Genomic DNA, 230,686 nt, shown 5'->3' on the forward strand with positions numbered 1-230,686 from the left:
ATACCCGGCAGGGGTTGCGTGTGCGGGGTCGTGGGAGTTTCCTTGATCGGTCTGCCGGCCGGTCGGAGAGTCAGAAACCGTATGGGTAGGCGAAGGACATGCGAAAGGTCCGGCGTAGAGGGTAAGACCCCCGTAGCTGAAATCTGTACGGCTCTTTTGGGAACCACCCAAGTAGCACAGGGCCCGAGAAATCCTGTGTGAATCTGGCGGGACCACCCGTTAAGCCTAAATATTCCCTGGTGACCGATAGCGGATAGTACCGTGAGGGAATGGTGAAAAGTACCGCGGGAGCGGAGTGAAATAGTACCTGAAACCGTGTGCCTACAAGCCGTGGGAGCGTCGCTGGCAGCACTTGTGCTGTCAGTCGTGACTGCGTGCCTTTTGAAGAATGAGCCTGCGAGTTTGCGGTGTGTTGCGAGGTTAACCCGTGTGGGGAAGCCGTAGCGAAAGCGAGTCCGAATAGGGCGGCTGAGTAGCATGCTCAAGACCCGAAGCGGAGTGATCTAGCCATGGGCAGGTTGAAGCGGCTGTAAGAGGTCGTGGAGGACCGAACCCACCAGGGTTGAAAACCTGGGGGATGACCTGTGGTTAGGGGTGAAAGGCCAATCAAACTCCGTGATAGCTGGTTCTCCCCGAAATGCATTTAGGTGCAGCGTCGTGTGTTTCTTGCCGGAGGTAGAGCACTGGATAGGCGATGGGCCCTGCCGGGTTACTGACCTTAGCCAAACTCCGAATGCCGGTAAGTGAGAGCGCGGCAGTGAGACTGTGGGGGATAAGCTCCATGGTCGAGAGGGAAACAGCCCAGAGCATCGACTAAGGCCCCTAAGCGTACGCTAAGTGGGAAAGGATGTGGAGTCGCAGAGACAACCAGGAGGTTGGCTTAGAAGCAGCCATCCTTGAAAGAGTGCGTAATAGCTCACTGGTCAAGTGATTCCGCGCCGACAATGTAGCGGGGCTCAAGCGTACCGCCGAAGTCGTGTCATTGCAGCATATAGGGCCAACGCCCGCTGTGATGGGTAGGGGAGCGTCGTGTGCCGGGTGAAGCCGCGCCGGAAGGCAGTGGTGGACGGTTCACGAGTGAGAATGCAGGCATGAGTAGCGATACAAGAGTGGGAAACTCTTGCGCCGATTGACTAAGGGTTCCTGGGTCAAGCTGATCTGCCCAGGGTAAGTCGGGACCTAAGGCGAGGCCGACAGGCGTAGTCGATGGACAACCGGTTGATATTCCGGTACCCGCTATGAAACGCCCAATGCTGAACCAGGCGATGCTGAGTCCGTGAAGCCGCCTCTGATCTCTTCGGAGTGAGGGGGAGTGGTGGAGCCGACGACCCAGACTTGTAGTAGGTAAGCGATGGGGTGACGCAGGAAGGTAGTCCAGCCCGGGCGGTGGTTGTCCCGGGGTAAGGGTGTAGGACGCGCGGTAGGTAAATCCGTCGCGCACATAGTCTGAGACCTGATGCCGAGCCGATTGTGGTGAAGTGGATGATCCTATGCTGTCGAGAAAAGCCTCTAGCGAGTTTTATGGCGGCCCGTACCCTAAACCGACTCAGGTGGTCAGGTAGAGAATACCGAGGCGTTCGGGTGAACTATGGTTAAGGAACTCGGCAAAATGCCCCCGTAACTTCGGGAGAAGGGGGCCATCACTGGTGAGAGGACTTGCTCCTTGAGCTGGGGGTGGCCGCAGAGACCAGCGAGAAGCGACTGTTTACTAAAAACACAGGTCCGTGCGAAGCCGTAAGGCGATGTATACGGACTGACGCCTGCCCGGTGCTGGAACGTTAAGGGGACCGGTTAGTCACATTTCGGTGTGGCGAAGCTGAGAACTTAAGCGCCAGTAAACGGCGGTGGTAACTATAACCATCCTAAGGTAGCGAAATTCCTTGTCGGGTAAGTTCCGACCTGCACGAATGGCGTAACGACTTCTCGACTGTCTCAACCATAGGCCCGGTGAAATTGCACTACGAGTAAAGATGCTCGTTTCGCGCAGCAGGACGGAAAGACCCCGGGACCTTTACTATAGCTTGATATTGGTGTTCGGTTCGGCTTGTGTAGGATAGGTGGGAGACTGTGAGCCGGTGGCGCCAGCCATCGGGGAGTCGTCGTTGAAATACCACTCTGGTCGTGCTGGATGTCTAACCTCGGTCCGTGATCCGGATCAGGGACAGTGTCTGGTGGGTAGTTTAACTGGGGCGGTTGCCTCCTAAAGAGTAACGGAGGCGCCCAAAGGTTCCCTCAGCCTGGTTGGCAATCAGGTGTTGAGTGTAAGTGCACAAGGGAGCTTGACTGTGAGACTGACGGGTCGAGCAGGTACGAAAGTAGGGACTAGTGATCCGGCGGTGGCTTGTGGAAGCGCCGTCGCTCAACGGATAAAAGGTACCCCGGGGATAACAGGCTGATCTTCCCCAAGAGTCCATATCGACGGGATGGTTTGGCACCTCGATGTCGGCTCGTCGCATCCTGGGGCTGGAGTCGGTCCCAAGGGTTGGGCTGTTCGCCCATTAAAGCGGTACGCGAGCTGGGTTTAGAACGTCGTGAGACAGTTCGGTCCCTATCCGCTGCGCGCGTAGGAGTCTTGAGAAGGGCTGTCCCTAGTACGAGAGGACCGGGACGGACGAACCTCTGGTGTGCCAGTTGTCCTGCCAAGGGCATGGCTGGTTGGCTACGTTCGGGAGGGATAACCGCTGAAAGCATCTAAGCGGGAAGCCTGCTTCGAGATGAGGACTCCCACCCCCTTGAGGGGGTAAGGCTCCCAGTAGACGACTGGGTTGATAGGCCGGATGTGGAAGCCCTGTGAGGGGTGGAGCTGACCGGTACTAATAGGCCGAGGGCTTGTCCATAGTTGTACGCGTCCACTGTGTAGTTCTGAGGCAACCAGCGTGTTGTACCGCTGTTGTTTCATTGTGTTTCGGTGGTCATAGCGTGAGGGAAACGCCCGGTTACATTCCGAACCCGGAAGCTAAGCCTCAAAGCGCCGATGGTACTGCAGGGGGGACCCTGTGGGAGAGTAGGACGCCGCCGAACAAAATTTAGAACGAAGTGTGCCTCAGCCCCCGAGTCTTCGACTCGGGGGCTGAGGCATTTCTGCTGCCTGTCACCCGTCGTTCACATCACGCCGAGACGCTGGTCGCCCGGAGCAGGCGGAGGTGTGGAACGTGCAGCAGATGACGACTGCCGGACGACGGCACAGGATCGCTACGGACACGACGGCCACCGCACTGAGTGACGTGCTGGTCGAGCTGGGGATCGGCGTCGGGGACGAGGTCATCGTGCCGTCGTTCGGGCCCGGGGCGCCGGCTGACTCGGTACGGCTGGCGGGCGCGATCCCGGTGTTCGCCGACATCGACCCGCGGACGTTCTGCCTCGACCCGCAGGCCGTGGCCGCCGGCATCACCACACGGACAGCGGCCATCCTGCCGGTCGACGTGTTCGGTCACCCCGCCCCCATGGCCGACCTGGACGCGCTCGCGGAGCGCAACGCGCTGGCCGTGGTGCGGCCGGGAGCCGAGGGCGGCATACCGGAGGACGCCGGCTCGATCGCCCGCCGCCGGGCGCACGCGCGGTTCCTCAACTCGGCGCTGACCGGCGTGATCGTGCCCTACACCGAGCCGGGCGCACACCACCTCTACCACCGCTACAGCGTCCGGATACCCGGCAACGGCCGCCCGGACCGCGATGTCTTCGCCAAGGCACTGGCAGCGCGCGGTGTGCGGGCGACCGTCAGCGTCCCCGTACCCGTGCACCGGATGCCGGCCCACCGGTCGGGCGTGGTGCTGCCGAACACCGAACTGGTGGCCGCCGACAGCCTGTCGCTGCCGGTGCATTCCGGGCTCACCCAGCGGGAGTTGACCCACGTCGCCGACGCGTGCAACGAGCTCGGCGGCCTGGTCTGAGCTCGGCCTCAGCCCGGCACGAGTGCGGCCCGAAACGGTTTTCCCGGGCGGCCTTCATGGGATACGATCATCCCGTTGTCGCGCCCCAATAGCTCAGTCGGTAGAGCGTCTCCATGGTAAGGAGAAGGTCTACGGTTCGATTCCGTATTGGGGCTCCGATACGGAAAGGCCCCCGCCATCGGCGGGGGCCTTTCGCCTTTATGCCGGATTCGGCAGCGCCGGCACCCGCATCGCGAGGATCGCCATGTCGTCCGACGGCGCGTCGGAGGCGAACCGTTCCACGGCCCGTTGGATGCGGGCGGCCACCGCGCCGGCCGTCAGACCCGTGCAGGTGGCCAGAACGTCGGCCAGGCCGTCGTCGCCCAGCATCCGGGAGCCCTCACGGCGTTCGGTCACCCCGTCGGTGACGCACAGCAGCACATCACCCGGGTCGAGGGTCATGGACTGCTCGACCAGCTCCAGATCGTCCATCACACCCAGCAGCGGCTGCGGGTCGGTGGCCGGCTCCACCGTGCCGTCCGGGCGCAGCCGCAGCGGCAGCGGGTGGCCCGCGCAGACCATGCGCAATACCGCGCTGCCGTCGCTCTGCGGCCACAACTCGCCGTAGAGGAGGGTGAGGAACCGGCTGCGGGCGCCCTCGTCGAGGATCGCCGCGTTCAGCCGCTCCAGTACGGCGGGCCCGCCGAAGCCCTCGCGAGCCAGCAGCCGCAGTGCGTGCCGGGCCAGCCCGGTGACGGCGGCGGCCTCGGGGCCCGTGCCGCACACGTCGCCGATCGCGAAGCCCCAGCAGCCCTCGCGGATCGGGAAGAGGTCGTAGAAGTCGCCGCCGACCTCGTTGCCCTCGCCCGCCGCGCGGTAGACGACCTCGACCTCGACGCCGGGCACCTGCGGCAGCTCGGGCGGCAGCAGGCTGCGCTGTAGCGCCTGGCTGATCGCGGTGCGCTCGCTGTACAGGCGCGCGTTGTCCAGGGCCAGCGCGGCCCGGCGGGACAGGTCCTCGGCCAGTTCCAGGATCTCCTGGCGGAAGCGCTCGTCGGCGGGCTTGCCGAGGGTGAGCATGCCGATCACGCGGTTGCGCGCCACCAGTGGCAGGACGACCGTCTCACCGCCGACAGCGGCGGCCGTGGCCAGCGCGATGCCCTGGGCGCTCGCGGTGCGCGAGCCGCCCGCCGCGGGGGAGGCCGGTGCGACGGCCGCGGCCGGTGCGATCGACGGACCGGCGGCCCCCACTCCCAGGCTGCGCAGCGAGGCGCGCAGCGCGCTGGAGTGCGCGGCGTCGGAGGGCGCCGTCCACACACGCGCCCCTGGTGTGGGGTCCGGCTCGGGCGGCCGGACCTGGGAGAGCAGCGCCTTGATGCCGTCGATGCGGTCCTCGTCCTCGTGCAGGACGAAGGCCAGCTCGGGTTCGGACTGCTCGGCGATCGTGTAGACCGCGCACCAGCTGGCCAGCGTCGGAACGGTCATCTGCGCCATCAGGGCGAGGGTCTGGTCGCGCTCCAGGGTGCCGGCCAGCAGGTCGGACGCCTCGACGAGGAAGGACAGTGATCCGCGCCGCAGCCGTTCCAGCTCGGTCAGCCGGGCGCTCTCGACGGCCAGCGCGATCCGGTCGGCGGCGAACTGCAGCCGCAGCGCCTCCTGGTTGGAGTAGCGCCCGGGCGCCTCGGCGGCGACCCCGAGCGAGCCGGTGAGCCGGCCCTCGACCTTCAGCGGGACGGTGACCACCGAGCGCATGCCGGTGCCGGAAAGCAGCGGCACTGCGCCGGGGACGGCCGTCAGGTCCTCGTGCACGGCGGGCATCCTGGCGCTGCCGTAGCGCCCGGTGCCAGCTTCCACCGGGACCCGGGCGAAGCGCTGCCGGGCCGATGGCAGTCCGGTGGAGGCGCGTACTTCGAGCTCGGTCTCGTCGTCGGTGGCGAGCAGCAGGTAGGCGGCGTCGCCGTCGAGCATGTCGCGGGCGCGCTCCACGGTGCGCTGGAGCAGCCCGTCGAGGTCGTCGGGGGCGGGGGAGCCGATGAAGACCTCGAAGGCGTCCACGGACCTGCCGCGCTGGCTGAGGCCGGACTCGGCGGAGCCGGAGCCGCGGGACGGGCTCTGCAGCACCGCCCGCTCCTCGGTGCGCACCAGCAGGCACACGGTGGACGGCTCGCCGGCGCTGTCGCGGACCCGCAGGTGCGAGCCGTAGACGGGCTGGACGCGGCCGTCGGCGCCGCGCAGCCCGTAGGTGCCCTCCCAGCGGGACAGCTGGAGCGCCTCGGCCAGGCCGATGCCCGTGCCGGGGGTCTGCGGCCAGGCGGCGAGGTCGGCGAGCGGCTTGCCGATGACGTCGGCGGCGACGTGGCCGGACAGATCGGCCGCATCATCGTTCCAACGCGTGATGGCACCGTCACGGTCGACCTGGACGACGGCGACCCGGATCCGCTCGTCGGTCAGCGGCAGCTCCGCGGTGGGCAGCGGCGGGCCGGCCGAGCGGGTGCCCGCGGGGCGCTCGGGCAGGTCGAGCTGGAACCAGACCTTCTTGCCGGAGCCGGTGTACTCCACGCCCCAGCGGGCGGCCAGCGCCGCGCAGAGCAGCAGGCCGCGGCCGCCCTCGCTGTCCGGGTCGCGGTACTGCCGGCCGCGGGTCTGCTGCATCGGGATCTCGCGCTCGGGGTAGTGGTCGGCGACCTCGACCCGGACCGCGGTCTCGTAGCGCAGGCAGGTGACGTCGGCGGCGGTGCCCGCGTGCACGACGGCGTTGGTGACGAGTTCGCTGGTCAGCACGACGGCGTCGTCCACGACGTCGGCGAAGCCCCAGCCGTGCAGAGTGTCCCGGACGAAGGCCCGGGCGACCGCGACCGACCGCCCCACCGGTTCGAAGCTGGCCGCCGCACGCGCCGTGATCACCGGTCTCCTCGTCGTTCGTGACATTGCTCGTGGCATTGCTTGTGGCCTAGCTCCCCAGAGGTCTCACCCGTCGAGGGCGCCCCCGACACCACAGCCAGGTTACTTACCCGGGTGCACACTGCGTGCCCTGGTCGCTGGTGTTTCCACCCCGAAGGGGTCCGAACCTGTCCGAACACGGCTCCGGTCATATGCGATGCTGCCGAACTGTTATGGCCGGGCGTGGCCGGAGTGAAACACTGGGCATGTTCACAAGGCAGCAATCTTGCACATCAGCAGGTCGATCGACCCTCCAGGAGGGACACGGTGGAGTCTGGCGCATCGGCGCGGGGCGCAGTCACGCGTACGAAGAACGGGCGTTCCCGTGCCAACGGGACCGTAGAGGTCGATTCGGCAGCGCTGGTGAAGCTGCTGGGAGCGCTGTCGGCGATGCGGGAGGGCAACTTCCGCAAGCGCCTCACGGTGTCGGGCGACGGCGTGATGGCGGAGATCTCCGCCGTCTTCAACGAGGTCGCCGACCGTAACCAGCATCTCACCGGGGAGCTGGCCCGGGTGCGCCGGGTCGTCGGCCGGGAGGGCAAGCTCACCGAGCGCCTGGAGACGGGTTCCTGCGAGGGCGCCTGGGCGGCGGCGATCGAGGCGTCGAACGCGCTGGTGGACGACCTGGTGCGGCCGGTGTCCGAGGTCGGCCGGGTGCTGTCCGCGGTGGCCGAGGGCGACCTCGAGCAGCGGATGGACCTGCGGGCGCAGAACGCGGATGGGTCGGCGCATCCGCTGCGCGGCGAGTTCCTCAAGGTCGGCCGCACGGTCAACGGCCTGGTGGACCAGCTGTCGGCGTTCACCGACGAGGTGACCCGGGTGGCCAGCGAGGTCGGCACCGAGGGCAAGCTCGGCGGCCAGGCGAAGGTGCGCGGGATGGCGGGGTCCTGGAAGGACCTCACGGATTCGGTCAACACCATGGCGTACCGGCTGACCGCGCAGGTGCGGGACATCGCGCTGGTCACCACGGCGGTGCTGAAGGGCGACCTGTCACGTAAGGTCACCGTCCATGTGGCCGGCGAGATGCTGGAGCTCAAGAACACCGTCAACACGATGGTGGACCAGCTCTCCGCGTTCTCCTCCGAGGTGACCCGGGTGGCCCGCGAGGTGGGCACCGAGGGCGAACTCGGCGGCCAGGCGAAGGTGCCGGGGGTGGCCGGGGTCTGGAAGGACCTCACCGACTCGGTGAACCTGATGGCCGGCAACCTCACCGCCCAGGTGCGGGACATCGCGCAGGTGACCACGGCGGTCGCCAACGGCGACCTGACGCAGAAGATCACCATCGGCGCGCGCGGCGAGGTCGCGCAGCTCGCCGAGACGATCAACGCGATGACCGAGACGCTGCGGACGTTCGCCGACGAGGTGACCAGGGTCGCCGGTGAGATCGGCGCGGAGGGCCAGCTCGGCGGGCAGGCGCAGGTGCCGGGCGCCGCGGGCACGTGGAAGGACCTGACGGACTCGGTCAACACCGCGTTCCGCAACCTCACGGCCCAGGTGCGGGACATCGCGCAGGTGACGACGGCGGTCGCCAACGGCGATCTGTCGCAGAAGGTCACGGTGGATGTCTCCGGCGAGATGCTGGAGCTGAAGAACACCGTCAACACGATGGTCGGCCAGCTGTCCGCGTTCGGCGCGGAGGTGACCCGGGTGGCCCGCGAGGTCGGCGTCGAGGGCATCCTCGGCGGGCAGGCGCAGGTGCTGGGAGCGGCCGGCACGTGGAAGGACCTGACGGACTCGGTCAACACCGCGTTCCGCAACCTGACCGGCCAGGTCCGCAACATCGCGCAGGTGACGACGGCGGTCGCCAACGGCGATCTGTCGCAGAAGGTCACGGTGGACGTCTCCGGCGAGATGCTGGAGCTGAAGAACACCGTCAACCGCATGGTTGACCAGCTCGGCTCGTTCTCCGCGCAGGTGACCCGGATGGCGACCGACGTGGGCACCGAGGGCCGGCTCGGCGGCCAGGCCCGGGTGGACGGGGTCAGCGGCACCTGGAAGGACCTGACCGACTCCGTCAACTTCATGGCCGGCAACCTGACCAGCCAGGTGCGGCAGATCGCCCAGGTGACGACGGCGGTCGCGCGCGGTGACCTCTCGCAGAAGATCGACGTCGACGCGCGCGGCGAGATCCTCGAGCTGAAGAACACCATCAACACGATGGTTGATCAACTCTCGTCGTTCGCCGAGCAGGTGACCCGGGTGGCCCGCGAGGTGGGCACCGACGGGCGGCTCGGCGGCCAGGCGCAGGTGGCCGGCGTCGCCGGTGTCTGGCGCGATCTGACCGACTCGGTGAACTTCATGGCCGGGAACCTCACGGCCCAGGTCCGCAACATCGCCCAGGTCGCCACCGCGGTCGCCCGCGGTGACCTGTCGCAGAAGATCGACGTGGACGCGCGTGGCGAGATCCTTGAGCTGAAGAGCACGCTCAACACGATGGTTGATCAACTGTCGTCGTTCGCCGAGCAGGTGACCCGGGTGGCCCGCGAGGTGGGCACCGAGGGCATCCTCGGCGGCCAGGCCGAGGTCAAGGGCGTCAGCGGCACGTGGAAGGACCTCACCCAGTCCGTCAACTTCATGGCGAACAACCTGACCAGCCAGGTCCGCAACATCGCCGAGGTGACGTCCGCGGTCGCCGCCGGCGACCTGTCCAAGAAGATCACCGTCGACGCCAAGGGCGAGATCCTGGCGCTGGTCACCACCGTCAACCAGATGGTGGACACGCTGTCCGCGTTCGGTGACGAGGTGACCCGGGTGGCCCGCGAGGTCGGCACCGAGGGCCAGCTCGGCGGCCAGGCCCGGGTCCGGGACGCGTCGGGCATCTGGAAGGACCTCACCGACAACGTCAACCTGATGGCCAACAACCTGACCGGCCAGGTCCGTTCGATCTCCTCGGTTGCCACCGCCGTCGCCAACGGCGACCTGACCAAGAAGATCACCGTCGAGGCGCGCGGCGAGGTCGCCCTGCTCGCCGAGACGATCAACACCATGGTGGACACGCTGTCCGCGTTCGGTGACGAGGTGACCCGGGTGGCCCGCGAGGTCGGTACCGAGGGCATCCTCGGCGGCCAGGCCAGGGTGCCCGGCGTGGCCGGCACCTGGAAGGACCTCACCGAGTCGGTGAACGGCATGGCGTCCAACCTCACCGGCCAGGTGCGGCAGATCGCCCAGGTCACCACGGCGGTCGCCCGCGGCGACCTGTCCAAGAAGATCGACGTCGACGCGCGCGGCGAGATCCTGGAGCTGAAGACCACCATCAACACCATGGTCGGCCAGCTGTCGGCCTTCGGTGACGAGGTGACCCGGGTGGCGCGCGAGGTGGGCACCGAAGGCCGCCTCGGCGGCCAGGCGCGGGTGCCGGACGTCTCCGGCATCTGGAAGGACCTCACCGAGTCCGTCAACCTGATGGCGAACAACCTGACCAGCCAGGTGCGCAACATCGCGCAGGTCGCCACCGCCGTGACCCGCGGCGATCTCAACCTGCGGATCGACGTGGACGCGGCCGGCGAGATCCTGGAGCTCCAGGACTACATCAACACGATGATCGTCCGGCTCCGCGAGACCACCCTGGCCAACAAGGAGCAGGACTGGCTGAAGGGCAACCTGGCCAGGATCTCCGGTCTGATGCAGGGCCGCCGCGACCTCGGCGACGTGGCCGCGCTGATCATGAGCGAGCTGACCCCGGTGGTCTCCGCGCAGCACGGCGCGTTCTTCCTCGCGGAGGACACCAGCGAGCCGGGCGAGGAGTACGAGCTGCGGCTGATCGGCAGCTACGGCTTCTCCCGCCGGTCGATGTCCACCGTGTTCCTGGCCGGCGAGGGGCTGATCGGGCAGGCCGCGGTGGAGAAGCGGTCCATCCTCATCGAGCACGTGCCGCCGGGCTACCTCAAGATCACCTCAGGTCTCGGCGACGCGCCGCCGTCGCACGTCATCGTGCTGCCGGTGCTCTTCGAGGGCCGGGTGCTCGGGGTGATCGAGCTGGCCGCGTTCCAGCCGTTCACCCAGATCCAGAAGGACTTCCTCAACCAGATCACCGACATCATCGCGATCAGCGTCAACACCATCAGCGTCAACACCAAGACAGAGGGCCTGCTCAAGCAGTCCCAGGAGCTGACCGAGCAACTCCAGGAGCGTTCGGCGGAGTTGGAGAACCGGCAGCGGGCGCTGGAGCTGTCCAACGCCGAACTGGAGGACAAGGCCGAGCTGCTGGCCACCCAGAACCGGGACATCGAGGTGAAGAACACCGAGATCGAGGACGCCCGGCAGGTGCTGGAGGAGCGCGCCGAGCAGCTCGCGGTCTCGATGCGCTACAAGTCGGAGTTCCTGGCCAACATGTCGCACGAGCTGCGCACCCCGCTCAACTCGCTGCTCATCCTGGCCAAGCTGCTCGCCGACAACGCCGACCGCAACCTGTCGCCCAAGCAGGTGGAGTTCGCCGAGACCATTCACGGCGCCGGCTCCGACCTGCTGCAGCTGATCAACGACATCCTGGACCTGTCCAAGGTCGAGGCCGGCAAGATGGACGTCTCGCCGACCCGGATCGCGCTGGTGCAGCTCGTCGACTACGTCGAGGCCACCTTCCGGCCGCTCACCGCCGAGAAGGGCCTCGACTTCTCCGTGCGGGTGTCGCCGGAGCTGCCGGTCACCCTGCACACCGACGAGCAGCGGCTGCTCCAGGTGCTGCGCAACCTGCTGTCCAACGCGGTGAAGTTCACCGACAGCGGCTCGGTTGAGCTGGTGATCAGGCCGGCCGGCGCCGACGTGCCGCAGTCGATCCGCGAGCAGCTGCTGGAGGCCGGCAACCTGCGCGAGGCCGACCAGCCGCTGATCGCGTTCTCGGTCACCGACACCGGTATCGGCATCGCGGCCAGCAAGATGCGGGTGATCTTCGAGGCGTTCAAGCAGGCCGACGGCACCACCAGCCGCAAGTACGGCGGTACGGGGCTCGGCCTGTCGATCAGCCGGGAGATCGCCCGGCTGCTCGGCGGCGAGATCCACGCCGACAGCCACACCGGCCGGGGCTCGACGTTCACCCTGTACCTGCCGATGAGCATCGGCGAGCAGCCGCAGGCGCTGCCGCAGTTGCCGCCGGGCGGTCACGGCGGCGAGTCCGAGAACGGGCAGCAGGGCCGTACCCGCAGCCCCGGCAGCAGCCTGGCCAGGCTGCGCCGCCGCTCCGCGCAGCCCGCCCCGCAGCAGGAGTCCTCGGGCACCTCGGCGGCCGACAGCGGCGAACAGGCCCCCGAGCAGTGGGTGGACGAGCCGCAGGGCGACGCCGTCCCGCGCTTCTCCGGCGGCTTCAACGGCGAGAAGGTGCTGATCGTCGACGACGACATCCGCAACGTCTTCGCGCTCACCAGCGTCCTGGAGCAGCACGGGCTCACCGTGCTGTACGCCGAGAACGGCCGGGAGGGCATCGAGGTCCTGGAGCAGTACGACGACATCGCCGTCGTGCTGATGGACATCATGATGCCCGAGATGGACGGGTATGCGACGACGACGGCGATCCGGAAGATGCCGCAGTTCGCCGGGCTGCCGATCATCGCGCTCACCGCGAAGGCCATGAAGGGTGACCGGGAGAAGAGCATCGAGTCCGGGGCGTCCGACTACGTCACCAAGCCGGTGGACACCGACCACCTGCTGACGCTGATGGAACAGTGGATGCATGACCGCTGAACGGGCCGGAAGGTGCTGATCTTTTGCTGACTTGTGTGCCTGCTGAGGTGTGAGGGTGCGTCAATCAGGGAACCTTCTGGTCTCCGCCACCGTTTTCGGTACGTATTGAGTGACCTGGCGGTGACAGGGTGTGGCGAACGGCGGGGTGCGGCTACCATGACCGGCACAAGGACGGGCGGCGTAATGGAGTCGTCCCCGGGGGCGGCGACTGGAGTTTCCCCTGACGTTTCGAGCAGGGGCGGCCCCAAGCCGGGGCGAGGAGGGCGTGGCATGGTGCAGAAGGCCAAGATCCTCCTGGTCGATGACCGGCCGGAGAATCTGCTGGCGCTGGAGGCGATCCTCTCGGCGCTCGATCAGACGCTGGTACGGGCATCGTCCGGGGAGGAGGCGCTGAAAGCGCTGCTCACCGATGATTTCGCGGTGATCCTGCTGGACGTCCAGATGCCCGGCATGGACGGCTTCGAGACCGCGGCGCACATCAAGCGGCGGGAGCGCACCCGGGACATCCCGATCATCTTCCTCACCGCGATCAACCACGGCCCGCACCACACCTTCCGCGGCTACGCGGCCGGCGCGGTGGACTACATCTCCAAGCCGTTCGACCCCTGGGTGCTGCGCGCGAAGGTGTCGGTCTTCGTCGATCTGTACATGAAGAACTGCCAGCTGCGCGAGCAGGCGGCGCTGCTGCGGCTGCAGTTGGAGCAGGGTGTGCCGTCGGGCGCGCCGTCCAACGGCTCGTCCGGCTCGTCGCGGCCGGAGTCCGCGGGGCTGCTGGCCGAACTGTCCGCCCGGCTGGCCGCCGTGGAGGAGCAGGCCGAGGCGCTGAGCAAGCAGCTGGGCGACACCGCCGACGGCGCCGCGGTGGCCACCGCGGCCCATCTGGAACGCAAGCTGACCGGTCTGCGGCGGGCGCTCGACGCGCTGGAGCCCGGCACCTCGGCGGGCAATCCGGCGGGCAACGGGCAGGGCTCCCAGCCCGGTTCCGGCCCGGCCTCCGGTTCCCGCTCCGGTTCTGGTTCCGCTTCCGGGGACGGCAGCGGCCGGCAGGACTAGCCCGCGCGTCAGCGACGGGCCTTGCCGCGGGCCGGGTTGACGCCAGGTCAGCACGGCGGGCCCGGCGCACGACACGAACGGGCGTATGCGCCCGCACGCGTGTCCCCCGATCACAAGGGCGGTAACCTCGGCACCATGGCCTCACGTACGTCCGGTACCGCCAAGAAAGCCCCGGCGAAGCCTGCGGCCAAGAAGACCGCGGCGAAGAAGCCCGCGCCCAGGAAGTCCGCGGCCAAACCGCCCGCCAAGAAGGCGGCGGCCAAGCCCGCTCCCCGGCCGGCGCCTTCGCCCACCAGCGGCCTCCTGCGGATGGTGCGCGCCCTGTGGCTGGGCCTCGCGCACACCGTCGGCGCGGTGTTCCGCGGCATAGGGCGCGGCGCGCGCGGCCTGGATCCGGTGCACCGCAAGGACGGCCTGGCGCTGCTGCTGCTCGGCCTCACCCTGGTGGTGGCCGCCGGCACCTGGTCCAACCTGCACGGCCCGGTCGGCGACCTGGTCACCGCCCTGGTCACCGGCGCCTTCGGCCGGCTCGACCTGCTGGTGCCGTTCCTGCTCGGCGCCGTCGCCATACGGCTGATGCGGCACCCCGAGCAGGCCGAGGCCAACGGCCGGATCGTGATCGGCCTGTCCGCCCTGGTGATCGGCGCCCTCGGCCTGATCCACATCGCCTGCGGCTCGCCGACCCGCTCCGAGGGCGCGCAGGCGCTGCGTGACGCCGGCGGGCTGATCGGCTGGGCCGCCGCCACCCCGCTGCTCTACACCGTCGGCTCCGCGCTGGCCGGCGCGCTGCTGCTGCTGGTGACCGCGTTCGGGGTGCTGGTGGTCACCGCCACCCCGGTCAACGCCGTCCCGCAGCGGCTGCGGCAGGCCGGCGCCCGGCTCGGCCTGCTGCCGCCGGTGCCCGACCCGGACGCCGTGCCGCTCGACGACCTGTTCGAGGACGAGGACGACCCGCGCGAGCGCTACACCGACGACGAGGACGAGTCGCCGGTCCGCCGGCTGCCGCTGCACCTGGGCCGCTCCGACACGCCGTACGACGTGGACGGCGACGGCCCGCTGGACCAGGAGGCCGAGGAGCCCAAGCCGCGCCGCAGACCCCGCCGCCGCCCCGAGCGGCTGCCCGGCGCGGCGCAGCCAGACGGGCCTGACGCGGTGGATGTGGCCGCCGCCGCGGCGGCCGGCCTGGAAGGCGCGGTGCTGCACGGCGTGCAGCCCTCCCCGCTGGTCGCCGACCTGACCAGCCGGCTGCGCAAGCCTCCGGTGCCCGCCGCCCGCACCGAGGACACCGAGAACGGCTCCGTCGCGGACGCCCCGCCGGCCGCCGGCGACGGGTCCTCCGTCCCCGACCTGACCAAGCCCGCCACCGTCACCGCGGAGTCGCCGCTGCCGCCGCGCGCCGAGCAGCTCCAGCTCTCCGGCGACATCACCTACGCGCTGCCCTCCCTGGACCTGCTGGAGCGCGGCGGCCCCGGCCGCACCCGCAGCGCCGCCAACGACGCGGTGGTGGCCGCGCTCGGCCAGGTCTTCAAGGAGTTCAAGGTCGACGCGACCGTCACCGGCTTCACCCGCGGCCCGACGGTCACCCGCTACGAGGTCGAGCTGGGCCCGGCGGTCAAGGTCGAGCGGATCACCGCGCTCGCCAAGAACATCGCCTACTCCGTCGCCAGCCCCGACATCCGGATCATCAGCCCGATCCCCGGCAAGTCCGCGGTCGGCATCGAGATCCCCAACAGCGACCGCGAGATGGTCAACCTCGGCGACGTGCTGCGCTCGGCGGAGGCCGCCGGGGAGGACCACCCGATGACCGTCGCGCTCGGCAAGGACGTCGAGGGCGGCTACGTCATGGCCAATCTCGCCAAGATGCCGCACGTCCTGGTGGCCGGCGCCACCGGCTCCGGCAAGTCCTCCAACATCAACTGCCTGATCACCTCGATCATGGCCCGTGCCACCCCCGACGAGGTGCGGATGGTGCTCGTCGACCCCAAGCGCGTCGAGCTGACCGCCTACGAGGGCATCCCGCACCTGATCACCCCGATCATCACCAACCCCAAGCGGGCCGCCGAGGCCCTCCAGTGGGTGGTGCGCGAGATGGACCTGCGCTACGACGACCTGGCCGCGTTCGGCTACCGGCACATCGACGACTTCAACGCCGCGGTGCGCTCGGGCAAGGCCAAGACGCCCGAGGGCAGCGAGCGCGAGCTGTCGCCGTACCCGTATCTGCTGGTCATCGTGGACGAGTTGGCCGACCTGATGATGGTGGCGCCGCGGGACGTGGAGGATTCCATCGTCCGGATCACCCAGCTCGCCCGCGCCGCCGGCATCCACCTGGTGCTGGCCACCCAGCGGCCGAGCGTGGACGTCGTCACCGGCCTGATCAAGGCGAACGTGCCGTCCCGGCTGGCCTTCGCCACCTCCTCGCTGGCCGACAGCCGGGTCATCCTGGACCAGCCGGGCGCCGAGAAGCTCATCGGGAAGGGTGACGGGCTGTTTCTGCCGATGGGCGCGAACAAGCCGATTCGCATGCAGGGCGCCTTCGTGACCGAGGAGGAGGTCGCCAAGGTCGTCGAGCACTGCAAGGCGCAGCTCACCCCCACCTACCGCAGCGACGTCACGGTCGGCAGCGGCCCCAAGAAGGAGATCGACGAGGAGATCGGCGACGACCTGGACCTGCTGTGCCAGGCCGCGGAGCTGGTGGTCTCCACCCAGTTCGGCTCGACGTCGATGCTCCAGCGCAAGCTGCGCGTGGGCTTCGCCAAAGCGGGCAGGCTGATGGACCTGATGGAGTCGCGCGGCATCGTCGGCCCGAGCGAGGGCTCGAAGGCGCGGGACGTCATGGTCAAGGCGGACGAACTGGACGGGGTCCTGATGGTCATCCGCGGCGGGGATCCGTCCTAGTCCGGCCGCCGGAACGGCACCGCGAGGCAACCGTTTTCGCGGTCGGGACGTCAACTTGATACAAGGGGGCTGCACAGCGCGCGGCCCGGCGGTTTCCGGTCGGCCATCCCGATGGCGGACAAAAACCGTCCGTCCGCTTGCCGCGGTGTTTCAGACCCCCCCTAGACTGAGCTTCCAGCAGGTGGTTGCACGCTCGAAAGGCGCCCTCGTGTCCATCGGCAACTCGCCCCCAGATGATCGTCCTTCGGTCGGTCATGCCCTCGCCCAGGCCCGTGTCGCCGCGGGACTGTCCGTCGAGGACGTCAGCACCACCACCCGGGTCCGCGTCCCGATCGTGCAGTCGATCGAGGAGGACGACTTCTCCCGCTGCGGCGGCGAGGTGTACGCCCGCGGGCACATCCGCAACATCGCACGGGCCGTCGGCATCGACCCCGAGCCGCTGATCGAGCAGTACGCGGCCGAGCACGGCGCCCCCGTCACCCCGCCGCCGGTACCGCCGCTCTACGACGCGGAGAAGATCCGCTCCGATCCGAAGCGGCCGAACTGGACGGCGGCCATGATCGCGGCGATCGTCGCCGTGATCGGCTTCGTCGGCTTCACCGTGGCCACCAGCGGCGGCGACGGCAAGTCCACCGCCGACGCCACCCCCACCTCGACCGTCACCACCCCTTCGGCCAGCGCCACCACCCCGCAGGGCAACAACGGCGCCAACCCCAGGCCGAACCCGTCCAGCAGCGCCATCGCCGCGGCCCCGCCCGGCAAGGTGACCGTCAAGGTCAGCGCCGAGGGCGGCACCAGCTGGATCCAGGCCACCGACAGCAACGGCAAACAGCTGTTCCAGAAGTCGCTGAAGGAGGGCGAGTCCAAGACGTTCACCGACGACAAGAAGATCAAGCTCATCGTCGGCAACGCGGGCGCCGTCCAGCTCTTCGTCAACGGCAAGGACATCGGCCGGGCCGGCTCCAACGGCGCGGTGGTGCGGCTGACGTACACCCCGGGCGACCCGACCCAGGGCTGAGGCGGCGATGCGGCCCGGTGCGCTCACCGGGCCGGATCTCTTCCGCTTCCCTTCTGCTTTTCTCCCGGCCGGTTCGCCCGCCGGGCCGGTGGCGACGGGGTGGCCTGGAGGGCAGCGGGTACTCTGGGGCCATGCCCGAACCCCGTACCGTCGCTCTTGTCACGCTCGGATGCGCCCGCAACGAGGTGGACTCCGAGGAACTCGCCGGCCGGCTGGCGGCGGACGGCTGGCGCCTGGTGGAGGACGCCTCCGACGCGGATGTGGCGGTCGTCAACACCTGCGGGTTCGTGGACGCGGCCAAGAAGGACTCCGTCGACGCACTCCTCGAGGCCAACGACCTCAAGGGGCAGGGCCGCACCCAGGCCGTGGTGGCCGTGGGCTGCATGGCCGAGCGGTACGGCAGCGAACTGGCCGAGGCGCTGCCCGAGGCCGACGGGGTGCTCGGCTTCGACGACTACGCGGACATCTCCGACCGGTTGCAGACCATCCTGTCCGGCGGGATCCACGCCTCCCACACCCCGCGCGACCGGCGCAAGCTGCTGCCGGTCAGCCCCGCGCAACGGCAGGGTGCGACCGTGGCGCTGCCGGGCCACGCGCAGGGCGGCGATGATCCCGCGCAGGCGGCCGGGCTCGTGGTGCCCGACCTGGTGGTGCCAGACCTTCCCGAGGGCGTCGCCCCGGCCTCAGGGCCGCGCGCCCCGCTGCGCCGTCGGCTGGACTCGGGCCCCGTCGCCTCGGTGAAGCTGGCCTCCGGCTGCGACCGCCGCTGCACCTTCTGCGCGATCCCGTCCTTCCGCGGCTCCTTCATCTCCCGCCGCCCCTCCGACGTGCTCGGCGAGACCCGCTGGCTGGCCGCCCAGGGCGTCAGTGAGGTGATGCTGGTCAGCGAGAACAACACCTCCTACGGCAAGGACCTCGGCGACATCCGGCTGCTGGAGACCCTGCTGCCCGTGCTGGCCGCGCTCGACGGCATCGAACGGGTCAGGGTCAGCTACCTCCAGCCCGCCGAGATGCGCCCCGGACTGATCGACGCGCTCACCACGACGCCGGGCGTCGTGCCGTACTTCGACCTGTCCTTCCAGCACTCCGCGCCCGGTGTGCTGCGCGCGATGCGCCGCTTCGGCGACACCGACCGCTTCCTGGAACTGCTCGACACCATCAGGGCCAAGGCCCCCGAGGCCGGGGTCCGCTCCAACTTCATCGTCGGCTTCCCCGGCGAGACCGAGGCCGACCTCGCGGAGCTCGAACGCTTCCTGAGCGCCGCCAGGCTCGACGCCATCGGGGTGTTCGGCTACTCCGACGAGGACGGCACGGAGGCGGCCGGCTTCGAGGGCAAGCTGGACGAGGACGTGGTGGCCGCCCGGCTGGCCCGGGTGTCCAGGCTGGCCGAGGAGCTGACCGCGCAACGCGCCGAGGAGCGGCTCGGATCGACCGTCAAGGTGCTGGTGGAGGCGGTCGACGAGGAGACCGGCGAGGTCACCGGCCGGGCCGACCACCAGGCGCCGGAGACCGACGGGCAGGTCGTCCTCGCCCCGGCGGGCGGCTGGTGGCAGCCGGCCCCGGGGATGTTCGTGACCGCGAAGGTGACCGGGACGCAGGGCGTGGACCTGGTCGCGGAACCGCTCGCCGTGCAGGACGAGGCCGCCGCCGTACCGGTGGGCGGGCCGGACGAGGCCGCCGCCGTACCCGTCGCAGAGGTGGCGGGCAGATGAGCGGAGCCCCCGCGCCCGAGGCTCCGTCGCCGCCCACCCCGCCGGCCCCGGACCACCTGGGCGACCCGGTACAGCCCAAGGCCCGGCTGTGGAACGTCGCCAACATGCTCACCATGGCCCGGCTGGCGCTGGTCCCCGGCTTCGTGCTGCTGCTGGTGTACGGCGACGGGCACGACCCGAAGTGGCGGTCGTTCGCCTGGGCGGCCTTCGCCATCGCGATGATCACCGACCTGTTCGACGGGGAGCTGGCCCGGCGCTACGGCCTGGTCACCGACTTCGGCAAGATCGCCGACCCGATCGCCGACAAGGCGATCATGGGCGCGGCGCTGGCCGGCCTCTCGGCGCTCGGCGACCTGCCCTGGTGGGTCACCGCGGTGATCCTGGCCCGCGAGCTGGGCATCACGCTGATGCGGTTCTGGGTGATCAGGCACGGGGTGATCCCGGCCAGCCGGGGCGGCAAGCTCAAGACGCTCACCCAGGGGGTGGCGGTCGGCATGTACATCCTGGTGCTGACCGGGCCGCTGGCAACCATCCGGGCGTGGCTGATGGGCCTCGCGGTGGTCCTCACGGTCGTCACGGGTCTCGACTACGTCAGGCAGGCGGTCGTGCTGCGGCGGGCCGGCCTGGCGGCGGAGCGGGAACGGGAACGGGCGGCGGGGCGGGACCGGGCGGCCGGACGGCCCGCGTGACGGGGCCGGGGCCGGGGCCGGTTTCGGCCGGTTCCACTGGTGGTCCGGAGGGTGCTCCGGCCGGTGTGACGGCCGCCGAGGTGCTGCGGCTGCTGGACGAGCGCGGCAGCACGCTGGCGGTCGCCGAATCGCTGACCGGCGGGCTGGTGGCCGCGGAGCTGACCGGGGTGCCCGGCGCTTCCCGGACCTTCCGGGGCTCGGTCACGGCGTATGCGACCGCCCTCAAGCACGAACTGCTCGGGGTCGACGCCGCCCTGCTGTCCGCCCGCGGCGCGGTGGACCCCCAGGTCGCCAGGGAGATGGCCGAGGGCGTCCGCGGGCGGCTCGGGGCCGACTGGGGCGCGGCCACTACCGGGGTCGCCGGCCCCGACCCGCAGGACGGGCAGCCGGTCGGCACGGTGTTCCTGGCCGTCGCGGGGCCGGGCGGAGCCACGGTCAGCGCGCTGCGGCTGTCCGGCGATCGAACGGAAATCAGACAGACCTCGGTCGCGGCCGTTCTCGATCTGCTCGGGACCTGCCTGCGGACCTGACCCGGGTGGCCGGTCCTGGTGCCTGCGTTCCTGATCACGGTCCTATTCCCGTTCCGGCAGGCGTCAGCGGGCGCCGGACAGGGAAGAAGTGCGGGGGAGAGGATGTTTGCAGCCCTGAGTGAACACGTCTTCGCTCCCCGCACGGCCGGTGCCCGAGGCGGTACGGTGGTGCGAAGGAGATGCGGTACCGCGGTCCGAGGAGGGAGCCACCGATGATCCTGCTCCGTCGCCTGCTTGGTGACGTGCTGCGTCGGCAGCGCCAGCGCCAGGGCCGCACCCTGCGTGAGGTCTCATCGTCAGCCCGGGTTTCACTGGGCTATCTGTCGGAGGTCGAACGGGGGCAGAAGGAAGCGTCTTCCGAACTGCTCTCGGCGATCTGCGACGCCTTGGACGTCCCGATGTCCGAGGTGATGCGCGAGGTAAGTGACGATCTGTCGCTCGCCGAGCTGTCCCAGTCGGCATCGGTTGAGACCCCTGCCGCGCCGAGGCGGCCCATGCTGGGCGCGGTCACATCCGTCACTTCGGTCACATCCGTTCCGTCCGGACCGGATGAACGGATCACCATCAAGGCCCCGAAGAAGTCCACAGAAGCCGTGGATGTGGTGGCCGCCTAGTCAGTGCGGCAAGCAGCGCGGTGGCCGGCCCGGGAACCCCCGGGCCGGCCACCGCGCTTTTGCCATGTGTGCGGTGGCGAGGGAGGGTAGGCGAAGAGGGTCCGTAGAGGTCATCGGGGGATGAACCGGACCTCATGGCGTTGATCCGTTAGTCGATCCGGTAGGAGAAGCGCATGACTGTCGTGAAGAGCCCGCTGGCCGAGTCCGCCCGCAAGACCGTCGGGGACGCCCTGCAGGGCGCGCTGGTGGACCTGGTCGATCTGTCGCTGCTGGCCAAGCAGGTGCACTGGAACGTCGTCGGCCCGCGGTTCCGCTCGATCCACCTCCAGCTCGACGAGGTCGTGGACACCGCGCGGCTGGCCTCCGACACCGTCGCCGAGCGCGCCTCGGCGATCGGGGTGACGCCCGACGGGCGGGCCGGAACGGTCGCCAAGACCAGCGGCATCGACACCGTGACCGACGGCTGGGTCAAGGACACCGAGGTGGTCGAGATCATGGTGGCCGCGCTGGACGCGGTGATCACGCGGATGCGGGAGCGGATCACGGTGACCGACGAGCCCGACCCGGTCAGCCAGGACATCCTGATCGGCATCTCGGCCGACCTGGAGAAGTTCCACTGGATGTTCCAGGCCGAGAACTACTGACCCGACCCGTTCGGGCGATCGGCCCCTTTCGGGGGAAACGCTCCACCTCAGTACGGGAGGCCCGCGGCCTCCCGACGCGACCTCGGGGTCCGAAGGAGGCGGCGATGCGTGCGCTTCAGGTTCTCCAGGCGGTGTCCCGGCCGCGGTCCCGCGGCTCCGTGCGGTGCGTGATCGGCGTGATCGGCGGCGTGATGTGGTGGGGGGCGGTGCTGGGGCTGGTCGTCGCTCCGCATGGCGCGGGGTCGTGGCAGGGCGTGGTGGCGGCGGGCTGGAGCCTGGGCCTGATACCGCTGCACGCCGTGCCGGTGAAGCTGCCGGGACGGCGGAAGGCGGCCAGGCGCGGGGCTCAGCCGCCGCCCGGCACCGGGCCGCGCTGGCAATTCGGACACCAGTAGGCGACCCGGCGCTGCCCCTCCGGGCCGTGCTCAGCCACCTGTACGGGTGCGCCGCAGCGCAGGCAGGGGCGGTGCGCCCGGTCGTAGACCCAGTGCGTCCGGCCGCGCCGGGTGTCCCCGGTCGTGACGTGGCCCGGGCGGGCCTTGTTCGCCTCCAGCAGCCGCTTCGCCAGCAGCACCAGCTTCTCCGGCGCCTTGACCTCGCTGAAGGGCGTCCAGGGCGTCACTCCGCGCAGAAAGCACAGCTCGGCCACGTAGACGTTGCCGATTCCGGCCAGATTGCGCTGGTCGAGCAGCGCCTCGCCGACCGGCCGGCCGGGTTCGGCGGCGAGCGCGCGCAGCGCCCGGGCCGGGTCCCAGTCGGGGCCGAGCAGATCCGGCCCGAGATGGCCGACCACGTCGGGCTCCTCGGCCGTCTCCAGCAGGGCGAGCACCGGCAGCCGGTAGCCGACGGCGGTCCTTTCCGCCGTTGCCAGCACCGCGCGCACCTGGTGCTCGGGGCCGCCGCGCCAGCGCTCACCGGGCCCGTACAGGTGCCAGGCGCCCTCCATCCGCAGATGCGAGTGCAGCGTCAGCCCGCCCTCCAGCCGGGTCATGAGGTGCTTGCCGCGCGGCACCACCTCGGTCACCAGCCGGCCCGCCAGGTCCACCGTCGCCAGCTTGGGCACCCGCAGATCGGCCCGCACCAGCGCTCGTCCGCCGAGCGCCGCGTGCAGCCGGTGTGCGGTCAGCCAGACCGTGTCTCCTTCGGGCACGCACCCATGATGCCGCCTGGCGCCGCGGAACGTGCCTGCTAGCCGCCGTCGCGCAGCCGCAGGCCGCGCGGGGTGGCGTGGAAACCGGCCGTTTCCAGGGCGCGGCCCAGCGGGGAGGTCAGGGCCGACTCCCCGTTGGTCCGCTCCACGGTGAGCCTGCCGAGTGCCCCCTCCCGGACGGACAGTGCCAGCGCGTCGGCGGCGGCCTGCACGCGTATCTCGTCCACCGGCCAGACCAGCAGCGTCTTGCCGCCGCGCTCCACGTAGAGGGCCAGCTCGCCGTCGGTGAGGACCACCAGGGCGCCGGCCTTGCGCCCCGGTTTGTGGGTGACGCCCTCGGGCTGGGCCGGCCAGGGCAGCGCGGCGCCGTAGGGGTTGGCCGGGTCGGCGGCGGCCAGCACCACCGTGCGGGCCCGGCCGGACTGCTCCTCCTCCCGTTCCCGGGCCGTGCTCAGCGCCCGCAGCCGGTCCACGGCGCCGTCCATCGCGAACTGCGCCGCGCCCAGCCCCTCCACCACATAGCCGCGGCGGGCCTGGCCGGTCTCCTCGAAGGCGGCGAGCACCCGGTAGGCCGCGGAGAAGCCGCCCTCGACGCGCTCGGCGGCCACCGCGCCCCGGGTGACCACCCCGTGCCGGTCGAGCAGGGCGTGGGTCAGGGCGTGCGCCCGCAGTGTGGGGTCGGTCTCGGCCGCCGGCACCAGGGACCAGCGGCCCGCGGTGGTCGGCGGCCCGCCGCGGGAGGCGGTGGGGCGCGGCGTGCGGACCGCCGGCGAGCTGTACCGGCCGCGGGGCACCGCCCGTTTCGCCCGGTGCGCGGTGGCCCCGGCGGTGCGGCCGGAGCCGAGCAGGGCCCGCAGCGGCGCCAGCGTGTCGTTGGTCAGCCGGCCCGACCAGGCCAGGTCCCACACCGCGTCGGCGAGCTGCGGGTCGGTGACGTCGAGCCCGGCCGCCCGTACCTGCTCGGCGATCTGCCGGAAGAACAGCCCGTAACCGCCGGTGAGCGCCGCCAGCACCGCCTGGTGCACCGGGGACAGCTCCAGCGGCTGCGGGGCGGCCAGCAGCAGCGGGGCGTTGTCGGCGAGGTGCAGCGACACCCAGCCGTCCTTGCCCGGCAGCGCCCCGGCGCCCGCCCACAGCACCTCGCCCGAGGACGTCAGCTCGTCCAGCATCGCCGGGGTGTAGCCGGCCACCCGGGACGGCAGCACCAGCTTCTCCAGCGCCGAGGCCGGGACGGCCGCGCCCTGCAACTGCTCGACGGCACGCGCCAGTCCGTCCATCCCGCGCAGACTGTGGGTGCCGACGTGCTGCCACTGCGGCAGGAACACCCCGAGCGCGGCGGGCGGCACCGGCTCCAGCTCCTGGCGGAGCGCCGCGAGCGACCGGCGGCGCAGCCGCCGCAGCACCGCCGCGTCACACCACTCCTGGCCCGCGCCGCCGGGCCGGAACTCGCCCTGCACGACCCGGCCGGCCGCCGTCAGCCGCTGCAAGGTGCCGTCGACCACGGCCGGGCCCAGGCCGAACCTGGCCGCCGCGTCCCCCGTGGTGAACGGCCCGTGGGTGCGGGCGTACCGGGCCAGCAGGTCGCCGAGCGGATCCTTCACCGGCTCGGTGAACGCCACCGGCACGCCTACCGGCAGCGCGGTGCCCAGCGCGTCACGCAGCCGGCCGGCGTCCTCCACCGCGGCCCAGTGCTCCGCGCCGGCGATCCGCACCCGGATCGCCCGCCTGGCCGACTCCAGCTCCGCCGCCCACGCCGGCTCCGCCCCCCGCGCGGCCAGCTCGGCGCCGGTCAGCGGGCCGAGCAGCCGCAGCAGGTCCGCCACGCCCTCGGCGTCCTTGGCCCGGCGGTCCTCGGTGAGCCACTGCAGCTCCTGATCGAGCTCGGCCAGCACCTCGGGGTCAAGCAGCTCCCGCAGCTCGGCCTGGCCGAGCAGCTCCGCCAGCAGCCGGGAGTCCAGCGACAGCGCGGCCGCCCGCCGCTCGGCCAGCGGCGAGTCGCCCTCGTAGAGGAACTGCGCCACATACCCGAACAGCAGGGAGCGCGCGAAGGGCGACGGCTCCGGGGTGGTCACCTCGACGAGCCGCACCCTGCGGGCCTCGACATCGCCCATCAGCTCCACCAGACCGGGCACGTCGAACACGTCCTGGAGGCACTCGCGGACCGCTTCGAGCACGATCGGGAAGGAACCGAACTCGGAGGCGACCTGGAGCAGTTGCGAGGAGCGCTGGCGCTGCTGCCACAGCGGCGTCCGCTTGCCCGGGCTGCGGCGCGGCAGCAGCAGCGCGCGGGCGGCGCACTCGCGGAACCGGGAGGCGAACAGCGCGGAGCCGCCCACCTGGTCGGTGACCAGCTGCTCGATCTCGCCCTTGTCGAAGGCCACGTCGGCGGCCCCCACCGGCGACTTCTCCGGGTCGTACTCGACGCCCGACGGCACCGGATCGGCGTCCAGCAGGTCGAGGCCCATCAGGTCGGCGTCGGGCAGCCGCAGCACGATGCCGTCGTCGGCGTGCATGGCCTGCGCGTCCAGGCCGTAGCGCTCCTGGAGGCGGGCGCCGAGCGCCAGCGCCCAGGGCGCGTGCACCTGGGCGCCGAACGGGGAGTGGATGATCACCCGCCAGTCGCCGAGCTCGTCCCTGAACCGCTCGACCACGATCGTCCGGTCGTCGGGCACATGGCCGCACGCCTCGCGCTGCTCGGCCAGATACGCCAGCACGTTGTCGGTCGCCCAGATGTCGAGGCCGGCCGCCGCCAGCCGCTCCCTGGCCGGCTCCGGGGACAGCGCGCCCACCTCGCGCAGGAACGCGCCCAGTGCCCGGCCCAGCTCCAGCGGGCGTCCCAGCTGGTCGCCCTTCCAGAACGGCAGCCGCCCGGGCACCCCGGGCGCCGGTGAGACCAGCACCCGGTCCCTGGTGATGTCCTCGATCCGCCACGAGGTGGTGCCGAGTGTGAAGACGTCGCCGACCCTGGACTCGTAGACCATCTCCTCGTCCAGCTCGCCGACCCGGCCGCCGCCCTTCTTCGGGTCGGCGCCGGCCAGGAAGACGCCGAACAGCCCGCGGTCGGGGATCGTGCCGCCGGAGGTGACGGCCAGCCGCTGGGCGCCGGGCCGCCCGGTCAGCGTGCCCGCCACCCGGTCCCACACCAGCCGGGGGCGCAGCTCGGCGAAGGCATCCGACGGGTAGCGCCCGGCCAGCATGTCGAGCACGGCGGTGTAGGCGGAGTGCGGCAGCGCGGCGAACGGGGCCGCCCGGCGCACCACGGCGAGCAGCTCCTCCACGTCCCAGGTGTCGAGCGCGGTCATCGCCACGATCTGCTGGGCCAGCACGTCCAGCGGGTTCGCGGGCACCCGCAGCGCCTCGATCGCGCCCTGCCGCATCCGCTCGGTGACCACCGCGGACTGCACCAGGTCGCCGCGGTACTTGGGGAAGACCACCCCGGTCGAGACCGCGCCCACCTGGTGGCCCGCGCGGCCGACGCGCTGCAGCCCGGAGGCGACCGACGGCGGCGACTCCACCTGCACCACCAGGTCGACCGCGCCCATGTCGATGCCCAGCTCCAGGCTGGAGGTGGCCACCACGGCGGGCAGCCTGCCGGCCTTGAGATCCTCCTCGACCAGCGCCCGCTGCTCCTTGGACACCGAGCCGTGGTGCGCCCTGGCCAGCACAGGGGCCGCGCCGCGGGCGGTTCCCGACTGGGCCACGATCTGGGCGGGGGAGTGCGCCTCGGGCAGCGCCTCGCCCTCGGCCCGCTCGTAGGCGATCTCGTTGAGCCGGTTGCACAGCCGCTCGGCCAGCCGCCGGGAGTTGGCGAAGACGATGGTGGAGCGGTGCGCCTGCACCAGGTCGGCGATCCGCTCCTCCACATGCGGCCAGATGGACGGCCGCTCGGCCGGCCCGGCCGCCGGACCGCTGTGCTCGGCCGCGTCGGCCACCGGCGAGCCGCCCAGCTCGCCCAGGTCCTCCACGGGCACCACCACCGACAGGTCGAACACCTTCTGGGACGGCGGCTGCACGATGGTCACCTTGCGCTGCGGTGACAGATAGCGGGCGATCTCATCCACCGGGCGGACGGTGGCGGACAGCCCGATCCGGCGGGCGGGCCGGTCGAGCAGCCGGTCGAGGCGCTCCAGCGAGAGCGCCAGATGCGCGCCCCGCTTGGTGCCCGCCACGGCGTGCACCTCGTCGAGGATCACGGTCTCCACCCCGCTCAGCGCCTCCCTGGCGGCGGAGGTGAGCATCAAGAAGAGCGACTCGGGGGTGGTGATCAGGATGTCCGGCGGCCGGGTGACCAGGGCCCGCCGCTCGGCCGGCGGGGTGTCGCCCGAGCGGATCCCGACCCGTACCTCCGGCTCGGGCAGCCCCAGCCGCTGCGACTCCTGCCGCAGCCCGGCGAGCGGACCGCGCAGATTGCGCTGCACGTCCACCGCGAGGGCCTTGAGCGGAGACACGTACAGCACCCGGCAGCGGCGCCGGGCCTCGGCCGGCGGCGGGGTGCTCGCCAGCTGGTCGAGCGAGGCGAGGAACGCCGCCAGCGTCTTGCCGGAACCGGTCGGCGCGACCACCAGCACGTCGGAGCCCTCGGCGATCGCCGTCCACGCGCCGGCCTGGGCGGCGGTGGGCTCGCTGAACGCCCCCGTGAACCACGCGCGGGTGGCCGGGGTGAAGGCGTCGAGGCTGGTGTGTCGGGACATGGCATCCATCCTGCCTCGGGACACCGACATCGCGCTTCGGCCGGCCCCGCGGCCTGTGGATAACCTCGCCCGGCCGCCGCGCGACAATGGCCGGATGGCGGAGCGTGGGCGGGTCGGGGAGCCGGAGCGTGAGCAGGCCAGGCACTGGGAGCATCCCGGCCTGCCGGGCGTGGACCTGCTGCGCGCCCGCTACGTCCGGCACACCTTTTCCCGGCATGTGCACGGCGGCTATGTGATCGCGGGGATAGTCGGCGGCGTCGAGGGCATCGGGGTGCCCGGCGGACCCCTGCGGGCCGGTCCTGGCGAGGTGGTGCTGATCAACCCCGAGACCCCGCACTCCGCGTACGCCGGCGCGGCCGGCGGCTGGAACTACCGGGTGCTCTACCCCGAGGCCGACGTGGTGGCCGCGGTGGCCGCCGAGACCACGGCGCTGCGCGGCACCCCCGTCTTCAACGCCACCGTGCTCCCCGACCCCGACGCCGTCCGCATGATCGCCGACGTGCACCGCGCCGCCGAACGGGACAACGCGCTGGCCGCCGACACCTTCATGCGCATGGTCGTCGCCAGGCTGCTGGCCCGGCACGGCGCCGCCCCGGCCGCGCCCGGCGGTGGTCCGGCCGCCGGCCCCGGCGCGGCGGCCCTGGCCCGCGACCTGCTCGCGGCCCGGCTGGCCGACCCGCCGAGCCTGGCGGAGCTGGCCGAGCAGACCGGCACCGGCACCTTCGCCCTGCTGCGCGCCTTCCGTACCGCCTACGGGCTGCCGCCGCACGCCTGGCTGACCGGCGAGCGGGTCCGCGCCGCCCGCAGGCTGCTCGAAGCCGGTGCCACCCCCGCCGACACCGCGGCCACCGTCGGCTTCGCCGACCAGCCGCATCTGAACCGGCACTTCACCCGGATCGTCGGGGTGCCGCCGGGCGCGTACCAGCGCGAGCGCAAGAACGTACAAGACCGGCCCGGCGGCGCCGCCTAGCCTCGGCCGGGTGAACGCACCACCGATACCCCTGGAAGCCGCCTCCACCCCGCCGCCCGCCGCACGCGCCCGGGTGGTGCGCGACGCGCTCGGCGTCGGTTTCGCGGTGGGCCTGTCCGGATTCGCCTTCGGCGTCACCGCGGCCGGCGCCGGCCTCACCGTGGGCCAGACCTGCGCGCTGTCCCTGCTGGTCTTCACCGGCGCCTCCCAGTTCGCGCTGGTCAGCGCGATGGGGGCGGGCGGCAACCCGTTCGCGGCGGCGGCCGGCGCGTTCTTCCTCGGCACCCGCAACGCCTTCTACGGGCTCCGGCTGTCCCAACTGCTGCGGCTGCCGCGGGCGCTGCGCCCGCTGGCCGCCCAGTGGGTCATCGACGAGACCTCGGCGGTCGCACTCGCCCAGCGCGACCGGTACAGCGCCCGGCTGGGCTTCACCGTCACCGGCGCCACCCTCTACGTGCTGTGGAACCTCACCACCCTGGTCGGCGTGCTCGGCGCCTCCGCGATCGGCGACCCGAACGCCTGGGGCCTGGACGCCGCCGGCCCCGCCGTCTTCCTGGCGCTGCTGGCCCCCATGGTCAAGGGCCGCACCGAGCGCGCGGTGGCCGCGCTCGCCGTCCTGCTCGCCCTCGGTTTCCTGCCACTGCTGCCGGCGGGGGTGCCGGTGCTGATCGCCGCGCTCTCCGCGCCGCTGGTGCTCGCCGCCACCGGCCGGGGCCGGCGACGGAATCCCGCACCCGAGAACCCGCCCAAGCCCGACGAGCCGCCCACGGCTGACGGCCTGACCACGACCGACACCTCACGGGAGCCCTCGCGATGACCTCGGGAACAAGCGTTTGGACGGCCATCGGCCTGACCGTGGCAGGCTGCTACGCGGTGAAGCTGCTCGGCCTCTCGGTGCCGGCGGGGCTGCTGGAACGGCCAGTGGTCAAGCGCCTCGCGGCCCTCGTCCCGATCGCCCTGCTCGCCGCGCTGACCGCCCTTCAGACCTTCGGCACCGACCAGCTGAAGCTGGTACTCGACGCCCGCTCGGCCGGTCTGGCCGCCGCGGCCGTCGCGCTGCTGCTGCGCGCGCCCTTCCTGGTGGTGGTCGGGGCCGCGGTGGCGGTGACCGCGGTACTGCGCGCGATCACGGGTACCTGAGCCCGCCGCGCCGCCCCCGCCCCGGGACGCGGGATACTTGCCGTCATGCGGTTGACGATTTTCTGGGAGCGGATGCGCGCGCAGTTCGGCGACACCTACGCCGACTCCTTCGCGCGTGACCATGTGATGTCCGAACTGGGCGGCCGTACCGTCCACCAGGCACTGGACGAGGGCTGGGAGGCCAAGGACGTCTGGCGCGCCGTGTGCACGGCCATGGACGTACCCGCCCGCCACCGCTGACCCCTGCCCCTGGTGCGGCCGCCGGAACCGCGCCGCACCAGGTGCCCGATCTGCCGTAAACGCTTCAATACCGGGACTTTCCACCACAGAAGGCCAGACTTGGCCCGTGGCAGGAACCGACGACACCCCCGACCCGGCAGGACCGCCGCCTTCGCCGGCCGGGAGTTCCAGGGCGGGGGAGGAGAACCGGCGCCGGGCGCTGCCCCGGATGCCGCGCTGGCTGCCGCGCGCAATGGTGCTCGCGCTGGCCCTGGTCGCCTGCTTCCAGTTCGCGCACTGGGCGTTCGACCGGCTGGTCGGACTGCTGGTCAACGTCCTGATCTCGTTCTTCTGCGCCCTGGCCATCGAGCCCGCGGTGGACTGGATGGCCGACCGGCGGATGCGCCGCGGACTGGCCACCGGCCTGGTCCTGATCGTCCTGCTGGCCGCCTCGGCGGGCTTCGTGCTGGCCCTCGGCTCGCTGCTCGTCGACCAGATCGGCACCATCGTGCGCAACCTGCCGCACTACCTGGACGACGTCGTCGTCTGGATCAACAAGACCTTCCACAGCCACCTGGACACCGACAAGCTGCAGGACAACGTCCTGCACTCCAACTGGGTCCGCACCTACCTGGCGAACGGCGCCAGCAGCGTGTGGGGCATCTCGGCCACCGTGATCGGCACGGTCTTCCAGATCTTCACGGTGCTGCTCTTCACCTTCTACTTCGCCGCCGACGGACCGCGCCTGCGCCGCACCCTGTGCTCGGTGCTGCCGCCCGCCCACCAGGCGGAGGTGCTGCGCGCCTGGGACATCGCGGTCGCCAAGACCGGCGGCTACCTCTACTCGCGCGCCCTGATGGCGCTGATCTCCGCCCTCGCGCACTACGTGCTGCTCCAGGTGCTCGGCGTGCCCTACGCGCCCGCGCTCGCGGTGTGGGTGGGGCTGGTCTCGCAGTTCATCCCGACGGTCGGCACCTATCTGGCGGGCGCGCTGCCGATCCTGATCGCGTTCACCGAGGACCCGTGGGACGCGTTGTGGGTGCTCTGCTTCGTCGTGGTCTACCAGCAGTTCGAGAACTACCTGCTGCAGCCGAGGATCACCGCGCGCACCGTGGACATCCACCCGGCGGTCGCCTTCGGCTCGGTCATCGCGGGCACCGCGCTGCTCGGCGCGGTCGGCGCCCTCATCGCGATTCCGGCGACCGCCACCCTCCAGGGCTTCCTGGCCGCCTACGTACGGCGGTACGAGGTGCAGGACCCGAGGAGGTGAACACCCGCCCGGCGGGTCACGCTTGACACAAAAATCGAACGTCCATTCTTATGGGGGAACCGGGCGGAATTCCGCGGTGGTGGCACGGGATTTCGCCGGAGTTGTCCACAGGCCGGAGTGACGCCGGGGCGCAATGTCAGTGGCAGGCGCTAGCGTCGTGGACGTGAAGCGATCGAACCAGACATCCCGGGTGGAAGCCATGGCAGGAAACGACCGCGACAAGGCGCTCGACGCCGCGCTCGCGCAGATTGAACGGCAGTTCGGCAAGGGCGCGGTGATGCGCCTGGGCGACCGGCCGAACGAGCCCATCGAGGTCATCCCCACCGGATCGACCGCCCTGGACGTGGCACTCGGCGTCGGCGGCCTGCCGCGCGGCCGGGTCGTGGAGGTGTACGGGCCGGAGTCCTCCGGCAAGACCACCCTCACCCTGCACGCGGTGGCCAACGCCCAGCGGGCCGGCGGCACAGTGGCGTTCGTGGACGCCGAGCACGCCCTCGACCCCGACTACGCCAGGGCCCTCGGCGTGGACACCGACAACCTGCTGCTCTCCCAGCCGGACACCGGCGAGCAGGCGCTGGAGATCGTGGACATGCTGGTCCGCTCCGGTGCCATCGACCTCATCGTGATCGACTCCGTGGCAGCCCTCGTGCCACGGGCCGAGATCGAGGGCGAGATGGGCGACTCGCACGTGGGCCTCCAGGCCCGGCTGATGAGCCAGGCGCTCCGCAAGATCACCAGCGCGCTCAACCAGTCCAAGACCACCGCGATCTTCATCAACCAGCTGCGCGAGAAGATCGGTGTGATGTTCGGCTCGCCGGAGACCACCACCGGTGGCCGCGCGCTGAAGTTCTACGCCTCCGTCCGGCTGGACATCCGCCGGATCGAGACGCTCAAGGACGGCACCGACGCGGTCGGCAACCGCACCCGCGTCAAGGTCGTCAAGAACAAGTGCGCCCCGCCCTTCAAGCAGGCCGAGTTCGACATCCTCTACGGCCAGGGCATCAGCCGCGAGGGCGGCCTGATCGACATGGGCGTCGAGGAGGGCTTCGTCCGCAAGGCCGGCGCCTGGTACACCTACGAAGGCGACCAGCTCGGCCAGGGCAAGGAGAACGCGCGCAACTTCCTGAAGGACAACCCCGACCTGGCGGACGAGATCGAGAAGAAGATCAAGGAGAAGCTGGGCATCGGCGTGCGCAAGCAGCCCGACGCCCCGGGCGCCGAGCCGGGTGCCGATGCCGCCGGTCCGGCCGCGGCCGCCAAGGTCGAGGTCCCGGCGCCCAAGAGCGCGAAGGCGACCAAGGCCGCTGCCGCCAAGGTCTGACGCCATGGCGCGCACATCCCAAGAGCGCGGCGGCTCTTCCGAGTCGAGGGCCTCGCGAGAGCCGCCGCTCGATCCCGAGGAGCAGGCGCGGGCCCTGTGTCTGCGCCTGCTCACCGGGACCCCCCGCACCCGCAGGCAGCTCGCCGACGCCATGCGCAAGCGGGAGATTCCGGAAGAGGTCGCGGAACACGTCCTTGAGCGGTTCCAGGATGTGGGCCTGATCGACGACCAGGCGTTCGCCAACGCCTGGGTGGAGTCCAGGCACCGCGGCCGCGGCCTCGCCCGCCGTGCCCTCGCCCGCGAGCTCCGGCACCGCGGGGTGGCCGCGGAGCTGGTGACCGAGGCCGTCGAACTGCTCGACCCGGAGCAGGAGGAGCAGACCGCCCGCGAGCTGGTCCGCCGCCGGCTGCCCGGCACCCGCGGCCTCGACCGGGACAAGAGGCTGCGGCGCCTCGCGGGGATGCTGGCCCGCAAGGGCTACTCGGAGGGGCTGGCGCTGCGGGTGGTCCGCGACGCGCTCACCGAGGAGGGGCAGGCCGAGGAGGAGTACGGGGCGGAGCAGAACAGCTCCTGGCGGTAACCCTCGGCAGGAGGGCCCGGGGTGCCGGCAGCCGGGCCCGCGTTCAGTGGGTATGGCCGCTGAACGGCCTGCCCGCCGCACCGCCGCCCGGCTCACCGCCGGAACCGTCCGCCTCCGCGGCCTCCTCGTCGCTGCCGGGAGGCAGCGGCGGACCGCCGCGCGCCAGGTCGGCGTAGGAGTACAGCTCGGCGGGACGGCAGCCGACCATGGACGTCACCAGATGCCCGTCCGGCCGGATCAGCAGCACGCTGTGCGCGGTCGCGCCCGGATAGGTCTCGGCCACCACCAGTTCGGCGCGGGAGGGCAGCGCGGCCACCGCGGAGGCCAGCCGGGGCATCAGCCCGGCCGTGAGCCAGTGCCGGCTCTCCCACACCCCGGTGCCCGGTGCGACCAGTACCACCACCAGGCCCTGGCCAAGACGGTCCCGCAGCCGGCCCACCGTGCCGTCGAGCGCCGTCACCGCCACATCGCTGACCATCCCGCCCGGCGGCGTGTCGCACCCGGTGACCAGCGGCGACGCCCCGGTCCTGCCGCCGCCGGAGCGCGGCGCGGGCAGCGCCAGCGGCGACCGCCCGTAAACCGGGGCGGCGGCAGCGACGCCGCGCCCCAGATAGCTGTCGGTGAGCAGTTCGGTCTGCCCGCGCACCGAGCCGGACAGCAGCGACTGCCGTACGGTCTGCCACGGGCCGCCGGCCCGCAGCAGCGGCAGCGCCTGGTCGGTGGCCCGCAGCCGGGCGCCGACCGCCCCCCGGCGCTCCGCCTCGTAACTGCCGAGCAGCGTCTTCGAGGCCCCGTCGTGCCAGGCCAGGGACAGCTTCCAGGACAGGTTCTCCGCGTCCCGCAGGCCCTCCTCCACGCTCTGCGCCCCGAGCGCGCCCATCAGGTGAGCCGCGTCCCCGGCGAGGAAGATCCGGCCCGACCGCCACCGCCTGGCCAGCCGCTGGTGCACCGGGTAGTCGGCCGACCCGAGCAGTTCGTGCGGCGGCACCTCGCCGCACCAGGCGGCCAGCGTGCCGCGCAGCCGCTCCGCCAGGGCGTCGGAGGTGAGCGGCTTGCCGGCCGCGGGCAGCAGCCAGTCCAGCCGCCACAGCCCGTCCGGCAGCGGCCTCGCGGTCACCTCCTGGCCGGCCGCCGCGCCCGGTGGATCCCGGTGCAGCAAGGCCGTGCCGGGCTCGGGCAGTTCGGTGCGTACGACCGCCACCGCGAGCCGGTCCACGGCGGTGCGGCCGGGGAAACGTACCCCCAGCAGCTTGCGGACCGTCGAGCGCGGGCCGTCGCAGCCCACCAGGTAGCTGCCGCGCCACCAGGTGTCGTGCGAGCCGCGGGTGTGCACGGTGACCCCGCGCCCGTCCTGCTCCAGCGCGTCCACCCGGCAGCCGGCCACGATCCGCACCGATCCGCAGCGCAGCAGCGCGTCCCGCAGGCCGCGCTCCAGCCGGTGCTGGGCGATGTGCAGCGGGGCGTCGTGCGGGCCGAACTCCACCCGCATCGCCTCCGCCCGGCGGCGCAGCGTGCGCCAGGCCGTCCAGGAGAAGCCGTCCTCGCGGACGCCCGCGTAGCCGAGGCGTTCGATCAGCGCCGTCGTCGGCGGAGCGAGCACAGCTGTGCGGGATCGTCGCAGCCCCTCGGCGTCGGCCAGCACCTCCGCCTCGTCCAGGACGATGACGGGGACATCACGGCGGGCCAGCGCGAGGGCGAGGGCCAGGCCGACCGGCCCCGCCCCCGCGACGATCACCGGGTCCACGTAGCGGCCCCCGGAAGAGTTGCGGTCACAAAGCGTATGCAACCTACTGCGCCTTCCCACGTCAAGCGACGGTCGCACGTCGGCGCGGTGCGCGAGCGGCGCGCGCGGCGCGTACCGGCTCGGTAACGGTCCGGCGCCGCGGACGGCAGGCCCTTGACGTGCCCCCGTCCGATCGGCGTGGATTCGATCCACAGGGGCCGATAATCGAACCCGATACGCACGCCTCGAACCGGCGGCGCAGACCGGGACACGCGGGGACACGCAGGGAGGAGAACACTCATGCGCCTGCTGCTCGTGGAGGACGACGACCGTGTCGCCGCCGCGGTCTCCGCGATCCTCGGCAAGCACGGTTTCGACGTCAGGCACGCCCGCAACGGCGAGGAGGCGATCGAGGCCCTGCTGCCCGACCAGGGGACGTACGACTGCGTGCTGCTCGACCTCGGACTGCCCGACCAGGACGGGTTCGAGGTGTGCAGCAGGATCAGGGTCCGCACCGCCACCCCGGTGATCATGGTGACCGCGCGCGCCGACGTCAGATCCCGGATCCACGGCCTCAACCTGGGCGCCGACGACTACGTGGTGAAGCCGTACGACACCGGTGAGCTGCTGGCCAGGATCCACGCCGTCAGCCGCCGCCCTCCGCTGCGCACCCCCGCCCCCGTCGCCGGGCCGGGCGCCGCCGACCCGCCGGCCCCGCCGTCCGCGGGCACGGTCCCGCCGCAGCCGGCCGCCGAGCCCGGCAGCCTGCTGCTCGGCCCGGTGGCCATCGAGCTGCCGACCCGCCGGGTCACCGTCGGCGGCACGGTCATCGCGCTGACCCGCAAGGAGTTCGACCTGCTCGCGCTGCTCGCCGCCCGCCCCGGTGTGGTCTTCCGCCGCGAGCAGATCATCAGCGAGGTGTGGCGCACCGCTTGGGAGGGCACCGGGCGCACCCTGGAGGTCCATGTGGCGTCGCTGCGCTCCAAGCTGAGCATGCCGGCCATGATCGAGACGGTGCGCGGTGTCGGCTACCGGCTCGTCGTGCCGGTCGCCGGCTGACACCGCGAGGCAGGCACCTTGCGCTCCCGACTGCTCCCGCTGCTGATCGTGCTGATGGCGGGCGTCCTGCTGGCCCTGGGCTTCCCGCTGGCGGCAAGCCAGGCCGCCGCGCAGCAGCAGCGCGTGGTGGTGGACCGGATCGACGACACCACCCGCTTCGCCGCGCTCGCCCAGTTCGTCACCGCCCGCGCGGAAGAGCAGACCAACGTCAACAGCGTGGACAGCGTGGACGGCGAGCGGCGCAAGACCCTGAGCACCGAACTCGCCCGCTACGAGCAGCTCTACGGCATCAGCGCCGGCGTCTTCTACCGCGACCGCACCGCGATGGCCGCCGCCCCGGCGGACTGGAAGATGCCGTCGTCGGGCGAGCTGTACGACGCGTACGAGTCAGCGCTGCTCGGCCGGCGCGCCCACAACCCGCGTCAGGTGTGGCCCTGGCAGACGCGCAAGCTCGCCATCGCCTCGCCGATCGTGCGGGACGGCGACGTCGTCGCGGTGGTCGTCACCGAGTCGCCGACCGGCGCGCTGCGCTCCCGCATCCTGCACGGCTGGCTGCTGCTGGCCGCGGGTGAGTTCGCGGCGATGGCCATCGCGGTGCTGCTGGCCGTCCGGCTGACCGGCTGGGTGCTGCTGCCGGTCGCCACCCTCGACCGGGTCACCCATGACATCGCGACCGGCCGGATGAAGTCCCGGGTCGGAGCGGCCGGCGGTCCGCCGGAACTCAGACGGCTGATCCGCTCGTTCAACGAGATGGCCGACAACGTCGAAGCGGTGCTTGAGCAGCAGCGCGCCTTCGTCGCCGACGCCTCCCACCAGCTGCGCAATCCGCTGTCCGCGCTCCTGCTGCGGATCGAACTGCTCGGCCTCGAACTCCCCGTGGGCCACACCGAGGCCGAGTCGGTCAAGGAGGAGGGCCACCGGCTCGCCCAGGTGCTCGACGACCTGCTGGGCCTCGCGCTCGCCGAGAACTCCGGCAGGCATCTGGCCACCACCGACATCGCCACGCTGGCCCGGGTGCGCGCCGACTCCTGGCGGCCGGTCGGCGACCGGGCGGGCGTCGGCGTGGAGTTCGCGCCGCCGCCCGAGGGCACCGAGGTGGTGGGCTGGGCCGACGCGGTGGCGCTGTCCAGCGCACTGGACGCCGTGCTGGACAACGCGATCAAGTTCACGCCGTCCGGAGCGGCGGTCCTGGTACGGGTCGAGGCGGCCGGCGACGGGGTGTCGATCACCGTCACCGACGCGGGACCCGGTCTGACGGACGAGGAGCTGGAGCGGATCGGCGACCGCTTCTGGCGCAGCGCCCGCCATCAGAACGTGCAGGGGTCGGGCCTCGGGCTGTCCATCGCGGCCGCGCTGCTCGTCCAGTCCGGCGGGGCCATCGCCTACGGCCGGTGCGAGCCGCACGGACTCGAGGTGCGGCTGACGGTGCCGCGTACGGCGCCCGCGGTGACGGGCTGAGCGGCGGCCGGTACCGGTCCTCGCCTCCTGGCCTGCCCAGGGCCTCAGCTAGGGCTTCACCGAGCGGTAGTAGCGCTCCGCGCCCACATGCAGTGGCAGCGGATCGGTGAAGACGGCGGTCCGCAGGTCCACCAGTTGCGCGGCGTGCACCTTGCTGCCGATCGCGTCCCGGCTGTCTATCACCGCGCGGGTCAGCCGCTGCACAAGGCCCGGGTTCGCCCGGTCGGTGGTGACCAGCAGGTTGGCGACGGCGATGGTGGCGACCGCCTGCCCCTTCTGCGCCTTCGGATACGCGTCGGCCGGCATCACCGCCTGCCGGTAGTACGACATCTGCGGCCCCATGGCGTGCAGGTTCGCCACCAGGTCGCCGAGCTGCACCAGCTTGATCCGCGGCTCGGGGCCGCCGGCCATCGCGGTGATGGCGGCGGTCGGCAGGCCGCCCGACCAGAAGAACGCGTCGAGCTTCCCGTCGAGCAGCATCTTGGGGGCGGTGTCGATACCGACCGGCAGCGCCCGCACATCCTTGTTCATGTCCATGCCCGCGGCGGAGAACAGCCGCTTGGTGATCAGGTTGACGCCCGAACCCGCCTGTCCCACGCCGACCCGCAGTCCGCGCAGGTCGCGGACCGAGCGCACCGAGGAGTCGGCCGGCACGACGAGCTGCATGTAGTCGTCGTAGAGCCGGGCGACGGCCCGCAGCCGGCTCTTGCCGGGGCCGTGGTAGGTCGCCACGGCGTCGGCCGCGGCGATGGTGAAGTCGGAACGGCCGGACGCCACCCGCTCGATGTTGTCCACCGAGCCCTCGGTGTTCACCAGGTTCACCTGGACGCCGGGCAGTGCTGTTCGCAGGTCGCCCTTGAGCAGGGTGCCGTAGGTCTCGTAGACGCCGTCGGCCACGCCGGTCGCGAAGGACAGCGGCGTCTTGGGGTACGAGGGACCGTCCGACGGCAGCAGCCACCACAGCAGCAGCGCGAGTGCGGAGGCGGCGGCGAGCAGCGTCTGGAACGCCCGCCGCCGCCCGCCGGCACTGTCGCGCAGGCGCGCGCCGAGGCGGGAGAGGTCCATGCCGGGCGATCCTGCCAGCCTGCGGCGTCACGGGGAAGGGCCGGCGGTCGGCCGCGGGCGGCGAAGCGCGCGGTGAAACGGCTGCCTGTGTGCGCCCGGCTGATGGTCATACGTATCCGGTGTGACCGGTCCTCCAGCGGCGGGCGGTGGTCATACATAGCCAGTACGACCGCGCCGCAGCGCCCACCGCGCGGGCAGCACCGCCGCCGTCACCGCGATCAGCGCGCAACCGCCCGCCATGACGCCGAGCGCCTGCCAGGGCACGATCACCGGCGACGGCACCGAGAGCGCGGCCAGGGCGGCCCGCACCCCCAGCAGGTTCAGTCCGGCCACCGCCGCACCCAGTACCGCGCCCACCGCCACCACCAGCAGCGCCTCCGCCGCGACCGACCGCAGCACCTGCCAGGTCGTGGCCCCGGCCAGCCGCAGCACCGTCAGATCGCGCACCCGGTCGGAGGTGGCCATCACCATGGTGTTGGCCAGCGCGATGGCGCTGTAGAGCAAGGCGATGCCCAGCACCATCAGGAAGCCGGTCCTGGTCTGCCCGTCGGTACGCGGCGCACTGGCCGCCAGCCACTGCGCCCTGCTCAGCACGTGGGCGCCGGAACCGCTCACCGCCGCGCGCAACGCAGCTGCGACGGTTGCCGGATCGGCGCCCGGGCGCAGCTTCACGTCGATCCGGTCGGGCGGCAAGCCTTCCGCGTTGCGCGTGGTGACGTACGCCCCGTTGCCGCCGGTGCCCTGGCGCAGCACCGCGGCGATCCGCAAGGAGACCTTGCGGCCGTCGCCGAGCCAGACCTCGACCGTGCGCCCCACCGTGTGCGTCTGCCACTCGTCGGTGACGACGATGCTGTGATCGTCCAGGTCCGCCAGGCTGCCCGCCGCCACCGGGAGCCGTTCCACCGCCGCCAGTCCTGCGGGGTCCGCTGCCCGGGCCGCTTCCCGTATCAGCGCCACCCCGTCTTCCACGACGTACACGGCGGTCGGGGTGAGCGCGGCGCTGACCGTTCCCGGGATGCGGGCGATCCTGGCGGCGGTCCGCGCGTCGAACCCCGCGCTGCCCGCGTTCGTCGCACGGTCGTTCTTCCTACCGTCGCTCTGCGAACCATCAGCCTCTGTGTCGGATTGCGGGACGACCACGAAATCGGCCGCAGTCTGCGAGCGGTTCTCCGCGGCCCGCGCCGCGCTGATCGTCGCGGTCGTGCCCAGCAGCGAACCTGCCAGCGCCACGGTGATCAGTACCGGCGCCGCGACCGCGGCCGTGCGCCGCACCCCGGCCGCCGCGTTCTCCCGGGCCGGCATCCCCGCCGCGCCGCAAGCACGGGCGGCGGCCCCGAGCAGCCGGACCAGCGGACCCGCCACCATCGGCGCGAGCAGCGCGAACGCGGTGATCAGCAGCATCGGCTGGGTGGTGTACGTCTTGCGGTGCAGCGCCTCCGCCGGATCCGCGGCGAGCCGCCAGACGGCCAGGCCGACCCCGCCGAGCAGCAGTGCCAGGCCGGCCGCCCGCCGGACCGGCGGAAGCGTCCCGCTGTCCACCTGCGCGTCCCGCAGCGCCTGGAGGGGCCCGACCCTCCCCGCACGCCGGGAGGCGCTCCACGCCCCCGCCAAGGCGAATGTGAGACCGGTCCAGAAGGCGAGCTGGTACGGCCAGAGCGCGCTGCCGACCGTGAACCAGTCCGGAGCGACACCGGCGCTCACCAGCCACCCCGCCAGCCGGGGCGCCCCCAGGCCGCCCAGCACGCAGCCGGCCGCCGAGGCCGGCACCGCGACCGCCGCCGCCTCCGCGAGTACCGACCGGCGGATCTGCCGGGGCGTCGCCCCCGCCGTGCGCAGCAGCCCGAACTCGCGCCCGCGCTGGGCGACGGCGAAGGCGAAGGTCGACGCCACGACGAAGACCGACACGAAGCCGGTGACCCCGGCCGCCGTGCCGACCAGGGCGTTGACCGCGGTCAGCGCCTGGTGGTCGCCGTCCGGATCGGGATCGGCGGCCCGCCGGGCGTCGCCGGTCAGCACCTGCGTGCCGGCGAAGCCCGCCACAGCCGCGCGGACGGCGGCGGGCGGCGCGTCCACCACCAGGTTGTCGATCCGCGGCGCGAGCCGGGCGGCCTCGGCGTCGGTGAAGAACACCGCCTGCTCGAAACCCGGCCCGGCGACAGTGCCGACCACGGTCCTCGGCCGCCCGGCGAGCGTCAGCCGGTCGCCCAGCGCGAACCGGCCGCCGGTGACCACGATCTCGCCGGCCGATCTCGGCGCCCGCCCGGACGCCAGCCGGTAGGGCGCGAAGGCGGCCACCGACCACGGATGCCCGGCCCTGCCGTCGCCCAGTTGGACGGTGCGGTCGGCGACGGTGCGGCCGACCGTGGCCAGGTGCGCGGCGAGCGCCGGGGAGACCGGACGGGGAACGGCGAGCGGCTGCTGCCGAACGCCGTTCGCGGTCCGCACCTTGAGGGTGTCCGCGCCGCGTACGACAACCGGCGCCCGTGCGAACCGCTGCGGTTCCTGGTGCGGCGCGTCCAGGGTGGCGGCCAGCGTCAGGCCCATGGCGGCGATCACGCCGACCCCGAGGGCCAGGGCGGTGAACGTACCGGCGTACGTCACCCAGCGCGTGCGCAGGGTGCGCAAGGTCAGGCTCAGCACGCGGCGCTCACCGGCCACCACGTGCCCGCGCCGGTCGGAGCGGCGGCCCGCCGTGGCGCCACTACCGGCGCGCGGGCCGAACCGCCGGAGGGTGCCGCACCCGTCATCCGCGTCATCCTGGCCGCCACCGACTCGGCGGTCGGTGCCAGCAGTTCGCCGCTGACCCGGCCGTCGGCGAGGAAGACCACCCGGTCGGCGAATCCGGCGGCGACCGGGTCGTGGGTGACCATGACGACGGTACGGCCGTCGCCGCGCACCATCTCCCGCAGCAGCCCGAGCACCTCCCGGGCGCCGGCCGAATCCAGCGCCCCTGTGGGCTCGTCGCCGAACAGCACCTCCGGCGCGGTGATCAGCGCCCGCGCCAGCGCCACCCGCTGCTGCTGGCCGCCGGACAGCTCCGAGGGCCGGTGCCGGCCGCGGTCCGCGAGACCCACCCTTGCCAGCGCCTCGCGCATCTGCGCCGGGTCCGGCCGCCGCCCGGCCAGCCGCAGCGGCAGCGCCACGTTCTGTTCGGCGGTCAGGGCGGGCAGCAGATTGTAGGACTGGAAGACGAATCCGATCCGCTGCCGGCGCAGCAGCGTCAGCCCGGTCTGGCTCAGCGCCGTCAGCTCGGTGCCGCCCAGCAGTACCGAACCGGACGTCGGCCGGTCGAGGCCCGCCGCGCACTGGAGAAGCGTCGACTTCCCCGAGCCCGAGGGTCCCATCACGGCGGTGAACGTCCCGGCGGGAAAGGCGACCGAAACGCGCTCAAGGGCGCGGACGGCGCTCGGCCCGGAACCGTACGTCCGGGTGACCGAGCGCAACTCGACGGCGTGGCCGTCCACCGCACGGCCGTCCACCGCACGGCCGTCCACGGCACCGCTCCCGGCCGCAAGGGTGCCGCTCCGCCTGTTCTTCCAGCTCTTCATGCGAACCAGCCAACCGCCGGGCGACCCAGCGGCACACGACAGCTGGGGCGAGTCCTGAGGTAGTGCGGGCACTACCCCGCACACTCCACCCAGGACGTTGGCCGGTTCGCGGCGCCGCCTTCTACGGTGGGGCGATGCACCCCCCAAACGCCTGGCAGGCCATGGCCCGGCCGGGATTCCTGCGGTCGTCGTGGCCGTGGCGTTCGGCGGCCTACCTGCTCAGCGGCGGCCCGCTGGGCGCCGTGCTGCTCGTCGCGCTCACGGTCGGCACGGCGGTCGGCGGCGTGCTGGCCGTCGTGGTGGTCGGGCTGCCGCTGCTGGCCGCGCTGGCACTGGCCGGGCTGCCGGTGGGCGCGCTCGAACGCCGCAGACTGCGCTGGATCGACCCCGTTCCGGCGCCCAGCCCGCACCGGCCGCCCGCCCGTACCGGGCTGTGGGCCTGGGCGGCCACCCGGTACCGCGAGCAGGCGACCTGGCGGGAGCTGGCCTACGCGCTGCTCCTCGCCCTCGTGCTGTGGCCGCTCGACCTGCTGGCGGTGACGATGGCGCTGGCCGTACCGCTCGCACTGGTGGCCACTCCGGCCCTGCTGGCCGCCGCGGGCGACGGCGGCGAGGTCCGGGTGCTCAAGGTGTGGGCGGTCGGCTCCTGGCCCGCATCTGCGGGTCTTTGCGTCCTCGGCGTGCTGCTGCTCGCGGCCGGCGGCTACCCGCTCACCGCCTTCGCCGGCGCCAGGGCGGCGGTCGCCAGGGCGCTGCTGGCGCCCCGGGACACCGAGTCGGCCCGGCGGATCACCGAACTCACCCGGTCCCGGGTCAGGCTGGTGGACGCCTTCGAGACCGAACGGCGGCGGATCGAGCGGGATCTGCACGACGGGGCGCAGCAGCGGCTGGTCTCGCTGACCATGACACTCGGCCTGGCCCGGCTCGACGCCCCGCCAGGGCCGCTCGCCGACGTGCTGGCGGGCGCGCACCACGAGGCGGAACAGGTGTTGGTGGAGCTGCGCGAGCTGATCCACGACATCCACCCGCAGGTGCTGGCCGACTACGGACTCGAAGCAGCCGTGGCGGACGCGGCCGACCGCTCGCAGATACCCGCCGCAGTGGTGCTCGATCTGCCGGACCGCCTCCCGCAGGCCGTCGAGGCGACCGCGTACTTCGTGGTGCGCGAAGCGCTGGCCAACGCTGCCCGGCACAGTGGTGCGTCCCGCGTCACCGTCACCGGTGGGCACCGCGACCGGCGGCTGACCGTCGAGATCCGCGACGACGGGCACGGCGGCGCGTCCGTCGAGCGCGGCACCGGCCTGCTCGGCCTCGCCGACCGGGTCTCGGTGCTCGATGGCAGACTCACGCTGTCCAGCCCGTCCGGCGGCCCGACCCTGCTGCGAGTGGAGATCCCGTGCGAGACGACAGCCGCCCCGCGGGCCGGCAGGACGGCGGCCACGGCGACCGGGACGAGCGCCCAGGCGGCGCCCACCGAACGCTCCGGGTAGTCCTGGCCGAGGACAGCGTGCTGCTGCGCGAGGGCCTGATCGGGCTGCTCGGCCGCTTCGGGCACGAGGTCGTCGCGGCGGTCGGCGACGCCGAGGCGCTGACGGCGGCCGCGGCCGCGTACCGGCCCGACATCGTGGTCACCGACGTCCGGATGCCGCCGGGCTTCGCCGACGAGGGCCTGCGCGCCGCGCTCGCGCTGCGCGAGGAGCAGCCGGGATTGCCGGTGCTCGTCCTGAGCCAGTACGTGCAGCGGCGGTACGCCACCGAACTGCTCGACACCGGTGACGGTTCCGGCGTCGGCTACCTGCTGAAGGACCGGATCGGCCACGTGGCGGACTTCCTCGACGCCGTGCACCGGGTCGCTGACGGCGGCACAGTGGTGGATCCGCAGGTCGTACGGCAGCTGCTCAGCCGGCGCCGCGACCCGCTGCACCGGCTGACCGCACGGGAGCGCGAGGTGCTGGCGCTGATCGCGGAGGGCCGGTCCAACGGCGCGGTGGCCGAGGAGCTGGTGGTCACCCAGGCCGCGGTCGCCAAGCACATCGGCAACATCTTCGCCAAGCTCGACCTCCCGCCGGCCGACGGCACCCACCGCCGGGTGCTGGCCGTACTGGCCTTCCTGCGCGGCTGACGGCCGGCGGCAGCCCTTACCCTGGACGGGTGAGCGGCAGTGAGGTTGGCGTGTTGAGAACGTACGAAGTGCGCACTTACGGGTGTCAGATGAACGTCCATGACTCCGAGCGGCTGTCCGGCCTGCTGGAGGACGCGGGCTACGTCCGCGCGCCCGCGGGCGCCGACGGCGCCGACGTCGTGGTGTTCAACACCTGCGCGGTGCGGGAGAACGCCGACAACCGCCTCTACGGCAACCTCGGCCAGCTGGTGCCTAAGAAGGCCGCGCGGCCCGGCATGCAGATCGCCGTCGGCGGCTGCCTCGCCCAGAAGGACCGCGAGACCATCGTCAAGCGCGCGCCCTGGGTGGACGTGGTCTTCGGCACCCACAACATCGGCCAGCTGCCGGTGCTGCTGGAGCGGGCCAGGATCGCCGACGAGGCGCAGGTGGAGATCGCCGAGTCGCTGGAGACCTTCCCCTCGACGCTGCCCTCGCGCCGGGAGTCCGCGTATGCCGCCTGGGTGGCGGTCTCGGTCGGCTGCAACAACACCTGCACGTTCTGCATCGTGCCCGCGCTGCGCGGCAAGGAGAAGGACCGTCGGCCCGGCGACGTACTCGCCGAGGTGGAGGCGCTCGTCGCCGAGGGCGTCATCGAGGTGACCCTGCTCGGGCAGAACGTCAACGCCTACGGCTCCGACATCGGCGACCGCGAGGCATTCGGCAAGCTGCTGCGCGCCACCGGCGCCGTCGAGGGCCTGGAGCGGGTGCGCTTCACCTCGCCGCACCCCCGTGACTTCACCGACGACGTGATCGCCGCGATGGCCGAGACGCCCAACGTGATGCACCAGCTGCACATGCCGCTGCAGTCGGGCTCCGACACCCTGCTCAAGGCGATGCGCCGCTCGTACCGGCAGGACCGCTACCTCGGCATCATCGAGAAGGTCCGGGCCGCGATGCCGGACGCCGCGATCACCACGGACATCATCGTGGGCTTCCCCGGCGAGACCGAGGAGGACTTCGAGCAGACCCTGCACGTGGTGCGCGAGGCGCGCTTCGCGCAGGCGTTCACGTTCCAGTACTCGAAGCGGCCCGGCACGCCCGCCGCCGAGATGGACGGCCAGATCCCCAAGGCCGTCGTGCAGCGGCGCTACGAGCGGCTGGTCGCGCTCCAGGAGGAGATCTCCTGGGAGGAGAACAAGAAGCAGGTCGGCCGCACCCTGGAGGTGCTGGTCGCCGAGGGCGAGGGCCGCAAGGACGACGCCACCAGGCGGCTGTCCGGGCGCGCGCCCGACAACCGGCTGGTGCACTTCGAGCGGCCCGCGCAGGAGGTGCGGCCCGGCGACATGGTGACCGTCGAGATCACCTACGCGGCCCCGCACCACCTGCTCGCCGAGCGGCCCGCGTCAGCTGTGCGGCGTACCCGGGCGGGCGACGCCTGGGAGCGGCGGAACGCGGCGCCGGCCGCCCCGGCGGGCGTGATGCTCGGGCTGCCGACGATCGGGGTCCCGGCGCAGAGCGAGGGCGCCGCGGCGGGTGCCGGGGCGGGCGGCTGCTCGGTCGGCTGAGCCCCGCCTCGAACTGCGGGCCGCACGGCGTACGGCTGCGGCTCGCTCGACGGGCTCCCCGGCAGCCCTGTGGCGGTCTGCCGCCGGTAGGGTCTGGATCATGCTGGTCGCCGCCGCCGTCTGCCCCTGCCCGCCGCTGCTGGTCCCGGAGGTGGCATCGGGCGCCGCCGCCGAACTCGACGTGCTGCGGGCCGCCTGTGCGGACGCGGTGGGCGTGCTGGCGGCATCGAGGCCGGACCGGCTGGTGGTCGTCGGACCTGCCGAGCAGGCCGACAGGGGTGTCTTCGCCGCCGGCTCGCCGGGCTCCTTCCGGCCGTTCGGCGTGCCGCTCGACGTGACGCTGGGCGCGCCGGTTCCGGGCGCCGGCGAAGGTCAGAGCCGCGAACTGCCGACGTCGCTGACCGTCGCGGCCTGGCTGCTGGCCGGGTGGAACGCCGCACAGTTGGAGGGCCTCGGCGTGGGGGAGCAGCTGGAGCCCGAACGCTGCGCCACTGCGGGGCGCACGATCGCCGAGTCGGCGCCGCGGGTGGCGCTGCTGGCGATGGCGGACGGCAGCGCCTGCCGCACGGTCAAGGCGCCCGGTTATCTGGACGAGCGCGCCGAGCCGTACGACGCGGCCGTGGCCGTCGCCCTTGCGTCGGCCGACACGGAGGCGCTGGCCGCACTGGATCCGGCGCTGGCCCAAGACGTCAAAGCCGCCGGTCGCGCGCCATGGCAGGTACTGGCGGGCGCGGCGGAGGGCGCGGGACTGAACGGGCAGCTGCTCTACGACGCAGCCCCGTACGGCGTGGGGTACTTCGTCGCCGCCTGGACCTGACCGCGCTGCCGGAAACCGGCACAGAGGCGGGGCGTACGCGCACAGGCCGGAAACACGCACATATGCGGCGGACAGACCGCGGACGGTGGAAATCCGCGGCCGTCCAGTCTTCGATCACCAGCGCGGCGCGGCCACGTGGCAACGCGCGCTCACCGGTGCGGGTCAGGCAGGCGTGTCGCCGTCCTTGCCCTTGAGGTTGCCCAGCGCGTCCTTCGCCTTCGACGTGCCGGTGTCGATCTTGTCGGTGTACTTTCCACCGGTCTTGGAGTCCACCGTCTTGGCCGCCTTGTCCATGCCCGACTCGATCTTGTCGCCGTGCTGCTGCGCGAGGCCCGGGGCCTTGCTCTTGGCCATGCCGAGCTTGTCCTTGATCGTGTCCATGAATCCCATCTGGCACCTTCCTTCGAAGTCCCTCGAATCTCGTCGAAGGGGACGCGGCAGGGCGTGGGCCGAGGGCCGGATCCACCACACACGGCCTCCGGTGCCGACGGCTCGCATCCGGATGGTCAAACCACCAGAAAACGCCCCTCTCGCTTTCCGACCCTACTCGCACGGACGAAGATCCGCTCGATCGAGGTCCGCGGCCGATGTTTGGGACACTGGTCCCGTGAAGAAGCGTGTGATCACCGTCGTGGGACCCACCGCGGCCGGGAAGTCCGATCTTGGCATCGCCCTGGCCAAGGCGCTCGGCGGCGAGGTGGTCAACGCCGACTCGATGCAGCTGTACCGGGGCATGGACATCGGCACCGCCAAGCTCCCGCCGGACGAGCGGCAGGGCGTGCCACACCATCTGCTGGACATCTGGGACGTCACCGAGGCCGCCAACGTCGCCGACTACCAGCGGCTGGCCAGGGCCGAGATCGACCGGCTGCACGCCGCGGGCCGGCTCCCGATCCTGGTCGGCGGCTCGGGCCTGTACGTCAGGGCCGCCATCGACGACCTGGAGTTCCCCGGCACCGACCCGGCCGTACGCGCCCGTCTGGAGGCCGAACTCGACATGCGCGGCCCCGGGGCCCTGCACGCCCGGCTGGCCGCCGTGGACCCCGCCGCGGGCCGCGCCATCCTGCCCAGCAACGGGCGCCGGATCGTCCGCGCCCTCGAAGTCGTCGAGATCACCGGCCGGCCCTTCACCGCCAACCTCCCCGACGCGGGCGCCGGGCGGTCCCTGTACGACACGGTGCAGATCGGCATCGCCTTCCCGCGCCCGGAGCTCGACGAGCGCATCACGCAGCGGGTGGACCGCATGTGGGCCGCCGGGCTGGTCGACGAGGTCCGCGCCCTGGAGGCCGCGGGGCTGCGCGAGGGCCGCACGGCGTCCCGCGCGCTCGGCTACCAGCAGGTGCTCGGCGTGCTCGCCGGGGAGCGCACGGAGGACCAGGCCAGGGCCGAGACCGTACGCGCCACCAAGCGCTTCGCGCGCCGCCAGGATTCGTGGTTCAGGCGCGACGGGCGTGTGCGCTGGCTCACTGCCCGGGGAACGGAACTCGCAGACCAGGCGCTGGTGTTGCTCGAGGAAGCGGTCACAGCCTGATCACGTGATGGCATCGGGACGCTCCGGCGTCCAGGACCTGCCGTTGGAGCGTGCCATCATCGAGCATCAGGCTGTGGTGTCGGACTTCTGGGAGGGCGCGTGGCGATGGCAGTCGGCCCACGCGACACCCCACCCGGGCGCGGCGGAGCGGCGGATTCGGACCAGCCGCAGGAGTCGCCGGAGTCCTCCGTGGTGCCAGAACCCAGGACACCTCTGGAATCGCACGAGTCACAGGAACCCCTTGGGTCCGCGGAACCCCTCGTCCCCCTGGGGCACTTGGAGTCCTTGGACGCGCTGAGCGACCTCGGACCGCTGGCCTCCATCGAGGCGATCCCGCCCATGGAGGACGGCCAGTCCTTCGGCGAACTGCGCCCGCCGCGGCGGCTGCGGATCTGGCAACTCGCCCCGATCACCGCGCTGGCCGTCGGCGGCTCCCTGATGTTCGCCTTCCCGCTCGCCTTCGAGTCGGGCGACGCCGGTCCTGTGGTGGCCATGCTCGGCCTGCTGCTGTGCTGCTGCGCCGCCGGCTGGGGGCTGATGGCCGCCCGCAGGGTCGGGCAGACCTGGCCGGGCCTGCCGCCCCGCGGCTCCGGCGCCCGCCCCGACTGGCGGTTCGTCGCCGGCTACACCGCCCTCATCGTGCTGCTGGCCGTGCTCGCCGTCTGGCGCGTCGCGCGGCTGCGCTGACCTCCGCTTCTCCGCCGGGCGGCCCGCCCGCGTACGATCGGAGCTGTGACAGACGCGCGCTCCGGCACCCCTCCGCTCGCCTTCCTCAAGGGACACGGCACCGAGAACGACTTCGTGATCGTCCCCGATCCGGACGGCCTGCTCGAGCTGTCCGCCGCCGATGTCGCCCTGCTGTGCGACCGCCGGGCCGGCATCGGCGGTGACGGCCTGCTGCGCGTCGTACGCTCCGCCGCCCACCCCGAGGCCGCCGCGCTGGCCGACCGCGCCGAGTGGTTCATGGACTACCGCAACAGCGACGGCAGCATCGCCGAGATGTGCGGCAACGGCGTACGCGTCTTCGCCCGCTACCTGCAGCGCACCGGCCGCGCCGGCGCCGGCGACCTGGCGGTGGCCACCCGCGCCGGAGTGCGCGAGGTGCACATCGGCAAGGACACCGAGGACGGCACGCCGGGCGACATCACCGTCGGCATGGGCCGCGCCGCCTTCCCCGAGGGCGCCGTCACCGTCACGGTGGGCGACCGCAGCTGGCCCGCGCTGCACGTGGACATGGGCAATCCGCACGCCGTCGTCTTCGTTGACGACCTCGGCCAGGCAGGAAACCTCTACGAGGCCCCCGTGGTGGCGCCCGCATCGGCCTACCCGGCCGGTACCAACGTCGAGTTCGTCGTCGACCGCGGCCCCCGCCACGTGGCCCTGCGGGTCCACGAGCGCGGCTCGGGCGAGACCCGCTCCTGCGGCACCGGCGCCTGCGCGGTGATGGTCGCCGCCGCCCGCCGGGACGGGCTCGACCCCGCCGCCACCGGCCGGCCCGTCACGTACACCGTGGACGTCCCCGGCGGCCGGCTGGTGATCACCGAGGGCACCGACGGCCGGATCGACATGACCGGGCCCGCCCTCATCCTCGCCGAGGGCGTCGTCGATCCCGTGTTGACGGCCGCAGGCCCGGCGCGCTGACGTCCGCTGTCCGGGTGTAGATCCGGCCTTATCCGCCCGGAACTCCCGCACACCATCCCTCGAACGGGTGATGGGGATCACTCTCGGCGAGAGCGTGACTGCCGCACGTGGTGGGCTCGATAGCATCAATCACCGGCGCGGCCCCACGGGTCGTGGAGGCTCCCGCAGCCGGCCCACGCTGCCGGAGGTGCCGATGAGCGCAGACAACGCGGTAGACGCCGAGATCACCGCCGAGGCCCGCCGCCGCGGGCTGCGCCGGATCGGCCTGCTCCGGCTGGGACGCGCGGCACTGCTCGGGCCCGGCGGCAAGGACCGGGTGCCGGACGCGATCGAGCACCTGACGAAAGTGCACAGGGCCCGACATCCGCGGGCGGGGGCCGAGGCCATCGAGACGCTGCGGCGGGCGTACGTGCTCGCCGAGTCCTCGCACCGCGGCCAGACCCGCAAGAGCGGCGAGCCGTACATCACCCACCCGCTCGCCGTCACCCTGATCCTGGCCGAACTCGGCGCGGAGACCACCACGTTGACCGCGTCCCTGCTGCACGACACCGTCGAGGACACCGAGGTGACCCTCGATCAGGTGCGCGAGCAGTTCGGCGAGGAGGTCTGCTACCTGGTCGACGGGGTCACCAAGCTGGAGAAGGTGGACTACGGCGCCGCCGCCGAGCCCGAGACCTTCCGCAAGATGCTGGTCGCCACCGGCAGCGACGTCCGGGTGATGTCGATCAAACTCGCCGACCGGCTGCACAACATGCGCACCCTGGGCGTGATGCGCCCCGAGAAGCAGGTCAGGATCGCCAAGGTCACCCGGGACGTGCTGATCCCGCTGGCCGAGCGGCTCGGCGTGCAGGCGCTCAAGACCGAGCTCGAAGACCTGGTCTTCGCGATCCTGCACCCCGAGGAGCACGCCCGCACCCAGGAGATGATCGCGGCCAACGCCGAGGGCCCCGACCTGCTCGCCGCCATCGCCGAGGACCTGCGCAAGGTGCTGCGCGAGGCGGACATCGCCGCCGAGGTGGCGATCCGGCCGCGGCACGCCGTCTCCGTGCACCGCGTGCTGCTCAAGCGCGGCGGCGGGGAACTCGGCGGCTGTGACTTCGGCCGGCTGCTGGTGCTGGTCGCCGAGGACGCCGACTGCTACGCCGTACTGGGCGAGCTGCACACCTGCTTCACCCCGGTGATCGCCGAGTTCAAGGACTTCATCGCCGCGCCCAAGTTCAACCTGTACCAGTCGCTGCACACCGCCATCGCCGACGACCAGGGCCGGATCGCCGAAGTCCTGGTCCGCACCCGGCGGATGCACCGGGTGGCGGAGGCCGGCGTGATCTCGCTCGGCGACCCGCACGCCGCCGCCGACACCGCGCCGCCCGCCGAGGGCGACCCGGCGTCATCCGCCGACGGCTGGGGGAGGGTGGACCCCACCCAGCCCGGCTGGCTCGCCCGGCTGCTGGAGTGGCAGCGCGCGGCGCCCGACGCCGACACCTTCTGGTCCGCGCTGCGCGACGACCTCGCCCAGGACCGCGAGATCACCGTCTTCACCGCGGAGGGCACCGACGCCTCCGGCACCATCCGGCTGCCCGCGGGGGCCAGCTGTGTGGACGCCGCCTTCGCCGTGCACGGCGAGCAGGGCCACAGCTGTATCGGCGTCCGGGTGAACGGGCGGCTGGCACCGCTCGGCACCCGGTTGCGCGACGGCGACACGCTCCAGCTGCTGATGGACGACACCGCGGCCTCCGGGCCGGCCGCCGACTGGTTGGAGCACGCCGCCACGCCCGCCGCTCGGATCGCCATCACCCGGTGGCTGGAGCAGCACCCCGCGCCGGCTGAGCCCCACCAGCCCGACGCCCCGCCGGTCCGGCCCACCCCCGCCGGGGCCGGCGCACCGGCCGCGGAACCCGTGGCCGTCACCGACCTGCCCGGCGCGCCCGTCCGGCTCGCCAGGTGCTGCACCCCCGTGCCGCCCGACGACGTGACCGGGTTCGTCATCCGCGGCGGCACCGTGGCCGTGCACCGCGCCGAGTGCTCCACCACCGCCCGGATGACCGCCACAGGCCGGAGCCCGGTGCCCGTCCGCTGGCGCGACGGCACTCCCGCCCACGGCTACCGGGCCACCGTGCTCGCCGAGGCGCTCAGCCGCCCCAGGCTGCTCGCCGACCTGACCGAGGCCATCGCCGCCCAGGGCATCAGCATCGTCTCGGCCGACGTGGAACCGCCGCAGGAGCACCGGGTCCGCCACACGTACACCATGGAGCTGACCGATCCCGGCGCGCTGACGGGACTGATGCGCGCGATGCGCGCGGTGCCCGGTGTCTACGACGTCTACCGCGCGCGGTCGGCCGCCGCCCTCGACGGCGAGCACTGACCGTGCCGGGCGCCGGTGCCCAGCGCTCGCGCCCGGACCGGCGGACACCCGCGGCGAAACCCACGTGACCGTACGTGCCGGGCGTGCGACCATCGTAGTGAGGGCGTGAAACAAGCGTCCGACTTCTGACCGTACGACCAAAGGATCCAATGACCTCCACCTCTTCTTCCTCTTCTGACGCCCGCCAGCGCCTCCCCGAGAGCCTTCGGGCCGACGCCCTGATGGAAGAGGACGTCGCCTGGAGTCATGAGATCGACGGGGAGCGCGACGGCGACCAGCTGGAGCGCTCGGACCGTGCCTCTCTGCGCCGGGTCGTCGGACTCTCCACCGAACTCGAGGACGTCACCGAGGTCGAGTACCGCCAGCTGCGGCTGGAGCGCGTGGTGCTCGTCGGCGTGTGGACCTCGGGCACCGTCGACGACGCGGAGAACTCGCTCGCCGAGCTGGCCGCGCTCGCCGAGACCGCGGGCGCGGTCGTCCTGGACGGCGTGATCCAGCGCCGCGACAAGCCGGACCCGGCCACGTACATCGGCTCGGGCAAGGCGCAGGAGCTGCGCGACATCGTCGTGCAGACCGGCGCCGACACCGTGGTCTGCGACGGTGAGCTGAGCCCCGGCCAGCTCATCCACCTGGAGGACGTCGTCAAGGTCAAGGTGGTGGACCGCACCGCCCTGATCCTTGACATCTTCGCCCAGCACGCCAAGTCCCGTGAGGGCAAGGCGCAGGTGTCACTGGCACAGATGCAGTACATGCTGCCGAGGCTGCGCGGCTGGGGCCAGTCGCTGTCCCGGCAGATGGGTGGCGGTGGCTCCGGCTCCTCGGGCGGCGGCATGGCCACCCGTGGTCCCGGTGAGACCAAGATCGAGACCGACCGGCGGCGGATTCGCGAGAAGATGGCGAAGATGCGCCGGGAGATCGCGGCGATGAAGACCAGCCGCGACCTCAAGCGGCAGGAGCGCAAGCGGCACAAGGTGCCGTCGGTGGCCATCGCCGGCTACACCAACGCGGGCAAGTCCTCGCTGCTCAACCGGCTCACCGGTGCCGGCGTCCTGGTGGAGAACGCGCTGTTCGCCACCCTGGACCCGACCGTGCGCCGGGCCGAGACCCCGGGCGGCCGGCTGTACACGCTGGCCGACACCGTCGGATTCGTCCGGCATCTGCCGCACCACCTGGTCGAGGCGTTCCGCTCCACCATGGAGGAGGTCGCGGACGCCGACCTGATCCTGCACGTGGTGGACGGCTCGCACCCGGTGCCGGAGGAGCAGCTCGCGGCTGTCCGCGAGGTGTTCCGCGATGTCGGCGCGCTCGACGTGCCCGAGATCGTGGTGGTCAACAAGGCGGACGCGGCAGACCCGCTGGTGCTGCAGCGGCTGCTGCGCAACGAGAAGCACGCCATCGCGGTGTCCGCCCGTACCGGTCAGGGCTTCGACGAGCTGCTGCGGATCCTCGACGAGGAACTGCCGCGGCCGGACGTCGAGGTCGAGGCCCTGGTGCCGTACACCCACGGCGGGCTGGTCTCCCGGGTGCACGCCGCCGGTGAGGTCCTCTCCGAGGAGCACACCGGGGACGGCACGCTGCTCACCGTGCGGGTGCACGAGGAACTGGCCGCCGAGCTGGCCCCGTTCACGCTGGCCACCCGGCACTGACCGGATGAGTAAGGGCCCGCCTCCTGGAGGCGGGCCCTTACTCGTGCCTCAGCACTAGTACCTCAGCGCCCATACCTCAGCGGAACTTCGCGCTCACCCCGTCGAAGACCTTCTTGGCGTCGGCGCCCAGATAGGGCCCGGCCAGCCAGGTACTGGTCACCGGGCCGATCGACGTGTTGCTGATCAGCGCGGTCTTGCCGTCCGGCTGCCTGGCGAACCAGCCGCCGCCGGACGAACCCGCCGTCATGGTGCAGCCGAGCCGGTACTCGGTGGGCGCCTGCGCGTTCAGCGACAGCCGCCCGGAGCGCCCGGTGCAGTCGTACATCCGCTGGCCGTCGAACGGCGGCGCCGCCGGGTATCCCCACGCGCCGATGGTGCCGACGGTCTTCGCCGAGGGAGCGCCGAACCAGACCGGCATCGCCGAACCCACGGTCTCCTCCAGCGACTTGCCGCTCGACCCCTTCTTCGGCTCCACGTGCAGCACCGCGAAGTCGTACGGCGAGCCGCTGCCGCCGGACTCCGCGCCGGTGCTGATCCACTGGTCGGAGGTGCTCGCCCAGTCGGCCCAGAACACCCCGTACGGCGCCAGCACGTCACGCTGCGCGCCCTTCAGCGCCGCGGTGCTCGCCGCGCCGTCGTTGTAGGCAGGCACGAAGGCGATGTTCCGGTACCAGCCGCCGGCCGCGCCCGCGTGCACGCAGTGCCCGGCCGTCCACACCAGGTTCGACTTGCCGGGATGCGCCGGGTCCTGCACCACCGTGGCGGAGCAGACCATCGAGCCCTTGGGGCTGTCGAAGAACAGCTTTCCGACACCGGGCGCGTTGTCGTGGTAAGGCGCGGAGACCTTCTGTGCCTGCACCGGCGGCGGCGCCGGGTCCGTCCTGCCCAGGTCGGCCGAGACATCTGCCGGGACCTGCTTGTCGCTCTGGTCGGCGTGCTGCATGCGGTCGTCACTCCACAGGCCCTTGATCACCGGATTGACGAAATCCGCCGCCTTGCGCAGCCAGTTGGACTTGTCCCAGTCCTTCCAGGCACCGTCCTTGTACGCCTGCTCCCACTTCTTCAGGTCGTTCAGGCTGGTGGGGAAGGACGTGGGCAGTCCATGGCTGCTGCTCGCGGTCGTCGAGGCGGCCGGCTTTGCGTCGTTCGACGAGCCCCCAGACGAACCGCATGCGGTGGCGGTGCCCGCCAGCAGTAGGGCCGCCGCTAGGGCCACGGCTGGTCTGCGTATGGATGCCATGAACGACGTCCCCCGAGAAATCTGTGCAGGGTCCTGCGGAAGCCGGCGCCGCCGAGCGGCCGCACCGGCACGGCGTCCTGTGCGCCGTCGGTGTGATGGACGATCGGCGGCCACCACCGGTTCCCGGCCCGAAAGTTCTGCGTACCGCCCGTGATCGGGCCGTCGCGGCGTCGTTAGAACGGATGGGGACGATATGCCCGCACGCCGACCGGGAGGGGAGAGCACGTGGCCGCCATTTCGAGCGCGCCCGGACAACTCGGGGCCTCAGCCGACGACTTCACGATGGCGGAGGGAGTCCTGCGCAGACAGGCGCAGCGCGAGTCCGCGGCACGCACCTATGCGCGGTCGCTGCCCGTGGTGCCGGTCCGCGCCCGGGGGATGACCGTGGAGGGCGCCGACGGCCGCCGCTACCTCGACTGCCTCTCCGGCGCCGGCACGCTCGCGCTCGGCCACAACCACCCGGTCGTCCTCGATGCCATCAGAGGCGTCCTCGACTCCGGCGCCCCGCTGCATGTCCTCGATCTCGCCACCCCGGTCAAGGACGCCTTCACCACAGCCCTGTTCGAGACGCTGCCGCCGCAACTCGCGGAGCACGGCCGGATCCAGTTCTGCGGCCCGGCCGGCACCGACGCCGTCGAGGCCGCGATCAAACTCACCCGCATCGCCACCGGGCGCGGCGGCCTGCTGGCGTTCTCCGGCGCCTACCACGGCATGACGGCGGGCGCACTCGCCGCAACGGGTGACACCGCCGTACGGGCCCCGGTCGCGGAGGCCGACGCGCGTGTCACCCGGCTGCCGTATCCGTACGACTACCGCTGCCCGTTCGGCATCGGCGGTGACCGCGGCGCGGAGATCGGCGCCCGGTGGACCGCGCATCTGCTGGACGACCCCAAGGGCGGTGTGCAGCCGCCCGCCGCCATGCTGCTCGAAGCGGTGCAGGGCGAGGGCGGCGTCATCCCGGCGCCCGACGGCTGGCTGCGCCGGATGCGGGAGATCACCGAGTCCCGCGGCATCCCGCTGATCGTGGACGAGGTGCAGACCGGCGTCGGCAGGACCGGCACCTTCTGGGCGGTCGAGCGCAGCGGCATCGTGCCCGACGTCATGGTGCTGTCCAAGGCCATCGGCGGCAGCCTGCCGCTCGCGGTGATCGTCTACCGCGAGGAGCTGGACGGCTGGCAGCCCGGCGCCCACACGGGCACCTTCCGCGGCAACCAGCTCGCCATGGCCGCGGGCACCGCCACCCTGCGCTTCGTACGGGACAACGCGCTGCACGAGCGGGCGGAGGCGATCGGCTCCCGCATGCTCAGCAGGCTGCGCGGGCTGTCCGCGCACCACGCCTGTATCGGTGACGTACGGGGCCGCGGCCTGATGATCGGCGTCGAACTCGTGGACACCGAGGCCGAACCCGACGACTACGGCGCCCTGCCCGCCGACCCCCGACTCGCCTCCCGGGTCCAGCACGAGGCGCTGCGCCGCGGCCTGATCGTCGAACTGGGCGGCAGGCACGCCGGCGTCATCCGGCTGCTGCCGCCGCTGACCATCACCGACGAGCAGGCCGAGGCCGTGCTCGACCGGCTGGCCGGGGCCATCGAGGCCGCACGGGCCGTACCGACAAGTGGAGTTCTGGCATGACCGCTCGCGTGGACCCCGGTCCTCCCGCCTCCTCGCCGACCGGCCCGTCCGACCCGGCCGGCAGCGGCCTCGTGCCGCCGCAGCGCGCCCGTACGGCCGCCGGCCCCGACCCGCTGGAGAGAGCCGCCGCGTACGACGTCGCCGAGGCCGCGGGCACCGAGAACCTGCTGCGCTGCTGGGTACGCGAGACGGGCCTGACCCAGCCGGCCGACGGCCTGCTGCGGATCCCGCTGGCGGCCAGCGGCACCGAGGCGCAGACGGACGTCCACCACTGGTCGCCCGCCGGGCACCACCGGTTCGGGCCGGCCCGGCTCGCCACCGCCGACGGCACACCGCTGAGCGCCGTCGCGCTCGCCTCGCTGCTGGCCCGCGAGGTGGGCGGCGATCCCGCCGAGGGCGCCGGACTGGTCTCCCGGGTGGCCGACTCGGTCCGCCGGACCGCCCGCTTCATCGAGGAACGGCGCGAGCGGCCCGGCCGCGCCGACCCCACCCTGCCCTTCCTCGACTCCGAGCAGGCGCTGATCTTCGGGCACCCGCTGCATCCGGCGCCCAAGAGCCGCGAAGGGCTCAGCGACGGCGAGAGCGCCGCGTACTCACCCGAGGCGCGCGGCTCATTCCCGCTGCACTGGTTCGCCGTCGACCACGCGCTGCTCGCCTCGGACTCCGCCTGGACCGAACGCGGCCGGCCCGTGTCCGCCACCGATCTGCTGACCACTCTGGCCGGACCCGGCCTGAGCTGCCCCGATGGCACCGCGCCGCTACCGCTGCACCCCTGGCAGGCCGCCGACATCCGGCACCGGCCCGGCGTGCGGACGCTGTTCGACGCCGGGCTCCTGCACGACCTGGGGCCGCTCGGCGAGCCGTGGCACCCCACCTCCTCGGTCCGTACCGTCTACCGGCCCGGATCGCCGGCGATGCTCAAACTGTCGCTGGGCGTCCGGATCACCAACTCCCGCCGGGAGAACCTGCGCAAGGAACTCCGCCGCGGCACCGAGGTGCACCGGCTGCTGCGCGGCGGCCTCGCCGCACAGTGGCAGGCCGTCCACCCGGCGTTCGACATCGTGCGCGACCCCGCCTGGCTGGCGGTGAACTCGGCGGACGGGCTGCCGGTCAGCGGGCTCGACGTGGTGCTCAGGCACAGCCCGTTCGGTGCCGGCGACCAGGCGCACTGCGTGGCCGGACTGACCTCGCCGCGCCCCTGGCCCGGTGTCCCGGCCCCGGAGATGCGCTCGCGGCTCGCGGTGCTCGTCGCGCGGCTCGCCGGCAGCACCGGCCGCGCCGCCACGGCCGTGGCCACCGAGTGGTTCCTGCGCTACCTGGACGCCGTGGTGCGGCCGGTGCTGTGGCTGGACGGCGCGGCGGGCATCGCGCTGGAAGCCCACCAGCAGAACACCCTGGTCCTGCTGGACGCGGCCGGCTGGCCGTCCGGCGGCCGCTACCGCGACAACCAGGGGTACTACTTCCGCGAGTCGCACCGGGCGGAGCTGGACCGGCGGCTGCCGGGCATCGGCGCCGACAGCGACACCTTCGTCAGCGACGCGATCGCCGACGAGCGGTTCGCCTACTACCTGGGCATCAACAACGTCCTCGGCCTGATCGGGGCCTTCGGCTCGCAGCGGCTCGCCGACGAGCGGGTGCTGCTCGCCGCCTTCCGCCGCTTCCTCGGCCGGGCGGCGGCCGAGCCCGCCGGCATCCGCAGCAGCCTGCCGGAACGGCTGCTCAGCAGCCCGGAGCTGCGCGGCAAGGCCAACCTGCTGACCCGGCTGCACGGGATGGACGAACTCGTCGGCCCGGTCGACACCCAGTCCGTCTACGTCACCATGCCCAACCCGCTGGCCGTCTGACCCGCGGCGCCACCCAGGAGAGGAAGGGGCCGCGTTGCCAACAGCCGACTCCAGTACCGAGGACACCCTCGATCTGAAGCTGACCCCCGAGATCCTCGCCCTCTTCGCCGACACCGTGCCGGAGGAGGCCGACGAATCCGCCCCGCCGGGACTGGTCGGGCACGTCGCCGGCTGGCCCGCGGCGGCCACGGCCGCCGGCGCCTTCCGGCTGGTGCCGGTCGTGGTCGAACGCGACCTCGAACTGGTCAGCCGGTGGATGAACGATCCGGCCGTCGCGGAGTTCTGGGAGCTGGCGGGCGGCCCCGGCGTCACCGAGAAGCACCTGCGCCCGCAGACCGAGGGGGACGGGCGGAGCGTGCCGTGCCTGGGGGTGCTCGACGGCACGCCGATGAGCTACTGGGAGATCTACCGCTCCGACCTGGACCCGCTCGCCCGGCACTACCCGGCCCGGCCGCAGGACATCGGGGTGCACCTGCTCATCGGTGGCGTCGCCGACCGGGCCCGCGGCCTGGGCGGCACCCTGCTGCGCACCGTGTGCGACCTGGTGCTCGACAACCGGCCGGGCTGCTCCAGGGTGATCGCGGAGCCGGATCTGCGGAACACGCCCTCCGTGGCGGCCTTCCTGACCGCCGGCTTCCGGCTGTACGGCGAGGTCGAACTTCCCGGCAAGCGGGCCGCGCTGATGATCCGCGACCGCGCGCTGCGCCACCTGCTCTGAGCCCCGACCGTGTTCCGCGCCGGGCCCCGCCCGCGTCCTCCCTTTCTGCCTGCCCTCCGGTCCCCTCGCAGGAGCCCACCGTGACCACCGCACCACCGTCCTCCTCCGCCGCCTGGCAGCGCGCGGCCCGGCGCCTGCTGGCGAAGCTGCTCGCCGAGTTCGCCTATGAGGAGGTGATCGCCCCCGAGCCGGAACCCGAGCGCGGCGGCACGGCCTACCGCCTGCCGCTCGGCGGCGACGTCACCTACCGCTTCCACGCCCGGCGCGGCTCCTACGGCAGCTGGTACGTGGACGCGGACAGCATCACCCCCACCGGCGACCCGCTGCACTTCCTGCGGTACGGCCACGACGGCGTGCTGGGCCTGAGCGGCGACACCACCGGGCACCTGATCAAAGAGCTGCTCGCCACGATCAGCGCCGACGTACGGCTCGACACCACCGCGCTGACCGCCGCCGAGCTCGCCGACCTCGACTACGCCGAACTCGAAGGACACCAGACCGGCCACCCCTGGCTCGTCGCCAACAAAGGGCGGATCGGCTTCTCGGACGCCGACGCGGCCCGCTGGGCGCCCGAAGCCCGCAAGCAGCACCGGCTGCCGTGGATCGCCGTCCACCGCCGGATGGCGCGGTACCGCGGTACCGCCGCCCTGCCCACCCCCGATCTGCTCTACGCGGAAGAACTCCCGCCCGCCACGCTCGACACCTTCCACCACACCCTCGCCGACCGGCACCTCGACCCGGCCGACTACCTGCTGCTGCCCGTCCACCCCTGGCAGTGGGACCAGATGATCGCCCCGCTCTTCGCCGCCGCGATCGCCGACGGATCCATCATCCGACTCACCACTGACAACGACCTGCGGCTGCCCCAGCAGTCGATCCGCACCTTCCTGAACACCAGCCATCCGCGGCGCCGTACGGTCAAGCTGCCGCTGTCCGTCCTCAACACCCTCGTGTGGCGCGGTCTGCCCACGGAACGCACCCTGGCCGCCCCCGCGGTCACCTCATGGGTGCAGGCACTGCGTGACGGCGACGACTTCCTGCGGGACGAGACCCGGGTGATCCTGCTCGGCGAGGTCGCCTCCGTCACCGTCGAACACCCGCAGTACGACCGGCTGCCCACGGTCCCGTACCAATACCGCGAACTGCTCGGCTGCATCTGGCGCGAACCGGTGGCCGGGCAGCTCGACCCGGGGGAGCGGGCCCGTACTCTCGCCGCGCTGCTGCACACCGATCCGGCCGGGCATTCGTTCACGGCGGAACTGGTGGAGCGTTCCGGTATCGCGCCGCGCGCCTGGCTGCGGCATCTGTTCGCGGCCGTTCTCCCGCCGCTGCTGCACTTCCTCTACCGGTACGGCACGGTCTTCTCCCCGCACGGGGAAAACGCCATCGTGGTCTACGACGAGCACGACATTCCGGTGCGGCTCGCGGTGAAGGACTTCGTCGACGACGTCAACATCTGCGCGGAACCGCTGCCGGAACACCTCACCCTCCCGGATGACGTCCGCGCGGTGCTGCTGACGGAACCCGCCGGATTCCTCACCCAGTTCATCCACTCCGGGCTCTTCGTCGGCGTCCTGCGCTATCTCGCGCCGATCTGCGAGGCCCGGATGGACGTTCCCGAAGCCGATTTCTGGCTTCTGGCACGCGAGGAGATCCTGCGCCACCAGGAGCGCTTTCCCGAGCTCAAGGACCGCTTCGCGATGTTCGACCTGCTCACCCCGCGGATCGAGCGGCTGTGCCTGAACCGCAACCGGCTGCATCTGGACGGCTACCGGGACCGGGCCCAGCGCCCGCACGCCGCCGTACACGGCACCGTCCCCAACCCGCTGCACTGCCCCTGAGCGCCCTGATGCCCCTGACCGCCTGGATGCCCGTCACCGCCCGGATCCGGACCCGGCTGTCAGTGGGCGGCCTTAGGCTGGCCTCCCTATGACTGCCACACCACCACCCGCGCTCACCGACCTGCTGCATGCCGCCGTCACCGCCGTCGGCGGCCTGGAGCGGGCCGGTCAGGTCACCATGGCCCAAGCCGTCGAGGCCGCCGTGGACGACCAGTCCCATCTGCTCGTCCAGGCGGGCACCGGCACCGGAAAGTCGCTGGGCTACCTGGTGCCCGCACTCGCCCACGGCGAGAAGGTGGTGGTGGCCACCGCCACCCTCGCCCTCCAGCGCCAGCTGGTCGAGCGCGACCTGCCGCGCACCGTGCAGGCGCTGCGGCCGCTGCTGCGCCGCGAGCCGCAGTACGCGATGCTCAAGGGCCGCTCGAACTACCTGTGCCTGCACCGGCTGCACGAGGGCGTGCCGCAGGACGAGGAGGACGGCCTCTTCGACCCGTTCGAGGCGGCGGCGCCCACCAGCAAGCTCGGCCAGGACCTGCTGCGGATGCGCGACTGGGCCGACGAGACCGAGACCGGCGATCGCGACGGCCTCACCCCCGGCGTCTCCGACCGGGCCTGGAGCCAGGTGTCGGTCACCTCCCGCGAGTGCCTGGGCGCCACCAAGTGCGCCTATGGCGCGGAGTGCTTCGCCGAGGCCGCCCGGGAGCAGGCCAAGCTGGCCGACGTGGTGGTCACCAACCACGCGCTGCTCGCGATCGACGCGATCGAGGGCGCCCCCGTACTGCCCAGCCACGAAGTGCTGATCATCGACGAGGCGCACGAGCTGGTCTCGCGGGTCACCGGAGTCGCCACCGGCGAGCTCAGCCCGGGCAACGTCAACCGGGCGGTGAAGCGCGCCTCCCGGCTGGTCAACGAGAAGGCCGCGGATTCCCTGCTGAGCGCCGGCGAGGGCTTCGAGCGGGTGATGGAACTGGCGCTGCCCGGACGGCTGGAGGAGATCCCGGAGGACCTGGGATACGTGCTCGCCGCGCTGCGTGACGCCTGCCGGCAGGTGATCACCGCCCTGGGCGACACCCGCGACAAGTCGGTGCAGGACGAGGACGCGGTGCGCAAGCAGGCGCTCGCCGCGGTGGAGCACGTCCACGAGGTCAGCGAACGGCTGCTGCTGGGCTCGGAGTACGACGTGGTGTGGTGCGAGCGGCACGACCGCTTCGGGGCCTCGCTGCGGGTCGCTCCGCTGAACGTGTCGGGGCTGCTGCGCGAGAAGCTGTTCCCGGAGCGCTCGGTGGTCCTCACCTCGGCCACCCTCAAGCTGGGCGGCGACTTCAACGGGGTGGCCGCCTCGCTCGGGCTGGCCCCCGAGGGCACCGAGGGCGAGGACGTGCCGCCCTGGAAGGGCATCGACGTCGGCTCGCCCTTCGACTACCGCAAGCAGGGCATCCTGTACGTCGCCCGGCATCTCGCGCAGCCCGGCAGGGACTCCAGCCGGGAGGACATGCTCGACGAGCTCGCCGAGCTGATCGAGGCGGCCGGCGGCCGGACGCTCGGACTGTTCTCGTCGATGCGCGGCGCCCAGGCGGCGGCGGAGGCGATGCGCGGGCGGCTGAAGCACCCGGTGCTTCTCCAGGGCGAGGAGACCCTCGGCGAGCTGATCAAGACCTTCTCGCAGGACGCGGAGACGTGCCTGTTCGGCACGCTGTCGCTGTGGCAGGGGGTGGATGTGCCGGGCGTGAACTGCCAGTTGGTGGTGATGGACCGGATCCCGTTCCCGCGCCCCGACGACCCGCTGATGAGCGCGCGGCAGAAGTCGGTGGAGGAGCGCGGCGGCAACGGCTTCATGGCGGTGGCGGCCACCCATGCCGCGCTGCTGATGGCCCAGGGGGCCGGCCGGCTGATCAGGGCGATGGGCGACCGGGGCGTGGTGGCGGTGCTCGACCCGCGGCTGGCCAACGCCCGTTACGGCAGCTTCCTGCGGTCCTCCATGCCGGGCCTGTGGTACACCACCGACCGCAACCAGGTGCGGCGCTCGCTCGCGGCGATCGACGCGGCGGCGAAGACGCCGGCGGCGCCCAAGACGGAGGCCGTTGCCGAGGCCGAAGCCGCTGTGGAGGCCGCAGTCGAGGCCGCGGCCGGGACTGAAGCCGCGGCCGAGTCCGAGGCGACGGCGGGGTCCGAGGTGACGGCCGCGACGACGGCCTGAGGGCATGGCGGGGCCCCGGGACCGGCGCAGTGGTCCCGGGGCCCGGTCGCAAGGGCGTCAGATCCGACGCAGCACCGCGACCACCTTGCCGAGGATGGTGGCATCGTCACCAGGAATCGGCTGGTAGGCGGCGTTGTGCGGGAGCAGCCACACATGGCCGTTGTCCCGCTTGAACCGCTTCACCGTGGCCTCGCCCTCCAGCATGGCCGCCACGATGTCGCCGTTCTCGGCCACGGGCTGGCGCCGTACCGTCACCCAGTCGCCGTCGCAGATCGCCGCCTCGATCATCGAGTCGCCGACCACCTTGAGGACGAACAGCTCGCCGTCGCCGACCAGTTGCCGGGGCAGCGGGAAGACGTCCTCGACCGACTCCTCGGCGAGGATCGGGCCGCCCGCCGCGATCCGGCCGACGAGCGGCACGTAGGAGGCCGACGGCTTGCCCGAGGTGTCGGTCGGCTGCGGATGGCCGGCCTCGGAGGCGCGGACCTCGTATGCCCGCGGCCGATGCGGATCGCGGCGCAGAAAGCCCTTCCGCTCCAGGGCCATCAACTGATGGGCCACAGAAGACGTGCTGGACAATCCGACGGCCTGGCCGATCTCGCGCATCGACGGCGGATATCCGCGCCGCTGCACCGAGTCCCTGATGACCTCGATGACCCGGCGCTGCCGTTCGGTCAGTCCCGAGCTGTCGGCGCGAATACCCGGGGGCCGTCCGGGAAGCGAGCGTGCCGGCTTCGGGGGGTTCTCTTCGTTCGTCACGTCCAACGGGCCGATTCCATCCGGTGAGCGGTCATGGTCGGTCAATGTGGCTGTGGCGCTCTCTGCGGTGGTGGTCAAGGCGGCCCCTTTCGAGATGTTCTCCCACCGCACGGACTGCGGGAGGCCCGCTTCGCAGCCGCGGGCAGTTAGTACAACGGTAGTGGGTTTCGAAAGGTTGCGCCAAACACACGTTCGAGTGAATTTGCATAAATCCGCTGACGTGATCAAGGTATCGGGTGTATCCATCGAATGGAAGTTCGATTGCATGATGGATGTCGCGGCCGGCCGTCCGCCCCCGGCGACTCTCCGGTACCAGGCCCTCTCCAGTGTGTCACCGGCGCCCCCACGGCGTGCCGCGCGCCCGCTTCCCCTACGCTCGGCTCCGACGCGCCGCACGACACGCTGATTCGCGGTGTTGGCTCCTCCGCACCACATCTAGTGGTTGGATAGGCCCCGGCGCCCACAAGTTGTGGTCTCGCCGCTATGATTGAAATAGCTTCAGGGGGCCGCGACGGCCCGTAGAGGCCTGTTCGTCGTGTGCCCAGCCATGGGCTGGGGGAGGGAGTGGGAACCGTGCACTGCCCCTTCTGCCGGCACCCCGACAGCCGTGTCGTGGACAGCCGCACCACCGACGACGGAGCCTCGATCCGCCGCCGGCGCCAGTGCCCCGACTGCGGTCGACGCTTCACCACCGTGGAGACCGCGTCGCTGATGGTGATCAAGCGCAGTGGCGTGACCGAGCCGTTCAGCCGGAACAAGGTGATCGCCGGCGTGCGCAAGGCGTGCCAGGGCCGCCCCGTCACCGAGGACGCCCTCGCCCAGCTCGGGCAGCGCGTCGAGGAAGCGGTCAGGGCCACCGGCAGCGCCGAGCTGTCCACCCACGACGTGGGACTGGCCATACTCGGCCCGCTCCAGGATCTCGACCTGGTCGCGTACATGCGGTTCGCCTCGGTGTACCGCGCGTTCGACTCGCTCGAGGACTTCGAGAGGGCCATCACCGAGCTGCGCGAGCAGTTGCCACCCACCACCCCCGGCGGGCTCGACGAGGACCTCGGGGTCCCCGCGCCCGCCGCCGCCACCGACTGAGCGGCACGCAGGCCACAGATTTGCCGGAGCGCCGTGTGCGCCGAGGCGGCAGACAACACCGTGCTGCGGGAAGATCCGCGCACTTCAGGGCGTTTTCGCCCGTAAAGGGAGGCGGAATGACAGAGACGACGAGCGGCCCGGCACGCGGTTCCCGTACCAAGGGTTCCAAGGCGAGCAAGGGTCTGCGCATGGAGCGCATCCACACCACTCCGGGCGTGCATCCGTACGACGAAGTGGTCTGGGAGCACCGTGACGTCGTCATGACCAACTGGCGCGACGGCTCGATCAACTTCGAGCAGCGTGGCGTCGAGTTCCCCGACTTCTGGTCGGTGAACGCGGTCAACATCGTCACCAGCAAGTACTTCCGCGGCGCGGTCGGCACCCCGGTACGTGAGCAGAGCCTGAAGCAGCTCATCGACCGGGTGGTGCGCACCTACCGCAAGGCGGGAGAGGACAACGGCTACTTCGCCTCCCCGCAGGACGCCGAGCTCTTCGACCACGAGCTGACGTACGCCCTGCTGCACCAGGTGTTCAGCTTCAACTCGCCGGTGTGGTTCAACGTCGGCACCGCGCAGCCGCAGCAGGTCTCGGCCTGCTTCATCCTGTCCGTCGACGACTCCATGGAGTCGATCCTCGACTGGTACAAGGAAGAGGGCATGATCTTCAAGGGCGGTTCTGGCGCGGGCCTGAACCTGTCCCGGATCCGCTCCTCCAAGGAACTGCTGTCCTCCGGCGGCAACGCCTCGGGGCCGGTCTCCTTCATGCGGGGGGCCGACGCGTCGGCCGGCACCATCAAGTCGGGCGGCGCCACCCGCCGCGCCGCCAAGATGGTCGTCCTGGACGTGGACCACCCCGATGTCGAGGCGTTCATCGAGACCAAGGTCAAGGAAGAGGTCAAGATCCGCGCCCTGCGGGACGCGGGCTTCGACATGGACCTGGGCGGCGACGACATCACGTCCGTCCAGTACCAGAACGCCAACAACTCGGTGCGCGTCAACAACGAGTTCATGAAGGCGTACGAGGCGGGCTCCAACTTCGGCCTGCGGGCCCGGATGACCGGCGAGGTCATCGAGGAGGTCGACGCGAAGGCGCTGTTCCGCAAGCTCGCCGAGGCCGCCTGGGCCTGCGCCGACCCGGGCATCCAGTACGACGACACGATCAACCACTGGCACACCTCGCCCGAGTCGGGCCGGATCACCGCCTCCAACCCGTGCAGCGAGTACATGCACCTGGAGAACTCCAGCTGCAACCTCGCCTCGCTCAACCTGATGAAGTTCCTCCGCCTGGACGGCCAGGGCGGCCAGTCCTTCGACGCGGAGCGCTTCGCCAAGGTCGTCGAGCTGGTCATCACCGCGATGGACATCTCCATCTGCTTCGCCGACTTCCCGACCGAGAAGATCGGCGAGACCACCCGGGCGTTCCGCCAGCTGGGCATCGGCTACGCCAACCTCGGCGCGCTGCTGATGGCCACCGGGCACGCCTACGACTCCGACGGCGGCCGCGGGCTGGCCGGCGCCATCACCTCGCTGATGACCGGTACGTCGTACAAGCGGTCCGCGGAACTGGCCGCCGTCGTCGGCCCGTACGACGGCTACGCCCGCAACGCGGACGCCCACAAGCGCGTCATGAAGCAGCACTCGGACGCCAACACCGCGGCCGGCCGGGTGGACGACCTGGACACCCCGGTCTGGGCCGCGGCCACCGAGGCATGGCAGGACGTGCTCCGGCTCGGCGAGAAGAACGGTTTCCGTAACGCTCAGGCATCGGTGCTCGCGCCGACCGGCACCATCGGCCTGATGATGGACTGCGACACCACCGGCGTGGAGCCCGACCTCGCGCTGGTGAAGTTCAAGAAGCTCGTCGGCGGCGGCTCGATGCAGATCGTCAACAACACGGTGCCCGCCGCGCTGCGGCGCCTGGGCTACCAGGACGAGCAGGTCGAGGCGATCGTCGCGCACATCGCGGAGAACGGGAACGTGATCGACGCGCCCGGCCTCAAGCAGGAGCACTACGAGGTGTTCGACTGCGCCATGGGTGAGCGCGCGATCTCCGCCATGGGCCACGTGCGCATGATGGCCGCCGCGCAGCCGTTCCTCTCCGGCGCGATCTCCAAGACGGTCAACCTGCCGGAGTCGGCCACCGTCGAGGAGGTCGAGGAGGTCTACTTCGAGGGGTGGCGGCTCGGCCTGAAGGCGCTGGCCATCTACCGCGACAACTGCAAGGTCGGCCAGCCGCTCTCGGCCAAGAAGAAGGACGAGAAGCCGGCCGAGGCCGCCGCGGAGGCGCCCGCGGCCGTCGAGAAGGTCGTGGAGTACCGGCCGGTGCGCAAGCGGCTGCCCAAGGGCCGTCCGGGCATCACCACGTCCTTCACGGTGGGCGGCGCCGAGGGCTACATGACGGCCAACTCGTACCCCGACGACGGGCTCGGCGAGGTCTTCCTTAAGATGTCCAAGCAGGGCTCCACCCTCGCGGGCATGATGGACGCCTTCTCCATCGCCGTCTCGGTGGGCATGCAGTACGGCGTCCCGCTGGAGACCTACGTCTCGAAGTTCACCAACATGCGCTTCGAGCCGGCCGGCCTCACCGACGACCCGGACGTGCGGATGGCGCAGTCCATCGTGGACTACATCTTCCGCCGCCTGGCGCTGGACTTCCTGCCGTTCGAGACCCGCTCGGCGCTCGGCATCCACTCGGCCGACGAGCGTCAGCGGCACCTGGACACCGGTTCCTACGGCGCCGGTGACGACGAGATCGACGTGGAGAGCCTGGCGCAGTCCGCACCGCGGCAGAACGAGGTGCGCCCGCCGCTGAGCGTGGCCAAGCCGCCCGCCGCTGCGGCGGTGCCCGCGCCCAAGGAGGCGCACAACTCCACGGAGCTGCTGGAGATCCAGCTCGGCCTGAACGCCGACGCCCCGCTGTGCTTCTCCTGCGGCACGAAGATGCGCCGTGCGGGCAGCTGCTACCTCTGCGAGGGCTGCGGCTCGACCAGCGGTTGCAGCTGATCAGCTGATCGATTGACCGAGGGGACCGGCCGGTGGCCGGTCCCCTCGGCATGTCGGGCGCCGCCGCCGTCCGGCGGGCTTCCCGGGCAGGACGAATCCGGTTGTCAACACCACTACGATGGCGCGGTGTTGGTGAAGTGGATACGCTGCGGCGTCGTCGATCAGGCCGGGTTCGACCGCGGTCAGCGCAGGTGGGCGGCGCTCAGGGAGCAGCCGGGCTTCCGCGGCCAGGGCGGTGGCTGGAGCCGGTCGCAGCCCGGTGTGGCGCATCTGTTCAGCTTCTGGGACGGCCGGTCCTCCTATGACGCCTTCATGGCCGGGCCGCACGACGCGATAGCCGCTCCGCAGGACGGCAGCTACGAGATGCTCGCCGTCCGGCTGTTCACCCACCGGCTAGAGGTCAAGGTCGGTTTCGAGGCGCGCTTCGCGGACGCGGATCTGCTGCGGGTCGCCCTCTGCAAGGTGCGGCCCGAGCGCTTCGAGCACTTCAGCCAGATGCAGCAGCGGGTGTGGAATCCCGCGATGGCCGGATCGCCCGGCATGCTGCGCGGGATCTTCGGCCAGGGGCAGCAGGGGCAGGCCGACGACTTCCTGGTGCTGTCCATGTGGAACTCGGCCACCGAGCGCGGCAAGTACCGCGAGCAGGCGGTGGCACGGCTGTCGGAGCGGGCCGGGCTGGACGCGGACGTGGTGTCGGTGGCCGGTGACGTGGTGGACGTCGTGCAGAGCTGGACGGTCTGACCGAAGCGCGTGGTCTGACGGGATCGGGTGATCTGACGGCGCCGGGTGGTCTGGCGGCGCTCGACGGCTGGAGCAGCCGCAGCCGGGGTCTGCCGGCCTCAGCCGGGGTCCGCCGGGTGCAGCATCGTGGCCAGCGCGGTGGTGATCTGGCCGGCCAGCTCGTCGTCGATCGGGGCGTGCTTGCTCATCAGCCGGTACCACATGGTGCCGAAGGCGAAGTCGACCGCCAGCTCCAGCGGCACGGTCCGGTCGGAGAGTTCACCGCGCGCCACTCCGCGGGCGAGTGTGGCGCGCAGCGCGTCCCGTCGCGGGCCGATCACCGTGCCCTGCAGACGCCGGGAGAGCTCCGGGTCGTGCTGGGCCTCGGCCATCAGGCCGATCAGTGCCTTGCCGGTGAGCAGCTCGGTGAGCCGGAAGGTGGCTTCGAGCAGGGTGCGGACGTCCAGCAGGGTGTCGCCGGAGTCCGGATCGAGGTGCTCGGCCTTGCGCAGGCCGAGGTCGCGCAGCGCGTCGAGCAGGACGTCCTGCTTGGCCGGCCACCAGCGGTAGACCGTCTGCCGGCCGACGCCCGCGGTCTCCGCGATGCCCTTCATCGTCAGCGCCGGGTAGCCGCCGCTCTGGCACAGCTGGAGGGTGGCGTGCAGCACGGCCTGGCGGGCCGTCTCGCTGCGTGGTCTACCCCGTACGGGTGAGCCGTCCATGGATTCCATGAAGCCACTTTACAAGGCATCGTGTCTCGAATATATTTAACGAGTCACGATGTCTCGTAAATGGAGCTCAAGATGTCTGCAAGGAACGAACGTGTCGTCGTGGTCGGGGGCACTTCCGGTATCGGCCTGGCCGCTGCCGAGCGGCAGCTGCGCGAGGGCCGTGCGGTGGTCGTCACCGGGCGCGGCAAGGCGAGGCTGGACGCCGCGGTGGAGAAGCTGGGGGAGGGCGCGTCCGGCGCCTCGGTCGACGCCACCGACGAGGTCGCCACCGCCGCCTTCTTCGCCGAGCTGGGGACGGTCGACCACGTGGTGATCGCCGTCACCGGCAACACGGCCGCCGGGCCCTTCGAGAGCCTGTCGATCAGCGATCTGCGCGCGGCGGCGGAGGGCAAGCTGATAGCGCAGACCGTGGTCGCCCAGGCGGCCCTGAAGGTGCTCCGCCCGGGCGGCTCGATCACCTTCATCACCGCCGGGTCCGCGGGCGCGGCCAGGCCGGGCACGGCCGGGCTGGCCGCGGTCAACGCCGCGGTCGAGGCGATGGTGCCGGTGCTCGCGGTCGAGCTGGCCCCGACCCGGGTGAACGCGGTCTCGCCCGGCATCATCGACACGCCGTGGTGGGACTGGATGGACGCCGAGACCCGGCAGGCGACCTTCGACGGCTACGCCGCCACCGCCCCGGCCGGACGGGTCGGACGCCCGGAGGACATCGGCGACGCGATCGGCTTTCTGATCGACAGCACCTTCACCACCGGCCTGGTGCTGCCCGTGGACGGCGGGTCGCGGCTGCGCCCGGCAGCGCTGTGACCGCGCCGGACCGCAGGACGGTCCTGATCACCGGATCGACCGACGGAATGGGCCGCTGGCTGGCGGTGCGCCTGGCGGAGGGCGGGGCGCATGTGCTGGTGCACGGCCGCAGCGCGGAGCGCGCCGAGGAGGTACGGCGGGCGGTGCGCGAGGCCACCGGGGAGGACCGGGCGGAGGTGCTGCTCGCCGACCTCGCCGACCTGCGCGAGGTCGACCGGCTCGCCGACGACGTGCTGGCCCGTACCGACCGGCTGGAGGTGCTGGTCAACAACGCCGGAATCGGTGCGGCCTCGCCCGGGGGCGGCAGGGAGACGGTGGCCGGCGGTGTGGAGCGCCGTTTCGCGGTGAACTACCTGGCCGGCTACCGGCTGACCCGCCGGCTGCTGCCGCTGCTGACCGCCTCGGCGCCGTCCCGGATCGTCAATGTGGCCTCCGCGGGCCAGCGGGCCATCGACTTCGCCGACCCGATGCTGGCCAAGGACTACGACGGCGGACGGGCCTACACCCAGAGCAAGCTGGCGCAGATCATGTTCACCTTCGATCTGGCCGAGGAGCTGCGGGACACCGGGGTGACGGTGAACGCGCTGCATCCGGCCACCTTCATGGACACGACCATGGTCAGAGAGGGGGGAATCGCCCCGTGGAGCACCGTGGAGGAGGGCGGCGAGGCGACACTGCGGCTGATCGACGGCACCGACCTGGGGACAGGGCGCTACTTCAGCGGAACGCAGGAGGACCGGGCCGACCGGCAGGCGTACGACGCGGCGGCGCGGCAGCAGCTGCGGGAGATCTCGGAGCGGCTGGTGGCTGAGCTGATCTGACGCGGCCGCTTCAGCGCAATAGGCTGACCTGCATGGGACGCCCTCGCCGCATCGTGCTCATCCGGCACGGCGAGTCCCAGGGCAATGAGGACGACACCATCTACGCCCGGGTGCCGGACCACGCCCTGGAACTCACCGCCGCCGGCCTGCGCCAGGCCACCACGGCGGGCGCCGGGCTGCGGAAGCTGTTCGGGGAGGAACGGGTGCAGGCATTCGTCTCCCCCTACCGGCGCACCTGGAACACCTTCCGCGCCCTCGGGCTCGATCCGCGGCTGACCCGGGCCAAGGAGGAGCCGCGGCTGCGCGAGCAGGACTGGGGGAACTGGCAGGACGTCGAGGACATCCAGCGGCAGCGCAAGGCCAGGGACGCCTACGGGCACTTCTTCTACCGTTTCGCGATGGGGGAGAGCGGCGCCGACGTCTACGACCGGGTCGGTGCCTTCCTGGAGACCCTCTACCGGGCGTTCGACAACGAGGACTTCCCGCCGAACGTCCTGCTGGTCACCCACGGACTGACGATGCGGCTGTTCTGCATGCGCTGGTTCCACTGGACGGTGGAGGAGTTCGAATCGCTGTCCAACCCCGACAACGCCGAGACCCGCATGCTGCTGCTCGGCGCGGACGACCACTACACCCTGGACCGGCCGTTCGAACGGTGGCGCACCCCGGAGGAACCCGGCGGCGGGCCCTGGTGACATCGGGCACAGGAGATTGACCGGGATCGTGCGTGATGTCAGAGTTTCGACGCCATGACCGCCGACATCACTCACTCCGAGCGCACCTCCCGCGCGCTGTCCAGCCTCCGAGGACTGGCCACCGGTGACGCCCTGGGCTCCCAGTTCTTCGTCCCCGCCAACTACACCGCACTGCAGAACGGCCAACCGCCGCCCGGCACCTGGGCGTGGACCGACGACACGGAGATGGCCTGCTCCGTGTTCGCCGTGCTCGTCCACCACGGCGGGATCGACCAGGACGCCCTGGCGGCGTCCTTCGCCGAGCACCACGACTTCGACCGCGGCTACGGCCCGGCCGTCAACCGGATGCTGCGGCTGATCCGTCAGGAAGGCGCCGACTGGCGGGAACTGGCGGCCGGGCTGTTCAACGGCCAGGGCTCCTGGGGCAACGGCGCCGCCATGCGGGTCGCGCCGCTGGGTGCCTGGTATGCCGGCGATCCTGTGCCGGCCGTCCAGCAGGCGGAGGCTTCGGCGTTCACCACCCACCAACACCGGGAAGCGGTGGCCGGAGCGATGGCGGTCGCCGCCGCGGCCGCGCTGGCCGCCGACCCGGCAGGCCCGCCCGAGGCGTCCGCACTGCTCGGCCGGGTGATCGACCTGGTGCCGCGCAGCGCCGTGCACGCCGGGATCCGCCGGGCCCTCGACATGCTCGACTACGCCGACGTGGGCACCGTGGCGGCCGTCCTCGGCTGCGGCCGGCGCACCAGCGCGCACGACACGGTGCCGTTCGCACTGTGGTCGGCCGCCCGCCATCTCGGCGACTACCAGCGGGCGTTCTGGACCACTGCCAAGGCGGGCGGCGACATCGACACCACCTGCGCGATCGTCGGCGGCATCGTGGCGTCGGCTCCCGGCGGGGCGCCACCGGCCGACTGGACCGAGCGCACAGAGGCACTTCCGGCGTGGGCCGTTGCTGTCTGACACCCCTGCTGAAGCCACCGGACCTGGGGGTAGGCTGAGTCATGTCATGGCGTACGAACCACCCACCCACCGAGTCGAGCGGTCGCTTCGTGCCACCCTCGGAGTGCGCACCGTCGCCGGTGTGGACGAGGTGGGACGCGGCGCCTGGGCCGGCCCCGTCACCGTCTGCGCCGCCGTCACCGGTCTGCGCCGCGCGCCCGAGGGCCTGACCGACTCCAAGCTCATCACCCCCAAGCGCCGCACCAAGATGGCCGCCGTGCTCGCCGACTGGGTCACCTCCTTCGCGCTCGGCCATGCCTCGCCCGAGGAGATCGACGACCTGGGGATGACGGCCGCGCTGCGGCTGGCGGCCGAGCGCGCGCTCGGAGGGCTGCCCGAGCGGCCGGACGCGGTGATCCTGGACGGCAAGCACAACTACCTCGGCGGCTCGTGGCGGGTCCGTACCGTGATCAAGGGCGACCAGTCGTGCGTGGCGGTCGCCGCCGCGTCCGTGATCGCCAAGGTGCGCCGCGATGCCGCGATGGCGGAACTGGACGCCGAATACCGCCCGTTCGCCTTCGCTGACAACGCCGGATACCCCTCACCCGTCCACCGCGCGGCCCTCGAGGAGCTCGGGCCCACGGTGCTGCACCGGCTGTCGTGGTCGTATCTGGATGCACTGCCGCGCTGGCAGCATCTGAAAAAGGTGCGCCGGCTCGACGAACAGGTGGAACAAGGGGAACAACTCGGTTTCGATTTCTGATCCAGCACCCACCCACCGCTGCGCATCCGCAGCACGTTTGATAGACATCAACTCATGCCTCTCACCCCCGAGGAGCCTCAGATTCACGAGAGCGTCCCGGGTCCCCGCACTGCTCCGACCAGCGGTCGGAGTGCGCTGACCCCGCGTCCTGTTCCCGGCCCCCCGCGGCCTGTGCCGCCGAGGGAGGTCGCCACCGCCGGTGTCGGCGCGGGCCGTCCCGGTCCCGCCCGTCCCGTCGGCAAGTCCACCGCTGCCGCCGCCGATTCAGGCCCGGTGACCCCGGCCGCCTCGGCAGTGCCCGCGGTCCCCGCCCAGCGTGCCGCCGATCCCGCGCCGGCCCAGATCCAACTGATCCCCGCACCCGCCGACGGCGCTGTTGACGCCGCCGAGGAGGCGGTCGACCTGCTGCTCGACAGCGGCCGCGCGCCGGGCGAGATCCTGGTCCTCACCACCGGGGACCAGCACCCGTGGGCCGACCACGAACTCACCTTCGGCGAGGCGTCCTACTGGGCGCAGCACGACGCCGCCGACGACGTGTTCTACGCCGACATCTCCAGCACCCGGGCGACCGGGCGGCCGGTCGTCGTCGTGGCGCTGAACGGCGGCGACGACGGCCGGCTGCCGAAGGCGCTGGCGGGCGCGCTGTCCCGCGCCGGGCTGCTGCTGATCGTCTGCGGCGACCCGGCCAGGATCAACGCCCTGCTGCGCGCGGGCGCCTGACGGTCACTGCGCGGCGGCGCGGCGCAGCGGCTGCGGGCTCCCGCCCGGCAGGGTCGGCGCCGTGTCCGCGGGCCGCCGTGTCCGGGAGTCGGCGTTGGGCGTGCGCCCGGCGCGATTCTCCGCTATCACGTTCCAGCCGTCGGCGGTGAGCGTCACGTAGGAGCCGCACCGCAGCCCGTGCAGAGTGCAGGCGTCGCGCAGCCCCCACATCCAGGCGCCGTCACTGCCCGTCCAGCCGGGCGCGCCGTCCCGGCACACGAGCAGCACCGCGATCCGTATGGGCTTGCGCAGCCGCAGGTCGTGCGGGATGACGCGGCGCAGATGGGACAGCAGCGCGTTGCGCCGCTCCCAGCCGTCGACCACGCCGCTGCGCGCGGTGAACGAGGCACTGGCACGGATCCGGCCGTCGGGATCGTAGACCGCGACCACGGCGGTGGACGGCGCCGGCAGGTGCCTGGAGTGCAGGTCCTTGATCACGTCACGCGGGTTGGCGAGCATCGGCACGCTGATGTCGGTCCATTCGGCCGGCTCCAGGCTGCGTGACACGAGCGGTGAAGTGGCGGAGGACGCCTCCTGAACGAAGCCGATGGTCACGGTCCTCCCTTCACGGATGCACCCTCGGACCGGGCGCGGGCGCACGCCGGTCAGGAGGCTCCAAGAGCCGATCGGGGATCCGCGTCCAATTCTTCCTCTCGTATTGCCATGCGGCAACGGGCAATTGAAGTCATCGACCGGTATGGACCTGTCCGCCGCATAGATCCCTTCCGATCAGTGCCCATCCGCGGGCCCTCTCACCCCTGAACCGCCAGGACCAGCGGGAACACGGCGGTGGCCCCGGCCTTGCGCAGCAACCGGGCGGTCACTGCCAGTGTCCATCCGGTGTCCGCGAAGTCGTCGACCAGCAGCACGGGGCCCGGCGCCGCCTTCAGGGCTTCAACCAATTCCGGCGCCAGGACGAAGGCTTCGTGCAGGGCACGTACGCGCTGGGCGCTGTTGCTGCGCGGCACACCGCCCGGATCGCCGTACTCCGCGTAGTCGATCCGGCCCAGCAGCGGCATCCTGCCGACCTCCGCGATCCGGGCGCTCAGGCTCTCCACGAGCCGGCCGTGACCGCGGGAGGCGAGGCCGACCACGCCCACCGGGCGGGCGGGCGCGTCCGGCTCGCCGCTGGCCCAACCGCCGGGCCCCCTGGCCCAGTCGGCCAGCACCCGCACCACCGCGTCCACCGCGTCCTGCGGTACCGGCTGGTCGGCGGCGCCCTGGGCGAACAGCGGCCGCAGCCGGTTGCCCCAGCCGATGTCGGACAGCCTGCCGAGGGCCCGGCCGGCCGCGGCCTGCTCGGTGGCCGGGATCCGCCCCTTGAGGGACACACCGATCGTCTCAAGGCCGGTCGGCCACATCTTGCGCGGCTCGATCTCCACGCCGGGGCGGCCGAGCGCGGCGCGGGCGGCGTCCAGCGCGGCGGTGGACACCTCGGTGGGGAAGCGCGCGCCGGCGCAGTTGTCGCAGCGGCCGCACGGCTCGGCCTTCTCGTCGTCCAACTGGCAGCGCAGGAACTCCATCCGGCAGGCGGTGGTGTTCGCGTAGTCCCGCATAGCCTGCTGCTCGGTCTCGCGCTGGCGCGCGACCCAGGCGTACCGCTCGGTGTCGTACGTCCACGGCTGCCCGGTCGAGGTCCAGCCGCCGCGCACCCGATGCACCGCGCCGTCCACGTCGAGCACCTTGAGCATGGTCTCCAGCCGGGAGCGCCGCAGGTCGACGCGGGTCTCCAGGGCCGGGACCGACAGCGGCCGGTCGGCCTCGGCGAGGATGTCCAGGGTGCGGCGCACCTGCTCCTGCGGGGGGAAGGCGAGGGAGGCGAAATACCGCCAGATCGACTCGTCCTCCCGGCCCGGCAGCAGCAGCACCTCCGCGTGGTCGACTCCGCGTCCGGCTCGGCCGACCTGCTGGTAGTACGCGATCGGCGACGACGGCGACCCGACGTGCACGACGAAGCCGAGGTCGGGCTTGTCGAACCCCATGCCCAGCGCCGAGGTGGCCACCAGCGCCTTGACCCGGTTGGCGAGCAGATCCGCCTCGGCCGCCTGCCGGTCGGCGTTCTCCGTCTTCCCCGAGTAGGCGGTGACGGCGAAACCGCGCTGCCGCAGGAATCCGGTGATCTCGTCGGCCGCCGCCACGGTCAGGGTGTAGATGATGCCGGAGCCCGGCAGCTTGTCGAGGTGGTCGGCCAGCCAGGCCAGCCGGTGCGCGGCGTCGGGCATCCGCAGCACGCCGAGCGACAGGCTCTCCCGGTCGAGCGGCCCGCGCAGCACGAGCGCGCCGGCCTCGTCGGCCCCCGTCGCCCCGGTGCCGAGCTGCTCGGCGACGTCGGCGGTCACCCGGGCGTTCGCCGTGGCCGTGGTGGCCAGCACCGGGACGCCGGCGGGCAGTTCGGCGAGCATGGTGCGCAGCCGGCGGTAGTCGGGGCGGAAGTCATGGCCCCAGTCGGAGATGCAGTGGGCCTCGTCCACCACGAGCAGGCCGGTGGTCGCGGCGAGCTTGGGCAGCACCTGATCGCGGAAGTCGGGGTTGTTCAGCCGCTCGGGACTCACCAGCAGCACGTCCACCTCTCCCGCGGCCACCTCGGCCTCGATCTCCCCCCACTCCTCGGTGTTGGACGAGTTGATCGTGCGGGCCTTGATCCCGGCCCGGGCCGCGGCCTCCACCTGATTGCGCATCAGCGCGAGCAGCGGCGAGACGATCACCGTCGGGCCGCTGCCGCGCGCCCGCAGCAGCGCGGTGGCCACGAAGTACACCGCCGACTTGCCCCAGCCGGTGCGCTGCACCACCAGCGTTCTGCGGCCGTGCGCGACCAGCGCCTCGACCGCGAGCCACTGGTCCTCTCGCAGCCGGGCGGCGCCGGGCTCGGCGCCGACGAGCCGGCTCAGGACGGTGTCGGCCGCGGTACGCAGTTCGGTGGTCGATTCGCTCATGCGCCCATGCAACCCGACGGCACCGACAAAACGCCAACGCGCTCCGTGATCTGTGGATAACTCGGGCCGCGGGTTATCCACAGCCTTTTGGGGGGTCTGGCGCCGCGCCGGTCGGCTGGGTCATCGTCGAGTCATGACACAGAGCAATGAATTCACATACGCAGAGTCATCACGCCAGGCCCGGCTGAAGGTCACCCTCGGCGGCCCGGCCGAACTCGCCGACGCCCTCCCGTATCTGATGGGCTTCCATCCCCACGACAGCGTTCTGATGCTCGCCCTGCACGGCGAGCACGGCCGCTTCGGCGGCCGGCTGCGACTCGGGCTGCCCGAGGACGCGGGCGAGTGGCCGGAGGTGGCACGCCAGTTGGCGGACTGCCTGGTCACGGGCAGCGCGCGGCGCGGCGGCCGGCCGGACGCCATCGTGCTGTTCCTCTGCCAGGATCCGCGCGAGGGCGAGCGGCCGGCCGCGGTGGTGGAACGGCTGCGGCCACTGGCGCAGCGCCTCCGGCTCGCCTGCGGGGAACTGGACGTGCCGGTGGTCGAGGCGCTGTGCGTGTCGGCGGGCCGCTGGTGGTCCTACCTGCATCCCGGGCATCCGGCCGCCCAGGACGAGGGAGTCCCGCTGCCTCCTCCCGGCCAGTCCGTCCTGGCCGCCACCAGCGCATACGCCGGGCTGCCCGAACCCGGTTCGCTGCGCGACATGGAGGCCAGATACCAGCCGTCGCAGCCGCGCGACCGCGAGCACGAGATCGCGCTGGACGCGGCCGCCGCCGAACTCGTGCCGCGGATGCTCGCCAACGACGACAGCGCCGTGATCATGCGGCGCACCATGGCCCTGGCCCGCGCGGCGCTGGAGAAGTTCCGCTCCGCCACCGGCACGGACGCGCCCGCGACCGCCGACCGCCGGGACGACAAGCTCCTCGCCGACGACGAGGCCGCGGCGATCATCCTCGGCCTCCAGGACCGGATCAGCCGCGACCGGGCCGCCGAGTGGATCGAACCGGTGCACGCCGACGCCGCGATCCGGCTCTGGCGGGCGCTCGCCCGCCGCTGCGCCGGCCCCTACGACGAGCATGCCGCCGCGCCGCTCAGCCTGGCCGGGTGGGTGGCCTGGTCGTCCGGCGACGACGTGGAGGCCAGGGTCGCGCTCGGCCTGGCCCTGGACCTCGACCCCGAGTACCGGTTCGCCCGGCTGCTGCACAACGCGATCAACCAGGGCCTGGATCCCGAGGTGCTCCGGCGGTGCCTGCGGCACCAGCGCCGCGAGCGGGTGATCGCGCAGAGCACGGCCCGCCGCGGGCCGTCTGGACCGGCCGGCCGCGGACCCGGCCGCCACTCACCGGGAGGCCGCCGTGCCCGTACGCGTCGCTGACCGGGGTCCGCGGGGACGAGCACCCCCGCAGGTCAGGGGGCAGGTCCGCGGCGGCGGGCCGCGCGGGCGCGGGCCGGCGGGAACGAAAGGGGCGGCAGCCGCCGATCCGGCTGATTATCGTCAGGCAGACGACTAGGATCTTGGTATGTCGCCCTACGACCCGTCGGCCTACCCGCCCCTCGCCGTCACCGTCGATCTGGTCGTGCTCACGGTGCGACATCACGCACTGTGCGCGCTCTCGGTGCGCCGGGGCGAGGCGCCGTTCCAGGGCCGGTGGGCACTGCCGGGCGGATTCGTCAGGAGTGACGAGAACCTGTCCCAGGCGGCGGCCCGCGAGCTGGCCGAGGAGACCGGGCTGCACGCGCAGAACGGCGCTCACCTGGAGCAGCTCGCCACCTACGGCGACCCGCAGCGCGATCCGCGGATGCGGGTGGTGAGCGTCGCCCATCTGGTGCTCGCGCCCGACCTGCCCGCTCCGCGCCCCGGCGGTGACGCGCGCGGTGCCCGCTGGGCGCCGGTCGGGACGCTGCTGGCCGAGGGCGGCCAGGAGCACCCGGGTGACGCCGCCCCGCTCGCCTTCGACCACGCCAGGATCCTGGCGGACGGGGTCGAGCGGGCCCGGTCCAAGATCGAGTATTCGTCGCTGGCCACCGCCTTCTGCCCGCCGGAGTTCACGGTGGGGGAGCTGCGCCGGGTCTACGAGGCGGTGTGGGGGGTGGCGCTCGACCCGCGCAACTTCCACCGCAAGGTCACCGGCACGGTCGGATTCCTGGTGCCCACCGGAGGCACGACGACCCGTCAGGGCGGGCGTCCCGCTCAGCTCTTCCGGGCGGGCGGCGCCACCTTGCTCAACCCGCCGATGCTCCGGCCGGAGGTCTGACCGGAGGCTGACCCGGTAGCCGGGCCGACAAGTCTGATCGTCTGACGATTTATCCCTTTTGGGCGTTATGGTGCACGGGTGATCCAGGCCATCGGATTGACCAGCACGCCCCGCCGTGACGCCCCGCCCGCCGTCACCGACCTCACCTTCGAGATCCGTCCCGGCGAGGTCACCGGGCTGCTCGGTCCCGCGGGCGCGGGCAAGTCGACCGCCGTGCGGCTGCTGCTCGGCCTGCAGGCCGGCCGCGGCGCCACCCTGTTCGACGGCCGCCCGCTGCACGCGCTGGCCCAGCCGGCCCGGGCGATCGGCGCGGTGGTCGGCGACGTCCCGGGGCACCCCGGCCGCACCGCCCGCGGCCACCTGCGGATGCTGTGCGCCGCCTACGGTCTGCCCGCCTCCCGCGCCGAGGACATGCTCGAGCTGGCCGGCCTCGGCGCGGTGGCCGACCGGAGGCTGGCCGGCTACTCGCTGGCCATGGACCGCAGGCTGGGCTGCGCCGCCGCGCTGCTCGCCGACCCGTGCGCGCTGGTGCTGGACGACCCGGTCCGCGGCCTTCCGCCCCGCGAGGCCGCCTGGCTGCACGCCCTGGTGCGCCGGCACGCGGCTGGCGGCGGCGCGGTGCTGCTCACCGGCCGGGACGCCGGAGCGCTGGCCAGGACCGCGGACCGGGTGATCGCGCTGGACCGGGGGCGGATGGTCGCCGACCAGTCGTCGGCGCGGTTCGCGAGCACCCGGCTGCGCCGGCACGTCGCCGTCCGCTCGCCCTACGCCCAGCGGCTGGCCGAGCTGCTGGCGGGCGACGGCACCGAGGTGGTCGGCGCGGGCGGCAGCCGGATCGCCGTCTACGGGCCGAGCGCGGCGGCCGTCGGCGAGACCGCCTACCGGCACGGCATCCTGCTGCACCACCTGGCGGAGGAGACCGACGGCCGGCCGGATTCCGACCGGCCCGAGACCGTCGAACAGCCGGCCCCGCAGGCGCCGCGCCCGCCGCGCCGGGTGCCGCGCCGGCCCGGCCCGCGCCACCCGCTGCGCTACGAGCTGCGCCGCTGCTTCGGCGTGCGCACCGTGTGGCCGGCGGCCGGCGCCGCGCTGGCGGGTTCCGTGCTCGGCACCCTCCTGCTGGCCCGGACCGGGGCCCCGTCCGCCTCGGCGCTGCGGCTGATCTCCGGCTGGGCCGTACAACTGCCCCTGCCGGTGGCGGCGATCGGGGCCGGGCTGATCGGAGCGCTCTCGTACGGGCAGGAGTTCCGCTTCCCGGCGCTGGCCCCCGGATACGGCCCGGAACCCCGGGCGCCGCGGCTGCTCGCGGCCAAACTCGCCGTCAGCGGAACCCTCGCCCTGCTGCTGGCCGCGCTGGCCGCCGTGCTGGACACCGCGGCGCTGCGGCTGGCCCTCGGCCCCGGCCGGCTGCCGGAACCGTCGGCCGTGCCGGGCGCCGTCGCCGGCTGGGCGCTGCTCGCCGTCGGCTGCGCCTGGGCCGGAGTGCTGGCCGCGGCGGTGCTGCGCACCACGGCGCTCGGCGTCGCGGCCCTGCTCGCCGTACCGCTGCTGCTGTCTCCGGCCTTGTCCAGGCTGCTCGGTGGGCATCGGACCGGGCAACTTCGCGACGCGGGCGGAGCGTTGTGGTCGGTGCTCAGCGGGGTCTCGCAGGGCGACCGCGGAACGACCTCGGCGCTGCTGCGGTTCGCCTCCCAACCCACCGTCCTGGCGCTGGCGTTGTCGCTGACGGTGCTGGTCATCGCCTATCTGGCAGGTGCGTTGCGGGCCCGGCGGCGCGGGCGCGGCCCAACTGCCCTGCCGGGCGGCCGAACTGCGCCGCTGACGGAAGAAAAGGGATGATTCGTCCCTGTAAAACGTCAATTATCAGGTGATGAGCACTCACCCTTTCGTGTGCTTTTCAGCAAAGCCCTCAAGGCCCGCATCGGCCTCGCCGACAAAAGATGCGTGAGTACCCTTGCGCACACCATGATGACCGCGGCTCGATCCGCCGGCTCCGGCATCGCCGGCCCGGGCGAGCTGGACCGCTACACGTACGCCGATGCCACCGGCACCGACCGTCCAGGACCATCGTCCTGGGAGGGCATGGAGCCGGACATGAGCCGGATGGGCCGCCGGGCGGGCGGCAGTCGTGGCCGGGGCTTGCACGGACAACTCGTCCAGCAGCTCGGGCAGATGATCGTCTCGGGCGACCTGGGCGCCGACCGCCCGCTGGTCCCCGAGGAGATCGGCCAGCGCTTCGAGGTCTCCCGCACCGTGGTGCGCGAGTCGCTGCGCGTGCTGGAGGCCAAGGGCCTGGTCAGCGCCAGGCCCAATGTCGGCACCCGGGTCCGCCCGGTCGCCGACTGGAACCTGCTCGATCCCGACATCATCGAATGGCGCGCCTTCGGGCCGCAGCGCGACGACCAGCGCCGCGAACTGCTCGAACTGCGCTGGACGATCGAGCCGCTGGCCGCCCGGCTGGCCGCCGGCCACGGCCGCGAGGACGTGCAGCAGCGCCTCGCCGACATGGCGGAGATCATGGCCCACGCCGCCGCCCAGGGCGACACGCTCACGTTCACCCGAGCCGACGTCGAGTTCCACGCCCTGCTCCTGCAGATCGCCGGCAACCGGATGCTGGAGCACCTGTCCGGCATCGTCTCGGCCGCGCTGCACGTCTCCGGCGGCCCGGTCACCGGCTGCGAGCGCCCCGGCGACACCTCGGTCGGCCTGCACCACCGGATCGTGGACGCGCTCGCCGAGGGCGACGGCGGGACGGCCGAGGCGGCGATGCGCCAGCTGCTCGCCGTCCAGCCCGCCCAGCCGGTGCTGCAGCCCGAGCAGACCGTGCCCGGCAGCGACCACGTCGTCCCGCCGCCGCGCGAGCAGCACTGACCGCGTCCCCACCGCCGCGGATCCCGGAAACTTCGGGGTCTGCGGCGGCGCTATGCGTGGTATATGTCCATCTTTGAGAGGTGATGACACAACATGGGGTGTGACTCGGGCCACGTAAGCTGGGCGTAACGCCAGACGAGGCAGTGCGATGACTTAAGAGGTGGCGGCCGTACGAGGAATATTCGGCGCTGGATTTGACGCTGAGTCGCTGTGCGGTTCCACCGAGTCGTTCCCATCGTTCCGAGAGGTTGTTCGTGTCGGCCAGCACATCCCGTACGCTCCCGTCCGAGATCGCCGAGTCCGAGTCTCTGATGGCGCTCATCGAGCAGGGTAAGGCCCAGGGGCAGATCGCAGGCGACGACGTGCGTCTGGCGTTCGAAGCGGACCAGATTCCGGCAACCCAGTGGAAGAACGTTCTGCGCAGCCTCAACCAGGTCCTCGACGAGGAGGGTGTGACGCTGATGGTGACTGCCGCTGAGGCGCCCAAGCGCACCCGTAAGAGCGTCGCAGCCAAGAGCCCGGCGAAGCGTACTGCCACCAAGACCGTCGCCAGCAAGGCGGCCCCTGTCAAGAAGACCGTAGCGCCCGAGGCCGCCGCCCCCGAGGCGGCCGCCCCGGCCGAGACCACGGTGGAGCCATCGGTGGAGGCTGAGACCCCAGTCAAGAAGGCGCCCGCGAAGAAGGCCGCCGCCAAGAAGACCGCTGCCAAGAAGGCGCCCGCCAAGAAGACGGCGGCGGCCAAGAAGGCGGGAGCCTCAGGCGAGGAGGCCGCCGCCGAGACGGCGGAGGAGCCGCTCGACGAGGCCGCGACCGGCAAGGGCGGCGAGGAGGAGACGGAGAAGACGGAGTCCGAGAGCTTCGTGCTCTCCGACGACGACGAGGACGACGCCCCCGCGCAGCAGGTCGCCGTCGCCGGCGCCACCGCCGACCCGGTCAAGGACTACCTCAAGCAGATCGGCAAGGTGCCGCTGCTCAACGCCGAGCAGGAGGTCGAGCTCGCCAAGCGCATCGAGGCCGGCCTGTTCGCCGAGGACAAGCTCGCCGCGGCCGACAAGCTCGCCCCCAAGCTCAAGCGCGAGCTGGAGATCATCGCCGAGGACGGCCGCTGGGCCAAGAACCACCTGCTGGAGGCCAACCTCCGCCTGGTGGTCTCGCTGGCCAAGCGCTACACCGGCCGCGGCATGCTCTTCCTGGACCTGATCCAGGAGGGGAACCTGGGCCTGATCCGCGCGGTCGAGAAGTTCGACTACACCAAGGGCTTCAAGTTCTCCACCTACGCCACCTGGTGGATCCGGCAGGCGATCACCCGCGCGATGGCCGACCAGGCCCGCACCATCCGCATCCCGGTGCACATGGTCGAGGTCATCAACAAGCTGGCCCGCGTGCAGCGCCAGATGCTCCAGGACCTGGGCCGCGAGCCCACCCCGGAGGAGCTGGCCAAGGAACTCGACATGACCCCCGAGAAGGTCATCGAGGTCCAGAAGTACGGGCGCGAGCCGATCTCCCTGCACACCCCGCTGGGCGAGGACGGCGACAGCGAGTTCGGCGACCTGATCGAGGACTCCGAGGCGGTCGTGCCGGCCGACGCCGTCAGCTTCACGCTTCTGCAGGAGCAGCTGCACTCGGTGCTCGACACGCTCTCCGAGCGGGAGGCGGGCGTGGTCTCCATGCGCTTCGGCCTCACCGACGGCCAGCCGAAGACGCTGGACGAGATCGGCAAGGTCTACGGGGTCACGCGGGAGCGGATCCGGCAGATCGAGTCCAAGACGATGTCGAAGCTGCGCCACCCGTCGCGCTCCCAGGTGCTCCGCGACTACCTCGACTGACCCGGCACGCGGCAGCCCGACCCATGACCGGCCCGCCACTGGCGGGCCGGTTCTGCGGATGCGGCCTCCGGCCCTATCGATGACTCTGGGTGTTCAGAGTTGTTCGCAGGGTCAGGAGGCCGTATGCGTTTCCCCTTCGCCGTCCGGGCCGGCTGTGCCGTCCGCGTTCCGACCAGGGAACGGCGGCGGCCACGCCTGCGGGCCGCGGCCGGCCGCCGGGCCGCCGTCCTCGCCGCCACCGCGCTGCTGCCGGCGCTGATCGTCCCACTGGCCGCACCGGCCGGGCCCGCCGCCGCCAACGGGGTCGTCATCGGCGGCAGCCCCACCACCACGCAGCAGCAGCCGTGGGTGGTCGCGCTGTCCAGCCGGGCACGCTTCGGATCGAGCCGGTCAGGGCAGTTCTGCGGGGGAGTGGTGGTGGCGCCGCGTACGGTGATCACGGCCGCGCACTGCTTCGGGCAGGAGGCGCTCGGCGTCAGCGACTGGAAGCAGCTGCCGGACCTGCGGGTGATCGCCAGCCGTACGGACCTGAGCGGTACCGGCGGCCAGGAGGTGCGGCTGTCCCAGGTGTGGGTCAATCCGGACTTCGACGCCTCGACGAACGCCGGGGACGTCGCCGTGATCACCCTGGCGCAGGCGCTGCCGGCCGATTCGGCCATCGCGATGGCCGAGCCGGGGGACACGGCCTCGTACGCGGCCGGCACCCGGGCGCAGGTCTACGGCTGGGGGGACACCACCGGGAACGGCGACTACACGAGCGTGCTCCGTACGGCCACGGTCTCGCTCATCTCGGACACGGCGTGCGAGCGTGCGTATCCGGGGAGTACGGACGGCACGTATGTGCGGGCGTCCATGGTGTGCGCGGGGGCGAAGGGCGGCGGCAAGGACGCCTGCCAGGGCGACAGCGGCGGGCCGCTGGTCGTCGCCGACCGCGTGGTCGGCCTGGTGTCGTGGGGCAGCGGCTGCGCGCAGGCCGCGTATCCCGGGGTCTACACCCGGGTGTCGGCGGTGGCCGGGCTGGTGGCACAGCACGAGTAGCGGCGCGGGGCTTTCAGCGCCGCACGGGCCCACGGAGGGCGTACGGGCCTGCCCGCGGCCCCGGGCCCGCTGACGGCCATGGCCTCGCTGACGGCTTCGGACCTGCTGACGGCCTCGGGACAAGCCCGCGGGCGGACACCCCCTCAAGGGGTCTGTCCGCCCGCGGGTCCGAGCTAGTCGCTGGTGCGATGTGTCAGCGCTCGTCGCTTCCCGCCGACGCCGGGGTGTCGGTCAGCCGTCCGGTCTCATCCTGTATTTCCGCAGCGATCTTCTTGAGTTCCGGCTCGAACTTGCGTCCATGGTGAGCGCAGAACAGCAGCTCACCGCCACTGATGAGGACGACGCGCAGGTAGGCCTGAGCGCCGCAACGGTCGCAGCGGTCTGCCGCTGTCAGCGGACTCGCGGGGGTCAGAACAGTAGTCACGTCGCCTCTTCTCTAGCTCGACGAGCTGTCGTACCAGGGTCAACATCCAACCAGGCCGAAAACGTTCCCGCTGACGGCTTTTCCTGAGAATCCGGCCTCAGAGTGACTGGTTGTTACTGATTGGCGGCGAATAGGAGTCAGTTGCGTCAGATGTCGCGTATGGAGCTGTTGTCCAGACTCGTCCCGGACTGGATGACCGGTCGTTGGTGAGGACGTGCCCGGAGCCTAAATGGTTCATGCCTCTTTGGGAACGTGACATGTGTATCACTCGTGCGGGTTATCGAACGGGTGATCGAAAAGAGCTAGCATGGGGGGTCCGGATACCGGGTCGCGGCGCTGTCGTCCGCCCCGATCTCGGTACCCTCTCACCGAAACGGCTGAAGACCTTCAGAAGATCCTGATCGAGGAGTTGCCCGCGTGACCGCCGAAACATCCGTGCCGCCCTCCGCACTGCTGACGGGTGCAGATCGCGACGGCTCCAACTACACCGCGCGGCATCTGCTGGTCCTCGAAGGACTCGAGGCGGTACGCAAGCGGCCCGGCATGTACATCGGCTCCACCGACAGCCGCGGCCTCATGCACTGCGTCTGGGAGATCATCGACAACTCCGTTGACGAGGCGCTGGGCGGCCACTGCGACCACATCGAGGTGATCCTCTACCCGGACACCTCGATCGAGGTCAGGGACAACGGCCGGGGCATCCCGGTGGACGTCGAGCCCAAGACCGGGCTGTCCGGCGTCGAGGTCGTGATGACCAAGCTGCACGCGGGCGGCAAGTTCGGCGGCGGCTCGTACTCGGCCTCCGGCGGTCTGCACGGCGTCGGCGCCTCCGTCGTCAACGCGCTGTCGGCCCGGCTCGACGTGGAGGTCGACCGCGGCGGCAGCATCCACGCCATGAGCTTCCGCCGGGGCGTGCCCGGCGCCTTCAAGCAGACCGGCAAGCAGACGGGCCCTGACGCGCCCTTCGAGCCCGGCAGCGGCCTCAGCAAGGCCAAGCGGATCCCGCGCACCCGCACCGGCACCAGGGTCCGCTACTGGGCGGACCGGCAGATCTTCCTCAAGGACGCCAAGCTCTCCCTGGAACATCTGCACCAGCGGGCCCGGCAGACCGCCTTCCTGGTGCCGGGCCTGACCATCGTGGTGCGCGACGAGCGCGGCATCGAGTCCGAGAAGCCGGTCGAGGAGACCTTCCACTTCGACGGCGGCATCAGCGAGTTCTGCGAGTTCCTCGCCCCCGACAAGCCGATCTGCGACGTGCTGCGGCTGACCGGCAGCGGCACGTTCAAGGAGACGGTGCCGGTCCTCGACGACCGCGGCCACATGACGCCGACCGAGGTCACCCGCGAGCTGGGTGTGGACATCGCGCTGCGCTGGGGCACCGGTTACGACACCACGGCGCGGTCGTTCGTCAACATCATCGCCACCCCCAAGGGCGGCACCCATGTGACCGGGTTCGAACGCTCGGTGACCAGGACGGTCAACGAGGTGCTGCGCTCGACGAAGCTGCTGCGGGTGGCCGAGGAGGACGTCGTCAAGGACGACGCCATGGAGGGCCTGACCTCGGTGGTCACCGTGCGGCTGGCCGAGCCGCAGTTCGAGGGCCAGACCAAGGAGGTGCTCGGCACCTCCGCCGCCAACCGGATCGTCGCCAACGTGGTGGCCAAGGAGCTCAAGGAGTTCCTCACCTCGACCCGGCGCGACACCAAGGCACAGTCACGGGCCGTGCTGGAGAAGGCCGTCGCCGCGGCCAGGACGCGGATCGCCGCCCGGCAGCACAAGGACGCGCAGCGCAGGAAGACGGCGCTCGAGACGTCCTCGCTGCCGGCCAAGCTCGCCGACTGCCGCAGTGACGACGTCGAGCGCAGCGAACTGTTCATCGTGGAGGGCGACTCGGCCCTCGGCACCGCCAAGCTGGCCCGCAACTCCGAGTTCCAGGCGCTGCTGCCGATCCGCGGCAAGATCCTGAACGTCCAGAAGTCGTCGGTCACCGACATGCTCAAGAACGCCGAGTGCGGGGCGATCATCCAGGTGATAGGAGCCGGGTCCGGCCGCACCTTCGACATCGACCAGGCGCGCTACGGCAAGGTCATCTTCCTGGCCGACGCCGACGTCGACGGCGCGCACATCCGCTGCCTGCTGCTCACGCTCTTCCAGCGCTACATGCGCCCGATGGTGACCGAGGGCCGGGTCTTCTCCGCCGTCCCCCCGCTGCACCGGATCGAGCTCGTCCAGCCCAAGAAGGGCACCGACAAGTACGTCTACACGTACTCCGACAACGAGCTGCGCCAGACCCTCCTCGACCTCCAGCGCCGCAACGTCCGCTACAAGGACAGCATCCAGCGCTACAAGGGCCTCGGCGAGATGGACGCCAACCAGCTGGCCGAAACCACGATGGACCCCCGCCACCGCACCCTCCGCCGCATCAACATCAGCGACCTCGACGCGGCCGAACAGGCCTTCGACCTCCTGATGGGCAACGAGGTGGCCCCCCGCAAGGAGTTCATCACCAACTCTGCCTCGACGCTGGACATGGCCCGCATCGACGTCTGACCCGCGGCTTTGCAGCCGGGCCGACTCAGGGCGGCCCGGCGGCCCGCACGCAGTCCGCAAGGGAACTGACGCGAGATCAGTTCTGGAGCCGGTCACGCTGCCGCGCGGGCCTCTGCGTCACCGCCGTCGTGTGCCGACGCGGCGATATCCCCAGGCTTCGTACAGCGCCTGGACGCGTGGATGGGCGCGGTAGCGGTCGCCCCACTCGTACGCGCTCTTGGCGCCGGGCGGGGCGGGGCGGTGAGCAGATCACGGTAGAAGTCGCCGATCAAGGAGCGTAGACGGCCGGGGCGGTTCCGGTCGGGGTGGGTGTTTGCCTACCTCAGAAGTAGGTTTCGGCCCATGGTGCTTGCCGGTCCCGAGCAGCAGCATGATTTCCGGGCCACAGCGCGTGGCCCGGATGCTGAGACGGGGGGCGGATATGTGGCCGTTTCCGATGTACGGGGCAGCGCCCTGGCCGGCGGGCGTGCTGGTGACGCTGACCGCGGTCTGCGCTGTGCTGGCCTTCAGGGCTGAGCAGGCGCGGGACCGGCCGGGGCGTATCGGGCGACCGGCTGGGCGGATCGGCTGGCCCGTCGTGGCAGGGCTGGTGGGTGCGTCCGCGTACGGCAGTGTGCCGGCCCTGCTGCTGGCCCTGCACAACTCCACGGGAGGGGGCGGCTATATCGTCACCCTGCCGGAACTGGAACCCGGCGGGCTGTTCCCCGCGGCGCTGCTGATGGCCGGCCTGCTGGCCACCGTACTGATCCCCTCCGTTCGCGCCCCCAAATGGTGGGTGCTGCCCGCGGTCGCGGCAGTGACGGGCGAACTGCTGGAGTGGACGTACTGGCTCACCTATTCCTCTGCCGGCCACGGGCCGACATCGCTGAACGTCATGGTGGGCTGTGTGAGCGTCCCGCTGCTCGCCGCCGTTGCCTGTGCGGCTCTGCGTCGGCCGGCGAGCGGCAGGCCCGTGCGTCTGGCCGCGGCCGACGTGTCGAGTTCCGTGCGCTGGGCCCTGCTGCTGCCCGCCGTCGTGGTGATGACCGGTGATCTGCTCGGCCTCGATCTGTGGCAGTCCGCGCCGCCGGGCACCGGGATCAGGCTGGCAGTGGCCGATTACCTGATGGGTTTGGCGCTGTTGGGGACCGTCGTGGTCGGGCTGGTGCGGTGGCCGAGAGCGGCGGCGGGCCTGGCGGCGCTGGGACTCGTGGGGATCGGGGTGTACGACATCGCCCAGAGCGGATTCGGGCGATCCCTGGGGGTGGTGCAGAAGTTCGGGTCCCCGCGCGGGCCGACGCCGTTGCTCCCCGTGGAGACGGCTCACCATGCGTCGGTCCTCGGTGGGATCCAGGGGGCAGTGCTGCTGACCCTCGGGCTCTGGCTGCTGCCGCTGACCGTGTTGCCGCATGTCAGGCGCATGCTGGGGCGGGATCCGGATCCGGGGCTGACCCGGCGGGTGCGGGAGCTGTCGGAGACGCGGGCCGAGGCGGTCGGCTCCGCGGCTGCGGAACTGCGCAGGATCGAGCGGGACCTGCACGACGGCGCGCAGGGGCGCCTGGTCACCATCGGGATGAACCTCCGGGTCGCCGAGGAGATGATCCACAGTGATCCGCACGAGGCCGCCGCACTGGTCGTGGAGGCCCGCGTCGCCTCGGCGGCGGCACTGCAGGAACTGCGCGGCCTGATCCGGGGGATGCACCCGCCGATGCTGGCCGACCGGGGTCTGGGCGAGGCGGTCCGGGCACTCGCACTGGACCTGCCCCTGCCGTGCGAGACCGAGATCGACCTGCCCGAACGGCTCGCCGACCCTCTGGAATCGGCTTGCTACTTCGGCGTCGCCGAGGTCGTCACCAACGCCGTCAGGCACGCTTCGGCGCACGGACTCCAGATCCGCATGGCCCGGGCCGAGGGGGTGCTGCGCATCGAGGTCGTCGACGACGGAGTGGGCGGCGCGGATCCCGCCCGGGGCACCGGGCTGGCCGGGGTGGAGCGACGGCTGGCGGCCTTCGACGGAGTCCTCGCGGTCAGCAGCCCGCCCGGGGGACCGACGATCGTGGCCATGGAGGTGCCGTGCGAATAGTCGTCGCAGAGGACCTCTTCCTGCTCCGGGAGGGGTTGGTCAGGCTCCTCAAGGCACGCGGGTTCGAGATCGCGGCGGCCACCGACAGCGCCCCTGGCCTGCTCGGCGCGCTGCTGGAGTGCCGGCCGGACCTCGCGATCGTGGACATCAGGCTGCCGCCCACCCACACCGACGACGGGCTCCGGGCGGCACTGACCGCCCGTGAACGGATCCCGGGTCTGCCGATCCTCCTCCTCTCCCAGTACGTCGAGCAGATCTACGCCCAGGAACTGCTCGCCGACCAGTCCGGAGGGGTCGGCTACCTGCTCAAGGACCGGGTGTTCAGCGACGACCAGTTCGTCGACGTGATCCGTACGGTCTCCGCGGGTGGCACCGTCATGGACCCCGAAGTGGTCACCAAGCTGCTCGGCCGCCGTGGCCGCGGCGACCGCGAACCCCTCTCCCGGCTCACCGAACGGGAGCGCCAAGTGATTGAACTCATGGCCGAGGGACGCTCCAACAGTGCCATCGCGAACCGGCTCTTCATCAGTGAGAAGGCCGTGTCCAAGCACAGCACCAGCATCTTCGCCAAGCTGCAGCTCGCCCCCTCAGACGACGACAACCGCCGCGTGCTGGCCGTGCTCGCCTACCTCATGTCAGCGCCGGGCGACGGCCGCACTCCACCGGGCCCCTTGAGCTGATCCCGACCGCAACTTTGCCGGGCGGGCCCGGCACCCCCCATCACCGAGCGGCCGATGCTGCCCAGAACCCAGTGCTGCCCAGACCCCAGGGAGAGCCCGTGACCACCACCCCGTTCATGAACCGAGAAGGAATGACGCGCCGCCGCATGCTCGGAGCCGCGCTGGCAGTCGGGGCCGCCGTGCCGATGGGCGCCGCACACCAGGCGTGGGCGGCTTCGGCCGCCCCGGACCTGGTGCCGCTCACCCTGCCCGTGCCCACCGGACCGTACCCGGTGGGCACGGTGCCCCTGCACCTCGTCGACACTTCCCGCCCGGATCCCGCGGCCGGCCCGGGGCGTTACCGCGAGTTGATGGCCAGCGTCTGGTATCCCGCTCGCAGAGCGGAGAACCTGCCGCGCGCCCCGTGGATGACCGAGGGCGCGCTCCGGGCATTCCTCGCCGACGTCGGCTTCCCCCTCGACCCCGCCCTCAGCCCGCTCACCGCCGGGCACCTGGGCGCGCCCGTGCGCCGCACGGGCCACCGCCTCCCCGTCATCGTGTACGCGCACGGCTCGGGCAGCCACCGCGGCGACCACACCATCATGGTCCAGGAACTCGCCAGCCATGGCTACGGCGTGGTCACCGTCGACCACACCCACGACACCTTCACCGAGTTCCCCGACGGCCGGGTGGCCACCCCGGACGACGTTCCCATGTACCCGAGGGACTTCGCCGCCGACCTCACGTTCCTTCTCGACTGTGTGGAGGGTCTCGCCGCCGGGCACAACCCCGATGTCGACGGCAAGGCACTGCCCCAGGGCTTGCTCGGCGCACTCGACCCGCGGTGCGTCGGAGCGTTCGGCTGGTCGAAGGGTGGCACCGCCACCGCGCTCACCATGCTCGCCGACCGGCGCGTCCGCGCCGGGCTCAGCATCGACGGCCCGATGCAGCCGACCATCACCGTTGACTTGGACCGGCCGTTCATGATGATGACCGCCGTGTTCACCCGGGCCACCATGCCCGACGTCGAGGAGTTCTGGACGCGGCTTCGCAGCTGGCGGCTCGACATCCAGGCCGACGGGGCCATCCACAACTCATACGGCGACGACGCGACACTGATCCCGCAAGCGGGCAAGATCCTCGGGATGACCGACGAGCAGATCCAGGACTGGATCGGCACCCTCGACCCGGCCCGGTCGGTACGGATCCAACAGGCCTACCCGCTCGCCTTCTTCGACCTGCACCTGCGGCACCGCCGAGGGCATCGCCTCGACGGCCCGAGCCCGGCCTTCCCAGAGGTGAAGTTCATCCCGTGAAGCAGCGGCCGCGTCAATCCGATTCGGCTCGCCACCTCTGACATACATGCGGCGTCCAGATACTTGCCCCATGGACGCGATCGGCGCTGCACGCACAAAGTGCTGCGGCAGAGCCCCGGATGAATCCGGATGAACAAGGCCCCCGCAGGCGCCGAACGACGCATTCGCCGGGCCGCCGTCAGTGGGCCCTACTGACGGCGCCTACTGGCGGCGGCCGGGTTTCGTTTCCTCGGAGTCGGGCCGCAGTCGCGTGGCCGTTAGGTGCTTGCCGGTCCAAGGATTTCGGGGGACGGGATCACCGGCTACGCCGCTCGGCGCTGGTCGGCCAGATGACCGCGACGGGAAGGCCAAGGGCGCGAGCCTCCTCGACGACCCGTGGAGGTCGACCGCAAGATCCCGACAAAGCGACGCTGACGGACCACCTGGTCCACACCCGGCCCGATCGTCGGCACTTGGTCACATCGTCGACATGGGGTGGCCGACGAACTGGATTTCGCCGTCGCTGAAGACTTCGGCGTGCGGCTGCAGGTCGCCATAGCCCTGCCAGTCGAACACCAGTTGCGCGAACGTCACGGTCAGGTTCCGGTCCTTGGTATCCGGCCGGCCGGGGGTGGTCAGAACGAGAAGCAGCTGGTCATCGAGTTCGAGTAGCAGCTTGCCTTGGCGGGCATGCGCCCAGGTCAGCAGATGCTGATTGTCGAAGGGTCGGCCGAACCACCCCCTGGGAAGGATCAGCCCTGAGTACTCGGCATGGGCAAACCAGTCTGTGATCGCTTCGAGAGTCTCATCCAGCGCCGTCATGCGCCGATCATCTCCGGCATCCATGCTGGCGTCGAATGGAGTCGCCGTTTCAGGGAGTCAAGAGGATTCGTCATCTGAGGAGTCCGACGTCGGCACGGCCATGGCACTGTCGTTCGGTGCCCTCGCTTGGGTAATCGAGCCTTCTACCGCCTGCTCGCGGCCGTCGGCCTGGGTTGACCACAACTCTGCGGCGGCGAGGGCGTCGATGACCAGCCTGGTGCGCGTGCGATCGCCCAGCCAGCCAGCCAGCCAGCCAGCCAGCCAGCCAGCCAGGCGGCGGGAGGCGAGGCCGATAACGGTCGCGAGGCAAAGGCATCGACGTCCTCACCGACCAGGCTGCGACGGCAGCCGCCGAACTCAAGGAACGATGGCGCGCACTCGAGCACGTCTCCCTCAGCCCCAGTCGAATGGGCGGCTCCGCCGCAAGTCGGAACGGTGGCCGATTGGTTCATCACCGACTCGGCCTCCACCCTGGGCACTGCCCGAGTCGACGTCTGACCCGCGGCGGGCCGGCTCTTATCGCTTGATCAGTGTCTGGCGCAGTTGAGCGAGAGTTCACTCGTCGCGGGCGATCCCGGGGCATTTTGCGCGGGCTGTTTTGGCGGCCTCGGGCGAATCGGAACTGGTTGTGCGCCCCTTGTATGGGAGCGCGGTCGGGTGCATTGCGCTGCGGGATGAGAGCCTGTCGGCTCGCCTACCGGCATACGCGGTGACCTGCGCGACGGGCTCCGTGGGCCGATCGCAGGGGGTGGCGTCCGGGGGTGCCGTGGTCGGAGCGGGGGGTAATTCCATCTGACGCGGTGGGAACCTTCGGGCATACTCGTGTCCGGGGCCAGGGCGGAACGCTGAACAGTCCTTTGCGGAGGGCTGTGTTCCGTATTTCTGGGATGGACGGGCGCTGCCCGGAGGGAAAAGGAAAAGGAATGAATGGTTCAAGGAGGGGGACTGTGAAGGTGCAGACACGAAGGCTTCCGCTCGCACTCGTCGCCGCGGTGGCGCTGATCGGGGCGGGGGCGCCGATGGCCTCGGCGGACGCGTCCGACACCGGACCGAGCGTGCCGACGGGGCTGTTCACCAGCCCCAGTTCGGGGGAGACCTGTGGCGCGAGCGCTCCGTACACGACCATCGGCAACACCGACGTGGCCCTCGGCGGCACCTTCGCCGATCCGGCCGGCGGCGGGCTCGACGCGCACTTCAAGATCTGGCCCACCGGCTTCGGCAACGGGACGGACGTCGCCGAGCAGACGATCCCCGTCTCCTCCGGCACCGTCGGGACCCTCATGGTGCACACGTCGGTCATCACCCAGCTGCTCGCCGACGACGGCATGACCGGGACGGGCACGCTCAGTTGGACCGCCAGGACCGAGCACGGTTCGCTGGCCAGCGCGTGGAGCGCGGAGTGCCACTTCGTCTTCGACGGCGTCCGGCCGAGCGTTGCGCCTGGTGTGGTCTCCCCGCAGTTCCCCGACGGCTCCGGCGGCTGGCCGGCGAACACCGGAGAGGCCAGGACGCCGGGGACGTTCACGCTGTCGAGTGGTGGCGTCGCTGACGTCGTGTCGTATCGGTACTCGACCGACTGGGCCCCGGCCGTCCAGACGGTCGCGACGACCGCGGGCGCCCCGGTCGACGTGACCCTGACGCCGCCGTCCGCGGGTCCGCACACGCTCAGCGTCTACAGCGTCGACGCGGGCGGCAACCGGTCGGACACCTTCAACTACACCTTCTACGCCAACGCCTGACAGGTAGAAGGACCCGGCCGGCCTGAGCGGCGGTGCGCCGGGTGGGGGACGGGGGTTGGCGCCGGTCGGCGGGGGTGGCCGCCGGCCGGCGCCGGGTTTTGTTGACGGGGTCTGTCAGGAGACGGTTACCGAGTCGATGTTGGCGGGACCGTCCGAGGTGTTGCCGGTGACGCGGATCGTGTTCGCGCCGGCGTTCAAGGGCACCGATATGGACACCGTGGACCAGGTGTCCCAGTCGGCGGTGGTCGGGAAGTTCAGCGTGCCGCGTGAGGTGCCGTTGACCGTGATCTTCGCGGGGCGGGCCGCGTCGGTGCCGTCGGAGTACCGGAAGGTCAGGGTCTTGGTGCCGGCGGCGGACGCGGTGACCGGGATGTTGAGGTACGAGCCCGTCGCGTTCGCCGGGTTGGCGAAGGCGGTCCCGGTGTAGCCGAGGTGGTTGGAGTCGAAGGTGCCGCCGGAGGACATCGAGCCGGTCTCCGCCTCGAACAGCGTGCCGCTCGGCGGCGGGGTGGTGCCCGTGCCCGCCATGCTCGAACCGAGGTTGTCCAGGGCCGTCTGGACCAGGGCCTGGGCGTTGTTGTTGAGGTTGGAGTTGGAGCCGTTCACGACCCAGTTGGAGCCGGAGAACATCACGACGGTCACGCCGTTGTCCACGCCACCGGTGGTGCCGCTGCTCGGGATGCCGAGCAGTTGGGCGGCCTTCACGGACGCCTCGCCGAGTTCGCGGGAGTCGTTGTCGGAGGTGGTCTGGTTGTTCGCGGTCTGCGTGTCGCCGAAGATCGAGCCGATGACCTTGCCGTTGTAGAACATCAGCGCGAACTGCCGGCCCGACATGCCGTGTTCCTCGTAGAAGAAGTGCGGGCAGGGGGTCTTGCGGTCCCAGCAGTCGTCGCCGAGCACGTAGAACGGCACGTGGTGCGCGCCCAGGGCCTGGCCGTTGCTGTCCTCCCAGGTCGTCTCGCCCTGGTGGTCGGGATCGGGGTCGGGGTCGCTGCCGTCGGTGTCGATGGCCATGCCGGAGGTGTAGGCATAGACGCCCGAGGCGACCTGGTACACGTTGACGTTCTGGGCGCGGGTCATCGTGTTGATGTGGGGTTTGGTGTTGACCTGGTTGGCGGCGGTGGAGTTCTGCTGGATGCCGGCGAGGACCTGGGCGGCGGTGTAGGTGGTGGCCGGCGCGGCGGCCGGGGCCGCTGTGGCGGCGGTGGGTTTCGTCGCGGCGTCGGCGTTTCCGACGGCGAGGGGGACGGCGAGCGCGAGGGCCGCGGCGGCTGCCAGGGCGAGGCGCGTACGGGTCGATGTCATGGCGGGTGGGGGACCTCCATCAATCGTTAGTAAAGCTTCTTAACGGATAGAAGCATCTGTGAGCCCCGTCACGCAATCGTCTTGTTAATCAACTTTACTAAATCTATACTTTCGGCGGGGCGGCCACCTTGTGATCTTGATGGAGGGCCAGCGGGGCCGGGGCGTGGCATAGCCTTCGGGCATGACAGACGGTCAAGCGGACCTCGAACGCCTCGCGTCGGGCAAATACCTCCTGGTCACCACCTTCCGCAGGGACGGCAGAGAGGTCCCGACACCGGTCTGGGTGGTCCGTGACGGGGACGCCCTCGGCATCTGGACGGTCGCCGACACCGGCAAGGTGAAGCGGATCCGCAACCGCGCCGACGTGCTGGTGTCCGCGTGCGACATCCACGGCAACCCCGAGGGCGAGGCGTCCCCCGGACGCGCGGAGATCCTCGACGCCGAGGAGACCCGGAACTACCGCGGCCTCCTCGCCCGCAAGTACGGCCTGATCGGCAGGCTCACCCTCCTGGGCAGCCGCCTGCGCCGAGGCGCGGACGGCACGGTCGCCATCCGCATCACCCTCACCTGACGAGCCGCCACCCGCTCCCGGGCCGGAGGGGGGCTCACTTCGGGGCCGCTCCGCGCCGCGCGCGGTATGCCGCTGCCTTCACCCTGCTCTGGCAGGGGGCGCTGCAGAAGTGGCGGACGGAGTTGCGGGAGGCGTCCACGTAGACGCGGTCGCAGCGGGGGGCGCGGCACACGCCGAGGCGGCCGGCGAGTTCGCTGCCTACTGCCAATGCCAGGGCTGTGGCGCAGCCGGCGCTCCAGCCGACGCCGTAGCTGTCGTCGGTGCCGTGGAAGTGGACCTGCCAGGGTTCGCCGGGTACCCGGTCCAGTTGAGGCCGGGCGCCGGTGCGGCGCAGCAGGTCGTTGGCGGCCGCGGCCGCGTCGTCGGCCCGGTCCTCGTCCATGCCCTCGAAGACGAGGCGCATCGTGCGCGCGGCCTCGGCGAGGTACTCCGCGCTCTCGGCCGGCAGCCGGTCGGGCACCGGTGACTGCGCCCGGTGCCCTGGCAGCGCGGCGGGCACGGCCGAGAGCAGCTCCTCGCCGGCCGGCGCCGTGTACGGCTTGCCGCGCCGCTCGCCGTCGGTCAGCTCGTTGACGAGGGACACGGCTGCGTCGAGCAGCAGCTCCACGTGACTATCGAACAGCACTTGACTGGTCACTCCGCTCGGGCCTAGGGTCTGCATCCATAGCGCGACCGTCACCAACAATACTCGATTCGTCGGTCACTATGGAGGGGTCATGCCCGTCACGCCGTTCCGCCCGGACGGGGCCGTCCCCCGGTACGTCAGGCTGCTGATCGCGGCGCGCGGGGTCAACCAGCTCGGGGCGTTCTCGCTCGCCTTCCTCACCGTGCTGCTGTGCCGGGACTTCGGCACGAGCACCGCCGCGGCCGGGGCGGTCGCGACGGCCTTCGGTGTGGCGACGATCCCGAGCCGGCTGCTCGGCGGCCGGCTCGCGGACCGGATCGGACGGCGCCGCACCATCCTGATCGGCCTGCTCGGCTGCGCCGCCGCCCAACTCGGCATCGCCGCCGCGCCCAGCCTGCCGGCCGCGGCGGGCTGGGCGGTGCTGCTCGGCCTGGCCTTCGAGCTCTACGAGCCCCCGAGCCAGGCGATGATCGCCGACGGGACGCGGCCGGAGGCACGGGCCCGCACCTACGCGCTGCTGACCACGGCGCTCGCGGTCGGGAACACGGGCGCGGGCCTGATCGCGGCGATCGTCGGCCGGTCGAACCTGCGCTGGCTCTTCGCGATCGACGCGGCCTCGTGCCTGGTCTGCGCGCTGGCGGTGCGCCTCGGCACCCCGGCCGACCGCGCGGCCCTATCCTCCGGCACGGCCGCCGACCGCGCGGCCGGCGCCGTCACCGACGCCCCCGACGTCAAGCAACCGTCCCCCTGGCGCGACCGCGCCCTCCTGGCCGTCACCGCCGCAGGCACCGTCTACGCCCTCGTCTACATGGTGCTGCTGATGGCGCTTCCGCTCTCCCTCGCGGCCTCCGGCCTCAACCCGGCGAGCGCGGGTGTGCTCATGACGGCGGCCACCGTGGTGATCGTCGTCGCACGGCCGCTGATGCGGACCCGGCTGCTCGCGGACCTGCCCGCGCCCGCCGCCTCCGCCGCCGGATATGTACTCATGGCCGCCGGCCTGGCCGGATACGCCTTCGCACCGGCAGGCTCGCTGCCCGCCCTCCTCGCCCCGACGGCCGCCTGGAGCCTGGGCAACCTGCTGCTGTCCGGGCAGGCGTTCGCGGTCGTCGCCGGACTGGCGCCGGCCGGGGCCTCCGCGCGCTACCTCGCGGTCTTCGGCCTGAGTTGGGGGTTCGCCACGGTCGCCGCGCCGCCGCTCGGCACCTGGCTGATCGGGGGCTTCGGGCCGGCCACGCTGTGGACCTCGATGGCCGTGGTCTGCCTCGCGATGGGCGTCGTCCAACCGTGCCTGCTGCGGGCGCTCGCCGACGACTCCGGGCCGGCGGGCCCGCCCGCGCCCGTACTCACGAAGGCCGGGGCCCAACGCTGACCGGACGCGGGCAACGTCAAGGCCCGGAACGGCGGTTGGTCACGAGTGGTCACGAGGACGGCGGGCGCCACGGCTCGCTGTGGCTGTCCACGTACCAGTCGAAGCCCTCCGCCACCAGCGCGGTGACCAGCGGGAGATCGATCTCCTCGCCCGCGGGGCCCGGCTCGCGCAGGTGGTAGGGCGGCGGGTAGATGCTGTCGCCGAGGAGCATCACCCCGGAGTCGGGGACGCCGACGACCGTCGAGTCCGGCGCGTGACGGCCGCCTACGTGCTGGACCTCGATGCCTCCGGGGAGTTCGAGCCGGTCGGCGAAGGTGCGGGTCGGCGGGCGGACGGCGAACTCCGCCCAGTCGTCCACCGCGCGCGCCCGGGCGGTGAAACTCCGTTCGAGCAGCGGGTTGGCGGCCGTCTCCTCGCGGAGATACGCCTCGCTCCACGGGAGCGCCGCCTCAGCCGTCAGCAGCGCGGCGCCCGCCTCGTGGCCGACGATCTCGTCCAACTCCCAGGCGCAGGCGCCCCAGGTGTGGTCCCAGTGGTGGTGGGTGAACACCACCCGGCGGGCGGCCGGCAGCCCCGCCTCCGCGATCGCCGCCTGTACGAGACGGGCGTGCGCGGGGCTCTGGCCTGCGTCGACCACGGTGCTGCCCGCCTCGTCGGCGACCACCGCGACGCACGGCTTGACGGCCGCGGGATCCGGGTCGCCCGGGTAGATCCAGACCCGACCGGACAGCAGGCTCAACGGAGTTGTCATCCCCACACTCTGCCAGCAGGCCCCGTTCGGCGACCGGGCCCGCCCCGCCCCTCTCCCGTTGCACATTCGCACCACTGGCGCCTGGAGTTGTCTTCTCCCGCACGCTATTCGGCGACTGTTCGAAAAGAAAAAGGAGATCGTCCGCTCCGCTGTGACCAAAGACCGTCGCATTCCACTTGAGCTGTGCCACCATGAAGTGTCGCGGCCGGGGCTGCGACTAACGGCTGCTCGTCGGGGGGCGGGCCGGCCGGATGCTCGACCGTATGAGCGTATGTGGCTCATGTGCATCCAGGGGGTAGGGGTCATTGGGTGAGGGGACTGATCACGCATGCCCAGTGTGCGGAATTCCCGACGGGGATACAGATATATGCGCGGGTTGCCAATGGCCGATGCGATCCGATCCGGTACTGGGGGAGCTGACCGAGACCGACAGGCGGCGTGAGCAGGCGGCCGTCGACGCGGCGGGGCACGCCTGGGACACCAGGGCGGCGGCCCTCTCGAACGGGAGCGGCGGCGACGCCGGACGGCTGTCCGACGTCATCCGCGGCGGCCCCGCGCGACCGGGGGAGAGAAACTCCGCGACCGGGTCCGGCATACCGAATGGTATGCTGGGGTACGACTCCGCGCGGTGGCACGAGATCCTCGCCGAGCTGACCTCCGGGCGCATCAAGGAGTTAGTCTTCGTCGAATTCGGCCCCGATTGCGTGAGCGTGATCAGAGCCTCCGCCGACGCGAACGGAATACCGCGGCAGGCCGACGCGGGAAGCACCGAGTGGCGCTCCGTCGCGCCGCTTCTCGACCGGCGGCCGGAAATTCGCCGATTCCAGCTCGCGGGCGGGATCGGCACCCTGCCGCCGGTCGGGCGGACGGATTTCGACGAGGCGGTCGCGCACTGGCTGAAAGCGTTCGTACCGCCCTCCTCCGCCCACACGATGGTGCTGCTGTGCCGCCGGGGCGGCTGGGTGCTGCTCGACCGGGCCGCGAACCTGCTGCGCGCCGCATACCCGCTGCTCGCGGAGGCCGCGCCCGCCACGAGAACCGCCACCGCCACAGCCACCACCCCCGCCCGCAACCGCCCGGCACACGGCCCCGACGAGACACCCGTCGAGGACGCGATAGCCGAACTCCTGCGCACCGCACCCCTTCTGCTCGACCACACCCTCCTCCTGGCCGACGTCGACGACCGCACCGGCGCCGTGCGCACGCACACCGAAGTGCTCTTCCCGGCCGGCTCCCGGCTGCCGGCCGGCACGACGGCCACCGCCGAGGTCACCGTGCACGGCGGCATCGAGCACGGTGCGCCCGCCCTGCTGCCGGTACTGGCCGGCCGCCCGGGCTCCGACGGCAGCGGCGCCACGGTGCTGTCCGCCCCGGGGTCCGATCTCGCCGCCCTCGGCACCGCCCGGCTGACCTTCGAGCTGCACGGACCGGGTGACGTGCGCCTGGCCGGCTCCGCCGCCTTACCCGGAAGCGGGCACGACCTGCCCGACCTGCCGGACCTGGTCCGCCGCCTCCCGCGGCGGATCGTGCGCCCGCCCGGCCTGGAGGTCTGGTTCACCGTCGAGATGAGCGGCGCGGACGCGGCCGAGACCGCCGAGCGGCTGGCCTTCGTCCGGGAGGTCGTCAGCGCCCTCGCGGAACGCGACGGCCCGGGCGGCCGGCTGCGGGTCGGCGTGGTGGGCCACTACGACCACGTCATCCACGAGAACGGCCACACCGCGCGGCCCACCCTGCTGCTGCCGCTCGCGTCCGCCACCGCCGGGCACGTCCTGACGGAACTGGCCCGCTGGCAACCGGCCCCGCGCAGGCAGGACATGACCTCGTCACTGGAGGACGCGCTGCGGGCGGTCGCCCGGAGGGCGGCGGCGCCGGCCCGCGGCGGCCAGGACACCCGGCGCACCCTGCTGGTCGTCGGCCGCCGGCCGCCCGCGGTGTCCGTGCTGCGCGGCCCGGTGCCGTCCTGCCCGCTGGGCGCCGACTGGCGGCTGGAGCTGCAGGCGCTGCGCGGCCACGGCATCCGCGTGCTGGCCAGGGCGGATCCGGTGCCGCCCGGTCCGCCCGGCACCCCCGACCCCGCCGGCGACTACGCCAGGAGCGCGTGGGCCGCGCTGTCCGCCGAAGGCTCCTTCCAGCCGGGCACCGACGCCCCGGCCGCGGTGGCCGAGGCACTGACTCCGGTGTGGCGGTCGGACGGTCCGTCCTGCCCGCTCGCCTTCGCCACCGCCTTGCGGTGATCCCAGACCAGGTACGAGGAGAGACACGATGGGCCAGTTCGACAAGGACGAGACGCAGGCAGCCCCCGCCTCCAGTCCGCTGATCACCTCCCAGCCCGCCCCGCCGGCGTCCGGCCCCGGCCCGTCGGGCGGGCCGGCCCCGGTGGCCTACATCCACCCGCAGGCGCAGCAGGCCGCGCCCCAGCAGATCCCGCAGGCGGCGTACGGGGCGCAGCAGGAGCAGACCTACCCCATGCCGGACGGCAACCTCCAGCCGCTGCGCATCCCGACCGCGCCGGCCGGCGTCGCCTCCGCCGCCGACCCGCTGCGGATCGGGCTGTGGGGCGCGCCGCGCTCGGGCAAGACGACCTTTCTGGCGGCGCTGCCGGTCGCGGCGATGCAGTACCAGCGGCACACCGCGAACAACTGGGTGATCGGCGGCATGACCCCGGAGGCCACCGACTTCCTCAACGACAGCGTCGAACGGCTGACCGTCCGCCGCCAGTTCCCCGACGGCACCCTCGGGGCGGAGGGGCTGAGCTGGTCCTTCCAGGGCGAGGAGGGCGCCGCCAGGAGGTTCGGCAAGGCACGGGAGGTCAGCTTCCTGCTGGACGTCCAGGACGTGATGGGCGAGGCGTACAACCGCAGTAACCCGATGCACGCCTCCGTCATCGACCAGCTGGCCCGCGCCCAGGGGCTCATCTACCTGTTCGACCCGCTGCTTGACGGGGAGGCCGGGACGGAGAGCCTGAACTACTTCTACGCCACCGTCAACGCGCTGAACGCACGGGTCCGGGACGCCGGCGGCCACCACCGCAACCGGCTGCCGCACCATGTCTCCGTCTGCGTGGCGAAGTTCGACCACCCCTCCATCTTCGAGCCGGCGATCCGGGCCGGCTGGGTCACCCAGGACTCGGTCGGGTCCCAGATACCGCGGGTGCCCGCCGAGCAGAGCGCCGGCTTCTTCGCCTGGCTCTGCGACGAGTTCCGCGGCTCCACGGCCCGGGTGGTGCGGGACGGGCTGAACACCTACTTCCACCCCGAGCGCGTCACCTATTACGCCACCTCCGCCATCGGCTTCCGGCTCAACCCGCAGCACGTGTTCGACTACCGCAGCTACCTGAACGTGGAGACGGTCGACGGCAGGGCGCAGATCTGCACCTCGCCCGAGCCGATCAACGTCCTGGAGCCGCTGATCGACCTGGAGCGCCGGATCCGCGCCGACGGACGCAAGGGACGGCTGCGGTGAGCGGTGGCCCCGACGACACGCTGCCCGCCGACTGGGCGGTGCTCGGCAAGCACCAGGGCCGCAGCATGGGGTACGAGGTGCTGGCCGGCAGCTTCTCCGCGGCCAGCGCCGGGCGGTACCTGTTCAGCGCCACGACCGGCACCCCGGACGACCGCGACCCGGCGGGCGCGCTCCCCTGGCTGGTGTTCCTCGGTACGGTGCCGGACGAGCCGGGGCCCGCCTGCGCGGTGGTGGAGACGACGTGGGACGGCACCCGGGACGCGACCGGCGCGGCCGGCTTCTCCTGGGGCCTGGTGCTGCTGGAGTGGGAGCAGGCCGGTGCCGCCGCGCTGACCTGGACCGGGCTCGGCCGGGGAGCCGCCGCGCTGCGGCTGCCTGCGGAGTCGGGCGACCGCCTGCCGCTCCCGGCGGCGCCGGCCGACGCCGATGAACTCGCCGCCACCGTAGAGGAGTTGGGCTTCGGCTGGGCCGCCGGAGTGGCCGCGCTGCTGCTCGACGGCCGGCGGGTGGTGATCACGGCGCCGCCCGGCGGCACGCTCCCCGACCCCGACACCCGGGTCCGGATCCTCGACGCGGTGTGCGCGCTGCTGCCGTACGGCTGCCGCAGCTGGCTCAGCGGCGCCACCTGGACCGGCAAGTCGGACCATCAACTGAGGCTGGTCTTCGCCTCCGCGGCGCGGACCGGGCAGCAGGAGGTGCCGCTCGGCGGGCCGCCGCCGGAACCGCGGGGTGACGCGGCCCGCGGCTACCTCGCGGAGCTGTGGCGGGTACGGCAGAAGGAGCAGCCGACCGCGTCGGTGGTCGCCCATCTGCTGGCGTCCACCGCGATCGTGCCGGTCCAGGACGCGGCATCGGCTCTGCAGGTCCTGCGCGAGATGGACCTGCTCGGCTCCGTGGTCGGCGACATCCGGCACGGCCGCGGCAGCCTCACGGACGTCGCCAGGCTGCTGCGCCTGCACCCCATGGAGTCGCTGAAAGAACAGCATCAGGGCACGCTGCTGTCCTTCCTCTTCCTCTGCGTGCGGGGCCCGGACGGCCACCGGGCGCGGGAACTGCTGGAGGAGCACTGGCCGCGCCGGGCGGCCCGGCTGCTGGCCGACGAGATCCTCGCGCTCGGCGCGACCGGCGAGAGCTTCGGCCTGGCCAGGAGACACCTCGGCCTGCTGCGGGAGTTCGAGAGCGGGCATCCGGGGGCGTTCGACGAGCTGTTCACGGCGCTGGTGACCGGATCGGGCGGGAACCCGGTCTGGATCGGCGAGCTGATCGCCTACGTCGAGCGCACCCACGCGCACACCTCCGCCGCGGCCGACCGGCTCGTCATGGACCAGAACGAGGTCGGGCACGCCTGGCTGTCCTCCCTCATGGACCCGAACCGGGACCGCTCCCCGCTGTCCCGCATCGTCGCGGTGGCGCTGGCCGAGGGCCTCGCCTCCTGGCCCGGCTGGCTCCGCTACGGCGGCGTGCTCACCGGCCAGCTCACCCCTGACCGGGCCGACGAGTCCGACGCCGCCGACTTCATGGGCTCGCAGGGCGACGGCGGCGGCTGGCGGGCGGCGCTGGAGATCGCCCGTGACCACCGCACGCCGGCCGCGATCAGCCCGGCCTGGCCGGCGCTGCGGCAGGCCCTGCGCGGCGCCCACGGCCGGGACGTGCTGCCGCTGCTCGACGCCGTCGCGCCGCCGGAGGCGACGGATCTGAAGCCCCGGGTGGCCGCGGACGCCGATCTGCTGCACCTGCTGGTGCCTGCGAACGGCACCGGCAACGCCGGCGGCAACGGCCCCGGTATCGGCAGCGGCACCGGCGCCCGGGCCGCGGCAGCCCTGCCCAGGCTCAGGCGACTGGCCGGGCAGCCCGCGATCGACGCCTACGCGGACGCCGTCGCGGGCCGGCTCAGAACCGACCCGGTCCTGAAGGACCCGGTGGTCGACGCGCTCCTCGGTGACGCGCCCGACGCCGTCGGCTGGTCGGTACTGCGCCGGCTGACGTGGCGGATCAGCTCCGTCGAGTCGACCCTGCTCGAAGGGCTGGCCACCCGGCTCGCGTCCCCGGCGTATCCGCCGTGGCTCGATCTCGACCTCTCCGCCGAGATGGTGGAGCGCCTGGAGTGCCGGCCGGGCCTGGCATGGCTGCGGCCGGCCCGGGATCTGCGGGCCGCCACCGGGAACTTCCAGTCGCTCAACGACTGGTGCGGGATCTTCGCCGGAGCGTGCCGCGGGCACGCCGTCGGCTCCCACGCGCTGTACGAGTTCGGGCTGGCCGTCGCGAAGCTCGGGCTCGCGTTCTCCTTCGACGTCTCGGTGGCGCTGGAGACGCGGCGGCCAGGTCTCGGGTACGACCTGTACCGGGCGCTGCACGAATCGGGCCGGTACCCCGAGCTGGTGCAGAGGCTCCGCGATCACAGCCTTGAGGAGGTGCGGCGGCACCGCAGGCTGCTCGCCGACCTCGGCCTGCCGCAGTCGCCGGCCGCCCAGCCCGTCGCACCGCCCCCCGACCCGGGTTGGCGGCAGGGGCCGCCGGAGCACTACGGAAGGCCCGCCCTCACCAGCGGCCACCCCGCCCCCTACGACCCGGCGCCCCCCGGCTACCGTCCGGCACCGATCCCCGCACCCGTCCCCATTCCTGCCATGCCGCAGCAGTCTCCCGACATGCCGGAGGACGCGGCCGCGGCCGACTACGACGAGTCCGGGGAGCCCAGACGGTTCAAGCCCGGTCGCCCGCGGCTGAGGAAGCGCCCCCGGTGAGCGCCATAGCCATCGACGTCGGCGCCCGGCATGTGCGGGTGGCCCGCGTCGGCGCGCACGGCGCGGCCGAACTCGTCGACCTGCCGGGGACGGTGGCCGGCGAGGGACTGCCGGTCGCGGCCGAGTCGGGCGGCGCGCACCGGACCATCGCGCTGCGGACCGCGTACGGCGCCTACCGCGACGCGTACGGAGTCCCCGGCAAAGTGGTGCTCTGCGTGCCGCAGCAGGACCGGGCCGAGCACGCCCGCCGGGCCGCGGACACCCTGACGGCGCTGCACGCCACCGGCGGGGCGCCGCAGTTCCGGGCGCTGAGCACGCCGCACGCGGTGCTGGCGCTGCTGCGGCACACCGGCGCGCTGCCGGACGGCTGGTACGCGGTGTGCGACCTGGCCGCGACCGAGGTACGGGTCGCGGTGTGCGCGGTCTCGCCCACGGCGGTGGCCGTGACCGGCGACGCCCGGCGCGCGCCCGCCGACGGGTACGGCGCCGGCTTCGACGCGGCGCTGCTGCGGGCGGCCGGACTGCCCGCGGAGGAGGCCGGGCTGCGCGAACTGGCTGCCGCGCGTGCCGTGGAGGGCGCCGCACTGCGGCTTGACCTCACGCTCGCCAGGGCCGGGGCGCACCCGGACCGGTACGACGACATCGCGGTGCACCAGGTCGACGGGCGGGAGATCTCGGCCGGGGCGGTACGCCGGGCCCTGGCGCGGCTCACGGCAGACCTCGACCAGGCGGCGGCCGAGGCGCTCGACAAGGCGTCGGGCGCCTCGGCCGACGGCCGGCCGGCCGCGCTCTCCGCGGTGGCGGTGGGCGGCTCCGCCCGTCTGCTGCCGCTGGTCCGGCATCTGACGGAACGCCAGGGGCCGCCGGTCGCACTGCCGGCCGGGGTCGACCCCGCGCTGGCCGCCGTCTTCGGCGCCGCCCTGGTCGCCGCCGGGCGGATCGATCCGGCGGACCGCTACCCGTACGCCGTCTGCGTCGGCGCCCACCGGACGGTGGCGGGCCGGCCGCGCGACGAGGAGCTGCTGCTCAGCCCGCCGGGGGCCCTGGAGCCGGGCGGCGCCACGGTCTACGCGGAGGCCGACGGCCGGCGGGTCCGGCTGCGTACCGGCCCTGAGGGCTCCGCGGACGGGCGGCCGGTCCGGGTGCGGGTGCGGGACGCCGAGAACCGCCGCACCGCGCAGGTGCGGAGCCTGCTGATCCCGGGCGCCGCCGAGGGCGACCGCTTCCACGTGGGCGTGCGGGTCGCCGTCGACGGGACGGCGCGCCTGGTGCTGCGTCCGCTGGGCGCGGGGGCGCCCAGCGAAATCCCACTCGGCAGTCTGCCGACCGACCTGAAGGAAGTGCGCTCGTGAAGCACACCGTCCGGCCGCGGGCGCTCCGCGGCGTCCGCGACTTCGCCGCCGTACTGGGCGCGGCCTTACTCGCCGTCCCCGCGCTGGCCGCCGGGCCCGCGCAGGCGGCGCCCGCCGACACCGCCCACCCCACCCGCGCCGAGATCTACCAGGCACTGGAACTGGGCCAGGAGCCCGCCGACTACGCGATCCTGGTGGACACCTCAGGGTCGATGAAGCAGAACGGCCGCTACGACACCGTCCGCGCCACGCTCCGCCCGTTCCTCGACGGCCTCACGCCGCAGGACCACGTCGAGCTCGTCACCTTCGACTCCAGCCCGCACATCCAGTACATCGGCTCGGCCGGCGACACGGACGCGATCATGTCCCACCTGCCCGCCCAGCCGAACCCGCACGGCGCCACCGACATCGGCGCCGCACTGGACAAGGCGCTCACCGAGCTGGAACGCGACGACGCCTCACCGGTGGCCTCCATCGTGCTGCTCACCGACGGCGAGCAGGACCCGGCACCCGGCTCCCGCTACCCCACCTCCTCGGGACCGTCCTGGACGGCACTCCAGCACCGGGCCGACGCCATCGGCGATCACGCCCAACTGGCCGGCTACGCGCTGCCGCTGGGCAGCGGCGCCTCGGGCGCCGACCTGCTCGGGCACGTGGTGTCCGACACCACCGAGCTGCGGCCGAAGAACATCCAGGACCTCGGCGGCTACCTGGCCAGGGCGGGCGACCGCACCCGGGCCCGGCAGGCGGCGCTGCTGCTCGCCGGCGACAAGGGCAAGGGGCTCGACGCCAGCTGGTCGAACGGCGGCAGGACCGACCTCACCGACGGCACCGCCACGGCCCGGCTGACCCTGCGCTCCACCACCAGCCGCGTCCCGCTGACCGTCACCGGTCTGCGCGCCTCCGTCACGGACCCGTCGATCGCCGTCGGCGGGCTGCCCGGCCAGGTGACGCTGCAACCGGGCAAGTCCAAGACGTACACCGTTCGGCTGACCGGCAAGCTGCCGGCCGGACCTATTCCCTACCGGCGAACTGAGAACAAGGACGCGGTGCTGCGGTTGGCCGGCCGGGTCGGCTCGGCGTGGGAGCAGCCGCTCGCCCCGGACGTCAAGCTGTCCGTCCCGCGGCAGATCCAGGTCACCGGGCCGGCGGTGCCGCTGCGGGCCACGGTCGGCTCCGCGGTGCTGCTGCCCGCGGTGCTGGGCGGCCTGGTGCTGGTGCTGCTGGCCGGCTGGCTGCTGTGGCGGCGCAGCCGGCGGCCGCTGCTGACCGGCGCCCTGCTGGTGGCACGGGCGCTCGGCGACCAGGAACCGGAGCGGATAGCGCTGCGGGGGCGGCACCTGCGGCTGCGCCCCGAGACGGTGGGCGGCGCGGGCCGGGTACGCGGCCGGCGGCGGAGTACGGACCGGGTCGCGAGCGTCGACCTGCTGATCCGGTACAGCCCGGACGGCTCAAGTGGCCGGGAGAGCACGGCCACTTGCGTGCCCGGCGGGCACGTGGTGATCAACGGGGTGCGCTTCCAGCACCAGCCCGCGCCGGTGGCCGGCCGGGTCCCGGTCGGCGGCCGGTCCCGGTGAACGGCGCGGTCGCGGACTCCGGCGCGGTCCCGGTGGGCAGCGCGGTCCCGGACAGCGGCATGGCCCCGGCGAGCGGCCCGGTCGTGACCGTGAACGTGGCGGCCACCCGGGTCGGCACCGAGGCGCTGGGCCCCGGGGTCCGGTCGGCGCTGTGGGTGCAGGGCTGCCCGTTCGACTGCGCCGGCTGCATGTCGGCCGACTGGATCCCGTTCCGCGAGGCCCGGCGGGCCACCCCGGGCGAGCTGGCGGCCGAACTGCTCGCGGACCCGCGGGTGACCGGGCTGACGTTCTCCGGCGGCGAGCCGATGGAGCAGGCCGCCGGCCTCGCCGAAGTGGCCAGGCTGGCCCGGGAGATCAGGGACGTGTCGCTGATCTGCTTCACCGGGCACCGGCTGACCGCGCTGCGCGCCCGCCCGCCGTCGCCCGGCGTCCACGACCTGCTGGCGGCCGTCGACGTGCTGATCGACGGCCGGTACGTCGCCGCGCTCGACGACGGCCGCGGCCTGCGCGGCAGTTCCAACCAGCGGATCCACCACCTGACCGGGCGGCTGGCCGGCTCCGGCTACGACTTCGGCGACCGGCCGCGGTCCGCCGAGATCGCGGTCACCGGCCGGGAGGCCCTGCTCATCGGCGTACCGCCGGCCGGGCTGCTGGCAGCTTTCGACACCGCGGTCGACTCCGTCCGCGGCCGCACTTCCCCCGGAAGGGAGTTGGACAACGATGAGCGGTAGGAAGCGCATCTCGGTCGACGAGACGGAGTGGTACCGCGCCCAGCGCAAGGCGCAGCAGCTGAAGGAGGTGCTCAGCACCCTTCCCGGCCTCATCGAGGACATCAGGTCGCGGACCCGTGCCGACCTCGACCGGACCTTCGCCCGGGTCTCGGAGCGCCAGCAGCGCAACGAGACGGCGATGGGCGAACTCAGCGAGCAGACCCGGCGGTTGGAGGCCGACACCACCCGGCGGCTGCGCGAGCAGGCCGGCGAGCTGCACCGGGAGCTGGCCGAGACGGCCGGCCGGCTGCGCGAGGAGACCCGGCAGGCGCTCGCCGAGCAGCAGGAGCAGGCGCGGCGGGCGCTGGCCGCCGAGCGGGCCGAGCGGCGCGCCGAGACCGCCCGGCTGGCCGCGGACATCGACATCATGAAGGTGGACCGGGCGCGGGCCGAGGGGACGGTACGGGCCTGGCTGGCCGACGCGAACGTGATGGCGGACCTGATCGCCGACGCGGGGCTGGCCGAGCGCTACGCGCCGAAGGAGCTGGAACGGCTGCAGGCCCGGCTGACGACGGCCGGGCAGAACCTGGCGCAGGGCCGCTTCGACGCCGCGCTGGCGCTGACCCAGGAGACGTACCACTCGCTGAGCGAGCTGCGGGTGGACACCGAGCAGCGGGAACTGGAGCGGTGCTCGGCGCAGACCGCGGCGGTCGAGTCGCTGGTACGGGTGGACCGGCTCATCGAGGGCAACATGAACCGGCCGGTGCTGGGGCCCGACGGCACGGAGCTGGCCGACGTCAGGCTCGACGTCGAGTTCTGGTCCGAGGACGAGGTCGAGGGGCTGCGGCGGGAGACCGCCGACGGGCTGTCCAGGGCCCGGGACGACGGCACGGACATCGAGACGCTGCTCGGCCTGCACGAGCGGGACGCGCCGCGCCTGGAGCGCGCGCTCGGCGACACGGTGGCGGACGCCGGCATGCGGCAGCTCGCCTCGCAGATCCGGATCAACCTGGCCGACGCGGTGGCCCGGACCCTCGGCGAGATGGCCTTCTACGACTTCGTGGACGGCGAGTACCAGGACGCCGACCCGCGGGGCGCGTACTACGCCAAGCTCCAGCACGGCAACGGCAACGAGATCGTGCTGGACATATCGCAGGCCGCGCGGGACTCCGGCGAGTGCGTGGTGCGGGTGCTGTCCTACGACCACGACGTCACCTCGGAGGCCCAGCAGCGCGGCCGTGCCGAGGCGGTCCAGCAGGCACTCAACGGCGAGGGGCACAACGCGTCGCGGCCGGTGTCGGAGCCCGGAGATCCCGACCCGGCGCTGCTGGACATCGACCGGCACCACGCGGAGGGCAGGCGGCGCGAGCAGGCCGCGCGGCAGGGCCGCACGCCGCAGAAGGGGCAGGCGCAGCCCGGGGCGGCCGGGGCATGACCCAGGCACCGCCCGCCGTGTCCGGGCCGACGGTGGAGCGGTTCGACGGTGCCGCGCTGCGCAGCGGCGAGCCGTTCACCGTGCTGTACGGCCCGGGAGTCAGCGACGACTTCGTCAACAGCGCCTATCTGATCTGCCACATGGAGCACGCGCTGTGGCAGCTGCTGCGGGCCGAGGGGTACGAGCGGATCGTCTTCTCCTCGCTGCGGCACCCGGTGTACTACCGGGACGCCGCCTCGCGTGACCTGTCGGTCAGGGGAGGCGGCGCGGGACGGCGGCGGGCGGCCGGTCCGGGGGTGATGGGCACACCCGGGATGACGGGGCCGATGGGCAGTCTCGTCGTGCCCGGCTTCCGGGCCCCGCACGAGGGGCCGGCGGCTCCCGAGACGGATCCCGGTGCCCGTTCCGGCGCCGGCCAGGGACCCGGCGGGGTCGGCGAGGACGGCACGCCTCCGGCGCCGGCGCCGGGCTGGGCCGACCCGTTCGCGGTGATGACACTCCTCGGGTACCTCGACCAGGCCCGGCCCAGGACCGCGGTGGTGTTCTCCTCCACCGAGGAACTGCTCGAACACACCGAGGCGCCGCGCGAGCTGGCCGGCGCGATGGCCGAGTGGGCGCAGCACGGTGACAACGGGAACCTGTGGCTGCTGGTCTTCCGCAAGCCGTCACTTGAGGACGTGGCGCGGTTCGTGGAGGACCGCCGGCACTTCCCGCAGCTGGAGACCTTCGTCCGCGGCCGGGCCGCGCTGCGCGGGCAGCCGGGCACGATGCGGATCGACCACCCGCAGGGGGCGGAGCTGGAGCGGCTCATCCAGGTGGCCCGGCTGCGCGAGGGGCTGCGGATCGAGGACTGGCGGGAACTGGACGCGATCGCCAAGGCGCTGGCGACCCACCCGCGCAGCATCCGCGCCTGGCAGGCGTCGCTGCGCGAGCTGGCCCGGCCGGAGGGGCGCCCGCTGAGCAGCACGGTGGTGCGGGAGATCCTCGGCGGCGGCGCCGTCGCCGACCCCCGCGGCCCGTGGGAGCGGCTGGACGACCTCCAGGGCATGGAGGCGCTCCGCGACCACTTCGAGCGGCTGCGCGGCGTGGCCGAGGCACTGGACGCGATGGGTCCCGGCGGTCCTGCGGGGTTCGAACCGCCGTCCATGCACCTGGTGTTCACCGGCAACCCGGGGACCGGCAAGACCACGGTGGCCAGGCTGGTCGGCGAGATCTACCGCGATCTGGGCCTGCTGACCCGCGGCCACGTCGAGTCGCCGCAGCTGTCGGACCTGGTGGCCGGCTACGTCGGGCAGACGGCCGCGCTGACCGAGGCGACCATCGACAAAGCACTGGACGGCGTGCTGTTCATCGACGAGGCGTACGGACTGAGCGACCAGAGCGAGGGGTTCGGGGACGAGGCCATCCAGGTGCTGCTGCGGCGGATGGAGGACGACCGGGCCCGGCTGGTCGTGGTGGTGGCCGGCTACCCGGACAAGATGGCCGAGTTCCTCGCCGCCAACCCGGGGCTGGCCAGCCGGTTCCCCAAGGACAACGAGATCGGGTTCCCCGACTACCCGCCGCGGGTGCTCGCGGAGATCGCGCTGCGGCGGCTGGCCGGCAGCCGGGCCCGTCCGACCGCCGAGACCGAGGCCCGGCTGCGGCTGATCGTGGACCGGCTGTACGAGACGCGGGACGAGACCTTCGGCAACGCGCGGACCATGCGCACCCTCGCCGACGCCGTCTTCACCCGCTGGGCGGCCCGGGTCCGCCGGCGGATCACCGAGCCGGTGCTGCCCGAGGACATCCCCGAGCACTACCGCGACTACCTGGACCGGCCCGCCCCCGACCCGGACGCGCTGCTGGCCGGACTCGACGCGTATGTCGGCCTCGGCCCGGTCCGCGAGGTGCTGACCAGCCTCACCAACCGGCTGCGGCTGCGGCAGGCGCGGGGACAGGCCGGGTTCGCGGCGCCGCACCTGCTCTTCACCGGGCCGCCTGGAACCGGCAAGACGACGGTGGCCAGGATGGTCGGGCAGCTCTTCCGCGACCTGGGCCTGCTGCGCAAGGGCCACGTCGTGGAGGCCGGCCGCGCCACCCTGGTCGGCTCGTACCTCGGGCAGACCGCGCCGATGGTCCGGCAGGCCGTACAGGACGCGCTGGACGGCGTGCTGTTCATCGACGAGGCGTACAGCCTGGTGCAGGACAGCCAGTACGGCGGCTACGGGGCCGAGGCCCTCGACACGCTGACCCTGGAGATGGAGAAGTGGCGGGGACGGCTGGTGGTCATCGCGGCCGGCTACCCGCAGGAGATGGAGATGCTGCTGGCCGGCAACCCGGGGCTGCCGTCCCGCTTCGCCGAGCGGGTGCCCTTCCCGCACTACTCGCTGGGGGACCTGGTGGAGATCCTGCGCCGGATGGCCGCCGCCGAGGGCTGCACCCTGGGGCCCGGCGTACCGGAGCGGGCGGCCGACTGGCTGGAGGCCACCCGGCGGGCGAATCCGACGGGCTTCGGCAACGCGCGGACGGTCCGCAAGCTGCTGGAGACCATGGAGGGGCGGATGGCGGACCGGTTCGTGCGCGGCGGGGGAGGGCTCGCGAAGCCGGTCGATCCCGCCGGATTCGGTGATCCCGGTGATCCTGGCCGGTTCGGCGATCCCGGCGGTCCCGGTGCGGCCGGCGAGGCGGGTCCGCTCGGTGAGGACGGGCCGGTGCCCTCGGAATTCCTCCCGGACGACGTCCCGGACCCGCCGGTCCTCACCCGCGGGGGCGCCCGATGAGCGGGCGGCCGGCCGGCGACGGGAGCCCCGGCCGCCGGCCGGCCCGGCGTCAGGCCGTGCGCGACACCGTGAAGCGGCCGTCCCGGTCGTGGCGTTCGCGCTCGGCCAGCACCCGGGTCAGCGCGTCGTCGGCGGCGCCCAGCCGCCGTTCGATGTCGGCCGCGGCCTCCTCCACCTCGGCCAGCGAGATCTGCTGCTCGTCGGTGGCGGTACCGGCCGGCGCGCCCCGCGGCGCCCGCAGCGCGCGGGCCAGATCGCGGTCGGCCGCCGCGTACCGCTGCAACGAGGCCAGCTGCGCGCCGCGTTCGTCGCGGATGCGCTCCGACCGGTCCTGGTACGCGGCGAGTTCCGCGGTGCTCTCCGCGTGCTCGCGCTCCTGCGCGGCCAGCGCGCGCTGCGCGTCGGCGGCCCGCTCCAGCACCTGCCGGGTCTGCGGGGCCAGTACGGCCAACTGGTCGTCGGACAGCCTGACCAGCGCGTCGCTGCTGGTCCACAGCGCCTCGTCGACGCCGCTGTCCCGGCCGCGCAGCTCCGCCAGTCGGCGGGCGATGACCTCCTGCTGCTCCTGGAGCGCGTCCAGCGCGAGCACCAGCCGTTCCAGCCGCCGCAGTTCGTCGACCTGGACGCGCAGCGCCTCGTGGGCGGCCAGCCGGTCGCGCAGCGACTCCTCGGTGGCGGCGAGCTTCTCCAGGACGGCGCGCTCGGTGCCGACCCGCTCGGTGACCTCGGTGAGCTGCCGCATCACCTCCTCGCTGCGGGCGCCGGGCCCCTGGCCGGGGGCCGCGGCGGCCAGCAGCGCGGACAGCGCCTCGGCCAGGCCGTGGCTCTCCTCCAGCGCGTCGTCCAGCGCGAACAGCGCGGCCAGCGCCCGGCTGCCGGCGGCGCCGCCGTCCACGCCGCGCAGCGCTGCCGCCGACCAGCGCAGCGCCTGGCCGAGGACCCGCAGCGCGGCCTCCGGCTCGCCCGCCGCGGTGTCCGCCAGCGCGGCGGAGATCTCCTGTCTGGCGTCGCCCACTTCGGCCATCGTCCCCCCACTCGACCGCTCGGCGCGGCCGTCTTCCCGGCCGGCCCGCACGGCCGACATCGTATCGCCGCAAACCCCCGCCGATCCGGCGTTCCGGCCGTCACGGCCACCGACCGGGGAATCCAACCCCCTTGATATGAAAGCGACATGGACAGATGAGTGAGATCGTGCGCTTCGACGAGCCGGACGGAACGTCATTCCAGGTGGAGGTGTCGGACGACGCCCCGGGCCTGGAGCGGATCTCCCGGGACCCGGACGGCGTGGTGCGGGCCGGGCAGCGCCTTGAGGACGCGCTCGAACACGCCCGGCCCGGCCTGCGGTCGGTGATCGACTCGGTGCGGGACCTCGGCCCGGACTCCTACGAGATCGAGTTCGGCATGAAGTTCAACGCGGAGTCCGGCATGGTGATCGCGAAGACCGCGATCGAGGGCCACTTCACGGTGAAGGTGCACTGGAGCCGGCCCGCCGCCGGCGGCGGGGCCTGAGCCCGGTGGCCCCGGACTGGGAGCGCCCGCCCTGGCTGGTCAGCGTCCGCCGGTCGGCGACCGCCGATCCGGTGGGCGCAGGACTGCTGGTGACCCCGCGGCACCTTCTGACCTGCGCGCACGTGGTGCGGCCCGGCCGGGCGCCGGGCGTTCCGACCGAACCGGTCTACGTCAGGTTCCAGTTCGCCTCCGCGCACGACCCGCTGCCGGCCACCGTGGTGGCCGGCGGCTGGCACCCGGACGCCGGCGACGAGACCGGCGACGTGGCGGTGCTCGAACTCGGCGGGCCGGCCCCGGCGGAGGCCCGTCCCGCCCCGCTGCTGACCACCGGCACCGGCACCTGGGACCACCGCTTCCGGGCGTACGGCTACCCGGCCGAGCACCGCCGCCAGGGCGTGCCGGTGCGCGGCGAGATCATCGGGCACTCCGGTGACGAGTGGCTCCAGGTGGAGGCGGGCCCGCACGCCGGCTGGGGGCTCGAACAGGGCTTCTCCGGCTCGCCGGTGTGGGACGTCAGCCTGGAGGGCGTGGTCGGCATGCTGGTCGCCCGCGACAAGGTGGTCGCGGTGGACCGGCGGACCGCGTACGCCCTCCGGGTCGAGACGGTGGCCAGGTACTGGCCGGGCCTGGCCCCGTACGTCAAGGACACCACGAACGACGACCTGCGCGACCGGCTGGAGAGCCTGCTGTCGCTGCCGCTGACCGCCGAAGGGGCCATCCCCCGGGTGGACGAGGTCGACCCGCACGACATCGGGGTCTCCCGCTCCAAGTACAGCGACCTGCGGGACGGCGCGCCCTACGTCTCCCGCAGCCCGCAGGACGGCCAGCTGGACGCGCACCTGGCCGGCGAGCGGTTCGTGGTGCTGGCCGGCCGCTCCAAGGCGGGCAAGTCCCGCACCCTGTACGAGGCGCTGCTGCGGACGATGCCCGGCGCCCGGCTGCTCGTGCCGCGCCCCGACGGCCCCGACCGGCGGGTGCTCGACGACCTGAGCCGGCTGCCGCTGCCCACCGGCTCCGACCCGGTGGTGGTCTGGCTCGACGACCTGCACCGCTTCCTGCGGCCCGGCGGCCTCGACCTGCTGATCCTCGAACGGCTCACCCGGCAGCCCGGGTTCACGGTGGTGGCGACCATCCCGGCCAAGCACCGTGCCGCGCTGATGCTCATGGAGAACGACGTCGGCCGCACCACCAGGACCGTCCTGGCCAAGGCGCGGACGGTCGAACTGCCGCCGCTGCTCAGCACGGAGGACGCCGAGCTGGCCAGCCGCCTCTACCCCGGCGAGGACTTCGGCCTCCGGGGTATCGGTGAACTCATGGTCGCCGCACCCGGGTTGGAGCAGCGCTACAACGACGGCGCGGACAGCGACCCGGCCGGCTGGGCGCTGGCCAGGGCCGCCACGGACTGGCTGCGGATGGGCCTGTCCGACAGCATGCCCGAGCAGGCGCTGCGCGAGATGTTCGACGCCTACCTGCTCGTCTTCCACCCCGAACTCGACGCCGACGACGCCGGGTACCGGACGGCGCTGGCCTGGGCCCGGGAGCCGGTGGCCGGCAGCATCGCCCTGGTCAGGCAGGTGCCGGGACCGGACGGCGGCCACGGCTACGCGGCGACCCCGTACATGGCGGAGTACCTGGACAACCGGGACGACGACCCGTCGGCCGCGGTGCCGCGGTTCGCCTGGCAGTACGTCACCGACAGCCGGCCGGCCGGCGAGCTGCTGGCGGCCGCGTACACCGCGCTGATCCGCGACGAGGCCGAGATCGCCGAGCACGCGCTGCTGCGGATCGTGGCGACGGCCACCGACGACCGGGACACCTCGGCCTGGGCGGCGCTGATGCTGGGCGAGATGTACCTGTACCTGGCCAGGTTCGAGCCCGCGGTGCGGCAGTTGGACACCGCCGTGGCCTCCGACGTGGAGAGCGTGGTGCCGCTGGCGCAGGTCGTGCTGGCGGGCGCGCTGATGCTGACCGGCGACCGGGCCAGGGCCCGGGCGCTGCTGGAGGCCGCGGTGGGCTCCCGCGACCCCCAGGTCTCCCAGATGGCGCAGGTGGGCCTGGCCGGGGTGCTGGTCAGCCAGGGCGAGAGCGAGCGGGCCGAGCGGCTGCTCGAGGCGGTGCTCGCCGCGGGCGACACCGAGGTCACACCCTTGGCGCAGGCCCAGTTGGTCAAGGCGCTGACGGTGGCCGACGGCGAGCCCGCGGGCGTGCGGCCGGGACTCAAGCCGGGCGTGGTGCGCGGCAAGCCGGGGGCGGGCGTCCCCGCCGGCCGCGGCGGCGCGGCGGAGCCGGCCGAGCAGCCGTGGACCCTGTCCAGGGCGGTCGGCGAGTCGATCACCGGCCAGATCACCGAGATGGCCCGCGCCAACCTCGGCGGCCTGCTGGTCAACCAGGGCAAGCTGGACCGCGCCGAGGAGCTGCTGCGCTCGGTGCTGGACGGCGGCCAGTTCCACGCGGTGCCGCTGGCCCAGGCGGGCCTGGGCGAACTCCTCATCGTGCGGGGGCGGCACGAGGAGGCCGAGGGGCTGCTGCGGGCGCTGGTCCGCTCCGGGCACCCGCTGCTCGGCCCGCTCGGCAAGGTCATCCTCGCGATCGCGCTGCTGCACCAGGAGCGGATCGACGAGGCGATGGCCCTCCTGCTGGAGGTGGCGAGCTCCGACAATCCCGACCAGGCGCCGCGGGCGGCCTGCGCGCTCGGCGAGTGCCACGCCGCGCAGGGCGACGCCCCCGCCGCCGTCGAATGGCTGGAGCGGGCCATCGGCACCGGGCACCCGGACTGGTCGGTGGCCGCGCTCACCGAACTCGCCGAGGTCGTCGCCGGCATGCGCGGCAGCGAGACGGAGGAGGGCGGCCAGGAGGAGGGGGCGTCCGAACAGCAGGGCCAGGGCGGCACCGAGCGGGTGGTGGAGCTGCTGACCGCGGCGGTCGGCGCGGGCCACGCGGACCTGTCGTCGCGTGCGGCGGATCTGCTGGGTGACTTCCTGTCGCAGGAGGGGCGGCACGAGGAGGCGGAGGACGCCTACCGGATCGCGATCGACTCCGGGCACCAGCTCTGGTCGCCGATGGCCCGCATCGACCTGGGCCTGATGCTCAGGGCGAGTGGCGACCCGGAGCGGGTGGTGGAGCTGCTGACGGCGACGGTCGGCGCGGGCCACGCGGACCTGTCGCCGCGTGCGGCGGATCTGCTGGGTGACTTCCTGTCGCAGGAGGGGCGGCACGAGGAGGCGGAGGACGCCTACCGGATCGCGATCGACTCCGGCCACGAGCAGTGGTCGCCCATCGCGCAGATCGACCTCGCCATGATGCTCGCCGACCAGGGCGACCTGGCCCGGGCCGCGAGCCTGCTGACGGTGGTCGCGGACTCCGCCGACACCTCCGCCGCGACCTGGGCGGTCGGCGTGCTCGGCATGGTCCTGATCCGCAACGGGCAGCGCGCGGAGGGCCTGGCCCGGCTGCGGGCGGCGAGCGACGCGAACGTCGCCCCGGCCTCCCAGATGTCCCGCTTCCAGCTGGCCAAGTGCCTGGCCGAGGACGGCGACGCGGCGGCGGCCGAGGAGCTGCTGCGGTCCGTGGTGGACGACGAGCCCACGGACGTCACCGAGGCGGCCAGGGCCTACCTCGCCGTCCAGCTGCTGCGCGGCGGCGACGGGGACGCGGCCGAGGAACTGCTCGCCGGGGTGGAGAACTCCGGTGACCAGGAGGCCATCGCCCTCGCCTACCTCGGCACCGGCGAGTACCTGCTCGACACCGGCGAGGTGCAGGCGGCCGGCGAACTGCTGGCCGCCACCATGGAGATCGGCGACGACGAGACCGCGCCGAGGGCCGCGGCCCTGCTCGGCGTCGTACGGCGCTCGACCAACGACCTGGAGGAGGCCAGGCAGCTGCTGTCCGACGCCCTCGCCACCGGCGAGCCGTCGGTGGAGCCGATGGCCCGCCGCTACCTCGGCAGCACGCTGTTCCGGCTGCAGCGGTACGCCGAGGCCGAGCAGGCGCTGCTGCCGCTGGCCGAGTCCGACGACACCGAGCACCGGCCGCAGGCGCTGCTGCTGCTCGGGCAGGTGCTCACGGCGGCCGGCCGGCCGGAGGACGCCTACCCGTGGTTCGAGCAGGCCATCGAGTACGGCGACCCCGAGACGGAGGCCGTGGCCCGCTACGACTACGCCGAGCTGCTGCTGAGCGCGGGGCAGCGGGAGCGGGCCGAGGAGGTCTACACCCCGCAGGTGGCCGAGGACGAGGAGCCGGCCGCTGCCGAGCTCGAAGCCGCGGGCGAGGGCGGCCGTCCGGGCCCGGGGCCAGTGGCGCCCGAGCCGCCGGCCGGACCGGCGCCGCACCCGCTGCCGGTGGAGGTGCTGGTCCTGCTCGGTGATGTGGCGGTCGCCGAGAACGCGGTGGAGGAGGCGCGGTTCTGGTACCGGCTGGCCGGGCGGCAGGCGCCGTGAGGCGGGACGGGGGCCCGGACGGTCGTACGGGCCAGGGCTCGTACGGTTCGGGCCCCGGTCGGCCGTACGGGTCGGGGCCTCGGTCGGCCGTACGGGGCCGGTGCGGGTCGGGCCCCGGTCCTGGCCGGCTCACCGCGAGCCGGTCAGCGCCTTCTCCACGTGGTACGCGCACACCTTCTTGGCCAGATACCGCACGCAGGCGTGCGACACCGACCCGTTGTCGACCCTGACCGGCACGTCCGTCATCTCGACCCGGCGCGCCGGATCGTGCGGATAGGCGTCCGGGAAGCGCAGGGTGTGGTCGCCGCGCGCGGCGACGGTGTCGTTCATGGCGGCGATGTTGACCCAGCGGCGTACCAGCACGGGTGCCTGCCGCGGCCTCCGGCTCAGCCGCTTGTAGACCGGGCCGAGAGCCAGCGGCGAGCCGAGCGTCAGCAGCAGGTCGATGCGCTCGGACCTGCGCGCCTCCGCCCGTTCGACCAGGGCCTCGTAGGCGATGACGCAGCCGAGCGAGTGGGCGATGACGACCCGGGTCCGGTCGTCGACCAGGCTGTTGAACCGGTCGAAGATGCCGCGCCGCAGCGCGGACTCGTTGAGGTACCGGGAGATCTGCCGGACCGGCGGCTTGACCACCCCCGCCGCGCCCATCGCCGCCCCGCCGAAGTAGGGCAGCCGCAGCAGCGCCTGCGCGACCCGGTCACGGGCCTCCCCGACACCCATCTCGTCCGGTGGACGGGCCAGGATTCCGGGCAGCTCCTCGGCGGCGACGGCGCGATCACGCGGATCTTCCGAGGCCGTCGCATTACTGAGCAGCGATATGGCGGTGGCGCGGTCGACGGTGTCGTTCCGCCGGGCGAGTTCGCGTTGTTGCTCGGGGCTGAGCCCTTCTCCCTCCGGGGTGAGAAAGAGGTCGCCGTAGAAAGCCATCCGGGCGTCCACCGATCCGGCCCCGCCGCGGTTCCACAACGCCTTGCCCAGTTCCTCGTTGCCGATTTTGGCCAGCCCGCCGGCAAGCGCGGGAAGCCACTCGTTCTCCAGCGCGGAAGCAGTGTCGTGTTCGTGGTCGATTCCGTGCACCATCACTATCTCGGCCACCCCGCGCCCCCCTCGCCACACACCCTGACGCCCTGTCATGACAAGCGTCTGACACGGCACATCATCCCATGCCAGACTCGGCGGCATGGGAGAACGGCGATGCCTGCACATCGGTTCGCAGTGCGCTGACCGGGCCGAGCTTCCCGGCCTGCGCCGGGCCGCCACCGAACTCCACGCGCGTTTCACCGATCCCACTCTCGGCGGCTGCGAACCGGCGCTGGCGGAAGGGCGTTCACTGGTCATCGACCCCGAAGTGGCGTTATTGCGGTCCGGTATCCGGGATGCCGTAGCGAGAGCGTCGGAAGCCGGGGCAACCCTGTTCGTCTCCTTCACCGGCCACGGATTCGCCGACGAATCCGACTTCTATCTGATGGCGCTGAATTCGGTGGACGGGCAGCCGGATTCGGCGCTCGCGGTCGGCGAATTCCTGGCGGAACTGCTGCCGCAACACCCGGGTGTGGACGGCCTGGTGCTCATCATCGACGCCTGCGAGTCGGGCCATGTCCTCGAACGGCTCGGGCACACGCTGGCGAGGGTGGCGCAGGCCACCGGGCAGCGGTTCGAGGTGCTGGTCTCGACGGAGTCAGGACCCGCCTACGGCTGCGCGTTCACCACTGCGCTCGCCGAACTGCTCGCCGCCGGCGACCGCCCGCAGGGCCGGTTCGTGACGGCCGCGTCGGCGCTGCCCCGGCTGCGGGAGATGTGCCGGGCGCAGCGGCCCGACCACCGGGTCTTCGACCGCGGCACGGACGTCGGCTACTCCGACCCCTCGCTGTGGCTGTCGCTGAACCCGGCGAGGGACCGGGACGGCGACGAGCAGCTCGCCGACCTGCTCACCTGGTACCAGCCGACCGCCCAGATCGACGCGGTGCTGCGGCGACTTGACGGGGCGCGGGCACTGGCGGTCACCGCGCCCGCCGGGCAGGGCAAGTCCGGCTGCGCCGCCGCGCTCGTCCACGCCGCGGCCGGTCTCGACCGGGCGGCGGAGGCCGCGGACGGCGCGGCGGAGAGCGCGCGAATACGGCCCCGGGCGCGGCGGGTCGACGCCACCGCCGTCATCACCGCGGCCACCACACCCGAGAGCCTGGCCGCCGGAGTCAGCCGGGCCCTGGAGCGGCTGCCGGGATACGCCCTGGCGGTGGCAGCCTTTCAGGACCGCACCTCCGAGGCCGAGTTGGCGACCCTGGACGCGCTGCGCTCGCAGGTGCTCGGCCCGCTGCGCTTCCTCGGCCGGCCGGTGGTCCTGGTCGTGGACGGTCTCGACCAGCTGGCCGAGACCGTCCGGGACCCCGTGCACGACGCGCTCGACGCCCTGGTGACCGGGGAGGGCCTCGATCACGTGACGCTGATCGTCACCGCCAGGACCGGCACCCGGCTGCCCGCCGGCGCGCGGGAGATCGTGCTCGGACCCGCCACCGACGCGGAGATCGCCGCGTACCTGACCCGGCGCCGGCTGCCCGGCCACCTGCACACCGCGATCCAGCAGCGCGCCCAGGGCAACTGGCTGGTCGCCAGGACCTTCGCCGACGTCGCCGAGGGCCTTCCGTCCGCGTCGGCGCTGCCGGCCACACTGGGCGCCGCCTTCGACCGGGCCGTCGACTCCGCGAAGGCCGATCCGGCGCGGGCGGACGACCTGCTGGACGCCGTACTGACCGTGCTCGCGGCGGCGGGCTCCGGCCCGGTGCTGCCGCTGCCCCTGCTGGCGGACGCTGCCGCGGGCCTCGCGGGACCCACCCCGGCCCACCGGGTGCACGACGTCCTGGTGCGGCTGCGCGGACTGCTGGTACGGGCCGGGGCGGGCACCGCGGACGAGCGCGTCGGCCTCTTCCACGCCGCACTCGCCGAGCACCTGTCCGCGGGCGACGACCTCGACGGCGCCGACGACTTCGACGACCTGGACGAGCTCGATCTGCCGGACGGCTTCGACCCGTTCGGCGGCTCGGGCCCCGCGCGCCCCGCCGCGCCGCCCGCCCACCGCCGGATCCACGTCCGCGACGGACACGGCGCCCTGGCCGACGCGTTGACCCGCGCGGTGCCGCACCAGACCCGGGCCCACGGGTCCCAGCCCTTCGACTACACGCTCGCCGCCGAGCCCGAGCACCTGTGGAGCGGCGGGCGGAAGGCCGCGGTGGCGCACAGCCTGATGTGCCGTACCGCGGTCAGGCCGGCCGACAACCTGGCCCGCTGGCGGACGTGGCTGCCGCGGCTGACCGCCGAGTTCGGCGCCCGCAGCGACCAGGCGCTCGCGGCGCGCAACAACGAGATCACCTGGATCGAGGAGACCGGGCAGCGAACCGCCGCGCTGGCGCTGGCGCGTGACCTGGCCGCTGACTGCGAGGCGGTGCTCGGGCCGCTGCACCAGGCGAGCCTCACCGTCCGGCACGACCTCGTCAGGTGGGACGACGCGGGCGACGTCGACCTGCGCCTCGACCGGGCCTACACGCTGGTGCGGGACGTCGAATCCGTCCACGGCGCCGACCACGCGGACACCCTGGGCGCCGAGCAGACGGTCGCCTGGCTGCTCGGCGAGCGCGATCCGAAGCTGGGCCGCGAACACCTGGAGCGGCTGCTGCCCCGGGCGGCCCGGGTGCTCGGCGAGCACGACTCCCGGTACCTGCTCATGCGGCTCAACATCACCTACCGCCTCAACGAGGAGGGGAGGACGGACGAGGCCCGCGAGGCGCTCGACCGGCTCGTCCCGGTCATGGCCGAGCACCTGCCTGGCAACCACCCGGCGCTGCTCACCGCGCGGACCAACCTGGTGGCGATGATCGCCGCCGGCGGCGACTTCCGCCGGGCCATCGCGCTGTGCGCGGAGGACCTGGCCGCGGTACGGGAGATCTACGGCGACGAGCACCATCGCACGCTCACCGTCCGCTCCAACCACGTCGCCTACCTGGTCCAGGACCGCAGGTTCGGCGAAGCGGCCGTGCTGGCACGGCAGTTGTTGGAGGACCAGCGCCGGACGCTCGGCGCGCAGGACCCGGCGACGCTGGCCACGGCCAAGGTGCTCGACGCGCTGGAGCGGCGCGGCTGGGACGGCAGGACGGGCTGAGGAGCCGGGAGTCGGGAGTCGGGGATCTGAGGGTCTGCGGGTCTGAGGATTCGAGAGTTCGAGGGTTCGAGGGTTCGAAGGACAGGATTCGGGAGACGACATGACCGCCACCTCCGCCGGGGGACCCGGCGCGACCCCCGCGAGCAGCGCGGGCGACACCGCGGCGAGCGGCCCGGGCGGCGCCGCGGCAGGGAGCTCGGGCGGCGACCTCGGCGAGCAGTCGGCCCGGCTGACCGCGACGATCCGGGCGGCGATGCGGCCGCACGGCGGGAAGCGGGACTCGCTGCTGCACAACGGCAGCACCATGGCCGCGATGGCCGCCACGACCGCGGCCACCGTGATCCCGGACGGCCACGCGCTGTGGGCGCGCGTGGCCGCCGGGATCGCCACCTTTCTCATCGCCGTGGCCAGGGCGCTCGACTTCGGCGCCCGCTGGCGCTGGCACCTGAACATGCGCTCGCGGTACGCCATCCTGCTCGACCGGGTCGACCAGGCCCAGCTGCTGCCTCCCGGCGTCCGGCAGGAGGCGCTCAGCCGGATCTACGACGAACTGTCCAAGGTCCGGGGCCTGGAGCGCGGCATGCCGGGGGTCGGCGCGGTCAACCAGACCGCGTCCAGCGGCTCCTGAGCGGGGGAGCGGCTACCTGGTGGCGCTCAACCGGTCCCGCTCGCCCGGCGGGCTGACCTGCGGGGCCGGCATCCGCGGGGCGGTCGCCTTGCGGCCCGGGATGAACAGCGCGGACAGCGCTCCCAAAGCCGACAGGCCGGCGGCCAGGCCCATGGCGGGGCCGAAGCCGTCGATGAACGCCTGCGCGGAACCGTATCCGCCGAGCGCGGTGAACACCGGGGCCGCCGCCGCCACGCCCAGTACCCCGCCGAACTGGCGCAGCGTGTTGAAGACGCCGGACGCCTTGCCGATCTGCGGCGGCGCCACCGCGTTGATGACCGATATCTGCGCCGCCGGCATGGCCATGCTCACCCCGACCCCGGCCACGATCATCGGCGCGATCAACTGCCAGTAGGGCACGGTGGTGTCGGCCGCCAGGGCGAACCAGCCGATGCCGGCCGCCTGGAGGGCGAGCCCGGTCGCGGTGAGCACCCGAGAGCCGATCCGGCCGACCCGCGCGCCGGCCAGCGGCGCGACCACGATGACGCCGGCCGTCCAGGGGATCATGTGCAGTCCTGCGCTGAGCGGCTCCTCGCCCCGCCCGGTCTGCAGGAACTGGGCGACGAAGAACAGCGCCCCGTACAGCGCGGCGTACATGAACAGCGCCGCCGCGTTCCCGGCCGCGAACCCGGCCGAGCGGAACAGGCCCATCGGCACCATCGGGGCCTTCGAGCGCAGCTCCCACCCGACGAACGCCGCCATCAGCAGCGCGCCGCCGATCAGCGAGCCCAGCGTGAGCGCCCCGGTCCAGCCCGAGTCGCCGGCCCTGATCAGGCCCCACACCAGGCCGAGCGCCCCCAGCGTCACCAGGGCCAGGCCGCCGGCGTCGAACCGGCCTGCCGCGCCCTTGCTCTCCGGCACCCGGCGCAGCACCAGCGGCACCATGACCAGCCCGATGGGAACGTTCAGCCAGAAGATCCACTCCCAGGCGATGCCCTGGGTGATCGCGCCGCCGACCACCGGTCCGCCGGCCACCGCGAGCCCGGTCAGGCCGCTGAACACGCCCAGGGCCCGGGCCCGCCGCTCCGGCGGGTAGGCCGCGCTGAGCAGCGCCATCGCCAGCGGCATCGCCAGCGCCGCCCCGGCGCCCTGCACCGCCCGCGCGGCGATCAGCCGGCCCGCGTCGGGCGACAGCGCGCAGGCCGCGGACGCGGCGGTGAACAGCGTCACCCCGACCACGAACATCCGCTTGCGGCCGAACCGGTCACCGAGGCCCGCCCCGGTCATCAGCAGCACCGCGAAGGTCAGGCTGTAGGCGTTCATCGTCCATTCGAGCTGCGCCATCGAGGCGCCCAGATCCACCCTGATCCGGCTCAGCGCCGTCGTCACCGCGGTGGCGTCCAGGGCCATCATCAGCGACGCCACCGACGTCAGGGCCAGCACCCATGCGCTCGTTCTGCTCTCCGTGCCCGTCGTCGTACTCATCGTTCCTCCGGCAATTGGTGAGTCCACACCGATACAGACAGGTGGGCGGCGCGGATTCATCGGCTGGGGCCGATGACTTTCCGGCCGCCGGAGTGTCGGTACACCGAGGGGATGTGCCTCGTCCGAAGAGGGCGCCAGGAGCCAGGGAGCGAGGGAGCTGAGGAGATGGCGGAGGAGATGACGGCCACGGAGGAGATCGGGGCCATGGAGGGGGCCGGGGCCGCGGAGGGGGCCGGAGTCACCGGCGGGCCCGGAGCCACCGGCGAGCCCGGGGCGGAGTTCACCCGCAGGACCGAGCCGTTCAGGGACGAGCTGCTGGCCTACTGCTACCGGATGCTCGGGGCGCTGCACGACGCCGAGGACCTGGTCCAGGAGGTCTATCTGCGGGCCTGGCGGTCCTGGGACGGCTTCGAGGGGCGCTCCTCGCCGCGCACCTGGCTGTACCGGATCGCCACCAACGCCTGCCTGAACGCGCTGCGGCACAGCAGCCGGCGCGCGCTGCCCTCGGGCCTCGGCAACCCGGCCGAGGAGCTGCCGCGGGCGAACCAGCGGGCGCCCGAGGCGACCTGGCTGCAGCCGTTCCCCGACCGGCTGCTCACCGCGCCCTCCGACGACCCGGCGGCGGTCGTCGCCACCCGCGCGGGCATCAGGCTGGCCTTCGTCGCCGCGCTGCAGCACCTGCCGCAGCAGCAGCGCGCGGTGCTCATCCTGCGCGAGGCGCTGGGCTGGCACGCCGCCGAGGTCGCCGACCTGCTGGGCACCACGCCCGCCGCGGTCAACAGCTCGCTGCAACGGGCCAGGGCGCAGATCGAGCGGCTGGCACCGGCCAGCGACCAGGTCGCCGAGCCGTCCGACGCCCGCCGCAGGGAACTCCTCGACCGCTATGTGAGCGCCTTCGAGAACGCCGACATCGACGCGCTCGGCGGCCTGCTCACCGACGACACGGTGTGGGAGATGCCGCCGGTCCAGGCGTGGTACCTGGGCCGGGAGAGCGTGCTGCGGCTGGTCGCCGCCCGCTGGTCGCCGCGGCCCGGCGGCAGCAGGCTGCTGCCCACCGCCGCCAACGGGATGCCCGCCTTCGGCTACTACCGCGACGGCGCGGCCTCCTCCATCCAGGTCCTGACGCTCACCGAGGCCGGGATCTCGCACGTGGTGGGCTTCCACGACGCGAGCCTGCTGCCGCGTTTCGGGCTGCCGCCCGAGGTCGGTCTCCACCCCCGGGTGGAGAGCACTTTTCCACCCGGGGCTTGATCCGCTGACCTGCGATGTTCCGTAGATTCGACGACGTTGGGAGTCCACGCGACGCGCTTCGGAGGCGGCTGTCATGTCCGATTTGGTCAATGTCCTGGTGGTCCTGGCGGTCATCGGCCTGGTGATCGCCCGGCAGCTGCGGGCGACCCAGGTGGGCGGCGGCCGGTGGTGGCTGATCCCCGGGGTGATGATCGTGCTGGCGGTGCGCGGCGGCGGGCTGATCGATTCGCACCACCACGACGAGGCGATAGCGCTGTTCGCCGCCGAACTGGCCGTGGGCGCGGTCATGGGCATCGCCTGGGCCGCCAGCACCCGGATGTGGACGAAGGCCGACGGGGCGGTGTGGTCGCAGGGCACCAAGGCGACGATCACCGTCTGGGTGCTGGGCATAGCCCTGCGCGCCGGGCTGTACGGGGTCGCCGCGGCGCGGGGCGTGCACCAGGGATCGGGCTCGATCCTGCTCGCGGTCGCCGTCACCCTGCTGATCCGCAGCGGCGTGCTGCTCGTACGTGCCCAGAGCCTCTCGCCGTCGTACCGTACGGCCTCATGAGCAGCTGGATCTCCTGGCCGTCGCCCGAGGCGCTCTCCCGCGAGGGACGGGCGCGGTCCAGACGGGGCCTGGGCCGCGCCACCCGGCTGGTGCTGGTGGCCGTGGCGGTGTGGGGGATCGTCAACGCGAAGGGGCTGAACGGCTGGCAGATCGCCGGTTCGCTGGCCGGTGTGGCGGCCGCGTATGCCGCGGTCCTGGCGTACTCCCGGGTCACGCTGCGGCACCGGCTGTGGCCGGCGGTCGGGCTGATCCTGCTGCTGATGGCCGGCGGTGAACTGACCGCCCTGCTCGGCGCCCGGGTGCCGGCCACCGTGCTGTGGTGCGGCTGCGCGGTGCTGGCCATCGAGCGGCTGCCGCTGGCCGTGGGGGTGCCGCTCGCGGCCGGGGCGCTGGTCGCCTTCGCGGTGACGCAGAGTCAGGACAGCCTGCTGGTCGTCACGGTCACGTCGGCGGGCCTCGGTCTGGCCGGATACACCGCGCGGCTGGACGCAGAGTCCAGGGGGAACACCCAGCGGCTGCTGGCGCAGGAGCGGGCGGCGCGGAAGGCGGAGGCGCAGTCGGCGGCGCTGGCCGAGCGGGCCAGGATCGCACGGGAGATCCATGACGTGCTGGCGCACAGCCTGTCCGCGCAGACCGTGCATCTGGAGGTGACCCGGCTGCTGATCGAGCGGGGCGCCGAGCAGGAGGTGGTTCTCGAACGGGTGGTCGCGGCCCGCCGGATGGCCAGGGAGGGGCTGGCCGAGACCCGGCAGGCGCTGTCCGCGCTGCGCGGCGAGATGGCGCCGGTGGAGGAGTTCCTGAAGGAGCTGGTGGCCTCCGAGGGCGCCCGGCTGGAGGTGAGGGGGGAGTCGCGCCGGCTGCCGGCCGAGGCGGGCCTCGCGGTGCGGCGGGTGGCGCAGGAGGCGATGACCAATGTGCGCAAGCACGCGCCCGGGGCCCTCGTCGCGCTGCGGCTTGACTATCGGCCGCTCGAGGTGGAGTTGGAGTTCCGGGACTTCGGTGGCAGGTCGCCTGTGGATAACTCTCTGGAGGCATCCGGCTCGGGCTACGGTCTTCGGGGGATGCGGGAGCGCGCCGAGCTGCTGGGCGGCGCGCTGGACGCCGGACCGGCCGAGGAGGGCTTCGTGGTGCGCTTGCGGGTTCCCGCGTGACGCGGGTGGTGGTCGTGGACGACCAGAGGATCGTACGAGAGGGGATCGTGACGCTGCTGGGACTGCTGCCCGGGATCGAGGTGGTCGGGTCGGCGGGCGACGGGGAGGAGGCGGTGCGGGTGGTGGCGGAGCAGCAGCCGCAGGTGGTGCTGATGGACCTGCGGATGCCGCGCTGCGACGGGGTGGAGGCGACCCGGCGGATCCGCACCCGGTATCCGGCCACCCAGGTGGTCGTCCTCACCACCTACGCCGACGACGACTCGCTCTTCCCCGCGCTGCGGGCCGGGGCGCGCGGATATCTGACCAAGGACGCCGACAGTGACGAGATCGCCCGGGCCATCGCCAATGTGACGGCGGGCCAGGCGGGACTGTCCCCGGCGATCCAGAGCAGGGTGCTCGACGCGCTGTCGGCCGCCGGGCCGGGGGCGGACGGCCTGGCGGGAACGAGCGGCCCGCCGGGAACGGGCGGCCCGGCGGGAACGGCGGGGCCGGCCACGCTGCCGGACGGGCTGACGGCCCGTGAGGCGGAAGTGCTCGGGCTGGTCGCGGCCGGGCTGTCCAACGCGGAGATCGCCGGAAGACTGCAGGTCAGCATGGCCACCGTGAAGACGCACATCAACAACCTGTTCGCGAAGACCGGGGTGCGGGACCGCGCTCAGGCGGTCGGATACGCCTACCGGCACGGCATCACCTGATGGGGTGAACGTTTCGGGCTTGTTGGACCTGGATCTTCCCACTCTGTCCATGCTTGGGCGCACGGCCGCCCGGCCGGTGGGACGAGGAGAGTTCGGTGGACAAGCACGACGGGGGCGACCCGGGGGCGCTGCGGGTGAACGACCCGTGGCACGACGCGACGGCGAACGGCCTCTGGGTCCCGGATCAGGCGGCCCCCGACACTGCGCCGGCCGCTGCCGCCCCGCAGCCGGTCGCCGACCCGGCCGCGGTGTACCTGGAGGTGCAGCAGAGCGAGGCGTTCCGGGAAGTACGCGACCGGTACCGGAAGTTCGCGTTTCCGGCGGTGGGGGCATTCGTCGCCTGGTACCTGCTCTATGTGGTGGCCGCGACCACCGCGCCCGGGCTGATGGCCCGGCAGGTGGCCGGCGAGGTGAATGTGGCGATGGTCGCCGGGCTGGCGCAGTTCGCCACCACGTTCCTGCTGACCTGGGCCTACGCGCGGCACGCCAGGCTGCGCAGGGACCGGGCGGCGCTCGACCTGCGGTGGACCCTGGCCACCAGGACCGGTCAGGAGCGGGTGCGTTGAGCGGCGGACAGGCGGCCGGCCGCTACCTGGCGGATTCGGCGGGAGAGCACCAGGGCCTGGCGATCGTGCTGTTCACGCTGTTCGTCTCGGTGACCCTGGCGATCACGGCGTGGGCGGGCCGGCGGCGCAGCTCGTCGGTGGAGTTCTTCGCCGGCGGGCGGCTGTTCTCGCCGCTGGAGAACGGCTTCGCGCTGGCCGGCGACTACATGTCGGCGGCCTCCTTCCTCGGCATCTCCGGGCTGATCGCGCTGTTCGGCTACGACGGCCTGCTGTATTCGGTCGGCTTCTTCGTCGCCTGGCTGGTCGTGCTGATGCTGGTGGCGGAGTTGGTCAGGAACTGCGGGCGCTACACGCTGGCGGACGTGCTGTCCGCGCGGATGCAGCAGCGGCCGGTGCGGATCGCCGCGGGCACCGCCTCGGTGGTGGTGTCGGTGCTGTACCTGGTGGCGCAGATGGTCGGCGCGGGCAGCCTGGTCGGGCTGCTGCTCGGCGGCGAGAGCACCGTGTCCCGCACCTGGACGGTGATCGGGGTCGGGGCGCTGATGGTGTTCTACGTGTCCTTCGGCGGGATGCGGGCCACCACCTGGATCCAGATCGTCAAGACCGTGCTGCTGATGGGCGGCACGATCACCCTCACTGTGATGGTGCTGGTGCGCTTCCACGGGAATCTGGACGGGCTGCTGCGGTCCGCCGCGGCCGGCAGCGGGCACGGCCACTCGTTCCTGGCGCCCGGCCTGAAGTACGGCGGGAGCTGGACCTCCCGGCTGGACTTCATCAGCCTCGGCCTGGCGCTGGTGCTCGGCACCGCCGGGCTGCCGCACATCCTGTCGCGCTTCTACACGGTGCCCACCGCGCGCTCCGCGCGGCGCTCGGTGGTGTGGGCGATCGGGCTGATCGGTGCGTTCTATCTGATGACGATCGTGCTCGGGTTCGGGGCGGCGGCGCTGGTCGGCACGGACACCGTCCGGTCGTCCAACGCCGCCGGCAACACGGCGGTGCCGCTGCTCGCGGAGATCCTGGGCGGCGGGTCGGGAACGACCGGCGGCACCGTGCTGTTCGCGGTGGTCGGCGCGGTGGCGTTCGCGACCATCCTCGCGGTGGTCGCCGGGATCACGCTGTCGTCCTCCGCGTCGGTCGCCCACGACCTGTACGCCACGCTGCGGCGGCCCGCCCGGCAGCCCGGGCGGCACGGCAGGCGCGGGCGGCGGGCCCAGGAGGCCGGCGCCGAAGAGCCCGGCACGGACGGGGCGATGGAGCAGGACGAGGTACGGGTGGCGCGGATCGCGGCGGTCGGCATCGGGGCGGTGGCCATCGCGCTGAGCCTGTTCGCGCAGGACCAGAACATCGCGTTCCTGGTCGGCCTGGCGTTCGCGGTCGCCGCGTCGGCGAACCTGCCCGCGCTGATGTACTCGCTGTTCTGGCGGCGGTTCACCACGCGGGGGGCGATCTGGGCGATCTATGGCGGGCTGGTGCCGGCGCTGCTGCTCGTCGTGCTGTCCCCGGTGGTCTCCGGGCGGCCCGACGCGCTCTTCCCCGGCGTGGACTTCCATCTGTTCCCGCTGGAGAACCCCGGGCTGATCTCGATCCCGCTCGGGTTCCTGGCCGGCTGGCTGGGCACGGTGTTCTCGCCCGAGGAGGCGGACGCCGGCAAGTACGCGCAGACGGAGGTGCGTTCGCTGACCGGGGCCGGGGCGGCTTAGAGGCCGCCTAGGACAGGCCCTGGAACGGGTCGGTCACCGGCTCGATCGCCGTGACGTTCATGACGGACGGGCTGCCGAGCGCCGCCCCGCAGCTCTCCGGGCGCGGCGGCTGGGCCGCGGTCGCCTCGACGGTGGCCTGCCAGGCCCGGCCGTCGGTGTGCGCGACCTGGACGGTCCAGCCTCCGGCCGGTGCGGGCAGCGGTTCGGTGTGCCGCACGGTGAGGGCGGCGGCCAGGTCCTCGCCGGTCAGGGCGCGCACGGCCAGCTCCGCGGCCTGGCCGGGGCGCTCCCAGGCGGACCGGCCGCGGCAGTTGTCGATGACGACGCGGCCGGCACGGGTCGCTTCCAGCACGGCCTTGGCGTGGTGGGCGTTCACCCGGCCGTAGAGGTAGCCGTACGGCAGGACGAGCACGGTCGGCGAGAAGCGGTGGCCGCCGAGGTGGCTGGTCTCCCAGACCTCACTGCCGCCGGACGCGGCGAGTTCGGCGGCGAGCGGGCGGCCGTGCAGGGCGCAGCAGCGGTCCCGCTTGCCGTTCGTGCAGACCAGGGTGAGCGGCGGCCCCTCGTGCGGGCCGCCGAAGCCGCCGTGCGCGCCGGCGCCGAGGGCGGCGAAGTCCAGTTCGGTGAGGTCGGCCGGGGTGGTGAGGTCGGTGGTACGGACCCAGGGGTCGTGCGGGGCGGTGTGCGCGAGGATCACGTGCCGGCGGGTGTGGGCGCCTCCCGCGTGCGGGGGATCGGCGTGCCGCCCCGGGCGGCGGATCAGCCCGACCCGGACGCCGGTGCCTTTGCTGAGCCGGTCCAGCTCGCGGCCCACCGCCTGGTCGAGGTGGCTCGACGTGAGGGCCTTGGCGCCCCAGGGGCCGGCCTGTTCGATCAGCAGCCAGGTCCTCGCGGGGGCGGCGGTGGCGGTGACGGGCTCTTGCAGGTCGGCGGAGGACCGGGTGCACGTGCTCACGGGCTTGATCGTAGCTTCGCCGCCTGCGGCGGGCAGCCGGAGTCCCCAGGTGCGCCAGCGCGGCGCCGACCGGGGGTCCCCCCGGGGAGGATCCCCCGGTCCCCTCCGGGCCCCCGGCCGGTGGTCGGCTGAGCGCGCAGTTCCCCGCGCCCCTGTCGGGGCGCCCCCCCGGCCGCAGCTGATCGCGCCCGCGCGGCGGAGCCGCGTATCAGATACAGTCCCGCGCCCCTAACGGGGCGCCTCCCGGCCGGGGCGCCCCCTGGCCGGGGGCCGTCCGCCAGCCGGGGCCTGCCCGTCGGCCGGGGCTGATCGCGCCCGCGCGGCGGAGCCGCATATCGGATGCAGCCCCGCGCCACTCCACGCCTGCTCCCCGCGCCGCTACGCCGGGCCCGCGATCATGGTGATCGGCTTGACCAAGGGGACTCCGGAGCCGTCGCGGCGGGGGTCCTTGGGGGGGAGGTCGGCGGGGGCGCCGGTGGAGGTGGCGGCGCGGGCGGGGGTGGGGCCGGACCAGGCGAAGATCAGGCCGTCCTCGCCGCGCAGGAAGCGCTGGCAGCGGACGCCGCCGGTCGCGCGGCCCTTGCGGGGGTACTGGTCGAACGGGGTGAGCTTCGCCGTGCCCTCGGCCGCGCCGTCCAGCGTGCCGTCCTCGGACCTGGCCACCGTGAACACCACCGCGTCCACCGCCGGGTCGACCGCGGTGAAGGAGATCACCTTCGCGCCGTCGGCCAGCTTGATGCCCGCCATGCCGCCCGCCGGGCGGCCCTGCGGGCGGACCTGCGAGGCCGCGTAGCGCAGCAGTTGCGCGTCGTCGGTGATGAAGACCAGATCCTCCTCGCCGGTGCGCAGCTCCACCGCGCCGACCAGCCGGTCGCCCTCCTTGAGGCCGATGACCTCCAAGTCGCCCTTGTTCGACGGGTATTCGGGCACCACCCGCTTCACCACACCCTGCTCGGTGCCGAGCGCCAGCCCCGGCGAGGACTCGTCGAGCGTGGTGAGGCACAGCACCTGCTCGCCGTCCTCCAGGGACAGGAACTCCGACAGCGGCGCGCCCCCGGCCAGCGTCGGCGGCCCCGCCGTGGCGGGCAGCACCGGCAGGTCGATCACCGTCACCCGCAGCAGCCGGCCGGCCGAGGTCACCGCGCCCACGTCGGCGCGGGCCGTCGTCGGCACCGCGGAGATGATCACGTCGTGCTTGGCCCGCTTGGCGCCGGCCGCGTCCAGCGCGTCACCGTTGGCGGTGCGCGCGAGCAGCCCGGTGGAGGACAGCAGCACCCGGCACGGGTCGTCGGCGACTTCGAGCGGCACCGCGGTGACCGGCACGCCCGCCGACTCCAGCAGCACCGTGCGCCGCTCGTTGCCGTACTGCTTGGCCACGGCGGCCAGTTCGGCCGACACCAGCTTGCGCAGCTCGGGGTCGGAGTCCAGGATCCGGGTCAGCTCGGCGATCTCCGCGTTGAGCTTGTCCCGCTCGGACTCCAGCTCGATCCGGTCGAACCGGGTGAGCCGCCGCAGCGGGGTGTCCAGGATGTACTGGGTCTGGATCTCGGAGAGGCCGAACCGCTCCTTGAGGCTCTCCTTGGCCTGGGCCGCGTTGTCGCTGGCCCGGATGATCGCGATGACCTCGTCGATGTCGACGAGCGCGACCAGCAGGCCGTCCACCAGGTGCAGCCGGTCGCGCCGCTTGGTCCTGCGGAACTCGCTGCGCCGCCGCACCACCTCGAAGCGGTGGTCCACGTAGACCTGGAGCATCTCGCGCAGGCCGAGGGTGAGCGGCTGGCCGTCCACCAGCGCCACGTTGTTGATGCCGAACGAGTCCTCCATCGGCGTGAGCTTGTAGAGCTGTTCGAGCACCGCCTCGGGGTTGAACCCGTTCTTGATCTCGATGACCAGCCGCAGGCCGTGCGCCCGGTCGGTGAGGTCCTTGACGTCGGCGATGCCCTGGAGCTTCTTCGCGCCGACCATGTCCTTGATCTTGGCGATGACCTTCTCGGGGCCGACGTTGAACGGCAGTTCGGTGACCACCAGGCCCTTGCGCCGCGGCGTGACGTCGTCCACCGCCACGGTGGCGCGGATCTTGAACGTGCCGCGGCCGGTCTCGTACGCGTCCCGGATGCCGTCGAGTCCGATGATCCGGCCGCCGGTGGGCAGGTCGGGGCCCGGCACGTGCCGCATCAGCGCGTCCAGGTCCGCGTTGGGGTAGCGGATCAGGTGCCGGGCGGCGGCGATGATCTCGACGAGGTTGTGCGGCGGCATGTTGGTGGCCATGCCGACGGCGATCCCGGAGGCCCCGTTGACCAGCAGGTTCGGATACGCGGCGGGCAGGACGGCCGGCTCCTGCTCCTGGCCGTCGTAGTTGGGCGCGAAGTCGACGGTGTCCTCGTCGATCGACTCGACCATCAGCTGCGCCGGGCCGGACATCCGGGCCTCGGTGTAGCGCATCGCGGCCGGCATGTCGTCGAGCGAGCCGAAGTTGCCGTGCCCGTCGACCAGCGGCAGCCGCTGCGAGAACGGCTGGGCCATCCGCACCATCGCGTCGTAGATCGACGCGTCGCCGTGCGGATGCAGCTTGCCCATCACCTCGCCGACGACCCGGGCGCACTTGACGTGGCCGCGGTCCGGGCGCAGGCCCATCTCGTTCATCTGGTAGACGATCCGGCGGTGCACCGGCTTCATGCCGTCGCGCGCGTCGGGCAGCGCCCGGGAGTAGATGACCGAGTAGGCGTACTCGAGGTACGAGCCCTGCATCTCGTCCACGACGTCGATGTCGAGGATGCGCTCCTCGAAACCGTCGTCCGGTGGCGGCGGGGTCTTCGTCGTGCGGCGGGCCATCTCGGCGGCGCTCCTTCGTCTGGACCGGTTCGTCTGCACCGGGTGTTCATCGTCGCGACCGGGTGCGGACCGACGCCGACCATTGTGGACCGCACCGCCGACATCCCGTACCACGACCCGGTGTGAGCGCGCCGCCTCCCGGGAACTTCGCGGACAGCGGGCACGCTTCCCTAGAGTGGCAGCACTCTACGCAGTCACACAGCAGCGACCGGAAGGACAGCTTGCCCATGGGTCACACGGCCACGCCGGAGGCACACTCCAGCGGCCTGACAGCCACCGAGCACCGCCTGGCGAACGGACTGCGGGTCGTGCTCTCCGAGGACCACCTCACCCCGGTCGCGGCGGTCTGCCTCTGGTACGACGTCGGCTCCCGCCACGAGGTGAAGGGCCGCACCGGCCTCGCCCACCTCTTCGAGCACCTGATGTTCCAGGGCTCGGCCAGCGTGCACGGCAACGGGCACTTCGAGCTGGTGCAGGGCGCGGGCGGCTCGCTCAACGGCACCACCAGCTTCGAGCGGACCAACTACTTCGAGACCATGCCCGCCCACCAGCTCGAACTGGCCCTGTGGCTGGAGGCCGACCGGATGGGCAGCCTGCTCACCGCGCTCGACCTGGAGAGCCTGGACAACCAGCGGGACGTGGTGAAGAACGAGCGCCGCCAGCGGTATGACAACGTGCCCTACGGCACGTCGTTCGAGCGGATCACCGCGCTCGCCTACCCCGAGGGCCACCCCTACCACCACACCCCGATCGGGTCGATGGCCGACCTCGACGCGGCCTCGCTCGAAGACGCGCAGGCGTTCTTCCGCACCTACTACGCGCCCGGCAACGCGGTGCTCGCGGTGGTCGGCGACATCGACCCGGAGCGCGCCCTGGCCTGGGTCGAGAAGTACTTCGGCAGCATCCCCGCGCACGACGGCAAGCCGCAGCCGCGGGACGGCTCGCTGCCCGACGTCATGGGCGGCCAGCTGCGCGAGGTCATCGAGGAGGACGTGCCCTCGCGCGCCCTGATGGCCGCCTACCGGCTGCCGCACGACGGCTCCCGGGAGAGCGACGCGGCCGACCTGGCGCTCACCGTGCTCGGCGGCGGCGAGTCGTCCCGGCTGCACAACCGGCTGGTGCGCCGCGACCGCAGCGCGGTGACGGCCGGCTTCGGGCTGCTGCGGCTGGCCGGCGCCCCGTCACTCGGCTGGCTGGACGTGAAGGCGTCCAGCGGTGTCGAACTGACGGCGATCGAGGCGGCGGTGGACGAGGAGCTGGCCCGGTTCGCCGAGGAGGGCCCCACCGCGGAGGAGATGGAGCGGGCCCAGGCCCAGCTGGAGCGCGAGTGGCTGGACCGGCTGGCCACGGTGGCCGGCCGGGCCGACGAACTGTGCAGGTTCGCCGTGCTGTTCGGCGACCCGCAGCTCGCGCTGACCGCCGTCGACCGGGTGCTGTCGATCACCGCGCAGGAGGTCCAGGCGGTGGCCGCGGCCCGGCTGCGGCCCGACAACCGCGCCGTCCTGGTGTACGAGCCGACCGGCGGCCCCGAAGAGGCCGGCTCGGACGGCGAGGGTTCCGACGAGGCGGCGGCCGGGCAGGCCGCCGCGGAAGAGACCGAGCAGGAAGAGGGCGAAGCGTGAGCGACACCGCCACCGCCATGACGTTCCACCCGCAGCCGCAGGCCGGCGAGCCCAAGCCGTGGGCCTTCCCGGCCCCCGACCGCGGTTCGCTCGCCAACGGGCTGACCCTGCTGACCAGCCACCGGCCCGGCCAGCAGGTGGTCGCCGTCGAGGTGCTGCTCGACGCGCCGCTGGACACCGAGCCCGAGGGCCTCGACGGGGTCGGCACCATCATGGCCAGGGCCCTGTCGGAGGGCACCGACGCGCACACCGCCGAGGAGTTCGCGGCCGAACTGGAGCGCTGCGGCGCCACCCTCGACGCGCACGCCGACCACCCCGGCGTCAGGGTCTCGCTCGAAGTGCCCGCCTCCCGGCTGGACAAGGCGCTCGGGCTGCTCGCGGAGGCGCTGCGCGCCCCGGCGTTCCCCGACGACGAGGTCAAGCGGCTGGTCGCCAACCGCCTCGACGAGATCCCGCACGAGCTGGCCAACCCGGCCCGCCGGGCGGCGATGGCGCTGTCCAAGGAGCTGTTCCCGGCCACCCTGCGCTGCTCCCGGCCGCGGCAGGGCACCGAGGACACCGTGCGCCGGATCGACGCGGCGGCGGTGCGGGCCTTCTACGCCGCCCACGTCCGCCCGTCCACCAGCACCGCCGTGGTGGTCGGCGACCTGACCGGCATCGACCTGCCGGCGCTGCTGAACGACACGCTGGGCCGCTGGACCGGCAACTCCGCGCAGCCGCACCAGCGGCCGGCGATCACCTCGGACGACACCGCCCGGGTGGTGATCGTGGACCGGCCGGGCGCGGTGCAGACCCAGCTGCTGATCGGCCGCACCGGCGCCGACCGGCACGACCCGGTGTGGGCCGGCCAGGTGCTCGGCACGTACTGCCTGGGTGGCACCCTGACCTCCCGTCTGGACCGGGTGCTGCGCGAGGAGAAGGGCTACACCTACGGGGTGCGGGCCTTCGGCCAGGTGCTGCTGTCCTCGGCCGACGGCACCGGCGCCGCGCTGCTGGCGATCAGCGGCTCGGTGGCCACCGAGGTCACCGGCCCGGCGCTCGCCGACACCTGGCAGGTGATCCGCACCCTCGGCGAGTCGGGGCTGACCGACGACGAGCGCGATGTCGCCGTGCAGAACCTGGTCGGGGTCGCCCCGCTGCGCTACGAGACGGCGTCGGCGGTGGCCGGCACGCTGCTCGACCAGGTCGAGCAGCAGCTGCCCGACGACTTCCAGGCCCAGCTCTACGCGCGGCTGGCGGCAACCGGCACCGTGGAGGCCACGGCCGCGGTCGTCAACGCCTTCCCGCTGGACCGCCTCGTGGTGATCCTGGTCGGCGACGCCGCCACGATCGCCGAGCCCGTACGGGAGTTGGGCATCGGCCCGGTGGAGGTCGTCAACTAGGGACTGTTTGAGGTTCGGATCATGTGGTTGAGGTGAGGAGCTTCAGCCACATGATCGATCCGCGGAGGTGGAGTCCGGCCTCGTAGCTTTCGGGAGACTTGTCGTAGCGTGTGGCCAGGCCGCGCCAGGTCTTGATCTTCTGGAAGCTGCGTTCGACGGTGTTGCGCTGTTTGTAGCGTTCGTTGTCGTAGGTGACAGGCCGTCCGCCGGCTGAGCCCTTGTTCTTGCGGTTGGCCTGCTGGTCGATCTTTTCCGGGATGACCACGGTGATGTGGCGCCGGCGTAAGTAGGCCCGGTTGCCCTTGGAGGAGTAGGCCCTGTCCGCTGCGACGGCCTGTGGTCGGGTGCGGGGGCGGCCGACCGGGCCAGGTATGCGGATCTTGTCCAGGACGGTCTGGAACTGAGGGCTGTCCCCGGCTTGTCCGGGAGTCAGGACGAACGACAGGGGCAGTCCTGTGGCGTCGACCGCGGCATGGATCTTGCTGCTCAGTCCGCCTCGGGACCGGCCGAGCCCGGCGGCGTCCGCCCTGGCCCTGCAACGCCGTCGCGCTGCAGCCCGGTCCGGGTTCGGCGTGTCTGTGCCACTCGTGTCCGCACCGGTCGTCGGCGGATCACCCGCAGCACCGGCGGTTGTCGCGGGAGCGGAGCCCCCTTTTCCTCGGTCAGGGCCTGTTCCAGGGCGTCCAGGGTCTCCCCGGCCACTGCCAGACCTGCCGATTCGTGATGCGCCCGCACGATCGTGGAGTCCACGCTGACCAACTCCAGGCCGACCTGCCGCCGCGCGGCCGCCTCGGCGATCAACGCGTCCATCAGGTCCTGGAACACCCCGGCCTTGGCCCAGTTGCTGAACCGGGAGTAGATGGTGGACCAGGGCCCGTACCGGTCCGGGACATCACGCCAGCCACTGCCGGTCCGGAACCGCCACAGCACCCCGTTGAACTGGTCCCGCACCCGCCGCGGCAACGGCCCGGTGGCCGTCACCGGCAAGTGCAACTCGATCAGAGCCCATTCGGCATCCGTCACGTCAAAACGCGCCACGCACGAGTTCTACCAGCCACCGGCAACAGACCACCGGGCCTCTCAAAGATCCAAACCTCGAACAGCCCCTAGGGCTCCGCCAGCCGGAGTTCGACGTCAGGCCGAACCGGGGCGGGGCATGGGCCCCGCCCCGGTCCGGGTGGCGGATACGGCGGTGCGGCCTGATGTGCGGCCGTGTGGCGTACGCAACATATGAGCCGATCTGTTTGAAGTACGACCGTGTGCCCGGTTAGCGTCAACGACCGTTGCCCGTCCAGCAGTCGCGCCTGGCGGCCCGGGCGCACATCGCCGAGTCCCCGTCAGGGGAGCCGGGGAACCAAGAGTTCCCTGGGGTGAATCGGGACCTTTCGCCCACCACGGGCGGCGGACCCGTAGGAGACCTTCCTGCTCCGAACCCGTCAGCTAACCCGGTAGGCGAGAAGGAAGGAAAGGAGCGACGCCGCTTCATGGCGTTCACCCACCCCCAGCCCCAGCCCAAGTCCGCGTCCCGCGGGAAGCACCGCCGTCCCGGCCGCAGCGTCCTGCGCACCGGCACCACCCTGGCCGGGGTCGCGGTCGTCACCGCCACCGGCGGCCTCGGCGCCAGCGCGATGGCCGCGCCGGGGCAGGCGGAACCGGCCGCCGTACAGCCCGTCTCCCTGGCCCAGGCACTCGACGTGCCCGAGACGCTCGCCGACTCGCTGGCCGCGCAGGCCGACGCGCAACTGCGCGAGGCCGCCGCCAGGACCGAGCGGGCCCAGCACGCCCGCGAGCAGGCGGCCGCAGCGGCGATGGCCAAGGCCGCCGCCAAGGCACAGGCCGCGGCCGTGCACGAGGCGCGGCAGCAGGCCGCCCGCGCCGCCGAGCGCAAGCGGCTGAACTCCTTCGTGCTGCCGGTCGCGCACTCCTACGTCTCCACCGGCTACCTGGCGTCGAGCAATCTGTGGTCGTCCGGCCGGCACACCGGCATCGACTTCCACGCGGCCATGGGCACCGACGTGCACGCGGTCGGCGCCGGCACCGTGGTCGAGGCCGGCTGGGGCGGCTCGTACGGCAACAACATCGTGATCAGGATGGCCGACGGCGAGTACACCCAGTACGGCCACCTGTCGTCGATCCAGGTCACGGTCGGCCAGCGGGTGACCCCCGGGCAACGCATCGCGCTGTCCGGCGCCACCGGCAACGCCACCGGGCCGCACCTGCACTTCGAGGTGCGCACCACCCCCGACTACGGCTCGGACGTGGACCCGGTGGCCTACCTGCGCAAGCACGGCCTGAGCGTCTGACCCGCCCCGGCGGGCCCCGAACGAGGGTCCGCCGGGCCGGCCGGCGTCCGATCACGGCCGCGGCGGCGTCCGAAAAGGGCGGCGCTGTCCCAAAACAATGCCCGAATTCTGGGGCTGCTTTCTGATTCCCGTGCGTGCTGGAATAGAGTCGCGCACAATACGGGGAAAGAACGGAGTCCTGCGATGTGGAATCGGATGTGAACGGCCAGGACGGCTCGGGGCGTCGTATCTCCGCCCAGGTGGTGTGTACGGCCGTCCGCGACGACATCGTCGCCGGCTTCTTCCCGCCGGGCAGCCGGCTCACCGAGGAACTGCTCGCGCAGCGCTACGGCGTGTCCCGGGTGCCGGTGCGCGAGGCGCTGCGCACCCTGGAGTCCGAGGGGTTCGTCCGCACCCGCAGGCACGCCGGCGCCTCGGTGGCGGAGCCCACCGAGCAGGAGGCGGCCGACCTGCTGGAACTGCGCGGACTGCTGGAGCCGCTGGGTGCCGCGCGGGCGGCCAGACGGCGGACCGAGGCGCATCTGAAGGTGCTGCGCGGACTGGTCAGGCTCGGCCAGGAGCGCGCGGTGCAGGGCCAGTTGTCCGACCTGCCGTCGCTGAGCGGCTGGTTCCACGAGACGCTGGCCCAGGCGTCCGGCAGCCCGACGCTCACCGCGCTGCTCACCCAGCTCAGACACAAGATCGCCTGGGTGTACGGGGACGGCAGCGCGGGCCGGGCGGTGGAGGCGTGGGAGGAGCACGCGGCGCTGGTGGACGCGGTGGCGCGCGGTGACGCCGACCGGGCCGGCCGGCTGGCGGCGGTCCATGTCGAGCGCACCTCGGCGGTGAGGACCCTGAAACATCCCGTAAACGCGGTGCGCCGCCGCAATTAACAATCACGCCGTATACAAGACCTGGGAATAGGGCTGCCGTAATTGCGGCTGCTTGTCATCAGGAACGGGCGGGACCCGGCAATCCGGGGGGATTGCCGGGCCCGCTGAATTCCGCTGCGTCAGACCGTCTCGGGCAGTTCTTCGAGCCCTTCTGCGACCAGCTTGGCCAGCCGGTCGAGTGCCGCGTCGGCGCCGTCGGCCTCCGAGGCCAGTACGACCTCGTCGCCGCCCTGCGCGCCCAGGCCGAGCACGGCCAGCATCGAGGCGGCGTTCACCGGGGCGCCGCCGGCCTTGGTGATCGTGACCGGCACGCCGGCGGCCGTCGCCGCGCGGACGAAGATGGACGCGGGGCGGGCGTGCAGGCCGTCCGCCCAGCCGACGGTGACACGGCGCTCAACCATAGTGTTGCCCTTCGGATCGTCTTCAGGTGGTTCCCGGGTCGTACCCGGGGTCGTACCCGGTACGTGAAGTTGTCTAGACCAGTCTCGCACGATCGTCGTACCGCCCCGTCCAGGACCACCCCAGACTGCCCCCTGCCGGTGCCCGTCGCGAACCGGGCGCGCCGCATACGCTGGGGCCATGACGCAAGCGCAGCCGCCGCACCCCTACCCCGTGCACTGGGAGGCGGACGTCGTGCTGCGCGACGGCGGGATCGCCCACATCCGGCCGATCGGACCCGGCGACGCGGGCCGCCTGGTGGGCTTCTACGAGCAGGTGTCCGACGAGTCGAAGTACTACCGGTTCTTCGCCCCCTACCCGCGGCTGTCGGACCGCGACGTGCACCGCTTCACCCACCACGACTACGACGACCGGGTCGGCCTCGCCGCCACCATCGGCGACGAGTTCATCGCCACCGTCCGCTACGACCGCACCGACGCGAGCGGGCGCGCCGTGTCCGGCCGGGCCGGCGACCGGGCCGAGGTCGCCTTCCTGGTGCAGGACGCCCACCAGGGCCGCGGGGTGGCCTCCGCGCTGCTCGAGCACATCGCCGCGGTGGCCAGGGAGCGCGGCATCCGCCGCTTCACCGCCGAGGTGCTGCCCGCCAACCGCAAGATGGTCAAGGTCTTCACCGACGCCGGCTTCACCCAGCAGCACAGCTTCGCCGACGGCGTGGTGCACCTCGAACTCGACCTGGAGCCCACCACCGAGTCGGTGGCGGTGATGCGGGCCCGCGAGCACCGCGCCGAGGCGCGCAGCATGCAGCGGCTGCTGCGGCCCGAGTCGGTCGCGGTGGTCGGCGTCGGCCGCAGGCCCGGCGGGGTCGGCCGTACGCTGCTGCGCAACATCGTGGCCGGCGGCTTCACCGGGCGGGTGCACGCCGTGAACCACTCCTTCCCGGCCGGCGCCGAGGTCGACGGGGTGCCCGGGCACCGCTCGGTCGCGGAGATCGCCGCCACCGGCGAGAGCGTGGACCTGGCCGTGGTGGCGGTGCCTGCCGAGCGGGTGCCCGAGGCGGTGGCCGACTGCGGCGAGGCCGGGGTGCGCGGCCTGCTGGTGATCGCGGCCGGCTACTCCGAGACCGGGCCCGAGGGCAGGCTGCGGCAGCGCGAACTGGTCAGGCAGGCCCGCAGCCACGGCATGCGGGTGATCGGTCCTAACGCCCTCGGCGTGCTGAACACCGCGGCCGACATCGGCCTGAACGCCTCGCTGTCGCCGGAGATGCCGCCGCGCGGCCGGCTCGGCCTGTTCACCCAGTCGGGATCGATCGGCATCGCGCTGCTGTCGGGTCTGCACCGGCGCGGCGCGGGCCCGTCCTCGTTCGTGTCGGCCGGCAACCGGGCGGACGTGTCGGGCAACGACCTGCTCCAGTTCTGGCAGGACGACCCCGACACCGACGTGGTGCTGATGTACCTGGAGTCGTTCGGCAACCCGCGCAAGTTCACCCGGCTCGCCCGGCGGACCGCCGCGGCCAAGCCCGTGGTGGTGGTCAAGGGCGCGCTGCACAGCGGCGCGATGCCGGCCGGGCACGCGGTGCCGGTCACCCGGATGTCGGACTCCGCGGTCTCCGCGCTGTTCCGGCAGGCCGGGGTGATCCGGGTGGACACCGTCACCGAACTCCTGGACACCGGGCTCTTCCTCACCCTCCAGCCGCTGCCGGCCGGCGACCGGCTCGCCATCCTCGGCAACTCCGAGTCGCTCGGGCTGCTCACCTACGACGCGGCGCTGACCGCCGGGCTGCGGCCGGGCCCGCCGCTGGACCTCACCACGGCCGCCGGCCCCGGGGATTTCGCCGCCGCGCTGCGCGCCGCGCTCGCCGACCCCGGCAACGACGCCGTCGCCGTCACCGCGATCCCGCGGGTGGCCGACGAGGAGGCCCCCGACCCCGAGTCCGGCGACGATCCCGCGCTGGCGCGGGCGCTGCGGGAGGCCGCCGCGGGCGCCGGCAAGCCGGTGGTCGTGGTCCACCTGGCCCTGGACACCATGGCCGACCGGCTGGTCGCCGCGGAGGGCGACGGCGCCCGGGTGCCCGCCTACCGGGCGCCCGACCGCGCGGTGCACGCCCTGGCGGAGTCCGCCGGCTACGCCGCCTGGCGGGCCGGCGCCGCCGACCCGGGCCGCGTCCCGCAGTTCGACGACATCCAGGAGGGCGCGGCGGCGGCCGACGTCCGCCGGCTGCTGCCCGCCGCGGGCACCCCCGACCAGAGCGCCGAGCCGGACCAGGCCGCGGCAGCCGGACCGGAGCCACGGGCCGCGCGAACGGGCCCGGCCGCGCCCCGCGTGCCGGCGGCGGGCGACCCGCCCGTGCCGGACTCCGCCGCGCCCGGCGTCACCCTCAGCGACGAGGACGCCGCCGGGCTGCTCGGGCGGTACGGGATCGAGGTCCGGCGGACGCTGCCCGCGCCCGATGCGGAGGCGGCCGTCGTGGCGGCGGCGCGGCTGGGGTACCCGGTGGCGCTCAAGACCACCGCGCCGCACCTGCGGCACCGGGCCGACCTCGGCGGCGTACGGCTCGACCTGGCCGGCGAGGCCGACCTGCGGCGGGCGTACGAGGAGCTGACGGCCCGGCTCGGCAAGCCCGGCGAGCTGCTGCCGGTGGTGCAGGCGATGGCGCCGCGCGGCGTGGACACGGTGGTGCGGGCGAGCGTGGATCCGGCGGTCGGGGCGGTGCTCTCGTTCGGCCTTGCGGGCGCGCCCTCCGAACTGCTCGGGGACATCGGGCACCGGCTGGTTCCGGCCACCGACCGGGACGCCGCCGAGCTGGTCAGGTCGATCAGGGCGGCGCCGCTCCTCTTCGGCTGGCGCGGCTCGGAACCGGTGGACACCGCGGCCCTGGAGGAGCTGCTGCTGCGGGTGTCGCTGCTCACCGACGACCTGCCCGAGGTGGTGGCCGTCGACCTGGAGCCGGTGGTGGTCGCCGCGCGGGGCCTGGCCGTGCTGGGCGCCGCGGTACGGCTGGCCCGGCCGCCGGCCCGCACCGACCTCGGCCCCCGCGCGCTCTCCTCGTTCTGAGATCTGACCGGGCCGGGCCCCCGGGCCCTGGGCCGCCGGCCCTCCGGGCTTCCGGGCGGGGCGGGACGGCGGCACCGCGGGCCGCCGGGTCAGGAGCCATCGCCCCGCGCGCCATTAGGATGGTCGGCATGGCGAAGACCGGGATCACGACACAGGGCCTGCGCACGGCGATCGAGCGCAGTGGCTACTACCCCGCCCTGGTGGCCGAGGCCGTGGAGGCGGCGGTCGGCGGCGAGCCGGTCTCCTCGTTCCTGGTCCACCTGGAGACCACGTTCGACGCGAACGAGGTGCGCCGCCATGTCACCGTGCTGGTGCTCACCGACAGCCGTTTCATCGTCAGCCACACCGACGAGCAGGCCGCCGACGACACCTCGCCGTCCCCGTACGCCACCACCTCCACCGAGTCGGTGAAGATCGGCCGGATCTCCTCGGTGGTGGTCAGCCGGGTGGTGGCCAACCCGGAGTCGTACACCCCGGGCAGCACGCCCCGCGAGGTGGTGCTGACCATCGGCTGGGGCGCGGTGTCCCGGCTGGACCTGGAGCCGGCCGCCTGCGGCGACCCCAACTGCGAGGCCGACCACGGCTACACCGGCTCCTCCACCGCCGACGACCTGTCGCTGCGGGTCAGCGAGGCCGGCGACGGGCCGGACACCGTACGGCAGACCCTGGCCTTCGCGCAGGCGCTCTCCGAGGCGACAGCGGCCACGGACTGATGGTCCACCCGCTGCCCGAAGGCCCCGCCCTCCTCGACCCCCGCACCGCCCCCGTCCCCGCCTACGGCTCGGGCGCGCTCTGCGACGTGCTGCCCGCCGCCGTCGCCGGGATGGCGATCCCCGGCGTGCCGGACACCGGCCTGCGGCTGGCGGCGGCCGACCGGGTGTGCGTGTTCCTGGTCGACGGCCTGGGCTGGGAGCTGATCCTGCGGCACCCGGCCGAGGCGCCGTACCTCACCTCGCTGCTGCCCTCGTCGCTCGGCGGCACCGGCCGGCCGCTGACCGCCGGGTTCCCCGCGACCACCGCGACCTCGCTCGCCTCCGTCGGCACCGGCCTGCCGCCGGGCCGGCACGGCCTGGCCGGCTACACCGCGCTCAACCCCGACACCGGCGACCTGATGAACCAGCTGCGCTGGCAGCCCTGGACCGAGCCGCGCGCCTGGCAGCCGTACCCGACGGTCTTCCAACTCGCCGAGGCCGCCGGGATCGCCACCTGCCAGGTGTCCTCGCCGCACTTCGTGAACACCCCGCTGACCAAGGTCGCGCTGTCCGGCGGCACCTTCCACGGCCGGCTCACCGGCGAGGAGCGGATGGACCTGGCCGCCGACCGGCTCGCCGCCGGCGACCGCTCGCTGGTCTACACGTACTACAGCGAGCTGGACGCGATGGGCCACCGGCACGGGGTGGACTCCGACGCCTGGCGCGGCCAGCTGATGATGGTGGACCGGCTCGCGCAGCGGCTCGCCGAGCAGCTGCCGCCGCGCGCGGCGCTGTACGTCACCGCCGACCACGGCATGATCGACATCCCGTTCGACCCGGAGAGCCGGATCGACTTCGACGAGGACTGGGAGCTGCGGGCCGGCGTCGCGGTGCTCGGCGGCGAGGGCCGGGCCCGGCACGTCTACGCGGTGCCGGGCGCCGCCGGGGACGTGCTCGCGGTGTGGAGCGAGGTGCTCGGCGAGCAGATGTGGGTGGCGTCCCGGGACGAGGCGCTGGACGCCGGCTGGTTCGGCCCGCGGCCCGACGAGCGGGTGCTCGGCCGGATCGGCGACGTGGTCGCCACCGCCCGGGACGACATCGCGATCGTGGCCAACCGCACCGAGTCGGGCGAGTCCCAGATGATCGGGCTGCACGGCTCGATGATGCCGGTCGAGCAGCTGGTGCCGCTGCTCGAGGTCCGCAGCTGAGCGCGGAAGGCACCGGAGGCGCAGACAGGCGAACGGGCCCGGTCGACCGGATGGCGGTCGGCCGGGCCCGCGTCTGGCTCAGCCCGCGGCAGCCGGCCCGAACCGGGCCACCACCGTGCGGTCGCCGGTCACCGGGACGGTGAGCGTCCGCCCGCCGCCGGTCGAGTCCGTGCCGTCGAGCGTCCAGCCGAGCAGCACGAAGCCGCGGGCCGGCGTCGCGGTGACGGTCACCGTGTCGCCCTTCTCGTAGCGGCCCGGCTCGGTCTCGTTGCCGGTGATCGTGACCTTGCCGCCGGTGGGCGGGTCGGCGGTCGCGGCCACGGACTGCTGCACCATGTTGATCGCCATGATGTTGTACAGCTTCACCGGACCGGTGTACGTGGTCCCGTTGTAGCGCAGCAGGTTGACCACGCTGACCTCGGCGGCCGGGCCCGCCTTGACGGTGTAGCCGCCGTCGCCGAGGTTGTCGGTGCCCAGGTTGAAGGCGTGCACGTCGCCGGAGGTGACGACGAGGCCGTTGTGCATGCCATAGCCGAAGACGTCCACCACCGACAGGTCGCGGGCGCCGTCCACATGCACCAGGTCGGTGTTCTTGCGGGTGTACCCGTCGATGGTCTGCGGGAACAGGTTCGCGCCCAGGCCCCAGTCGGGGATGTTGAAGCCGGTCCTGGCGACGCCGTTGCCGTTGCTGAGCACGCCGTCGATCGAACCGCCGTCGGCGGCACCGGCGGTGACGCCCCGGTTCAGGAAGACACCGGTCAGCTTGTGCACCACGAAGCCGTCGTTGCGGGCCGAGCTGAGGTCGACGCCGTTCCAGGCGTTGGTCAGGCCGACGTCCACCACGTAGGTGCCGCGGCCGGCCGCCCTGATGTCGTACGGGTAGGGGACGTAGCCGATGGCCGGGTTGTTCCCCGGGTGGAAGACCCGCAGGCCGCGCACCCCGGCGCCGTTGCCGTCGAGGGTGACGGTGGCGGGGGCGGTGTCGGCCGCGGCGGTGTCGCGTCCGGCGTAGGAGAGCAGCACGGTGCCGCCGCTGTTCCCGCCCTCGTCGCGGTTCGGCGAGGCCGCCGCGCCGCGCAGTTCGACCCCGGCCGGCACCCGCACCCGGCCGTCGATCCGGTACCAGCCGGCCGGCAGGTAGACGATGCCGCCGCCCTGCGAACCCGCCTTGTCCAGCACCTTCTGCAGCGCGTTGGTCGCGTCGCCGGCCTGATAGCCGACGCCGTGCGGCACGGTGCTCGCCACGTACAGCGCCTTGCGCTTCGGCGACGGGATCGGCGCCGGGTCGCGGTACTTCGGCGTGGCGCCGGCCAGCTTGATCACGGTGCCGGAGGTGGGGCCGTCCAGCGTGGTGCCGGTGACCTTCACGTAGCCGCTGGTGGTGTTGCGGACCGATGCCACGCTGCCCTGCAGGATGCCGCCGGCCAGCGTCATGCCCCAGCGGCTGTCGATGTCGTCCAACTGGAGGGCGACATCGGTGCGCAGCACGCTGGTCTGCTGGAACGCGCCGACGAACGAGGCCCGTTGGCCCTTCACGATCTGTATGCCGGTGCGGTAGTCCGCCAGCGAGATCTTGGAGAACTGGTCCCATTCGAGGTCGCCGAGCACCAGGCCGGTGGTGTGGGCCCGGGTCCAGCGGTCCAGGGTCTTCCTGGCCGGCGGGTGGTAGGCCGAAGGGGCCTGCGCCCAGTAGGAGTTGTTGAAGCTGACGTCGTTCCAGGTGCCGACGTCGGAGCCGTTGAACGCGGTGGCCCCGCTGGACAGCACCGTTCCCTTGATGTCGTCCACCGTCGCCGACTCGTGCACCTGGCCCTGCACCGCGGGCCGGCCGCGGTCGTCGGGCATCGTGGAGATGCCCACGCCCTGGTACGAGTTGAGCATGGTGACGTGCTCGACCGTGCCCATCATGAAGTTGGCGTCGCTCTGCCAGGCCGAACCGGGGATCTCGAAGGTGTAGTTGTACGGCACCGGGGCGGTCGCGCTCTGCCGCGGGTAGTACGTGGTCACGCCCTGGACGGAGGCGCTGCCGCCGACCCGGAACAGCACCGGGCCGTCCGCGCCCGAGGGCAGGTCGGCGACGATGACCGTGCCGTAGTCGCCCTTGCCGTGGTCGGGGTCGCGCCGGTCGCCGCGCAGCGAGCAGAAGGCCGGTACCTCAAGGGTGCCGGTGATCCGGTAGCTGCCCGCGCCCAGCCACACCGTGCCGCCGCCCGCGTCCTGGCAGTCGTAGAGCGCGGTGCGTACGGCCGCGGTCGCGTCCTTGTGCCCGGTGGGGTCGGCGCCGTACTGGCGTATGTCGAAGTCGGCGACCACCGGACCGTCGGTCGGGTACCGGGTGTCGACGAGCTTCGGGTGCCCGGTGACGACCCGCTGGTCGCGGACCTCAAGCGAGCCGAGGCCGACCTTGGTGGTGCCGGCGGCGTAGCCGTGGACCACCAGCCGGACGTAGCGGGCGGTGGTCGGCGCGAAGGCGGTGACGACGTCGCCGGCGCCGACTCCGCCGTTGCGGCCGACGTCGGTGAACTTCTTGCCGTCGGCCGAGACCTGGACGGTGTAGTCGGCCGAGAAGGCGCCGGTCCAGGACGCCTTGACCTGGTCGATCCGCTTGGCGGCGCCCAGGTCGAGGGTGAACGTCTCGCCGTTGCCGGCGCTGCCGCTGACCCACGCCGAGCCGCCGTTGCCGTCGATCGCCGCGGCCGGCGGCGAACCGGCCTCGCTGGACGAGGCGGTGGCGGTGCCGAAGTGCGCCAGGTCGGTGTTCACCATGGAGGCGTGGAACGCGTCGAGCGCGGCGGAGAGCGCGTGGAAGGCCGTCCGCGCCTGCTCGTCGGTGACTCCGCTGCCGGTCGCGACCGCGCGCGCGGTGTCGGCGGCCTGCTTCAGCACGTCCTTGGAGCCCACCGGGTACTGCCCGTCCCGGGTGCCCTCGCGGGCCGCCGCGTAGGCGGTGTCCGCCTGGGCGACCAGCTGGCGCAGGCCCGTGGTCGGGTCGAGCGTCTTCTGCAGCGCCGTCACCGAGACCCGGGCGACCTTCAGCTCCACCTTGCTGTCGCCGGTGGTGATCCGGAAGTCGGAGCCGTTGGAGCGGTTGGTGAGGATCGCGTCGTCGAGCAGGAAGGTGTGGGTCTTCCAGCTCCCCGTGTCGCCGTAGCCGAACAGCGGCGACTGCTTGAACATCTGCGGGATGGTGTCGCCGGGGGAGTCGTACTGCAGCTGGATGGCGCCGCTGCCCTGGTCGAAGTAGTCGATGGTGACGGCGACCGGGTCGCGGTTGTCGTAGAGCGTGGTGTCGTCCACGTTCATGTAGAAGAAGCCGGTCTCGGCGCCCGGCACGCTCTGGTCGGTGCCCCAGTAGCCGCGGCCGTCCTGCACGCCGGTGACCAGGTGGGTGTCGTTGTCACCGGCCCGCGGGTCGATGCCGTGCGAGTCCACGGTGGCGCCGAGGTTCACCGACAGGCCGGCCGCCACCCGTACCGAGGAGACGGTGATGTCCGCGGGCGCGTCTCCCTGGACGCCGGACAGCCGCAGCTGCCGGCCCGCGGAGAAGTCGGCCGGGATGGTGAACGCCTCGGTCTTGAAGGTGCCCGAGTCGGCGAGCGCGGCGCTGCCGAGCACGTCGGTGGCGCCGCGGGTCAGCCGCAGCGTGCCGGTGCCGGCGTCCTGGTACGTGACGGCCACGGTCAGCTGATCGGCCGTCACCGCGTCGGTGTACTCCTGGTCGAGGTCGAACGCCAGGTAGCCGGTGCCCGCCGCGACATCGGTGCGCCAGTACGGTGTCCCGTCCTGCGTCCCGGTCCGCAGCCCCGCGGCGTCGTCACCCGCGGACGCGGTCAGCCCGAGGGTGAACGGGGTCGGGCCGAGGTCGGCGCCGACGCCCAGCGGGTACAGGGCCGCCGCCGCGGCGGGCGTCGGCGGTGGCAGCAGCAGCGCCGCGAGCAGCGCCAGCACCAGCGCGGCCGATGGCCGCAGCCATTTCAGGAGCGTGGGTCTCATGTCGGCCTCTCCTCAGGGAGGTCGGATCCAATGGGGGTCGCTCTGTTCCTCGGGGTTCAGGCCCGGCTCAGCCTGAGGGTCTGGATCTGGAAGGGGCGCAGCTCCAGCGGGAGGGCGCCGTCGGCAGCAGCGGGGAGCGGGGCGAGCGGCTCTTCCAGCAGGTCGGTGACCTGCGCCGCGGACACCGCGAAGTCCGTGCGCAGCAGCCCGGACGCGGTGCCGCCGCGGGACTCGTACAGCCGCACCACCACATCGCCGCCGCGGTCGTCCGCGAGCTTCACCGACTCCACCACGATGTCCGGGTTGTCCACCGTGATCAGCGGTGCGCCGCCGGCCGGTGCGCGGCCGGCCGGCCGCAGCGGCAGGTTGAGCGCGTAGCCGGCCGCGACGGCCTCGCCGACGCCGGCGCCCACCACCAGGCCGTAGCTGAACGTGTGCCGGCCGCGGTCGGCCTGCGGGTCGGGGCTGTGCGGGGAGCGCAGCAGGGACAGCCGCAGGGTGGTCGTCGTCCCGCCGTCGGGGCGGGTCAGCCGGGACACGTCGTGGCCGTAGGTGGAGTCGTTGACGACGGCCGCGCCCCAGCCGTGCTCGCCGACGTGCACCCAGCGGTGCGCCCACAGCTCGAAGCGGGCCGCGTCCCAGCTGGTGTTCTCGTGGGTGGGCCGCTGCACGTGCCCGAACTGGATCTCGGCGCGCTCCACCTCGGCGTGCACGTTCAGCGGCCAGGCCGCCTTGAGCAGGGTGTCCCGCTCCTGCCAGTCGATCTCGGTGCGTACCGTCAACTGGGCGCTTCCCGCGGCCAGTTCCAGGTGCTGCACCAGGTGCGAGTCGCCGAAGCGGCGCTCGACCAGCACCTCGGCGAGCAGCGGTCCGGCCGCCGCGATCCGTACGGCGCTCGCCTCGGTGAGGTCGCGGACGGTGTCGCGGTAGTAGTGGTCGATGTTCCAGGCGCTCCACAGGTTCGGGTCGTCCGGGTGCAGTTGCAGCAGGTTGCCCGGCCGGTCAGGGGCCAGCGCCTCGCGGCGGGCCCGCTGGTCGTAGACCGACCGCACCAGGCCGTCGGCGTCGATCCTGATCCGCAGCACCCCGTTGTCCAGGGTGATCACGCCGTCCTCGGCGGTGGCGGTGACCGGCGGCAGGCCGGACGGCACCGCGCTGCCCGAGCCGAGCGCGGGCGCCTCCACCAGCACCGCCTGCCGGCCGCCGGACAGCGGCTGGCCGTTCTCGACGGTGGCTGCCGCAGGCAGCACGACCACCTCGCGGCGGGCGTACGGGCCGGCGTTGAAGAAGGACGTGTCGCTCTCGCCGCCGTCCAGCGCGGCGCCGATCAGCCCCGCCAACTCGCCCTGCAACTCCCGGTGTACGGCCTCGGCCTCCTGGTGCACCCAGGCGATGGACGAGCCCGGCAGGATGTCGTGGAACTGGTGCAGCAGCACCCGCTGCCAGACCGACTCCAACTGCTCGTACGGGTAGGGGGCGCCGGTGCGCACCGCGGCGGCGGCCGCCCACAGCTCGGCCTCGCGCAGCAGCGCCTCGGCCCGCCGGTTGCCGTGCTTGGTGCGGGCCTGGCTGGTGTACGTGCCGCGGTGGTTCTCCAGGTACAGCTCGCCGCGCCACACCGGCAGCCGCTCGTACTCCGCGCGGGCCGCGTCGAAGAACGCCGACGGGTCGCCGACCTCGACCTTGGTGGAGCCCTCCAGGTCGCGCAGGCGGCGGGCCTTCTCCAGCATCTCCCTGGTCGGACCGCCGCCGCCGTCGCCGAAGCCGAACGGGGCCAGCGAGCGGGTCGCCACCCCCTTGTCGGCGAAGTTGCGCTCGGCGTGCGCGAGTTCGGCGCCGGTCAGGCTCGCGTTGTAGGTGTCGACCGGCGGGAAGTGAGTGAAGATCCGGGTGCCGTCGATGCCCTCCCAATCGAAGGTGTGGTGCGGCAGCCGGTTGGTCTCGTTCCAGGACAGCTTCTGGGTCAGGAACCACTTCGCCCCGGCCAGCACGGCCAGTTGCGGATACGCGGCGGTGTAGCCGAACGAGTCGGGCAGCCACACCCCGTCCTGCGGTATGCCGAACTCCGCGGTGAAGAACCGCCGTCCGTAGACCAGTTGGCGGGCCAGCGCCTCGCCGCCGGGCAGGTTGCCGTCCGCCTCCACCCACATGCCGCCGACCGGCGCCCAGTTGCCCTCCGAGACGGCCTTCTTGATCTGCTCGAAGATCTCCGGGCGGTGCTCCTTCATCCATGCGTACTGCTGGGCGGAGGAGCAGGCGAAGACCAGCTCCGGGTACTCCTGCGCCAGCGTCGTCATGTTGGTGAAGGTGCGGGCGCACTTGCGCACCGTCTCGCGGATCGGCCACAGCCACGCGGAGTCGATGTGGGCGTGCCCGACCGCGGTGACGGTGTGCGCGGAGGCGTAGGCCGGCCGGGACAGCACGTCGGCGAGCCGGTCGCGGGCGGCCTGCGCGGTGGCGGCGACCGCGCGCACGTCCACCGCGTCCATCGCGCGGACGAGCGCGCGCAGGATGCCGTGCCGCCGGGAGCCGCCCTCGGGCAGCTCCCGCATCAGCTCGTCGAGCACCTCCACGTCGTGCAGCAGGTGCCATACGGCGTTCTCCCGCACGGCGATCTGCGCGGTGCGCAGCTGGTAGAGGTGCTCGGTGCCCGCGGTCTCCCTGGACCCGAAGCGGGTGCCGACCGAGATCGAGCCCTGGATCGTCGGGTTGGCGGCCAGCTCCACCAGCAGGTCGACCGGCTCGCCGCCGGCCGCCGACTCCGCCAGCAGCACGCTGCGGTGGTGCGGGTGCAGCCCCTGCAACGGCGATCCGGCGGCGTCGTGGACGAAGCCCTCGGCCTGGCCGCCGGGCCCCCGCGACGGGTCGAAGCCGAGGTCGAAGACCGCCTCGACCCGCTGCCCCGCCCACTCCCGCGGGATCCGGCCCGCGGCCTTCAGCCAGGTGGTGGACCACGGGCCGCCCCAGGTGTCGCCGATCGACACCGGCTCGTACGCGGCGGCCAGCGCCTGCGCCACCGGAACGGGTTCGCCGGGCACCTGCCAGGCGGCGAGGTCGAGGGTCAGCGGGTCGTCGCGGTACAGGGCGGGGCGGACCACCTGCTGGAGGAACTTGGCGATCCGCTCTTCGACGATGTGCCGGTCGTCATGCACAGGTGGACTCTTTCTGCCGTAACGGTCAGCGGTCGGCGGTGACTTCGCCGGCCCGCGGCGGCCCGCCGCCGGACCGGCCGGCACCGGACGGGGTGCGCCAGGTGCGCCGCGGCACGAAGCCGAGCAGCGCGGTGCACTCGGCGGTGTCGAAGAGCGTGCCGTGCTCGGCGATCTCGGCGCGCACCTCGGTGCCCGGGTGGTGCGCCGCCATCAGCTCCGCCGACGGCAGTTCCGACGTGGTGTCGGCGGCCGTCACGTTGACGACGTGGCAGCCGCCGATCTCCTTCTCCAGCGCCAGCCGCACCGCGTGCGCCGCGTCCCGGGTGTCCAGCCAGCCCCACAGGTCGTGCCGCTGCGAGGCCGGGTCGGCGGCGCAGGCGGCGAGGAAGTGGTCGAGCCGGTCGCCTGTGCCGGTGAACGGGAAGCGCATGCAGACGGAGTCGGTGCCGTGCAGGCGGTGGGCGGCCCGGGCGATGTCCTCCAGGACCCACTTGGACAGCCCGTACGGGTCGCGGACCATGCTGGGGTGCAGCTCGTCCATCGGCACGTACAGCGGCGAGAGCGGCACCGGCGACCAGGCCAGGCCGACCGCCGAGGCGCTGGACGCGGCCACCACCCGGCGCACCCCGGCCCGGCCGGCCTCCTCGAACACCCGGTGCGCGGTGAGGCAGTTGTGGGCGAACAGCAGGCTGGGGTCGGGCAGGTTCGGATGCGGGATCGCCCCGAGGTGCACCACCGCCTGCACGCCCTCCATCGCCGCCCGCACCAGCTCGGGGTCGCGCAGGTCGCCGGCGTGCGTCCGCTCGGCGCGCGGCTCCTCCACCTGGAGCAGGTCGGTCAGCACCACCTGGTGCCCGGCGGCCAGCAGTTCGGCGGTGACGTACCCGCCGATGTGCCCGGCCGCGCCCGTGACGAGGACCAGCATCAGCCCTTCACCGCCCCGACCAGACCGTTGACGAAGTACCGCTGGAGGCTCAGGAAGAGCACGATCACCGGCACCACGACGATCAGCGCGCCCGCCATCAGGTTGTTGTAGTGCGGCACGTTCGACGAGGCCAGGGTCTGCAGTCCCAGCGGCAGCGTGTAGGTGCTCTCGCTGTTCAGCGACACCCTGGTCAGCAGGTACTCGTTCCAGGTCGGGATCGCGGTGATCAGCGCCACGGTGATCAGCGCGGGCCGGGTCAGCGGCAGGTAGATCCGGGTGAAGATGTGGAACTCGTTGGCCCCGTCCACCCGGGCCGACTCCCGCAACTCCTTGGGCACCGAGCTGAAGGCACCGGTCATCAGCAGCACCGACAGCGGAGCCCCGCCGTTGACGAACGGCAGCACCAGGCCGATGTGCGTGCCCAGGATGCCCATCTTGTTCTCCAGCAGCACGATCGGCAGCATCACCGTGACGCCGGGCACGAACAGCAGCGCCACGAAGAGCTTCTGCAGCGCGCCGCGGCCGGGGAAGTCCAGCACCGCGAAGGCGTATCCGGCGGCCGCGTAGACCACCAGCGTCAGCACCACGGTCAGCGCGCAGACCTCCAGGCTGTTCAGGAAGTACCGGAAGAAGTGCAGCTGGTTCCAGGTGTGGGTGAGCGTGTCGAACGTCGGGTGGTGCGGGATCAGATGGCCGCCGCGGATCACCTCGACCTGGTTCTTGAACGCCGCCGAGATCATCCACAGGAAGGGATAGATGCTGATCACGCCGTACAGCGCGAGCAGTACGCCGACCAGCACCCGGGCGCTGATCCGGCGGGCGCGGACCGCTCCGCTGCCGGTGGCGCCGGCCGCGCGCTTGGGCGGGGAGCCCAGGGGAATCGTTGTCATGTTTTGCTCCGCATGACTCGCAGGTTGATCAACGCGATGACCAGGGCGGCGGCGAACAGGATCCAGCCGAGAGCGCTGGCCAGGCCGAGCGTCGGCGCCAGGTCCTTGAGGAACGCCAGCCGGTACGCCTCGAGGCCGAGGACGTTGGTGTGGTCGCCGGGACCGCCGTTGGTCATCACCAGGAAGGTCTGGAAGCCCTGCAGCGAGTCGCGCAGGTTCAGCAGCACCACGATCGAGGTGATCGGCTTCACCAGCGGCCACACCACCGACACGTTGGTGCGCCACCAGCCGGCGCCGTCCAGCTGCGCGGCTTCGAGCACGCTGCGGTCGATGCCCTGCAGCCCGGTCAGGTACAGCAGCATCGCCACCGGCACCGAGCCCCACACGGTGACCACGATCATCGTGCCCAGCGCGGTGTTCGGGTTGCCGAGCCAGCCCTGCGGCTGGGCCAGCGAGCCCATGCCGAGGCTGCTGAGCACCGTGTTGATCGCGCCGTCCGGCTGCAGGATGTACTGCCAGGCGAAGAAGACCGCGATGCCGCTGGTCACGTACGGGATGAAGTACACCGAACGCAGCAGGCCCTGCATCCGCTTGGCGGAGTTGAGCAGCACCGCGAGCGGGAAGGACACCAGCACGGTCAGCAGCGGGACGGCGATCATCACGTACAGCGTGTGGATCGCCGCGTGGTGCAGCCGGGGCGCGTAGGCCGGGTTCTGCCAGAGCAGGTCCTTGTAGTTCTGCACGCCCACCCAGGTCCAGTGCGGCGCGAAGCCGTTCCAGGTGGCGAAGCTCAGCAGGAAGCCGTAGCCGACGGTGTACAGGCCCATGACCGCGAACAGGACCACGGCCGGGGCGACGAACAGATATCCGGACAGGGCCTCGTAGCCGCGGCGGTTCAGTACGCGCTTGCCGCGTCCTGGTTCCGCCGCGCCCTCCGGCCGGGGAGCAGGTCCCCGGCCGGAGGCGGCCGTCTCCGGAAGAGCGGGACGGGGAGCGGTCGTCACTTCGAGGTCTTCCAGAAGTTGTTGTTGAGCTTGGCCATCGCCTTGCCGGTGGCGTCGGGGCTCTTCTGCTTCAGCGGCGTCAGGTCGGCCAGGATCTCGGCCATCGAGTCCTGGTCGTAGCCGGGCGGGCGGAAGTCGTTGACGTTCGGGTCATAGGTGTTCTCCGGCGTGCCGACGAAGGCCTTGGTCATGTCGGCGAGCGTCGCGCCCATCACCGAGGCGGCGTCCGCGCCCAGTTCGGTGGACGGCACCTCGGTGGCGTCCTTGGCGAACTGCGAGGCGATCTTGGGCTGCGCCAGGAACTTCATCCACTTCTCGGCGTTCTCCGGGTGGCTGCTGGTCGCGGAGACCGACAGGCCGGTCAGCGCCAGCGGGGCGAGGGCGGGCTTGGGCACCGCTCCGTCGCTGGGGCCGGGGAAGCCGAACGCCATCACGTCGTCGGGGTTCATGCCGTTCTGCTGCAGGAAGGCCAGCGTGAACGTGCCGCCGATGTCCCAGGCGGACTTGCCCTGCGCGAAGGACTGGTCGGCGGTGTCGATGTCCAGGGTCTGGGTGCCGGGCATCCAGTACGGCTGCATCTTGGCGAACTCGGTGAGCACCTTCTCGCCGTCGGGCGAGGAGAAGTCGGCGGAGGGGTCCTGGCCCCACAGCGCCTGGTACTTCTCCTTGCCCAGCTCGGCGAACGCCAGCGGCTGGAGTCCCCAGGTCAGACCGGTCGCCTTGACCTTCAGGCCGAGGCTGACCCCGCCGTTCTTCGGGTCCTTGGTGGTGGTCGCCTTGAGGTCGCTGAGGAACTCCTCGTAGCTGGCCGGGGGCTTGGTGATGCCCGCCGCGGCCAGCATCTTCTTGTTGCCCATGATGATGCCGAAGGTGCCCGAGGTCAGCGGCACGCTGAAGCGCTGGCCCTCCTTGACGCCGTGCGACTTGGAGTCGGCCGGGACGGACTCCTTGTAGTGCGCGGGGGTCACCGTGCCGGAGCCCTGGACGCCCTTCTGGTAGAGCCCGCTCCAGTCGCTGCCGACGTCCTTGGATATGTCCTTGGCGATGCCGGTCGCGCCCAGCGCGAAGTCCTCGCCGTCGGAGTGGATCTCCAGCACGTCGGGCAGGTCGTGGGTCTTGGCGGCGGCCTGCACCTTGGTGGTGTACGCGTCGTCAGGGCCGTACGCCTGGATCTTGACGGTGATGCCGGTCTGCTTCTTGAACTCGGCGGCGGCGTTCTTCAGGGCCGCGACGTGCGACTGCTTGAAGGTCCACATGGTCAGCGACTTGGCGTCGCCGGAACTTGACGAACCGCCACCGCAGGCGGCCAGCGGGGTCAGCGACAGGACCGTCGTGACCGCCACGGCGGCAAATCTCGTTTTCGGTGTAAAACGTGCGAATGGTGTACGCATGGGCCCCTACCTAGACTTCGACCGTTCAGAAGACCGAATGACGTTGGAGTGACTGAACTTAGGGTCGTCTTTGATATAGCGTCAAGACGCACGCTGCGATTGGGTGTGTACCCAAGGGCCGCGAGGGGTCGGCGCGGGGAGCGGAGGATCAGTGGAATCGGTGGCGGAAGCGCCGCGCGGGCGTAAGCCGGAAGAGGTCAAGTCCGCGGCCCGGGTGCTTGAGGTGCTCGAACTGCTCGGCGCGGACGGCGCCCGGCTCTCACTGGCCGAGATGGCCGCGTCCATGGCGGTGCCCAAGAGCAGCCTGCACGCGATCCTGCGGACCATGGAGGCCCGCAAGTGGGTCGATCTCGACCCGTCAGGAACCCGGTACAGCCTCGGCCTGAAAGCGCTGCTGACCGGCACCGCCTACCTGGAGGGCGACGACGTCACCAGCCTGGCCGGGCCGGTGCTGGACGCGCTCGCCGAAGAGACCGGCGAGGCCGTGCACTTGGGCAGGCTGGACGGCACCCACGTGGTCTACCTGGCCAAACGCGAGTCGCGGCACGCGCTGCGGATGTACTCCGCGGTCGGCCGCCGGCTGCCGGCGCACGCCACGGCGCTGGGCAAGTCGATACTCGCGCAGTACGACCACGCAGAGGTGCAGCGCCGTCTGGACTGGCCGCTGGAGCGGCTGACGCCCACCACGGTGACCGATCCGGACGCGTTCCTGGCCCAGTTGGCCGAGACCAGGCTGCGCGGCTGGGCGGTGGACGAGGGTGAGAACTCGGTGGACATCAGATGCGTCGCGGTGGCGCTCGGCAACGGCCAGGGCGAGGACGCGATCAGCTGTTCCGCGCCCAAGAGCCGGATGGACGACGGCCGTCTGGAGGAGGTCGCACAGGCCGTCACCGAGGCCGCGCACTCGCTGAGCACCCTGCTCAAACGCCTCGGACAGCACTGAGACGGTGTCGCTCCGGCCCCCGGCAGGGGTGTCGGCCCCGATTTGTCAAAGGGATTGACAAACCAGGACCGACCTCTTTACGTTCGGAAGCCGGTACGTCATTCTGTTATCTGTACGCGGGAGTTCGCATGGCATTGCCTGATGCCGGCCCCGCTCCGCTCGCGCCCGCACCCTGGGCCGAAGAGCGCGGTGCCAAGATCCGCATCACGGCCGTTCGCACGTTTCTGACCGCCCCTCACGGCTGTCCCCACCTCATCGTCCGCGTCGAGACGAACGACCCAGGACTGTACGGGCTCGGCTGCGCGAGTGACCCGCAGCGTACCCTCGCGGTCCGCTCGGTGCTCGACGACTACGTCGCCCCCCTGCTGGTCGGCCGTGACCCCGACGACATCGAGGACATCCACCGGCTGCTGCTGAACAGCGCCTACTGGCGCGGCGGCTCCGTCACCGGCAACGCGCTCGGCGGCATCGACGTCGCCCTGTGGGACCTGAAGGCCAAGCGCCTGGGCGCGCCGCTGTACTCGCTGTTCGGCGGCCGGGTCCGCACCTACGCCGAGGCGTACACCCACGTCGACGGCCGGGACGCCGCCGAGATCGCCGACAAGGTGCAGGCCGCGCGCGAGCGCGGCTACCGGCACGTCCGGATCCAGGCCGCGGTGCCCGGCGCCGACACCTACGGCGCGGCCGGCGGCGGCACCGCCGACCCGGCGGCGGTCCGCGAGCGGCGGGCCCCCTGGGACAGCGCCGGCTACCTGCGGTTCGTGCCCGGGGTGCTCACCAAGGTCCGCGAACTCGTCGGCGACGACGTCGAGCTGCTGCACGACGTGCACGAACGGCTCGACCCCCGGCAGGCCCGGGAGTTCCTGCGCCGGGTGGTCGACGCCCGGCTGTTCTTCGTGGAGGACCTGCTCGCGCCCGAGGACGCCGGGCACTTCAAGCGGCTGCACGACGCCTCGCCGGTGCCGCTCGCGGTCGGCGAGCTCTTCCACGACCCGGCCCAGTTCACCGCGCTGCTGGCCGGACCCGACATCGACTTCGCCCGGCTGCGGATCCCGACCCTCGGCGGCCTGACCCCGGCCCGCAAGATCGCCGCGCTGTGCGAGCTGCGCGGAGTGCGGCTGGCCCCGCACGGCCCGGCCGACGTCAGCCCGGTCGCCCAGGCCGCCACCCTGGCGATGGACATCTCCAGCCACGCCTTCGGCGTGCAGGAGGCCGCGGTGTTCAAGCCGCCGGTGCACGAGGTGTTCCCCGGCACGATCACCGCCGACGGCGGGGGCCTCCGCCCGCACGAGGCCCCCGGCCTCGGCGTGGACTTCGACGAGGCCGCCGCCGCGAAGTACCCGGTACCGGAACCGCTGGCCCACGACCGCTGGGCCCTGCTGCGCAACACCGATGGGAGCGTGCAACGCCCGTGACAGAGCCGATACGCAAGGCCCTTGTGGTCCGCGGCGGCTGGGAGGGCCACTCGCCGGTGGAGATCACCGGCCTCTTCCTGCCGTTCCTGAAGGACCAGGGCTACACGGTCGAGGTGTCCGACTCCCTGGAGGTGTACACCGACGCCGAACTGCTGGCGGGCACCGACCTGGTCGTCCAGTGCTGGACGATGGGCGAGATCACCCGCGAGCAGAGCCAGGGCCTGGCCGCCGCGGTGCGCGGCGGCACCGGGTTCGCCGGCTGGCACGGCGGGATCATCGACTCCTTCCGTGCCGACGTGGACTACACCCGGCTCACCGGCGGCCAGTTCCTGATGCACCCGGCCGGCTTCGTGGACTACACCGTCAACCTGGTGCCGGGCCGCTCGGACCACCCGGTGACGGCCGGGCTGGCGGATTTCGCGGTGCACACCGAGCACTACTGGGTGGCCACCGACGCCGCCAACGACGTGCTCGCCACCTCGGTCTTCCCGGCCGGCGACGACCACGCGCAGGACGTGGTGATGCCGCAGGTGTGGACCAGGACCTTCGGCGCCGGGCGGGTCTTCGTCTCCGCCATCGGCCACAAGGCCGACGACTTCGACGTGCCCGAGGTGCGGGCGATCACCGAGAGGGGACTGCTGTGGGCGAGCCGTTGAGGATCGGCATGGTGGGCGCGGGCAAGATCAGCGGCCAGTACCTGGACACCATCGACCGGCTGGACTCGCTGCGGCTGACCGCGGTCACCGACCTGGACGCCGGTCGCGCCAAGGAGGCCGCCGAGCGCTCCGGCGCCCGGGTGGCGGCCGATGTCGCCGAACTCGTCGCGCGCGACGACGTGGACGCGGTGCTCAACCTGACCGTGCCGGCCGTGCACGCGCAGGTGGCGCTCGCCGCCATCGCCGCGGGCAAGCACGTCTACGGCGAGAAGCCGCTCGCCGCCACCCGCGAGGAGGCCGCCACCATCCAGGCCGCCGCGCGGGCCGCCGGCGTCAGGGTCGGCAGCGCGCCGGACACCGTGCTCGGCACCGGCACCCAGACCGCCCGCAAGGCGGTGGACGACGGGCTGATCGGCACCCCGGTGGCGGCGACCGCGTTCATGACCACCGCCGGACACGAGAAGTGGCACCCGGACCCGGAGTTCTACTACCGGCCCGGCGGCGGCCCGCTGCTCGACATGGGCCCGTACTACCTGTCCGCGCTGGTGCACCTGCTCGGCCCGGTCGTCAAGGTGACCGGCGCCGCCTCCACCCCGCGCGCCGAGCGGGAGATCGCCAGCGGGCCGCGGGCCGGCCAGCGGTTCCCCGTCGAGGTGGACACCACTGTCGCGGGGGTGCTCGAACACGCCGGCGGCGCGCTGTCGACGCTGATCATGAGCTTCGACATCCACGCCGCCCGGCTGCCGCGGATCGAGGTGCACGGCACCGCGGGCTCGCTGTCGGTGCCCGACCCGAACGGCTTCGACGGCCTGGTCGAGCTGTACGCGGCCGGCCCGGACGCCGCGTGGACGCCGCTGGAGGTCTCCGCCGGCTACCGGGGGGCCGGGCGCGGCACCGGGCTCGCCGACCTGGCCGCGGCCGTCGAGGCCGGCCGGCCGCACCTGGCGTCGGCCGAACTCGCCGAGCACGTGCTCGACGTCATGCTCACCCTGCTCGACTCGGCGCACGACGGTTCGGCACTGCCGGTGACGAGCAGCTGCGAGCGGCCGGCCCCGCTGGGCCTCATCGGGTAGCGGGGCAGCGGGAATTCCGCGGAAAGCGGCAGGCGGGGCCGGTTGTCGAAAGCCGGACCCGGCTGTCGCTTTCCGCTGTTCATCGTGTCAGTTTAGTTATCTGACAGGAAGTGCCCACGGCGGCAGGTAATTCGCCTGACATTTACGTTCATGCAGGTCACGACCTGCAAGAAGAGCGAGTTTGCGTCAGGCGTTGACTTGATAACACACATGGTTTTACATGGCGGTTACCAGCTGGACAGGAAGGGCCGCCCATGCATGACCGGATCAATTCCGGCGAAGAACGCATAGCCGCATTCCTCGCCGAACGGCTGCGTCCAGCGCTGTATCCGCAGCGGCTGCCCATGGATGTCGGCGCCTGGCACATCGCGGGCGAGCCGGTGCCCGCCGCGGTGGCGCTGCGCGCCGACTACGCGCCATTCGCGGTGGGCGAGCCGTGGGGCCGCCCCTGGGCGACCACCTGGTTCAGCACCAGCGCCACCGTGCCGCCGCGCTGGGCCGGCCGCCGGGTCGAGGCGCTGATCGACCTCGGCTCGCCGGCCGATTCCGCGGAGGCCGCCGGCCTGCCGGGCTACGGCCACGGTTACGGCTACGGATCCGGTCCCGCCCTCGCCGGCAGCCGCCCGCCCGGCGGCCGGGCCGAGGGGCTGGTGCACGACGAGCACGGCATCCCGCTGCAGGGACTGCACCCGCAGCTGGGCGCCGTCCTGGTCGCCGGCTCGGCGGCCGGCGGCGAGAGCGTCAGGCTGCTGGTGGAGGCCGCCGCCAACCCGTACATCGAGAGCGGCTCGGGCGCCGGCACCCGCTACGGCGACCCGGCCACCGCCGGCGACGCCCCGCTGTACCGGCTGCGCCGCGCCGACATCGCGATCCGCGACGAGGACGTCTGGCAGCTGATCCACGACTTCGAGGCCCTGGACGGGCTGATGCGCGCGCTGCCGGCCGAGCTGCCGCGCCGGCACGAGATCCGGGTGGCGCTCGAACGCGCCGCCGACGCCGTCGACCCGCGGGCCGTCGCCCGTACCGCGGGCCTGGCCCGCAGGCTGCTGGCCCCCGCGCTCGCCCAGCGCGCCCACGACTCCGCGCACACCGTGACCGCCGTCGGCCACGCGCACATCGACTCCGCCTGGCTGTGGCCGGTCCGCGAGACGGTCCGCAAGTGCGCCCGCACCTTCAGCACCATGGCCGCGCTCGCCGAGGAGTACCCGGAGCTGATCGTGGCCGCCTCCTCCGCCCAGCACTACGCCTGGATGAAGGAGCACCAGCCGCACGTCTTCGAGCGGATACGCAAGGCCGTCGCCGACGGCAACTGGGCGCCGGTGGGCGGCATGTGGGTGGAGGCGGACGCCGAACTGCCCGGCGCCGAGGCGCTGGTACGGCAGTTCGTGCACGGCCGCCGGTTCTTCCGCGACGAGTTGGGCGCGGACAGCGACGGGGTGTGGCTGCCCGACGCCGCCGGCGCCTCGGCCGCCTTTCCGCAGATCGCGGCCCTTTCCGGCGCGCGCTGGTTCCTCAGCCGCCGCCCCGACGCGGCCGCCGGTCCGGCGCTGCCCCACCACACGTTCCGCTGGGAGGGCATCGACGGCACCATGCTCTTCACCCACCTGGCGCCCGGCGGCCCCGAGGGCGGCACCCTGACGGCCGGCGAGGTCACCGACGCCGTCACCGGCTTCGCCGACAAGGGCGCCGCCACCGGTTCGCTGCTGCCGTTCGGCCGCGGCGACGGCGGCCCCGACCGCGGCATGCTGGAACGGGCCCGCCGGCTGGCCGACCTCGACGGCTCGCCCCGGGTGCGCCAGCGCTCGCCTTCGGGGTTCTTCCGGGACGCCGAACGGGAGTACCCGCAGGCGCCGGTGTGGCGCGGCGACCTCGACCTGACCCCGCACTGCGGTTCCTACACCAGCCAGGCCCGCACCAAGCGCGGCAACCGGCGCAGCGAGTCGCTGCTGCACGAGGCCGAGCTGTGGTCGGCGACGGCCGCGGTGCGGCACGGGGTCCCGTACCCCTACGACGAGTTGGACCGGCTGTGGAAGACCGTGCTGCTCCAGCAGTGCCACGACATCCTGCCCGGCACGTCGATCGCCTGGGTGCACGAGGAGGCCGAGCAGACCCACCGCACGGTGCGGCGCCGACTTGAGCGGCTGATCCGGCGCGCGGCCGGCGACCCGGACGGCGGCACCGTACTCAACTCCGGGCCCCGCGCCCGCCGCGAGGTCGTCGTCCTCGATCCGGAGACCGGGCCGCCGCCGGGCGGTGCGCAGCCGCTGCCCGACGGCCGGATCGCGGTGCTCGCGCAGGCGCCGGCGCTCGGCACCGGACCGACCGGGCTGCCGCTCGGCGACACCGCGCCGGTCACCCTGCGGGCCACCGGCGACGGCGGGTACGAGCTGGCCAACGGCCTGCTGCGGGTGTCGATCGACGCCGCCGGGCTGGTCCGCGCCGCGGTGCACCTGGCCACCGGCCGGGACGCGGTGGCCCCCGGCGGCGCCGGCAACCTGCTGCAACTGCACCGGGACGAGCCGGCGAGCTGGAGCGCGCTCCAGCTCGACCCCGGCTACCGCAGCACCCGGCGCGACCTGGACACCGCGGAGCGGATCGAGGTCAGGGCCGACGGGCCGCTGCTGGCCACCGTGCGGGTGGTGCGCGGCACCGGCCGCTCCACCGTCGTCCAGGACCTGACGCTCACCGCCGGCGGCCACGCGCTGACCATCGACACCGAGGTCGACTGGCGCGAGCAGGACAGCGTGCTCAAGGCCGCCTGGCCGCTCGACGTGCACGCCGAACACAGCCTGGCCGACGTGCAGTTCGGCCATGTCGCCCGGCCCACCCACGAGAACACCGACTGGGACGCGGCGCACCAGGAGACCATGGCGCACCGCTGGATCCACGTCGGCGAGCACGGCTGGGGAGTGGCGCTGGCGGGGGACGCGGGCTACGGCTACGACGTCACCCGGCACACCCGGGAGGACGGCGGCACCACCACCGTGGTCCGCAGCACCCTGCTGCGCGCCCCGCACAGCCCCGACCCGCACGCCGACCGCGGCCTCCAGCGGTTCCGGCACCGGCTCCGTCCCGGCGCCGGGACCGGCGACGCGATCACCGAGGGCTACGCGCTCGGCCTGCCGCTGCGCCCCGGCCCCGACACCGCGCCGCGGTCCCCGCTGGTCGCGGTCGACCACCCCGACGTGGTGATCGAGACGGTCAAGCTCGCCGACGACCGCAGCGGCGACGTGGTGGTGCGGCTGTACGAGTCGCGCGGCGGCCGGGCCCGCGCCACCCTGACCGCCGACTTCCCGGTGGCCTCCGCCCAGCACACCGACCTGCTGGAAGAGCCGCTCGCCCCGGCCGTCCCGCCCGACTCCGCGGGCGGCACGCCGCTGGCGCTGCGGCCGTTCCAGATCCTCACCGTCCGGCTGATCCGCCCGGACTCCGGCCAGGAGGGGGTCCGGTGACCGCTGCCCGCGAGCCGGCGAGGCGGCCGGCGGCGGGCGGACCAGGGCAGTGCGTACGGGATACGGCCGGGCAGTCGGCGGTCGGACGGGCCGCGGTCGGCGGCAGGGAAGGGCTGGGGAAGCGTGTTGGCTGAGGGCTGGGGCGGCAGGGGGCGCGGGCTCGATCCCGAGGCACGGGCCGTGTTGCAGGCATGGGCCGACGGCGACGGGCCGCTCGCGGTGCGGGCGCAGGTGGTGCTGCTGGCCGCCGACGGCATACGGGACGCGGAGATCGCCCGCCGGCTCGGGGTGTCCCGGCAGACCGCGGGCACCTGGCGGCACCGCTGGCAGAGCGCCGGGCTGCCCGGGCTCGAACAGCGCCCGCGCACCGGAAGACCGGCCACCGTGGACGAGGCCGAGGTCGTCTTCCGGGCGCTGCTCGCCCCCGGCGGCAGCGGCGCCGGCCGGGCCATCGCCCGTGAACTCGGCCTGTCGCACGCCACCGTGGCCGACATCCGCCGCCGCTGGCGGCTCACCTCCGACGACGGCCCGGGACCCGTGGTGCCGACCGTGCCGCCGCTGCCCGGCGCCGACATCTGGGTGATGGGCCTGTACGCCGACGGGCGGCGCGCGGTGCTGCTGGCCGGCACCCGGCCGGTGGCCGCCGCCCCCGCGCCGGCCGCCGCGGTGATCGGCGACGACGTGCTCGCCGACCTCGGCCGGGCGCTGGACGCGGTACGCCCGGCGGACGGGCCGGTCCGGTCCGGCGCCGACTCCCGTACCGGGTACCTGGACTACCTCGCCGCCGCGGCCGGCCGGCACCCGGACATCGCGCTGCACGCGATCACCCTGTGGGACAGCGACCCCGGCGACAGCGGCGGCGCCCCGGTCAGCCGCCACCTGCCGCCCGCCAAGTCGTCCTGGCGCAGCTTCCTGCGCGCGATGATCGCCCTGGACAGCACCAGCCACCCCGAGTCCACCCGCCGGGTCTACCTGGACCTGATCAGCGCGCTCGAAGCGCACACCGCGGGCCCGGTCCGCTGGCTGCGCGAGACCGTCGCGGGCCACCTGCGCAGCCCGCGGCCCGGCGCCGACGCGCCGCCGCCGCACCCGTCCTCCAGCGGGGTCAACCAGATCGACCTGGGCTCGTTCAACGAGTGCGTGGTGATCGAGTCCGTGCGGCTGTCCGGCACGATCACCCGCGGCGAGATCGCCCACCGCACCGGGCTGACCCAGCAGTCGGTGTCCCGGATCGCCCGGTCGCTGCTCGACCGCGGCATCCTGGAGGAGGACGCGCAGCGCCGGGCGACCTCGGGCAAACCGCGTACCCCGGTCAGGCTGTGCGGCACCGCGGCGCACGCGCTCGGGCTGCACATCGACCCCGAGGTGCTGACCGCCGTGGTGATCGACCTGGACGGCGCGATCGTCTGCACCTGCACCCGGCCGATGAGCGCCGACATCGACCCGTCCGAATTCGTCGCCCAGGTCGTCGCGCTCGGCCGGGACGCGCTGGAGAAGGCCCGCGGCGCGGTGCGCGAGGACGGCTTCCTCGGCATCGGGGTGGCGGTGCCCGGTCCGGTGGACATCGCCTCGGGCACGGTGCTCGGGCCGCCGCTGATGTCGGCCTGGAACGACCTGCCGCTGCTGTACCTGCTCAAGGACCACTTCCCCTGCCCGGTCATCATCGAGAAGGACTCGCTGGCCGCGGCGGCGGGGGAGCGGTGGATCGGCCGGGACCGCAGGGCCAGGGACTTCGCCTACCTCTACCTGGGCACCGGGGTCGGCTCCGGGCTCTACCTCAACGGCGACCTCTACCGCGGAGTCAGCGCCAACGCGGGGGAGTTCGGCCAGCTGTGCGCCATCGCGCTCGGCCGGGTGGACTCCGACGGCCGCCCCGAGCAGCTGCCCGAGTGCAACCCGCCGGTCTCCGTACCGGACTTCGCGGCCCGCCGCGGGCTGCCCGCGGCCGGCGGCGGCTACGGCAGCACCGCCGCCTACCGCGCGGTCGGCCGGGCGGCGGCGGCCGGCGACCCGGCCGCGACGGCCGCGCTGCGCGAGGTGGCCGGCGCGATCGGGCGCGGCGCGCTCGGCCTGGTGGACCTGCTGGACATCGACCTGATCGTGCTCGGCGGCCCGTTCTTCACCGACGACGTGGCCGGCTTCTACCTGGACGAGATCGGCCGGGTGGTCAACGACTACCCGACCGCCCGCAGGCTGCGCCGGGTCGAGGTGGAGCGCTCGGTGCTCAGCGCCGAGGCCGCCGCCGTCGGCGCCGCCTCCACCATCTTCCACGCCACGTTCACCCCCCGGCTGCGCGGCCGGGACCGGGCCTGAGCGGCTTCCGCCGCTGGTGGCGAAGTTACGCCGTCATTCAGCAAAACAGCCCGCGCTCAGGTCCGGTCAGAAGCCTTGACGTGATGTAACCCCAGCAACAAACTGCTTCGTTGGTAACGCAGGCCCCGGGGTTTCTTCGGAGTTGAACCGAAGGTGACCCATGACGACGGAGGCAGGATGGACGAGCGGATGCAGCGCAGACGACGGCGCGCGGGACTGGCCGCGGTCTGCGCGATGGTGTGCGCGGTCGGACTGACCGCGGGCTACGGGAGCCAGGCGGTGGCGAGTACGCCGCACGCGGCGGCCGCCACACCGATCTACCTGGACACCAGCCACTCCTTCCAGGAGCGGGCCGCCGACCTGGTGTCCCGGATGACGCTCCAGGAGAAGGTCCAGCAGCTCAGCACCAACAACGCGCCCGCGATCCCGCGGCTCGGCGTCCAGCAGTACACGTACTGGAGCGAGGGCCAGCACGGCATCAACCGGCTCGGTGCCGACACCGCGGCCGGCGGGCAGGGCGAACTCGACGTGAAGGCGACCAGCTTCCCGACCAACTTCGCCTCGTCCATGTCCTGGGACAAGGACCTGATGTACCAGGAGAGCACCGCGATCTCCGACGAGGCCCGCGGCTTCCTCGACAAGTCGCTGTTCGGCACCGGGCAGAACAACCTCGGCCCGTCCGCCGACGACTACGGCGACCTGACGTTCTGGGCGCCCACCGTCAACCTCGACCGCGACCCGCGCTGGGGCCGTACCGACGAGGCGTTCGGCGAGGACCCGTACTTCGTCGGCCAGATGGCCGGCCAGTTCATCGACGGCTACGAGGGCAACAACCAGGACGGCAGCTCGCAGACCGGCTACCTCAAGGTCGCCGCGACCGCCAAGCACTACGCGCTCAACAACGTCGAGGACAACCGCACCGGGATCAGCTCCGACGTGGACGACACCAACCTGCGCGACTACTACACCGCGCAGTTCCGCGACCTGATCGAGGACGCCCATGTCTCCGGGCTGATGACCTCGTACAACGCGATCAACGGCACCCCGTCCACCTCCGACACGTACACCACCAACGAACTCGCCCAGCGCACCTACGGGTTCGACGGCTACATCACCTCCGACTGCGGCGCGGTCGGCACCAACTGGCGGCTGTTCCCCGGCGGCCACGACTGGGCGCCGCCCGGCTGGACCACCGACCACGACCCGGCCGACCCGACCTGGACCGAGACCGCCACCGGCACGAAGGTGTCGGGACAGGCCGGCGGCCAGGCGTACTCGCTGCGGGCCGGCACCGACCTCAACTGCACCGGCGACGAGGCCACCACGGCCAACGTCGAGGAGGCCATCAAGGCCGGCGTGCTCAGCGAGGGCGTGGTCGACACCGCGCTGGTGAAGGTCTTCACCGTGCGGATGCAGACCGGCGAGTTCGACCCGGCGAGCAAGGTGCCCTACACCGGCATCACCAAGGATCAGGTGGAGAGCCCGGCCCACCAGGCGCTGGCCACCAAGGTCGCGGACAACTCGCTGGTGCTGCTGAAGAACGGCAAGCCGGCCTCGGGCGGCGGCACGCTGCTGCCCGCCGACGTGTCCAAGACCAAGAAGGTGGTGATACTCGGCGACCTCGCCGACACCACCTCGCTCGGCCTGTACTCCGGTGACCCCACGCACAAGACCAGCCCGGTGCAGGGGATCAAGAACGCGATCCACGCGCAGAACGCCACCGCCTCGGTCGTCTTCGACGCGGCCGGCACCTCGCCGACCGCGACCTCCGACGCGGTGCTCTCCGACCAGACCAAGGCCGACATCAAGGCCGCCGACCTGGTGGTGCTGTTCGTCGGCACCAGCCAGGCCACCGGAGACGAGGGCAACGACCGGGACAACATCGACATGCCCGGCAACTACGACTCGCTGATCAACCAGACCGCGGCCCTCGGCAACGACAAGCTGGCGCTGGTGATCCAGTCCGACGGCCCGGTCAAGATCGACGACGTGCAGGACAAGGTCGCCTCGATCGTCTTCAGCGGCTACAACGGCCAGGACCAGGGCACCGCGCTGGCCGACGTGCTGTTCGGGAAGCAGAACCCGTCGGGGCACCTCAACTTCACCTGGTACAAGGACGACTCGCAGCTGCCGGACAAGCAGAACTACGGCCTGACCCCCGGTCAGACCGACGGACTCGGCCGCACGTACCAGTACTTCACCGGCACGCCGACCTACCCCTTCGGATACGGCCTGAGCTACAGCAAGTTCGGCTTCAGCGGCGTGACGGCGAACAAGTCGCAGATCAACCCGAACGGCTCGGTCAAGATCGGCGTGGACGTCACCAACAACGGCTCGGTCGCGGGCGCCACCGTCGCCCAGCTCTACGCGGCCACCCCGTTCACCGTCCCCGGCGTCGAACTGCCGGCCAAGCGGCTGGCCGGCTTCGCCAAGACCAAGGTGCTGAAGCCAGGTAAGACGCAGCACCTGAACATCACCGTCAAGGCCGCCGACCTGTCCTTCTGGGACGCGCCGAACTCCCGGCAGACGGTCTACAACGGCACCTACAAGTTCCAGGTCGGCCCCGACTCCGCGCAGGTCTCCGGCACCGCGAACGTCAAGATCAGCGGCAGCCTCACCCCGGCGGTGCAGACCGTCACGGTGCAGCCGGAGAGCGTCGTCTACAACGCGGGCGACACCTTCAGCCTGGCATCCAAGAACAAGTGGATCAAGGACGACACCGACCACTCCAAGGAGCAGCGCAACACCGCCATCACCGCGGACAACGTGGTGGAGGCGGTCAACAACGACCAGTCGTTCGTGAACCTGAGCAGCACCAAGGTGACCTACCGCAGCAACGACCCGGCGGTGGCCACCGTGGACAAGAACGGCCTGGTGCACGCCGTGGCCGACGGAGTGGCCACCATCTCGGCGACCGTGGGCGGTGTCACCGGCTCCACGGCGATCGTGGTGCACAACACCCTGACGCTGACGGCGCCGCCGATCGCCAAGGCGGGCAGCACGCTGACCGCCAGCACCACGTACACCAACGGCGCCACGACCGCGGCGGACAACGTGACGGTGAGCCTGGCCGTACCGGCCGGCTGGACCGCCACCGCGACCACCCCGGCCAGTTTCCCGAGCGTGGCGGCTGGTCAGAAAGCCACCACCAGCTGGCAGGTGACGGTGCCGGCCGGCACCGATCCGGACTTCTTCACGCTCGACGCCGCCGTCACCGCACCCGGCGGTGAGTTCGACGCGAGCGCGCCGGTGACCGTGCCCTACGCCTCGATGACCGCCGCGTTCAACAACACCGGCATCAGCGACGACAAGGACTCCAGCACCGGGAGCCTGGACGCCGAGGGCGCCAGCTTCTCGGCGCAGGCACTCGCCGCCGCGGGCCTCACCTCCGGTCAGAGCGCCGTCCACGACGGCGTGTCCTTCGACTGGCCGCAGCCGGCCGTGCCCGACAACGCGGTGGCCGGCGGCCAGGCCGTCGAGATCACCGGCACCGGAGGCAAGCTGGGCTTCCTCGGCACCAGCACCTTCGGCGCCACCTCGGGCAGCGGCACCATCCTCTACACCGACGGCACCGTCCAGACGTACGCGCTGGCGCTGGCCGACTGGTGGTCCGCGCAGCCCGCCCAGGGCAGTGACATCGCCGCCACCACGCCGTACTTCAACAGCGGCGGCGGCCCGCAGCAGCACGACGTGCACATCTACGGAGCCACCGTGGACCTGCTGCCGGGCAAGACCGTACAGGCGATCACCCTGCCCGACGTCAGCAAGACGCAGGTGGACCACCAGGTGGCCATGCACCTGTTCGCGGTGGCGATCGGCGGCTGACCACGGCGGCCCCGGCGCGCCGCCCCTGACCAGGCGGCGCGACGGGGCCGCGCGCTTCCCCGGCTCCCGCCGCGATGGGCGGAGCCGGGGAAGTAGGGAGGCCGGACGGGACGGGCGTCAGGACGAGGAGCTGAAGGCCGAGTCGAAGGAGGCGGCCGGCGGCTCGATCTCGGCCAGCGCGCGGACGTGCGCCAGCGCGGCGGGCGCGCCCAGCAGCCGGTCCATGCCGGCGTCCTCCCACTCCACCGAGATCGGGCCCTGGTACCCGATGCTGTTGAGCATCCGGAAGACCGGCTCCCACGGCACGTCGCCGTGGCCGGTGGAGACGAAGTCCCAGCCGCGCCGCGGGTCGCCCCACGGCAGGTGCGAGCCCAGCCGGCCGTTTCGCCCGTTCAGCTGCTTGACCGACTCCTTGCAGTCCACGTGGTAGATGCGGTCCTTGAAGTCGTACAGGAAGCCGACCGGGTCCAGGTCCTGCCACACGAAGTGGCTAGGGTCGAAGTTCAGGCCGAAGGCGGGGCGGTGGCCGATCGCCTCAAGCGCGCGGACCGTCGTCCAGTAGTCGTAGGCGATCTCGCTGGGGTGCACCTCGTGCGCGAACCGCACCCCGACCTCGTCGAAGACGTCAAGGATCGGGTTCCAGCGGTCGGCGAAGTCCTGGAAGCCGCGGTCGATCATCGCCGGCGGCACCGGCGGGAACATCGCCACCGTGTGCCAGATCGAGGAGCCGGTGAAGCCGACGACGGTGTCCACGCCGAACGCGGCGGCGGCCCGCGCGGTGTTCTTTATCTCCTCGGCCGCCCGCTGCCGCACCCCCTCCGCCTCGCCGTCGCCCCAGATCCTGGCCGGCAGGATGCCCTGGTGCCGCTCGTCGATCGGATGGTCGCAGACCGCCTGGCCGGTCAGATGGCAGGAGATCGTCCAGCACTTGAGCCCGTGCTTGTCCAGGGTGTCGCGCAGCCGCGGCAGGTACGAGTCGTCCGACAGCGCCGCCTCGACGTCGAAGTGGTCGCCCCAGCAGGCGATCTCCAGACCGTCGTAGCCCCACTGCGAGGCCAGCCGGCACACCTCGGTGAAGGGCAGGTCCGCGAACTGACCGGTGAAGAGGGTGACGGGTCGAGCCATGTGCGTCCTCCTGAGGGGAATCGGGGTGGAAGCGGATCGGGGAGCGGGGCTAGGGCACCGGGTGCACCGGGACGTGCGCGCCGCTCGCGGCCGCGCTCGACTCGACGGCCGCCAGCACCCGCTGCACCTGGAGCCCGTCGGCGAACGACGGCCGCGGGTCCTCGCCGGCCGCGACCGCCGCCACGAAGTCGCGGACCTGGTGGGTGAACGTGTGCTCGTAGCCCAGCAGATGGCCCGGCGGCCACCAGGCGTCCAGGTACGGGTGGGTCGACTCGGTGACCTGGATCCGGCGGAAGCCGGCCGTGTCCTGGTCCTGCGTGCGGTCGTAGAAGGCCAGTTCGTTCAGCGACTCGGCGTCGAAGGCGAGGGTGCCGGCCGAGCCGCTGATCTCGATCCGCATCGCGTTCTTGTGCCCGGTGGCGAACCTGGTGGCCTCGAAGACCCCGATCGCGCCGCCGTCGAACCGGGCGGTGAACAGCGCCGCGTCGTCCACCGTCACCTCGCCGCGCTCGGCGCTCGCGGTGCCGGACAGGCCGCTGGCCTCGGCGGGCAGCGGGCGCTCGGTCACGAACGTCTCCAGCAGCGCGCCCACCGAGGTGATCCGCTGCCCGGTGAGGAACTGCGCCGCGTCCACGCTGTGCGCGCCGAGGTCGCCGAGCGCGCCGGAGCCCGCCCTGTCCTTGCGCAGCCGCCAGGCGAGCGGGAACTCCGGGTCGACCAGCCAGTCCTGCAGGTACTGCGCGCGCACCTGGTGGATGGTGCCGAGCCGGCCCGCCTCGACCAGCTGCCTGGCCAGCGCGAGCGCCGGCACCCGGCGGTAGTTGAACGCGACCATCGACCGTATGCCGGCGGCCTCGGCGAGCTCGGCCGCCCTGGTCATGTCCGCCGCCTCGGAGACCGAGTTGGCCAGCGGCTTCTCGCACAGCACGTGCTTGCCGGCGGCGAGCGCGGCCAGCGCGATCTCGGCGTGGCTGTCGCCCGGCGTGCAGATGTCGATGACGTCGATGTCGGATCTGCCGACCAGCGTCCGCCAGTCCGTCTCGTAGGACTCCCAGCCGTACTTGGCCGCGGCCTGCGCGGTCCGCTCCGGGGAACGTCCGCAGACGGCGGCGAGTTCAACACGGTAGGGCAGGTCGAAGAACCGTCCGGCGGTGCGCCAGGCGTGGGAGTGCGCCGCACCCATGAAGGCATGGCCCACCATGCCGACCCGCAGGGCCGAGGTCGGGGTCGTCGTCACGTAGTGTCCTCCTGGCGAATCGTTATTCATCCGGCATCGACTGAAACTCGCCCTGCCGGATAGAACAGTTCGCGAGTTTCTGCCTGAACTTTGTCATAAGTCACAGCTCTTGAGTCAAGGCTAAGGACGGTGGCAACGCGAAGGGAAGGCGGTCGCCGGCACGCTCACACCCCCGGGGGTAACGATCGACACACCAGTCAATCTGCGAGAGGTAGGCAGGCTGCGGGTCCTGGAGGCCCTGCACACCACCCCGCGCAGCAGCCGTCCCGAGCTGGTCCGGGTCACCGGGCTGTCCCGGGCGACCGTCTCCTCGCTGATCGCCGACCTGATCGCGATCGGCCTGGTCACCGAGGACGAGGGCCCCGAGGACCCCGAGCCGCGCCGCACCGGGCGGCCCGCCCAGTCGCTCTCCCTGGTCAGCACGGCCGCCTACGCGATCGGTGCGGACATCGGCCACCAGCACGTACGGGTGATCCTGTGCGACCTGTTCGGCTCGGTGCTCTGGGAGCACTGGGTGGCCAAGGAGGTGGACCGGGCGCCCGAGGAGACCCTCGACCTGGTCGCCGTGCTGGTCGGCCGGGCGCTCCAGGAGACCGGGATCCAGCGGTCCCGGGTGCTCGGCATCGGCGCCGGCATCGCCTCGCCGGTGGAGAAGGACAGCGGGGCGCTCGGCGCCGAGGGCATCATGCCCGGCTGGGTCGGCCTGCGGCTGACCGACGAGCTGCGCCGCCGCACCTCGCTGCCGGTCCGGGTCACCAACGACGCCAACGCGGGCGCGCTCGCCGAGCTGATGTACGGGGCCGGCCGGCAGGTGGGGGACATGGTCTACGTCCGGCTGTCGGCCGGCATCGGCGCGGGCATCGTCAGCAACGGCCGGCTGCTGCTCGGGGCGCGCGGCCTGGCCGGCGAGATCGGCCACCTGCCGCTGTTCACCGACGGCCTGATCTGCCGCTGCGGCAACCGCGGCTGCCTGGAGACGGTGGCGAGCCCGGTCGCCATCGCCCGGCTGCTCTCCGAGAGCTGGGGCCACCAGGTGGCCGCCCGCGACCTCCCGGCGCTGATCGCCGAACGCAACACGGGCGCACTGCGCGCGATTCGCGACGCCGGCGACGCGGTGGGCCGCGCACTGTCCACCCTGGTCACCCTCCTCAACCCCCGCCTCATCGTGGTCGGCGGCGACCTGGCAGGCGCGGGCGAGGACATCCTCGAAACGATGCGAGCCGGCGTCCGCCGCCATACGCTCCCGTCCGCCGCCCACGGCGTGGAGATCGTCACCGGCGGCCTCGGCGACGGCGCCGAGGTCCGCGGAGCCGCGGGCCTGGTCCTGGCGGACGCCCCGCAGTTGCTGTCAGCGACAACGGTGGGGGAGGAGTCCGAACCGGCCTGATCCGCGCCCTGCGGGCAGCCCGCCCGCCCAGCCACTTGCGGTCGTCGCCGGACCCTCCCCCAACCTTCGGCCGGGGGTGCCCCCAGGCCGGCTGGGGCTGGTAGCGCAGTTCCCCGCGCCCCTGGGAGTAACCGGGGCATGTCGCGCCCGCGCGGCGGGAGGCGCGGGGAGGCTGGGGGGATCGTGCCCCGTAGGGGCGCGGGGAACTGCGCGACAAGCCACGACGGACCCGCGCTATGGAGTGCGCCTCAGGCCGTCCCGGGCGTGATCAGGGCGAACTCAGCGCCCTGGGGATCGGTGACCGTGCAGACCCGCCCGTAGGGCGAATCGTGCGGCGCCACGACGAGCGCGCCTCCCAACTCGACAGCCCGCCGCGCAGCGGCGTCCGGGTCAGAGGTCGCGAAGTACGTCATCCAGTGCGCCCCCAGCCCTCCCGCCGGCGGGCCGGCGACCCCGTGCACGTCGGCCACCGGCCGCCCCCGCACCGTCAGCAGCAGCCGATCGCGCTCGTCGCCGCGTCCGGCCGGCCAGACCTCGTAGCCGAACACCGCCCGGTAGAACGGGCCGACCAGCGCGCTGTCCCGGGTGACCAGCTGGTTCCACGCCACGCTCCCGGGCTCCCCGGTGACGTCTGCCCCGCTGAGCAGCCCCGCCTGCCAGACGCCGAAGACCGCGCCCGAGGGGTCGACGGCCATCGCGAGCCGCCCCTCCGCGCCGACGTTGAGCGGCCCGACCCCCACCGTGCCGCCGCACTCGCGCACCAACTCGGCCGTGTGGTCGGTGTCCTCGGCCGCGAGCATCGTCGTCCAGGACACCGGCCGGTGCGGCGCCGGCGGCCCCTCGCCGATGCCGGCCACCCGCGCCCCGTCGAGCAGCGCGAGCACGTACCTGCCGAGTTCGGGCGGCCCGGGCACGAACTCCCAGCCGAACAGCGCCCCGTAGAACTCCTGGGCCAGGTCGGCCCGGTGCACCAGCAGGCTGGCCCAGCAGGGTGTGCCGGGCGGAAGCAGGGTCGGTACCTTCGTCAGCGGGGTGGGCACCTCGGTCATGCGCAACGTTCTCCTCGTCGGCGGCCTCGTCGGGTGTGCCCGGCTTTCTGCGGAACGGCCCCCATTGATCGTCGCACTCCGTACGGCGGTGCGCGCCCTGGCCGCGCCGGGTTCATCACACCGGTGCCGCGGGGCGCCCGAAATGCCACGGCACATCCTTTTCACGTTCACCGGAACGGGTCCCGCGGCGTCAACCCGCCCTGTACGGCGGCCCGTCGGCCGCCGACCACAATGGACGCATGGAACCCCTCATCTCCGCGGCCGCGCTCGCCGCCGCGCTCGACGGGACGACGGTCCTGGACGTCCGCTACCGCATGGGCGGGCCGCCCGGGCACGGCGAGTACGCCAAGGGCCACATCCCCGGCGCCCGTTACGTGGACCTGGACGCCGAACTCGCCGCCCCGCCCGGATCGCGCGGCCGGCACCCGCTGCCCGACCCGGCGGAGTTCGCCGCCGCGATGCGCCGCGCCGGAGTTGGTCAGCATCGCGACGTGGTGGTCTACGACGACTGGAACGGCTGGGCCCCGGCTCGCGCCTGGTGGCTGCTGCGCTGGGCGGGCCACGACCGGGTCAGGGTGCTCGACGGCGGGCTGGCCGCCTGGCGGGCCGCCGGGGGAGCGCTGAGCACCGGGGAACCGCCGCCGGGCGCGGGCGACTTCACCGCGTCGCCCGGGTCGATGCCGGTGCTGGACGCGGACGGGGCGGCGGCACTGGCCCGCCGCGGTGTGCTGATCGACGCCCGCGCCGCCGAGCGCTACCGCGGCGAGACCGAGCCCATCGACCCGGTGGCCGGCCACATCCCCGGCGCCGTCAACCTGCCGACCACCGCCGTCACCCGGGACGGCGGCAGCTTCGTCGACCCGGCCGAACTGGCCCACCGCTGGGAGGCGTTCGGCGTCGACCCGGCCGCCGCGGAGATCGGCGTCTACTGCGGCTCCGGGGTCTCCGCCGCCCAGGACGTGCTGGCGCTGGCGACCATCGGCGTGACCGCCGCCCTCTACCCGGGCTCGTGGAGCGAGTGGACCGCGGACCCGTCCCGCCCGGTGGCGACCGGCGCCGAACCCGGCTAGGACCGCCGGCCGGCCGCCACCGACTGACCGCCACGGCCGGCCGCCGCCGACCGGAGCCCGTCCCGCGAGCACGCGTAAGGGGCAGCCACCAAAGTGGCTGCCCCTTACGGCCGTCGGCTCCCGGCTCGGGTACTGCACCGGTTACTGCTCCGGCCTCACTCCTGCTTCTTGCGGCGGCTGCCGAACACGATCTCGTCCCAACTCGGCACGGTGGCCCGGCGGCCGGGACGCACCCCGTCCGCCTCCGCCTGCCGGTCGGTGGTGCCGACCAGCCGGTCGCGGTGGCCGGCCACGGCCCGCGGCATCAGCACATCCGCGTAGGCGGAGCCCGCCCCCGCGCTCGCGGCCGGTGCCTCCGGCTCGCTCTCGACGGCTGCGGCCGGCTCCTCCGCCGGCGGAGCGGCCTCCGGCGGCGCCGCGGGCTGCGGCGGAACGACCATGTCACCGCGGAAGTTGGGCACCGCCTCCAGCAGGCTGGTCAGCGAGTCCCGCTCGTCGGGTTCGGCCCGCTCCTCGGCCCGCGCCTCCCGGTCGGGCCGCTCCATCTGCCGGTCGAGGGCGCGGTCGAGCGGCCGGTCCCGGGGCAGCCGGGCGATCCGCGGTACGAACGGGAAGCTCGGCTCGCGCTGCGCCTGCTCCTGCGCGGTGCTCTCGCCGATCAGCGACCTGGCCTCGTCGTCCACCGCCTGCACCAGCCGGCGCGGCGGGTCGTACGTCCAGCTCGCCGAGTGCGGCTCGCCGGCCACCCGGTAGACGAGCAGCACCTCCCAGGTGCCGTCGTCGCGCCGCCAGGAGTCCCACAGCACGGTGTCCTTCTCCGAGCCGCGCAGCAGCAGCCGTTCGGCCACCACCTCGCCCAGCTGCGGACCGGTGCTCTCGCCCTGCCGCCGCACCGGGGTCTTCCTGGCCCGCTCGGCCATGAAGGCGCGCTCGGCCAGCACGGGACCCTCGAAGCGGCGGACCCGCTCCACCGGGATGCCGGCCATCGAGGCGACCTCTTCCGCGGACGCTCCGGCGCGTATCCGCGCCTGGATGTCGCGGGGCCGCAGATGACTCTCGACCTCGATCTCGATCTGGCCGAGCCGGGCCCGGTCGTTGCGGACGGCGGCCCGCAGCCGCTCGTCGATCGGGAGGGTGTACTCCGTGCTGTCGGCAGCTTTGAGCACCAGTCGTGTGCCGTCATTGCTGACGGCCACGACGCGCAGTTCGGGCACGGTTACCTCCCGGGTGGTGCCTGCCGACGTCACGTGCGTCGCTGCTCCCGTTGGACGAGTGTGGCCTGCCCGGGTGCAGCGTGCCACAACCTTGCAGAGTTACCCGGCGTGTCGCGTTTTCCTGGTGACACGCCGTTATGGGACGGTGGTCAATTGGCCACTTAGCGTGACCAATGATGGCGCCCCGGGACGAGCGCCGTTCGGGCTCCCCATCCCGGTCGTCCGGGCGACCGGACGGGCACCGGGAGCACGGATTCGTCACGGTACTCCATTTGGGCCATCGCGGTGCGCTGGCGCGCCGCCGAATGTGGTCCGTGGAGGGGGAGTTGGGTGAGACAGCTCACACGAAAGAGGCGCCCCGACGGTGCAAACCAGGACGTACGGCTACGAACCAAGCACCCGCCGGAGGTAGTCGTTGCCGAACAGCCGACCGGGGTCCAACCGGTCGCGCAGCGCGGTGAACTCGGCGAACCGCGGATAGGCCGAACGGAGGTAGTCCGCCTCCCGGGTGTGCATCTTGCCCCAGTGCGGGCGGCCGCCCCGGGCGGTCATGATCTTCTCCACGGCGGTGAAGTACTCCTGGTACCTGCTGCCCCGGTACATGTGCACCGCCACATACGCGCTGTCCCGACCCGAGGCGGTGGACAGCGCGATGTCGTCGGCCGGCGCCACCCGCACCTCCACCGGGAAGCTGATCCGCAGCGGCGAGCGCTCCACCATGGCCTTCAGCTCGCGGATCGCCTCCACCGCGGCTTCCCGCGGCAGCGCGTACTCCATCTCCACGAAGCGCACCCGGCGCGGGCTGGTGAAGACCTTGTAGGGGATGTCGGTGTAGGTGCGGGCCGACAGTGCCCGGCTGGACAGCTTGGCGATGCCGGGGATGGTGCCGGGAGCGGCCCGGCCGAGCGCGCAGGCGGCCTGGAAGACGCCGTTGGACAGCAGTTCGTCGTCGATCCAGCCGCGCACCGCCGGCACCGGGGCGGCCGGCCCCTGGCTGCGGTTGTTGCGCTTGGTGTTGCAGCTGTCGGTGTGCGGGAACCAGTAGAACTCGAAGTGCTCGTTCTCGGTGGCCAGTTGTTCGAACTCCGCCATCACCCGGTCGAAGGCCATCGGCTCCTCACGGGCGGTCAGCAGGAAGACCGGCTCCACGGCGAAGGTGATGGCGCTGACCACGCCGAGCGCGCCGAGGCCGATCCGGGCGGCGGCGAAGACCTCGGGGTGCTGCTCGGCCGAGCAGGTGAGCACCGAGCCGTCGGCGGTGACCAGTTCCAGGGCGGTGATCTGGGCGGCGATCGAGCCGGAGTCGCGGCCGGTGCCATGGGTGCCGGTGCTGGTGGCGCCGGCCACCGTCTGGTCCATGATGTCGCCCATGTTCGTCAGCGACAGGCCCTCGGCGGCCAGCGCCGCGTTGAGCTGGCTGAGCCGCACGCCCGCCTCGGCGGTCACGGTGCCGGCCGCGCGGTCGATCGAGCGGATCGCCGTCAGGCCCTCGGGGCGGATCAGCACGCCCCCGGTGGCGGCGGTGGAGGTGAAGGAGTGGCCGGAGCCGACCGCCTTGGCGGTGAGGCCGTCCGCGGCGGCGGCCCGCAGCACGGCCGCCAGCTCCTCCACCGACGCGGGCGCCTCGGTGCGCCGCGGGGTGGCCGAGACGTTGCCCGCCCAGTTACGCCACGCCTTGTCGGCCGGCCGTTCCGTCGTACGGCTCGTTGATGTCATGCCCATCGCTCCGCTGCTCCTTCCGCGCCGGTGCCGGCCGCAGCCGGCGGTACCCGAGGAATGCCACCGCCGTGGCGAAGACCGCCGCGGAGGCGGGCACCGCGAACGCCGTCGAGGCGTCACGCGCGTCGATCACCCGACCGGCGAGCGCCGCTCCGACGGCGACGCCGACCGTGAGCCCCGTGGTGGTCCACGTCATGCCCTCGGTCAGCTTCGCCCGCGGTACCGACCGTTCCACCAGACCTGTCACCGTCACCATCGTCGGGGCGATGCACAGGCCGGAGAAGAACAGTGCCAAGGCCAGGAACGGCAGGTTCCCGACCAGTAGTGGCGGGATCATACTCACCGCCATCAGGCAGATGCCCAGCAGGAACCTCTTGGTCGCCGGGCCGCGCGGGGTGAGCAGCCCGAAGACCAGGCCCGCCAGGCACGAGCCGAGGGCATATGTCGCCAGCACCAGGCTGGCAGCCCCCTTGTGCCCGCGCTCGTCCGCGAAGGCCACCGCGGTGACCTCCACCGACCCGAACATCGCGCCGGTGCCGACGAAGACCGCGGCCAGCACCTGGAGGCCGGGCTCGCGCAGCACCGAGCCGGGCGAGAGGTGGTCACGCGGATGCGCCGGCGGCTCGGTGCCGCGCTGCCCGGTGAACAGGTACACGCCCAGCGCGAGGAAGGCGGCCGCGAGCAGCGGGCCCGCCTCGGGGAACCAGGCGGTGCACAGCCCGATGGACAGGATCGGGCCGACGATGAACACCACCTCGTCCAGCACTGCTTCGAACGAGTAGGCGGCGTGCAGGAGTTCCGGCGCCCCGCGGTGGATCGCCGACCACCTCGCCCGCACCATCGCCCCCAGGCTCGGGGTGGCCCCGGCGCACAGCACGCAGACGAACGAGATCCAGTCCGGTGCCCCGGCCCGCACCGCGGCCGCCAGTCCCGCCACCGACAGCACCGTGACGACGGTGACCGGCCGCAGCACCCGCCGCTGCCCGTAGCGGTCCACCATCCGGGAGACATGCGGCCCGAAGGCGGCGGCCGACAGCGCCAGCGTCGCCGACAGCGCGCCCGCCAGACCGTACCTGCCGGTGACCTGGGAGACCATCGTCACGATCCCGATGCCGAGCATGGACAGCGGCATCCGGCCGACCAGCCCCGCCGCCGAGAACGCCTTCGTACCGGGAACGGCGTAGATGGCGCGATACGAACTGGTCATCCCGCCAGCTTACGAACGGGGGCAACCGCTTTTCCCGGCTCGCGTTCTCCCGGCCCGCGTTCTCCCGGTGCCGGCACCGGCCCCGGCTCGAGGCCGGCGGCCGGGCGGATGGCAGGATCGAAACATGCCCGAACAGCCACACCAGAGCGCCGAGCCCGGCGCCGGCCCGTACGACGCCCTGCTGCTGCTCTCCTTCGGCGGCCCCGAGGGACCCGACGACGTGCTGCCGTTCCTGGAGAACGTCACCCGCGGCCGGGGCATCCCCCGCGAACGGCTGAAGGAGGTCGGCAGGCACTACTTCCTGTTCGGCGGGGTCAGCCCGATCAACGCGCAGAACCGCGAGCTGCTGGACGCCCTCCGCAAGGACTTCGCCGAGCACGGGCTCGACCTGCCGGTGTACTGGGGCAACCGCAACTGGGCGCCGTACCTGACCGACACCCTGCGGGAGATGTCCGAGGCCGGCCACCGCAGGATCCTGGTGCTGGCCACCAGCGCCTACGCGTCCTACTCCGGCTGCCGGCAGTACCGCGAGAACCTGGCCGCCTCGCTCGCCGTGCTGGCCGAGGAGGACCGGCCGGTGCCGCGGGTGGACAAGCTGCGGCACTACTTCAACCACCCGGGCTTCGTGCGGCCGATGACCGAGAACACCCTGACCGCGCTCGCCGAGCTGCCCGCCGCCGTACGGGACGGCGCCCGGCTCGCGTTCACCACCCACTCGATCCCGACCGCCGCCGCCGACACCTCGGGACCGGTGCCCGGACACGGCGACGGCGGCGCCTACGTGGCCCAGCACCTGGACACCGCGCGGGTGATCGCCGAGGAGGTGCGGGCGGCCACCGGCGTCGAGCGGCCCTGGCAGCTGGTCTTCCAGTCCCGCAGCGGCTCGCCGCGGATCCCGTGGCTCGAACCCGACATCTGCGACCACCTCGCCGAGGTGCACGCGGCCGGCGCCCCGGCCGTGGTCATGGTGCCGATCGGCTTCGTCTCCGACCACATGGAGGTGAAGTACGACCTGGACACCGAGGCGGCCGACCGGGCCGCGGAGCTGGGGCTGCCGGTCAGCCGGGCGGCCACCGTCGGCGCCGACCCGCGGTTCGCCGCCGCCGTGCGCGAACTGGTGCTGGAGCGCGCCGCGACCGAACGCGGCCTGGCCCCGGCCCGCTGCGCGCTCGGCGCGCTCGGCCCGAGCCACGACATCTGCCCGGCCGGCTGCTGCCCGGCCAGGACCCCGCAGCCCGCCGCCGCCGGAACCGACTGAGGAGCACCGACACGTGAGCACCACCCCCGACCCGCAGACCCCCGACACCGCACAGCTGCTGGAGATCGCGCTGGAGGCGGCCCGCAGGGCCGGCGCCCTGCTGCGCGACGGCCGGCCCGCCGACCTCGGGGTCGCCGCCACCAAGTCCAGCCCGATCGACGTCGTCACCGAGATGGACATCGCCGCCGAGAAGCTGATCACCTCCTACATCGGCCGGCTGCGCCCGGACGACGGCTTCCTCGGCGAGGAGGGCGCGAGCAGCGACGGCACCAGCGGGGTGCGCTGGGTGATCGACCCGCTGGACGGCACGGTGAACTACCTCTACGGCCTGCCCTCCTGGTCGGTCAGCATCGCCGCGGAGTTCCACGGCACAGCGCTCGTCGGCGTGGTGGAGGCGCCGATGCGCGGCGAGACCTACCAGGCGGTGCTGGGCGGCGGCGCCCTGGTCAACGGGGTGCCCGCGCACTGCCGGACCGCGGTGGAGTTCTCGCAGGCCCTGGTCAGCACCGGCTTCGGCTACCTCAGCGAGCGGCGGGCGGCGCAGGCCGAGGTGGTCCGCACGCTGGTGCCGAAGTTCCGCGACATCCGGCGGGCCGGCTCGGCCGCCATCGACCTGGCCGACGTGGGCTGCGGGCGGCTCGACGCGTACTACGAGCGCGGCCTGAACCCGTGGGACCTGGCCGCCGGCGCGCTCTTCGCCCGTGAGGCGGGTGCGCTGACCGGTGGGCGGCCCGGAGCGCCCGCCTCGGGCGAGCTGGTGGTCGCGGCCCCGCCGGGGCTCTTCGAGCCGCTCCAGGAGCTGCTCGACGGCCTCGGCGCCTGGCACGACTGACCGGCGCCGCCCCCGGCCGTGCGCGGTGCCCGGCCGGGGCCCGCGGCCGGCCGCGCACCGCGCGTAGACATGCGAACGCCCCGGCACCTTCTCCAGGTGTCCGGGGCGTGCGGCTTGGGGGTCGACCGAGGTGGGAGCCGGGGTGGATCAGGCGACCTTGGGCCGTACGTCCACTCCGTGCTCGGCGGCGAGCCGCTGGAGATCCTCCAGCTCACCCTGCTCGACCTCGACGAGGAAGTCGTCGCCCGTCTCACGGGCCCGGCGCAGATCGGTTTCGGTGCTGTGTATGCGCTGCATGATTCCGGTGGTGAACGCGTCCATGGGCGGCCCCCTCGTCGTCTCCGGTTGACACGGGGTGTGTCAGCAGACCCACCGCGCGCGGGAAACGCGTGGCAAGGCCTCGTGGTTGGGTGTGCAGTCGGTCTCCCCACCCCGTCAGGAGCGGAAACCTCACCGGCCGGGTGAAATTCCGCGGGTCCGTCACTTACCGCCGATTTACCGCCCCGCGGTGCACCATGGGGTTGCATTCCCACAGCTCATGGAAGGAACAGCGCCTTGCGCGTACTGGTCGTAGAGGACGAGCAACTGCTCGCTGACGCGGTTGCCACCGGCCTGCGCCGCGAGGCGATGGCCGTCGACGTGGTCTACGACGGCGGCGCCGCCCTGGAGCGGATCGGGGTCAACGACTACGACGTCGTGGTGCTCGACCGTGACCTTCCGGTGGTGCACGGTGACGAGGTGTGCCGGCAGATCGTCGGCCTCGGGCTGCCCACCCGGGTGCTGATGCTCACCGCCGCCGGCGATGTCAGCGACCGGGTGGAGGGGCTTGAGCTCGGCGCCGACGACTACCTGCCCAAGCCGTTCGCCTTCACCGAGCTGACCGCCCGGGTCCGCGCCCTGGGGCGGCGTACGACCGCCGCCCTGCCGCCGGTCCTGGAGCGCTCCGGCATCCGGCTCGACCCCAACCGCCGCGAGGTCACCAGGGACGGCGCGGAGGTGCACCTCGCGCCCAAGGAGTTCGCGGTCCTGGAGGTGCTGATGCGCAGCGAGGGCTCGGTGGTCTCCGCCGAGCAACTGCTGGAGAAGGCGTGGGACGAGAACACCGATCCGTTCACCAACGTGGTGCGGGTCACCGTCATGACGCTGCGCCGCAAGCTCGGTGAGCCCGCGGTGATCGTCACCGTGCCCGGCTCCGGATACCGGATCTGATCGGCGTGGCCTCTCCGTCCCCGACCTCGCCGCCGCCCGCGCACCCCGCGCCGCCCGCCCCGCCCCGCCCGCTGTGGGACCCGCCGTCGGCGGAGAACCAGCCGCCGTGGCTGCGGCCGACCATCCGGATACGGCTCACCGTCCTGTACGGCGGGATGTTCCTGATCGCCGGCGTGCTGCTGCTGTGGATCATCTACCTGCTGGCGGCGCAGGCCATCCGGGAGGGCGGCCGCCTGCCGTTCTCGTTCGTCACCGCGCAGATCCAGTCCACCAACTGCTCATCGCTGCCGACCGGCAGCGATGTCACGATCGAGCAGTTCAAACAGGGGCTGAACGTCTGCATGGGGCACCAGCGCGACCTGGCGCTGAACACCCTGCTCAAGCGTTCACTGCTGGCGTTGATAGGGCTCGCGGTGGTCGCGTTCGCCTTCGGCTACGTGATGGCCGGCCGGGTGCTGGCGCCGCTCGGCCGGATCACCAGGACCGCCCGCGGGGTCGTCGGCTCCGACCTCAAGCGGCGGATCGAGCTCGACGGGCCCGATGACGAGCTGAAGGAGCTGGCCGACACCTTCGACGAGATGCTCGACCGGCTGGAGCGGTCCTTCGACGCCCAGCGCCGGTTCGTGGCCAACGCCTCGCACGAGCTGCGCACACCCCTGGCGATCAACAGGACGCTGCTGGAGGTCCAGCTCTCCGATCCGGACTCCTCGGCCGACCTCCAGCAGCTCGGCAAGACCCTGCTGGCCACCAACGAGCGCAGCGAGCAGCTGGTGGAGGGCCTGCTGCTGCTCGCCCGCAGCGACAACGCGCTGGTGGACCGCAAGCCGGTGGACCTGGCCGAGGCGGCCTCCCAGGCGCTCGACCAGACCCGCGCCGAGGCGCTGGCCAAGGGGGTGGAGCTGCGCGGCGGCGAACTGGCCCCCGCGGTGGTCCAGGGCAACGGGGTGCTGCTGGAGCGGATCGCGCTGAACCTGGTGCAGAACGCGGTGCGCTACAACGTCGCCTCGGACGGCTGGGTCGAGGTGCGCACCGTCGTGGAGGGCGGCCACGCGCTGCTCTACGTCTCGAATACCGGACCTGTCGTCCCCGCGTATGAGGTCGACAATCTTTTCGAGCCGTTCCGCCGGCTGCGCACCGAGCGGACGGGTAGTGACAAGGGTGTCGGCCTCGGCCTCTCCATCGCACGCTCGGTCGCCCGGGCGCACGGCGGAGTGATCGCTGCCGAGCCGCGCGAGGGCGGTGGCCTGGACATGAGGGTGGCGATTCCGTTGTGAACCGCGTCACGTGATCGAGCGGTGACGGTCCTGACCAGAACCTTCACGTGTTCGCTTTGCGAGTAATTTCCGAGTCTGCTCGGGCCTCGGACCGGTTGTGACCGACCCCACACGTACTCTTGGCTGCCTTTACACTCAGTGATCAAGGTGTCGGGAAAAAGACCGGAAAATCCATGTTTCCCCAGGTCATGATCACGGGAAGTACACGTACTGGCACCTGTGAGACGTGACTTTCGGACCACCACGTATCAAGATCGACTGCCCGTGCCGTCACCTCTTCGGGGGCGTCATCGGGTGTCGATTGAGTAACGGGCCTTGAAGTGAGGCAAAATCTCCCGCTCGGGTCGGGCACAAGTCCGGCCCCCCGCGCGTTACGTGCGCTGGAGACACCGCAGACACCCACAGGGGGAGAGCGAAAAATGGCTACTGATTACGACACCCCACGCAAGACCGACGATGACGTCAACGAGGACAGCATCGAGGAACTGAAGGCGAGGCGGAACGAGAAGTCCACCTCGGCGGTCGACGTCGACGAGTTCGACCAGGCCGAGTCCCTGGAGCTGCCCGGCGCCGACCTCTCCAACGAGGAGCTGTCGGTCCGCGTGCTGCCCCGGCAGGCGGACGAGTTCACCTGCATGAGCTGCTTCCTGGTCCACCACCGCAGCCAGCTGGCCGCGGAGAAGAACGGGAACCCGATCTGCCGCGACTGCGCGGCGTGACCCGCAGGCGCCCGTGACCGGCCTGCCGGAGGCCCACGAAGGCGACGAGCGAGGCCGGATGGCCTCGCTCGCGGCCAGCACAGCCACGGCCGCCCGCGGTATAAGCCGCGGAATCGGCCACAGCGGCGCCGCGCTGGGGCGCGGCGTCCAAAGAGGTGTGACCAGCGGGGCGCGCGCGGGAGGCGGCAAGGCACGGGCCGGAGTCGGCGCGGTCGCCGAGCGGCTGATCGACGTGGCCCCGCGGATCCCGGTCCGCGACCTGACCACCCTGCGCGCGCAGTTCCCCGGGCTCGGGCCCGAGGACATCGCGGACCGGCTGGTCGCCGCCGCGGTGAAGGGCACGATGACGGTCGGGGCCGGTGTGGGCGCCGCCGCGATGCTGCCCACCCCGCCGGCCATGCCGGCCGAACTGGCCACCGAGACCCTCGGCGTGGCCGTCGTGGAGTTCAAGCTCATCGCCGAGCTGCACGAGGTCTACGGCCTGCGGGTGCCCGGCTCGGTACGCGAGCGGGCCACCGCCTACCTGTGGTCCTGGACCGAGCAGCGCGGCATCGACGTACTGAAGCTGTCCACCGTCAACGTGGCGCTCGGCAGCAGCATGAAACGCGAGATGCGGCAGCGCCTGCTGCGCCGCTCGCTGCGCAACATGCCGACACTGACCCCGTTCATGATCGGCGCCGCGGTCGGCGCCGTGATGAACCGCCGCGACACCCGCAAGCTCGCCGAGCGGATCAGGCGCGACCTGCGGGCCACCCAGCTGCCCTGGCCCGCGCTGCCCGCCGAGCCCGGACCGTACGACCGGCCCGCCATCGAGGACTGACCCCGGGCGCCCCCGGACGGCTCACTCCGCCGGCCGGCCGGCCTGCTCCACCTGGCCGGGCTGCTCCCCGGCCCGCACCGACTCCAGCGCCGCCGCCAGCCGCTTGGGCGCCCTGGTGGACAGATACAGATAAGGCGTCGGGTCCGCCGGATCCGTCACCTCCACCTTCAGCGCCGTCGGCACGTACGAGCGCAGCAGCATGAACGCGCGCGGATCGGACTTGTACGACCGCCACGCCACCGCCTCCGCCTGGTCGAGCACGGTGGACGTGCCCAGCGCCGTCACCGGGATCCGCGCCTTGCCCGCGAGCAGCGAGCCGGCCACCACCCTGATCCGCGCCGAACCGTAGGAGCTGACCGCCATCATGGCCAGCGCCGCCCCGCCGACCAGCCCGGCCAGGATCGGCAGCGGGCCGAACGGGAACAGGATCAGCCCCATCGCGACGCCCACCCCCAGGGCGAGGATCCACCAGGAGCGCGGCACGGTCAGGCGTTCGTCGTAAGGCTGCATGGCACCAGACTGCCATGCGGTCCTGTGCTACCTGCCACGCAGCCGTGCCACCGCACGGGTGACGCGCGGCGGGGCGCCGCGCAGCCCGGTGGCCAGCTGCTTGGCCAGGTCCGACGCGGCCGTCGGGGTGACCGCGTCGAGCACGGCGGTGGACCTGGCGCCGCCGCCCACCAGATAGCGCGGCAGCGGATGCCGGGCGGTCAGCGCCCGGCGCACCGCCATCGCCACCGGCCGCGGCCCGGGCAGCTCGCGGGCCCCGCGCAGGCGCCGGCCGGCCGCCGCATACTGCTCGGTGTAGGCCGACGCCCGCTCGTCGGGCAGCAGTTCGGCGCCGGTCCGCCAGATCCCGGTGCCGTACGAGCCCGGCTCGATCAGCGTCACCTTCACCCCGAACGGCGCGGTCTCCATCCGCAGCGCGTCCGTCACCGACTCCAGGCCGCGCTTGCTCGCGCAGTACCAGCCGAGCATCGGCAGCGACACCCGGCCGGCGATCGAGGACACGTTGACGATCCGGCCCGAGCCGCGGTCCCGCATCGCGGGCAGCACCAGCCGGGCGATCCTGGCCGGGGCCACCAGGTTGGTCTCCAGCTGCCGGCGCACCTGCTCGTCGTCCACGTCCTCCACCGCGCCCGGCTGGGCGAACCCGGCGTTGTTCACCACCGCCCACGGGCCGCCGCCGGTCATCGTGGCGATCCGGGTGAACCCCCGTACGCAGGACGTCGGATCCGCCACGTCGAGCAGCACCGTGCGCACCGCCGCCCCGGTACGGGCCACCGCCGACTCCAGCGCGGCCCCGCTCTCGTCGCTGCGGACCGTGCCGATCACGTCGAAGCCGTGATGCGCCAGCTCCAGGGCGATAGCGCGGCCGATTCCGCGGCCGGCTCCGGTGACGACGACGGTTCTGGGGTTCATCTGCGCTCCGGTGCTGCTCCGGTGGTACGGGGGCGGGCGCCGGTCCGGCACCCCGGGCCCCGGGCACGGTCGCGGGGCGGGCGGCGCCGCGGGGCCCCAGGGACCAACGGACACCGGCGGGGAAAGGATCCCGTAGGAGGGTAGGGTCTCGGGCGTGAGTGCAGCCACGACATCCCAGGGCGGCAGGCGGCCGGGTCTGACACCGCCGCCCGACGCCACCGCGCCCGTACGGCATCCCGAGGCCCCCGCGCCGGGCGAACTGCTCGGCGCGCACTACGACCAGTGCTTCGGCTGCGGCGAGACCCAGCCGCACGGGCTGCACCTGGCGGCCAGGGCCGGCGAAGGTGTCAGCGTCACCGCGGAGTTCACCGTGCAGGCCGCCCACCAGGGCGCGCCCGGCCTCGCGCACGGCGGGGTGCTGGTCGCCGCGCTGGACGAGACGCTCGGCTCGCTGAGCTGGCTGCTGCGGGTCATCGCGGTCACCGGCCGGCTGGAGTCGGACTTCGTGCGCCCGGTGCCGGTCGGCACCACGCTGTTCCTGACCGCCCGCTGCGAGGCGGTGGCGGGACGCAAGATCTTCAGCTCGGCCGAGGGGCGGATCGGCGGCCCCGACGGGCCGCTGGCGGTCCGCGCGGACGCGCTGTTCGTCGAGGTCAAGCTCGACCACTTCACCAGCAACGGGCGGCCGGAGGAGATCCAGGCCGCGATGTCGGACCCCGACCAGGTCAAGGTCGCCCGAGCCTTCGAGGTGAACCCGTGAGCCGCCCCCCGGTGGACGTACTGCTGCGCCGCCTCGACGACTCGGTGCCGGTGCCCTCGTACAGCCATCCGGGCGACGCCGGCGCCGACCTGACCACCACCGAGGCCGCCGAGCTGGCGCCGGGGGAGCGGACGGTGCTGCCGACCGGCATCTCGATCGCGCTGCCCGACGGCTACGCCGCCTTCGTGCATCCCAGGTCCGGGCTCGCCGCCCGCTGCGGTGTGGCAATGGTGAATGCCCCGGGAACGGTGGATGCCGGGTACCGTGGAGAGATCAAGGTGATCGTCGTCAATCTCGATCCGCGCGAGAGTGTGCGATTCGAGAAGGGCGACCGGATCGCCCAACTGGTCGTCCAGCAGGTCGAAAGGGTCCGCTTCCACGAGGTGGCGGAGCTGCCCGGCTCTGCCAGGGCCGCGGGGGGCTTCGGCTCCACGGGGGGTCATGCCGCGGTGGAGACGCCGTCGGCTGACACGTCCAGATACGGATACGCATCGGTCGTAGCAGACCGGGAAGGACAGTGACCGTGTTCCGTCGTCGCAAGGAGCGCGAAGACGCCCTCGACGAGTTCGACGAGGCCGAGGGCCCTGACGAGCTGGCCGAAGGCCCCGACGAGCTGGCCGAGGACACCGGGGAGTCCGACGACTCCGGTGACCGGTACAACCTTCCGCCCGGCCCGCGGCCCGACGGCCCGTGGGACCTGAGCGAGGTCAGCGAACCCGGCGAGGGCCGGGTCGATCTCGGCGGGATGTTCGTACCCGGAGTCGAGGGCATGGAGCTGCGGGTCGAGGTGGCCGGCGAGTCCATCGTCGCCGCGACCGTGGTGCTGCGCGACAGCGCCGTACAGCTCCAGGCGTTCGCCGCCCCCAAGTCCGAGGGGATCTGGGGCGAGGTGCGGGAGGAGATCGCCTCCGGCATCACCCAGCAGGGCGGCATCGTGGACGAGCTGGAGGGCCCGCTCGGCTGGGAGCTGCGGGCCCAGGTGCCGGTACAGCTCCCCGACGGCACCAACGGCGTGCAGATGGTGCGCTTCATCGGCGCCGACGGCCCGCGCTGGTTCCTGCGCGGGGTGATCTCCGGCCAGGGCGCCGTACAGCCCGCCGCGGCCGGCGTGCTGGAGTCGGTCTTCCGCGACACGGTGGTGCTGCGCGGTGACTCCCCGATGGCACCGCGCGACCCGATCGTGCTGAAGCTGCCGAACGACGCGCAGATGGTGCCCGACGGCGCCGCGCCGGCCGAGCAGGCCGAGCCGTCCAAGTTCGGCGACGGCATCGACCCGATGCGGCGCGGCCCGGAGATCACCGAGCTGCACTGAGCGGGTCGCACCGAACCGGTCGCACCGACCGGCGCACCGAGGCTCTGACCGGCTCGGACCTGTGTGAACGGGTCCGGGCCGGATCTGTGTCCGCGGGTCCGCCGGTGCGGGCGCGCGTGCCCGCACCACGTCGGTGATGTTACGCAATACCGCAAATTGCTTGCTCTATGCGGAAATTGACGTACCACTTGACTGAAACTATTGCACATCCCCTGGGCCGCCCAGTACGGTCGGCCGCCGGGGGCCGGAGGGGCCACCGGTTTCCACGGGGGTGGCTCGGCGCATGGCGAAGACGGACGTGACGCCGCGGCCGGGACGGCAGGGCGGCGCTCCGGCCACGCCCGCGGCGGTCCGCAGCGGCACCCACCACGTGGTGGTCCTCGTCGCCGCCGCGCTGGCGATCCTGCTGTCCGCCACCGTCCTGGCCTCGCTCGCGGCGCTCGCCGACCACTCGGTGCAGGCCGCCGTCCAGCAGCGGCTGAAGGGCGACCCGGACACCACGGTCGAGGTGATGGGCCACTACCGGCCGCAGGACCTGGCCGCCGGCGACCGGGCCGCCCGTGGCGCCATCGAGCGGGTCTACGGCGGGGTGCCGCAGACCACCTACGCGGCGCTGCGTTCCCCCGTCTCGCTCTCCTCGGAGTTCTCGGCGATCGACAGCGGCGGCGCGGTGCTCAACGGCGGCTCGTTCGTCGTCGTCGCGCTCCCGGCGCCGCAGCGCGCCGCCCGACTGGTGGCCGGCTCCTGGCCGAAGGACACCGGCGGCGGCCCCGCGCAGACCGCGCTCACCCGGGCCGCCGCCGCCCGGCTGGGACTGTCGGTCGGCGACGAGTTCTTCCTCCAGGTGACCACCGCGGAGCGGGCCCCGATGCGGCTCAGCGGCATCTACCAGCCCGGCACCGCGCACCCCGGCGTGCTGAACGGCCTGACCAGCTCCTTCGGCACCCCCGACGGCATCGCCCTGGTCGCCACCGGCGCCTTCACCGCCGACCCCGGCATCGCCGGCGACGCGCTCGCGGTCTGGATCGGCGAACTCGACCCCGGCGGGCTGAGCCTGGGCGGGATCGGCGGGCTGCGCGACCGGGTCGCGACCTTCTCCAACAGCGACACCGGCCTGTCGGTGTTCCAGGGCCGGCCGCCCACCCTGAAAGACGCCTTCGCCACCTCCTCGATGGCCGACGTCCTGGACTCGCTGGCCGCGCCGATGGCCGTCGCCCGGGCCGGCATGTACATCCCGGCGGCGCTGCTCGCCGCGCTGGCCACCGCCGCCCTGGTGCTGACCGCCCGTCAACTGGCCGAGGCCCGGGCCGGCCAGCTGGCGCTGATGGGCGCCCGCGGCGCCGGCGCCGCGCGGCTGCTGGGCGCCTCCGCGGCGCAGTGGGCGCTGGTCGCGGTGCCCGCCGCGGTGGCCGCGCCCTTCCTCGCCGGGCCGCTGCTGCACGGGCTGCACGGCGCCGGACTGCTGCACGGCGACCTGCCGCGCTCCGGCACCACCGCGGCCGGCTGGACGGCGGCGCTGCTCGCGCTCGTCGTGCACGGCCTCGCGGTGCTGGTCCCCACCGCCCGGCAGGCGGTGGACCGCAGGGGCGGCTCGCGGCTGCGGCTGCGCGGCGCCAGGGCCGCCGCCTTCCAGCGGGCCGGCACCGACGTGGTGCTCGCCGCGATCGCGGTACTCGGCTGGCTCGAACTGCGCCAGTACCGCACTCCGGTGGCCGTCGGCGGGATCAGCGGCACCTCGGTCGACCCGGTACTGGTCCTCACGCCCGTGGTGATGACCGCCGCCGCGACCCTGCTGTCGCTGCGGCTGCTGCCGCTGGCCGCGCCGCTGATCGACCGGGCCGCCCGCAGGTCGGCCGGCTTCGTGCTGCCGCTCGGCGGCTGGCAGGTCGGCCGCCGGGCCGCCCGGCACACCGGCCCCGCGCTGCTGATGACGCTCGCCCTGGCCGTCGGCGCGCTCAGCGTCACCGCGCTGGCGATCCTCGACCACGGCGCCCACGACCAGGCGGCCTTCAGCACGGGCGGCGACCTGCGGATCACCCCGCCGCTGGTGGCCTCGGGGCAGGTGCCGCCCACCGGTCAGCGGGCCGCCGCCTACGCGGCGCTGCCCGGCGTCGCCGCCGTCACCCCGGTCACCGACGTGCAGATGCAGCGCGGTTCCGACTCGCTCGACCTGGCGGGCGTCAACACCACCGCCGCGCTCGCCGCCCGGCGGGGCGGCGGCAGCAGCCTGCCGGCCATCCGCTCCGACCTGGCCGCCGGCCGGCCGGCCGCGCTGCTCGGCCGGCTGCGCGACGGCGTGCCCGACCAGGGCTACCCGATACCGGGCCGGCCCACCGAACTGCCGCTGGACGTAGGGCTGTCCGTCTCCGGCAAGGGCACGGTGGCCACCCCGCTGCTCACCGTCACCGTCGAGGACGCCGACGGGCTGACGAGCGACATCACCGTCCCGACACCCGTCACCGGAGGGCCCGCCCGCACGGTCACGGTGCCGCTGGCCTTCACCGGCCGGCCGCGGGCGACCCGGCACTATCCGCTGCGGATCACCGGGCTGGCGCTGGCCTTCCCGCAGCCGCACATGCGCCGCACCTACCGGCTCACGATCGGTTCCGCGGTCGTGCCGGACGGCGCCGCCTGGCGCGACCTGACCACCGCCGCCTACAGCCCGGACGGCTGCGGTGACCCGGAGGGGCCCGGCAGCGACACGAACACCGCGCCTCACCTGTGTTCGAGCAAGGTCAGGCCCGGCATGCTCTTCTCCGGCGTCGTGCGCGGCCCCGACCCCGACCCCGACGCGCACACCTGGGCGTTCGGCCTCGGCCCCGTACCGGCCCGGGTCGTGCCGCCGCTGCCCGCCCTCGCCGACGACACGCTGCACGCCACCGGGGAGTTCGAGACCGGCTCGGTGGTGACCGTCGTCGGCAACCGCAACACCAGGATCAGGATCAAGGTGATCGGCCGGATCAGCGCGGTGCCCGGCTTCGACCGCTCCAGAGGCCGGCTGCTGGTGGACTCCCGCGCGCTGACCGCCGCCCTGGTGGCCGCCGGCGGCGATCCGCCGCCCCCCGACGACTTCTGGCTGCTGTCCGCCCGGCACGGCGACACCGGACCCGCGGCGGCGGCGCTGCGCCGCGACCCGGCGTTGGGAACCGCCACCACCCTGGCGCAGACCCAGAAGGCGATCGCCGACGACCCGCTGCAACGCGGCACCCGCTCGGCGCTGCTGCTCTGCCTGATCCTGGCGCCCGCCTTCGCGGTGGTCGGCTTCACCCTGCACACCGCGATGTCGGCCAGGTCGCGGCGCGGGGAGTTCGCACTGCTGCGGGCGATCGGCGTACGGCGGCGGCAGCTCGCGGCGCTGCTGTGGACCGAGCAACTGGGGCTCGCGCTGCTGGCGGTGGTCGTCGGCACGGCCCTGGGCACCGCGCTGGCGGTGGTGATCATGCCGCTGGTCAGCGTGGACGACCAGGGGCAGCCGGTCTTCCCGCACCTGGTGGCGCACGTGCCGTGGGCCCGGGTGGCGCTGGTGGCCGTCGGCACGGCGGCGCTGATCGTCGCGGTGGTCACCGCGCTGGCCCGCGCCTTCGCGCGGGTGGACCTGGTACGGGTGCTGAGGGCGGGGGACGAGGGATGACGCGGGACGCATCGGGACGACGTGACCCCGCCGGCGGTCAACTCCGGGGCGCCGGTGGCGGATCGGGCGCCGGGGGCCCGGTCGGCCTGCTGCTGCGGCCGGTGCGGGAGGCCGGGCAGCGGCTGCTCGATCCCGACGTCCGGCGCGAGGCCCGCGGTGAACTGCCGCTGCTCGCCTGCCTGCTGGCCGTCGTGGCACTGCTCACCCTGATCACGGCCGCCGGGCCGCCGCTGCTCGACCGCTGGGCGGGTGACGCGCTCAAGGCCCGGTTCACCGCCGCGGCCCGGCTCGACCCGATCATCCGGCAGAGCGTCGTGCTGCACGCCGTGGACATCGGCGATCCGCAACCGCAGCCCGACCCGGCGCGCAGCACCCTGGGCGACGACCTCGGCACCGTCACCAAGGAACTGCTCAGCGGTGCGAAGCCGCCGCTGTCCGGCCTGCTGCGGCACGAGTCCGCCCGGGTCGAGGTGCCGGTGGCGGCCACGCAGCTGAACGGGGCCAGGGTGAATCTCGGCCTGCTGTGGGCCGACGACGCCCCGGCCAGGGCCAGTTACGTCCAGGGCGCCCCGCCGGGCCGGCCGACGATGACCTCGCCGCTCCCGGTCGCCTTCTCCACCACCGTCCGCGACCAGTTCCACCTGCGGCTCGGGCAGCGCTTCTCGCTCAGCCCCAACGTGGCGAAATACCACTCGGACGCGGTGGTGACCGGCTTCTTCGCCGCCCCGGCCGCCACCGACGCGGCGCCGCTGTGGCACGACGAACCGCTGCTCGTCCACCCCACGCCCGGGGCGAAGGCATGGCAGGCCCAGGCGGTCGTCGACGCCGCGTCGCTGACCGCGGTCCAGGACGCCGTGCGCGGCGAACGCGACCTGGTCATCGTGTGGCGCAGCACGCTGCGGATGTCCGGCCCCGACGCCGCCGGGCTCGCCACCCCCGGCGGCCTGCTGCGGCTGCGCAACGCCGCCGCCGACTTCGACCTGGCCACCGCCGACGCCTACTGCCCGCAGGCGATGGGCGGCTACGACTCCGGCTGCCTGATCGGGCAGACCGAGGTGACCCAGCAGGACGCCAGCCAGGTCACCACCAACGACACCATCCCGCAGGTGCTCACCCCCTTCGCCACCGCCCGCGCCCAGGCCCGCACCCTGGAGTCGTTCGCAATTGCCGGGCTGCTCGCGGTCGGCCTGGCCACCGTCGTCGTCACCGCGCGGCTCGCCGTCCACCGCAGGGCCGCCGCCCAGGCGATGCAGCGCGCCCGCGGCGCCTCGCCGACCGACCTCGCGGTGGTCCGGCTGGCGCAGACCGCGCCCGCCGCGCTGCTCGGCCTGCTGGTCGGCTACGGCGCCGCGCTGCTGGCCGTCCCGGCCGGCAGCGGGCTGGGGTCACCGCTGCCCGCGGTCGCGCCGGCCGCCGTCGCCTGGCTGACGCTGCCCGCGCTCACCCTGGTCGCGGCGCGCGACCGCGGCCGGCGCGGGGAGCGCCCGCCGGCCGCCCGACGGCTGATGATCGAGGGCGCGGTGCTGCTGCTCGCGGTGGCCGGAGTGCTCGCCCTGCGGGCCCGCGGCACCGGGCAGGGCGGCTTGGACGTCCGGCTGGCCGTCGTACCGGCCCTGCTCGGCGTGGCCACCGTCATCCTGCTGATCCGGGTCTACCCGCTGCCCGTACGGCTGCTGTCCAGGGCCGCGGCCGGCCGCCGCGGCACGATCGCGCTGATCGCGCTGTCACGCGCGGCCCGGGAGGCGTCGGGGCAGGCGCTGGCGCTGCTCGTCCTGGTGACGACGCTGTCCACCGCCGTGTTCGGCGGCATGGTCTCGCGGACGCTGGCCGACGGCAGCCGGGACGCGGCGGAGTGGAGCACGGGCGCCGACGCCTCGGTGATCGGCGCCGGCAAGGCGGGCACGCCGGAGGGCGACCTGGCGGCGCTGCCCGGGGTGGACCGGGCGCTGGCGGTGCGCAGCGCGGTGAGCGAGCTCACCAGCACCACCGACGGCGCCCGCTACAGCATCATGCGGATCGCCGGACTCGACGCGAAGGCGCTGCATACCTCCGTGCCGGACTCGCCCGCCGCCCGCTCGCTGATCGCCGCGGGCCTGGCCGGCCGGCCGCGGCCCACCGCGGCCGGCGGCCACTACGTCCTGCCCGTGCTGGCCACCGCCGACTTCGCCACCGGGCACATCGGTGAGACCTTCGGCTCCAACCTGCTCAGCGGCAGGGTCTCGTTCCGGATCGTCGGCCTGCTCGACGACTCCGCGCGCCGCGATCCGGCCCTCGGCCCGCTGCTCAGCACCGGGCAGCACGACGCGGGCCGCGGCGAGGCCGCCGACAGCAGCACCGCGCTCGCCGCGAACAGCCCGCTGGTCCTGGCGGACGCGAGCGCGCTGAGCGTGCTGCCGCAGCACGACATCGACAACAGCGCGGTGCTGCTCTACGGGCGGCACGTCCAGGCGGGCGCGGTACGGGCCGTCGGCGCCGCCGTCGCCGGACCGACCGGCGAGGTGCGGATCAGGTCGGAGGCGCTGGCCGCGGCCGACCAGGACGGGCTGCTGCACGGGGTCCGCAAGACGTTCGCCACCAGCACCGCGCTGGCCGTCCTGCTGGCGCTGCTCGCCCTGGTGCTCGAACTGCTGCTGTCGGCGCGGGACCGCGGCCGCACCGCGTCCCGGCTGCGTACGCTCGGGCTGCCGACCCGGGGCATCGCCGCGCTGAACATGCTGGAGCTGCTGCCGATGGTGCTGGCCGCGGTGGCCGGCGGGCTGGCGCTCGGCCTGGCACTGCCCGGCATCCTCGGACCGACGCTGACGCTGCGGGAGTTCACCGGCGGGCCCGCCGCGCCGGCCGCCCGCACCGACTACCTGCTCACCGCCGGGCTCGGGTTCGGCCTCGCCGCGCTGGTGGCGGCGGCCGTCGCCACCGAGACCTGGGCCGGCCGCCGCCGGGGCCTCGGCACCGTACTGCGGCTGGGGGACACCGTATGACCGGGGGAGACCGGATGAACGACAAGGCCGAGACCGCCGACCTCGCCGCCCTCCAGGCGCGGGCGATGGCCAGGTCGGCGCCCGAGCCGGAGCCGGGGCTGATCGTCTGCGACAACCTGGTGCGGGTCTACCGCACCGAGGGCGTCGAGGTGCAGGCGCTCCAGGGCCTCGACCTGACCGTGGACGAGGGGGAGGTGCTCGCCATCGTCGGGGCGTCCGGCTCCGGCAAGTCCACCCTGCTGGGCATCCTGTCGGGGCTCGACCTGCCCACCGCGGGCCGGGCCAGGGTCGCCAGGCACGACCTGCTGGCGATGAAGCGCCGCGAACGCCTGGACTACCGGCGCGGCACCGTCGGCTTCGTGTGGCAGCAGACCTCCCGCAACCTGCTGCCATACCTCACCGCGCAGGAGAACGTCATGCTGCCGATGGGCTACGCCCGCATCCCGCGCGCCCGGCGGGCCGCCCGGGCAGCGGAACTGCTCGGCATGCTGGGCGTGGCCGACTGCCGGCACCGCCGGCCGGGACAGCTGTCCGGCGGCCAGCAGCAGCGGGTGGCCATCGCGGTGGCCGGGGCCAACGACCCGCGGGTGCTGTTCGCAGACGAGCCGACCGGTGAACTGGACACCGCCAGTGGCGAGGAGGTCTTCGCCGCGCTGCGCCGGGCCAACGAGGAACTGGGCGTCACGGTCCTGATCGTTACCCATGACGCGCTGGTCTCGGACCAGGTGAGGCGTACCGTACGAATACGCGATGGTCGTACCGCGACCGAAGTGCTGCGCCCTTCCGCCGGGACCGCGGGTTCCGGCGAGGAGTACGCGGTACTCGACCGGGTGGGGCGGCTCCAGTTGCCGCGCGAGTACACCGAGCGGTACGGACTGAGCCGCCGGGTGCGGCTGACCACGGAGCAGGATCACATCGGTGTCTGGGCCGACGACAGCGGGGGCCCGGAACAGGACGCGGCAGCGGCCGGCGGCGAGGACGGGGACAGGGCCCCTGGCCCGGCACCGGCGGGCCAGGACGGGGAGGACGACGCATGAGCGAGCAGACCACGGAGTCGGGGGCGACCGCCGTCGCGGACGGGCCGCAGTCCGGCGAGATGGTGGTGGTGCACGATCTGCGCCGCACCTACGGCAGCGGGGAGACGGCCGTCCACGCGCTGCGCGGGGTCTCCTTCTCGGTGCCGCGCGGTGAACTGATCGCTCTCAAGGGCCGCTCCGGCTCCGGCAAGACCACCATCCTCAACCTGGTCGGCGGCCTCGACACCCCCGACGGCGGCCGGATCACGCTGGACGGCACCGACCTGGCGGGCCTCGGCGACGACGAGCTGCTCGCCCTGCGCCGCGACCGGATCGGCTTCGTCTTCCAGTCCTTCGGCCTGATCCCGATCCTCACCGCCGCGGAGAACGTCGGCGTGCCGATGCGGCTGCGCAAGGTCGCGCCGCGCGAGCGCGAGGAGCGGGTCGAGCTGCTGCTCGCGCTCGTCGGCCTGGCCGACCACGCCAACCAGCGCCCGGGGGAGCTGTCCGGCGGCCAGCAGCAGCGGGTGGCCATCGCCCGAGCGCTGGCCAACCGCCCGGCGCTGATCATCGCGGACGAGCCCACCGGGCAGCTCGACGCGGACACCGGCCTCGCCGTGATGGAGCTGCTGCGCGCGGTGGTCCGCAGCGAGGGCGTCACCGCGCTGGTGGCCACCCACGACACGCAGCTGCTGGCGCTGGCCGACCGGGTGCTGGAGCTGCGGGACGGCACGATCGTCGCCGACGACTGACGCGGCGGCGTCAAGACGCCGTCAAGGTGAACCCGGACAGCCTCCCCGGACCGATCTGTCCGCTTCGTTCGTTCTATGGTCGAGCCATGGCACGCGGCACGTTGCGGATCTACCTGGGGGCCGCCCCCGGCGTGGGCAAGACCTACGCCATGCTCGCGGAGGCACACCGGCGCGCCGAGCGCGGCACGGATGTGGTGGTCGGCTACGTCGAGCACCACCGCCGGCCGCGCACCGAGGTGATGATGCACGGCCTGGAGGAGGTCCCCCGCAAGGCCGTGCACCACCGGGGGGCCGAGTTCACCGAGATGGACGTGGACGCGATCCTCGGCCGCGCCCCCGACATGGTCCTGGTGGATGAGCTGGCGCACACCAATGTGCCGGGTTCGCGCAACGCCAAGCGCTGGCAGGACATCGAGGAGCTGCTCCAGGCGGGCATCGACGTCGTCTCCAACGTCAACATCCAGCACCTGGAGTCGCTCGGCGACGTGGTGGAGTCCATCACCGGCGTCAAGCAGCGCGAGACCGTGCCGGACGAGATGGTCCGCCGCGCCGACCAGATAGAGCTGGTCGACATGTCGCCGCAGGCGCTGCGCCGCCGGATGGCGCACGGCAACATCTACGCCCCCGACAAGGTGGACGCGGCGCTCTCGCACTACTTCCGGCCCGGCAACCTCACCGCACTGCGCGAGCTCGCGCTGCTGTGGACCGCCGACCGGGTCGACGAGTACCTCAAGCAGTACCGCGCCGACCACCGGATCTCCGCCGCCTGGCAGGCCCGCGAGCGGATCGTGGTCGGGCTGACCGGCGGCCCCGAGGGCCGCACCCTGATCCGCCGGGCGGCCAGGATGGCCGCCAAGGGCTCGGGCAGCGAGATCCTCGCCGTGCACATCGTGCGCAGCGACGGCCTGGCGGCCGGCTCCACCAAGGAGCTGAACGTGCAGCGCACGCTGGTGGAGGACCTGGGCGGGTCGTTCCACCAGGTGGTCGGCGACGAGGTGCCGGACGCGCTGCTCGACTTCGCCCGCGGGGTGGACGCCAGCCAGATCGTGCTGGGCAGCAGCCGCCGCAAGACCTGGCAGTACGCCTTCGGGCCCGGCGTCGGCAGCACCGTCGCCCGCGAGTCCGGCGACATCGACGTCCACATCGTCACGCACGCCTACGCCGCCAAGGGCCGCGGCCTGCCCGCCGCCCGGGGCGCCAAGCTCGGCAGGTCCCGGGTGCTGGCCGGCTGGCTGACCGGCGTCCTGGGGCCGGTCCTGCTGACCGTGCTGCTCACCCACTGGCACGCGGGCATCGGCCAGAGCACCGTCATGCTGCTCTTCCTCACCCTGACCGTGGCCGCCGCCCTGGCCGGCGGGCTGCTGCCGGCGCTGGTCTGCGCGCTGGCCGGCTCGCTGCTGCTGAACTACTACTTCACCCGGCCGACGCACTCGTTCACCATCGCGCAGCCCGAGAACATCATCGCCATCGTGATCTTCGTGGTGGTCGCGGCGGCGGTCTCCTCCGTGGTGGACCTGGCCGCCAGACGCACCCAGCAGGCCGCCAGGCTGCGCGCCGAGGCGGAGATCCTGTCGTACCTGGCGGGCAGCGTGCTGCGCGGCGAGAGCTCGCTGTCGGCGCTGCTCGAGCGAGTCAGGGAGACCTTCGGCATGGAGGCGGTGGCGCTGCTGGAGCGGGCCGGCGAGCACGAGCCGTGGAAGTGCGCCGAGGCCGTCGGCGGCACCCCCTGCGTGCGCCCCGAGGAGGCCGACGTCGAGGTGCCGGTCAACGACCGGCTGTCGCTGGCGCTGACCGGCCGGGTGCTGCCCGCCGCCGACCGCCGGGTGCTGTCCGCGTTCGGCGCGCAGGCGGCCGTGGTGCTCGACCGCATGCGGCTGGCCGACGAGGCAGGGCAGGCCAGGGACCTGGCCGAGGGCAACCGGATCCGCACCGCGCTGCTCGCGGCCGTCTCGCACGACCTGCGCACCCCGCTGGCCGGCATCAAGGCGTCGGTCTCCTCGCTGCGCTCCGCCGACGTCGCCTGGTCGCCGCAGGACGAGGCCGAGCTGCTGGCCGGCATCGAGGACGGCGCCGACCGGCTGGACCACCTGGTCGGCAACCTGCTCGACATGTCCCGTCTCCAGACCGGCACCGTCACCCCGCTGATCCGCGAGGTGGACCTCGACGAGGTGGTGCCGATGGCGCTCGGCGGGGTGCCCGAGCACAGCGTCACCCTGGACATCCCGGAGAGCCTGCCGATGGTCGCCGTCGATCCCGGCCTGCTGGAGCGCAGCGTCGCCAACGTGGTGGAGAACGCCGTCAAGTACAGCGACCCCGAGGACCAGGTCCTGGTGGCCGCCAGCGCGCTCGGCGACCGCGTCGAGGTGCGGGTGGTCGACCGCGGCCCCGGCGTCCCCGAGAAGGCCAGGGAGCACATCTTCGAGCCCTTCCAGCGGTACGGGGACGCGCCGCGCGGCACCGGGGTCGGGCTCGGCCTGGCCGTGGCGCGCGGCTTCGCCGAGGCGATGGGAGGCACACTGGTCGCCGAGGACACCCCCGGCGGCGGCATGACCATGGTGCTGACCCTGCGCGCGGCCCCCGGCGGCCGGCACGACCGCCCCGACCTGCCGGCGACGGCCCTCACATGAGCGCCGGGGGCACGGGCGGGCGTAACAGTGAACGTCGTCCCGGCGACCAGGCCGGGGACCAGCGGAAGAGGACGCAGATGCACCGGGTGCTCGTGGTGGACGACGAGCCGCAGCTCGTCCGCGCCCTCGCCATCAACCTCAGGGCCCGCGGCTACGAGGTGGAGACCGCGCACGACGGCGCCACCGCGCTGCGCACGGCAGCGGCCCGGCACCCCGACGTGGTGGTGCTCGACCTGGGCCTGCCCGACATGGACGGCGTCGAGGTGATCCGCGGGCTGCGCGGCTGGACCCGGGTGCCGGTCATCGTGCTCTCCGCCCGGCAGACCTCCGACGAGAAGGTGCAGGCGCTCGACGCGGGCGCCGACGACTACGTGACCAAGCCGTTCGGCATGGACGAGCTGCTGGCCAGGCTGCGCGCCGCGGTCCGCAGGGGCGCCGCGGCCGGCCCGGAGGACGGCGCCGCCACCGTCGAGACCCCCGCCTTCACCGTGGACCTGGCCGCCAAGAAGGTGCACCGCGGCGGCACCGACGTCCGGCTGACCCCCACCGAGTGGCACCTGCTGGAGGTGCTGGTGCGCAACCCCGGGCGGCTGGTCGGGCAGAAGCAGCTGCTCCAGGAGGTGTGGGGGCCCGCGTACGGCACCGAGAGCAACTATCTGCGGGTCTACATGGCGCAGTTGCGGCGCAAGCTGGAGGCCGATCCTGCGCACCCGCGGCACTTCATCACCGAGCCCGGCATGGGCTACCGCTTCGAACGGTGAGCGCTCTGGTTCTGGGGGCGGCGCCCGGTACCCTGGAGGCATGAGTGGTGCCATCCGTTCAGAACGGCCCGCCGGCCGCTTCCGCCGCATGCTCGACCGGCTCTCCACCTCCCAGGAGGAACTGCACTCGGAAGAGCTGCAGAAGGAGGCCGCGTCGGTCGGCTGCACGCGGATCTGCGACTGCTCCGACCGCCAGATCGTCACCGTCACCGGTACGCTGCGTACGGTCACGCTCCGTCCTCGGGCCGGCGTGCCCGCACTGGAAGCGGAACTCTTCGACGGATCCGCCGCGCTCGACGTGGTGTGGCTGGGCCGGCGGAGCATCTCCGGGATAGAACCGGGCCGGCGGATCATCGCCTCCGGCCGGATCTGTATGAACCGGGGACAACCGGTTCTGTTCAACCCCAAGTACGAGCTGCGTCCGGTCGGACAGGAGTAACAGGTGGCGTCGAGCGACAAGACGGAAGACACCACGCAGGACACCCAGGACGCGGAGGTGCGCGCGGTCACCGAGGCCGCGCTCTTCGAGGCGTTCGGCGGGATCCGCGGCATGGTGGAGACCACCGTGCCCGGGCTGGTCTTCGTCGGGATCTACACCGTCAACCACGACATCAAGTCCTCCGCGATCGCCGCGCTGGCGCTGTCGGTGGTGCTCGGTGTGACCCGGCTCGCCCAGCGGGACACCCTCAAGCACGCCTTCAGCGGCGTGTTCGGGGTGGCCATCGGCGCGGTCATCTCGATGGTGTCGGGCAACGCCAAGAACTTCTACCTGCCCGGCATGCTCTACACGCTGGGCCTGGCGGTGGCCTACATCGTCTCGGCGGCGGCCGGGTTCCCGCTGCTCGGGCTGATCCTCGGCCCGATCTTCAAGGAGAACCTGTCCTGGCGTAAGCGCAACCCCGGGCGGCTGCGCGCCTACACCAAGGCGAGCTGGGCGTGGGGCCTGATCCTGCTGGCCAAGTCCGCGATCCTGTTCCCGCTGTACTGGTGGGGGAACGCCACCCAGCTCGGCTGGGTCAAGGTCGCGCTCGGCATCCCGCCGTTCCTGCTGTCGATCTACCTGACCTGGATCTTCCTGGTGAAGGCGCCGGCGCCGATCGACGTGATCGCGGAGATGGAGGCGGCGGACGCCGCCAAGAAGGCCGAGAAGGCCGAAGCCAAGGAGAAGGCGGAGGCCGAGAAGGCGGCGGAGGCCTCGTCGGCGCCCTGACGCGGCGCTCATGTGCGTGACGCGGCCCCGGTGATCTGCTGATCAGATCGCCGGGGCCGCGTCCTGTCACGGTCGCCGTGGGGTGACGTTCGCCGCGCGCTGGTGTCAGGCGTCCGGCGGTCAGGCCTCCGGCGGCGCCTCCTGGAGCGAGAGCAGGTCCTCCAGCTGCTCCTCCCGGTGCGGGGCCGCCACGAACAGCAGCTCGTCACCGGCCTCCAGCGCGTCGTCCTTGGACGGGGTGAGCACCCGGTTGCCGCGGATGATGGTGACCAGCGAGGTGTCCTGCGGCCACTCCACGTCACCGACCCGGGTGCCGACCAGCGCGGCCTCCTCCGGCAGCGTCAGCTCCACCAGGTTCGCGTCGCCCTGGCTGAACCGCAGCAGCCGGACCAGGTCGCCGACGCTCACCGCCTCCTCGACCAGGGCGGACATCAGCCGCGGGGTGGACACGGCCACGTCCACCCCCCAGGACTCGTTGAACAGCCACTCGTTCTTGGGGTTGTTCACCCGGGCGACCACCCGCGGCACCCCGTACTCGGTCTTGGCCAGCAGCGAGACCACCAGGTTGACCTTGTCGTCGCCGGTGGCCGCGATCACCACGTTGCAGCGCTGCAGCGCCGCCTCGTCGAGCGAGGTGATCTCGCACGCGTCGGCGAGCAGCCACTCGGCCTGCGGCACCCGCTCCACCGAGATGGAGGTGGGGTTCTTGTCCACGAGCAGCACCTCGTGGCCGTTCTCCAGCAGCTCGCCGGCGATCGACCGGCCGACCGCGCCCGCCCCGGCAATGGCGACCCTCATGACTGCGCCTCTCCTGGACCCTTGGCGAAGGCGGCCTCGACCGCGGCGACCGAGTCGCAGCGGACCATCACATGCACCAGGTCGCCTTCCTGGAGCACGGTCTGCGAGGTCGGCAGCGTCGCCTCGCCGAGCCGCGTGATGAACGCCACCCGCACCCCGGTCTCCTCCTGGAGGCTGCTCACCTTGTGGCCGACCCACGCCTCGGAGGTGTGCACCTCGGCGAGCTGCACCCCGCCGCTGGGATCGCGCCACAGCGGCTCCGCGCCCGACGGCAGCAGCCTGCGCATCATCTGGTCCGAGGTCCAGCGCACGGTGGCCACGGTCGGGATGCCGAGCCGCTGGTAGACCTCGGCGCGCTTGGGATCGTAGATCCTGGCCGCCACGTTCTCGATGCCGAACATCTCCCTGGCCACCCGGGCCGCGATGATGTTGGAGTTGTCGCCGCTGCTGACGGCCGCGAAGGCACCCGCCTCCTCGATTCCGGCCTCGCGCAGCGTGTCCTGGTCGAACCCGACTCCGGTCACCCGGCGGCCACCGAACCCGGAGCCGAGGCGGCGGAACGCCTTCGGGTCCTGGTCGATCACCGCGACCGTATGACCTTGCTGTTCGAGGGAGTGCGCGAGAGTGGAGCCCACTCGCCCGCATCCCATAATCACGACGTGCACGACCGTCCTTCCGGCTGTCAAACGTTAAGCGGCGACCGGGCCCGCTCCGGGCCCCGTCCGGCCGTCCATGCTGCTTCCAGCGTCTCAGACCGCGGCCAAAGCTACACACGCGCGCTGCCGCACAGAAGGTTGCGCCGGGCTGCCGCACAAGTTCCGCACAGTCCGCGGGGGCTGGCCCCCCCGTGCTTCTTGGCGATCCCTTAACATCGCGGGGTGTCCAAACTGACCGACCTGCCGAAACGGATCCTGATCGGCCGGGCGCTGCGCAGCGACAAACTCGGGGAAACGCTGCTCCCCAAACGTCTCGCGCTACCCGTCTTCGCCTCGGACCCACTGTCGTCGGTGGCGTACGCGCCCGGCGAGGTGCTGCTGGTCCTGTCGATCGCGGGAGCCTCGGCCTACCACTACAGCCCGTGGATCGCGGTCGCGGTCGTGGTGCTGATGTTCACCGTGGTCGCGTCGTACCGGCAGAACGTGCACGCCTACCCCTCGGGCGGCGGCGACTACGAGGTCGCCACCACCAACCTGGGGCCCAAGGCGGGGCTCACGGTGGCCAGCGCACTGCTGGTGGACTACGTGCTGACCGTCGCGGTGTCGGTCGCCTCCGGCATCGAGAACCTGGGCTCGGCGGTGCCGTTCTTCGTCACCCACAAGGTGCTCGGCGCGGTCGGCATGATCGTCGTCCTGATGCTGATGAACCTGCGCGGGGTGCGCGAGTCGGGCAACGTCTTCGCCGTGCCGACGTACGCCTTCGTCTTCGGCGTCTTCTGCATGATCGGCTGGGGCATCCTCAAGATCGCCACCGGGCATGACATGCACGCGCCCACGGCGGGTTACACCGTCCATGCCGAGTCCTCCGGCATCGGCGGCTTCGCGCTGATCTTCCTGCTGCTGCGGGCCTTTTCCTCCGGCTGCGCCGCGCTCACCGGGGTCGAGGCGATCAGCAACGGCGTGCCCGCGTTCAAGAAGCCCAAGTCCAAGAACGCGGCCACCACGCTGGCCGCGATGGGCCTGCTGGCGGTCACCATGTTCTGCGGCATCATCGCGCTGGCCATGAACACCGGCGTGCGGATGGCCTCCAACCCGGCCACCGACCTGCTCAACCACGGCCGGCCGGTCGGCAGCGGCTACACCCAGGACCCGGTGATCGCCCAGGTCGCCGAGGCGGTCTTCGGGCACGGCTCGATCCCGTTCGTCTTCCTGGCCGCGGTCACCGCGCTGGTGCTCTTCCTGGCCGCCAACACCGCCTACAACGGCTTCCCCGTGCTCGGCTCGATCCTTGCCCAGGACCGCTACCTGCCGCGCCAGCTGCACACCCGCGGCGACCGGCTGGCGTTCTCCAACGGCATCGTGCTGCTGGCCGGCTTCGCCTGCGTCCTGGTCTACATCTACGGCGCCGACTCCACCCGGCTGATCCAGCTCTACATCGTCGGCGTCTTCGTGTCCTTCACGCTCAGCCAGACCGGCATGGTGCGGCACTGGAACCGGCACCTGCGCACCGAGACCGACCAGGGCAAGCGCCGGCACATGATGCGCTCCCGGGCGATCAACACCTTCGGCGCGTTCCTGACCGGGCTCGTGCTGGTGATCGTGCTGCTGACCAAGTTCACCCACGGCGCCTGGGTCGCGGTGCTCGGCATGTGCGTCTTCTACGGCACGATGACCGCGATCCGCCGGCACTACACCCGGGTCTCCGACGAGATCGCCGCGGACGACGAGCCCGGCGACGACTACGTACGCCCGTCCCGGGTGCACTCCATCGTGCTGGTCTCCAAGCTGCACAAGCCCACCCTGCGGGCGCTGTCCTACGCCAAGCTGATGCGCTCCGACAGCCTGGAGGCGCTCAGCATCAACGTGGACTCCGACGACACCAAGGCGCTGCAGGCCGAGTGGCAGCGGCGCGGCATCGACGTGCCGCTGAAGGTGCTCGACTCGCCCTACCGGGAGATCACCCGGCCGATCATCGACTACGTCAAGACCCGGCGCCGGGACAGTCCGCGGGACGTCGTCAGCGTCTACATCCCGGAGTACGTGGTCGGGCACTGGTACGAGCACCTGCTGCACAACCAGAGCGCGCTGCGGCTCAAGGGGCGGCTGCTGTTCACCCCCGGTGTGATGGTCACCTCGGTGCCGTACCAGCTGGAGTCGTCCGAGCTGGCCCGGGCCAGGGCCCGCAGGCGCGCCGACTGGAGCGCCCCCGGCTCGATCCGCCGCGGCCCGGTCGGCCCGCACCAGCGGAACCGGGAGCACAGCGGGCAGGGCGCCGCCGGTGCGGACCGCGCGCGCAGCGGGCAGGGCACCGAGAAGAAGTGACGGCCCCGGCGGGGGAGCGGCGGCGGCCCGCTCGGCGGCGCGGGGCGGCCCGCGGGTGGACGTAGACTGGTCGGCTGTCCCCGCGTACCGCCCGCCGTTCCCGCGCACCGCCCGCACCTAGCTTCAGGAGCACCGCCGCCATGCAGACCGAATCCACACCGTCGCTGGCCGGCCGGGAGTACGAGGTCGAGGTCGGTCCGGTGGCGCACGGCGGCCACTGCGTCGCGCGCACCGAGACCGGCCAGGTGCTCTTCGTCCGGCACGCGCTGCCGGGCGAGCGGGTGGTCGCCCGGGTCACCGACGGCGAGGAGGGCGCCCGCTTCCTGCGGGCCGACGCGGTGCGGGTGCTGACCGCCTCCAAGGACCGGGTCGAGCCGCCCTGCCCGTTCTCCGGCCCCGGCCGGTGCGGCGGCTGCGACTGGCAGCACGCGGCGCCCGGCGCGCAGCGGCGGCTGAAGGCCGCGGTGGTCACCGAGCAGCTGGCCAGGCTCGCCGGGCTCACCCCCGAGCAGGCCGGCTGGGACGGCACGGTGGTGCCGGCTCCCGGCGACAAGGTCGCCAAGGGCGAGGTGCCGGCCTGGCGCACCCGGGTGCAGTACGCGGTCGACCCCGAGGGCCGGGCCGGGCTGCGCAAGCACCGGTCGCACGAGGTCGAGGTCGTCGACCGCTGCCTGATCGCGGCGCCCGGAGTCAGCGAGCTGGGCGTGGAGGCCCGCGCATGGCCGCAGATCGCCTCCGTCGAGGCGATCGCCGCGACCGGCTCCGGCGACCGGCAGGTGATCCTGACCCCGCGGCCCGGCGGCCGGCTGCCGATCGTGGAGCTCGACCGGCCGGTCTCCGTGCAGCGGATCGGCGAGCGGGACAAGGCCGTGCACCGGGTGCACGGCCGTCCCTTCGTCCGCGAGCGGGCCGACGACCGCACCTGGCGGGTCGGCGACGGCGGCTTCTGGCAGGTGCACCCGAAGGCCCCCGAGCTGCTCGTCGAGGCCGTGATGCGCGGCCTGATGCCGCGCAAGGGCGAGACCGCGCTCGACCTGTACTGCGGGGTCGGGCTGTTCGCCGGCGCGCTGGCCGAGCGGGTCGGCGAGCGCGGCGCGGTGCTCGGCATCGAGTCGGGCAAGCGGGCCGTGGAGGACGCCCGGCACAACCTCCAGGACCTGGAGCGGGTCAGGATCGAGTACGGCAAGGTCGAGCAGGTGATGCCGGCCACCGGCATCACCGAGGCCGACCTCATCGTGCTCGACCCGCCGCGGGCCGGCGCCGGCCGCGACACCGTGGCCCACCTGGCCTCGCTGGGCGCCCGCCGGATCGCCTACGTGGCCTGCGACCCGGCCGCCCTCGCCCGCGACCTCGGCTACTTCGCGGACGGCGGCTACCGCCCGATCCGCCTCCAGGCGTTCGACCTCTTCCCCTTCACCCACCACGTGGAGTGCGTGGCGATCCTGGAGCCGGCCGACAAGACCGCCTGACCGGCCCGGGCCTATGCCGCTGTCCGGGTGGAACCTGTCCGCTTCCGCGGCCGGCTGCCGCCACGGGCGCGGTGAGCGGCCATAGTCGGGGGTACCACCGCTGACCAGGGCAGGAGCGTACCCATGGGTGTTCGAGTCGCCGTCATCTACTACAGCGCCACGGGCAACGTCCACGCCCTGGCGCAGGCCGTCGCCAAGGGCGCCGAGAGCCGGAACGCCGAGGTCAGGCTGCGCCGCGTGCCGGAGCTCGCGCCGGACACCGCCATCGACGCCAACCCGGCCTGGCGCGCCCACGTGGACGCCACCAAGGACACCGTGCCCGAGGCCACCGTCGAGGACCTGGAGTGGGGCACCGCCTACGCCTTCGGCAGCCCGACCCGCTACGGCAACGTCGCCGCCCAGCTCAAGCAGTACATGGACCTCACCGGCACCCAGTGGCAGGCCGGCGTCTTCCACTCCAAGCCGGTGACCAGCTTCACCTCCTCGATGAACATGCACGGCGGCCAGGAGTCCACCCTGCTGTCGATGAACAACGTCTTCTACCACTGGGGCTGCGTCATCGTCCCGCCCGGCTACACCGACCCGCTGCTCTTCGCCGCCGGCGGCAACCCCTACGGCACCAGCTGGGCCAGCGGCAGCGGCGAGCTGCCCGACGAGGCCACCCTGGCCGCGGCCGACTACCAGGGACGCCACCTCGCCGACATCGCTGGCCGGCTGGCCGGCGCCTGACCCGTCCGCACGGGCGGGGCGGGCAGGACCGGCGGGGCGGCCGGGACAGTCAGGCCCGGCGGGGCGGTCGGGACAGGCAGGACCGTCAGGCCGCGGCGAGGTCGGGCAGCCGGGTGACCGTGTTCCAGTTGCGGCTGGTCGCGGTCATCCCGAGCCCTCGGTCGGTGAGGAGCCCGGCCAGCTTCGAGTTGTGGATGCCGTCGGGCAAGTACGCATAGATCTCCTGTTCTCCCGGTTCGAATGTGTCTGGCAGATGGGCCGGCCGATCGATCGCCGCCAGCCGGTCGAGCGGCACCGGCCCCGACAGGAAGACGACCACGAAGCGGGCCGGGTCGATCTCCTCCATCGGGAACGGGTTCGCCTCCACCACTCGCCGGAGGTCCGCGGCCGGCCTGACCAGGCAGGCGACGGTCAGGCCGGGTCCGGCGGCGATGGCCTGTTCCAGATCCGCCGCCAGCTTCAGCGGATCGGCCTCCTCGTGGGTGAAGACGGCGTTCCCGCTCTGCAGGTGGGTCCGCACGCCGGAACCGCCCATCCCGGCGAGCAGCTCCCGCAGGGTCTGCATCGGCAGCCTGTTCTTCGTCCCGACATTGATTCCGCGCAGGAGCGCGACATAAGTGGTGGTCGTCGTCACGACGATCACGCTAGTGCCGCGACCGGTCCGGCGTGGCCGGCCCGGTGCGGTCGGCCCGGCGTGGCCGGCCCGGTGCGGTCGGCCCGGTGCGGTCGGCCCGGTGCGGTCGGCCCGGCGGGAGCCGGCCGCGCGATGTCGGAGGGGCCCGGCTGCCCGCTCTGTCCAGCGTGCGGCCGTGGGCACTCGCCCCGCTGAAGGTCATTTCCCGCCGGAGCCGGATCATGCCTGTTGTCCCTCGTTCGAGGGACGGCGGGCTCGCTGGAACGGTTCGGCAGCGAATCGGGTGGCTACCTTCGCGGCCATGAGCACCAGTGCGGCCATGAGCACGAGTAAGGACCGGCCCGTCGTCACCGAACTGCGGCTGTCCGCCTTCAAATCGCACCGGGCGGAGTCCTTCGGGTTCGGCCCGCTGACCCTGCTCACCGGGGACAGCGGAACGGGCAAGTCCAGCGTGCTCGAAGCGCTGTCCGCGCTGGGCCGGCTCGCCTGCGGCAGCGGGCTCGACGAGGTCTTCTCCACGGCGGTGCGCGGCGGCGCCGCGGCCTGCGTGCCGCAGGACGCCCGGCCCGATCCGCAGGGCCGGCGCGGCTTCAGGCTCGGCTGCACCGTGACGGGCCCGGTCGGCCCGGTCCGGCTCGACCTCGCGGTGCAGGCGGAACCAGCCCTCCGCATCGTCGGCGAACGGCTGACCGGAGGCGGTGAGACTCTCCTTACTACCGCTCTTCGAGACCCGGCCAGGCCGATCGTCCAGGCGGCCTGGCACACCGCGGGAGTCGCCGCGGTCACCCGCGCCCCGCTGCCGGACGACCTGCTGGCCACCGCGCTGCTGCCGCTGCGGGTCTCCGGGCGGACCGAGGGCCAGCGGCTCGTGCTCGCCGCGGCCGAGCAGATGGTGGTCGCGCTGCGCGGGGTCTTCCCGGTGGCACCGCGGCCGGAGTTGATGAGAGGACCGGTGCGGCTCGGCGACGGACGGCTGCGGGCCTCGTGCGAGAACCTGTCGGCGGTGCTTGCCAGGACCGAGGGCGAGTGCGTCACGCGGCACGCGGCGCTGGTCAACGCGATGCGGGCGGCGTGCAGCCCGCCGGTCGAGGGGCTGACGACCCTGCCGGCGATGCCGCCGACGGCCAAGGGCGGCCCGGCCCGGCTCCGCACCGACGACCTGCTGACCGGCGATCCGGCGGTGGACTCGGTGATCGCGGCGGTGGACCGCGGGCCGCTCGGCCTCATCCCCATCGACCGGCTCGGCGACGGCGAACTGCGCTTTCTCGCCCTCGCGCTGGTGCTGCTCACCGGTCCCGGCGTGCTCGACGTGGACACCAGCAGCGAGCTGCTGCCCGCCGGTCAGGTGCTGACCGTCCTGGCGGACGGCCTGGACCAGGGCCTCGACGCCGGCCAGGCCCGCGAGGTGCTCAGGCTCGCCGGGCTGGCCGCGGGCCGCGGCCACATCCGGCTGCTCGGCACCGTCCGGGACTCGTCGGTCGCGGAGGGGGTCGACGGGATCTCGGTCACCCGGCTCGGCGGGCGGGGCGGTGCCGATCAGAAAGATGCGGTAGACCAGTCGGGGTGACCCAGCCTCTGGATGTGGCGGCCCTGCAGCGCCGCCTCGCCGACTTCGCCGCTGCCCGCCGCTGGCAGCCCTTCCACACGCCCAAGAACCTGGCCGCCGCGCTGAGCGTCGAGGCCGCCGAACTCCTGGAGATCTTCCAGTGGTTGACGCCGGAGCAGGCGGCCGAGGTGATGGCCGACCCCGGCACGGCGCACCGCGTGGAGGACGAGGTCGCGGACGTGCTGGCGTATCTCCTCCAGTTCTGCGAGGTGCTCGGTATCGATGTGCTCGCCGCTCTCGCGGCCAAGATCGACCGCAACGAGCTGCGGTTCCCGCGCCCGGATCCCTCGTCCGAGTGAGCGAGTTATCCACAATCGACCGGTTATCCACAGATGTTCGGAAGGCCCTTTCGCTCCCCTTGACTTCCTGTCACTCTGAGTAACGAGAGCAGGCGGTGAAGGGGTCACCGCCGAAGAAGGGGGTGCGGGGCATGGATGCCGAACGACTGGTGGCCGAGGCGGAACGGGCGATGTGCGGCGCGCCGCAGCCCGAGCGGATCATCGCGGAGGCCTGGCAGGCACTGGAACTGACCGAGGCGGTGGCCCGGCTGCTGGCCGCGGACGAGGGCCGGCCCGGCCGGGCCGCGGGGCCGGGTCCGCTGGCCGGCGGCGTCGGATCCGGCGGGGGCACGGGCCCACCGAGAGCGGCGCGGCTGACCGGGGTGCGGGACCCGGACGGCACGTTGCGGGCGCTGCGTGTCCTGCTCGGCGAGATCGGCCTCGTCCTGGTCGGCATCGTCGGTGCGGCGGCGGATGAGGGCACCTATTCGCAGTGCATCGACGCCCTGGACGCGGTGGACGAGGCGAAGGACCGAGTGCGCGCGCTGTCCCGCGCGGCCGGTTCCGGAGGGGAGGTCGACTGAACAAAGCCGGATGATCGTCGGTTGACGCCGGAGCCCGCCATGCGGGCAGGATGGAGGAATGGATCTCCGAATCTTCACCGAGCCCCAGCAGGGGGCTGACTACGAGACGCTGCTCACCGTCGCCAAGGCCACGGAGGATCTCGCCTTCGATGCCTTCTTCCGCTCCGACCACTATCTGGTGATGGGTGGCGGGGACGGGTTGCCGGGACCCACGGACGCGTGGATCACGCTGGCCGGCCTCGCCCGGGAGACCAGTCGGATCAGGCTGGGCACCCTGATGACGGCAGGCACCTTCCGGCTGCCCGGCGTGCTGGCGATCCAGGTCGCCCAGGTCGACCAGATGTCGGGCGGCCGGGTCGAGTTCGGCCTCGGCGCCGGGTGGTACGAGGCGGAGCACACCGCGTATGGCATCCCCTTCCCGAAGGAGAAGTTCGGCCGGCTGGAGGAGCAGTTGGCCGTCATCACCGGACTGTGGGGGACGCCGGCCGGCGGGAGCTTCGACTTCGACGGGGAGTTCTACCAGCTCAAGGACTCCCCGGCGCTGCCGAAGCCCGCTCAGCCCAAGGTCCCGGTGCTGATCGGCGGGATGGGCGCCAAGCGGACACCGGAACTGGCGGCACGCTACGCCGACGAGTTCAACGTGCCGTTCGCGTCGGCCGAGGACAGCGGCCGGCAGTTCGGGCGGGTGCGGGCGGCGGCGCAGGCCGCCGGGCGGGACGCGGACGACCTGGTGTACTCCAACGCCCTGGTCGCCTGCGTCGGCAAGGACGACGCGGAGGTGGCGCGGCGGGCAGCGGCGATCGGCCGGGAGGTGGCCGATCTGAAGGAGAACGGGCTGGCCGGCACCCCGGCCGAAGTGGTCGAGAAGATCGGGCAGTACGCCGAGCAGGGCGCCACCCGGTTCTACTTCCAGATCCTCGACCTCAGCGACCTGGACCACCTTGACCTGATCTCCTCGCAGGTCAAGCCCCAGGTCGGCTGACCCGACCGTGTCCAGCTCCGATTCCCGGCCACCGCACGGCCACCGGCCCGCGCCCGATCCCGCGGGCACGGCGGGCGGGCTGGGCGCGGAGCTGGCCGGGGGCCGGGCGCTGGTACTGGACGGCGGGCTGTCGAACCAACTCGCCGACCAGGGGTGCGATCTGTCCGACCCGCTGTGGTCGGCCAGGCTGCTCGCCGACGACCCCGGGCAGATCGAGGCGTCCCACACCGCATACATCCGGGCCGGGGCCCAGGTGCTGATCACCGCCAGTTATCAGGCCACCTACGAGGGCTTCGCGCGCCGCGGTGTCGGGCGGGCGGAGGCGTCGGCGCTGCTGCGGCGCAGCGTGGAGCTGGGCCGCCGGGCGGCGGCGGGCCGGCCGGGGGTGCGGGTGGCCGCCTCGGTCGGGCCGTACGGCGCGATGCTCGCGGACGGCAGCGAGTACCGCGGGCGGTACGGCAAGAGCGTGCGGGAGTTGGAACGGTTCCACCGGCCGCGGATCGAGACCCTGGCCGGGGCGGCGCCCGACGTCCTCGCGCTGGAGACGGTGCCGGATGTCGACGAGGCGGAGGCGATGCTGCGGGCGGCCGAGGGGACCGGGGTGCCGGTCTGGCTGTCCTACACGATCGACGGGGAACGCACCCGGGCGGGCGACCCGTTGGCCGAGGCGTTCGCCCTGGCGGCGGGCCGGGACGAGGTGATCGCGGTGGGCGTGAACTGCTGCGACCCGGCCGATGTGGACCTGGCGGTCCCGCTGGCGGCGGGGGTCACCGGCAAGCCGGTGGTGGTCTACCCCAACAGCGGCGAACGCTGGGACCCCGACTCCCGCCGCTGGCAGGGCCCCCGGTCGTTCCCGCCGTCGCACGCGAAGTCCTGGCAGTCCGCCGGTGCCCGCCTGATCGGCGGCTGCTGCCGGGTGGGCCCCACCACAATCGCCCAACTCGCCACGTCCCTCTCCGACGCCACGCCCTGAACCACCCCCCGCCAGACCGCTCCCGCCATGACCAGGCGGCCGCACCGGACCGCCCCCGCCGGCCGGCCCGGCAACACCACCCGGTCAGGGCGGCCCCGGCCACACCACCGGGCCAGGGCGGCCCCGGCCACACCACCTGGCCAAGCCCCTCCCGGCCAGGCTGCCCCCGCCAAGCCCGTCCCGGCCGGGCCGCCCGGCCAGGGCTGCCCCGGCCAGGGGCTGCCCCGGGCTGCACCACCGGCCGGAACGCCCCGGCCAGGCGGCTCCCGGCCGGGCCACCCGCCCCCGGCCGCCCCGGCTGGCACCTGAGTGGCGCGCCCCGCGGGAAAAGCCCTCGTGGGCGGGGGAGGTGGCGGGGATACTCGGTCAGGTGTTTCTGACGATCTCCACCACTGGCAGCGCCGCACGTCCGGCGACGGATCTGAGCTTCCTGCTGCACAAGCATCCCGACAGGGCGCAGGTCTTCTCGACGTCCTATGGGGACGCGCACGTCTTCTACCCCGAAGCGTCCGTCGAGCGGACCACCGCCGCGCTGCTGCTTGAGGTGGATCCGCCCGCGCTGGTGCGGCGGGGGCGGAAGAAGGGCCGGGGCGGGGCGCCCGACGCGGCGCTCGCGCAGTACGTGAACGACCGGCCGTACGCCGCGTCCTCGCTGCTCGCGGTGGCGCTGCGGACGGTGTTCGCGAGCGCGCTGCGCGGCGAGTGCAAGGCACTGCCGGAGCGCGCCGCGGACCCGCTGCCGCTGCGCGTCGAGCTGCCCGTGGTGCCCGCCCGCGGCGGCCCGGTGCTGGTCGCCCGGCTCTTCGAGCCGCTCGGCTGGCAGGTGGCGGCGGAGCCGATCCCACTCGACCCGCAGTTCCCGCAGTGGGGCGAATCGCGCTACGTCCGGCTGGTGCTGGAAGGGGAGCTGCGGCTGTCGGACGCGCTGCGGCACATCTACGTGCTGCTGCCGGTGCTCGACGACAGCAAGCACTACTGGGTGTCACCCGACGAGGTGGACAAGCTGCTGCGCTACGGCGAGGGCTGGCTGCCCGGCCACCCCGAGCAGAAGCTGATCACCAGCCGCTACCTGGCCCGCCGCTGGTCGCTCACCCGTGAGGCCGCGCAGCGGCTCGAACTGGCCCGGCTGGCGGACGCCGACGACATCGAGGTCGAGGCGATCGACAACGCGGTCGCCCCGGAGGAGCCGGCCGAGGCCGAGGAGCGCCCGGCGCCGCTCGCGGTGCAGCGCCGGGAGGCCGTGCTCGCCGAGCTGCGCGCCGCCGGCGCCGCCCGGGTGCTGGACCTCGGCTGCGGGCAGGGCCAGTTGGTGGCGGCGCTGCTCAAGGAGCCGGCGTTCACCGAGATCGTCGGGCTCGACGTGTCGGTGCGGGCGCTGGACATCGCGGCCCGCCGGCTGCGCCTCGACCGGATGGGGGAGCGCAGGTCGTCCCGGCTGACGCTGCTCCAGGGCTCGCTGGCGTACACCGACAACCGTCTGAAGGGCTATGACGCGGCCGTGCTCAGCGAGGTGATCGAGCACCTGGACCTGCCCCGGCTGCCCGCGCTCGAATACGCCGTGTTCGGCTCCGCCCGCCCCCGGACGGTGATCGTGACGACGCCGAACGTCGAGTACAACGTGCGCTGGGAGTCACTGCCCGCGGGCCACGCCCGGCACGCCGACCACCGGTTCGAGTGGAACCGGGCGCAGTTCGCCGAGTGGGCGGAGAAGGTCGCGGCCCGGCACGGCTACCAGGTCCGCTACCTGCCCGTCGGCCCCGACGACCCCGAGGTCGGCCCGCCCACCCAGCTCGCCGTGTTCACCCTGGCCGGCGAGAGCCAGAACGAGAACCAGAACGAGAACCAGAAGAAGGAGGAGACGGTCGCATGACAACCGAGACACAGACCCCGGACACGGCCCCGGCCCCCGGCCGCGTCCTGCCGGTCACCGACCTCTCCCTCGTCGTCCTGATCGGCGCCACCGGCTCCGGCAAGTCCACCTTCGCCGCCCGGCACTTCAAGCCCACCGAGGTGATCTCCTCCGACTTCTGCCGCGGCCTGGTCAGCGACGACGAGAACGACCAGAGCGCCACCGGCGACGCCTTCGACGTCCTGCACTACATCGCGGGCAAGCGGCTGGCGGCCGGCCGCCGCACGGTCGTCGACGCCACCAACGTGCAGCCGGAGAGCCGCAAGCAGCTGATCAAGCTGGCCCGCGAGTACGACGTGCTGCCCATCGCCATCGTCCTCGACGTGCCCGAACAGGTCTGCGTGCGGCGCAACGCCGGCCGCCCAGACCGGGCCGCGCTGCCCGGCCACGTCATCCCCCGGCACCAGCGCGAACTGCGCCGCTCGCTGCGCGGCCTGGAACGCGAGGGCTTCCGCAAGGTGCACATCCTGCGCGGCACCGACGAGATCGACCGCGCCCGGATCACCACCGAGCGCCGCTACAACGACCTGGCCCACCTGACCGGGCCGTTCGACATCATCGGCGACGTCCACGGCTGCCGCTCCGAGCTCGACACCCTGCTGGCCAAGCTCGGCTACCAGGACGGCGTGCACCCGCAGGGCCGTACCGCCGTCTTCCTCGGCGACCTGGTGGACCGCGGCCCGGACAGCCCCGGCGTGCTGCGCCGCGTCATGAGCATGGTCGCCGCGGGCAGCGCGCTGTGCATTCCCGGCAACCACGAGAACAAGTTCGGCCGCTACCTCAAGGGCCGGCAGGTCCAGCACACCCACGGACTCGCCGTCACCGTCGAGCAGTTCGAGGCGGAGGACGAGAAGGACCCGGAGTTCCGCGCCCAGGTCAAGGAGTTCATCGAGGGCCTGGTCAGCCACTACGTGCTCGACGGCGGCCGGCTGGTGGTCTGCCACGCCGGCCTGCCGGAGAAGTACCACGGCCGCACCTCCGGCCGGGTCCGCTCGCACGCGCTCTACGGCGACACCACCGGCGAGACCGACGAGTTCGGCCTGCCGGTGCGCTACCCGTGGGCCGAGGACTACCGTGGCAAGGCCGCCGTCGTCTACGGCCACACCCCGGTGCCGACCGCCTCGTGGATCAACAACACCATCTGCCTGGACACCGGCGCGGTGTTCGGCGGGAAGCTGACCGCGCTGCGCTGGCCGGAGCGCGAGCTGGTCGACGTACCCGCCGAGCGCGAGTGGTACGAGCCGGTGAAGCCGCTGGTCAGCGAGGCGCCCGGCGGACGGGAGGGCCGCCCGCTGGACCTGGCCGACGTGGCCGGCCGGCGGATCGTGGAGACCTCCCTGATGGGGCGGCTCGCGGTCCGCGAGGAGAACGCGGCGGCGGCCCTGGAGGTGATGAGCCGCTTCGCGGTCGACCCGCGGCTGCTCGGCTACCTGCCGCCGACCATGTCGCCGTGCGCCACCTCCCGGCTCGACGACTGGCTGGAGCACCCGGTCGAGGCGTTCGCCGCGTTCCGTGAGGACGGGGTGCGGGAAGTGGTGTGCGAGGAGAAGCACATGGGCTCGCGCGCGGTCGCCCTGGTGTGCCGTGACGAGGCCGCCGCGCAGGAGCGGTTCGGCACCGACGGCGCCACCGGCACCACCGGCGCGCTGCACACCCGTACCGGCCGGCCGTTCTTCGAGGACCCCGCGGTCACAGAGGAGGTACTGGCCCGGCTGCGCGCCGCGGTCACCGCGAGCGGCCTGTGGGAGGAGCTGGACACCGACTGGCTGCTGCTCGACGCGGAGTTGCTGCCCTGGTCGCTCAAGGCGTCCGGCCTGCTGCGCAAGCAGTACGCGGCCGTGGGCGCGGCCGGCGGCGCGGTCTTCCCGCCCGCGCTGGCCGCGCTGGAGTCCGCGGCGGCCCGCGGCTCCGACGTCGGCGGGCTGCTGGGCCGGCAGCGCGAACGGGCCGCGGACGCAGCCGCGTTCACCGACGCCTATCGGCGCTACTGCTGGACGACCGACGGCCTGGACGGCGTACGCCTGGCACCGTTCCAGCTGCTCGCGGTGGCCGGCCGCAGCCTCGCCGCGCTTCCGCACGACCGGCAGCTCGCGCTGATCGACCGGATGGTCGCGGCCGACCCGTCGGGGCAGCTCCAGCACACCGGGCGACTGATGGTCGACACCGGGGACGAGGCATCGGTGGCCGCGGGCGTGCGCTGGTGGCTGGACCTGACCGAGGGCGGCGGCGAGGGCATGGTCGTCAAGCCGCTGGCCGCGCTGGCGCGCAACGGGAAGGGCGGCCTGGTGCAGCCCGGCATCAAGTGCCGTGGCCGGGAGTATCTGCGGATCATCTACGGTCCGGAGTACACCCGCCCCGAGCACCTGACCCGGCTCAGGAACCGCTCGCTGGGCCACAAGCGCTCGCTCGCACTGCGCGAGTACGCGCTCGGCCTCGAAGCGCTCGACCGGCTGGCGGCGGCGGAACCGCTGTGGCGGGTGCACGAGGCGGTCTTCGCGGTGCTCGCGCTGGAGTCGGAGCCGGTGGACCCCCGGCTCTGACCCCCAGACGTCCGCCGGGGCCCCGGCCGACCGGGGTCCCGCCCACCCGGGGCCGTCCAACCGTCTCGAACCAGTCGGGAGCGGCGGCGCGCGGTCAATGCCGCCGCCTGCCGCCCCCGGCATGGGAGTCTCTTCTTCCATGGGATTTCACGTGGACTCCGAGACCGGGCGGCTGCGCCGCGTCATACTGCACCGCCCCGATCTGGAACTCAAACGCCTCACCCCGAGCAACAAGGACGCGCTGCTCTTCGACGACATCCTGTGGGTGCGCAGGGCGCGCGCCGAGCACGACGGTTTCGCCGACGTACTGCGCGACCGCGGCGTCCAGGTCCACCTGTTCGGCGACCTGCTGACGGAGTCGCTGCTGATCCCGGCGGCGCGAACGCTGGTGCTCGACCGGGTCTTCGACGAGAAGGAGTACGGCCCGCTGGCCACCGGCCACCTGCGGGCCGCCTTCGACCGGCTGGCCGCGGCCGAGCTGACCGAGGCGCTGGTCGGCGGGATGACCAAGCGCGAGTTCCTGGAACGTTTCGCCGAGCCGGTCTCGGTGCGCTTCCACGCCATGGACCTCGACGACTTCCTGCTCAGCCCGCTGCCCAACCACCTGTTCACCCGGGACACCTCGGCCTGGGTCTACGACGGGGTCAGCATCAACGCGATGCGCTGGCCGGCCAGGCAGCGCGAGACCGTGCACTTCGAGGCGATCTACCGGCACCATCCGCTGTTCGCCGGCGATGACTTCCGGGTCTGGTCGGAGGGCCAGAGCGCGTACCCGTCCACGATCGAGGGCGGTGACGTGCTGGTGATCGGCAAGGGCGCGGTGCTGATCGGGATGAGCGAGCGGACCACCCCGCAGGCCGTCGAGATGCTGGCGCAGGGCCTGTTCGCGGCCGGTTCCGCGCGGACCATCGTGGCCCTGGACATGCCCAAGCGGCGGGCGTTCATGCACCTCGACACGGTGATGACGATGGTGGACGGCGACACCTTCACGCAGTACGCGGGCCTGGGCATGCTGCCCTCCTACACCATCGAACCGGGCGGCGAGGAGGGCGAGTTGAAGGTCACCGACCATCCCCCCGAGCACATGCACCGGGCCATCGCGGCGGCGCTCGGCCTGGACTCGATCAAGGTGCTGACCGCGACCCAGGACGTGCACGAGGCCGAGCGCGAGCAGTGGGACGACGGCTGCAACGTCCTGGCCGTCGAGCCCGGCGTGGTGGTGGCCTACGAGCGCAACGCGACCACCAACACGTTCCTGCGCAAGCGCGGCCTCGAGGTGATCGAGATCCCGGGCAGCGAGCTGGGACGCGGCCGGGGCGGCCCGCGCTGCATGAGCTGCCCCATCGAGCGGGACGCGGTGTAGCGGGCACGCGGTGCAGCGGGCACGGCGGCATCGCACAGCGGGATCGCACGGCGCCAGGGCAGGGCATCAAGGCTCTGTATAAACATGCCTATTGTCGTATAGACTTCCGGTGTCATTCGTCGCCTGACCTAGGAGTTCCCGCATGGCCGTCAACCTCACGGGCCGCCACTTCCTCAAGGAGCTGGACTTCACGCCCGAGGAGTTCCGCCACCTGGTGGAGCTGGCCGCGGAGCTGAAGGCGGCCAAGAAGGCGGGCACGGAGCAGCAGCGGCTGCGCGGCCGGAACATCGCGCTGGTCTTCGAGAAGACCTCCACCCGTACCCGCTGCTCGTTCGAGGTGGCCGCCGCCGACCAGGGCGCCTCGACCACCTACCTGGACCCGTCGGGATCGCAGATCGGCCACAAGGAGTCGGTGAAGGACACCGCGCGGGTGCTCGGCCGGATGTTCGACGGCATCCAGTACCGCGGCCACGGCCAGGCCGTGGTGGAGGAGCTGGCCGCGCACGCGGGCGTGCCGGTCTGGAACGGCCTCACCGACGAGTGGCACCCCACCCAGATGCTCGCCGACGTGCTCACCATGTCGGAGCACAGCGCCAAGCCGCTGGCGGAGATCTCGTACGCCTACCTCGGCGACGCCCGCTCCAACATGGGCAACTCGCTGCTGGTCACCGGCGCGCTGCTGGGCATGGACGTACGGATCGCGGCGCCCGAGGCGCTGTGGCCGGAGGCGTCGGTGGTGGCGCGGGCGCGGTGGCTGGCGGACCGCACCGGTGCGCGGATCACCCTCACCGAGGACGTCGGCACGGCGGTGCGCGGGGTGGACCACGTCCACACCGACGTGTGGGTGTCGATGGGGGAGCCCAAGGAAGTGTGGAGCGCGCGGATCGCGCTGCTCAAGCCGTACGCCGTCACCGCCGACGTGATGCGGGCCACCGGCAACCCGCTGGCCACGTTCATGCACTGCCTGCCCGCCTACCACGACCTGGGCACGGTGATCGGCCGGGAGATCAACGCGCAGCACGGGCTGGACTACCTGGAGGTCTCCGACGAGGTCTTCGAGTCCCCGCAGTCGGTGGTCTTCGACCAGGCGGAGAACCGGATGCACACGATCAAGGCGATCCTGGTGGCCACGCTGAGCTGAGCCGGCGGGAGCCCGCGGCCCGGGTGCGGCCGGGCCCGGTCAGCGCAGGGTGAACCAGACGGCCTTGCCGGTGCCGGTCAGCCGGCACCCGGAGTCGCTGCTCAGCGCGCGGATCAGCAGCAGCCCGCGGCCGTTCTCGGCCAGGTCCTCGATCCTCGGGACCTCCTGGTCCATCTGGGCCTGCTGCGACGGCATCAGCGGATTGCTGGGATCGACCGACGTCAGCGCGTACGGCACCTCGTGCCCCGGATCGTGCACCTCGACCTGGAACCCCTGCGGCAGCAGCTCGACGGACAGCTCGATCGGCCCGCTGTCGGTGTGCTCGACGGCATTGGTGACCACCTCGGCGGTCAGCAGCTCCGCGGTGTCGGTGTCAGGCCCGCTGGCCTGCCCCAGCTCGGCCAGCACATCACGCACCATGGCCCGGGCCAGCGGCACGGCGGAGGGTGAGTGCGGCAGCCCGATCCGCCAGAGGGCGGACCGGTCGGGAAGATCACCGGTGCACTGCGTCGGGTGTGTCATTACGGCTCCGTTCTGGACGGCTCGGTCGCGGTACCTCCACCGTAGGAATTGCCCATTCCGGATATCAGGGGCGTAAGGCGCGCACCACCCGGGACCAAAGACCCATGACCCGAACAACCTCTTTACGCTCCGGCCCCGCGGTGCACCTCGCGGCGGTGGCCTGAATCGCGCTGCCGGGTGGAATGGCGGCCGTCGCCTCGGTGGACGAGCTGGTCGCGGCCGTCCGCGCCGATCCGGAGACGGTGCGGTTGCATGTGCTCGCGCGCGTGCAGTATTTCAGCCTGCTGAAGCGGCCGTTGCTGCGGGCGGTCCACACGGGGGAATCCGAAGTGCTCGGCAAGCTCGCCAAGGACTCCGCGGTCCTCAAGGAGCCAGGCCACCTCCCTGCGGTCGAGGCGTGCCGTCTTCCACGGCTTCCTCACCGCGGCCCGGTACTCGGACAGCGATCCGGCCACCCTGCTGGCCGCCACGCTGCGCAGGGCGTTCGAGCCGGCCTCGCCCATGCCGGTGCTGCCCGCGGTGGCGGCCGAGGCGGCCCGGCTCCTCGGCCGGCAGCGCGGACGCCGACCGTGCGGTGCTGCGGCGCGCCTACCAGTGACGCGCCGGCCTTCGAGTAACGCGACCGGCTACCCGGCCGCGCAGGCTTCTGCCTCCGCGAGGTAGCGGCTCACCGGGCCCAGGGTCAGCAGGCCGCTTGCCGCACCCGCGTGTTCCGCGCGGCAGGCGCGGAGGGCCTCCGCTGCGTGGGCGGCCGTAAGGGGGGCCTTCAGGTCGGTGGCCGCGCGGGCGGTCAGGGACCAGAGGGCCTCTTGCAGGTGGTCGCGGGGTGGCGGCGGCGTTGCCGCCAGGGCCTTGCGCGCGGCGGCGGGACGGTTCTGGGCCAGGAGCAGCAGCGGCAGGGCCCAGGGGAGGTAGGGGCCCCAGTCGAGGGCCGGGTCGGTCGGCGCCGGGCGGTCGTGGAGCAGGCGGAGGCCCAGCAGGGACAGCGGGAGCAGACCGCGGTGCAGGCCGGGCATCCCCGCTGCCGCGAGTGCGTTGTCGGCCGCGCGGTAGGCCGCCGCCGCGGTCGCCGGGGTGGGGCCGCCGGGCTCCGTACTGCGGGCGGCGAGCACCCGGGCCCTGAACCAGGCGGTGAGGACGGGCACCAGCGGCGATTCGTTCTCGGCGGCGATCCGTTCGGCCTCGCGGGCGTGCGCCTCCCCGGCCGCCAGGTCGCCGAGGGCCGACACGGACTGCAACCGGACGAGCGAGCCGAGGATGGCGAAGGTCGGCAGCCGGTGCCGGGTGGACAGCGTGACGAGCTCCGCCCCGATCATGTCCCGCCGCGCGGCCAGGCCGGGGCGCGCGAAAGTCTGGAGGAAGACGCCGTTCAGGGCGAAGGCCAGCACCCCGGGGTCGCCGAGTTCCCGGGCCAGCGCCTCGGCCTCCCGCGCGGCCCGGTGCGCGTCCGCCAGCTCCCCGTCCGACAGGTCTCCGCTGCGGCTCTCCACGGCGACCGTGGCGAGCAGCCGGGCCCGCAGATCGGCCGGGCCTGTCGGGCCGAGCGCGGCCAGGGTGCGCCGGGCGGCCGACACCACGGCGGCCGACTGCTCCGGATCGTCGGCCCGGCTCCAGATCGCGGGCACGTCGTAGGCGCCGATGATCCGGGCGGTCAGCGTGATGTCGCCGGTCCGCTCGGCCGCCTCGATGGCGGCCAGGCGGTTGCGGCGGGAGAAGAGCAGCGCGTCGCCGCCCGCGAGCGCCAGGGTGCGGGCCAGGTCCACGGTCGTCCGCGGGCCGAGACCGGCGCCCGCGCCCGCGGGGAGGGGCTGCGCAGGGGGCCGGGACGGTTCGAGCGCCGCCGACCGGTTCAGGATGTCGCTCTCCAGGCGGCGCAGCTCAGGGCCGGGGTCGAGGCCGAGCTGATCGACGAGCATGGCGCGGGCCCGGCGGAGCGCGGCCAGCGCGTCGGCCTGCCGCCCGGCCCGGTAGAGCGCCCGGGCCAGCAGGCCCCAGGCCGGCTCGCGCCACGGATGTTCCGCCACGTGCGCGCCGAGGCCGGCGACGAGGCCGGCCTCGTCATCCCCGGAGTCCAGCAGGAGGCCGGCCCGCAGCTCCACGGCTTGCAGGCGCAGCTCGTCGAGCCGGGTCCGCTCCCGCTGCGCCCACCCGGCGTCGGGTACGTCGGCGTAGGCGGGACCGCGCCACGAGGCGAGGACGTCGCCGAGGTCGCGCACGGCGTCCGGGCCGTCGGGGGAGCGCCGGGCGGCGGCCACCGCGTCCTCGAACCGGTAGACGTCCACGGCCGTACGCGGCAGCCGCAGCGCGTAACCGCTGCCCTCCGTGACCAGCACCCGAGGCGGCGTGCGCGGCGGCCGGCCGGGTTCGAGCGCGCGGCGCAGCGCGGCGACGAACGTGCGGAGCGCGCCCAGGGCGCCGGCCGGCGGGTCCGGCCAGAGGTCGGCGATCAGCGCGCCGGTGGTGACCATCCGCCCCTCGGCGGCGACCAGCCGGGCCAGCACCTCCCGGTGCCGGGGGCCGCCCAGGTCGATCCGCCCGCCATCGTTCGGCCCGCCATCGTTCCGCCCGCCACCGTCCTGCCGGGCCTGCACCGCGCCGAGCACGTCGATCCGCATGGCCTCATCCTCGCCGACCAAGATGCCGCCCGCGCGGCCGTACTGATCGGCTGCTCATCGGCGCCGCGCACGGTGGAGTCGTCCACGAGGGCAGCCGCCCGGCCGGACCGCCCAGCCGGAGCACCCGGTCTGCCCGTCACCCTTCAGGGAGCCGCAATGACGCTCACCATCCCCGGTTTCGACTACACCCGCCTCCCCGGCGCGGACGGCGTGCAGCTCTCCGCCGCCGTCGGCGGCAGCGGCAGCCCCGTCGTCCTGCTGCACGGCTTCCCGCAGACCCACCTGATGTGGCGGCACGTCGCCGAGCGGCTGGCCGCCGAGCACACGGTGATCTGCCCCGACCTGCGCGGCTACGGCGCCAGCGACAAGCCGGCGGCCGGCACCGCGGACACCTACGCCAAGCGCACCATGGCCGCCGACACCGTCTCGCTGGCCGCCGCCCTCGGCCATGAGCGCTTCGCGCTGGTCGGCCACGACCGCGGCGCCCTGGTCGCGTTCCGCGCCGGCCTGGACCACCCCGAGACCGTCACGCACCTCGGCATCCTCGACATCGTCCCGACGCTGGACATGTGGAACGTGCTGCGCGGCGTGTCGGCCGCCGTCGGCTACCACCTCTACCTGATGGCGCAGCCGCCCGGGCTGCCGGAGACGATGATCGCCAACAGCGCGGACGCGTTCTTCGGCTCGTTCCTGGACGCGTGGGCGCGGGACCCGGCGGCGATCCCGGACGAGATCCGCGCCGAGTACCTGCGCGCGAGCGCCGCCGCCGTGCCGTCGATCGTGGCGGACTACCGCGCCTCGGCCGGCGTCGACGTGGCCCACGACCAGGCCGACCTCGACGCCGGCTCGCAGTTCGCGATGCCGGTCACGGTGATCCAGCAGGACTGGGGCGCGCAGCTCGGCTACGACGCCGCCGCCGTGTGGAAGGCATGGGCGCCCGACCTCGACCACCGGCTGACCGGGGCCGGCCACTTCATGGCGGAGGAGGCCCCGGACGGGATCACCGCCGCGATCCGCGACCTCCTCGCCCGCTGACCCTGACGACCCGGCCGGACCCCGGCGCCGTCAGCCGCAGAAGGTGGCGAACCCCAGCGAGGCGTCCTCGTTGTAGGTGTCGATGAGCTGACCGTAGTCCTTGTACCCGAAGACGTCGTAGTCCCCGCCGTAATTGGAGTTGAAGTAGACCGTCGCCGTGCATTCGTTGTTGTTGACCGCCGACGCCGCGTTGTTCTTGACGCTCTGCCCCTGCCCGGCGCCGGTACTGGTGAATTTGTAGCCGGCGAGGTTGCTCACATTCGAGCGGAGCGCGTCATGCGACCCGCCCTCGCTGGAGTTGTAGAAGAAGCAGAAGTAGTCCGAGGTGCAGGCACTGGCCGCCGCGGGCGCGGCAGTGGCGTGCGCGGCTTTCGACGGCGCGGAATGCGGAGCGGCGGCCGTCGACGTGCCCGCGGCGAGCGGGATGAGCGCGGCGGCCGTGCATGTGGCGGCAAGGAGGTAGGACAGTCGCTTCACAGGTGTGCTCCTTCTCTTTACGATGCGGCCAGGACGGCAGCCGCGGCCTTGAGTTTCTTCGTCTTCCCGGCGAGCATTGCGGCGAATTGCGACGTGTGCTGGGAGATCACCTTCTTCTGCATGGCGGACTCGACGGTGAACCACACCCCGACGAGGTTGGTCTGCTGCTTGCACACGACGTCGGCCGTCGCCACCGCGCGCTCCGGCCCGTTGGACGTCCGCCCCTGGAAGCGCTTGTCGTCCATGGCGGTCAGCGGGTCGGGGTAGTGGTAGCCCTTCGCCTTCATGCAGCCCGACCACCGCGCGAGCGCCTTCCGCACGGCGGGGTCGGCGCGGGAGGCGGTGAAGGTCCGGCCGTTGGTGGAACGGGCCAGGTCGTCGGAGCCGGGCTGGTCGGCGGGGACGAGAACCTGGTGCGCCTCGCCGGCGCATCCGTCCGGCGGCACCGCCGCGCCGTTCACCCGGGGGACGGAGGTGGCCCCGGCCGCTGCCGGCCCGCCCTGCGTTCCGTAGAGCACCAGCTTCTGCCGGCTCGTCAGGTCCGCGCGAGGCACGGACGGACGCGTACGGGGGTCCCGGTCGCCGAGGTGGTAGCCGTCGGCCCTGGCTTCGGCCTCGTCCGTCACCCCGTACCGGCGGTCCATCAGATCGCGCGGACCGACCGGGGTGCCGCCGGAGCCGACCTCGTACGGCAGTCCGAAGCGGCGCATGCACCGCTGCACCAGCAGGGCCTGGGCGTGGTCCAGGCGGCTCTGCTCGTCCGGCGACAACAGGTAGGTCTCCACCGGGAGATGGAGGTCGACGCTCTTCAGGAGGACGGGCGCCGCGCCGGCCGGTCCGCCGGCCGCCCCAGCCGGTGTGGACGCCGCGGACGGCGCGGAGGGTGTGTGCCCGGAACACCCGGCCACCAGGAACAGAGCCGCGCCCAGCAGCAGCGGCACACCGCGGCGGAACCGGCCCGTCCGGCGACGAGCACCGCGGGTCGTCCGCCTCGTCGGAGGAATTCCCGGCACCGCGGAGCTGACGCGTATCATATGGCCCTTTCAGCTCGCTCGCGGTGTGCACGAACTCGGCAATTCGCATTCGGAGGTATAGACTCCGATTCGGCGTGGCGTGATCACGACGGCGGAAGCACGTTACCGAAAAATCGCACAGCCGGACGTCCGCACAGATCATCTGGCTCGATTTCGATCACTCGCCCGTTGCGGGTGACGGCGCGGCACGCGACCGGCCGGAACACTCCACTTCGCACACGGCGACCGTCGCTCACGTGGTTCCGTTCGGCGCGCCTCGCGGAACGCCCGCGGTGATCTTCACGATTCCACGGGATCGCCGCACCGCTCATCGCGACGAATTCCGCTTCGCCCCATCCGGAACCTTTCCCACCAGGGGATGGCACATTCGCCATGCAAAAGGCAAGGAGGGCGGCTCGGCCATTATCGGGCCGGCACGTTGACCGTCTCTCGTGCCGACGGGTGCAATGTCGTGCGTGGCGCGCCGGGCCGTCCGGTGCCAGGGGGAGGAACCGCATGCGCAGGAAGACCGCGACCGTTTTCGCCGCGACCGCGCTGATGGCCGGAGGCGTGCTCGTGACCGGAGCGGGCCCGGCAAGTGCCGCCGCGCACGCGTCCGTCGTCTCACCGATGGTCGAGGGGACGTTCCCCATCAAGGTCACCGGCTGCAAGATCTCCGAGCAGATCCAGCTCCAGGGCTCGCCGAAGCACGACTACATACGGTGGACGACCGCCGGTGGCTCCAACGGATGCGAGGCGTACATCACGATCAACAACTGGATCGTGACCGACCACTGGCTCACCACCAACGGAGCCGAGTCGAGCGCCTGGTACTACGACGGGCCCGGCAAGTCGGCCAATGTGTGCGTCCTCGGCAACAACGGCGCGTCAGCGGGCTGCGGCCCCACCAACTAGCGGAGCCGCCCGGCCGGCCGGCTGCCGGGCCGGGCGGCCGGGGCCGCTGAGGCGGGCGGCCTCAGATGTCGCGGAAGATCTCGATCTGCGCGCCGATCGTGTTCAGCCGCTCCGCCAGGTCCTCGTAACCCCGGTTGATCACATACACGTTGCGCAGCACCGACGTGCCCTCCGCCGCCATCATCGCCAGCAGGATGACCACGGCCGGGCGCAGCGCCGGCGGGCACATCATCTCGGCGGCGCGCCAGCGGGTCGGGCCCTCGACCAGGACGCGGTGCGGGTCGAGGAGTTTGACGCCGGCGCCGAGCCGGGTCAGCTCGGTGAGGTAGATGGCCCGGTTGTCGTAGACCCAGTCGTGGATGAGCGTGGAGCCCTGCGCGGTGGCCGCGATGGCCGCGAAGAACGGCACGTTGTCGATGTTCAGGCCGGGGAACGGCATCGGGTGGATCTTGTCGATCGGCGAACGCAGCTTGGACGGCCGGACGGTGAGGTCCACCAGCCGGGTGCGGCCGTTGTCCGCGCGGTACTCGGGCGTCAGCTCGTGGTCGAGCCCCATCTCCTCCAGCACCGCGAGCTCGATCTCCATGAACTCGATCGGCACTCGCCGGATGGTCAGCTCCGACTCGGTCATCACGGCCGCGGCCAGCAGGCTCATCGCCTCGACCGGGTCCTCCGACGGCGAGTAGTCCACATCGCGGTTGATCTCGGCGACGCCGTGCACGGTCAGCGTGGTGGTGCCGATGCCGTCCACCCGCACGCCCAGCTCCTCAAGGAAGAAGCACAGGTCCTGCACCATGTAGTTGGAGCTGGCGTTGCGGATGACGGTGGTGCCCTCGTAACGGGCCGCGGCCAGCAGCGCGTTCTCGGTCACGGTGTCGCCGCGCTCGGTCAGCACGATCGGCCGGTGCGGGGTGACCGAGCGGTCCACCTCCGCGTGGTAGGTGCCCTCGGTGGCGGTCACGTCGAGGCCGAAGTGCCGCAGCGCGTTCATGTGCGGCTGGACGGTGCGGGTGCCGAGGTCGCAGCCGCCCGCGTACGGGATCCTGAACCGGTCGGTGCGGTGCAGCAGCGGGCCGAGGAACATGATCACGCTGCGGGTGCGGCGGGCCGCGTCGGTGTCCATCGCGGCCAGGTCGAGGCTGGCGGGCGGCACGATCTCCAGGTCGTTGCCGTCGTTGATCCACCGGGCCCGCACTCCGATGCTGTCGAGCACCTCCAGGATCCGGTAGACCTCCTCGATCCTGGCCGCCCGGCGCAGCGTGGTGCGGCCGGCGTTCAGCAGGGTGGCGCACAGCAGCGCCACGCAGGCGTTCTTGCTGGTCTTCACGTCTATGGCGCCCGAAAGACGGCGCCCGCCGACCACCCGCAGGTGCATCGGTCCGGCGTAGCCGAGGGAGACGATCTCGCTGTCCAGCGCCTCGCCGATCCGGGCGATCATCTCAAGGCTGATGTTCTGGTTGCCGCGTTCGATCCGGTTCACGGCGCTCTGGCTGGTGGTCAGCGCTTCCGCGAGTTGCGCCTGTGTCCAGCCGCGATGCTGTCGAGCGTCCCTGATGAGCCTGCCGATGCGTGCCAGATAGTCGTCGGTCATGAATCCGAGGCTATCTCAAATATGAGATAGATCAAATCGGGGGACTGTTCGGGTAGTTCATCCGGGTGACCACTCCTCACGGTACTCGCCGCCGCCCGGACGGCAATCCCTCAGGGGCCGTCCGGAGCGACGGCCGGCTCCGGCAGCGGATCGGCGGCGGACGCGGGAGCGGGCACTCTGCTGCGGACGGCCGCCGGCGGGGCGGGCGCGCGCCGGTGCCGCGACCAGGACGAGCGCGGCAGGATCGCCACCACCAGGAAGGACACCGCCATCCCGATCAGCCCGGCGACCACCGCGAGCTTGGTGCCGAGCGAGACCTGTGGC

170 protein-coding genes, 1 tRNA gene, 2 rRNA genes, 1 pseudogene and 1 riboswitch (2 of these 175 only partly in view) are annotated in these 230,686 nt (G+C 72.7%); of the genes and pseudogenes, 124 read left to right on the top strand and 50 right to left on the bottom strand.

What is annotated here, in order from left to right; all coding sequences use genetic code 11:
* From ACQPW6_RS31625 to ACQPW6_RS31640, 4 genes are all read left to right on the top strand, one after another.
* A 23S ribosomal RNA gene (locus tag ACQPW6_RS31625) occupies nt 1-2,837 on the top strand (it extends 288 nt beyond the left edge of the window).
* A gap of 67 nt (nt 2,838-2,904) precedes the next feature.
* Nucleotides 2,905-3,021 (top strand): 5S ribosomal RNA (gene rrf, locus ACQPW6_RS31630).
* A 140-nt stretch (nt 3,022-3,161) separates the two neighbouring features.
* Nucleotides 3,162-3,890 (top strand): DegT/DnrJ/EryC1/StrS family aminotransferase, encoded by a 729-nt coding sequence (locus ACQPW6_RS31635; protein ID WP_433893124.1) that lies wholly within the window; start codon nt 3,162-3,164, stop codon nt 3,888-3,890.
* A gap of 82 nt (nt 3,891-3,972) precedes the next feature.
* Nucleotides 3,973-4,045 (top strand) — tRNA-Thr (locus tag ACQPW6_RS31640).
* A 43-nt stretch (nt 4,046-4,088) separates the two neighbouring features.
* Here the strand turns inward: ACQPW6_RS31640 and ACQPW6_RS31645 are convergent.
* Entirely contained in the window at nt 4,089-6,773 is a 2,685-nt protein-coding gene (locus ACQPW6_RS31645; protein WP_433893125.1) for a SpoIIE family protein phosphatase, read from the bottom strand.
* Between the two features lie 303 nt (nt 6,774-7,076).
* Here ACQPW6_RS31645 and ACQPW6_RS31650 point away from each other — a divergent pair, with 303 nt between their 5' ends.
* The 10 genes from ACQPW6_RS31650 (at nt 7,077) to ACQPW6_RS31695 (ending at nt 22,032) form a co-directional block, all read left to right on the top strand.
* Entirely contained in the window at nt 7,077-12,482 is a 5,406-nt protein-coding gene (locus tag ACQPW6_RS31650) for a HAMP domain-containing protein (protein WP_433893126.1), read from the top strand.
* A gap of 270 nt (nt 12,483-12,752) precedes the next feature.
* The gene (locus ACQPW6_RS31655; protein ID WP_433893127.1) at nt 12,753-13,535 is read left to right on the top strand and encodes a response regulator; all 783 of its coding nucleotides are present in this window, start codon (nt 12,753-12,755) and stop codon (nt 13,533-13,535) included.
* A 135-nt stretch (nt 13,536-13,670) separates the two neighbouring features.
* Nucleotides 13,671-16,430 (top strand): DNA translocase FtsK 4TM domain-containing protein, encoded by a 2,760-nt coding sequence (locus ACQPW6_RS31660; RefSeq protein WP_433893128.1) that lies wholly within the window; start codon nt 13,671-13,673, stop codon nt 16,428-16,430.
* A 208-nt stretch (nt 16,431-16,638) separates the two neighbouring features.
* Complete coding sequence (locus ACQPW6_RS31665) at nt 16,639-17,448, top strand: helix-turn-helix domain-containing protein (RefSeq protein ID WP_433893129.1); 810 nt, start codon at nt 16,639-16,641, stop codon at nt 17,446-17,448.
* A gap of 131 nt (nt 17,449-17,579) precedes the next feature.
* The gene (rimO, locus tag ACQPW6_RS31670) at nt 17,580-19,160 is read left to right on the top strand and encodes a 30S ribosomal protein S12 methylthiotransferase RimO (RefSeq protein ID WP_433893130.1); all 1,581 of its coding nucleotides are present in this window, start codon (nt 17,580-17,582) and stop codon (nt 19,158-19,160) included.
* Nucleotides 19,157-19,849, top strand: a complete 693-nt coding sequence (pgsA, locus tag ACQPW6_RS31675; RefSeq protein WP_433893131.1) for a CDP-diacylglycerol--glycerol-3-phosphate 3-phosphatidyltransferase — start codon at nt 19,157-19,159, stop codon at nt 19,847-19,849. The genes rimO and pgsA overlap by 4 nt, the downstream gene beginning before the upstream one ends.
* A gap of 65 nt (nt 19,850-19,914) precedes the next feature.
* The gene (locus ACQPW6_RS31680; RefSeq protein WP_433893132.1) at nt 19,915-20,379 is read left to right on the top strand and encodes a CinA family protein; all 465 of its coding nucleotides are present in this window, start codon (nt 19,915-19,917) and stop codon (nt 20,377-20,379) included.
* 212 nt (nt 20,380-20,591) lie between these two features.
* Entirely contained in the window at nt 20,592-20,993 is a 402-nt protein-coding gene (locus tag ACQPW6_RS31685; RefSeq protein ID WP_433893133.1) for a helix-turn-helix domain-containing protein, read from the top strand.
* Nucleotides 20,994-21,166: 173 nt separating this feature from the next.
* Nucleotides 21,167-21,637 (top strand): Dps family protein, encoded by a 471-nt coding sequence (locus ACQPW6_RS31690; RefSeq protein ID WP_433893134.1) that lies wholly within the window; start codon nt 21,167-21,169, stop codon nt 21,635-21,637.
* Nucleotides 21,638-21,741: 104 nt separating this feature from the next.
* Nucleotides 21,742-22,032: a hypothetical protein gene (locus ACQPW6_RS31695; RefSeq protein WP_433893135.1), complete on the top strand. Its 291-nt coding sequence runs from the start codon at nt 21,742-21,744 to the stop codon at nt 22,030-22,032.
* On the opposite strand, the gene ACQPW6_RS31700 is transcribed toward ACQPW6_RS31695, so the two are convergent.
* Together ACQPW6_RS31700 and ACQPW6_RS31705 are read right to left on the bottom strand one after the other, a co-directional pair.
* On the bottom strand, nt 21,984-22,787 hold the full coding sequence (locus ACQPW6_RS31700) for a DNA-formamidopyrimidine glycosylase family protein (RefSeq protein ID WP_433893136.1): 804 nt from the start codon (nt 22,785-22,787) through the stop codon (nt 21,984-21,986). The genes ACQPW6_RS31695 and ACQPW6_RS31700 overlap by 49 nt on opposite strands.
* A 38-nt stretch (nt 22,788-22,825) precedes the next feature.
* Nucleotides 22,826-27,478 (bottom strand): ATP-dependent helicase, encoded by a 4,653-nt coding sequence (locus ACQPW6_RS31705; RefSeq protein WP_433893137.1) that lies wholly within the window; start codon nt 27,476-27,478, stop codon nt 22,826-22,828.
* Between the two features lie 94 nt (nt 27,479-27,572).
* Between ACQPW6_RS31705 and ACQPW6_RS31710 the strand changes: the two genes are divergently transcribed.
* The 7 genes from ACQPW6_RS31710 (at nt 27,573) to recX (ending at nt 32,978) form a co-directional block, all read left to right on the top strand.
* Nucleotides 27,573-28,448, top strand: a complete 876-nt coding sequence (locus tag ACQPW6_RS31710) for an AraC family transcriptional regulator (protein ID WP_433893138.1) — start codon at nt 27,573-27,575, stop codon at nt 28,446-28,448.
* A 10-nt stretch (nt 28,449-28,458) separates the two neighbouring features.
* Entirely contained in the window at nt 28,459-29,265 is an 807-nt protein-coding gene (locus ACQPW6_RS31715; protein ID WP_433893139.1) for an AzlC family ABC transporter permease, read from the top strand.
* Complete coding sequence (locus ACQPW6_RS31720; protein WP_433893140.1) at nt 29,262-29,588, top strand: AzlD domain-containing protein; 327 nt, start codon at nt 29,262-29,264, stop codon at nt 29,586-29,588. The genes ACQPW6_RS31715 and ACQPW6_RS31720 overlap by 4 nt, the downstream gene beginning before the upstream one ends.
* A gap of 45 nt (nt 29,589-29,633) precedes the next feature.
* On the top strand, nt 29,634-29,828 hold the full coding sequence (locus tag ACQPW6_RS31725) for a DUF3046 domain-containing protein (RefSeq protein ID WP_433893141.1): 195 nt from the start codon (nt 29,634-29,636) through the stop codon (nt 29,826-29,828).
* Nucleotides 29,829-29,934: 106 nt separating this feature from the next.
* Nucleotides 29,935-31,077: an AI-2E family transporter gene (locus ACQPW6_RS31730; RefSeq protein ID WP_433893142.1), complete on the top strand. Its 1,143-nt coding sequence runs from the start codon at nt 29,935-29,937 to the stop codon at nt 31,075-31,077.
* Nucleotides 31,078-31,276: 199 nt separating this feature from the next.
* Nucleotides 31,277-32,398, top strand: a complete 1,122-nt coding sequence (recA, locus tag ACQPW6_RS31735; RefSeq protein ID WP_433893143.1) for a recombinase RecA — start codon at nt 31,277-31,279, stop codon at nt 32,396-32,398.
* A gap of 4 nt (nt 32,399-32,402) precedes the next feature.
* Nucleotides 32,403-32,978 carry a recombination regulator RecX gene (gene recX / locus ACQPW6_RS31740; RefSeq protein ID WP_433893144.1) on the top strand — a complete coding sequence of 192 codons (576 nt, stop codon included), beginning with the start codon at nt 32,403-32,405 and terminating at the stop codon, nt 32,976-32,978.
* A gap of 43 nt (nt 32,979-33,021) precedes the next feature.
* On the opposite strand, the gene ACQPW6_RS31745 is transcribed toward recX, so the two are convergent.
* Nucleotides 33,022-34,722 (bottom strand): FAD-dependent monooxygenase, encoded by a 1,701-nt coding sequence (locus ACQPW6_RS31745; RefSeq protein ID WP_433893145.1) that lies wholly within the window; start codon nt 34,720-34,722, stop codon nt 33,022-33,024.
* A gap of 279 nt (nt 34,723-35,001) precedes the next feature.
* Here ACQPW6_RS31745 and ACQPW6_RS31750 point away from each other — a divergent pair, with 279 nt between their 5' ends.
* A complete protein-coding gene (locus ACQPW6_RS31750) occupies nt 35,002-35,760 on the top strand; it encodes a response regulator transcription factor (protein WP_433893146.1) in 759 nt (252 codons plus the stop codon).
* An 18-nt stretch (nt 35,761-35,778) separates the two neighbouring features.
* Complete coding sequence (locus ACQPW6_RS31755) at nt 35,779-37,218, top strand: ATP-binding protein (RefSeq protein WP_433893147.1); 1,440 nt, start codon at nt 35,779-35,781, stop codon at nt 37,216-37,218.
* Between the two features lie 48 nt (nt 37,219-37,266).
* On the opposite strand, the gene ACQPW6_RS31760 is transcribed toward ACQPW6_RS31755, so the two are convergent.
* The 3 genes from ACQPW6_RS31760 to ACQPW6_RS31770 all read right to left on the bottom strand — a co-directional run bounded on the left by ACQPW6_RS31760 (nt 37,267) and on the right by ACQPW6_RS31770 (nt 41,831).
* Complete coding sequence (locus ACQPW6_RS31760; RefSeq protein WP_433893148.1) at nt 37,267-38,283, bottom strand: TAXI family TRAP transporter solute-binding subunit; 1,017 nt, start codon at nt 38,281-38,283, stop codon at nt 37,267-37,269.
* A gap of 150 nt (nt 38,284-38,433) precedes the next feature.
* On the bottom strand, nt 38,434-40,923 hold the full coding sequence (locus tag ACQPW6_RS31765; protein ID WP_433893149.1) for an ABC transporter permease: 2,490 nt from the start codon (nt 40,921-40,923) through the stop codon (nt 38,434-38,436).
* Nucleotides 40,917-41,831: an ABC transporter ATP-binding protein gene (locus ACQPW6_RS31770; RefSeq protein WP_433893150.1), complete on the bottom strand. Its 915-nt coding sequence runs from the start codon at nt 41,829-41,831 to the stop codon at nt 40,917-40,919. The genes ACQPW6_RS31765 and ACQPW6_RS31770 overlap by 7 nt, the downstream gene beginning before the upstream one ends.
* 134 nt (nt 41,832-41,965) lie before the next feature.
* Here ACQPW6_RS31770 and ACQPW6_RS31775 point away from each other — a divergent pair, with 134 nt between their 5' ends.
* From ACQPW6_RS31775 to ACQPW6_RS31790, 4 genes are all read left to right on the top strand, one after another.
* Complete coding sequence (locus ACQPW6_RS31775) at nt 41,966-43,321, top strand: sensor histidine kinase (RefSeq protein WP_433893151.1); 1,356 nt, start codon at nt 41,966-41,968, stop codon at nt 43,319-43,321.
* A 2-nt stretch (nt 43,322-43,323) separates the two neighbouring features.
* A complete protein-coding gene (locus ACQPW6_RS31780) occupies nt 43,324-43,953 on the top strand; it encodes a response regulator (protein WP_433894717.1) in 630 nt (209 codons plus the stop codon).
* Between the two features lie 29 nt (nt 43,954-43,982).
* Nucleotides 43,983-45,497 (top strand): tRNA (N6-isopentenyl adenosine(37)-C2)-methylthiotransferase MiaB, encoded by a 1,515-nt coding sequence (gene miaB / locus ACQPW6_RS31785; RefSeq protein ID WP_433893152.1) that lies wholly within the window; start codon nt 43,983-43,985, stop codon nt 45,495-45,497.
* 100 nt (nt 45,498-45,597) lie between these two features.
* On the top strand, nt 45,598-46,314 hold the full coding sequence (locus tag ACQPW6_RS31790) for a class III extradiol dioxygenase subunit B-like domain-containing protein (RefSeq protein ID WP_433893153.1): 717 nt from the start codon (nt 45,598-45,600) through the stop codon (nt 46,312-46,314).
* A 162-nt stretch (nt 46,315-46,476) separates the two neighbouring features.
* On the opposite strand, the gene ACQPW6_RS31795 is transcribed toward ACQPW6_RS31790, so the two are convergent.
* Nucleotides 46,477-46,704, bottom strand: a complete 228-nt coding sequence (locus ACQPW6_RS31795; RefSeq protein ID WP_433893154.1) for an antitoxin — start codon at nt 46,702-46,704, stop codon at nt 46,477-46,479.
* Between the two features lie 217 nt (nt 46,705-46,921).
* Between ACQPW6_RS31795 and miaA the strand changes: the two genes are divergently transcribed.
* The 5 genes from miaA to hflX all read left to right on the top strand — a co-directional run bounded on the left by miaA (nt 46,922) and on the right by hflX (nt 53,494).
* Nucleotides 46,922-47,845: a tRNA (adenosine(37)-N6)-dimethylallyltransferase MiaA gene (gene miaA, locus ACQPW6_RS31800; protein ID WP_433893155.1), complete on the top strand. Its 924-nt coding sequence runs from the start codon at nt 46,922-46,924 to the stop codon at nt 47,843-47,845.
* 105 nt (nt 47,846-47,950) lie between these two features.
* Nucleotides 47,951-48,532: a hypothetical protein gene (locus ACQPW6_RS31805; protein WP_433893156.1), complete on the top strand. Its 582-nt coding sequence runs from the start codon at nt 47,951-47,953 to the stop codon at nt 48,530-48,532.
* Nucleotides 48,533-48,577: 45 nt separating this feature from the next.
* Entirely contained in the window at nt 48,578-49,486 is a 909-nt protein-coding gene (gene dapF, locus ACQPW6_RS31810) for a diaminopimelate epimerase (protein WP_433893157.1), read from the top strand.
* A gap of 193 nt (nt 49,487-49,679) precedes the next feature.
* A complete protein-coding gene (locus tag ACQPW6_RS31815; RefSeq protein WP_433893158.1) occupies nt 49,680-51,848 on the top strand; it encodes a RelA/SpoT family protein in 2,169 nt (722 codons plus the stop codon).
* A 149-nt stretch (nt 51,849-51,997) separates the two neighbouring features.
* The gene (hflX, locus tag ACQPW6_RS31820) at nt 51,998-53,494 is read left to right on the top strand and encodes a GTPase HflX (RefSeq protein ID WP_433893159.1); all 1,497 of its coding nucleotides are present in this window, start codon (nt 51,998-52,000) and stop codon (nt 53,492-53,494) included.
* A 76-nt stretch (nt 53,495-53,570) separates the two neighbouring features.
* On the opposite strand, the gene ACQPW6_RS31825 is transcribed toward hflX, so the two are convergent.
* The gene (locus ACQPW6_RS31825) at nt 53,571-54,734 is read right to left on the bottom strand and encodes a trypsin-like serine peptidase (protein ID WP_433893160.1); all 1,164 of its coding nucleotides are present in this window, start codon (nt 54,732-54,734) and stop codon (nt 53,571-53,573) included.
* A 282-nt stretch (nt 54,735-55,016) separates the two neighbouring features.
* Between ACQPW6_RS31825 and ACQPW6_RS31830 the strand changes: the two genes are divergently transcribed.
* The 5 genes from ACQPW6_RS31830 to ACQPW6_RS31850 all read left to right on the top strand — a co-directional run bounded on the left by ACQPW6_RS31830 (nt 55,017) and on the right by ACQPW6_RS31850 (nt 62,966).
* A complete protein-coding gene (locus ACQPW6_RS31830) occupies nt 55,017-56,366 on the top strand; it encodes a diaminobutyrate--2-oxoglutarate transaminase (RefSeq protein ID WP_433894718.1) in 1,350 nt (449 codons plus the stop codon).
* Complete coding sequence (locus tag ACQPW6_RS31835; RefSeq protein WP_433893161.1) at nt 56,363-58,210, top strand: IucA/IucC family protein; 1,848 nt, start codon at nt 56,363-56,365, stop codon at nt 58,208-58,210. Before ACQPW6_RS31830 ends, ACQPW6_RS31835 begins: the two co-directional genes overlap by 4 nt.
* Nucleotides 58,211-58,244: 34 nt before the next feature.
* Nucleotides 58,245-58,928, top strand: a complete 684-nt coding sequence (locus tag ACQPW6_RS31840; protein WP_433893162.1) for a GNAT family N-acetyltransferase — start codon at nt 58,245-58,247, stop codon at nt 58,926-58,928.
* A gap of 80 nt (nt 58,929-59,008) precedes the next feature.
* The gene (locus ACQPW6_RS31845) at nt 59,009-60,769 is read left to right on the top strand and encodes an IucA/IucC family protein (protein ID WP_433893163.1); all 1,761 of its coding nucleotides are present in this window, start codon (nt 59,009-59,011) and stop codon (nt 60,767-60,769) included.
* A gap of 88 nt (nt 60,770-60,857) precedes the next feature.
* Nucleotides 60,858-62,966, top strand: coding sequence for an ATP-dependent DNA helicase (locus ACQPW6_RS31850; RefSeq protein ID WP_433893164.1), 2,109 nt, complete (start codon nt 60,858-60,860; stop codon nt 62,964-62,966).
* Between the two features lie 57 nt (nt 62,967-63,023).
* Here ACQPW6_RS31850 and lexA read toward each other — a convergent pair whose 3' ends face one another.
* The gene (gene lexA, locus ACQPW6_RS31855; RefSeq protein ID WP_433893165.1) at nt 63,024-63,803 is read right to left on the bottom strand and encodes a transcriptional repressor LexA; all 780 of its coding nucleotides are present in this window, start codon (nt 63,801-63,803) and stop codon (nt 63,024-63,026) included.
* Nucleotides 63,804-64,298: 495 nt separating this feature from the next.
* Here lexA and nrdR point away from each other — a divergent pair, with 495 nt between their 5' ends.
* The 3 genes from nrdR to ACQPW6_RS31870 all read left to right on the top strand — a co-directional run bounded on the left by nrdR (nt 64,299) and on the right by ACQPW6_RS31870 (nt 68,554).
* Entirely contained in the window at nt 64,299-64,811 is a 513-nt protein-coding gene (nrdR, locus tag ACQPW6_RS31860) for a transcriptional regulator NrdR (protein WP_433893166.1), read from the top strand.
* Nucleotides 64,812-64,927: 116 nt separating this feature from the next.
* Nucleotides 64,928-67,813, top strand: coding sequence for a vitamin B12-dependent ribonucleotide reductase (locus tag ACQPW6_RS31865; RefSeq protein WP_433893167.1), 2,886 nt, complete (start codon nt 64,928-64,930; stop codon nt 67,811-67,813).
* Nucleotides 67,814-67,939: 126 nt separating this feature from the next.
* Nucleotides 67,940-68,554, top strand: a complete 615-nt coding sequence (locus ACQPW6_RS31870; RefSeq protein WP_433893168.1) for a YdbC family protein — start codon at nt 67,940-67,942, stop codon at nt 68,552-68,554.
* 98 nt (nt 68,555-68,652) lie between these two features.
* Here ACQPW6_RS31870 and ACQPW6_RS31875 read toward each other — a convergent pair whose 3' ends face one another.
* Nucleotides 68,653-69,264 (bottom strand): TetR/AcrR family transcriptional regulator, encoded by a 612-nt coding sequence (locus tag ACQPW6_RS31875; protein ID WP_433893169.1) that lies wholly within the window; start codon nt 69,262-69,264, stop codon nt 68,653-68,655.
* A 72-nt stretch (nt 69,265-69,336) separates the two neighbouring features.
* Here ACQPW6_RS31875 and ACQPW6_RS31880 point away from each other — a divergent pair, with 72 nt between their 5' ends.
* Genes ACQPW6_RS31880 through ACQPW6_RS31905 form a run of 6 tightly spaced genes read left to right on the top strand, consistent with a single transcriptional unit; the run spans nt 69,337 to nt 74,006 of the window.
* Complete coding sequence (locus tag ACQPW6_RS31880; RefSeq protein WP_433893170.1) at nt 69,337-70,068, top strand: SDR family oxidoreductase; 732 nt, start codon at nt 69,337-69,339, stop codon at nt 70,066-70,068.
* On the top strand, nt 70,065-70,889 hold the full coding sequence (locus tag ACQPW6_RS31885; RefSeq protein WP_433893171.1) for an SDR family NAD(P)-dependent oxidoreductase: 825 nt from the start codon (nt 70,065-70,067) through the stop codon (nt 70,887-70,889). The genes ACQPW6_RS31880 and ACQPW6_RS31885 overlap by 4 nt, the downstream gene beginning before the upstream one ends.
* Nucleotides 70,890-70,921: 32 nt before the next feature.
* The gene (locus ACQPW6_RS31890) at nt 70,922-71,584 is read left to right on the top strand and encodes a histidine phosphatase family protein (RefSeq protein WP_433893172.1); all 663 of its coding nucleotides are present in this window, start codon (nt 70,922-70,924) and stop codon (nt 71,582-71,584) included.
* A 54-nt stretch (nt 71,585-71,638) separates the two neighbouring features.
* On the top strand, nt 71,639-72,544 hold the full coding sequence (locus ACQPW6_RS31895) for an ADP-ribosylglycohydrolase family protein (RefSeq protein ID WP_433893173.1): 906 nt from the start codon (nt 71,639-71,641) through the stop codon (nt 72,542-72,544).
* A gap of 46 nt (nt 72,545-72,590) precedes the next feature.
* A complete protein-coding gene (locus ACQPW6_RS31900) occupies nt 72,591-73,286 on the top strand; it encodes a ribonuclease HII (RefSeq protein ID WP_433893174.1) in 696 nt (231 codons plus the stop codon).
* Between the two features lie 54 nt (nt 73,287-73,340).
* Complete coding sequence (locus tag ACQPW6_RS31905; RefSeq protein WP_433893175.1) at nt 73,341-74,006, top strand: hypothetical protein; 666 nt, start codon at nt 73,341-73,343, stop codon at nt 74,004-74,006.
* A 3-nt stretch (nt 74,007-74,009) separates the two neighbouring features.
* Here the strand turns inward: ACQPW6_RS31905 and ACQPW6_RS31910 are convergent, their stop codons facing one another.
* Together ACQPW6_RS31910 and ACQPW6_RS31915 are read right to left on the bottom strand one after the other, a co-directional pair.
* Nucleotides 74,010-74,600, bottom strand: coding sequence for a hypothetical protein (locus tag ACQPW6_RS31910; protein WP_433893176.1), 591 nt, complete (start codon nt 74,598-74,600; stop codon nt 74,010-74,012).
* Between the two features lie 197 nt (nt 74,601-74,797).
* Nucleotides 74,798-76,978 (bottom strand): DEAD/DEAH box helicase, encoded by a 2,181-nt coding sequence (locus ACQPW6_RS31915; protein WP_433893177.1) that lies wholly within the window; start codon nt 76,976-76,978, stop codon nt 74,798-74,800.
* Between the two features lie 133 nt (nt 76,979-77,111).
* Here ACQPW6_RS31915 and ACQPW6_RS31920 point away from each other — a divergent pair, with 133 nt between their 5' ends.
* The 6 genes from ACQPW6_RS31920 (at nt 77,112) to ACQPW6_RS31945 (ending at nt 84,965) form a co-directional block, all read left to right on the top strand.
* A complete protein-coding gene (locus ACQPW6_RS31920) occupies nt 77,112-78,350 on the top strand; it encodes a DUF4192 domain-containing protein (protein ID WP_433893178.1) in 1,239 nt (412 codons plus the stop codon).
* A gap of 145 nt (nt 78,351-78,495) precedes the next feature.
* Entirely contained in the window at nt 78,496-79,230 is a 735-nt protein-coding gene (locus ACQPW6_RS31925) for an NUDIX hydrolase (protein WP_433893179.1), read from the top strand.
* Between the two features lie 78 nt (nt 79,231-79,308).
* The gene (locus tag ACQPW6_RS31930; RefSeq protein ID WP_433893180.1) at nt 79,309-81,069 is read left to right on the top strand and encodes an ATP-binding cassette domain-containing protein; all 1,761 of its coding nucleotides are present in this window, start codon (nt 79,309-79,311) and stop codon (nt 81,067-81,069) included.
* Between the two features lie 105 nt (nt 81,070-81,174).
* Nucleotides 81,175-82,101 (top strand): FadR/GntR family transcriptional regulator, encoded by a 927-nt coding sequence (locus ACQPW6_RS31935; protein ID WP_433893181.1) that lies wholly within the window; start codon nt 81,175-81,177, stop codon nt 82,099-82,101.
* Nucleotides 82,102-82,355: 254 nt separating this feature from the next.
* Nucleotides 82,356-83,927, top strand: a complete 1,572-nt coding sequence (locus ACQPW6_RS31940) for an RNA polymerase sigma factor (protein ID WP_433893182.1) — start codon at nt 82,356-82,358, stop codon at nt 83,925-83,927.
* A 123-nt stretch (nt 83,928-84,050) separates the two neighbouring features.
* Nucleotides 84,051-84,965 carry a S1 family serine peptidase gene (locus ACQPW6_RS31945; protein WP_433893183.1) on the top strand — a complete coding sequence of 305 codons (915 nt, stop codon included), beginning with the start codon at nt 84,051-84,053 and terminating at the stop codon, nt 84,963-84,965.
* A 193-nt stretch (nt 84,966-85,158) separates the two neighbouring features.
* Here the strand turns inward: ACQPW6_RS31945 and ACQPW6_RS31950 are convergent, their stop codons facing one another.
* Nucleotides 85,159-85,389: a DUF7455 domain-containing protein gene (locus tag ACQPW6_RS31950; protein ID WP_433893184.1), complete on the bottom strand. Its 231-nt coding sequence runs from the start codon at nt 85,387-85,389 to the stop codon at nt 85,159-85,161.
* 417 nt (nt 85,390-85,806) lie between these two features.
* Here ACQPW6_RS31950 and ACQPW6_RS31955 point away from each other — a divergent pair, with 417 nt between their 5' ends.
* The 4 genes from ACQPW6_RS31955 to ACQPW6_RS31970 all read left to right on the top strand — a co-directional run bounded on the left by ACQPW6_RS31955 (nt 85,807) and on the right by ACQPW6_RS31970 (nt 91,976).
* Complete coding sequence (locus tag ACQPW6_RS31955; protein ID WP_433893185.1) at nt 85,807-87,939, top strand: DNA gyrase/topoisomerase IV subunit B; 2,133 nt, start codon at nt 85,807-85,809, stop codon at nt 87,937-87,939.
* 466 nt (nt 87,940-88,405) lie between these two features.
* Nucleotides 88,406-90,001: a sensor histidine kinase gene (locus ACQPW6_RS31960; protein WP_433893186.1), complete on the top strand. Its 1,596-nt coding sequence runs from the start codon at nt 88,406-88,408 to the stop codon at nt 89,999-90,001.
* Nucleotides 89,992-90,681, top strand: coding sequence for a LuxR C-terminal-related transcriptional regulator (locus ACQPW6_RS31965; protein ID WP_433893187.1), 690 nt, complete (start codon nt 89,992-89,994; stop codon nt 90,679-90,681). Before ACQPW6_RS31960 ends, ACQPW6_RS31965 begins: the two co-directional genes overlap by 10 nt.
* 98 nt (nt 90,682-90,779) lie before the next feature.
* Nucleotides 90,780-91,976, top strand: a complete 1,197-nt coding sequence (locus ACQPW6_RS31970; RefSeq protein ID WP_433893188.1) for an alpha/beta hydrolase family protein — start codon at nt 90,780-90,782, stop codon at nt 91,974-91,976.
* 456 nt (nt 91,977-92,432) lie between these two features.
* Here the strand turns inward: ACQPW6_RS31970 and ACQPW6_RS31975 are convergent, their stop codons facing one another.
* Nucleotides 92,433-92,777 (bottom strand): hypothetical protein, encoded by a 345-nt coding sequence (locus ACQPW6_RS31975; RefSeq protein ID WP_433893189.1) that lies wholly within the window; start codon nt 92,775-92,777, stop codon nt 92,433-92,435.
* A 947-nt stretch (nt 92,778-93,724) separates the two neighbouring features.
* Here ACQPW6_RS31975 and ACQPW6_RS31980 point away from each other — a divergent pair.
* Nucleotides 93,725-94,516, top strand: a complete 792-nt coding sequence (locus tag ACQPW6_RS31980; RefSeq protein ID WP_433893190.1) for a hypothetical protein — start codon at nt 93,725-93,727, stop codon at nt 94,514-94,516.
* 114 nt (nt 94,517-94,630) lie between these two features.
* On the opposite strand, the gene ACQPW6_RS31985 is transcribed toward ACQPW6_RS31980, so the two are convergent.
* Nucleotides 94,631-95,821 carry a glycoside hydrolase family 75 protein gene (locus tag ACQPW6_RS31985; RefSeq protein WP_433893191.1) on the bottom strand — a complete coding sequence of 397 codons (1,191 nt, stop codon included), beginning with the start codon at nt 95,819-95,821 and terminating at the stop codon, nt 94,631-94,633.
* A gap of 181 nt (nt 95,822-96,002) precedes the next feature.
* Between ACQPW6_RS31985 and ACQPW6_RS31990 the strand changes: the two genes are divergently transcribed.
* Nucleotides 96,003-96,392, top strand: a complete 390-nt coding sequence (locus ACQPW6_RS31990; protein ID WP_433893192.1) for a PPOX class F420-dependent oxidoreductase — start codon at nt 96,003-96,005, stop codon at nt 96,390-96,392.
* A 34-nt stretch (nt 96,393-96,426) separates the two neighbouring features.
* Here ACQPW6_RS31990 and ACQPW6_RS31995 read toward each other — a convergent pair whose 3' ends face one another.
* The gene (locus tag ACQPW6_RS31995; protein ID WP_433893193.1) at nt 96,427-97,017 is read right to left on the bottom strand and encodes a CGNR zinc finger domain-containing protein; all 591 of its coding nucleotides are present in this window, start codon (nt 97,015-97,017) and stop codon (nt 96,427-96,429) included.
* Between the two features lie 91 nt (nt 97,018-97,108).
* On the opposite strand from ACQPW6_RS31995, the gene ACQPW6_RS32000 reads away from it, so the two are divergent.
* Nucleotides 97,109-98,386, top strand: coding sequence for an MFS transporter (locus ACQPW6_RS32000; protein WP_433893194.1), 1,278 nt, complete (start codon nt 97,109-97,111; stop codon nt 98,384-98,386).
* 49 nt (nt 98,387-98,435) lie between these two features.
* Here the strand turns inward: ACQPW6_RS32000 and ACQPW6_RS32005 are convergent, their stop codons facing one another.
* The gene (locus tag ACQPW6_RS32005; protein ID WP_433893195.1) at nt 98,436-99,137 is read right to left on the bottom strand and encodes an MBL fold metallo-hydrolase; all 702 of its coding nucleotides are present in this window, start codon (nt 99,135-99,137) and stop codon (nt 98,436-98,438) included.
* A 389-nt stretch (nt 99,138-99,526) separates the two neighbouring features.
* On the opposite strand from ACQPW6_RS32005, the gene ACQPW6_RS32010 reads away from it, so the two are divergent.
* From ACQPW6_RS32010 to ACQPW6_RS32045, 8 genes are read left to right on the top strand one after another with little or no spacing between them, the layout of a single operon-like run.
* Complete coding sequence (locus ACQPW6_RS32010) at nt 99,527-101,371, top strand: hypothetical protein (RefSeq protein ID WP_433893196.1); 1,845 nt, start codon at nt 99,527-99,529, stop codon at nt 101,369-101,371.
* A gap of 28 nt (nt 101,372-101,399) precedes the next feature.
* Entirely contained in the window at nt 101,400-102,599 is a 1,200-nt protein-coding gene (locus ACQPW6_RS32015; RefSeq protein WP_433893197.1) for a hypothetical protein, read from the top strand.
* Nucleotides 102,596-105,340, top strand: a complete 2,745-nt coding sequence (locus tag ACQPW6_RS32020; protein WP_433893198.1) for a hypothetical protein — start codon at nt 102,596-102,598, stop codon at nt 105,338-105,340. Before ACQPW6_RS32015 ends, ACQPW6_RS32020 begins: the two co-directional genes overlap by 4 nt.
* Nucleotides 105,337-106,692: a hypothetical protein gene (locus tag ACQPW6_RS32025; RefSeq protein WP_433893199.1), complete on the top strand. Its 1,356-nt coding sequence runs from the start codon at nt 105,337-105,339 to the stop codon at nt 106,690-106,692. The genes ACQPW6_RS32020 and ACQPW6_RS32025 overlap by 4 nt, the downstream gene beginning before the upstream one ends.
* Nucleotides 106,689-108,269 (top strand): vWA domain-containing protein, encoded by a 1,581-nt coding sequence (locus ACQPW6_RS32030; RefSeq protein ID WP_433893200.1) that lies wholly within the window; start codon nt 106,689-106,691, stop codon nt 108,267-108,269. The genes ACQPW6_RS32025 and ACQPW6_RS32030 overlap by 4 nt, the downstream gene beginning before the upstream one ends.
* 59 nt (nt 108,270-108,328) lie before the next feature.
* The gene (locus tag ACQPW6_RS32035; RefSeq protein WP_433894719.1) at nt 108,329-109,000 is read left to right on the top strand and encodes a 4Fe-4S single cluster domain-containing protein; all 672 of its coding nucleotides are present in this window, start codon (nt 108,329-108,331) and stop codon (nt 108,998-109,000) included.
* Nucleotides 108,990-110,414, top strand: coding sequence for a hypothetical protein (locus tag ACQPW6_RS32040; protein WP_433893201.1), 1,425 nt, complete (start codon nt 108,990-108,992; stop codon nt 110,412-110,414). The genes ACQPW6_RS32035 and ACQPW6_RS32040 overlap by 11 nt, the downstream gene beginning before the upstream one ends.
* A complete protein-coding gene (locus ACQPW6_RS32045; protein WP_433893202.1) occupies nt 110,411-113,173 on the top strand; it encodes an AAA family ATPase in 2,763 nt (920 codons plus the stop codon). The genes ACQPW6_RS32040 and ACQPW6_RS32045 overlap by 4 nt, the downstream gene beginning before the upstream one ends.
* 49 nt (nt 113,174-113,222) lie before the next feature.
* On the opposite strand, the gene ACQPW6_RS32050 is transcribed toward ACQPW6_RS32045, so the two are convergent.
* Entirely contained in the window at nt 113,223-114,188 is a 966-nt protein-coding gene (locus ACQPW6_RS32050) for a hypothetical protein (protein ID WP_433893203.1), read from the bottom strand.
* 164 nt (nt 114,189-114,352) lie between these two features.
* On the opposite strand from ACQPW6_RS32050, the gene ACQPW6_RS32055 reads away from it, so the two are divergent.
* Together ACQPW6_RS32055 and ACQPW6_RS32060 are read left to right on the top strand one after the other, a co-directional pair.
* Nucleotides 114,353-114,682 (top strand): CU044_2847 family protein, encoded by a 330-nt coding sequence (locus ACQPW6_RS32055; RefSeq protein WP_433893204.1) that lies wholly within the window; start codon nt 114,353-114,355, stop codon nt 114,680-114,682.
* Nucleotides 114,683-114,687: 5 nt separating this feature from the next.
* Nucleotides 114,688-119,118: a tetratricopeptide repeat protein gene (locus ACQPW6_RS32060; RefSeq protein WP_433893205.1), complete on the top strand. Its 4,431-nt coding sequence runs from the start codon at nt 114,688-114,690 to the stop codon at nt 119,116-119,118.
* A 129-nt stretch (nt 119,119-119,247) separates the two neighbouring features.
* On the opposite strand, the gene ACQPW6_RS32065 is transcribed toward ACQPW6_RS32060, so the two are convergent.
* On the bottom strand, nt 119,248-120,213 hold the full coding sequence (locus tag ACQPW6_RS32065; protein WP_433893206.1) for a hypothetical protein: 966 nt from the start codon (nt 120,211-120,213) through the stop codon (nt 119,248-119,250).
* Between the two features lie 85 nt (nt 120,214-120,298).
* Between ACQPW6_RS32065 and ACQPW6_RS32070 the strand changes: the two genes are divergently transcribed.
* Nucleotides 120,299-123,268 carry a tetratricopeptide repeat protein gene (locus tag ACQPW6_RS32070; protein WP_433893207.1) on the top strand — a complete coding sequence of 990 codons (2,970 nt, stop codon included), beginning with the start codon at nt 120,299-120,301 and terminating at the stop codon, nt 123,266-123,268.
* Between the two features lie 100 nt (nt 123,269-123,368).
* The gene (locus ACQPW6_RS32075) at nt 123,369-123,896 is read left to right on the top strand and encodes a hypothetical protein (RefSeq protein WP_433893208.1); all 528 of its coding nucleotides are present in this window, start codon (nt 123,369-123,371) and stop codon (nt 123,894-123,896) included.
* Between the two features lie 12 nt (nt 123,897-123,908).
* On the opposite strand, the gene ACQPW6_RS32080 is transcribed toward ACQPW6_RS32075, so the two are convergent.
* The gene (locus tag ACQPW6_RS32080) at nt 123,909-125,360 is read right to left on the bottom strand and encodes a DHA2 family efflux MFS transporter permease subunit (protein ID WP_433893209.1); all 1,452 of its coding nucleotides are present in this window, start codon (nt 125,358-125,360) and stop codon (nt 123,909-123,911) included.
* Between the two features lie 165 nt (nt 125,361-125,525).
* On the opposite strand from ACQPW6_RS32080, the gene ACQPW6_RS32085 reads away from it, so the two are divergent.
* The 6 genes from ACQPW6_RS32085 (at nt 125,526) to ACQPW6_RS32110 (ending at nt 131,273) form a co-directional block, all read left to right on the top strand.
* Nucleotides 125,526-126,611, top strand: coding sequence for a sigma-70 family RNA polymerase sigma factor (locus tag ACQPW6_RS32085; RefSeq protein WP_433893210.1), 1,086 nt, complete (start codon nt 125,526-125,528; stop codon nt 126,609-126,611).
* Nucleotides 126,612-126,684: 73 nt separating this feature from the next.
* The gene (locus tag ACQPW6_RS32090; protein WP_433893211.1) at nt 126,685-127,161 is read left to right on the top strand and encodes a DUF1453 domain-containing protein; all 477 of its coding nucleotides are present in this window, start codon (nt 126,685-126,687) and stop codon (nt 127,159-127,161) included.
* The gene (locus tag ACQPW6_RS32095; protein ID WP_433893212.1) at nt 127,158-128,312 is read left to right on the top strand and encodes a sensor histidine kinase; all 1,155 of its coding nucleotides are present in this window, start codon (nt 127,158-127,160) and stop codon (nt 128,310-128,312) included. The genes ACQPW6_RS32090 and ACQPW6_RS32095 overlap by 4 nt, the downstream gene beginning before the upstream one ends.
* Before the next feature lie 8 nt (nt 128,313-128,320).
* Nucleotides 128,321-129,007, top strand: coding sequence for a response regulator (locus ACQPW6_RS32100; protein ID WP_433894720.1), 687 nt, complete (start codon nt 128,321-128,323; stop codon nt 129,005-129,007).
* Nucleotides 129,008-129,102: 95 nt separating this feature from the next.
* The gene (locus ACQPW6_RS32105; RefSeq protein WP_433893213.1) at nt 129,103-129,573 is read left to right on the top strand and encodes a DUF485 domain-containing protein; all 471 of its coding nucleotides are present in this window, start codon (nt 129,103-129,105) and stop codon (nt 129,571-129,573) included.
* A complete protein-coding gene (locus ACQPW6_RS32110) occupies nt 129,570-131,273 on the top strand; it encodes a solute symporter family protein (RefSeq protein WP_433893214.1) in 1,704 nt (567 codons plus the stop codon). Before ACQPW6_RS32105 ends, ACQPW6_RS32110 begins: the two co-directional genes overlap by 4 nt.
* A 7-nt stretch (nt 131,274-131,280) precedes the next feature.
* On the opposite strand, the gene ACQPW6_RS32115 is transcribed toward ACQPW6_RS32110, so the two are convergent.
* Nucleotides 131,281-132,228 (bottom strand): sucrase ferredoxin, encoded by a 948-nt coding sequence (locus ACQPW6_RS32115; protein WP_433893215.1) that lies wholly within the window; start codon nt 132,226-132,228, stop codon nt 131,281-131,283.
* A gap of 378 nt (nt 132,229-132,606) precedes the next feature.
* A complete protein-coding gene (locus tag ACQPW6_RS32120) occupies nt 132,607-135,060 on the bottom strand; it encodes a DNA gyrase/topoisomerase IV subunit A (protein ID WP_433893216.1) in 2,454 nt (817 codons plus the stop codon).
* A 227-nt stretch (nt 135,061-135,287) separates the two neighbouring features.
* Here ACQPW6_RS32120 and ACQPW6_RS32125 point away from each other — a divergent pair, with 227 nt between their 5' ends.
* Both ACQPW6_RS32125 and ACQPW6_RS32130 read left to right on the top strand, forming a co-directional pair.
* Complete coding sequence (locus ACQPW6_RS32125) at nt 135,288-136,682, top strand: M16 family metallopeptidase (RefSeq protein ID WP_433893217.1); 1,395 nt, start codon at nt 135,288-135,290, stop codon at nt 136,680-136,682.
* A gap of 17 nt (nt 136,683-136,699) precedes the next feature.
* A complete protein-coding gene (locus ACQPW6_RS32130; protein WP_433894721.1) occupies nt 136,700-138,064 on the top strand; it encodes a M16 family metallopeptidase in 1,365 nt (454 codons plus the stop codon).
* 19 nt (nt 138,065-138,083) lie between these two features.
* Here the strand turns inward: ACQPW6_RS32130 and ACQPW6_RS32135 are convergent.
* Nucleotides 138,084-139,102, bottom strand: a pseudogene (locus ACQPW6_RS32135) (IS5 family transposase).
* A gap of 276 nt (nt 139,103-139,378) precedes the next feature.
* Nucleotides 139,379-139,534, top strand: a riboswitch (cyclic di-AMP (ydaO/yuaA leader).
* 14 nt (nt 139,535-139,548) lie between these two features.
* On the opposite strand from ACQPW6_RS32135, the gene ACQPW6_RS32140 reads away from it, so the two are divergent.
* Both ACQPW6_RS32140 and ACQPW6_RS32145 read left to right on the top strand, forming a co-directional pair.
* The gene (locus ACQPW6_RS32140) at nt 139,549-140,367 is read left to right on the top strand and encodes a M23 family metallopeptidase (protein ID WP_433893218.1); all 819 of its coding nucleotides are present in this window, start codon (nt 139,549-139,551) and stop codon (nt 140,365-140,367) included.
* Nucleotides 140,368-140,552: 185 nt separating this feature from the next.
* Nucleotides 140,553-141,239 (top strand): GntR family transcriptional regulator, encoded by a 687-nt coding sequence (locus ACQPW6_RS32145; protein WP_433893219.1) that lies wholly within the window; start codon nt 140,553-140,555, stop codon nt 141,237-141,239.
* A 119-nt stretch (nt 141,240-141,358) separates the two neighbouring features.
* Here ACQPW6_RS32145 and ACQPW6_RS32150 read toward each other — a convergent pair whose 3' ends face one another.
* On the bottom strand, nt 141,359-141,640 hold the full coding sequence (locus tag ACQPW6_RS32150) for an HPr family phosphocarrier protein (RefSeq protein ID WP_433893220.1): 282 nt from the start codon (nt 141,638-141,640) through the stop codon (nt 141,359-141,361).
* Between the two features lie 178 nt (nt 141,641-141,818).
* Between ACQPW6_RS32150 and ACQPW6_RS32155 the strand changes: the two genes are divergently transcribed.
* The 3 genes from ACQPW6_RS32155 to ACQPW6_RS32165 all read left to right on the top strand — a co-directional run bounded on the left by ACQPW6_RS32155 (nt 141,819) and on the right by ACQPW6_RS32165 (nt 146,589).
* On the top strand, nt 141,819-144,689 hold the full coding sequence (locus tag ACQPW6_RS32155; protein WP_433893221.1) for a GNAT family N-acetyltransferase: 2,871 nt from the start codon (nt 141,819-141,821) through the stop codon (nt 144,687-144,689).
* A 128-nt stretch (nt 144,690-144,817) separates the two neighbouring features.
* The gene (locus tag ACQPW6_RS32160) at nt 144,818-145,402 is read left to right on the top strand and encodes a DUF5998 family protein (protein WP_433893222.1); all 585 of its coding nucleotides are present in this window, start codon (nt 144,818-144,820) and stop codon (nt 145,400-145,402) included.
* Nucleotides 145,402-146,589: an alkaline phosphatase family protein gene (locus tag ACQPW6_RS32165; protein ID WP_433893223.1), complete on the top strand. Its 1,188-nt coding sequence runs from the start codon at nt 145,402-145,404 to the stop codon at nt 146,587-146,589. The genes ACQPW6_RS32160 and ACQPW6_RS32165 overlap by 1 nt, the downstream gene beginning before the upstream one ends.
* Before the next feature lie 78 nt (nt 146,590-146,667).
* On the opposite strand, the gene ACQPW6_RS32170 is transcribed toward ACQPW6_RS32165, so the two are convergent.
* The 6 genes from ACQPW6_RS32170 to ACQPW6_RS32195 are packed head-to-tail and all read right to left on the bottom strand — an operon-like array spanning nt 146,668 to nt 157,896.
* A complete protein-coding gene (locus ACQPW6_RS32170; RefSeq protein WP_433893224.1) occupies nt 146,668-150,582 on the bottom strand; it encodes a discoidin domain-containing protein in 3,915 nt (1,304 codons plus the stop codon).
* 56 nt (nt 150,583-150,638) lie between these two features.
* Nucleotides 150,639-153,734: an alpha-mannosidase gene (locus ACQPW6_RS32175; RefSeq protein ID WP_433893225.1), complete on the bottom strand. Its 3,096-nt coding sequence runs from the start codon at nt 153,732-153,734 to the stop codon at nt 150,639-150,641.
* Nucleotides 153,735-153,759: 25 nt separating this feature from the next.
* Nucleotides 153,760-154,659: an NAD-dependent epimerase/dehydratase family protein gene (locus ACQPW6_RS32180; protein ID WP_433893226.1), complete on the bottom strand. Its 900-nt coding sequence runs from the start codon at nt 154,657-154,659 to the stop codon at nt 153,760-153,762.
* The gene (locus ACQPW6_RS32185) at nt 154,659-155,549 is read right to left on the bottom strand and encodes a carbohydrate ABC transporter permease (protein ID WP_433893227.1); all 891 of its coding nucleotides are present in this window, start codon (nt 155,547-155,549) and stop codon (nt 154,659-154,661) included. Before ACQPW6_RS32185 ends, ACQPW6_RS32180 begins: the two co-directional genes overlap by 1 nt.
* Complete coding sequence (locus ACQPW6_RS32190; RefSeq protein WP_433893228.1) at nt 155,546-156,553, bottom strand: carbohydrate ABC transporter permease; 1,008 nt, start codon at nt 156,551-156,553, stop codon at nt 155,546-155,548. Before ACQPW6_RS32190 ends, ACQPW6_RS32185 begins: the two co-directional genes overlap by 4 nt.
* Nucleotides 156,550-157,896, bottom strand: coding sequence for an ABC transporter substrate-binding protein (locus ACQPW6_RS32195; RefSeq protein WP_433893229.1), 1,347 nt, complete (start codon nt 157,894-157,896; stop codon nt 156,550-156,552). Before ACQPW6_RS32195 ends, ACQPW6_RS32190 begins: the two co-directional genes overlap by 4 nt.
* A gap of 208 nt (nt 157,897-158,104) precedes the next feature.
* Here ACQPW6_RS32195 and ACQPW6_RS32200 point away from each other — a divergent pair, with 208 nt between their 5' ends.
* The 7 genes from ACQPW6_RS32200 to ACQPW6_RS32230 all read left to right on the top strand — a co-directional run bounded on the left by ACQPW6_RS32200 (nt 158,105) and on the right by ACQPW6_RS32230 (nt 171,621).
* A complete protein-coding gene (locus ACQPW6_RS32200) occupies nt 158,105-158,887 on the top strand; it encodes an IclR family transcriptional regulator (RefSeq protein ID WP_433893230.1) in 783 nt (260 codons plus the stop codon).
* A 128-nt stretch (nt 158,888-159,015) separates the two neighbouring features.
* On the top strand, nt 159,016-160,302 hold the full coding sequence (locus ACQPW6_RS32205; RefSeq protein WP_433893231.1) for an enolase C-terminal domain-like protein: 1,287 nt from the start codon (nt 159,016-159,018) through the stop codon (nt 160,300-160,302).
* The gene (locus tag ACQPW6_RS32210; protein ID WP_433893232.1) at nt 160,299-160,958 is read left to right on the top strand and encodes a ThuA domain-containing protein; all 660 of its coding nucleotides are present in this window, start codon (nt 160,299-160,301) and stop codon (nt 160,956-160,958) included. The genes ACQPW6_RS32205 and ACQPW6_RS32210 overlap by 4 nt, the downstream gene beginning before the upstream one ends.
* The gene (locus ACQPW6_RS32215; RefSeq protein WP_433893233.1) at nt 160,943-162,031 is read left to right on the top strand and encodes a Gfo/Idh/MocA family protein; all 1,089 of its coding nucleotides are present in this window, start codon (nt 160,943-160,945) and stop codon (nt 162,029-162,031) included. Before ACQPW6_RS32210 ends, ACQPW6_RS32215 begins: the two co-directional genes overlap by 16 nt.
* Before the next feature lie 254 nt (nt 162,032-162,285).
* Nucleotides 162,286-165,483 (top strand): alpha-mannosidase, encoded by a 3,198-nt coding sequence (locus ACQPW6_RS32220; RefSeq protein ID WP_433893234.1) that lies wholly within the window; start codon nt 162,286-162,288, stop codon nt 165,481-165,483.
* A gap of 126 nt (nt 165,484-165,609) precedes the next feature.
* Nucleotides 165,610-167,796: an ROK family protein gene (locus ACQPW6_RS32225; protein ID WP_433893235.1), complete on the top strand. Its 2,187-nt coding sequence runs from the start codon at nt 165,610-165,612 to the stop codon at nt 167,794-167,796.
* 177 nt (nt 167,797-167,973) lie between these two features.
* Nucleotides 167,974-171,621: a glycoside hydrolase family 3 C-terminal domain-containing protein gene (locus ACQPW6_RS32230; RefSeq protein WP_433893236.1), complete on the top strand. Its 3,648-nt coding sequence runs from the start codon at nt 167,974-167,976 to the stop codon at nt 171,619-171,621.
* A gap of 117 nt (nt 171,622-171,738) precedes the next feature.
* Here the strand turns inward: ACQPW6_RS32230 and ACQPW6_RS32235 are convergent, their stop codons facing one another.
* Together ACQPW6_RS32235 and ACQPW6_RS32240 are read right to left on the bottom strand one after the other, a co-directional pair.
* Entirely contained in the window at nt 171,739-172,746 is a 1,008-nt protein-coding gene (locus tag ACQPW6_RS32235) for a sugar phosphate isomerase/epimerase family protein (RefSeq protein ID WP_433893237.1), read from the bottom strand.
* A 49-nt stretch (nt 172,747-172,795) separates the two neighbouring features.
* Entirely contained in the window at nt 172,796-173,947 is a 1,152-nt protein-coding gene (locus tag ACQPW6_RS32240) for a Gfo/Idh/MocA family protein (RefSeq protein WP_433894722.1), read from the bottom strand.
* 265 nt (nt 173,948-174,212) lie between these two features.
* Between ACQPW6_RS32240 and ACQPW6_RS32245 the strand changes: the two genes are divergently transcribed.
* Nucleotides 174,213-175,370 carry an ROK family transcriptional regulator gene (locus ACQPW6_RS32245; protein WP_433894723.1) on the top strand — a complete coding sequence of 386 codons (1,158 nt, stop codon included), beginning with the start codon at nt 174,213-174,215 and terminating at the stop codon, nt 175,368-175,370.
* Nucleotides 175,371-175,618: 248 nt separating this feature from the next.
* Here the strand turns inward: ACQPW6_RS32245 and ACQPW6_RS32250 are convergent, their stop codons facing one another.
* Complete coding sequence (locus tag ACQPW6_RS32250; RefSeq protein ID WP_433893238.1) at nt 175,619-176,419, bottom strand: VOC family protein; 801 nt, start codon at nt 176,417-176,419, stop codon at nt 175,619-175,621.
* A gap of 239 nt (nt 176,420-176,658) precedes the next feature.
* On the opposite strand from ACQPW6_RS32250, the gene ACQPW6_RS32255 reads away from it, so the two are divergent.
* Nucleotides 176,659-177,489 carry a sulfurtransferase gene (locus ACQPW6_RS32255; protein ID WP_433893239.1) on the top strand — a complete coding sequence of 277 codons (831 nt, stop codon included), beginning with the start codon at nt 176,659-176,661 and terminating at the stop codon, nt 177,487-177,489.
* A 155-nt stretch (nt 177,490-177,644) separates the two neighbouring features.
* Here the strand turns inward: ACQPW6_RS32255 and sepH are convergent, their stop codons facing one another.
* The 3 genes from sepH to ACQPW6_RS32270 all read right to left on the bottom strand — a co-directional run bounded on the left by sepH (nt 177,645) and on the right by ACQPW6_RS32270 (nt 181,629).
* The gene (gene sepH / locus ACQPW6_RS32260; protein ID WP_433893240.1) at nt 177,645-178,703 is read right to left on the bottom strand and encodes a septation protein SepH; all 1,059 of its coding nucleotides are present in this window, start codon (nt 178,701-178,703) and stop codon (nt 177,645-177,647) included.
* Between the two features lie 384 nt (nt 178,704-179,087).
* On the bottom strand, nt 179,088-180,419 hold the full coding sequence (locus ACQPW6_RS32265) for a D-arabinono-1,4-lactone oxidase (RefSeq protein WP_433894724.1): 1,332 nt from the start codon (nt 180,417-180,419) through the stop codon (nt 179,088-179,090).
* Nucleotides 180,367-181,629 (bottom strand): MFS transporter, encoded by a 1,263-nt coding sequence (locus ACQPW6_RS32270; RefSeq protein WP_433893241.1) that lies wholly within the window; start codon nt 181,627-181,629, stop codon nt 180,367-180,369. Before ACQPW6_RS32270 ends, ACQPW6_RS32265 begins: the two co-directional genes overlap by 53 nt.
* 124 nt (nt 181,630-181,753) lie before the next feature.
* On the opposite strand from ACQPW6_RS32270, the gene ACQPW6_RS32275 reads away from it, so the two are divergent.
* Nucleotides 181,754-182,887: a ferrochelatase gene (locus ACQPW6_RS32275; RefSeq protein WP_433893242.1), complete on the top strand. Its 1,134-nt coding sequence runs from the start codon at nt 181,754-181,756 to the stop codon at nt 182,885-182,887.
* 13 nt (nt 182,888-182,900) lie between these two features.
* Complete coding sequence (locus ACQPW6_RS32280) at nt 182,901-183,719, top strand: inositol monophosphatase family protein (RefSeq protein ID WP_433893243.1); 819 nt, start codon at nt 182,901-182,903, stop codon at nt 183,717-183,719.
* Nucleotides 183,720-183,866: 147 nt separating this feature from the next.
* Here the strand turns inward: ACQPW6_RS32280 and ACQPW6_RS32285 are convergent, their stop codons facing one another.
* Nucleotides 183,867-184,040, bottom strand: a complete 174-nt coding sequence (locus ACQPW6_RS32285) for a hypothetical protein (protein WP_433893244.1) — start codon at nt 184,038-184,040, stop codon at nt 183,867-183,869.
* A gap of 234 nt (nt 184,041-184,274) precedes the next feature.
* Between ACQPW6_RS32285 and ACQPW6_RS32290 the strand changes: the two genes are divergently transcribed.
* The 4 genes from ACQPW6_RS32290 (at nt 184,275) to ACQPW6_RS32305 (ending at nt 187,741) form a co-directional block, all read left to right on the top strand.
* A complete protein-coding gene (locus tag ACQPW6_RS32290) occupies nt 184,275-184,928 on the top strand; it encodes a response regulator transcription factor (protein WP_433893245.1) in 654 nt (217 codons plus the stop codon).
* Between the two features lie 5 nt (nt 184,929-184,933).
* Nucleotides 184,934-186,202 carry a sensor histidine kinase gene (locus tag ACQPW6_RS32295; protein ID WP_433893246.1) on the top strand — a complete coding sequence of 423 codons (1,269 nt, stop codon included), beginning with the start codon at nt 184,934-184,936 and terminating at the stop codon, nt 186,200-186,202.
* Between the two features lie 419 nt (nt 186,203-186,621).
* Entirely contained in the window at nt 186,622-186,921 is a 300-nt protein-coding gene (locus ACQPW6_RS32300; RefSeq protein ID WP_103884889.1) for a DUF4193 domain-containing protein, read from the top strand.
* Between the two features lie 157 nt (nt 186,922-187,078).
* Entirely contained in the window at nt 187,079-187,741 is a 663-nt protein-coding gene (locus tag ACQPW6_RS32305; RefSeq protein WP_433893247.1) for a hypothetical protein, read from the top strand.
* Nucleotides 187,742-187,762: 21 nt separating this feature from the next.
* Here the strand turns inward: ACQPW6_RS32305 and ACQPW6_RS32310 are convergent, their stop codons facing one another.
* Together ACQPW6_RS32310 and ACQPW6_RS32315 are read right to left on the bottom strand one after the other, a co-directional pair.
* Nucleotides 187,763-188,251 carry a DUF3093 domain-containing protein gene (locus ACQPW6_RS32310; RefSeq protein ID WP_433893248.1) on the bottom strand — a complete coding sequence of 163 codons (489 nt, stop codon included), beginning with the start codon at nt 188,249-188,251 and terminating at the stop codon, nt 187,763-187,765.
* Between the two features lie 27 nt (nt 188,252-188,278).
* Nucleotides 188,279-189,163, bottom strand: a complete 885-nt coding sequence (locus tag ACQPW6_RS32315) for an SDR family oxidoreductase (protein WP_433893249.1) — start codon at nt 189,161-189,163, stop codon at nt 188,279-188,281.
* A 154-nt stretch (nt 189,164-189,317) separates the two neighbouring features.
* On the opposite strand from ACQPW6_RS32315, the gene ACQPW6_RS32320 reads away from it, so the two are divergent.
* From ACQPW6_RS32320 to ACQPW6_RS32370, 11 genes are all read left to right on the top strand, one after another.
* Nucleotides 189,318-189,923 (top strand): PaaI family thioesterase, encoded by a 606-nt coding sequence (locus tag ACQPW6_RS32320; RefSeq protein ID WP_433893250.1) that lies wholly within the window; start codon nt 189,318-189,320, stop codon nt 189,921-189,923.
* The gene (dut, locus tag ACQPW6_RS32325; protein ID WP_433893251.1) at nt 189,920-190,444 is read left to right on the top strand and encodes a dUTP diphosphatase; all 525 of its coding nucleotides are present in this window, start codon (nt 189,920-189,922) and stop codon (nt 190,442-190,444) included. Before ACQPW6_RS32320 ends, dut begins: the two co-directional genes overlap by 4 nt.
* A 2-nt stretch (nt 190,445-190,446) precedes the next feature.
* Nucleotides 190,447-191,235: a DUF3710 domain-containing protein gene (locus ACQPW6_RS32330; RefSeq protein WP_433893252.1), complete on the top strand. Its 789-nt coding sequence runs from the start codon at nt 190,447-190,449 to the stop codon at nt 191,233-191,235.
* A 283-nt stretch (nt 191,236-191,518) separates the two neighbouring features.
* Nucleotides 191,519-194,866, top strand: coding sequence for an FtsX-like permease family protein (locus ACQPW6_RS32335; RefSeq protein WP_433893253.1), 3,348 nt, complete (start codon nt 191,519-191,521; stop codon nt 194,864-194,866).
* Nucleotides 194,863-197,844, top strand: a complete 2,982-nt coding sequence (locus ACQPW6_RS32340; protein ID WP_433893254.1) for an FtsX-like permease family protein — start codon at nt 194,863-194,865, stop codon at nt 197,842-197,844. The genes ACQPW6_RS32335 and ACQPW6_RS32340 overlap by 4 nt, the downstream gene beginning before the upstream one ends.
* 14 nt (nt 197,845-197,858) lie before the next feature.
* Entirely contained in the window at nt 197,859-198,881 is a 1,023-nt protein-coding gene (locus ACQPW6_RS32345; protein WP_433893255.1) for an ABC transporter ATP-binding protein, read from the top strand.
* Complete coding sequence (locus ACQPW6_RS32350; protein ID WP_433893256.1) at nt 198,878-199,612, top strand: ABC transporter ATP-binding protein; 735 nt, start codon at nt 198,878-198,880, stop codon at nt 199,610-199,612. Before ACQPW6_RS32345 ends, ACQPW6_RS32350 begins: the two co-directional genes overlap by 4 nt.
* A gap of 86 nt (nt 199,613-199,698) precedes the next feature.
* Nucleotides 199,699-202,239, top strand: coding sequence for a DUF4118 domain-containing protein (locus ACQPW6_RS32355; protein ID WP_433893257.1), 2,541 nt, complete (start codon nt 199,699-199,701; stop codon nt 202,237-202,239).
* A 77-nt stretch (nt 202,240-202,316) separates the two neighbouring features.
* Nucleotides 202,317-203,000, top strand: coding sequence for a response regulator (locus tag ACQPW6_RS32360; RefSeq protein ID WP_433893258.1), 684 nt, complete (start codon nt 202,317-202,319; stop codon nt 202,998-203,000).
* Nucleotides 203,001-203,040: 40 nt separating this feature from the next.
* Entirely contained in the window at nt 203,041-203,439 is a 399-nt protein-coding gene (locus ACQPW6_RS32365; RefSeq protein ID WP_433893259.1) for an OB-fold nucleic acid binding domain-containing protein, read from the top strand.
* A 3-nt stretch (nt 203,440-203,442) separates the two neighbouring features.
* The gene (locus ACQPW6_RS32370; RefSeq protein ID WP_433893260.1) at nt 203,443-204,210 is read left to right on the top strand and encodes a DUF3159 domain-containing protein; all 768 of its coding nucleotides are present in this window, start codon (nt 203,443-203,445) and stop codon (nt 204,208-204,210) included.
* 120 nt (nt 204,211-204,330) lie between these two features.
* On the opposite strand, the gene ACQPW6_RS32375 is transcribed toward ACQPW6_RS32370, so the two are convergent.
* Entirely contained in the window at nt 204,331-205,008 is a 678-nt protein-coding gene (locus ACQPW6_RS32375) for a potassium channel family protein (RefSeq protein WP_433893261.1), read from the bottom strand.
* Nucleotides 205,005-205,673 (bottom strand): potassium channel family protein, encoded by a 669-nt coding sequence (locus tag ACQPW6_RS32380; protein ID WP_433893262.1) that lies wholly within the window; start codon nt 205,671-205,673, stop codon nt 205,005-205,007. Before ACQPW6_RS32380 ends, ACQPW6_RS32375 begins: the two co-directional genes overlap by 4 nt.
* A 213-nt stretch (nt 205,674-205,886) precedes the next feature.
* On the opposite strand from ACQPW6_RS32380, the gene ACQPW6_RS32385 reads away from it, so the two are divergent.
* The 3 genes from ACQPW6_RS32385 (at nt 205,887) to wrbA (ending at nt 210,184) form a co-directional block, all read left to right on the top strand.
* Nucleotides 205,887-207,986 (top strand): APC family permease, encoded by a 2,100-nt coding sequence (locus ACQPW6_RS32385; RefSeq protein WP_433893263.1) that lies wholly within the window; start codon nt 205,887-205,889, stop codon nt 207,984-207,986.
* A 140-nt stretch (nt 207,987-208,126) separates the two neighbouring features.
* Entirely contained in the window at nt 208,127-209,455 is a 1,329-nt protein-coding gene (locus ACQPW6_RS32390) for a class I SAM-dependent RNA methyltransferase (protein WP_433893264.1), read from the top strand.
* A 123-nt stretch (nt 209,456-209,578) separates the two neighbouring features.
* Nucleotides 209,579-210,184, top strand: coding sequence for an NAD(P)H:quinone oxidoreductase (wrbA, locus tag ACQPW6_RS32395; RefSeq protein ID WP_433893265.1), 606 nt, complete (start codon nt 209,579-209,581; stop codon nt 210,182-210,184).
* An 85-nt stretch (nt 210,185-210,269) separates the two neighbouring features.
* Here the strand turns inward: wrbA and ACQPW6_RS32400 are convergent, their stop codons facing one another.
* Nucleotides 210,270-210,818, bottom strand: coding sequence for a DUF1697 domain-containing protein (locus ACQPW6_RS32400; protein WP_433893266.1), 549 nt, complete (start codon nt 210,816-210,818; stop codon nt 210,270-210,272).
* Nucleotides 210,819-211,119: 301 nt separating this feature from the next.
* Between ACQPW6_RS32400 and ACQPW6_RS32405 the strand changes: the two genes are divergently transcribed.
* The 9 genes from ACQPW6_RS32405 (at nt 211,120) to argF (ending at nt 222,194) form a co-directional block, all read left to right on the top strand.
* On the top strand, nt 211,120-212,385 hold the full coding sequence (locus ACQPW6_RS32405) for an AAA family ATPase (protein ID WP_433893267.1): 1,266 nt from the start codon (nt 211,120-211,122) through the stop codon (nt 212,383-212,385).
* Complete coding sequence (locus tag ACQPW6_RS32410; RefSeq protein ID WP_433893268.1) at nt 212,382-212,723, top strand: nucleotide pyrophosphohydrolase; 342 nt, start codon at nt 212,382-212,384, stop codon at nt 212,721-212,723. The genes ACQPW6_RS32405 and ACQPW6_RS32410 overlap by 4 nt, the downstream gene beginning before the upstream one ends.
* A gap of 131 nt (nt 212,724-212,854) precedes the next feature.
* A complete protein-coding gene (locus ACQPW6_RS32415) occupies nt 212,855-213,286 on the top strand; it encodes a DUF6099 family protein (protein ID WP_433893269.1) in 432 nt (143 codons plus the stop codon).
* A 58-nt stretch (nt 213,287-213,344) separates the two neighbouring features.
* Complete coding sequence (locus ACQPW6_RS32420) at nt 213,345-214,268, top strand: LLM class F420-dependent oxidoreductase (RefSeq protein ID WP_433893270.1); 924 nt, start codon at nt 213,345-213,347, stop codon at nt 214,266-214,268.
* A 79-nt stretch (nt 214,269-214,347) separates the two neighbouring features.
* A complete protein-coding gene (gene mmuM / locus ACQPW6_RS32425) occupies nt 214,348-215,241 on the top strand; it encodes a homocysteine S-methyltransferase (RefSeq protein WP_433894725.1) in 894 nt (297 codons plus the stop codon).
* A 370-nt stretch (nt 215,242-215,611) separates the two neighbouring features.
* Nucleotides 215,612-217,111 carry a 3' terminal RNA ribose 2'-O-methyltransferase Hen1 gene (locus ACQPW6_RS32430; RefSeq protein WP_433893271.1) on the top strand — a complete coding sequence of 500 codons (1,500 nt, stop codon included), beginning with the start codon at nt 215,612-215,614 and terminating at the stop codon, nt 217,109-217,111.
* Nucleotides 217,108-219,690 (top strand): polynucleotide kinase-phosphatase, encoded by a 2,583-nt coding sequence (locus tag ACQPW6_RS32435; protein WP_433893272.1) that lies wholly within the window; start codon nt 217,108-217,110, stop codon nt 219,688-219,690. Before ACQPW6_RS32430 ends, ACQPW6_RS32435 begins: the two co-directional genes overlap by 4 nt.
* A 139-nt stretch (nt 219,691-219,829) precedes the next feature.
* Nucleotides 219,830-221,053, top strand: coding sequence for an arginine deiminase (locus tag ACQPW6_RS32440; RefSeq protein ID WP_433893273.1), 1,224 nt, complete (start codon nt 219,830-219,832; stop codon nt 221,051-221,053).
* 142 nt (nt 221,054-221,195) lie between these two features.
* Nucleotides 221,196-222,194 carry an ornithine carbamoyltransferase gene (argF, locus tag ACQPW6_RS32445; protein ID WP_433893274.1) on the top strand — a complete coding sequence of 333 codons (999 nt, stop codon included), beginning with the start codon at nt 221,196-221,198 and terminating at the stop codon, nt 222,192-222,194.
* 39 nt (nt 222,195-222,233) lie between these two features.
* Here the strand turns inward: argF and ACQPW6_RS32450 are convergent, their stop codons facing one another.
* The 3 genes from ACQPW6_RS32450 to ACQPW6_RS32460 all read right to left on the bottom strand — a co-directional run bounded on the left by ACQPW6_RS32450 (nt 222,234) and on the right by ACQPW6_RS32460 (nt 225,331).
* Nucleotides 222,234-222,716 (bottom strand): ATP-binding protein, encoded by a 483-nt coding sequence (locus ACQPW6_RS32450; RefSeq protein WP_433893275.1) that lies wholly within the window; start codon nt 222,714-222,716, stop codon nt 222,234-222,236.
* 122 nt (nt 222,717-222,838) lie between these two features.
* A complete protein-coding gene (locus tag ACQPW6_RS32455; protein ID WP_433893276.1) occupies nt 222,839-223,219 on the bottom strand; it encodes a hypothetical protein in 381 nt (126 codons plus the stop codon).
* Between the two features lie 123 nt (nt 223,220-223,342).
* Entirely contained in the window at nt 223,343-225,331 is a 1,989-nt protein-coding gene (locus tag ACQPW6_RS32460; RefSeq protein WP_433893277.1) for an AfsR/SARP family transcriptional regulator, read from the bottom strand.
* A 156-nt stretch (nt 225,332-225,487) separates the two neighbouring features.
* Between ACQPW6_RS32460 and ACQPW6_RS32465 the strand changes: the two genes are divergently transcribed.
* Complete coding sequence (locus ACQPW6_RS32465; RefSeq protein ID WP_433893278.1) at nt 225,488-226,366, top strand: alpha/beta fold hydrolase; 879 nt, start codon at nt 225,488-225,490, stop codon at nt 226,364-226,366.
* A 30-nt stretch (nt 226,367-226,396) separates the two neighbouring features.
* Here ACQPW6_RS32465 and ACQPW6_RS32470 read toward each other — a convergent pair whose 3' ends face one another.
* Together ACQPW6_RS32470 and ACQPW6_RS32475 are read right to left on the bottom strand one after the other, a co-directional pair.
* Nucleotides 226,397-226,843, bottom strand: a complete 447-nt coding sequence (locus ACQPW6_RS32470) for a peptidase inhibitor family I36 protein (protein ID WP_433893279.1) — start codon at nt 226,841-226,843, stop codon at nt 226,397-226,399.
* Nucleotides 226,844-226,860: 17 nt separating this feature from the next.
* Nucleotides 226,861-227,784, bottom strand: coding sequence for a hypothetical protein (locus tag ACQPW6_RS32475; protein ID WP_433893280.1), 924 nt, complete (start codon nt 227,782-227,784; stop codon nt 226,861-226,863).
* Between the two features lie 588 nt (nt 227,785-228,372).
* On the opposite strand from ACQPW6_RS32475, the gene ACQPW6_RS32480 reads away from it, so the two are divergent.
* Entirely contained in the window at nt 228,373-228,771 is a 399-nt protein-coding gene (locus ACQPW6_RS32480) for a hypothetical protein (RefSeq protein ID WP_433893281.1), read from the top strand.
* 61 nt (nt 228,772-228,832) lie between these two features.
* On the opposite strand, the gene ACQPW6_RS32485 is transcribed toward ACQPW6_RS32480, so the two are convergent.
* Both ACQPW6_RS32485 and ACQPW6_RS32490 read right to left on the bottom strand, forming a co-directional pair.
* The gene (locus tag ACQPW6_RS32485; protein ID WP_433893282.1) at nt 228,833-230,362 is read right to left on the bottom strand and encodes a UDP-N-acetylglucosamine 1-carboxyvinyltransferase; all 1,530 of its coding nucleotides are present in this window, start codon (nt 230,360-230,362) and stop codon (nt 228,833-228,835) included.
* Nucleotides 230,363-230,472: 110 nt separating this feature from the next.
* Nucleotides 230,473-230,686: the final stretch of a hypothetical protein gene (locus ACQPW6_RS32490; protein ID WP_433893283.1), read on the bottom strand. 1,040 nt of this gene lie beyond the right edge of the window; the window shows 214 of its 1,254 coding nt (coding positions 1,041-1,254); its start codon lies off the right edge, out of view; it ends in the stop codon at nt 230,473-230,475.

The organism is Streptomyces sp. CA-111067, assembly GCF_050956065.1.
GTDB lineage: Bacteria > Actinomycetota > Actinomycetes > Streptomycetales > Streptomycetaceae > Actinacidiphila.

Excerpts from the sequence above, each read along its gene's own strand:
- ACQPW6_RS32250 (WP_433893238.1), bottom strand. The coding sequence starts at position 176,419 with ATGACCGAGGTGCCCACCCCGCTGACGAAGGTACCGACCCTGCTTCCG.
- ACQPW6_RS32220 (WP_433893234.1), top strand. The coding sequence starts at position 162,286 with ATGCATGACCGGATCAATTCCGGCGAAGAACGCATAGCCGCATTCCTC.
- ACQPW6_RS31775 (WP_433893151.1), top strand. The coding sequence starts at position 41,966 with ATGCACCCCCCAAACGCCTGGCAGGCCATGGCCCGGCCGGGATTCCTG.
- ACQPW6_RS32480 (WP_433893281.1), top strand. The coding sequence starts at position 228,373 with ATGCGCAGGAAGACCGCGACCGTTTTCGCCGCGACCGCGCTGATGGCC.
- ACQPW6_RS31720 (WP_433893140.1), top strand. The coding sequence starts at position 29,262 with ATGACCTCGGGAACAAGCGTTTGGACGGCCATCGGCCTGACCGTGGCA.
- ACQPW6_RS32435 (WP_433893272.1), top strand. The coding sequence starts at position 217,108 with ATGACAACCGAGACACAGACCCCGGACACGGCCCCGGCCCCCGGCCGC.
- ACQPW6_RS31760 (WP_433893148.1), bottom strand. The coding sequence starts at position 38,283 with ATGGACCTCTCCCGCCTCGGCGCGCGCCTGCGCGACAGTGCCGGCGGG.
- recX (WP_433893144.1), top strand. The coding sequence starts at position 32,403 with ATGGCGCGCACATCCCAAGAGCGCGGCGGCTCTTCCGAGTCGAGGGCC.
- ACQPW6_RS31915 (WP_433893177.1), bottom strand. The coding sequence starts at position 76,978 with ATGAGCGAATCGACCACCGAACTGCGTACCGCGGCCGACACCGTCCTG.
- ACQPW6_RS31895 (WP_433893173.1), top strand. The coding sequence starts at position 71,639 with ATGACCGCCGACATCACTCACTCCGAGCGCACCTCCCGCGCGCTGTCC.
- ACQPW6_RS32360 (WP_433893258.1), top strand. The coding sequence starts at position 202,317 with ATGCACCGGGTGCTCGTGGTGGACGACGAGCCGCAGCTCGTCCGCGCC.
- ACQPW6_RS32440 (WP_433893273.1), top strand. The coding sequence starts at position 219,830 with ATGGGATTTCACGTGGACTCCGAGACCGGGCGGCTGCGCCGCGTCATA.
- ACQPW6_RS32165 (WP_433893223.1), top strand. The coding sequence starts at position 145,402 with ATGGTCCACCCGCTGCCCGAAGGCCCCGCCCTCCTCGACCCCCGCACC.
- ACQPW6_RS31770 (WP_433893150.1), bottom strand. The coding sequence starts at position 41,831 with ATGAAGAGCTGGAAGAACAGGCGGAGCGGCACCCTTGCGGCCGGGAGC.
- ACQPW6_RS32415 (WP_433893269.1), top strand. The coding sequence starts at position 212,855 with ATGGATGCCGAACGACTGGTGGCCGAGGCGGAACGGGCGATGTGCGGC.
- ACQPW6_RS32005 (WP_433893195.1), bottom strand. The coding sequence starts at position 99,137 with ATGACAACTCCGTTGAGCCTGCTGTCCGGTCGGGTCTGGATCTACCCG.
- ACQPW6_RS31635 (WP_433893124.1), top strand. The coding sequence starts at position 3,162 with ATGACGACTGCCGGACGACGGCACAGGATCGCTACGGACACGACGGCC.
- pgsA (WP_433893131.1), top strand. The coding sequence starts at position 19,157 with ATGAGCGGAGCCCCCGCGCCCGAGGCTCCGTCGCCGCCCACCCCGCCG.
- ACQPW6_RS32010 (WP_433893196.1), top strand. The coding sequence starts at position 99,527 with ATGCGATCCGATCCGGTACTGGGGGAGCTGACCGAGACCGACAGGCGG.
- ACQPW6_RS32455 (WP_433893276.1), bottom strand. The coding sequence starts at position 223,219 with ATGGGCGAGGCCGGCTCGAACGCCCTGCGCAGCGTGGCGGCCAGCAGG.
- ACQPW6_RS32035 (WP_433894719.1), top strand. The coding sequence starts at position 108,329 with ATGGCCCCGGCGAGCGGCCCGGTCGTGACCGTGAACGTGGCGGCCACC.
- ACQPW6_RS31695 (WP_433893135.1), top strand. The coding sequence starts at position 21,742 with ATGCGTGCGCTTCAGGTTCTCCAGGCGGTGTCCCGGCCGCGGTCCCGC.
- ACQPW6_RS32275 (WP_433893242.1), top strand. The coding sequence starts at position 181,754 with ATGCCCGAACAGCCACACCAGAGCGCCGAGCCCGGCGCCGGCCCGTAC.
- ACQPW6_RS32285 (WP_433893244.1), bottom strand. The coding sequence starts at position 184,040 with ATGGACGCGTTCACCACCGGAATCATGCAGCGCATACACAGCACCGAA.
- ACQPW6_RS32255 (WP_433893239.1), top strand. The coding sequence starts at position 176,659 with ATGGAACCCCTCATCTCCGCGGCCGCGCTCGCCGCCGCGCTCGACGGG.
- ACQPW6_RS31725 (WP_433893141.1), top strand. The coding sequence starts at position 29,634 with ATGCGGTTGACGATTTTCTGGGAGCGGATGCGCGCGCAGTTCGGCGAC.
- ACQPW6_RS32140 (WP_433893218.1), top strand. The coding sequence starts at position 139,549 with ATGGCGTTCACCCACCCCCAGCCCCAGCCCAAGTCCGCGTCCCGCGGG.
- ACQPW6_RS31890 (WP_433893172.1), top strand. The coding sequence starts at position 70,922 with ATGGGACGCCCTCGCCGCATCGTGCTCATCCGGCACGGCGAGTCCCAG.
- ACQPW6_RS31850 (WP_433893164.1), top strand. The coding sequence starts at position 60,858 with ATGACTGCCACACCACCACCCGCGCTCACCGACCTGCTGCATGCCGCC.
- ACQPW6_RS32365 (WP_433893259.1), top strand. The coding sequence starts at position 203,041 with ATGAGTGGTGCCATCCGTTCAGAACGGCCCGCCGGCCGCTTCCGCCGC.
- ACQPW6_RS31925 (WP_433893179.1), top strand. The coding sequence starts at position 78,496 with ATGTCGCCCTACGACCCGTCGGCCTACCCGCCCCTCGCCGTCACCGTC.
- ACQPW6_RS32390 (WP_433893264.1), top strand. The coding sequence starts at position 208,127 with ATGCAGACCGAATCCACACCGTCGCTGGCCGGCCGGGAGTACGAGGTC.
- ACQPW6_RS32055 (WP_433893204.1), top strand. The coding sequence starts at position 114,353 with ATGAGTGAGATCGTGCGCTTCGACGAGCCGGACGGAACGTCATTCCAG.
- ACQPW6_RS32310 (WP_433893248.1), bottom strand. The coding sequence starts at position 188,251 with ATGCAGCCTTACGACGAACGCCTGACCGTGCCGCGCTCCTGGTGGATC.
- ACQPW6_RS31685 (WP_433893133.1), top strand. The coding sequence starts at position 20,592 with ATGATCCTGCTCCGTCGCCTGCTTGGTGACGTGCTGCGTCGGCAGCGC.
- ACQPW6_RS32345 (WP_433893255.1), top strand. The coding sequence starts at position 197,859 with ATGAACGACAAGGCCGAGACCGCCGACCTCGCCGCCCTCCAGGCGCGG.
- ACQPW6_RS32350 (WP_433893256.1), top strand. The coding sequence starts at position 198,878 with ATGAGCGAGCAGACCACGGAGTCGGGGGCGACCGCCGTCGCGGACGGG.
- wrbA (WP_433893265.1), top strand. The coding sequence starts at position 209,579 with ATGGGTGTTCGAGTCGCCGTCATCTACTACAGCGCCACGGGCAACGTC.
- ACQPW6_RS32090 (WP_433893211.1), top strand. The coding sequence starts at position 126,685 with ATGTCCGATTTGGTCAATGTCCTGGTGGTCCTGGCGGTCATCGGCCTG.
- rimO (WP_433893130.1), top strand. The coding sequence starts at position 17,580 with ATGCCCGAACCCCGTACCGTCGCTCTTGTCACGCTCGGATGCGCCCGC.
- ACQPW6_RS31945 (WP_433893183.1), top strand. The coding sequence starts at position 84,051 with ATGCGTTTCCCCTTCGCCGTCCGGGCCGGCTGTGCCGTCCGCGTTCCG.
- ACQPW6_RS31990 (WP_433893192.1), top strand. The coding sequence starts at position 96,003 with ATGACAGACGGTCAAGCGGACCTCGAACGCCTCGCGTCGGGCAAATAC.
- ACQPW6_RS32240 (WP_433894722.1), bottom strand. The coding sequence starts at position 173,947 with ATGGTGGGCCATGCCTTCATGGGTGCGGCGCACTCCCACGCCTGGCGC.
- ACQPW6_RS31835 (WP_433893161.1), top strand. The coding sequence starts at position 56,363 with ATGACCGCTCGCGTGGACCCCGGTCCTCCCGCCTCCTCGCCGACCGGC.
- ACQPW6_RS32340 (WP_433893254.1), top strand. The coding sequence starts at position 194,863 with ATGACGCGGGACGCATCGGGACGACGTGACCCCGCCGGCGGTCAACTC.
- ACQPW6_RS32085 (WP_433893210.1), top strand. The coding sequence starts at position 125,526 with ATGGCGGAGGAGATGACGGCCACGGAGGAGATCGGGGCCATGGAGGGG.
- ACQPW6_RS32015 (WP_433893197.1), top strand. The coding sequence starts at position 101,400 with ATGGGCCAGTTCGACAAGGACGAGACGCAGGCAGCCCCCGCCTCCAGT.
- ACQPW6_RS32045 (WP_433893202.1), top strand. The coding sequence starts at position 110,411 with ATGACCCAGGCACCGCCCGCCGTGTCCGGGCCGACGGTGGAGCGGTTC.
- ACQPW6_RS32375 (WP_433893261.1), bottom strand. The coding sequence starts at position 205,008 with ATGAGGGTCGCCATTGCCGGGGCGGGCGCGGTCGGCCGGTCGATCGCC.
- ACQPW6_RS31690 (WP_433893134.1), top strand. The coding sequence starts at position 21,167 with ATGACTGTCGTGAAGAGCCCGCTGGCCGAGTCCGCCCGCAAGACCGTC.
- ACQPW6_RS32485 (WP_433893282.1), bottom strand. The coding sequence starts at position 230,362 with ATGACCGACGACTATCTGGCACGCATCGGCAGGCTCATCAGGGACGCT.
- ACQPW6_RS31660 (WP_433893128.1), top strand. The coding sequence starts at position 13,671 with ATGGCCTCACGTACGTCCGGTACCGCCAAGAAAGCCCCGGCGAAGCCT.
- ACQPW6_RS31790 (WP_433893153.1), top strand. The coding sequence starts at position 45,598 with ATGCTGGTCGCCGCCGCCGTCTGCCCCTGCCCGCCGCTGCTGGTCCCG.
- ACQPW6_RS32080 (WP_433893209.1), bottom strand. The coding sequence starts at position 125,360 with ATGAGTACGACGACGGGCACGGAGAGCAGAACGAGCGCATGGGTGCTG.
- ACQPW6_RS31880 (WP_433893170.1), top strand. The coding sequence starts at position 69,337 with ATGTCTGCAAGGAACGAACGTGTCGTCGTGGTCGGGGGCACTTCCGGT.
- ACQPW6_RS32420 (WP_433893270.1), top strand. The coding sequence starts at position 213,345 with ATGGATCTCCGAATCTTCACCGAGCCCCAGCAGGGGGCTGACTACGAG.
- hflX (WP_433893159.1), top strand. The coding sequence starts at position 51,998 with ATGACCTCCACCTCTTCTTCCTCTTCTGACGCCCGCCAGCGCCTCCCC.
- ACQPW6_RS31900 (WP_433893174.1), top strand. The coding sequence starts at position 72,591 with ATGGCGTACGAACCACCCACCCACCGAGTCGAGCGGTCGCTTCGTGCC.
- ACQPW6_RS31825 (WP_433893160.1), bottom strand. The coding sequence starts at position 54,734 with ATGGCATCCATACGCAGACCAGCCGTGGCCCTAGCGGCGGCCCTACTG.
- ACQPW6_RS31795 (WP_433893154.1), bottom strand. The coding sequence starts at position 46,704 with ATGGGATTCATGGACACGATCAAGGACAAGCTCGGCATGGCCAAGAGC.
- ACQPW6_RS31830 (WP_433894718.1), top strand. The coding sequence starts at position 55,017 with ATGGCGGAGGGAGTCCTGCGCAGACAGGCGCAGCGCGAGTCCGCGGCA.
- ACQPW6_RS32235 (WP_433893237.1), bottom strand. The coding sequence starts at position 172,746 with ATGGCTCGACCCGTCACCCTCTTCACCGGTCAGTTCGCGGACCTGCCC.
- ACQPW6_RS31815 (WP_433893158.1), top strand. The coding sequence starts at position 49,680 with ATGAGCGCAGACAACGCGGTAGACGCCGAGATCACCGCCGAGGCCCGC.
- ACQPW6_RS32070 (WP_433893207.1), top strand. The coding sequence starts at position 120,299 with ATGGGAGAACGGCGATGCCTGCACATCGGTTCGCAGTGCGCTGACCGG.
- ACQPW6_RS31655 (WP_433893127.1), top strand. The coding sequence starts at position 12,753 with ATGGTGCAGAAGGCCAAGATCCTCCTGGTCGATGACCGGCCGGAGAAT.
- ACQPW6_RS31875 (WP_433893169.1), bottom strand. The coding sequence starts at position 69,264 with ATGGAATCCATGGACGGCTCACCCGTACGGGGTAGACCACGCAGCGAG.
- ACQPW6_RS32230 (WP_433893236.1), top strand. The coding sequence starts at position 167,974 with ATGGACGAGCGGATGCAGCGCAGACGACGGCGCGCGGGACTGGCCGCG.
- ACQPW6_RS32150 (WP_433893220.1), bottom strand. The coding sequence starts at position 141,640 with ATGGTTGAGCGCCGTGTCACCGTCGGCTGGGCGGACGGCCTGCACGCC.
- ACQPW6_RS31905 (WP_433893175.1), top strand. The coding sequence starts at position 73,341 with ATGCCTCTCACCCCCGAGGAGCCTCAGATTCACGAGAGCGTCCCGGGT.
- ACQPW6_RS32120 (WP_433893216.1), bottom strand. The coding sequence starts at position 135,060 with ATGGCCCGCCGCACGACGAAGACCCCGCCGCCACCGGACGACGGTTTC.
- ACQPW6_RS32450 (WP_433893275.1), bottom strand. The coding sequence starts at position 222,716 with ATGACACACCCGACGCAGTGCACCGGTGATCTTCCCGACCGGTCCGCC.
- recA (WP_433893143.1), top strand. The coding sequence starts at position 31,277 with ATGGCAGGAAACGACCGCGACAAGGCGCTCGACGCCGCGCTCGCGCAG.
- ACQPW6_RS32265 (WP_433894724.1), bottom strand. The coding sequence starts at position 180,419 with ATGACATCAACGAGCCGTACGACGGAACGGCCGGCCGACAAGGCGTGG.
- ACQPW6_RS32300 (WP_103884889.1), top strand. The coding sequence starts at position 186,622 with ATGGCTACTGATTACGACACCCCACGCAAGACCGACGATGACGTCAAC.
- ACQPW6_RS31805 (WP_433893156.1), top strand. The coding sequence starts at position 47,951 with ATGGCAGTCGGCCCACGCGACACCCCACCCGGGCGCGGCGGAGCGGCG.
- ACQPW6_RS32095 (WP_433893212.1), top strand. The coding sequence starts at position 127,158 with ATGAGCAGCTGGATCTCCTGGCCGTCGCCCGAGGCGCTCTCCCGCGAG.
- ACQPW6_RS31750 (WP_433893146.1), top strand. The coding sequence starts at position 35,002 with ATGCGCCTGCTGCTCGTGGAGGACGACGACCGTGTCGCCGCCGCGGTC.
- ACQPW6_RS31710 (WP_433893138.1), top strand. The coding sequence starts at position 27,573 with ATGGCGGAGCGTGGGCGGGTCGGGGAGCCGGAGCGTGAGCAGGCCAGG.
- ACQPW6_RS32355 (WP_433893257.1), top strand. The coding sequence starts at position 199,699 with ATGGCACGCGGCACGTTGCGGATCTACCTGGGGGCCGCCCCCGGCGTG.
- ACQPW6_RS32270 (WP_433893241.1), bottom strand. The coding sequence starts at position 181,629 with ATGACCAGTTCGTATCGCGCCATCTACGCCGTTCCCGGTACGAAGGCG.
- ACQPW6_RS31865 (WP_433893167.1), top strand. The coding sequence starts at position 64,928 with ATGACAGAGACGACGAGCGGCCCGGCACGCGGTTCCCGTACCAAGGGT.
- ACQPW6_RS32000 (WP_433893194.1), top strand. The coding sequence starts at position 97,109 with ATGCCCGTCACGCCGTTCCGCCCGGACGGGGCCGTCCCCCGGTACGTC.
- ACQPW6_RS32125 (WP_433893217.1), top strand. The coding sequence starts at position 135,288 with ATGGGTCACACGGCCACGCCGGAGGCACACTCCAGCGGCCTGACAGCC.
- ACQPW6_RS31920 (WP_433893178.1), top strand. The coding sequence starts at position 77,112 with ATGACACAGAGCAATGAATTCACATACGCAGAGTCATCACGCCAGGCC.
- ACQPW6_RS32185 (WP_433893227.1), bottom strand. The coding sequence starts at position 155,549 with ATGACAACGATTCCCCTGGGCTCCCCGCCCAAGCGCGCGGCCGGCGCC.
- ACQPW6_RS31975 (WP_433893189.1), bottom strand. The coding sequence starts at position 92,777 with ATGACGGCGCTGGATGAGACTCTCGAAGCGATCACAGACTGGTTTGCC.
- ACQPW6_RS32075 (WP_433893208.1), top strand. The coding sequence starts at position 123,369 with ATGACCGCCACCTCCGCCGGGGGACCCGGCGCGACCCCCGCGAGCAGC.
- ACQPW6_RS31705 (WP_433893137.1), bottom strand. The coding sequence starts at position 27,478 with ATGTCCCGACACACCAGCCTCGACGCCTTCACCCCGGCCACCCGCGCG.
- ACQPW6_RS32465 (WP_433893278.1), top strand. The coding sequence starts at position 225,488 with ATGACGCTCACCATCCCCGGTTTCGACTACACCCGCCTCCCCGGCGCG.
- ACQPW6_RS32180 (WP_433893226.1), bottom strand. The coding sequence starts at position 154,659 with ATGCTGGTCCTCGTCACGGGCGCGGCCGGGCACATCGGCGGGTACGTC.
- ACQPW6_RS32315 (WP_433893249.1), bottom strand. The coding sequence starts at position 189,163 with ATGAACCCCAGAACCGTCGTCGTCACCGGAGCCGGCCGCGGAATCGGC.
- ACQPW6_RS32335 (WP_433893253.1), top strand. The coding sequence starts at position 191,519 with ATGGCGAAGACGGACGTGACGCCGCGGCCGGGACGGCAGGGCGGCGCT.
- ACQPW6_RS31985 (WP_433893191.1), bottom strand. The coding sequence starts at position 95,821 with ATGACATCGACCCGTACGCGCCTCGCCCTGGCAGCCGCCGCGGCCCTC.
- ACQPW6_RS32205 (WP_433893231.1), top strand. The coding sequence starts at position 159,016 with ATGGCATTGCCTGATGCCGGCCCCGCTCCGCTCGCGCCCGCACCCTGG.
- argF (WP_433893274.1), top strand. The coding sequence starts at position 221,196 with ATGGCCGTCAACCTCACGGGCCGCCACTTCCTCAAGGAGCTGGACTTC.
- ACQPW6_RS32040 (WP_433893201.1), top strand. The coding sequence starts at position 108,990 with ATGAGCGGTAGGAAGCGCATCTCGGTCGACGAGACGGAGTGGTACCGC.
- ACQPW6_RS32460 (WP_433893277.1), bottom strand. The coding sequence starts at position 225,331 with ATGCGGATCGACGTGCTCGGCGCGGTGCAGGCCCGGCAGGACGGTGGC.
- ACQPW6_RS32130 (WP_433894721.1), top strand. The coding sequence starts at position 136,700 with ATGACGTTCCACCCGCAGCCGCAGGCCGGCGAGCCCAAGCCGTGGGCC.
- ACQPW6_RS32405 (WP_433893267.1), top strand. The coding sequence starts at position 211,120 with ATGAGCACCAGTGCGGCCATGAGCACGAGTAAGGACCGGCCCGTCGTC.
- ACQPW6_RS32160 (WP_433893222.1), top strand. The coding sequence starts at position 144,818 with ATGGCGAAGACCGGGATCACGACACAGGGCCTGCGCACGGCGATCGAG.
- ACQPW6_RS32155 (WP_433893221.1), top strand. The coding sequence starts at position 141,819 with ATGACGCAAGCGCAGCCGCCGCACCCCTACCCCGTGCACTGGGAGGCG.
- ACQPW6_RS32170 (WP_433893224.1), bottom strand. The coding sequence starts at position 150,582 with ATGAGACCCACGCTCCTGAAATGGCTGCGGCCATCGGCCGCGCTGGTG.